This window comes from Paenibacillus sp. FSL K6-2862, from assembly GCF_038005125.1.
Taxonomy (GTDB): Bacteria; Bacillota; Bacilli; order Paenibacillales; family Paenibacillaceae; genus Paenibacillus; species Paenibacillus illinoisensis_A.
Genome location: NZ_JBBOSN010000001.1, coordinates 5,419,894 through 5,650,579 on the forward strand (window position 1 = coordinate 5,419,894; position 230,686 = coordinate 5,650,579).

208 protein-coding genes, 15 tRNA genes, 2 rRNA genes, 1 riboswitch and 1 other annotated feature (2 of these 227 running past the window's edge) are annotated in these 230,686 nt (G+C 48.0%); of the genes, 51 read left to right on the top strand and 174 right to left on the bottom strand.

The window, feature by feature from the left end:
• The 22 genes from cntA to MHB82_RS24610 all read right to left on the bottom strand — a co-directional run.
• Nucleotides 1-533: the 5' portion of a staphylopine-dependent metal ABC transporter substrate-binding lipoprotein gene (cntA, locus tag MHB82_RS24505; protein WP_341176693.1), read on the bottom strand. 1,066 nt of this gene lie to the left of the window's left edge; 533 of the gene's 1,599 nt are visible here — the first part of the coding sequence; its start codon is at nt 531-533; its stop codon lies beyond the left edge, outside the window.
• A gap of 17 nt (nt 534-550) precedes the next feature.
• On the bottom strand, nt 551-1,864 hold the full coding sequence (locus tag MHB82_RS24510; RefSeq protein ID WP_341176081.1) for an opine metallophore biosynthesis dehydrogenase: 1,314 nt from the start codon (nt 1,862-1,864) through the stop codon (nt 551-553).
• 13 nt (nt 1,865-1,877) lie between these two features.
• Nucleotides 1,878-2,684 (bottom strand): nicotianamine synthase family protein, encoded by an 807-nt coding sequence (locus tag MHB82_RS24515; RefSeq protein ID WP_341176082.1) that lies wholly within the window; start codon nt 2,682-2,684, stop codon nt 1,878-1,880.
• Nucleotides 2,647-3,546, bottom strand: a complete 900-nt coding sequence (locus tag MHB82_RS24520; protein WP_341176083.1) for a diaminopimelate epimerase — start codon at nt 3,544-3,546, stop codon at nt 2,647-2,649. The genes MHB82_RS24515 and MHB82_RS24520 overlap by 38 nt, the downstream gene beginning before the upstream one ends.
• 278 nt (nt 3,547-3,824) lie before the next feature.
• Nucleotides 3,825-5,048 (bottom strand): amidohydrolase, encoded by a 1,224-nt coding sequence (locus tag MHB82_RS24525; RefSeq protein WP_341176084.1) that lies wholly within the window; start codon nt 5,046-5,048, stop codon nt 3,825-3,827.
• Nucleotides 5,049-5,109: 61 nt separating this feature from the next.
• Nucleotides 5,110-6,171: an LLM class flavin-dependent oxidoreductase gene (locus MHB82_RS24530; protein ID WP_341176085.1), complete on the bottom strand. Its 1,062-nt coding sequence runs from the start codon at nt 6,169-6,171 to the stop codon at nt 5,110-5,112.
• A 57-nt stretch (nt 6,172-6,228) separates the two neighbouring features.
• On the bottom strand, nt 6,229-7,101 hold the full coding sequence (locus MHB82_RS24535; RefSeq protein WP_341176086.1) for a LysR family transcriptional regulator: 873 nt from the start codon (nt 7,099-7,101) through the stop codon (nt 6,229-6,231).
• Between the two features lie 69 nt (nt 7,102-7,170).
• Nucleotides 7,171-7,719, bottom strand: coding sequence for an NADPH-dependent FMN reductase (gene ssuE / locus MHB82_RS24540; RefSeq protein WP_341176087.1), 549 nt, complete (start codon nt 7,717-7,719; stop codon nt 7,171-7,173).
• Nucleotides 7,720-7,745: 26 nt separating this feature from the next.
• Nucleotides 7,746-8,663 (bottom strand): ABC transporter permease, encoded by a 918-nt coding sequence (locus tag MHB82_RS24545; protein ID WP_341176088.1) that lies wholly within the window; start codon nt 8,661-8,663, stop codon nt 7,746-7,748.
• A 47-nt stretch (nt 8,664-8,710) separates the two neighbouring features.
• Nucleotides 8,711-9,643: an ABC transporter permease gene (locus MHB82_RS24550; protein WP_110756487.1), complete on the bottom strand. Its 933-nt coding sequence runs from the start codon at nt 9,641-9,643 to the stop codon at nt 8,711-8,713.
• A gap of 42 nt (nt 9,644-9,685) precedes the next feature.
• On the bottom strand, nt 9,686-11,326 hold the full coding sequence (locus MHB82_RS24555) for an ABC transporter substrate-binding protein (RefSeq protein WP_341176089.1): 1,641 nt from the start codon (nt 11,324-11,326) through the stop codon (nt 9,686-9,688).
• A 136-nt stretch (nt 11,327-11,462) separates the two neighbouring features.
• Nucleotides 11,463-12,800, bottom strand: coding sequence for an LLM class flavin-dependent oxidoreductase (locus MHB82_RS24560; RefSeq protein WP_341176090.1), 1,338 nt, complete (start codon nt 12,798-12,800; stop codon nt 11,463-11,465).
• A 298-nt stretch (nt 12,801-13,098) separates the two neighbouring features.
• Nucleotides 13,099-13,377 (bottom strand): glutaredoxin domain-containing protein, encoded by a 279-nt coding sequence (locus MHB82_RS24565; RefSeq protein ID WP_183525119.1) that lies wholly within the window; start codon nt 13,375-13,377, stop codon nt 13,099-13,101.
• 186 nt (nt 13,378-13,563) lie between these two features.
• Nucleotides 13,564-14,517 carry a phosphotransferase family protein gene (locus tag MHB82_RS24570; RefSeq protein WP_341176091.1) on the bottom strand — a complete coding sequence of 318 codons (954 nt, stop codon included), beginning with the start codon at nt 14,515-14,517 and terminating at the stop codon, nt 13,564-13,566.
• Between the two features lie 214 nt (nt 14,518-14,731).
• Nucleotides 14,732-16,282, bottom strand: a complete 1,551-nt coding sequence (locus MHB82_RS24575) for a glycosyltransferase family 2 protein (RefSeq protein WP_341176092.1) — start codon at nt 16,280-16,282, stop codon at nt 14,732-14,734.
• A 59-nt stretch (nt 16,283-16,341) separates the two neighbouring features.
• Nucleotides 16,342-17,667: a GT-D fold domain-containing protein gene (locus MHB82_RS24580; protein WP_341176093.1), complete on the bottom strand. Its 1,326-nt coding sequence runs from the start codon at nt 17,665-17,667 to the stop codon at nt 16,342-16,344.
• A gap of 126 nt (nt 17,668-17,793) precedes the next feature.
• Complete coding sequence (locus MHB82_RS24585; RefSeq protein ID WP_095361317.1) at nt 17,794-18,525, bottom strand: sugar phosphate nucleotidyltransferase; 732 nt, start codon at nt 18,523-18,525, stop codon at nt 17,794-17,796.
• The gene (locus tag MHB82_RS24590; protein ID WP_110757077.1) at nt 18,522-19,295 is read right to left on the bottom strand and encodes a glycosyltransferase family 2 protein; all 774 of its coding nucleotides are present in this window, start codon (nt 19,293-19,295) and stop codon (nt 18,522-18,524) included. The genes MHB82_RS24585 and MHB82_RS24590 overlap by 4 nt, the downstream gene beginning before the upstream one ends.
• A complete protein-coding gene (locus MHB82_RS24595; protein WP_341176094.1) occupies nt 19,292-20,380 on the bottom strand; it encodes a glycosyltransferase family A protein in 1,089 nt (362 codons plus the stop codon). The genes MHB82_RS24590 and MHB82_RS24595 overlap by 4 nt, the downstream gene beginning before the upstream one ends.
• Before the next feature lie 4 nt (nt 20,381-20,384).
• Nucleotides 20,385-21,272: a glycosyltransferase family 2 protein gene (locus MHB82_RS24600; RefSeq protein WP_341176095.1), complete on the bottom strand. Its 888-nt coding sequence runs from the start codon at nt 21,270-21,272 to the stop codon at nt 20,385-20,387.
• 286 nt (nt 21,273-21,558) lie between these two features.
• Nucleotides 21,559-26,820 carry a WIAG-tail domain gene (locus tag MHB82_RS24605; RefSeq protein ID WP_341176096.1) on the bottom strand — a complete coding sequence of 1,754 codons (5,262 nt, stop codon included), beginning with the start codon at nt 26,818-26,820 and terminating at the stop codon, nt 21,559-21,561.
• Nucleotides 26,813-26,941, bottom strand: coding sequence for a hypothetical protein (locus MHB82_RS24610; RefSeq protein WP_341176097.1), 129 nt, complete (start codon nt 26,939-26,941; stop codon nt 26,813-26,815). Before MHB82_RS24610 ends, MHB82_RS24605 begins: the two co-directional genes overlap by 8 nt.
• Before the next feature lie 323 nt (nt 26,942-27,264).
• Between MHB82_RS24610 and MHB82_RS24615 the strand changes: the two genes are divergently transcribed.
• Both MHB82_RS24615 and asd read left to right on the top strand, forming a co-directional pair.
• Nucleotides 27,265-28,395 carry a YheC/YheD family endospore coat-associated protein gene (locus tag MHB82_RS24615; protein WP_341176098.1) on the top strand — a complete coding sequence of 377 codons (1,131 nt, stop codon included), beginning with the start codon at nt 27,265-27,267 and terminating at the stop codon, nt 28,393-28,395.
• An 85-nt stretch (nt 28,396-28,480) separates the two neighbouring features.
• The gene (gene asd / locus MHB82_RS24620) at nt 28,481-29,272 is read left to right on the top strand and encodes an archaetidylserine decarboxylase (RefSeq protein WP_110757071.1); all 792 of its coding nucleotides are present in this window, start codon (nt 28,481-28,483) and stop codon (nt 29,270-29,272) included.
• Nucleotides 29,273-29,645: 373 nt separating this feature from the next.
• On the opposite strand, the gene MHB82_RS24625 is transcribed toward asd, so the two are convergent.
• Nucleotides 29,646-30,431, bottom strand: coding sequence for a helix-turn-helix domain-containing protein (locus tag MHB82_RS24625; protein ID WP_095361311.1), 786 nt, complete (start codon nt 30,429-30,431; stop codon nt 29,646-29,648).
• Nucleotides 30,432-30,657: 226 nt separating this feature from the next.
• Entirely contained in the window at nt 30,658-32,109 is a 1,452-nt protein-coding gene (gene pdxR / locus MHB82_RS24630) for a MocR-like pyridoxine biosynthesis transcription factor PdxR (RefSeq protein WP_341176099.1), read from the bottom strand.
• 213 nt (nt 32,110-32,322) lie between these two features.
• Here pdxR and MHB82_RS24635 point away from each other — a divergent pair, with 213 nt between their 5' ends.
• The 3 genes from MHB82_RS24635 (at nt 32,323) to MHB82_RS24645 (ending at nt 34,836) form a co-directional block, all read left to right on the top strand.
• Nucleotides 32,323-32,940, top strand: coding sequence for a pyridoxamine 5'-phosphate oxidase family protein (locus MHB82_RS24635; RefSeq protein WP_341176100.1), 618 nt, complete (start codon nt 32,323-32,325; stop codon nt 32,938-32,940).
• 177 nt (nt 32,941-33,117) lie between these two features.
• Nucleotides 33,118-34,416, top strand: coding sequence for an aminotransferase class I/II-fold pyridoxal phosphate-dependent enzyme (locus tag MHB82_RS24640; protein ID WP_095361308.1), 1,299 nt, complete (start codon nt 33,118-33,120; stop codon nt 34,414-34,416).
• 282 nt (nt 34,417-34,698) lie between these two features.
• Nucleotides 34,699-34,836 (top strand): hypothetical protein, encoded by a 138-nt coding sequence (locus MHB82_RS24645; protein WP_164764282.1) that lies wholly within the window; start codon nt 34,699-34,701, stop codon nt 34,834-34,836.
• Between the two features lie 171 nt (nt 34,837-35,007).
• Here MHB82_RS24645 and MHB82_RS24650 read toward each other — a convergent pair whose 3' ends face one another.
• The 5 genes from MHB82_RS24650 to MHB82_RS24670 all read right to left on the bottom strand — a co-directional run bounded on the left by MHB82_RS24650 (nt 35,008) and on the right by MHB82_RS24670 (nt 39,879).
• Nucleotides 35,008-36,222, bottom strand: coding sequence for an ABC transporter permease (locus MHB82_RS24650; protein ID WP_341176101.1), 1,215 nt, complete (start codon nt 36,220-36,222; stop codon nt 35,008-35,010).
• Between the two features lie 2 nt (nt 36,223-36,224).
• Entirely contained in the window at nt 36,225-36,977 is a 753-nt protein-coding gene (locus tag MHB82_RS24655) for an ABC transporter ATP-binding protein (protein ID WP_095292035.1), read from the bottom strand.
• Between the two features lie 27 nt (nt 36,978-37,004).
• Nucleotides 37,005-38,378, bottom strand: a complete 1,374-nt coding sequence (locus MHB82_RS24660; protein WP_341176102.1) for a DEAD/DEAH box helicase — start codon at nt 38,376-38,378, stop codon at nt 37,005-37,007.
• Nucleotides 38,379-38,592: 214 nt separating this feature from the next.
• Nucleotides 38,593-39,366, bottom strand: a complete 774-nt coding sequence (locus MHB82_RS24665; RefSeq protein WP_095361304.1) for an SDR family NAD(P)-dependent oxidoreductase — start codon at nt 39,364-39,366, stop codon at nt 38,593-38,595.
• Nucleotides 39,367-39,420: 54 nt separating this feature from the next.
• Nucleotides 39,421-39,879, bottom strand: coding sequence for a chemotaxis protein CheX (locus MHB82_RS24670; RefSeq protein ID WP_095292039.1), 459 nt, complete (start codon nt 39,877-39,879; stop codon nt 39,421-39,423).
• Nucleotides 39,880-40,337: 458 nt separating this feature from the next.
• Between MHB82_RS24670 and MHB82_RS24675 the strand changes: the two genes are divergently transcribed.
• Both MHB82_RS24675 and MHB82_RS24680 read left to right on the top strand, forming a co-directional pair.
• Nucleotides 40,338-41,240, top strand: a complete 903-nt coding sequence (locus MHB82_RS24675) for a LysR family transcriptional regulator (RefSeq protein ID WP_095361303.1) — start codon at nt 40,338-40,340, stop codon at nt 41,238-41,240.
• Between the two features lie 31 nt (nt 41,241-41,271).
• Nucleotides 41,272-42,081, top strand: coding sequence for a histidinol-phosphatase (locus MHB82_RS24680; RefSeq protein WP_110757063.1), 810 nt, complete (start codon nt 41,272-41,274; stop codon nt 42,079-42,081).
• Between the two features lie 264 nt (nt 42,082-42,345).
• On the opposite strand, the gene MHB82_RS24685 is transcribed toward MHB82_RS24680, so the two are convergent.
• From MHB82_RS24685 to MHB82_RS24710, 6 genes are all read right to left on the bottom strand, one after another.
• The gene (locus MHB82_RS24685) at nt 42,346-42,957 is read right to left on the bottom strand and encodes a GNAT family N-acetyltransferase (protein WP_110757061.1); all 612 of its coding nucleotides are present in this window, start codon (nt 42,955-42,957) and stop codon (nt 42,346-42,348) included.
• 137 nt (nt 42,958-43,094) lie between these two features.
• The gene (locus MHB82_RS24690) at nt 43,095-43,844 is read right to left on the bottom strand and encodes a metallophosphoesterase family protein (protein ID WP_095361300.1); all 750 of its coding nucleotides are present in this window, start codon (nt 43,842-43,844) and stop codon (nt 43,095-43,097) included.
• Between the two features lie 20 nt (nt 43,845-43,864).
• A complete protein-coding gene (locus MHB82_RS24695) occupies nt 43,865-44,812 on the bottom strand; it encodes a metallophosphoesterase (RefSeq protein ID WP_095361299.1) in 948 nt (315 codons plus the stop codon).
• Between the two features lie 177 nt (nt 44,813-44,989).
• A complete protein-coding gene (sdhB, locus tag MHB82_RS24700) occupies nt 44,990-45,754 on the bottom strand; it encodes a succinate dehydrogenase iron-sulfur subunit (protein WP_095292048.1) in 765 nt (254 codons plus the stop codon).
• A gap of 365 nt (nt 45,755-46,119) precedes the next feature.
• Nucleotides 46,120-47,862 (bottom strand): succinate dehydrogenase flavoprotein subunit, encoded by a 1,743-nt coding sequence (sdhA, locus tag MHB82_RS24705; protein WP_095361298.1) that lies wholly within the window; start codon nt 47,860-47,862, stop codon nt 46,120-46,122.
• Between the two features lie 41 nt (nt 47,863-47,903).
• On the bottom strand, nt 47,904-48,572 hold the full coding sequence (locus MHB82_RS24710; RefSeq protein WP_095361297.1) for a succinate dehydrogenase cytochrome b558 subunit: 669 nt from the start codon (nt 48,570-48,572) through the stop codon (nt 47,904-47,906).
• 294 nt (nt 48,573-48,866) lie between these two features.
• On the opposite strand from MHB82_RS24710, the gene MHB82_RS24715 reads away from it, so the two are divergent.
• Nucleotides 48,867-49,790, top strand: coding sequence for a LysR family transcriptional regulator (locus MHB82_RS24715; protein WP_095361296.1), 924 nt, complete (start codon nt 48,867-48,869; stop codon nt 49,788-49,790).
• 55 nt (nt 49,791-49,845) lie between these two features.
• On the opposite strand, the gene MHB82_RS24720 is transcribed toward MHB82_RS24715, so the two are convergent.
• On the bottom strand, nt 49,846-50,517 hold the full coding sequence (locus MHB82_RS24720) for a potassium channel family protein (RefSeq protein WP_095361295.1): 672 nt from the start codon (nt 50,515-50,517) through the stop codon (nt 49,846-49,848).
• Between the two features lie 16 nt (nt 50,518-50,533).
• Nucleotides 50,534-51,874 (bottom strand): TrkH family potassium uptake protein, encoded by a 1,341-nt coding sequence (locus tag MHB82_RS24725; RefSeq protein ID WP_341176103.1) that lies wholly within the window; start codon nt 51,872-51,874, stop codon nt 50,534-50,536.
• A 463-nt stretch (nt 51,875-52,337) separates the two neighbouring features.
• Here MHB82_RS24725 and MHB82_RS24730 point away from each other — a divergent pair, with 463 nt between their 5' ends.
• Nucleotides 52,338-54,035, top strand: a complete 1,698-nt coding sequence (locus MHB82_RS24730; protein ID WP_341176104.1) for a CPBP family intramembrane glutamic endopeptidase — start codon at nt 52,338-52,340, stop codon at nt 54,033-54,035.
• Here MHB82_RS24730 and uvrC read toward each other — a convergent pair.
• On the bottom strand, nt 54,004-56,091 hold the full coding sequence (uvrC, locus tag MHB82_RS24735) for an excinuclease ABC subunit UvrC (protein ID WP_341176105.1): 2,088 nt from the start codon (nt 56,089-56,091) through the stop codon (nt 54,004-54,006). The genes MHB82_RS24730 and uvrC overlap by 32 nt on opposite strands.
• 318 nt (nt 56,092-56,409) lie before the next feature.
• The gene (gene trxA / locus MHB82_RS24740; RefSeq protein WP_095292059.1) at nt 56,410-56,727 is read right to left on the bottom strand and encodes a thioredoxin; all 318 of its coding nucleotides are present in this window, start codon (nt 56,725-56,727) and stop codon (nt 56,410-56,412) included.
• 264 nt (nt 56,728-56,991) lie between these two features.
• Between trxA and MHB82_RS24745 the strand changes: the two genes are divergently transcribed.
• Nucleotides 56,992-57,147 (top strand): YqzM family protein, encoded by a 156-nt coding sequence (locus tag MHB82_RS24745; protein ID WP_095292061.1) that lies wholly within the window; start codon nt 56,992-56,994, stop codon nt 57,145-57,147.
• A 97-nt stretch (nt 57,148-57,244) separates the two neighbouring features.
• Here the strand turns inward: MHB82_RS24745 and dnaI are convergent, their stop codons facing one another.
• The 11 genes from dnaI to MHB82_RS24800 form a co-directional block, all read right to left on the bottom strand.
• Nucleotides 57,245-58,195: a primosomal protein DnaI gene (gene dnaI / locus MHB82_RS24750; protein WP_095361292.1), complete on the bottom strand. Its 951-nt coding sequence runs from the start codon at nt 58,193-58,195 to the stop codon at nt 57,245-57,247.
• 227 nt (nt 58,196-58,422) lie between these two features.
• The gene (locus MHB82_RS24755; RefSeq protein WP_341176106.1) at nt 58,423-61,206 is read right to left on the bottom strand and encodes an alpha-mannosidase; all 2,784 of its coding nucleotides are present in this window, start codon (nt 61,204-61,206) and stop codon (nt 58,423-58,425) included.
• Between the two features lie 3 nt (nt 61,207-61,209).
• On the bottom strand, nt 61,210-64,380 hold the full coding sequence (locus tag MHB82_RS24760) for a beta-galactosidase (protein ID WP_341176107.1): 3,171 nt from the start codon (nt 64,378-64,380) through the stop codon (nt 61,210-61,212).
• Nucleotides 64,377-65,696, bottom strand: coding sequence for a glycoside hydrolase family 125 protein (locus MHB82_RS24765; protein ID WP_127538938.1), 1,320 nt, complete (start codon nt 65,694-65,696; stop codon nt 64,377-64,379). Before MHB82_RS24765 ends, MHB82_RS24760 begins: the two co-directional genes overlap by 4 nt.
• Before the next feature lie 292 nt (nt 65,697-65,988).
• The gene (locus tag MHB82_RS24770) at nt 65,989-69,129 is read right to left on the bottom strand and encodes an alpha-mannosidase (protein ID WP_341176108.1); all 3,141 of its coding nucleotides are present in this window, start codon (nt 69,127-69,129) and stop codon (nt 65,989-65,991) included.
• A gap of 3 nt (nt 69,130-69,132) precedes the next feature.
• Entirely contained in the window at nt 69,133-71,442 is a 2,310-nt protein-coding gene (locus MHB82_RS24775; RefSeq protein WP_341176109.1) for a glycoside hydrolase family 3 N-terminal domain-containing protein, read from the bottom strand.
• A 33-nt stretch (nt 71,443-71,475) separates the two neighbouring features.
• Nucleotides 71,476-72,330 carry a carbohydrate ABC transporter permease gene (locus MHB82_RS24780; RefSeq protein WP_217506623.1) on the bottom strand — a complete coding sequence of 285 codons (855 nt, stop codon included), beginning with the start codon at nt 72,328-72,330 and terminating at the stop codon, nt 71,476-71,478.
• A gap of 84 nt (nt 72,331-72,414) precedes the next feature.
• On the bottom strand, nt 72,415-73,344 hold the full coding sequence (locus MHB82_RS24785; protein WP_110757044.1) for an ABC transporter permease: 930 nt from the start codon (nt 73,342-73,344) through the stop codon (nt 72,415-72,417).
• Between the two features lie 78 nt (nt 73,345-73,422).
• Nucleotides 73,423-74,895 carry an ABC transporter substrate-binding protein gene (locus MHB82_RS24790; RefSeq protein WP_095361285.1) on the bottom strand — a complete coding sequence of 491 codons (1,473 nt, stop codon included), beginning with the start codon at nt 74,893-74,895 and terminating at the stop codon, nt 73,423-73,425.
• Nucleotides 74,896-75,178: 283 nt separating this feature from the next.
• On the bottom strand, nt 75,179-76,693 hold the full coding sequence (locus MHB82_RS24795) for a response regulator transcription factor (RefSeq protein WP_110757042.1): 1,515 nt from the start codon (nt 76,691-76,693) through the stop codon (nt 75,179-75,181).
• A 1-nt stretch (nt 76,694) separates the two neighbouring features.
• Entirely contained in the window at nt 76,695-78,524 is a 1,830-nt protein-coding gene (locus MHB82_RS24800) for a sensor histidine kinase (protein ID WP_095361283.1), read from the bottom strand.
• Nucleotides 78,525-78,735: 211 nt separating this feature from the next.
• On the opposite strand from MHB82_RS24800, the gene MHB82_RS24805 reads away from it, so the two are divergent.
• A complete protein-coding gene (locus tag MHB82_RS24805; RefSeq protein ID WP_341176110.1) occupies nt 78,736-81,492 on the top strand; it encodes an endo-beta-N-acetylglucosaminidase in 2,757 nt (918 codons plus the stop codon).
• A gap of 211 nt (nt 81,493-81,703) precedes the next feature.
• Here MHB82_RS24805 and MHB82_RS24810 read toward each other — a convergent pair whose 3' ends face one another.
• Nucleotides 81,704-83,239, bottom strand: a complete 1,536-nt coding sequence (locus tag MHB82_RS24810; RefSeq protein WP_095361280.1) for a helicase DnaB — start codon at nt 83,237-83,239, stop codon at nt 81,704-81,706.
• A gap of 360 nt (nt 83,240-83,599) precedes the next feature.
• On the bottom strand, nt 83,600-83,893 hold the full coding sequence (locus MHB82_RS24815; protein ID WP_095292079.1) for a YuiB family protein: 294 nt from the start codon (nt 83,891-83,893) through the stop codon (nt 83,600-83,602).
• Nucleotides 83,894-84,146: 253 nt separating this feature from the next.
• Between MHB82_RS24815 and hemQ the strand changes: the two genes are divergently transcribed.
• Complete coding sequence (hemQ, locus tag MHB82_RS24820) at nt 84,147-84,893, top strand: hydrogen peroxide-dependent heme synthase (RefSeq protein WP_095361279.1); 747 nt, start codon at nt 84,147-84,149, stop codon at nt 84,891-84,893.
• Between the two features lie 94 nt (nt 84,894-84,987).
• On the opposite strand, the gene MHB82_RS24825 is transcribed toward hemQ, so the two are convergent.
• Nucleotides 84,988-85,245 carry a hypothetical protein gene (locus MHB82_RS24825; RefSeq protein WP_095361278.1) on the bottom strand — a complete coding sequence of 86 codons (258 nt, stop codon included), beginning with the start codon at nt 85,243-85,245 and terminating at the stop codon, nt 84,988-84,990.
• Entirely contained in the window at nt 85,242-86,435 is a 1,194-nt protein-coding gene (locus tag MHB82_RS24830) for an NAD(P)/FAD-dependent oxidoreductase (protein WP_095361277.1), read from the bottom strand. Before MHB82_RS24830 ends, MHB82_RS24825 begins: the two co-directional genes overlap by 4 nt.
• Nucleotides 86,436-86,993: 558 nt before the next feature.
• Here MHB82_RS24830 and MHB82_RS24835 point away from each other — a divergent pair.
• Together MHB82_RS24835 and MHB82_RS24840 are read left to right on the top strand one after the other, a co-directional pair.
• Nucleotides 86,994-87,968, top strand: coding sequence for an NAD(P)/FAD-dependent oxidoreductase (locus MHB82_RS24835; RefSeq protein ID WP_217990005.1), 975 nt, complete (start codon nt 86,994-86,996; stop codon nt 87,966-87,968).
• Nucleotides 87,969-88,042: 74 nt separating this feature from the next.
• Nucleotides 88,043-88,294, top strand: a complete 252-nt coding sequence (locus MHB82_RS24840; protein WP_095361275.1) for a hypothetical protein — start codon at nt 88,043-88,045, stop codon at nt 88,292-88,294.
• 21 nt (nt 88,295-88,315) lie between these two features.
• Here MHB82_RS24840 and MHB82_RS24845 read toward each other — a convergent pair whose 3' ends face one another.
• On the bottom strand, nt 88,316-88,459 hold the full coding sequence (locus MHB82_RS24845) for a sporulation histidine kinase inhibitor Sda (protein WP_017692430.1): 144 nt from the start codon (nt 88,457-88,459) through the stop codon (nt 88,316-88,318).
• Nucleotides 88,460-88,813: 354 nt separating this feature from the next.
• Nucleotides 88,814-89,473 (bottom strand): YheC/YheD family protein, encoded by a 660-nt coding sequence (locus tag MHB82_RS24850; RefSeq protein WP_095361274.1) that lies wholly within the window; start codon nt 89,471-89,473, stop codon nt 88,814-88,816.
• Nucleotides 89,474-89,709: 236 nt separating this feature from the next.
• On the opposite strand from MHB82_RS24850, the gene MHB82_RS24855 reads away from it, so the two are divergent.
• Nucleotides 89,710-89,964, top strand: coding sequence for a hypothetical protein (locus MHB82_RS24855; protein ID WP_095361273.1), 255 nt, complete (start codon nt 89,710-89,712; stop codon nt 89,962-89,964).
• A gap of 25 nt (nt 89,965-89,989) precedes the next feature.
• Nucleotides 89,990-91,516, top strand: a complete 1,527-nt coding sequence (locus MHB82_RS24860) for a Ppx/GppA phosphatase family protein (RefSeq protein ID WP_110757033.1) — start codon at nt 89,990-89,992, stop codon at nt 91,514-91,516.
• Here MHB82_RS24860 and ppk1 read toward each other — a convergent pair.
• Complete coding sequence (ppk1, locus tag MHB82_RS24865) at nt 91,476-93,557, bottom strand: polyphosphate kinase 1 (RefSeq protein WP_110757031.1); 2,082 nt, start codon at nt 93,555-93,557, stop codon at nt 91,476-91,478. The two genes, MHB82_RS24860 and ppk1, sit on opposite strands and share 41 nt — an antisense overlap.
• Before the next feature lie 250 nt (nt 93,558-93,807).
• Here ppk1 and MHB82_RS24870 point away from each other — a divergent pair, with 250 nt between their 5' ends.
• The 4 genes from MHB82_RS24870 (at nt 93,808) to MHB82_RS24885 (ending at nt 97,455) form a co-directional block, all read left to right on the top strand.
• The gene (locus MHB82_RS24870; RefSeq protein ID WP_095292093.1) at nt 93,808-94,035 is read left to right on the top strand and encodes a hypothetical protein; all 228 of its coding nucleotides are present in this window, start codon (nt 93,808-93,810) and stop codon (nt 94,033-94,035) included.
• A gap of 489 nt (nt 94,036-94,524) precedes the next feature.
• Nucleotides 94,525-95,562, top strand: a complete 1,038-nt coding sequence (locus tag MHB82_RS24875; protein ID WP_127538924.1) for an acyltransferase family protein — start codon at nt 94,525-94,527, stop codon at nt 95,560-95,562.
• A gap of 294 nt (nt 95,563-95,856) precedes the next feature.
• Nucleotides 95,857-96,828 (top strand): glycoside hydrolase family 53 protein, encoded by a 972-nt coding sequence (locus MHB82_RS24880; protein WP_445671271.1) that lies wholly within the window; start codon nt 95,857-95,859, stop codon nt 96,826-96,828.
• Nucleotides 96,829-96,969: 141 nt separating this feature from the next.
• Nucleotides 96,970-97,455: a hypothetical protein gene (locus MHB82_RS24885; protein ID WP_341176112.1), complete on the top strand. Its 486-nt coding sequence runs from the start codon at nt 96,970-96,972 to the stop codon at nt 97,453-97,455.
• Nucleotides 97,456-97,588: 133 nt separating this feature from the next.
• On the opposite strand, the gene MHB82_RS24890 is transcribed toward MHB82_RS24885, so the two are convergent.
• From MHB82_RS24890 to MHB82_RS24915, 6 genes are all read right to left on the bottom strand, one after another.
• Nucleotides 97,589-98,230: an NAD(P)-dependent oxidoreductase gene (locus tag MHB82_RS24890; RefSeq protein ID WP_341176113.1), complete on the bottom strand. Its 642-nt coding sequence runs from the start codon at nt 98,228-98,230 to the stop codon at nt 97,589-97,591.
• Nucleotides 98,231-98,452: 222 nt separating this feature from the next.
• Nucleotides 98,453-99,442, bottom strand: a complete 990-nt coding sequence (locus MHB82_RS24895) for a Gfo/Idh/MocA family protein (protein ID WP_341176114.1) — start codon at nt 99,440-99,442, stop codon at nt 98,453-98,455.
• Nucleotides 99,443-99,446: 4 nt separating this feature from the next.
• On the bottom strand, nt 99,447-100,481 hold the full coding sequence (locus tag MHB82_RS24900) for a Gfo/Idh/MocA family protein (protein ID WP_341176115.1): 1,035 nt from the start codon (nt 100,479-100,481) through the stop codon (nt 99,447-99,449).
• Between the two features lie 50 nt (nt 100,482-100,531).
• The gene (locus tag MHB82_RS24905) at nt 100,532-102,145 is read right to left on the bottom strand and encodes an extracellular solute-binding protein (protein ID WP_341176116.1); all 1,614 of its coding nucleotides are present in this window, start codon (nt 102,143-102,145) and stop codon (nt 100,532-100,534) included.
• Nucleotides 102,146-102,189: 44 nt separating this feature from the next.
• Nucleotides 102,190-103,071: a carbohydrate ABC transporter permease gene (locus tag MHB82_RS24910; RefSeq protein ID WP_110757020.1), complete on the bottom strand. Its 882-nt coding sequence runs from the start codon at nt 103,069-103,071 to the stop codon at nt 102,190-102,192.
• A 13-nt stretch (nt 103,072-103,084) separates the two neighbouring features.
• Nucleotides 103,085-104,008: an ABC transporter permease gene (locus MHB82_RS24915; protein ID WP_258377581.1), complete on the bottom strand. Its 924-nt coding sequence runs from the start codon at nt 104,006-104,008 to the stop codon at nt 103,085-103,087.
• A gap of 348 nt (nt 104,009-104,356) precedes the next feature.
• Between MHB82_RS24915 and MHB82_RS24920 the strand changes: the two genes are divergently transcribed.
• A complete protein-coding gene (locus MHB82_RS24920; protein ID WP_341176117.1) occupies nt 104,357-106,642 on the top strand; it encodes a helix-turn-helix domain-containing protein in 2,286 nt (761 codons plus the stop codon).
• 139 nt (nt 106,643-106,781) lie between these two features.
• On the opposite strand, the gene MHB82_RS24925 is transcribed toward MHB82_RS24920, so the two are convergent.
• Entirely contained in the window at nt 106,782-107,138 is a 357-nt protein-coding gene (locus MHB82_RS24925) for a HesB/IscA family protein (protein WP_095361260.1), read from the bottom strand.
• Nucleotides 107,139-107,624: 486 nt separating this feature from the next.
• On the opposite strand from MHB82_RS24925, the gene mqnE reads away from it, so the two are divergent.
• Both mqnE and MHB82_RS24935 read left to right on the top strand, forming a co-directional pair.
• Nucleotides 107,625-108,731, top strand: coding sequence for an aminofutalosine synthase MqnE (mqnE, locus tag MHB82_RS24930; protein ID WP_341176118.1), 1,107 nt, complete (start codon nt 107,625-107,627; stop codon nt 108,729-108,731).
• 215 nt (nt 108,732-108,946) lie between these two features.
• Nucleotides 108,947-110,008 (top strand): NAD(P)/FAD-dependent oxidoreductase, encoded by a 1,062-nt coding sequence (locus tag MHB82_RS24935; RefSeq protein ID WP_095292109.1) that lies wholly within the window; start codon nt 108,947-108,949, stop codon nt 110,006-110,008.
• Here MHB82_RS24935 and MHB82_RS24940 read toward each other — a convergent pair.
• The gene (locus MHB82_RS24940; protein ID WP_095361258.1) at nt 110,005-110,259 is read right to left on the bottom strand and encodes a YuzB family protein; all 255 of its coding nucleotides are present in this window, start codon (nt 110,257-110,259) and stop codon (nt 110,005-110,007) included. The genes MHB82_RS24935 and MHB82_RS24940 overlap by 4 nt on opposite strands.
• A gap of 80 nt (nt 110,260-110,339) precedes the next feature.
• On the opposite strand from MHB82_RS24940, the gene MHB82_RS24945 reads away from it, so the two are divergent.
• Nucleotides 110,340-110,585 (top strand): NifU family protein, encoded by a 246-nt coding sequence (locus tag MHB82_RS24945; RefSeq protein ID WP_062324083.1) that lies wholly within the window; start codon nt 110,340-110,342, stop codon nt 110,583-110,585.
• A 75-nt stretch (nt 110,586-110,660) separates the two neighbouring features.
• Here MHB82_RS24945 and MHB82_RS24950 read toward each other — a convergent pair whose 3' ends face one another.
• Nucleotides 110,661-111,443 (bottom strand): SDR family oxidoreductase, encoded by a 783-nt coding sequence (locus tag MHB82_RS24950; RefSeq protein WP_110757014.1) that lies wholly within the window; start codon nt 111,441-111,443, stop codon nt 110,661-110,663.
• 207 nt (nt 111,444-111,650) lie between these two features.
• On the opposite strand from MHB82_RS24950, the gene MHB82_RS24955 reads away from it, so the two are divergent.
• Nucleotides 111,651-112,652: a DUF2167 domain-containing protein gene (locus tag MHB82_RS24955; protein WP_341176119.1), complete on the top strand. Its 1,002-nt coding sequence runs from the start codon at nt 111,651-111,653 to the stop codon at nt 112,650-112,652.
• 125 nt (nt 112,653-112,777) lie between these two features.
• On the opposite strand, the gene MHB82_RS24960 is transcribed toward MHB82_RS24955, so the two are convergent.
• From MHB82_RS24960 to MHB82_RS24985, 6 genes are all read right to left on the bottom strand, one after another.
• Complete coding sequence (locus tag MHB82_RS24960) at nt 112,778-113,614, bottom strand: MetQ/NlpA family ABC transporter substrate-binding protein (protein ID WP_095361255.1); 837 nt, start codon at nt 113,612-113,614, stop codon at nt 112,778-112,780.
• An 85-nt stretch (nt 113,615-113,699) separates the two neighbouring features.
• Nucleotides 113,700-114,359, bottom strand: coding sequence for a methionine ABC transporter permease (locus MHB82_RS24965; RefSeq protein ID WP_170948264.1), 660 nt, complete (start codon nt 114,357-114,359; stop codon nt 113,700-113,702).
• A 1-nt stretch (nt 114,360) separates the two neighbouring features.
• Nucleotides 114,361-115,395, bottom strand: coding sequence for a methionine ABC transporter ATP-binding protein (locus tag MHB82_RS24970; RefSeq protein ID WP_341176120.1), 1,035 nt, complete (start codon nt 115,393-115,395; stop codon nt 114,361-114,363).
• Between the two features lie 125 nt (nt 115,396-115,520).
• Nucleotides 115,521-115,660, bottom strand: a riboswitch (SAM riboswitch).
• A gap of 124 nt (nt 115,661-115,784) precedes the next feature.
• Nucleotides 115,785-116,513 (bottom strand): Cthe_2314 family HEPN domain-containing protein, encoded by a 729-nt coding sequence (locus MHB82_RS24975; protein WP_095361252.1) that lies wholly within the window; start codon nt 116,511-116,513, stop codon nt 115,785-115,787.
• A gap of 208 nt (nt 116,514-116,721) precedes the next feature.
• Nucleotides 116,722-117,645 carry a COX15/CtaA family protein gene (locus MHB82_RS24980; protein WP_341176121.1) on the bottom strand — a complete coding sequence of 308 codons (924 nt, stop codon included), beginning with the start codon at nt 117,643-117,645 and terminating at the stop codon, nt 116,722-116,724.
• Between the two features lie 304 nt (nt 117,646-117,949).
• Nucleotides 117,950-118,294: a thioredoxin family protein gene (locus MHB82_RS24985; protein ID WP_095292122.1), complete on the bottom strand. Its 345-nt coding sequence runs from the start codon at nt 118,292-118,294 to the stop codon at nt 117,950-117,952.
• Nucleotides 118,295-118,412: 118 nt separating this feature from the next.
• Here MHB82_RS24985 and MHB82_RS24990 point away from each other — a divergent pair, with 118 nt between their 5' ends.
• A complete protein-coding gene (locus tag MHB82_RS24990; RefSeq protein WP_341176122.1) occupies nt 118,413-119,684 on the top strand; it encodes a DUF2515 family protein in 1,272 nt (423 codons plus the stop codon).
• 130 nt (nt 119,685-119,814) lie between these two features.
• Here the strand turns inward: MHB82_RS24990 and MHB82_RS24995 are convergent, their stop codons facing one another.
• From MHB82_RS24995 to MHB82_RS25055, 13 genes are all read right to left on the bottom strand, one after another.
• Nucleotides 119,815-121,443, bottom strand: coding sequence for a putative polysaccharide biosynthesis protein (locus MHB82_RS24995; RefSeq protein ID WP_341176123.1), 1,629 nt, complete (start codon nt 121,441-121,443; stop codon nt 119,815-119,817).
• Between the two features lie 60 nt (nt 121,444-121,503).
• Entirely contained in the window at nt 121,504-121,944 is a 441-nt protein-coding gene (locus tag MHB82_RS25000) for a DUF456 domain-containing protein (protein WP_095292156.1), read from the bottom strand.
• A 54-nt stretch (nt 121,945-121,998) separates the two neighbouring features.
• Nucleotides 121,999-122,748, bottom strand: coding sequence for a Cof-type HAD-IIB family hydrolase (locus MHB82_RS25005; protein WP_341176124.1), 750 nt, complete (start codon nt 122,746-122,748; stop codon nt 121,999-122,001).
• A gap of 307 nt (nt 122,749-123,055) precedes the next feature.
• Nucleotides 123,056-123,928: a metal ABC transporter permease gene (locus tag MHB82_RS25010; RefSeq protein ID WP_341176125.1), complete on the bottom strand. Its 873-nt coding sequence runs from the start codon at nt 123,926-123,928 to the stop codon at nt 123,056-123,058.
• Nucleotides 123,928-124,887 carry a metal ABC transporter permease gene (locus MHB82_RS25015; protein WP_341176126.1) on the bottom strand — a complete coding sequence of 320 codons (960 nt, stop codon included), beginning with the start codon at nt 124,885-124,887 and terminating at the stop codon, nt 123,928-123,930. The genes MHB82_RS25010 and MHB82_RS25015 overlap by 1 nt, the downstream gene beginning before the upstream one ends.
• 2 nt (nt 124,888-124,889) lie before the next feature.
• The gene (locus tag MHB82_RS25020; RefSeq protein ID WP_341176694.1) at nt 124,890-125,648 is read right to left on the bottom strand and encodes a metal ABC transporter ATP-binding protein; all 759 of its coding nucleotides are present in this window, start codon (nt 125,646-125,648) and stop codon (nt 124,890-124,892) included.
• 93 nt (nt 125,649-125,741) lie between these two features.
• Nucleotides 125,742-126,689: a metal ABC transporter solute-binding protein, Zn/Mn family gene (locus MHB82_RS25025; RefSeq protein WP_341176695.1), complete on the bottom strand. Its 948-nt coding sequence runs from the start codon at nt 126,687-126,689 to the stop codon at nt 125,742-125,744.
• Between the two features lie 276 nt (nt 126,690-126,965).
• Nucleotides 126,966-128,942, bottom strand: coding sequence for a peptidoglycan D,D-transpeptidase FtsI family protein (locus MHB82_RS25030; protein ID WP_341176127.1), 1,977 nt, complete (start codon nt 128,940-128,942; stop codon nt 126,966-126,968).
• Nucleotides 128,943-129,252: 310 nt separating this feature from the next.
• The gene (locus MHB82_RS25035) at nt 129,253-129,654 is read right to left on the bottom strand and encodes a hypothetical protein (protein WP_341176128.1); all 402 of its coding nucleotides are present in this window, start codon (nt 129,652-129,654) and stop codon (nt 129,253-129,255) included.
• Nucleotides 129,655-129,672: 18 nt separating this feature from the next.
• The gene (locus MHB82_RS25040; RefSeq protein ID WP_341176129.1) at nt 129,673-130,200 is read right to left on the bottom strand and encodes a hypothetical protein; all 528 of its coding nucleotides are present in this window, start codon (nt 130,198-130,200) and stop codon (nt 129,673-129,675) included.
• Nucleotides 130,201-130,527: 327 nt separating this feature from the next.
• Entirely contained in the window at nt 130,528-132,552 is a 2,025-nt protein-coding gene (locus tag MHB82_RS25045) for a peptidoglycan D,D-transpeptidase FtsI family protein (RefSeq protein WP_341176130.1), read from the bottom strand.
• A 106-nt stretch (nt 132,553-132,658) separates the two neighbouring features.
• Nucleotides 132,659-133,807: a transglutaminase domain-containing protein gene (locus MHB82_RS25050; RefSeq protein WP_341176131.1), complete on the bottom strand. Its 1,149-nt coding sequence runs from the start codon at nt 133,805-133,807 to the stop codon at nt 132,659-132,661.
• Nucleotides 133,808-133,825: 18 nt separating this feature from the next.
• Complete coding sequence (locus tag MHB82_RS25055) at nt 133,826-134,281, bottom strand: ATPase (protein ID WP_110756984.1); 456 nt, start codon at nt 134,279-134,281, stop codon at nt 133,826-133,828.
• A 217-nt stretch (nt 134,282-134,498) separates the two neighbouring features.
• On the opposite strand from MHB82_RS25055, the gene MHB82_RS25060 reads away from it, so the two are divergent.
• Nucleotides 134,499-135,680, top strand: coding sequence for an MFS transporter (locus MHB82_RS25060; RefSeq protein ID WP_095361238.1), 1,182 nt, complete (start codon nt 134,499-134,501; stop codon nt 135,678-135,680).
• A 165-nt stretch (nt 135,681-135,845) separates the two neighbouring features.
• Nucleotides 135,846-136,193 (top strand): toprim domain-containing protein, encoded by a 348-nt coding sequence (locus tag MHB82_RS25065; RefSeq protein WP_095361237.1) that lies wholly within the window; start codon nt 135,846-135,848, stop codon nt 136,191-136,193.
• Nucleotides 136,194-136,293: 100 nt separating this feature from the next.
• Here MHB82_RS25065 and MHB82_RS25070 read toward each other — a convergent pair whose 3' ends face one another.
• Nucleotides 136,294-136,905 carry an SCO family protein gene (locus MHB82_RS25070; protein WP_095361390.1) on the bottom strand — a complete coding sequence of 204 codons (612 nt, stop codon included), beginning with the start codon at nt 136,903-136,905 and terminating at the stop codon, nt 136,294-136,296.
• A 237-nt stretch (nt 136,906-137,142) separates the two neighbouring features.
• A complete protein-coding gene (gene cyoE, locus MHB82_RS25075) occupies nt 137,143-138,072 on the bottom strand; it encodes a heme o synthase (RefSeq protein ID WP_095361236.1) in 930 nt (309 codons plus the stop codon).
• Nucleotides 138,073-138,329: 257 nt separating this feature from the next.
• Here cyoE and MHB82_RS25080 point away from each other — a divergent pair, with 257 nt between their 5' ends.
• Complete coding sequence (locus MHB82_RS25080; RefSeq protein ID WP_095361235.1) at nt 138,330-139,310, top strand: metal-dependent hydrolase; 981 nt, start codon at nt 138,330-138,332, stop codon at nt 139,308-139,310.
• A 107-nt stretch (nt 139,311-139,417) separates the two neighbouring features.
• On the opposite strand, the gene MHB82_RS25085 is transcribed toward MHB82_RS25080, so the two are convergent.
• The gene (locus MHB82_RS25085) at nt 139,418-139,636 is read right to left on the bottom strand and encodes an alpha/beta-type small acid-soluble spore protein (RefSeq protein WP_095292170.1); all 219 of its coding nucleotides are present in this window, start codon (nt 139,634-139,636) and stop codon (nt 139,418-139,420) included.
• Between the two features lie 118 nt (nt 139,637-139,754).
• Between MHB82_RS25085 and MHB82_RS25090 the strand changes: the two genes are divergently transcribed.
• Nucleotides 139,755-139,952, top strand: a complete 198-nt coding sequence (locus tag MHB82_RS25090; protein WP_095361234.1) for a hypothetical protein — start codon at nt 139,755-139,757, stop codon at nt 139,950-139,952.
• A 117-nt stretch (nt 139,953-140,069) separates the two neighbouring features.
• Here MHB82_RS25090 and trpS read toward each other — a convergent pair whose 3' ends face one another.
• Nucleotides 140,070-141,062, bottom strand: coding sequence for a tryptophan--tRNA ligase (gene trpS, locus MHB82_RS25095; protein ID WP_095361233.1), 993 nt, complete (start codon nt 141,060-141,062; stop codon nt 140,070-140,072).
• A 70-nt stretch (nt 141,063-141,132) separates the two neighbouring features.
• Nucleotides 141,133-141,380 (bottom strand) — a binding site (T-box leader).
• Nucleotides 141,381-141,621: 241 nt separating this feature from the next.
• On the opposite strand from trpS, the gene MHB82_RS25100 reads away from it, so the two are divergent.
• Nucleotides 141,622-142,599 (top strand): aldose 1-epimerase, encoded by a 978-nt coding sequence (locus MHB82_RS25100; protein ID WP_095361231.1) that lies wholly within the window; start codon nt 141,622-141,624, stop codon nt 142,597-142,599.
• 198 nt (nt 142,600-142,797) lie between these two features.
• Nucleotides 142,798-143,031, top strand: coding sequence for an alpha/beta-type small acid-soluble spore protein (locus MHB82_RS25105; RefSeq protein ID WP_095292177.1), 234 nt, complete (start codon nt 142,798-142,800; stop codon nt 143,029-143,031).
• Between the two features lie 79 nt (nt 143,032-143,110).
• Here the strand turns inward: MHB82_RS25105 and MHB82_RS25110 are convergent, their stop codons facing one another.
• Together MHB82_RS25110 and MHB82_RS25115 are read right to left on the bottom strand one after the other, a co-directional pair.
• The gene (locus MHB82_RS25110) at nt 143,111-143,524 is read right to left on the bottom strand and encodes an O-methyltransferase (protein WP_341176132.1); all 414 of its coding nucleotides are present in this window, start codon (nt 143,522-143,524) and stop codon (nt 143,111-143,113) included.
• Nucleotides 143,525-143,843: 319 nt separating this feature from the next.
• Nucleotides 143,844-145,643, bottom strand: a complete 1,800-nt coding sequence (locus MHB82_RS25115) for a M3 family oligoendopeptidase (protein WP_341176133.1) — start codon at nt 145,641-145,643, stop codon at nt 143,844-143,846.
• A 131-nt stretch (nt 145,644-145,774) separates the two neighbouring features.
• Here MHB82_RS25115 and MHB82_RS25120 point away from each other — a divergent pair, with 131 nt between their 5' ends.
• Entirely contained in the window at nt 145,775-145,945 is a 171-nt protein-coding gene (locus MHB82_RS25120; protein WP_095361228.1) for a YycC family protein, read from the top strand.
• Nucleotides 145,942-146,175 carry a hypothetical protein gene (locus MHB82_RS25125; protein ID WP_095292183.1) on the top strand — a complete coding sequence of 78 codons (234 nt, stop codon included), beginning with the start codon at nt 145,942-145,944 and terminating at the stop codon, nt 146,173-146,175. Before MHB82_RS25120 ends, MHB82_RS25125 begins: the two co-directional genes overlap by 4 nt.
• A gap of 11 nt (nt 146,176-146,186) precedes the next feature.
• Here MHB82_RS25125 and MHB82_RS25130 read toward each other — a convergent pair whose 3' ends face one another.
• Entirely contained in the window at nt 146,187-146,918 is a 732-nt protein-coding gene (locus MHB82_RS25130; protein ID WP_341176134.1) for a DUF2225 domain-containing protein, read from the bottom strand.
• A gap of 38 nt (nt 146,919-146,956) precedes the next feature.
• On the bottom strand, nt 146,957-147,334 hold the full coding sequence (locus tag MHB82_RS25135) for a globin domain-containing protein (RefSeq protein ID WP_095361226.1): 378 nt from the start codon (nt 147,332-147,334) through the stop codon (nt 146,957-146,959).
• A 563-nt stretch (nt 147,335-147,897) separates the two neighbouring features.
• On the opposite strand from MHB82_RS25135, the gene ylbJ reads away from it, so the two are divergent.
• Both ylbJ and MHB82_RS25145 read left to right on the top strand, forming a co-directional pair.
• On the top strand, nt 147,898-149,151 hold the full coding sequence (gene ylbJ, locus MHB82_RS25140; RefSeq protein ID WP_341176135.1) for a sporulation integral membrane protein YlbJ: 1,254 nt from the start codon (nt 147,898-147,900) through the stop codon (nt 149,149-149,151).
• Between the two features lie 106 nt (nt 149,152-149,257).
• The gene (locus MHB82_RS25145) at nt 149,258-150,061 is read left to right on the top strand and encodes an NAD kinase (protein WP_095292189.1); all 804 of its coding nucleotides are present in this window, start codon (nt 149,258-149,260) and stop codon (nt 150,059-150,061) included.
• 80 nt (nt 150,062-150,141) lie between these two features.
• On the opposite strand, the gene MHB82_RS25150 is transcribed toward MHB82_RS25145, so the two are convergent.
• Both MHB82_RS25150 and lipA read right to left on the bottom strand, forming a co-directional pair.
• Nucleotides 150,142-150,537 carry a YutD family protein gene (locus MHB82_RS25150; RefSeq protein WP_341176136.1) on the bottom strand — a complete coding sequence of 132 codons (396 nt, stop codon included), beginning with the start codon at nt 150,535-150,537 and terminating at the stop codon, nt 150,142-150,144.
• A gap of 14 nt (nt 150,538-150,551) precedes the next feature.
• Nucleotides 150,552-151,451: a lipoyl synthase gene (gene lipA, locus MHB82_RS25155; protein ID WP_110756964.1), complete on the bottom strand. Its 900-nt coding sequence runs from the start codon at nt 151,449-151,451 to the stop codon at nt 150,552-150,554.
• Between the two features lie 222 nt (nt 151,452-151,673).
• Between lipA and MHB82_RS25160 the strand changes: the two genes are divergently transcribed.
• Nucleotides 151,674-152,732: a M23 family metallopeptidase gene (locus MHB82_RS25160; protein ID WP_095361388.1), complete on the top strand. Its 1,059-nt coding sequence runs from the start codon at nt 151,674-151,676 to the stop codon at nt 152,730-152,732.
• 77 nt (nt 152,733-152,809) lie between these two features.
• On the opposite strand, the gene yunB is transcribed toward MHB82_RS25160, so the two are convergent.
• The 4 genes from yunB to zwf (MHB82_RS25180) all read right to left on the bottom strand — a co-directional run bounded on the left by yunB (nt 152,810) and on the right by zwf (MHB82_RS25180) (nt 157,151).
• A complete protein-coding gene (yunB, locus tag MHB82_RS25165; RefSeq protein ID WP_255248048.1) occupies nt 152,810-153,685 on the bottom strand; it encodes a sporulation protein YunB in 876 nt (291 codons plus the stop codon).
• A 260-nt stretch (nt 153,686-153,945) separates the two neighbouring features.
• Nucleotides 153,946-154,590 carry a fructose-6-phosphate aldolase gene (gene fsa / locus MHB82_RS25170; RefSeq protein ID WP_095361223.1) on the bottom strand — a complete coding sequence of 215 codons (645 nt, stop codon included), beginning with the start codon at nt 154,588-154,590 and terminating at the stop codon, nt 153,946-153,948.
• A gap of 86 nt (nt 154,591-154,676) precedes the next feature.
• Entirely contained in the window at nt 154,677-155,570 is an 894-nt protein-coding gene (gene gnd / locus MHB82_RS25175; protein ID WP_095361222.1) for a phosphogluconate dehydrogenase (NAD(+)-dependent, decarboxylating), read from the bottom strand.
• A gap of 126 nt (nt 155,571-155,696) precedes the next feature.
• On the bottom strand, nt 155,697-157,151 hold the full coding sequence (gene zwf, locus MHB82_RS25180) for a glucose-6-phosphate dehydrogenase (RefSeq protein ID WP_341176137.1): 1,455 nt from the start codon (nt 157,149-157,151) through the stop codon (nt 155,697-155,699).
• A gap of 416 nt (nt 157,152-157,567) precedes the next feature.
• On the opposite strand from zwf (MHB82_RS25180), the gene MHB82_RS25185 reads away from it, so the two are divergent.
• Complete coding sequence (locus MHB82_RS25185) at nt 157,568-157,888, top strand: winged helix-turn-helix transcriptional regulator (protein WP_095292196.1); 321 nt, start codon at nt 157,568-157,570, stop codon at nt 157,886-157,888.
• A gap of 339 nt (nt 157,889-158,227) precedes the next feature.
• Here the strand turns inward: MHB82_RS25185 and MHB82_RS25190 are convergent, their stop codons facing one another.
• Nucleotides 158,228-159,388, bottom strand: a complete 1,161-nt coding sequence (locus MHB82_RS25190) for a Gfo/Idh/MocA family protein (RefSeq protein ID WP_341176138.1) — start codon at nt 159,386-159,388, stop codon at nt 158,228-158,230.
• Nucleotides 159,389-159,507: 119 nt separating this feature from the next.
• Here MHB82_RS25190 and MHB82_RS25195 point away from each other — a divergent pair, with 119 nt between their 5' ends.
• Complete coding sequence (locus MHB82_RS25195; RefSeq protein ID WP_095361386.1) at nt 159,508-160,377, top strand: helix-turn-helix domain-containing protein; 870 nt, start codon at nt 159,508-159,510, stop codon at nt 160,375-160,377.
• Between the two features lie 349 nt (nt 160,378-160,726).
• On the opposite strand, the gene MHB82_RS25200 is transcribed toward MHB82_RS25195, so the two are convergent.
• Together MHB82_RS25200 and MHB82_RS25205 are read right to left on the bottom strand one after the other, a co-directional pair.
• Nucleotides 160,727-161,515, bottom strand: a complete 789-nt coding sequence (locus MHB82_RS25200) for a TrmH family RNA methyltransferase (RefSeq protein WP_341176139.1) — start codon at nt 161,513-161,515, stop codon at nt 160,727-160,729.
• 52 nt (nt 161,516-161,567) lie between these two features.
• On the bottom strand, nt 161,568-162,230 hold the full coding sequence (locus MHB82_RS25205) for a potassium channel family protein (protein ID WP_095361219.1): 663 nt from the start codon (nt 162,228-162,230) through the stop codon (nt 161,568-161,570).
• Between the two features lie 167 nt (nt 162,231-162,397).
• Here MHB82_RS25205 and sspI point away from each other — a divergent pair, with 167 nt between their 5' ends.
• On the top strand, nt 162,398-162,631 hold the full coding sequence (sspI, locus tag MHB82_RS25210; RefSeq protein ID WP_095292206.1) for a small acid-soluble spore protein SspI: 234 nt from the start codon (nt 162,398-162,400) through the stop codon (nt 162,629-162,631).
• Nucleotides 162,632-162,827: 196 nt separating this feature from the next.
• On the opposite strand, the gene MHB82_RS25215 is transcribed toward sspI, so the two are convergent.
• The 12 genes from MHB82_RS25215 to MHB82_RS25270 all read right to left on the bottom strand — a co-directional run bounded on the left by MHB82_RS25215 (nt 162,828) and on the right by MHB82_RS25270 (nt 173,288).
• The gene (locus tag MHB82_RS25215; RefSeq protein WP_095361218.1) at nt 162,828-164,408 is read right to left on the bottom strand and encodes a peptide chain release factor 3; all 1,581 of its coding nucleotides are present in this window, start codon (nt 164,406-164,408) and stop codon (nt 162,828-162,830) included.
• Between the two features lie 344 nt (nt 164,409-164,752).
• Complete coding sequence (locus MHB82_RS25220) at nt 164,753-165,151, bottom strand: DoxX family protein (protein ID WP_024634146.1); 399 nt, start codon at nt 165,149-165,151, stop codon at nt 164,753-164,755.
• Between the two features lie 348 nt (nt 165,152-165,499).
• Entirely contained in the window at nt 165,500-167,050 is a 1,551-nt protein-coding gene (gene zwf / locus MHB82_RS25225) for a glucose-6-phosphate dehydrogenase (protein ID WP_110756951.1), read from the bottom strand.
• Between the two features lie 247 nt (nt 167,051-167,297).
• Nucleotides 167,298-168,035, bottom strand: coding sequence for a YwmB family TATA-box binding protein (locus MHB82_RS25230; RefSeq protein WP_341176140.1), 738 nt, complete (start codon nt 168,033-168,035; stop codon nt 167,298-167,300).
• A gap of 222 nt (nt 168,036-168,257) precedes the next feature.
• Nucleotides 168,258-168,926 carry a response regulator transcription factor gene (locus MHB82_RS25235; RefSeq protein ID WP_095292211.1) on the bottom strand — a complete coding sequence of 223 codons (669 nt, stop codon included), beginning with the start codon at nt 168,924-168,926 and terminating at the stop codon, nt 168,258-168,260.
• On the bottom strand, nt 168,868-169,983 hold the full coding sequence (locus MHB82_RS25240; protein WP_095361215.1) for a sensor histidine kinase: 1,116 nt from the start codon (nt 169,981-169,983) through the stop codon (nt 168,868-168,870). The genes MHB82_RS25235 and MHB82_RS25240 overlap by 59 nt, the downstream gene beginning before the upstream one ends.
• A 34-nt stretch (nt 169,984-170,017) precedes the next feature.
• Nucleotides 170,018-170,665 (bottom strand): cell wall-active antibiotics response protein LiaF, encoded by a 648-nt coding sequence (gene liaF, locus MHB82_RS25245; RefSeq protein WP_095292214.1) that lies wholly within the window; start codon nt 170,663-170,665, stop codon nt 170,018-170,020.
• A gap of 149 nt (nt 170,666-170,814) precedes the next feature.
• Entirely contained in the window at nt 170,815-171,522 is a 708-nt protein-coding gene (locus MHB82_RS25250) for a PspA/IM30 family protein (protein WP_095292215.1), read from the bottom strand.
• A gap of 1 nt (nt 171,523) precedes the next feature.
• Entirely contained in the window at nt 171,524-172,021 is a 498-nt protein-coding gene (locus MHB82_RS25255) for a PspC domain-containing protein (protein WP_341176141.1), read from the bottom strand.
• A 17-nt stretch (nt 172,022-172,038) separates the two neighbouring features.
• A complete protein-coding gene (locus MHB82_RS25260; protein ID WP_095292218.1) occupies nt 172,039-172,269 on the bottom strand; it encodes a PspC domain-containing protein in 231 nt (76 codons plus the stop codon).
• A gap of 4 nt (nt 172,270-172,273) precedes the next feature.
• Complete coding sequence (locus MHB82_RS25265; protein WP_110756943.1) at nt 172,274-172,945, bottom strand: PspA/IM30 family protein; 672 nt, start codon at nt 172,943-172,945, stop codon at nt 172,274-172,276.
• A gap of 34 nt (nt 172,946-172,979) precedes the next feature.
• Entirely contained in the window at nt 172,980-173,288 is a 309-nt protein-coding gene (locus MHB82_RS25270; RefSeq protein ID WP_095292221.1) for a LiaF transmembrane domain-containing protein, read from the bottom strand.
• 489 nt (nt 173,289-173,777) lie between these two features.
• Here MHB82_RS25270 and MHB82_RS25275 point away from each other — a divergent pair, with 489 nt between their 5' ends.
• Nucleotides 173,778-176,165 carry a helix-turn-helix domain-containing protein gene (locus MHB82_RS25275; RefSeq protein ID WP_341176142.1) on the top strand — a complete coding sequence of 796 codons (2,388 nt, stop codon included), beginning with the start codon at nt 173,778-173,780 and terminating at the stop codon, nt 176,163-176,165.
• 100 nt (nt 176,166-176,265) lie between these two features.
• Here the strand turns inward: MHB82_RS25275 and MHB82_RS25280 are convergent, their stop codons facing one another.
• The 19 genes from MHB82_RS25280 to MHB82_RS25370 all read right to left on the bottom strand — a co-directional run bounded on the left by MHB82_RS25280 (nt 176,266) and on the right by MHB82_RS25370 (nt 185,119).
• Nucleotides 176,266-177,213, bottom strand: coding sequence for a class I SAM-dependent methyltransferase (locus tag MHB82_RS25280; protein WP_341176143.1), 948 nt, complete (start codon nt 177,211-177,213; stop codon nt 176,266-176,268).
• 258 nt (nt 177,214-177,471) lie between these two features.
• A tRNA-Leu gene (locus tag MHB82_RS25285) sits at nt 177,472-177,550 on the bottom strand.
• 34 nt (nt 177,551-177,584) lie between these two features.
• A tRNA-Cys gene (locus tag MHB82_RS25290) sits at nt 177,585-177,658 on the bottom strand.
• Between the two features lie 7 nt (nt 177,659-177,665).
• Nucleotides 177,666-177,740: transfer RNA gene (locus tag MHB82_RS25295), tRNA-Gly, on the bottom strand.
• Nucleotides 177,741-177,744: 4 nt separating this feature from the next.
• Nucleotides 177,745-177,819: transfer RNA gene (locus MHB82_RS25300), tRNA-Gln, on the bottom strand.
• A gap of 13 nt (nt 177,820-177,832) precedes the next feature.
• Nucleotides 177,833-177,905 (bottom strand) — tRNA-His (locus MHB82_RS25305).
• A gap of 29 nt (nt 177,906-177,934) precedes the next feature.
• A tRNA-Trp gene (locus MHB82_RS25310) sits at nt 177,935-178,008 on the bottom strand.
• A gap of 6 nt (nt 178,009-178,014) precedes the next feature.
• Nucleotides 178,015-178,100, bottom strand: a tRNA-Tyr gene (locus MHB82_RS25315).
• 4 nt (nt 178,101-178,104) lie between these two features.
• Nucleotides 178,105-178,180 (bottom strand) — tRNA-Thr (locus MHB82_RS25320).
• A 20-nt stretch (nt 178,181-178,200) separates the two neighbouring features.
• A tRNA-Phe gene (locus MHB82_RS25325) sits at nt 178,201-178,276 on the bottom strand.
• 93 nt (nt 178,277-178,369) lie between these two features.
• Nucleotides 178,370-178,447: transfer RNA gene (locus MHB82_RS25330), tRNA-Asp, on the bottom strand.
• Between the two features lie 29 nt (nt 178,448-178,476).
• Nucleotides 178,477-178,550: transfer RNA gene (locus tag MHB82_RS25335), tRNA-Met, on the bottom strand.
• Nucleotides 178,551-178,567: 17 nt separating this feature from the next.
• Nucleotides 178,568-178,643 (bottom strand) — tRNA-Val (locus tag MHB82_RS25340).
• Nucleotides 178,644-178,712: 69 nt separating this feature from the next.
• Nucleotides 178,713-178,784 (bottom strand) — tRNA-Glu (locus MHB82_RS25345).
• A 6-nt stretch (nt 178,785-178,790) separates the two neighbouring features.
• Nucleotides 178,791-178,882 (bottom strand) — tRNA-Ser (locus MHB82_RS25350).
• A 3-nt stretch (nt 178,883-178,885) separates the two neighbouring features.
• Nucleotides 178,886-178,961 (bottom strand) — tRNA-Asn (locus MHB82_RS25355).
• Between the two features lie 66 nt (nt 178,962-179,027).
• Nucleotides 179,028-181,955, bottom strand: a 23S ribosomal RNA gene (locus tag MHB82_RS25360).
• Nucleotides 181,956-182,288: 333 nt separating this feature from the next.
• Nucleotides 182,289-183,840 (bottom strand): 16S ribosomal RNA (locus MHB82_RS25365).
• The 16S and 23S rRNA genes sit together here with 15 tRNA genes alongside, the layout of an rRNA operon.
• A gap of 406 nt (nt 183,841-184,246) precedes the next feature.
• On the bottom strand, nt 184,247-185,119 hold the full coding sequence (locus MHB82_RS25370) for a nucleotidyltransferase-like protein (protein WP_341176696.1): 873 nt from the start codon (nt 185,117-185,119) through the stop codon (nt 184,247-184,249).
• 131 nt (nt 185,120-185,250) lie between these two features.
• Between MHB82_RS25370 and MHB82_RS25375 the strand changes: the two genes are divergently transcribed.
• Nucleotides 185,251-185,649 (top strand): DUF2614 family zinc ribbon-containing protein, encoded by a 399-nt coding sequence (locus MHB82_RS25375; protein ID WP_341176144.1) that lies wholly within the window; start codon nt 185,251-185,253, stop codon nt 185,647-185,649.
• Nucleotides 185,650-185,792: 143 nt separating this feature from the next.
• On the opposite strand, the gene MHB82_RS25380 is transcribed toward MHB82_RS25375, so the two are convergent.
• The 17 genes from MHB82_RS25380 to MHB82_RS25460 all read right to left on the bottom strand — a co-directional run bounded on the left by MHB82_RS25380 (nt 185,793) and on the right by MHB82_RS25460 (nt 199,385).
• A complete protein-coding gene (locus MHB82_RS25380; RefSeq protein ID WP_445671240.1) occupies nt 185,793-187,541 on the bottom strand; it encodes a glycosyl hydrolase family 18 protein in 1,749 nt (582 codons plus the stop codon).
• Nucleotides 187,542-187,659: 118 nt separating this feature from the next.
• On the bottom strand, nt 187,660-188,082 hold the full coding sequence (perR, locus tag MHB82_RS25385; RefSeq protein WP_024631328.1) for a peroxide-responsive transcriptional repressor PerR: 423 nt from the start codon (nt 188,080-188,082) through the stop codon (nt 187,660-187,662).
• Nucleotides 188,083-188,253: 171 nt separating this feature from the next.
• On the bottom strand, nt 188,254-189,657 hold the full coding sequence (locus MHB82_RS25390; RefSeq protein ID WP_341176146.1) for a DUF4097 family beta strand repeat-containing protein: 1,404 nt from the start codon (nt 189,655-189,657) through the stop codon (nt 188,254-188,256).
• 26 nt (nt 189,658-189,683) lie between these two features.
• The gene (locus MHB82_RS25395) at nt 189,684-190,277 is read right to left on the bottom strand and encodes a hypothetical protein (RefSeq protein ID WP_095361807.1); all 594 of its coding nucleotides are present in this window, start codon (nt 190,275-190,277) and stop codon (nt 189,684-189,686) included.
• A 146-nt stretch (nt 190,278-190,423) separates the two neighbouring features.
• Entirely contained in the window at nt 190,424-191,134 is a 711-nt protein-coding gene (locus tag MHB82_RS25400) for an MgtC/SapB family protein (protein ID WP_095361806.1), read from the bottom strand.
• A 33-nt stretch (nt 191,135-191,167) separates the two neighbouring features.
• Entirely contained in the window at nt 191,168-191,632 is a 465-nt protein-coding gene (locus tag MHB82_RS25405) for a GNAT family N-acetyltransferase (protein WP_341176147.1), read from the bottom strand.
• Between the two features lie 140 nt (nt 191,633-191,772).
• Nucleotides 191,773-193,212, bottom strand: coding sequence for an Asp-tRNA(Asn)/Glu-tRNA(Gln) amidotransferase subunit GatB (gene gatB, locus MHB82_RS25410; protein WP_095292521.1), 1,440 nt, complete (start codon nt 193,210-193,212; stop codon nt 191,773-191,775).
• 26 nt (nt 193,213-193,238) lie between these two features.
• Entirely contained in the window at nt 193,239-194,696 is a 1,458-nt protein-coding gene (gene gatA, locus MHB82_RS25415) for an Asp-tRNA(Asn)/Glu-tRNA(Gln) amidotransferase subunit GatA (RefSeq protein ID WP_095292518.1), read from the bottom strand.
• Nucleotides 194,697-194,724: 28 nt separating this feature from the next.
• The gene (gene gatC, locus MHB82_RS25420; RefSeq protein ID WP_341176148.1) at nt 194,725-195,012 is read right to left on the bottom strand and encodes an Asp-tRNA(Asn)/Glu-tRNA(Gln) amidotransferase subunit GatC; all 288 of its coding nucleotides are present in this window, start codon (nt 195,010-195,012) and stop codon (nt 194,725-194,727) included.
• A gap of 221 nt (nt 195,013-195,233) precedes the next feature.
• A complete protein-coding gene (locus MHB82_RS25425; RefSeq protein WP_095292512.1) occupies nt 195,234-195,617 on the bottom strand; it encodes an ATPase in 384 nt (127 codons plus the stop codon).
• Nucleotides 195,618-195,762: 145 nt separating this feature from the next.
• On the bottom strand, nt 195,763-195,978 hold the full coding sequence (locus MHB82_RS25430; RefSeq protein ID WP_227779943.1) for a hypothetical protein: 216 nt from the start codon (nt 195,976-195,978) through the stop codon (nt 195,763-195,765).
• On the bottom strand, nt 195,971-196,309 hold the full coding sequence (locus tag MHB82_RS25435; protein WP_341176149.1) for a DUF5345 family protein: 339 nt from the start codon (nt 196,307-196,309) through the stop codon (nt 195,971-195,973). The genes MHB82_RS25430 and MHB82_RS25435 overlap by 8 nt, the downstream gene beginning before the upstream one ends.
• Before the next feature lie 2 nt (nt 196,310-196,311).
• Nucleotides 196,312-196,851, bottom strand: a complete 540-nt coding sequence (gene sigY, locus MHB82_RS25440) for an RNA polymerase sigma factor SigY (protein WP_341176150.1) — start codon at nt 196,849-196,851, stop codon at nt 196,312-196,314.
• A 97-nt stretch (nt 196,852-196,948) separates the two neighbouring features.
• Nucleotides 196,949-197,200, bottom strand: a complete 252-nt coding sequence (locus MHB82_RS25445) for a hypothetical protein (protein WP_095361802.1) — start codon at nt 197,198-197,200, stop codon at nt 196,949-196,951.
• 359 nt (nt 197,201-197,559) lie between these two features.
• Nucleotides 197,560-198,192 carry an MBL fold metallo-hydrolase gene (locus MHB82_RS25450; RefSeq protein WP_095361801.1) on the bottom strand — a complete coding sequence of 211 codons (633 nt, stop codon included), beginning with the start codon at nt 198,190-198,192 and terminating at the stop codon, nt 197,560-197,562.
• 6 nt (nt 198,193-198,198) lie between these two features.
• Nucleotides 198,199-198,768: a thioredoxin family protein gene (locus MHB82_RS25455; RefSeq protein WP_095361800.1), complete on the bottom strand. Its 570-nt coding sequence runs from the start codon at nt 198,766-198,768 to the stop codon at nt 198,199-198,201.
• 2 nt (nt 198,769-198,770) lie between these two features.
• Complete coding sequence (locus MHB82_RS25460) at nt 198,771-199,385, bottom strand: DedA family protein (RefSeq protein WP_095361799.1); 615 nt, start codon at nt 199,383-199,385, stop codon at nt 198,771-198,773.
• Between the two features lie 161 nt (nt 199,386-199,546).
• On the opposite strand from MHB82_RS25460, the gene MHB82_RS25465 reads away from it, so the two are divergent.
• Nucleotides 199,547-199,894, top strand: a complete 348-nt coding sequence (locus MHB82_RS25465; protein ID WP_095292492.1) for a dehydrogenase — start codon at nt 199,547-199,549, stop codon at nt 199,892-199,894.
• A 111-nt stretch (nt 199,895-200,005) separates the two neighbouring features.
• Here MHB82_RS25465 and MHB82_RS25470 read toward each other — a convergent pair whose 3' ends face one another.
• From MHB82_RS25470 to yyaC, 5 genes are all read right to left on the bottom strand, one after another.
• A complete protein-coding gene (locus tag MHB82_RS25470; RefSeq protein ID WP_341176151.1) occupies nt 200,006-202,405 on the bottom strand; it encodes an O-antigen ligase family protein in 2,400 nt (799 codons plus the stop codon).
• A 261-nt stretch (nt 202,406-202,666) separates the two neighbouring features.
• On the bottom strand, nt 202,667-203,941 hold the full coding sequence (locus MHB82_RS25475; protein WP_341176152.1) for a class I SAM-dependent methyltransferase: 1,275 nt from the start codon (nt 203,939-203,941) through the stop codon (nt 202,667-202,669).
• 112 nt (nt 203,942-204,053) lie between these two features.
• The gene (locus MHB82_RS25480) at nt 204,054-204,743 is read right to left on the bottom strand and encodes a DUF6483 family protein (RefSeq protein WP_095361795.1); all 690 of its coding nucleotides are present in this window, start codon (nt 204,741-204,743) and stop codon (nt 204,054-204,056) included.
• Between the two features lie 209 nt (nt 204,744-204,952).
• The gene (locus tag MHB82_RS25485) at nt 204,953-205,747 is read right to left on the bottom strand and encodes an alpha/beta fold hydrolase (RefSeq protein ID WP_341176153.1); all 795 of its coding nucleotides are present in this window, start codon (nt 205,745-205,747) and stop codon (nt 204,953-204,955) included.
• Nucleotides 205,748-205,856: 109 nt separating this feature from the next.
• On the bottom strand, nt 205,857-206,399 hold the full coding sequence (gene yyaC, locus MHB82_RS25490) for a spore protease YyaC (protein ID WP_255248089.1): 543 nt from the start codon (nt 206,397-206,399) through the stop codon (nt 205,857-205,859).
• 158 nt (nt 206,400-206,557) lie between these two features.
• Between yyaC and MHB82_RS25495 the strand changes: the two genes are divergently transcribed.
• On the top strand, nt 206,558-206,782 hold the full coding sequence (locus tag MHB82_RS25495; RefSeq protein WP_095292560.1) for a DUF1128 domain-containing protein: 225 nt from the start codon (nt 206,558-206,560) through the stop codon (nt 206,780-206,782).
• A gap of 124 nt (nt 206,783-206,906) precedes the next feature.
• On the opposite strand, the gene MHB82_RS25500 is transcribed toward MHB82_RS25495, so the two are convergent.
• Together MHB82_RS25500 and MHB82_RS25505 are read right to left on the bottom strand one after the other, a co-directional pair.
• A complete protein-coding gene (locus MHB82_RS25500) occupies nt 206,907-207,632 on the bottom strand; it encodes a pirin family protein (RefSeq protein ID WP_341176154.1) in 726 nt (241 codons plus the stop codon).
• Between the two features lie 151 nt (nt 207,633-207,783).
• A complete protein-coding gene (locus MHB82_RS25505; RefSeq protein ID WP_095361792.1) occupies nt 207,784-208,794 on the bottom strand; it encodes an asparaginase in 1,011 nt (336 codons plus the stop codon).
• Nucleotides 208,795-208,973: 179 nt separating this feature from the next.
• Here MHB82_RS25505 and MHB82_RS25510 point away from each other — a divergent pair, with 179 nt between their 5' ends.
• The 4 genes from MHB82_RS25510 to MHB82_RS25525 all read left to right on the top strand — a co-directional run bounded on the left by MHB82_RS25510 (nt 208,974) and on the right by MHB82_RS25525 (nt 210,970).
• Complete coding sequence (locus MHB82_RS25510) at nt 208,974-209,669, top strand: phosphatase PAP2 family protein (RefSeq protein ID WP_341176155.1); 696 nt, start codon at nt 208,974-208,976, stop codon at nt 209,667-209,669.
• Between the two features lie 128 nt (nt 209,670-209,797).
• On the top strand, nt 209,798-210,055 hold the full coding sequence (locus tag MHB82_RS25515; protein ID WP_095361790.1) for a GlsB/YeaQ/YmgE family stress response membrane protein: 258 nt from the start codon (nt 209,798-209,800) through the stop codon (nt 210,053-210,055).
• 63 nt (nt 210,056-210,118) lie between these two features.
• Nucleotides 210,119-210,526, top strand: coding sequence for a YtxH domain-containing protein (locus MHB82_RS25520; protein ID WP_095361789.1), 408 nt, complete (start codon nt 210,119-210,121; stop codon nt 210,524-210,526).
• A 78-nt stretch (nt 210,527-210,604) separates the two neighbouring features.
• On the top strand, nt 210,605-210,970 hold the full coding sequence (locus MHB82_RS25525) for a DUF5665 domain-containing protein (RefSeq protein ID WP_095361788.1): 366 nt from the start codon (nt 210,605-210,607) through the stop codon (nt 210,968-210,970).
• Between the two features lie 11 nt (nt 210,971-210,981).
• On the opposite strand, the gene MHB82_RS25530 is transcribed toward MHB82_RS25525, so the two are convergent.
• The 11 genes from MHB82_RS25530 to MHB82_RS25580 all read right to left on the bottom strand — a co-directional run bounded on the left by MHB82_RS25530 (nt 210,982) and on the right by MHB82_RS25580 (nt 223,225).
• Nucleotides 210,982-212,007, bottom strand: a complete 1,026-nt coding sequence (locus tag MHB82_RS25530) for a magnesium transporter CorA family protein (protein WP_341176697.1) — start codon at nt 212,005-212,007, stop codon at nt 210,982-210,984.
• Between the two features lie 134 nt (nt 212,008-212,141).
• Nucleotides 212,142-212,915, bottom strand: a complete 774-nt coding sequence (locus tag MHB82_RS25535) for a sigma-70 family RNA polymerase sigma factor (protein ID WP_095292462.1) — start codon at nt 212,913-212,915, stop codon at nt 212,142-212,144.
• Nucleotides 212,912-213,364: an anti-sigma B factor RsbW gene (gene rsbW, locus MHB82_RS25540; RefSeq protein ID WP_095361786.1), complete on the bottom strand. Its 453-nt coding sequence runs from the start codon at nt 213,362-213,364 to the stop codon at nt 212,912-212,914. The genes MHB82_RS25535 and rsbW overlap by 4 nt, the downstream gene beginning before the upstream one ends.
• 18 nt (nt 213,365-213,382) lie before the next feature.
• On the bottom strand, nt 213,383-213,721 hold the full coding sequence (locus MHB82_RS25545; RefSeq protein ID WP_095361785.1) for an STAS domain-containing protein: 339 nt from the start codon (nt 213,719-213,721) through the stop codon (nt 213,383-213,385).
• Nucleotides 213,722-213,807: 86 nt separating this feature from the next.
• Nucleotides 213,808-215,481, bottom strand: a complete 1,674-nt coding sequence (locus MHB82_RS25550; protein ID WP_095361784.1) for a response regulator — start codon at nt 215,479-215,481, stop codon at nt 213,808-213,810.
• 16 nt (nt 215,482-215,497) lie between these two features.
• Nucleotides 215,498-216,370, bottom strand: coding sequence for a CheR family methyltransferase (locus tag MHB82_RS25555; RefSeq protein ID WP_095361783.1), 873 nt, complete (start codon nt 216,368-216,370; stop codon nt 215,498-215,500).
• Between the two features lie 71 nt (nt 216,371-216,441).
• Nucleotides 216,442-220,161, bottom strand: a complete 3,720-nt coding sequence (locus MHB82_RS25560; protein WP_341176156.1) for a response regulator — start codon at nt 220,159-220,161, stop codon at nt 216,442-216,444.
• Nucleotides 220,158-221,327, bottom strand: coding sequence for a PP2C family protein-serine/threonine phosphatase (locus MHB82_RS25565; protein ID WP_341176157.1), 1,170 nt, complete (start codon nt 221,325-221,327; stop codon nt 220,158-220,160). Before MHB82_RS25565 ends, MHB82_RS25560 begins: the two co-directional genes overlap by 4 nt.
• 334 nt (nt 221,328-221,661) lie before the next feature.
• Nucleotides 221,662-222,006 (bottom strand): general stress protein, encoded by a 345-nt coding sequence (locus MHB82_RS25570; RefSeq protein ID WP_095292442.1) that lies wholly within the window; start codon nt 222,004-222,006, stop codon nt 221,662-221,664.
• 102 nt (nt 222,007-222,108) lie between these two features.
• Complete coding sequence (locus MHB82_RS25575; protein ID WP_341176158.1) at nt 222,109-222,642, bottom strand: hypothetical protein; 534 nt, start codon at nt 222,640-222,642, stop codon at nt 222,109-222,111.
• A 70-nt stretch (nt 222,643-222,712) separates the two neighbouring features.
• Entirely contained in the window at nt 222,713-223,225 is a 513-nt protein-coding gene (locus MHB82_RS25580; RefSeq protein ID WP_341176159.1) for a DUF948 domain-containing protein, read from the bottom strand.
• 217 nt (nt 223,226-223,442) lie between these two features.
• Here MHB82_RS25580 and MHB82_RS25585 point away from each other — a divergent pair, with 217 nt between their 5' ends.
• Both MHB82_RS25585 and MHB82_RS25590 read left to right on the top strand, forming a co-directional pair.
• The gene (locus MHB82_RS25585) at nt 223,443-223,607 is read left to right on the top strand and encodes a DUF1328 domain-containing protein (RefSeq protein ID WP_082704249.1); all 165 of its coding nucleotides are present in this window, start codon (nt 223,443-223,445) and stop codon (nt 223,605-223,607) included.
• A 418-nt stretch (nt 223,608-224,025) separates the two neighbouring features.
• Nucleotides 224,026-224,490 (top strand): hypothetical protein, encoded by a 465-nt coding sequence (locus tag MHB82_RS25590; protein ID WP_095361778.1) that lies wholly within the window; start codon nt 224,026-224,028, stop codon nt 224,488-224,490.
• Between the two features lie 89 nt (nt 224,491-224,579).
• Here MHB82_RS25590 and MHB82_RS25595 read toward each other — a convergent pair whose 3' ends face one another.
• Nucleotides 224,580-225,467: a cation diffusion facilitator family transporter gene (locus tag MHB82_RS25595; RefSeq protein WP_095361777.1), complete on the bottom strand. Its 888-nt coding sequence runs from the start codon at nt 225,465-225,467 to the stop codon at nt 224,580-224,582.
• Between the two features lie 291 nt (nt 225,468-225,758).
• Here MHB82_RS25595 and MHB82_RS25600 point away from each other — a divergent pair, with 291 nt between their 5' ends.
• Complete coding sequence (locus tag MHB82_RS25600) at nt 225,759-225,947, top strand: hypothetical protein (protein ID WP_095292429.1); 189 nt, start codon at nt 225,759-225,761, stop codon at nt 225,945-225,947.
• Nucleotides 225,948-226,054: 107 nt separating this feature from the next.
• Here the strand turns inward: MHB82_RS25600 and MHB82_RS25605 are convergent, their stop codons facing one another.
• From MHB82_RS25605 to MHB82_RS25625, 5 genes are all read right to left on the bottom strand, one after another.
• Entirely contained in the window at nt 226,055-227,680 is a 1,626-nt protein-coding gene (locus tag MHB82_RS25605) for an ABC-F family ATP-binding cassette domain-containing protein (protein ID WP_095361776.1), read from the bottom strand.
• Between the two features lie 206 nt (nt 227,681-227,886).
• On the bottom strand, nt 227,887-228,927 hold the full coding sequence (locus tag MHB82_RS25610) for an MBL fold metallo-hydrolase (protein WP_095361775.1): 1,041 nt from the start codon (nt 228,925-228,927) through the stop codon (nt 227,887-227,889).
• Between the two features lie 67 nt (nt 228,928-228,994).
• Nucleotides 228,995-229,147: a cytochrome bd oxidase small subunit CydS gene (gene cydS, locus MHB82_RS25615; protein ID WP_170948273.1), complete on the bottom strand. Its 153-nt coding sequence runs from the start codon at nt 229,145-229,147 to the stop codon at nt 228,995-228,997.
• A 5-nt stretch (nt 229,148-229,152) separates the two neighbouring features.
• Complete coding sequence (locus tag MHB82_RS25620) at nt 229,153-230,187, bottom strand: cytochrome d ubiquinol oxidase subunit II (protein ID WP_341176160.1); 1,035 nt, start codon at nt 230,185-230,187, stop codon at nt 229,153-229,155.
• Nucleotides 230,184-230,686 carry the 3' portion of a cytochrome ubiquinol oxidase subunit I gene (locus MHB82_RS25625; protein WP_095361773.1) on the bottom strand. Its footprint extends 844 nt past the window's final position, so the window shows 503 of its 1,347 coding nt (coding positions 845-1,347); the start codon falls outside the window, past its right edge; its stop codon occupies nt 230,184-230,186. Before MHB82_RS25625 ends, MHB82_RS25620 begins: the two co-directional genes overlap by 4 nt.

Below are 230,686 nucleotides of genomic sequence, written 5' to 3' on the forward strand. Positions count from 1 at the left end.
CCATGGATCATGTCTTTGGGAGAAATGAACACATAGGGCCGGGTCATGGACAATTCCACCAATGTCGGATAATAGGTGCTGGACAGCACCAGTTCAACCGTATGTTCATCAATGACATTTGTACTCACAATTTTGGTGGACAGCTTAATCCACGCATGTTTCTCACTATTGGCCTGGACCGCGTCAAAGTTAGCCTTGACCGCCTCGGCGTTGAACGGTTCTCCGTCCTGGAACTTTACGTCTTTTCGCAAATGAAAGGTGTACACCTTTCCGTCCTCTGAAATGTCCCATGATTCCGCAAGCAAGGGCTGAATGCCATCTGCCGTGTTCTCTACCAATGACTCATATACCATACCTTGAGCAGGCATGGAGCCTGTGTACAAATGGGGATTCATATCATTAATATCCTTGGCGGAAGCATAGATCAAATCCGTCTTCTTCTCTCCTTCAGCTGCCCCCGTCTGTACAGTTCCCTTCTCGCCGCAACCGGCCAATACGACCAACACCAGCGCAAATATAATACTTAAGCCCATACGGGATCTTCCCTTTTTCACAACGTTTCCTCCTGATGATAGATTTCAAGTCCTTCACAGATCATGTTCAGATCACCAGCAAATGTCCGGATCTGAAATGCGCTGGATAACGGCAGCTCTTTCTGTTCCTGTGCCACTTGCACCAGTTTGTTCTCATAGGTTGCGATGAATTTGTCTATAGTAGGGCAGTCCACCCGGAGATGCCTTGCAATGCCCTGAATGATTTTGATGCGGTAATAATCTTCCTGAGGCATCCTTGGGATCTCAAGCTGTCCTTCGTGATTGATGAACATCTTCCGGAATGGCACGGCCGAAAAGTCAAAATATCTCCCTTGTTCGTTTGGCTGCGAGAAAGGGTCAATCAGTAACGAGGTATACCGTATGTACAGCAAATACTCCTGATGTATGTCCTGCAAATCGACAAATTCTTCGATATCAGAGCGCGATAAACTCTGCAAATGAACCGGGTAGTTATCATCCGTCATGAATTGAAGCAGATTGAGCGGCCGTATGTGCAGCCGGTCTGTAATCCTCATGATTTCTTTCCATCCTGCGAGCATATCCCGAATGAGATGTTGGTTGATAGGCCCTTCCGGGTAGAGCTTGTAGACAAACGTCTGGACGTCAGCGTTTCCAAAGATCGCGTTTAAAGAAAAGTCATTCATGAATAACGCCGGATGTACATACAGCGAGATGTTTCGCGTCTCCGCCTCAAATGGGGAGGTCATCACTTCCATCGTCACGCCGAGCTGATCAACCATTTTGCATAATTCGTTCACTGCTTCTGAAGGGGTTCGGGTGGAACCGATATACAGTTTATTCTTCACTCCGGTTGTCACGACATGATTGGAAGGCCGTCCATCTGCCCATCGCGTATCCCCACAATAGGTGGAGAAACTGATCACTTCGGGCGTGTACCCTAACTCACTTACATACTGATGAACCAGGCGGTTCGATCCAAATGTGGGAGATACCAGCACGATGCACTTGACTTGCTTCAGGACGTCCGGATTCAGCTGACTTAATACCTGAACATAAGCATCTGTCGTGACAGCAAGAATCAGCGTATCCCAGCTGCCTTCAATCCGGCTGTACCCGGTAAAAATCCGATCCACGCTGCACTCGCCTGCCAGGCTCCGATGCTTCTCATTCTGAACGCTTACGCGAATGTGCTGATCATGACGGTCCAATGCACCGAAGAATTCATTGGATCTAATCGATTCCCTTCCTGCCACACCGATGGTGGAACCTCGTTGTTTCTTGAATAATACAGCTAGTTGAACGGATGCAGGCCCAGTTCCCATGATTAAGACTCGTTCAAAACCACTCATATGTGCCTCCTCCTTATCCGACATGCAAAGGTTTCTGATACAGTGCAATGTCAAACACATCGTGTGGACGCAAAATGTTATCAACCATTCGCCATTTCAGCGGGTCCGTCTCCTGCTGAGGGTAATTGAACAGGGACTTCAATCCATTGCCATATCGCATCGCAACAACAACGTGTTCATTGGTGAGCGAATGAAGCTGATCTAGGATGTCATATTTCATAGCGACAGTGGAACTGAAAATGATATGCGTGGCTTCTTTCGTAAAATCAAGCTCGTGAACAGATGCCTTCTGCAAATGGATGCGGAGACCGGCCCCCAATGTATTCACAACCGTCCGGCCTAACCCGATCGCCTCTTCATCAATATCAATGCCTACCACCTGTGCCCCCGTCCTTCTGGCGATAAGCAGGGGAGTCATTGGAAATGCTCCCGATCCGATCAGAAGCACCTTGGAGTCTGAAGTCACATGGAAACTGCCGAATTCCTTCTCAATGCATTCCTCAATATTCTTGAAATAATCCGCAATCTCCACTTCTCCGTGCTGCAGCTTCAATGCCCGATATTTCTCCATGATCGCTACACAGCGGGAAGATTGGTGCCTTAAATCCAGTACAAGCTGTGTGAACCCGGTGCCCTCCTCATGCTCCTTCTCTGCCCAGAACGACTCATGGCGCTTATCGGTGATCCACTGGGAATAGGCATTGATGGCCAGCTCCATCTGTTCCGCATGATGAATGGAATGATCGTATTTCCGAGCAAGTTGTTCAAAGGTCTTCAGAAAATCATTCAACTGTCTGGTAAAATCCACGACCGTATTCATGTGTTTCCCCCTTATCCATGTCCATCTGTTGTACATCAATAAAAGCTGTCCCCTGTGCCACAATACCGACAGAACCTTCAATGTGAATGCTCCCCAGCCCATGTTCAGCAAACCGGGCCACGACGTTGATCGAACCTCCGGGCTGTTTAATTCGGGCGGTAATCTCTCTTCCTGTCTTCCATGCAAGGTAAGCGCCAAGCGAAGCTGTACCTGAACCGCATCCTCTCTCCCATATCAGGCTATCCAGTCCGGGAACATAAATCAGCGGAGCCAACTCTTCGGAACGTGGATTGAACAACAAAATGCCAATCAGTTTGTCTCCAAGGGTTAGTCCAAGCAGACGCGCGAGGTTTTGTGCTCTTTTTCGAATCCCATCATCGAACCCGTCCACCTCCACCACGATATGAATGAATTCCTCATACCGGACAATAATCATATCCAGATCGAATCCTTCGTACGTTATGGTCTGCCGTTCAATCTGTCTGGGAATCGGCATGGTCACCTGACAAAAGTATTCATTCAGCTGCTTCTTCACTTGGCAGGTAATCAACTGCTCTGTACCCGAGACCTCAAGCAGCAATTCAGTGTAATCTCGAGAACCCATCTCCTGTTCTGATGCAAGGTAGGCTGCCAAAGCCATACAGGCATTACCACAAAACTCTCCTCCGGCCATATGCAACCGTGCTGCAGCTCCGCGCTGAAGGGATGGCACAATAAATCCGACCTGCTCCGCATATACATGATCGTAGGACATGATGCTTGAAGCGATATGTTGGTACTCCTCTGCTGGATGACTTGTTTTCACCAAAACCGTCATGTTCTGTGTTGGATTAAACTTGATAAATTCGATCTCCTGTTTCATCCCAGCTACCTCTATTCCTGTTCATTCAGATTCGGATGAGTTTCACCTGTGCGCTACCCCGCTGCCTTAATAGTAATTTTTACGATTAATAATCGAGAAAAATATAGCATACAAAATTGAGGCCGTCAACAATATTTTTCCATTTCAAGAAGCTTCTTTGTTTTAAAATCCATCTCTTTGTTTTGCATTCTTTTTCTGCCTACCAGGCAAAAAAACGGTCACCCCATGAGGGTAACCGTCCTTTCAAAGCACACTGTTTGGTTCTTGCGTTTATCGCATCACTCCCCCTGCAGCTGCAGGTTTTGCAGCGCTTGCTCTGCCAAAGCAGCGAGCAAATGCGCTCCCAGCGGCAGTGCCCGTTCATCCAGGTCAAATGCAGGATGATGCCACTCATGCGGTCCCGATGTACCGAGGAAAAGGAATAGGCCTGGAACCTCCTTCTGATAAAAGGAGAAATCTTCACCTGCCGGAGAGGGCAGCGGTCTAACACTGTTCAATCCCACTTCAGCCGCCACCTGTTCCGCCGCGGAAGCCAGCGAAGCATCATTAACCACCGCAGGCGGTCCCTGAATCCAGCGAACCGTCGCCCGTGTACCGTATGCAGCCGCCACACCAGACACGACCTGGTTGAACCGTTCACGAATACGGGCACGGACTTTCTCGTCAAAGGTACGCACCGTGCCATCCAATATGGCCTGATCCGGAATGACATTCCAGGCTGTACCGCTGTGAATCTTGGTCACGCTAATCACGGCACTCTCCTGTGCACCCACATTGCGACTCACAATTGCCTGCAAAGCCGTTACAATATGTGAGGCAACAACAATCGGATCGATTCCCGCTTCCGGTACCGCAGCATGTGTGCCCACCCCTTCGACGTTTACTACAAAACCATCCGCCGCTGCCAGAAGTGCTCCTTCCCGGATACCGACTGTACCGACCTGAAGATCCGGTTTGTTATGCAGACCAAACACGGCAAAGACGTCAGACAGTGCTCCGCTCTGAATAACCTGCCGGGCGCCCGTTGCTTTTTCCTCAGAAGGCTGGAACAGCAGCCTTACTTTGCCTGGCAGCCCAGACTCCCGCTGTTTCAACAATCGTGCTGCACCAACCAATATGGCCGTATGTGCATCATGCCCGCAAGCATGCATTTTGCCTGCGGCCTGGGAAGCAAACTCAAGCTTCGTCTCTTCCTGAATCGGCAATGCATCAATGTCTGCTCTGAGGGCAACGACAGGCCCGTCCCCTTGTCCGATTTCGGCGACAAGACCCGTACGCAGTGCATATTCATCTGCGATACGTACCCCTTCCTCCTCCAGCCAGCCGCGGATGGCGGCCGTTGTTTCCCTTTCCTCACCTGACAATTCCGGATAGCGATGCAGATGCCGCCGAATCGCGATTAACCGCTCCGCAAATGCTTCATCGGTTTCAGCAGGGATACGCTGCTTGCCTCTTTCTTCTTGCCCTGCCTGCTGCTTGGGCTGTTCCAGCTCACTCTTCATAATGCTGCCTCCTTCATCGTCATCTATGTGCTGCAAAAAAAAGCGGGTTCTTAATCCTCACCTAACCAATAGCCGCTTGCGCAGGTTCGGATTCACTCCAGAATTCACCCAGTCCCTGTTCATCCAGTGCCTCGCGCAGCAATTCAAAAGAGCGAATGCGCTTCGCGAAATCACGTGTGGCTGTTGTGACAATCAACTCATCCACGGCAAACTCATCCTGAAACTTTTGCAGAGCCTGACCTACGGTTTCCTTCGTTCCACGGGTTACACTCGGCTCCAGAACCTCAATGCGATATTTCTCGTTAGATTGCCGTCCGAATTCTTCTGCCTGCTCCACTGATCCAACCGTCAGTACTTTGCCATTCTCCAGGTGGATCTTGACCAGCATATGCTCACTTGCCAGCTCTTCAGCCTCTTCCTTACTCTCTGCCACAATTAAGGAGATCGCAAGAACGGCGTAAGGCTCCCGGCCTTCTGAACGGTTGAATTGCTCGCGGTAGACACGAAGGGCTTCTTGTGCCACTTCAATATTGCTATTAATAAACAAGGAGAACACATAAGGGAGTCCTAGTTCCGCCGCCATGCCAGCGCTATCGACACTTGCTCCAAGCACATACAGCTCGGCAGGCAGCTCGGACACAGGTGCAGCACTTAAACCGGCAAGTGGATGGGATTCATCTGCATGCGGTTCATTATGAATATACTGCTTCACTTGTCGTATTTTCTCCTTCAGTGAAGCTGCCTCCTGAATGCCCTGCTGCAGAGCCTGCGTAGAACGGGGCAGTCCTCCTGGCGCACGTCCTATGCCCAGATCGATCCTTCCCGGTCCAAGCGCTGCGAGCACATTAAAATTCTCGGCAACCTTGTAAGGACTGTAATGCTGGAGCATCACCCCGCCGGAACCCAAACGAATTCGCTCTGTATGTGCCAGCAAATGCGAAATCAGCACCTCTGGCGAAGAACCTGCCACATGTCCTGAATCATGATGCTCCGATACCCAGAACCGGTGAAATCCAAGCTGCTCTGCACGCTTTACCAGCTCAATAGTGTGCCGGAATGCATCCACCGGAGTCTCCCCTTCATAGATTGGGGTCTGATCCAATATGCCAAGACGAATCCCCATACGTTTCTCCTCCTCCAATTGTGCTGCCGTATTCGGCTGCCAAGCCCGTTCTTGCTTTTATAACTGCCTCAGCAGCTCCCCAAAGGGCTCTGCAAACGGTGAATGTTCTTCTTTTAACGTCACGACACTAATCTGCAACGATACACCAGCAACTTCATGAACCTGAATGGGAAACAACTCCTGGTCCTGCACTTCCTTCTGCACCGTTAGTCCCGGCAGGAAGGCAATACCCGCTCCCTGAAGAACCAGTTTCTTCGCCGTTTCCGAATGGTCCACATGATATGTAATATCCGGCGGATGGTCTAGGGAGTCGAACGCACGGTGAATACGCAGCCAGTCCAGGGAACCGCATTCGAAGAAAACCAGCCGCTCATTGCGAATCGCCTCCATGCTGACGTGTCCGCGTTCTATAAATGGATGTCCCTTGTAAACATACAGCTGGATCGGGTCCTCATAAAAAGTAATGGTACGTATGGCCGGGTGCATGACCTTGCGTACAAATGCCAGATCAATCTCCTGATTCAGCAGCTTTGCGATCAATTGATCGGTTGTAGCCGTTGTGAGCTTGATGTTGACCTCAGGATAGGCCTCCTTGATTTTGGGGAGGAAGTCCGGAATGACATAGTTGGATACCGATACGGTACTGCCGAGACGCAGGGCGTCTGGTGTCGTCCGGCGCTGCTGAATCTTCTGCCTGCCCTTTTGGATAACCTGAAGCACCTGCTGCGCGTATGGAAGGAACTTTCTCCCTTCATCCGTGAGCACGATCTGTTTGCCAAGCCGATCAAACAGCTTGCAGCCAAGCTCACGTTCCAGCGATTGAATACGAGCCGTTACAGATGGTTGGGACAAAAAGAGTACTTCGGCAGCCTTATTGAAGCTTCCGTAATGATTGATATATACAAACGCTTCAATGTTCTCAATATTCATAAGCGCCTCCGCATCCAGGTCCACAGATGTTTGACCTTATATCAATTTAACCAATCAACTTACTTGGTTTTAAGCAATCGTAATACCATCCTTTTCCAGTGTCAATATCAATTCATCCAACGAACGGTCCAATCGGGTTGTAATGTCGGCCGAAAGCGCATATTTTCCGTCATCCAGACGCTCTACGCCTTGATCAACTGCGTAAACTCCACCCAAAATATGTCTTCCCCCGAGTGCGGCCAGTACAGGCTTCAATGCATAATCAATAGCCAGCAGATGCGCAATGGAGCCGCCAATAACAAGCGGAAGTGACACTTTACCGCAAAGCCCCTCCTGTGGAATCAGATCCAGGAACAGCTTCAGTACACCCGAGTAGGATGCTTTATACACAGGCGTAGCCACAATGACCGCGTCTGCTGCTTCAACCACGGCAAGCGCGTCTCGCACATGCGAACTGTCGAACCGGGCCTGCACAAGGTCTTCAGCTGGTAGATCCGCTACATGTATCACCTCAACAGAAATGCCTGCTTGGGTTAATTTATTGCTGCTATAATCGGTTAGGCCGGTCAAACGCGAACGTTTGGAAGGTGCTCCGGCAATAATAACGACATGAGACATCATTAATCTCCTCCTTGGAATAGCGGTCAAGCCGCTCCTTTTACTCTTGGATCAAGCCGATCACGGATATCGTCTCCAATCAGATTCACTGCGAGTACAAACATGGTAATAGCGAGTCCAGGAAAAGTACAGATCCACCAGGCGACGGTCAGGTAACCGCGTCCCTGTGAGAGCAGTGCTCCCCAATCCGGAATTTCCTTCAACACCCCTAGTCCAAGAAAACTGAGACCGGAACCCGTCAGGATGGAAGTACCCACCCCCAATGTTGCCATAACAAGCAGAGGAGACAGGGAATGCGGCAGGACATGCCGCCAGAAAATACGTCCGTTCGAGCCACCAAGTGATCGTGTCGCTGTGATAAACGGCAGGCTTTTGACAGACATCACCTGTCCGCGCATGACCCGTGCATATCCCGGAACGGAGGCTACCGCAACGGCCAGTGCAATGTTCAGCAGTCCAGGACCCAGTGCCGCAGCTACGGACAAGGCTAGCAGTACTCCCGGGACAGCCATCAGAATATCGACAGTACGCATAATCGCCGTATCCACCATTCCACCTGCATACCCTGAGATAATCCCCAGGGCACTTCCCACCAGGCCACCGACAAGCACCGAAGCGAATCCGATCAGCAGTGAATCCCTGCTGCCATGCACGACGACGCTGAAGATATCCCTACCGAAATAATCAGTACCAAACCAATGCGCAGCAGAAGGTGCCTGCAGGATCGCATCCGTCATCATCTGAGTTGGATCATAAGGAGCAATCCATCCCGGAACGATGGCACAGGTAACGGTGAATAACACAACCAGCAGCGCTGCATAAAAGAATAACCGGGAAACCGCGAACGAGAAGCGGTGACGTCCCAAACGGCGATTCCACAGGCTTACACGCCCCTTGCTGCCGGTCCATGCCTTTTTGTCACCCACCAATGGTTTCATGCTCATGAGAGTCCTCCTTCCTCATCCCTCAAAGTACAGATGGTCTTCGCCGATCAAGTACGGACTGCACGTCTGACCCTTGGATCGATGTACGCATACGAGATATCCACCAGCAGATTCAGCACCACGTAGATAATTGCCGTAAAAAAGACAACGCCCTGTACCACAGGCAGGTCTTTCGCCATCAAGGCATCGGCAATAATCCGTCCGATTCCCTGTCTGGAGAATACCGTTTCGACCACGACGGTTCCCGCCAGCAGATCCCCAATCAACATGCCAATGACCGTTACGGCCGGAATCAGTGCATTGCGCAGTGCGTGAACGTACATAATCGTTCGCTCCGTAAGCCCTTTGGCACGCAATGCGACGATAAACGGTTCATTAATGATTTCAAGCATACTGTTACGTACCATCCGCACGATGAAACCTGCACCAACCAGACCCAGGGTGGCTGCTGGAAGAACCAATGAGGCAAATCCCTCCGAACCCATGGCCGGGAACCAGCCGAGCTGAACCGAGAACAGCAGGATCAACAGAATGCCGGTCCAGAACGTTGGCATGGAGATACCAAACAGTCCAACAAGACGGGCAATAAAATCAATCACGCCGTTTCGGTGGATGGCGGACAGCACGCCAAGCGTGATGCCGATGGTAATCGCAATGATGGAACTCAGTGCCGTCAGTGCCAGGGTGGCCGGGAAATGTTCCAGAATTTTGGGAAGCACTGGATCCGAGTTCATCATGGACTTGCCAAAATCGCCGCGCAGCATGTCTCCGAAATAGTTCGCAAATTGAATGTAAAACGGCTGATCCAGACCAAGCTGCGCCCGCAAATTCTCGATCATCTCCGGTGTAGCCGAGGATGGATCCAGCATGAGCAGGACCGGATCACCCGGCAGAAGATACATGATGCAGTACACCAGCACCGAAGCTCCGAATATTACAAATAGTGATGTTGCAAGCCGAGTCAGTATCGTTTGAACCATACCGGGTCGTCTCCTTCCTGAATGCGTGATGGGCTGCTCATGTTAGGGCTGAATTCGCACGTCGTTGAACAATGGGTACCCAAGCGAATCAAACTTGACTCCCTGAACGGATTTGGATGCTGCTACCGTATAAGGAAATACATAGATCGGTAGAATAACTGCCTGATCAATCAGAAATTGCTGAATCTCGTTATAGATCTTCACGCGTTTTTCGGGATCCGTTTCCACCGCTCCCTGTTCCAGCAGCTCGTCGATCTTCGGATCGGACAACCCGGACAACGTCGGACGCTCCCCTTCTGCGCTTGTATGATAGAAGGCGTATAGGGCATTCGGATCGGAATTGACCTGGCTGTTGCCATACAGATCATAGTCCCAGTTCTGATAAATGACAGTGGCAATGTCTTTTGTAATTTCAACTTCAACGGCGATGCCAACCTGTTTCAGCTGCTGCTGAATGATGGCGGCGATATCATTGCGCTTCTCCCGGTTTGGGGAACCATCCACATAACGCAGCGTCAGTTTCTGGCCATCCTTTTCACGTATGCCATCCGAACCCTTCACCCAGCCCTGCTCATCCAGCAGCTGATTGGCTTTGTTGATGTCCGGGTTGATGCTTCCTTCAAGCGAGGCATCGTAACCCAAAATGCCAGGAGACAATGCAGACCAAGCCCGTTCGTAGTTGCCCAGATACAACGTTTTGACGATAGATTCCACATCTACGGCGGATTGTACCGCCTGTCTGACCTTCACATCATCCCAAGGGGCTTTGCGCAGATTGAAGAAGAGAGTATACGGCAGTCCCACCGTATTGGCCTGCAGCAATTGCTGGTTCGGGTCATTCTTCAGAGCCGCAACATTTTGCGGTGGAACGGTCTCTGCAGCGAGTACCTGACTGCTCTGTACGCTTCCGATCCGTGTCGCTTCCTCTGGTACAATTTTGAACGTGATCGTATCCAGATGAGGTGCGGCTTTGTTTTCAACCGTCTCTGGGCCCCAGTTGTAATCCTTGTTTTTGGCGACGACGATATCCGCATTTTCATCCCATTTCACGAAGGTATACGGCCCGGTGCCCACCGGATTTTTGCCCAGTTGATCGCCATATTTCTTGGCAGCTGTAGGTGACACGATACCCAGCAGAGCCTGGCTTAAGTTGCCCAGGAAGGCCTGTGAAGGTGTTTCCAGATTCACCTTGATGGTGTATTCATCAACGACCTCGGAAGATTGATAGGGTCTGATCAGCGCAAGGGAATTGGCAGCTTTGGTGGCAGGATCGATGACGCGATCCAGATTGTATTTCACGGCTTCTGCGTTAAACGGCGTGCCATCGTGGAACTTCACGTCTTCACGCAGCTTGAACGTGTAACTCTTGCCATCCTCTGATACGCTCCATTCCGTGGCGAGCCATGGTTTAATGGAACCGTCAGGCAGCTGCACCACCAGATTGTCGTAAATGGTCCGGATGGCACGTACCGTAACAGCAAGCCCGCTCCGGTGAGGGTCCAGCGTATCCGGTGAAGTCGCAAGAGCGAACGTCAGATTCCCGCCCTCCGCTTCATTGGCCTGCCCACCACCTGATGCCTGAGCCGCACCGCTGGAGCTGCCGCCCGCTCCGCAACCGGACAATACCAGTACCAATACTGCTGCCAGTGCCAACAATTTCATCCAAGCGATAGACCTGTTCATATCTTTTCCCCCTCTGTGTATACAGGTGTCATTTTTATTTTATATATATCCTATGAGATAAGTCGGTTTTAAAACACGGAAGTGCTGCAATTAAGAATTCATATGGCCGTAGCGCTCATCTCACGTGCAGTTCATCTTATGCCTGCTGCACTTGCTCCCGGGCAGCCGTATAGCGATTCACCGGAATCTGCACACCGAGATTGCCACGGAGGGTATCGTGCTCGTACTCCGTACGATAAATGCCGCGCTCCTGCAGAATCGGAACGACCAGTTCCACGAAATCAGACAGACCACTTGGCAATTCCGAATGGATAATGAACCCGTCAGCGGCCTCTGCTTCGAACCACTCCTGTATTTTGTCAGCTACCTGTTCCGGTGTACCCAGGAATTTGCTCTTCGGCGTAGCCGCACGCAATGCCACTTCGCGCAGCGTCAATCCCTGCTCTTTGGCATCCTTCTTGATTTTATCCGTGCCGCTGCGGAAGCTGTTGCTGCCAATGCCGTTCAGTTCAGGGAACGGTTCATCCAGCGCATATTGGGAGAAGTCATGGTGCTCGAAGAAGCGTCCCAGATAATCCAGCGCTTTGTCGATCGTAACGAGGCTGGCAATCTCCTCGTATTTACGTTCGGCTTCTTCTTCCGTCCGTCCTACAATCGGACTGATGCCTGGCAGAATGACAATATCCTGAGAGGAACGTCCATAGGAAGCGGCACGCGTTTTGACATCCTTGTAAAAAGCCTGTGCATCCTCGATCGTATCATGTCCTGTAAACACCGCATCGGCTTCTTTCGCTGCAAGGGTCTTGCCATCATCGGAGGAGCCTGCCTGGAAGATCACCGGCTGACCTTGGCGTGAACGGGCAATGTTCAGTGGTCCCTGTACGGAGAAGAACTCCCCTTCGTGATTGAGTGTATGCAGTTTGGATGAATCGAAGAAAACACCGCTCTCTTTGTCTCGAACAAACGCATCATCTTCCCATGAATCCCACAGACCTTTGGTTACCTGCAAATATTCTGTTGCAATTCGGTATCGCTCTGGATGGGTAGGGTGATTGCTTTTACTATAGTTTTTGGCTGATCCTTCAAGCGGGGAGGTAACTACGTTCCAGCCTGCGCGGCCGTCGCTGATCAGATCAAGCGAACCAAACTGTCTGGCAACCGTAAACGGATCGCTGTAGGACGTGGAGAGCGTTCCTACCAGACCAATCCGCGAAGTGACGGCTGCCAAGGCGGACAACAGGCTGATCGGTTCAAACCGATTCAGGAAGTGGGGAATGGATTTTTCGGTGATGTACAGACCATCGGCAATAAAAACGAGATCAAACTTACCTTCTTCCGCTTTCAGCGTCTGGCGCTTATAGAACTCAAAATTCACACTCGCATCCGGTTGAACCTCCGGGTGTCTCCATGTGGTCATGCTGCCTCCGACACCGTGAACAATGGCTCCAAATTTCAAACTGCGTTTTGCCGTCATATACATTCCGCCTTCCCTCATATTGGATTTAGGATGATACATCAGGATCCAAGACACGACATTTACATTTTCGAAACTCAAAAGTAACTATTCCTATGAGTTTGGTCAGTTTTATAATTTCACAAATCTTATCACTGCCCTGTGAAAGGGTCAACGGGGTGACTAATAGAACTTTTCTATATATAAATCAGAGATCTGTATAAGACAGGTCATTCGTACGCTCCCGGCTACAATCCACTGTCCCAGCAGCTTTCTATAGCCGGAAACGACGAATTTAATCCGATAGTGCAAAGGACGATTAGACCGCAGCTGCCTCATCCGGATGGGCCAAAAGCGCGGCAAGCTTCTCCAAATCCGGTTCCAGCAAAGCCTCAAACTTGCCTTCCCCTCCAACTTCAATCACAGGAACATGCCGAATGCCGTATTTCGCTTCAAGCACATCCCTCAGCACATCATTGCCTTCCACTTCAATGTTCTCAAAAGGCTGATTCCGGGACGTCAAAAACGCTTTTACCTCTCCACAGAAATGACAGCCTGTTTTGCTCCATAGCACTACTTTTTTGGGTGATGTAGACATCGATAACCCTCCTGATTGTATTCAAGGATAAGATCGAGGCACGCCTCAGACCTTTAATTCCTACCTGTTAAATAAGAATTATGGCTATAAATGTACTCTTCGTACCCTCAAGCGTCAATGGAGCTGCTAATAGAATAAACCTATAGCAGCATAGAAAGATTAAATTTTATTTTTTTGATAAAGCGATTACATCCATCCGTCTCTGCTTGCTTCTTTGACCAGAGTAAGGACTTTCCGGGCCATCCCGGCATAAAAATCAACCTCATCCGGACTTTGATCGATAGCCCATCTAAGCGTATCAAAGGTCTTCAAGATCATGACATGTCTCATCTGATCCAGCTCATACTCATTCAGCCCGTAACTCTCTATAAAGGCTTCTAATTCAACCCTATTGGGTCCTTCTCCATGGATCTGGCATCGTATCATATGTATGATATCGCCATACGGAACCACAGTGACTTCAGCATTTCCCCAATCCAATAGTGCAACCTGACCTGCCAAATCAACCATCGTGTTCTTCAATGAGAGATCACCATGACACAGGCCAAAACGGAACGTTTCCATTTTCAAACGCTCGAACCATTGTCTTATCCTTTTCGATTCTGCTTTAGTTAGTACACCCAGCTCAATTAAAGGGTCATGCTCCGTCAAGCTATTGATATTGTACTGTACGTATCCCTCCCAGCTGCCATCTGATCCCGCATGCGGAGGGGAATAAAATGTACTCGAGACAGGGTCCATCCGTTCTCCGAAACCTGCCACCGGAATGGTATGAATCCGTTTTGCGTACTCGCCGAGTTTTCTCCAGATTTCAATTGTGTTAATCGTTGCATCCCGTCCGTTATCTCCCTGGACAACCGTTTGAATCATATAGGCTGTTTCATCCATTATTCCAACGGATAACGTCTCTGGACCTGGAACCCCAACGGCTGCTGCTTGCTCAAGGCACCATCGTTCCTTCATAAAGATCGGATATTGGTCTTTATCGTTCATGCGCACGATAATATTATGCTGCTCCGTCTCGACTACACAAACCTGATTGACGAAACCCTTCCCAACAATCTGATGTGCTGCCTTGACTTTTTCCTGCAAAAAATGACTGGCTATTCGTTCGGCCAGTACGATGCTTTCATTCTTCATCATGCACCATCCTCATATCGCAGACTTAAGTTAGCTCTGCGATGATTCAATATGGTCATAGTGTAAAATGAAATCGCTTACTTTTCAATCATCCATAAACATAAGATTGCCATGTATGTAACGCTTGGAAAGCCTGGATGCGAAATGAAATGGAGCCGTGTGCTGCACATTACATCTCGCATCATGCCGAACCGGTTCACAGCGAGCCTCATCTTTACAGATCTTCGTTTAAGAGCTGCGGCGGTGCAATGATGGGCAAACCTTCCTGAATTGCATGCAGCTGTTCCGGAGACACGCTCAATACATGACCGGAATGTACGCCCCATCGTTCTGCTGCATACACCGTTGCGAACTTTCTTCTTCTGCCCTCGCTGATCTGATACCGAACCTCCGGCGCATCAGCTGCCGCAAGAATACAGCCTTCCGTCCAACCCGTGTCCGAGTCATGAATCGATGAAACATGCACATGTCTCACTTCAAGCGGCCAGCCCCGGATTTCACTTGCTGACACTACAGCATCTCCGGCAGGGATCCCCAGCAGATCCAGTTTGGCTACCTGAACGGGGGATATGCCGCGAGGTACGGGAATATTCAGCTTGCGGCGCAGTCCTCCCGCCAGACGGTATACATCGCCTTTCGCATCGGACACGAAGCAGCCTTCCGGATAAAAGTCGCAGCTGCGTCTTGTCTTCATTACTCCGTCCTGACTGCCCTTCGTGGACAATTGCTGGCGCGGGTTGGCTTTGCCCAAATGGGCGGAATCCGGCGCTGCCGATGAATTCTCCTGTTCCATATGGTGTGCCAGCTGCAATGTCTTCGCGACCAGAGCGTGAGGATCTCCCCACTTCCTGGAATGAAACTGTTCGTTCCCCTTGTTCACAGCAGTAAAATCCGGTTCATCCAGCGCTTTCATGCTGACGCTGCCAAAGTGATGGATGAAGGCATCTCCTGCGACCGCAAGCTTATATCCTGCCAGCTTCACCCGAATCATCCAGTCATCATCTTCGAAGTTGCCTACCGCATATCCTTCATCCAGATATCCCACCCGCTCCAGCAGCTCTCGTGAGAACAGCCAGCAAAATCCGACAAGCCGTTCGGTTACCCGGTGTTTACCAGGGTCAGGCCGGTTGTGTCTGGCGGCAAAGGACCACATATCCTGCACCTCGGAATACGGAACATCGATCTGCTGATCGCCTCCTATATAGTTGGTGACTGGGCCGACCAGGCCAATCTCCGGATCACTGTCCAGGCAGGTCATCATGTTATCAAGCCAGCCTGGCGTGACCAGCGTATCGTTATTCAGCACCACGATATGACGACCTCTTGCCATCATCAGTCCCTGATTGACACCACCGGCAAATCCGCGATTGACATCCAGTGCAGCCACTCTCACCATGCCGCCTTTACGCAGCATCGCTTCTGCCGTACCGTCCTTCGAACCATTATCCACTACAATGATTTCGTAGGGAGCAGGCGTATGTTTCTCGATACTGGATACACATTTAAGTGCATATTCCCGCTGATTATAGGTCGGAATAATGATGCTGACCCCTTCAAATAATAATCCAAATGAACTCTGACCCTGTCTTACCCCTTCATCGTATCCCCTGCTGTACCCTTGTTTGTACAGTTTGACAGCTCGGGCCCCCCGCTTGCCTTTCCCTCTGTGTCCCGACTTCCGCACAGTGCTCTTTCCAGCGGAATGCAGAACTACTTTGGCGGGTCCGGGGCCCCGATGCTTGGATATGATACCTGGTTTGCTCATGTTGCTTCCCCCATTTCCCCTCGTCCGGATGCGTCGCGTCAACCATCCGCCAGACTCCATTAGAGATGAAGCTCTCCTGTAACCAATTTATCAGCCAAATGCCCAAAATCCAGAGCAACCCTGCCAAGTTCACCGGCAATTCGCCGACACAGGATTACGGCCGGAACTCCTGCAGCAACCAGAGCAATATCGAAGGAATGCGCTGCCGTTTCCTGCACCACCCTGGGCACATCCATAACCCCGGCAACGGAACCAATCATGCCCGTCACATGGATTCCGTGACTGAGAAGCAGTGCACCGAGCCCGCTTGCCTGACTGCCAATCACCAGCACGCGGCGGCCTTGTAGGATAGGCAGCAGCAGCCCCGCATGATGCAGACTGTAGTTGATTGTGGAACTGGTCAGCTTCAACCGGGACCAGTCAATCCCGAAGTGGCGCATCACCGGAAATAACAAGCCTTGAAACGTGGGCGCCCGCGAGATCGGAACGCCTACCCAATCCGCACCCTGTATCGCTTCGGCCAGCGCAGCCCGAATCTCGGGAACGGAGCGCGGGACCCCTGCGTAAGGCAGGAACGGTGCCAGCTCCTGCACCTGCTCGCCGGGCAGCACCGTATCGGCTGCCAGCGTCAGCAGTTCGCCATCTCCGAGGCGAACGACCGACAAGGGGCGCTGTGCATCCAGCGCCCCCCGGATCTGGTCAGCCACCTCGTGGGGGCTGGCCAGACGGGTGAGGCTGGGCGCATATTGGCGGAAACCCGCCGCGATCAGATCTGCCGCCGCTACGGCAGGCAGAATGTGGTCCGGCGGGATGTGCTGCGCCACCAGCGCCTCCCCGCCCGCGAATACGCCGTCGCGGTAGCCCTCGGCGTAGCCGCCGGGTGCGCCTGCCGGCTCTGCAGGCGGCAGGGTCTTGGCGCTGCCCGCAGAGCCGGCAGCAGAAGCGCCAGCTTGCCCCGCGGGGGCGACACCACCGTGCGGGTGGTGTGTCGCCCGGAGCGGGGCCGTGCCCGCACCGCGGGCAGGCACCGCCTTCGGCGTGCTGGCTTGCGGTGCGGGCACCGGCGCACGGCGCGCAGCCGGGCGCGGCGCCCGCCGGGATGCTGCGCGGCGGCGGCCGTGAGCGGCGGCATGCCCGCGCCTGCCAGCGGAGCGGCGGCGTGCAGCGGCCTTCCTGCCGGCAGGCTTACGCGGCACAGCAGTACGTGCGCCCGCCGGGGCCCGCGCAGTGCGATGCCCGGGCTTGACGGCAGCCCGCCGGGTTCCGGCCTCTGGGGTTCCCGTCACCATCAGAACGCCTTGCCCTTGAAATGCTGCCGGGCGAGTACCTTGCGGCTTACCTGTCGCCCTTGCTTCCGTGTGCCCGGTCCGTTTCGCTACTCTCATGGCATTCCCTCCCTTGACATGCACGGGAGCGCCGCTGCACAAAGCGCCGGAGCCTCCTTCCAGCTCCGGCGCAGGTTACTCGGGTCCCATCGGGCACCGCACAGCGGCAGCATCAGGCGCATGATCTTATGGCAGTTGTCCCTTCATGCGGACTGCAGCTTCCTGCAGCGATTCGAAGGTACCTGCATCGCTCCAGTATTCTTGCAAGATGTCATACTCCAGGCCTCCAGCAGAGGCATAGTGGTTATTGACATCCGTAATTTCAAGCTCCCCGCGTGCAGAAGGCGTAATGCCATCAATCAGATGGAATACATGGTCATCGTACATGTAAATCCCCGTTACGCAGTACGAGGTTTTCGGCTGGCTTGGTTTCTCCTCAATGTACGATATGCGCTCCGGATGGTTCGCGTCAAAGACAGGGACACCGTAACGTCTGGCATCATCGACCTCTTTCAGCAGCACACGTGCTGTTCCCGCAGGCTGCTGCACATAACGATCAACATAAGGTTTCAGATCATCACTGAACAGATTGTCACCCAGCAGTACGACAAACTTTTCGCCAGGAAGAATAAAGGATTTTGCCAGATCAAGTGCTTCAGCAATGCCTCCCGCCTGCTCCTGAATTCGGTAGGTCAACCGAACTCCAAGCTCGGCTCCGCCGCCCAGATACTCCGTATACAGTCCCGCTGAATGTTTGCCCATTACAATCAAAATATCCTCAATACCCGCCTGACGGAGTCTGTCGATGCCATACACAATCATCGGATGTTTACCGACCGGAAGCAGATGTTTGTTAATCAGCCGCGTCAGAGGATACAGCCGTGTTCCCGTTCCTCCAGCTAGAATTACACCTTTCATTCCACATTCCCTCCCTCATCGGATGTCTCAATATATTCAAGTGGATCGACATGCCATTTATGGATAAATATCGAGCGATTACGTTCCAGCAATTGCTTCCATGCTGCCGGGTCCGTCTTCTGAAAACTCGCGCTGCCGCGATGATGTACAAGTACATCTCTGCATACAAGGAGTCGATACCCTTGCATGCGAGCCCGGTAGCAATAATCATCATCCTCATAATGTCCAGGCGAATAGGCTTCGTCAAGCAAGCCGATGGACGCCAGGACCTCTCGCCGAAACAACATGCACAGTCCTACGATGCGGCTGACTTCCTTCCACCTGGTTGGGTCGGAGACATTGTTGGCTGCTGCTAATTGCTGGAACTGTTCCATGCTCCCAAAGTCCAGGTCAACCTGCTGAATCCCGCTTGCATAATTGGTTACCGGACCGGTGATTCCGATGTTTGCTTCACTGTAGAGTCCGAACCGAAGATTTTCGAGCCACCGCGGGGTCACCGTGACATCGTTGTTGAGCAGCAGCAGCTCATCACCGCAAGCCGCACGCAGCCCGGCATTACAGGCTGCTGGGAAACCCCGGTTCTCCGGTAAGCGAACAAATCGGACTCGCTCACGGGCACAATAGGCTGCCGTACCATCGACGGAACCGTTATCCACTACCACAATCTCGTAAGGTGTGCCTGCTCCGGTATACTCCCGAATGGCATCAATACACGGCTTCAGCAGGTCCAGTCCGTTATACGTTGGAATCACGATACTCGTCAGTGTCATCGGGCGTTCCTCCTGTAAGCCACTTCGGCTCGGGATAACATCCGCGAATCCGGCCCATGCTCTGCTGACGCCATCCAGGCTGCAATCGCCTCCAGGTGGTCCCCAATGATCAATCCCGCGACTTCGTTACCACTGCCTGTATTCGTGGTACGCAGACGATTGGAGCGAATCACGTCCACCTGGTGAGGTGCCGTTACACTTAGACCGTGCCGGATCGCCATGGCTTGCGCCTTCGGTGGGACAGCCAGAGATTCAGGCATAACGGCCAGAACCATTTTGCGGGAAAGGGCATGCGGGACGGCAGTCAAGGAATTGGACCCCAGATCAGGTCTTCCGAGAGTACGGTTGAGATACGCCTTGATCCGGCTCACATCATCCTGCCGGGCAAATGGAGGAAGTAATGAATTCAGATCATTTAATGCCACATCGCTTCCCCGGTCCACTGCATACAGAAAAGGGGCCAGCTGTTCTGCCGGAAGCACCATGTCCCCATCTACAAAAAGAATCGCTTCCGCTTCGGTCATTTTCGCTCCAAGTGCGCGGCCTACATCATGTCCTGCCCGATCCGGTTCATACACAAGGGTTATACCGGACTCGGCCAGCACCAGATTCAGACTGTCGTCCGTTGTTCCATTCAACACAACAATGATGTCCATCAGCGGCAGCCGCTTTAACTGTGCCATTACTTTTCCGAGTGTCCGTTCTTCATTGCACGCACAGACAACGGCGGCAGCAGAATGATGAAGGGGGAGCGGGACGATATCCACTGGATATCCTGCACCCTGCACGTATCCTTGCATATATGCTTTCCCTGCCTGCATGGCAGCTTCATAGCTTCCGAAATTTCCCGAGATGGACTGCCAGTGCTCACGCCAGGCAAGACGTGCATGTTGGGCAGCCAACGCTCGATCTTCAGGTGCACTGCGTCCTGCTTGATGACCCGACTTCCACACTGCATTCAAACTGGGTTCTGGAGCCTTGGGTGCTCGACCCTTCGGTCGCCTTCTCCAGGGAATGTTCCGTCTGGAAGCCAGTTGTCTTTTCATCGTCCGACGATGACGGACAACTCTCGAACGTTCTTTCATCTTCTCACCTCGTCAGACAGCGAACACGCTGCAGGTCGGAATACCCTCCGCGTGGACCGAGTTCGTCGGTGATCCACCTGATCGCTGTCAGATGATCATTCAGCACCACTTGGCTAAGCGGATCTGGCCCGCTTCGCCGTTTCACCCGAACCGCATTCATTTTACCTACAGGTACATGATGAACGGCGCGTACCTCCAATCCACTCGACACGGCTTTGGCTAATGCAAGCGGAGGGACCTCCAGCGAAGGAACACCTATAACATCAAGTGCCTTGCGGCTTAACGCATGCGGAATGGCTGTCATTGAAGCTCCCTGCAGGTCCGGCCTGGCCAGGATGCTGTTCAGGACATGCTTGGCCTCCACCACTGGATGTACAGGATTTCGTTTAACCGGACCGTCATAATCGTTAAGCGCTACATCTGTCCCATCCAATATGGCCTGCACATAGGGAGCGAGCTGCTCTGCAGGTATGGGGATATCTGCATCGGTAAACAGGAGGATTCTTCCGCGAGCAGCCGCTGCCCCCATTCTTCTTCCTGCGTCGTGACCCAGAGCTTCCGTATACAAAAGCACTCTTGCACCTGCTGCCTGTGCCGCTGCTGCCGTGCCGTCCGTTGAGCCGTTAACAACGGCAATCACTTCGGAATCCCTGCAGATGCGAAGCGCCTGCCTAACAACTCTGCCAATCGTCTTTTCTTCATTCATTGCCGGTATAATCACCGAAAGCATGGGGTTGTTTGGATGGTTTCCCTCCCGCATTGGGGGGATGACGTATCTGGAGGTTCCCGTACCCTTCTTACTCACGGGTTTTACACGTCTTTTGTTCAACTGTTTCCTCTTTCGGCTCACCCGTTTGGCGGCTGAATGAACAGTACGACGACGCTGCTGCAATACTGTCACCTCCCACCCTCAAAAATACTCAACATGCCAAGGGAGTACACGTTATTCTATGTAATTAGGGAATAGTGGAAACGGCGTTTGTCCTTGATTTCCATAAGCTTCTGGCAGGAAAAGAGTTATTCAGCCTCACCTTCAGTTTACATATCCGTCAAAATAAAAATCGTACACCTCCTCCTTCACTTTTTTAGAGGACATTCTAATATAGGAACAAAAGCGGTGTCCCGGACAATTCCAGGAACCGCTTTTGTGCATGAACTTCGTGAATTGGCGTATCTTTTTAATTTGCAGGACCCGCTGCAATCCAGGACAACAAACCATAGGTGTGCTTGCATCCAGGTGTACGGAACACTTCCAATACCGCTTCATCCTCACTCTGGGACAGCAGTGATACCTGGAATCCGCGATCATTACTCATTCCTACAATCACATAATGTTCGGATGCAAAAGATTGCTCAAATGCTACCGTTACCTCAACGCATTCTTCATCTTCAGGCAGGATAAAAGCTTCCATGCCGAACTGCTGAACGACCGGCTGACGACTGACACTGCGAACCGGCTGGAATGACAGGTGTTCAGGCCCAACTGCTCCATGCTGCAGCTGGCTGCTTCCAACAGCACCTTCACTCAGATGCTCCTGTTTAACCGCCTGCTCACTCAGCTCAAACTCCGTAATTTTATCGATCTCCTGCGGAAGTTCAGGTACTGGCTGCAGTACCTGTGGCTGAACTGCATCAGCTGTCGTCAAGGAATCCACCAATGTTTCTCCAGCATCATTGGTCAGTAATGGCTGTTCCTGTACTTGTTGGTCTGTTACTTGTTGTTCCAGCTCTTGACTCGGAGTCTGTAACGTCGGAGTTCCCCCCAGATCAGCACTCGGCAGTTCCGTTAGGATGGCAGACTGTGATGGCTGTACAGCCTCATCTTCTCCCTGAAGCAGCGCTTCCTGACGTTTGATCGCTGCCAGCTTCTCCAGCGTTTCTCCACTAAACTGTCGAATTGCATTCCAGATCTCTTCGCTCAAGTGCGCCGGGCCTACAATGCCCGCGTTCAAGTGATTGGAAGTGATACTCTGTTCAGCCAGTTTGCTGGCAGTTACGGTGCCGTCAGCCAATTTGGCACTCGTGACGGACCCATTTTGCAGGTGAATCCCACTGACCAATTCTTCTTCCAAATGAGCTGTTCGGATACTGCGTTCTTGAATGTGATCACCCAGGATGGTTCCATCCTGAATATGCCGGGATTGCACACTTTTGTCTGTCAGGTGGACAGCGGATACTGCACCTTCAAGCAATTTGTTGCTATTTACACTGCCATCGGCGAGTTTCGCACTTGTGATGGAACCATTATGCAGATGAATCGCACTTACCGATTCCGCCTTCAGATGGGAAATTCCAATGCTGCGTTCCTGAATATGATCGCCATGAATGGCTTTCACCTGAATATGCCGGGATTGCACACTGCCATTCGCAATATGGACATCGGATACGGCATTTTCCAGCAATTTGCTGCTGCTTACGCTGCCATCAGCCAGTTTGGTACTCGTTACCGACCCATCCTGCAGATGATCCGCACTTACGGCTTCCCCTTCCAAGTGAACCGTGCCGATGCTGTTCTCCTGGATATGGCCAGCCAGGATGGCTCCTTCCTGAATGTGGCGGGATTGCACGCTTTCCGATGCAAGATGAACTCCCGTTATAGTATCTTCAAGTATTTTGCTGCTGCTCACACTGCCATCGGCCAGTTTGGCACTCGTGACGGACCCATTTTGCAGATGTACCGCACTTACCGCTTCCTCTTCCAAATGGTTTGTGCCGATGCTGCGCTCCTGGATGTGATCTGCATGGATGGCACCTGCCTCAATATGCCCGGATTGCACACTATCATCTGCAATGTGAATTCCGGATATTGTTCCATCCAGCAGCTTGCTGCCGCTCACGCTGTTGTCGGCCAGTTTGGCACTGGTTACAGATCCATTTTGCAAATGAATCGCACTCACCGACTCCTCTTCCAGATGAGTTGTGCCGATGCTGCACTCTTGAATATGGCCAGCATGGATTGCACCATCTTGGATATGCCGGGATTGCACACTATCATCTGCAATGTGAATATCGGATACGGCTCCCTCAAGCAGCTTGCTCCCGTTTACACTGCCGTCGGCCAGTTTGGCGCTGATTACAGATCCATTTTGCAAATGAATCGCACTTACCGCTTCCTCTTCCAGATGAGGTGTGCCGATGCTGCGCTCCTGAATATGGTCAGCAAGGATTGCTCCTTCCTGAATATGACGGGATTGCACACTTTCGGAGGTGATATGAATACCGGATACCGCACCTTCGAGCAGCTTACTTCCACTCACACTGCCGTCGGCCAATTTGGTACTCGTTACAGATCCATTTTGCAGGTGAATTGCACTTACCGCATCTTCTTCCAGGTGAACTGTACCGATGCTCCGCTCCTGAATATGATCGGCATGGATCGCATCTGCCTGTATATGCTCAGATTGCACACTTTCCGTTGCGATATGAGCTGCGGATATCGTTCCTTCGAGCAATTTGCTTCCGCTGATGCTGCCTTCCGCCAGCTTCGCACTCGTTACCGACCCATCTTGCAAATGAACCGCACTTACCGACTCCTCTTCCAGATGAGCTTCGCCAATACTGCCCTCTTGAATATGATTCGCGAGGATGGCTCCCTCCTGGATATGACGGGACTGCACACTTTCGTCTCCAATATGGGCAGCCTCAATCGTTCCTGCGGCCAATTTGCTGCCATCCACACTGCCACTTGCCAGCTTGGAGCCTGTTACTGCTCCATCCTGCAGTATAATTGTACTTACTGCTTCTTCCTCCAGGTGAGTTGTTCCGATGCTGCGTTCATGGATATGATGCGGAAGTATTTCACCATCTTGAATATGGCGGGAATGTACTGCGCCCTGCTGCAGGTGAACCGCACTTGTCGACTCTGCCTGAAGGTGCAGCCCACTGATCAAGCCGGGCTGAAGGTGAGCCGCTGTGATGGATAAAGGTGCCAGATGGTCTGTTTCAACAGACCCCGGAGCCAGGTGATGAGAGGTGATGACCTGTTCAGCAATATGCTCGGCATGAATAATGTCTGGCTTCAGATGCTGTGAGTTTACGACATGATGATCCAGATGGTCCGACTTCACACTGCCATCTGCCAGATGTTCCGTTTGCACAACGGAAGCCTGCAGATGCTTACTGCTTATGGCACCCTCTTGTAATTCTGTCCCTGATACTGAGTCTGCTGTTAAGTGGTCTGCAGTTACGGACCCATGGCGCAGTTTGTTGCCTGTGATGCTGCCATCGGCGAATAATTCCGGTGAACGTATTTCCTCCGATAAATGTTCCAGTGATACAGCATGCTGCTTCAGATGATAACCACGTATGGTTCCGGCAGGGATATGCTTGGCGTTAATGCTTTCTGCCATGATCTTGGAAGAAGTCACACTGCCGTCTGCCAGTTTGGCTGATGTGACAGCAAAATCCGCCAGTTTATCCGTAGCAACACTCTCTGGTGAGAGCTTGGGGGAGGTGACCGAATGATCTGTCAGATGCGGCGGGAAAATGGACCCTCCAGCAAGCTGAGCCGAAGTTATGCTGCCAGGAGCCAATTTGTCCGTTGTAACTGCCGCACGTGCAATGGCATCCGTTTCAACACTACCCGGCTGAAGGTGAGGGACACCTACGGCATGTTCCGTCAGATGCTCCGATTTCACGGCATATGGTCTCAGGGCCTCAGACCCCACACTTCCTGGAGCCAGATGTGTACCCGTAACACCACCATTTGCAAGATGTGAGGATGCGACACTTCCCGGAGCGAGCGCTCTGCTGCTAACCGATGCTGTTCCCAGTTTTTCGGATGTCACACTTCCATCCGCAAGCTTCACGTCTGTTACTGCAGCATCCTGTAGTTCAAACGTACCCACCGCAGCCTCAGCCAAATGCCGCTCGGATACTACACCATCTGCAAGAGCTTCTCCGGACACACTTCCGGTAGACAGGTGAGGTGCCTCAATGCTTCCACTTGCAATATGAATCGAGTGAATCGCAGCATTATCCACATGTACCGGTGTAATTCCCCGATTGACAATATGTTCCGCGCGAATGGAGCCTTTGGCAAGATGTTTGCCCTGTACCGCTTCATCCGCAATTTTGGAAGCAATGACACTCTGGTCTGAGATCTTGGAAGCGGTAATGGATTGCTCCAATAATTTTGCCGTTCCAACCGATTGGTCTGCCAGTTTACTGCTGGTTACGGCTCCCTCTGCTAAGTGATCACTACCGACTTCCCCTTTGCCCAGTTGATCCTTGCCCACCGCCTGAGCACGAATCTGGTTTGAACCGATGGAACCATCCAGCAAATGTTTTCCACTAAGTGATCCCTCAGCCAAATGTCTGGTTTGTATGGATCCATCCTCGATCTGATCACTCCCAATGCTGCCAATCGATAATTGCGAACGACCGACCGCTCCTTCTGCCAGATGTGTTTGTTTCACTGCTCCGTCCTGAATATGGTGAGACTCGATGGATTTATCTTCGATCTTGCTGCCTGTGACAGCACCTTCACGAATTTTGGAAGTGGTCACTGCATCGTCAGCCAATTTGGACGTATGCACAGCGCCTCCCGTGAGATGCCTTGTATCTACGCCGCTAATCGCAATCTTATCTCCGGTTACGGCGTGATTTTTGATTAAATCCTCCGTAACCAGCATGCGGCTTAGATGTCTTGTGCCGATGGAACCATCGGCAATTTTGGCCGAATCGATGACCTGATTGCCGAGCTTCTGCGATGTAATGCTGCCGTCTTTGATTTTCTCGCCTGCAATGGACGCATTGCGTATTTTGTGACCGGACACAGAGCCATCAATCAGGTGTTCTTCCGATACCGAAGCCTCTGCAAGTTTGGCGGAGACGATCGCCCCATCTGCAATGTGAATGCTGGTCACCGCATAATCCTGCAATGCTTCACTGCCGACTGCACCCGGTTTCAGCTTGGAGTCATCCACAGAGAACGGGGCCAGTTTGCTCTCCGTAACTGCAAAATCACTCAGATCATCCGTGTAGATATAGTGACCGGTATGGCCCGGCATCTGGTTCTGGTTCAGAATCTCCAAGCGGTCTCTACCTGTGGTTTCCTGCTGGATGATGTTTTGCTCTTCCAGAGCAAGCGAAGCCACACTACTTACTTGAGCCTGAATCTGCTTTTCTGGGCTATCTTGCGTCTGGACATCCTCGCTATCCAATGCTGCAGGTTCCGGATCATTCGTTTCGGCTGCGATAACCAGGTCTTCCAGCTCGTTCGTAGAGGCAGGGAGTTCCGTTGATTCGTCTAAGAATTCTCCGGGTGCCTGATTCGCTCTCGAATCCGGTTTATTGATATTCAAGCGCTCTTCCCTATTCTGGGTTTGACCTGAATTCATGGTGCCTGCACGCCGTTCGGTCAGTTCCAGTTCCTTAAATTTGGGGCTCACATGCCGCAGTTTCGGCGTAGGAACCTTCTTATTGCCTTTTTTACTCATGCAGCTTGCTCCTTCCTCTAACGTTCATCTCCGGCATCATATGCTCTGGTATGGGCATCTGCCACTTCATATCACGACTTTTGAAGGTAAGATTGGATTGGATGAGCGGGTCAAACTGCAAAAGATGAACCTGTCCATGGTGAAATAGGCTGTGCCCGGCTATAGATGTAAGGCGGCTGTCCACGCCCCTACTGGAAAAATGTCATACGATACTTCATAAGCCTTCCGTATACATCCGTAAAACGGCTTACAATGCAATGCGCTTTATTTATTCTCACCCATACCTGGGTTCAATGGATGTGTGGAGCTATGAATAACACGCCGGTGCATGAAGGTGCATCATCATTCCGGTCTGCGTGATTGTGATGTCCCATCATGCGTTGACAGACCGGCATTCCATATATGGAGGATCCATGTCGCGATAATATTGAAGGAGGAACGGTCATGCCCCCAGAAACGATCGGCATCATGTTCGATTCACGCATGTACCGGGGGATACCGGCCGGAAGGACCGGTCAGGAATCGCTCGCGAATTATGAGCAGGCAGCGGCCTGTTATGGATTAACGCCTTGCTTTTTGCGGCTTGAAGATGTGGATTCGGAGATGAAGACCTGTTTGGCATATGTCAAACAGGATGGCGTTTACGTTCGTCAAAAAATGCCTCTGCCTCCCGTTATCCATAATCGGGCTCTCCAGCTTCGCCGAGCAGATCAGCATCAGGTGACCAAGCTGCTGCTGCAGGGCATACAGGTATTTAACGTTCGGAATCGGTATCGCAAGGATCATATTCATGACATGCTGCACCAGGATCCTGCACTGAAGAAACATCTCCCTTATGCGGCCAAAGCTACGCCGGAGTCTCTGGCTTATATGATGGAACATTATAATGACTTGATTATCAAACCGTGCAGCGGCAGTATCGGACACGGTATCATGCGTTTGTATAAACGAGACGGGGACTGGAAATTGACGTGCCAGACCAGGGCTTCCCGCAAAGGATGGGCAACCTTTCGGCTCAGTAGGGGACAACTGCCCTCCGCTACCTTAAGACGTATTTTTCGCCATGCATATCTCATTGAGGAACGGATTCCACTGGTTCGTAACGAAGGAAGACCCGTAGATCTGCGTGTATCTGTACAGCGGGGAATTGACGGTCTATGGGGCATCACGGGCATGTTTGCCAAGGCAGCACCAACCCACACCTTTGTCACCAACATTGCTCAAGGGGGCAAGGTGATGACCTTGGCAGAAGCTTTGGATGAAGAAGAGCTGGGACTCAGCATTCCAGAGCTCGAAGCCCGGATCAGTTCAGTTGGACTCCGAATCGCACGCACACTGGCTTCCAGTCTTCCGCATCTTGCCGACCTGGGTCTTGATCTGGGGATTGCCAGAAACGGACAGATTTACTTCATAGAATGTAATGGACGGGACCAGCGCTACGGTTTTCGCAAGGCGGGAATGCCCGAGCACTGGAAGGCCAGCTACCGTGAGCCCATGGCATATGGACGTCTGCTGATGGAGCAAAATTCGCAGATTCCACGTCAGCCACAAACCTACCGTAAGTACCCATATTGATTTCGCTGGCATTCTGTGTCAATATTATGCAGAACGGCCGGTCCTGCCGGCCTTGAAGTTCGCACTAACCCTAAGGGGGATATTCATGGCAAAAACGCTGTTGCGGTTAATGACCGAGCTTTCTTCTCGCAAATGGATCTCCCGGACCGTGGGAGCCTTCTCCAAGAGCAGGGGAAGCAAGGCATTTATCCCTTATTTTGTCCGGACCTACAACATCCCTGTTCAGGAAGCCGAGAAAGACTGGAAGGAATATCGTTCTTTGAATGATTTCTTCACCCGCAAATTAAAGCCGGGCATGCGCCCGCTGGATCTTTCGGAACATGCACTCATCAGCCCCGTCGATGCCAAAATCACGGCAGCCGGGCCGGTATCTGCAGGCACACTCCTGAATGTTAAGGGACAAAATTATACACTTGCTGAATTATTAAACCACTCACCACATCTGGAGAAGTACAAGCACGGTTATGCATTCGTCCTGTACCTCAGCCCTCGTGACTATCACCGGATCCATGCTCCCGTTAGCGGGCACAGAATCGAAAGTGAGCATATCAAGGGAAAGGTTTACCCTGTAAATGATTTTGGTCTGACTCATATGAAGTCGGTGCTAAGTCGAAACGAACGTCTGATTACGTATATCGGTCATGCTTATGGAGAAGTCGCTGTCGTCAAAGTCGGCGCCATGAACGTAAGCAGCATTCAGTACGCGGATACGGCAGCAACTACTTGGGCACAAGGGGATGACCTGGCTTATTTTGAATTCGGTTCCACTGTGGTACTGCTGACGCAGAGCGGCACATTTGAACCTGATCCCAGCCTCCAGCCGGGTGATTCCGTCAAAATGGGTACACTGCTTGGCCGCCTGAAGCCAAATCGCTGAATACTCCAGATCCAAATAAAGAGGATGGCGCAAGACCTGATTGCAGGTGCTTGCGCCATCCTCTTTAGGTTTGAAACATGATCGTTCCACGGTAGTCACTGGAGATTCCTTATATACATTCAATACGAAACATCGCTCCGTATGTATGGGTCCTCTGACTTTTCTTCAAAACCACACGTCCTGCAGTTCCTCCGCCGGTTTGAAGCGACGCAGACGGTTCCGGAAAATATTGCATCCCTTCATAGAGCATCCCCGGTTGCGGATCCGCCGTTTTCCGTTCATCACAAGTTCCCCCTTTATTTTCGTCTGGAATGCTACTTACTTACCCCTGGCCTCCAGACTTGAAACGTTACCCTGATCTCAGGCATCGTACCTAACGAATCTCGGAAGGACTTTTGCCGGTGTATTGCTTGAACTGACGACTGAAGAAAAAGATATCCCGATACCCGAGGGCATCCGCGACCTCGGTTACATTCATGCCCGTATGCACCAGCAAATGTTCTGCGCGCTCAATGCGCATGCGAATAATATACGACTGGACAGAAGAGCCGATTAATTCCTTGAATTTGATGGAGAAGTATCGGGGCGACAAGCCCGCACGTGCAGCCAGATCCTCTACCCGATGGGTAATCCCCGGATGCTGGCGTACATAATTCGCCACTTCCTGAATGACATCCGACAATTGGTTGCTGACCCTTTTCTCCACAGGTGATTCCGTATCCGCACGCAGCAAATGAATCATCAGCTGTTTCAAAATAAGCCGACTCTCCTCGTCCCGCCCATATACATCGGATAGGAACAGTCTTACATACCGGGCCAGCAAATGTTCGAATTCCACCGTTTCCAGTACCTCACGATAAGACTGGGGAACATCATTCACAGGTATATCTACATCAAAATGAATATACGTAAGTACCAACGGTTTTTGCTTATTATGTGTTGCAGTAGGATGGTCACCTGGTCTGAACAGGAAACAGCTGCCCTTGCCGACCTCATACGACCGATCATTCAGCACAACGGTCCCTTCCCCACTCCATACATAAAATAAGTCATAGTTTTGCATCGGTTTTTCCCGCTTCTGCCACTTCCATCCCGGTTCGCAGACAATTTTGGCGACGGCGGGCAAAATAACAAAAGATGACGGCGATGCCTGCAGCATGTCGCCACTCCCCCTTGAAAGTTAATCTCTCCGCATGTTGCATCATCATTGAATTCCAATCGCTTATAGATCGCTTACGGTTAACAGACCTTAGAATTAGAAAACTATCCTTTCGGTTCAGCCTGTCCCTAAACTCAGCACGTTTCCTGGAATCTGATGCAAAGTGCTTGTATGTGATTTCTGCTCCTCCCGGAGTGAAATGTCTTCATCCATTATACAGCGAATTTCAGTGAAACGAAAATGTACTCTTCTCCCATGCCAGCCGCAGTCTTCTGATGCCTTCCGTGATCTCCTCTTTCTCCAGATGGGCAAAGCCAAAACAAACAGCTGGAGGACCGGGGATCAGTTGATAACGCTCGGCATCCCGAAATAACACACCTTCTTCCTTTGCTATCGTTTTGAATTTCAGAAAGCCGTCCGGACTGCCATTCCAGGTCGCGTAGATGTGAAGCCCTGCATCTCCTGGCTGCATGGTGAATGCCTCTGGTAACTGATGAACCATCTCCTGGACAAAAAAAGCATGCCGTTCCCCGTATAGCCGGGTTAACCGTCTCAAATGCCGCAGATATCCGCCCCTGCTCATGAATTTGGCCAAGGCTCGCTGTTCCAATAACGCAGGGGGTACCGGCTCATATAGGGCTTTCGCTGCAAGGAGTGGCTGCACCAGACCTGGTGGCAGGACCGCATAGCCCAGCCGAAAGGAAGCAATCATGGTCTGTGAGAATGATCCGACATAGATCACCCTCTGCTCGCGATCCAATACTTTAAGCGGTTCAATCGGTCTGCCCCCCCAGCGAAATTCACTGTCGTAGTCGTCTTCAATAATGACGGCGTTGCGCTTGGAGGCCCAGGCTAGCAGCGTTTTGCGTCTATCCAGTCCTAACACCGCCCCAGTCGGGAACTGCCGGGTTGGGGTAACGAACAGCGTCTGGGCGTTCCAATCTTCGGGGATGATGCCCTGCGAATCTACAGCTGCCGGGACAGCTCTACCTCCACAGGCGTTCACCGCATGCGCGATTCCCTGGTACCCCGGATTTTCCAATATGACCTGTGCCCCTTCCGGGATCAGCAGCTGTGCCAGCAATGTGATGCCTTGCATCGAACCACTGAACAGTACAATCTGGGATGCATCCGCCTGAATCCCCCGTGTCCATCTTAGATGTGAAGCGATGGCCTCACGCAGTTCAGGGTCTCCTGCTGCACCACTTTGCTCCCGCCAATCACTTCGGTGTACAGCGGCGAGTGCGCTTTTCCATTCCGATGTGGGGAAGTGGCCTGCAGGCATGCGATGGACATGAAAATCGATGATATGGCGATCCTGAACAGAGACAGATTCCGTTCTTTTTTGGGTATCCAGTCTGCTCACGCGTTCTCCCCATGGAGAGAGCTGAATGACTGCTTCCTGTTCCCCTTGTGCCTCTATCCTAAATGCGCCTTTAACGAATGTACCTCTGCCCCGATGTGCCTCTACGTAACCATCCGCGAGCAGCATGTCATATACCTGTGCCACAGATCCGCGTGACATGTCATACTGGCTCGCGAGTTCTCGCGTGGAAGGAAGACGTGTCCCTTCCACGAGTGTTCCCGCATGAATGGCATCGCGCAAAGCATGATACAGTGCTGTGTATTTATAACGATGCTGGTGCTCATAGGAATCCAAGGGCAGCCACAGTTCCATGACTCTCGCTCCCCTTTCTTTCATATTTTCAAACCATATGGCGGTGCCTCTTACTCCAAGTTCATTGTATTCCCCATCTTTCACCTCAGTAATTGGCCTATAAAAATGAATGTAAATTGGATCTATTTTTATGTCAATGCATGTTTTATCGTTAGAGCAACATTTAGAATGCCATTCAAGTTCAGATGAATCACAACCAAGGGGGAAGACTATATGAGACGCAAAGAATTTACAGTGGATGAAGAGAAAGAAATTACTGCATTTCTGGATCAGTGCTCCTTCGGATTTCTGGGAACCGTCAGTCCGGATGGACAACCAAGGGTAACACCACTCAATTTCGTATATATGGACGGATGCTTCTACTTCCATGGCAGTCTTGCCGGGGAGAAAATGAAACAGATCAAGCATGATTCCTCGGTCAGCTTTACGGTGGCTGAAGAGTTTTCCCTGATCCCCTCCTATTTCAGTGATCCCGAACTGGCTTGTCCCGCAACCTCCTTTTTCAAAAGTGTCATGGCATCCGGTCAGGCAGAGCCTGTTCAGGATCTGGAAATCAAGGGCAAGGTGCTGCAGCGGTTTATGGAGAAACTTCAGCCGCAGGGTGGATATATCCCCATTGATGCTGTCGATTACCGGTATACGGGTAGATTAAAGGCTGTTGCTGTCGTTCGAATCGTGCCGGAACATCTCAGTGCCAAGTTCAAATTCGGACAGAATCTCTCCACCGAACGTTTCGAGCATATCAGCGGGCAGCTGGAACAGCGCAATGAGGGAAGAGATGCCGAAACAGCCGAAATGATGCGGAAATATTGTCCTTTTCATCAGCAATAAACAGTATTTTCCTGCCACACCATAGGGAACAACGTGCCTAAATTTCGCCTTTTGACCTCCTGCAACAACGCGGTGAAGTGATATAACTGTCATATTGCGTAATTTCCGTGACGGGGGGATGTCAAGGTGATATAATGTTAGGCAGTTGAATCCCAAAGACTTGGAAGGATGAAAAGAATGAATCCACTGGCTGAACAGTTGAACGAAAGTATTCAGGCAGGCAGCAGTCACGTCTACTCCATGCTGTCGCAGCTCGGCAAAGAGATCTATTTCCCAAAAGAAGGTATCCTGAGTCAGTCTGCTGAAGCAGCAAGCCTGGCCAAGACCTATAATGCTACGATTGGTATTGCTCTGGAGGGCGGTGTGCCGATGCATCTTCCCGTTATTCAGGAGAAGCTGTCTGCATTCCAACCGAAGGACCTCTATCCTTACGCTCCGCCTGCGGGTAAGCCTGAACTGCGGACGGTATGGAGAGACAAGATGCTGAAGGAGACCCCTTCACTTGAAGGCAAAACGTTTGGTAACCCTATTGTTACCAATGCATTGACTCATGGACTCAGTATTGTAGCCGACCTCTTCGTTGAAGAAGGGGACGCTGTTATATATCCGGATAAAAACTGGGAAAATTACGAGCTGACTTTCGGAATTCGTCGACATGGCCAGCTGGTTCATTATCCCCTGTTCGATGACCAACTGAACTTTAATAGTCAAGGACTGCTTGAAGCATTGCTTGCACAGAAGGGCAAAGGCAAAGCCATTGTGCTGCTCAACTTCCCGAACAATCCAACAGGCTACACACCTGGAGGCCAAGAAGCCGATGCAATTGTGGACACCATCCGTCAGGCTGCGGAAGCAGGCGTAGATGTGATTGCCGTCACAGACGATGCCTACTTCGGTCTGTTCTTCGAGGATTCCATTCACGAATCATTGTTTGGCAAATTGGCCAACATTCATCCACGCGTGCTCACTGTCAAAGTGGATGGTGCAACGAAGGAAGAGTTCGTATGGGGCTTCCGCGTTGGTTTCATCACTTATGGGCATGAAAATGCTGCGGTTCTGCATGCGCTGGAGCAAAAAACGCTTGGCATTATCCGGGCAACCATCTCCAGTGGTCCGCATCCATCACAGACATTTGTCCTGGATGCACTGAAAGCACCAGAATTCGAAGCGCAGAAACAGGAGAAGTTTGAGATCATGAAAGGCCGTGCGAACAAGGTGAAAGCCATTCTCGATAGCGGCAAATACGGCGATGTCTGGGATTACTATCCATTCAACTCCGGTTACTTCATGTGTCTGAAGCTAAAAGACGTTGATGCAGAAACACTTCGTTCCCACTTGCTGCACAAGTACGGTGTAGGTACCATTGCACTGGGTGAAGCTGATCTGCGCATCGCCTTCTCCTGTATTGAAGAGTCCGGACTGGAAGATCTGTTTGATACCATCTACCGTGGCATCACCGATCTGAAGCAGGACTGATTCCAGCCAGGCTTCGCTCTTGTAAAAATGAATAACTCAGGACGTGCCTAGGCTTCTGGGCAAGTCCTGTAATATAAACAGCCCTCTATCCATTGACGGTTACACTACGTCCCATAGAGGGCTGTTTGGCATGTTTTCTTTTCAGCGGCAGAAGCTCTGCTTCACCTGTAATATTTATTTCTAAATGATTCCGGGCAGTGGCCCAATCAGCAGAAACCCAGGGCACATAGTATACGGTGTACGCAAGGGCGTGCCAAACACCACTCGAAAGGGGAATGACCCATGTCTGGAGTTGAAGAAACAAGAGGCGGTTATGGATACGGTTATGGATGCGGCGGTTTCGGAGGATTTACAAATACAGGTGCGATTCTCGTCCTGTTCATCTTGCTCGTAATCATCACCAAATCATTCCTCTGTTAGTACCATCCTTCTCTACGCGGGAGAGCCAAATAGGTTAACCGCAGCAAAAAAGACGGTTATTTGGGGACTCAGCCCCAACATAACCGTCTTTTTCGTGATTGACGATATTCATAACACTCTCGCTGCCGGAGTTCATCTTCTCCAGTCCACGTTTGCAGCAATAAGGTCAAGTCACTCGTCTTCTTCCTTCAACCATTTGTTGCCCTGTGAACGCCTCATGAGGTAGATCACCAGCGCGCCGAGCACCAGCGCTATTCCCGTAACACTCAATCCACTTATTCCGGCAGCCCACATCGGAAGCCACATCAATAGAGCAGCAATAGCATGCAGATTGAAGATGAATCCAAGCACCTGGGAACGGCGGCTCTCTGCAGAGATGGGATAGATCATGATCCAGAAGGATTCACCATGACTGCGGCGTAATGCGCCAAGCTGAACACCAACCAGCAGAAGGAAGAACAGATATACCCCTACGCCAAAGTAACTTCCCGCTGTCCACCAGCTGAGCAGCATGCCCAGTATGATCAATCGCAGCACAATGGTGAACACTTCGGTTCGAATGAATGTTTTGGTAATGAGATAACGATAGGCTTTCCCTGCATTCCAGGGTAGTCCGCTTCCCCATTTACTGAGCCAGCGGCGAGCACTTACTTTCTGGCCGGAGGATGGTACATCCACGAACCAGCCTAGCGTCCGCATGACCCGACCGGCCTGGCCCTGCTCCACCTGAATCAGACGTTCCCATGCAACCCGGTGCTTCATCGGGATGCGCAGTGCGACCACATAGAGGGCCGCCAGCAGCAACAGGAACCAGACACTACGCAGTGGAGGCTGCCACAACCAAGCGGCAATCGCCAGTATAGACAGTGCCCAGCGCAGCAAACGATAGGCTCTGGCCGCCCCGGTCTGAACCATTCGCAGCTCCTGCCAGGCGCCGTAGCTCGCCAGTCCTTTCCAGAGAAGCAAAAGCACGATAAACCAGCCAAATGGCCTTGCATCCTGGTCTGCCCGAACATAGAGAGGCCACAGCGTAACAAATACGAGCAGCATGCCGAGACTTTTGTAGATGATTCCCCGGGCAAAACTGTTCTTCAGGTACTCCTGCATCCGGTACTCCTGAGGTCTCAGAAATACGATATCGGCAGGATGCAGATATGTACGATAACTGCTGAACAGGACTAGCGGTGCCAGCAGCAGCAAGGCAATCCAGCGAATTGGAAATCCCGCAGGTATGTTTTGTACAAATGAGGTGTACCAGGCAGAGAATGCAATGACAAGAAAGAGAAAGACCATGGCCACGCCACTCTGTATGACATAGCCCAGATAAGGAAGAATTCCGTTCCAGAATCCCGTGCGTCTTTGCTTCCATAACAGCTTGAGGTCCATGCTTAATCCCTGCCCTGCACAAGAGAATAGAACATGTGCTCCAGCGCCGCATCCGAATCTCCGAACTGGGTGCGCAGCTCATTCAATGTTCCGTGAGCGATAACCTGACCCCGATGCAATACAACAAAGCGATCACAGTAGTTTTCAATCGTGGACAGAATGTGAGAACTCAACAATATGGATGATCCGGATGCCTTCATTTCCAACATGAAATCCAGCAAAGAACGAATTCCGAGCGGGTCGAGCCCGAGGAACGGTTCATCAATAATGTAGAGCGGGGGCCCTGCAACAAAAGCACACATGATCATCACCTTCTGCCGCATCCCTTTGGACAGATGGGTCGACAGGCTTGTGCTTTTCTCCCTCATGCGGAATAGGTCCAGCAATTTCTCCGTACGGTGTTTGAAATCCGCTTCGGATACGCCATATGCTCTGGCTGTGAACTCCAGATGTTCCATTACGGTCATCTCGTCATACAATTCGGGTGACTCCGGCACAAAAGCCATCGCTGATTGATAGATCTGCGCGTCCTCGTCCCGCTTCTTGCCCATGACCCGAACCTCCCCTTGCTGGGGAGTCATCAAGCCTAAAATATGTTTCATTGTCGTACTTTTTCCGGCACCGTTTAATCCGATCAGTCCGACCATCTCTCCGCGTCCAACTTCGAGATCGATACCGTGGAGAACCGGCCGTTTGGCACTATATCCTCCGCTTAACCCGCTGATTTTAAGTACGGGCGTTTGTCCGTTATCCATCAATCCCTGCACCTCTTTCGTCAGGTTTTATTCTTCGGAACGCGGTGTGTTTCCCTTGCTCCATTTGGGTGCACCCTTATTTTTACGATCCTGGTCCCGCTCTGTTCTTCCAGCATTGCGAGCAGGCTTGCTGTCTGCTGTACGCTGATTCGACACAGCAGCTCTTGCTCCGCCGTTACGGCCTGCCTGGCCTGGCTTGCGGTCTCGGGACGGTCCCGGTTTTCTCGAGAAAGAATGGCCTTCAGGCCGGGTGTCCGGACGCGGATCAGCTTCAAGTACTTTGCCGCCGAACAACACGCGTTCCGACAATTCAATGCCAAGTTCACGTGCGAATTTGCGCATGATGAAGATTTGCGTTTCATCCACGATGGACAGCACAATTCCGCTGCGTCCCATTCGTCCTGTGCGTCCCGCACGGTGAACATAGTGCTCCGAGTCAAAAGCAGGGTCATAGTTGATGACCATTGGCAAGCCTTCAATATCCAATCCTCTTGCCGCGACTTCGCTGGCAATCAGCAATTTGATTTTGCCATTGCGAAACGCAGAAAGTACGTTGCTCCGCGTAACTTTGTCCGCATCACCATACAATGCAGCAGCAGTAAGGCCCAGATGGTTCATTTTGGCCTCTACCTCGCCGATGTCTTCTGTAGCGTTCACAAACACGATGGCACGATCAGGATTATACTGCCTAACCAGACGGCGCAGCATATCGATTTTGTTGCGGGTTTCTTCCACAAAATAATAATGCTCCAGTCCCGCAGCAGTTGCCCGGTCCGGTTCGATTCCGATCTGGACAGGTTCCTTCATCTCACGCTTGGCAAGTCCAGCAGTGTGCTCATCAATGGTCGCAGACAGGAAAATCAGCTGACGGTCCCGCAGTGCACTGCGAAGCACAAACTCTACATCACTTACGCCACCCAGCTGGAATACCTGGTCAGCCTCATCAATGACAATCGTGGAAACGTTGTGCATTTTCAGCTTTTTCAGCGTAATCAGTTCCTTCAGTCGTCCAGGCGTGCCCACAACCAGCTCGGGATGCTCACGCAATTTCTCGATCTGGCGTTTGACAGCTGCGCCTCCAATGAGGCCAAGTACGCCGATGCTGCGTCCCTCTCCATATCGCTGTGCTTCGCGCACGATCTGCATTGCCAATTCTTGGGTAGGCGCTATAATAAGCTTTTGTGTACCTTTAACATCACTTTTGATGGATTGCAGCAATGGCAGAAGATAAGCAAGCGTTTTGCCTGTACCCGTCTGGGATTTCGCGACCACATCCCGGCCTTCCAAGATAACGGGTATGGTCTGGGCCTGTACCGGAGAAGGTTCGTTGATCCCGTGCGAAGCGAGTATCGCCTCCAGATCCTGTGCCACGCCTATTGAAGCAAATGTTTCATTCGTCATGTATGTCCATCCTTTAATTTTATTCTTACGATGCTACTTCCAGCTTGTACTTCTGAAGCATAAGCCTGTCATCACATTATCTTTCATTATATGCGAAAAAAGGCTGTGGACCAAATCTTATTCGGTAACACTCTGCCTGGGCGCAAAAAAAAAGAAAAGCCCCTCGGCGGAGCTTTTCTCTTATTCCCTATATGATGCTCAGGCTGCTGCATTTCTACTTCTGGTTCATGACCCCATGTGACAGCCGGTCAGCGAGTCGCGGAAACAGCTGATACAGCCATATGCCAGCGGAAGCGAGTCTTGGCAGATTCACTTCTTCCTTGCGTTTCTTCATCGCCCGGATCATATGCCCTGCAACCTCTTCCGGTTTGAGCATCATCCAGCGCACGTTGTTAACGTAATTCCCAGATGGATCTGCACGATGAAAAAACGGCGTATCAATGGGACCCGGATTAATGGTCGTAACCGTCACTCCGGTCTTACGCAGCTCCTGACGCAAAGCATTGCTGAATCCAAGTACGGCATGTTTGGTGGCTGTATAGGATGCCGATTTCGCAGTCCCAATTTTGCCAGCCATGGAGGCCACATTCACGATCTGTCCCTTGCCACGTTCCAGCATGTGCGGCAGCACTGCCTTCGTACAGCGAACAATTCCCATGTAATTGACGTCCATCATATCTTCGAATTCCTGCACCGTCATTTCCGTCATTGCGGCAAACTTTCCGTAACCTGCATTGTTCAGCAAAATATCGATTCGTCCATACTTTTCCAGCATCATGTTAAACGCTGTCTGTACTTGCTCATCATTGGTTACATCCAGCGTAAGCAGCTCATGCGGCCCTTTTAATGAAGCACCAATCTGTTCAAGCTTGTCCCGAGATCGGGCAGCAAGAATGGGAATAGCTCCTTCTTCAATCAGCATCTGTGCACAGAGCGCACCAATTCCGCTCGACGCACCTGTGATGAATACAACCTGATCTTTCAGCATACCCGAAGTCCTCCCGTAATGAACACATTTGCCTGTTCAGGCTATGGTTCTATTCTACGAGATCATGACCTGAATATCCATCTCGCCAATTCCGTCCATCAGCAGTGGAATACTCAATGCCTTCGTTGCATTAAATTCAGTCAAATGTTCGGACTTCAACACTTGCGGAGGCGTGATGTCCACCACGACACCCTGGTTGGACAGGATCGTGCTCGCATTGCCGCTAATCATGTTGCCCAGTTCCGAGATGGCGCTTTTACTCATTTCATCCATTTCGGTAATTACAAAACCGCCCATCATGGCGGAGACAATTCGCAGTGCAACTTGTTCCTGAATTCCGAAAACAATGTTTCCGCTCAGCTGGCCGGTCATTCCGATCACGATCCAAACATGGTCTGCTATGTACTCTACGTTCTTCACGCCAAGACTCCCGGTGGAAGGCGAAACCTGGATGAGTTGTTCGAATACGTTGCGTGCGGATTCCAGGAAAGGATTAATTACTTCCGCTTTCACTGTCTAATGTCCCCCTTACACTGGGTTATTGGTCACATACCAAAAGTCCCATATTCAATAATTTTATTATACTTTATCACGTACAAGAATTCACTATGAATTCGGTAAGACATGTGTACTATAATTTATCGTCATGCACGGGGCAATAGTTTATAGCTGTTTTTGACGAAATAACAGAACTCTGCACCCCTTTTGTAGGAAGACTTTTGATTCAATTCGAGGTGCATTAAGATTTAGGACTTTTTTACTGTGTTTTAACAAATGTAATTTTTTTAAAAATCTTGATATTAAGTTTAATTGACGCTCATGTATTCTTCTTCAACCCCACGTGTCTCCTTCATTGCCCTGCCGTCTCGAATCACCTATAATTTAAGATAACAAACCAAAAAAAAGTTACGGATTCCATTCCTCACAGGAACACTCCATGACACGACATCTTACCCGCAAGGAGGCCATACATGAATATCAGCCAACTGGAGACGCTGATTACGATCTCAAAAACGATGAGTTTCCGCAAAGCGGGAGAACTTCTGAACCTAACCCAGCCTGCCGTCTCGGCCCAGATTAAAAGTCTGGAGGATGAATTCAACACTGTTCTTGTAGATCGCAACCAACCTGTTACTTTAACTGATCGCGGACAAGTGTTTTTGGAGCATGCCAAGCGCATGCTAGATATCGTTGACGAACTGAAGCAGAAGCTGTCCGATCTCGATGAAACGCCTCAAGGCCATATCGTACTGGGCACGACAACCTCCATTGCGATTCAGATTCTCCCACGGGTGCTATCCTACTTCCAAGATCAGTTCCCATTGATCAAAACCAGTATTCAGTCCCTGCCTTCCTCACAGATCTATACGCAGGTCGAAAATGGGTTGATTGACGTTGGTATCGGTTATCTCACCGAGCGCAATCCCAATCTGAACACCTCTGTTCTTTATTACGACACATTCGAACTTGTTGTGTCTCCTGCTCATCCCCTTGCGAAGCAGAAGCATGCCGCGGTGGATGTGCTGCGCAGCACCCCTCTGATTATGCTGTCGCCAGATACGGTTGGGAGAAGGTTTACGGAGGGCATTTTCAAAAAACATGGCATTGAGCCCAATATTGTGATGGAATTGTCGAGCAGTGAGGAAGTCAAACGGATGGTCGAGATCAACCTCGGAGCGGCCGTGATATCCAAGCAATCCGTCGCACATGAACTGCGTCAGGGTACACTTCGGATGATTCCGCTAAGTGAACTTGAGGTCAGTCATCCTGTAGGCGTCATTTACAAATCCAGTCGTTATCTTAATTCGGCCATGCATCAATTCCTGAGCGACCTGAAAGGCATGCCGGAAACCCAATTTATCAGTTCAGAATGACAAACAAGGCAGGAGAAAGGAAGGATCATTCATGAAATTCGATCTTCATACGCATCATTTCCGCTGTGGTCATGCAGATGGCAACATTCGGGAATACATCGAAGCTGGCATTCAGGCTGGTCTTCAGGCCATTGGAATCTCCGATCACACGCCCTATTTCGCCAGTAAGGAAGAGCAAGCATTCCCCCGCATTGCGATGGCCAAGTCCGAATTGCGCCATTACGTGGAAGAGGTTCTTGCACTGAAAGAGGAATACGCCGGGAAAATTGACGTGCTGCTTGGCATCGAATCCGATTATTTCCCTCTCCATGCCGAGTTGTATCGGAGTACGCTGGGACAGCATCCTTTTGACTATATCATTGGTTCGGTTCACCATACGGAGGATGTCAGTATTTTTAACAAAACCCGGTGGAAGGGACTAAGTGAAGCACGGAAAATCGAAGTGAAGGAACGCTACTACTCATTGATTTCACAGTCTGCCCGGAGTGGCATGTTCCAGATTCTTGGACACATTGATGCCATGAAAGGCAATTATCCTGCATTCTCCGAGATTGTGGCTGATCATGCCATTGATGAAACCTTGCAGGTTATTGCGGAGGCGGGTGTGGCTATTGAGATCAACACCTCCGGCAAAACGAAGCTAAGCGGCGGCTGGTATCCCTCTGATGCCATTTTGGAGAGAGCGAATCATTACGGCGTAAAAGTCACCTTCGGATCCGATGCGCACAAGCCTTCGCGTGTAGCGGACGACTTGGAAGACGTTCAGACTCGCCTGAAAGAGATCGGCTTTACGGAATGGGTTTATTTTAAACAGAAACAGATGCAGATTGTTCCCTTGTAACGACAACAGAATAAGAAGCCTGAAACCCTACTGTCTACGGGACGATCCCTATCGTAGGGTTTTTCTTTTGGTCAAAAAAAATGAACCCGCTCGCGGCGGGTCCCAACAGCATATCTATTTATCAAAAAGGGGGTCATGAGATAAGTTTACCCGCTGTCTGTTAGAGTTCAATTGCAGCTATATTTCAATTGTGTAACAAATGATTGAAGTTCGATTCAACAGATTTTGCTATTTCATTCTATGTTATTTTTGCTTGTTGGATACCTAGGTTTGCAGACTTTTATCCTTTTGTAATCGCACATGCTCTTCCCGATATAAAGCATAGACTTTGACGTCGAGCAGAGTGTCTTGTGTCTGACCATCCTCTTGACTCCATCCAAATGAAGGAAGAGTGCGTTCGTACGACATCCCGCTTTTGCGAAGCACCCGTTCAGATGATACATTGGCTTCGTAGCAGCGTGCTTCCACTTTTTGAAGGTTCAGCTCCGTAAAACCAAAGTGCAGCAGGCGCTGTACCGCTTCGGTTGCTACGCCCATGCCCCAGCAGGATCTGTTCAGAATATAGCCAATCTGGGCAGTGCCGCTATGCTCATTCCAGTGCTGAAAAGACGTGATGCCAATGATCTGCTCCCTGCCTTTCCAGCAGATGCCGTAATGCAGCGAATCCAGCTTCGAACTGCTGCTCCGGATCTGATTCAGTAGTCGCCGGGCACGAATTGGCGTTGGTTGGCCTCCCCTATTTACATATTGAATGACTTGCGGATCGGAAAACAGTTCCGATAATGTGCTAAAATCACTCTGACGCAAAGATCGAAGCAGCAGTCGGTCTGTCCATAACACAGGAAGTCCTTGGCCCAGCATTTTTCGGGTCAGCATAGCAATCGCTCCTTTTGTCTATCGGGTTCTGGTCCGGTAAGACAAGCAAGCTCTGGGATGATCCGGCTCATGTAAAAATGATGGATAACACTCCGTATTGGTTTTCAAACATTAGTATGTCGATTCATTGCCATTATTTATTCCTCGGCCGAGCTCTGTTCCTGCAGTCCCCGATAGATCCCCGTACGAATCTCCCGGATGTAAAAGTCCAATGAAGGTACATTGGCTAGTTGTGCAGCCTGCACTTCACGCTCAATATCATAAGGAACCCGGACAAATTGAAGGTTGAAGGCCTTGTTTCGATCACAGCCACTCTCTCCTTCAAGGATGCAGTAAGAGGCTTGGGTCATATCGAGAGGATTACCTACACTGCCGGTATTAAACAACATTTTCCCATTAAAATGCTGCAAGTAAGCGTTATGCACATCTCCATATCCCACAATATCTGCTCCACCAAGCTCCGGATGATCTGCCGGAGCATCAAACATGGCTATCCTTTTCTCCATTTCGTCCCATGGCTGCACCCGGTGATACACACTCTGCGGCGAGGCGTGCACCAAACGAATAGTGCGCCCACTGAGTTCAAATTGGTGGCTGAAGGGAAGGCTCTTCAAGTATGCAAGCCGTTCTGCTCCTAATCGTGCAGCCTGCCAAGTAAAATTCTCATTATCCTGATTCACCGCAACCAGCTCATCCCAATTGCCCCGGATCACGTATTCGCAAGTCTCTCTCACCGAATCAACCACCTGAACCGGATCCGGTCCTTTGCCCACGAGGTCGCCCAGACAAAAGATACGCTCAATCCCGCGACTCCGGATATCACTGAGTACAGCTTCCCAAGCTGTCATGTTGCCATGAATATCGGATACAATCGCAATTCGTTCCATCTGGCCAACCTCCTCGTTCGCTATGTTCGTGTTCCCCTTAATTCAAAAACGGTCAATTCCGGTCTGCACAAAAAACGAATCGGCAGCTGGGTCATGCCAAAACCACGATTCACATAGACAGGCATACGTGCCTTGCCTGCATAATATAACCCCTGAATATACTTGCGTGAACCTCGCGGCGTTGTAACGGCTCCAATCCAAGGGAAACGAACCTGCCCGCCATGGCTATGACCGGATAACTGTAATCCAAATCCGAACGGCTCCGCCATATCGGCATAATCCGGCTCGTGCATCAGCAATAGTTTCCACGTATCGTTGTCCAAACCTTCGATTGCTTCCAAAGGATTCGGCTGGCTTGTAAGAGCATCATCCAGACCTGTTACAGCGATTCGCTCGTTCCCTTGTTTAATGACAGCATGACTGTTGCGAAGCAGCGTAAAGCCGGCTTCCTTGAACATCGCTTCCACTTGTTTTTGCTGTCTGCCCCGGTAATCATGATTCCCCAATACAGCGAATTTGCCATACTTAGCCTGCATGGATGCCAGCACGGGTATACACTCCCGCATCGGTTCGGCTTCCCGTTCCACCATATCTCCGGTAAAACAGATCAGATCCGGCGTCTGCTCCTGTATGGTCTCGGCCAGCTTCTCCATTTCCTTCAGTCCGGTATGAAAGCCTAGATGTGCATCACTAAACTGTACAACACGCAGCCCATCGAATGCCTGCGGGAATCCTGGCAGTTCCAAGGGTACCTGCTTCACTTCCAGACGGCGCGGCTCCCAGAGCCATGCATATCCCCCTGTGAACAGGGCTGCACCTGCCGTCATCACAATCATCCGTAACAGGAAACTGCGCCGGGAGGGATCGTGATCCTTCTCCTCCCCGGGAAAAATGGACCCTTGCTCGGGTCCAGCGTCTGAGCGCCGGGGCGGTGGCCATGAGCTGCCCTTACGCGGTGTCTCTGCCATGTCTTCCCCTCCTTCTCCGCTCTACATGCATCTCTATAGTATACCATATTCTGCATGACGAGCCCGGTTCCTTCGCAATTGCAGAAAAAGAAGCCGTGATCTTCGGCAGCAAGCTGCTGAAGGCCACGACTTCTCCTAATATTGCAGATTCCACATCTGCAAGGGATATCCACGATACTATACGCCCAACCAGCGTTTGAACATATGCTTGGTTGTTTGTTTGTTCATTTCCGCAATGGAAGTTGTCAAAGGGATGCCTTTCGGACAGGAGCGCACACAGTTCTGCGAGTTACCGCAGCCCTCGATTCCTCCATCTTCCATCAGGGCTTCCAAACGATCCTCGGCGTTCATCTCTCCTGTTGGGTGAGCATTGAACAGGCGGACTTGGGAAAGTGCTGCCGGGCCGATAAAGTCTGTTTTTTCATTCACGTTAGGACAAGCTTCCAGACACACACCACATGTCATGCACTTGGAGAGCTCGTAAGCCCATTGACGCTTCTTCTCCGGCATCCGTGGACCTGGACCCAGGTCGTAGGTACCGTCAATCGGAATCCAGGCTTTGACCCGTTTCAGGGCATTAAACATCCGGGTGCGGTCAATGACCAGGTCACGAACAACCGGGAATGTTTTCATCGGTTCGATACGAACCGGCTGTTCCAGCTTATCGATCAGGGCAGCACACGCTTGACGTGGCTTACCATTGATCACCATGGAGCATGCTCCACAGACTTCTTCGAGACAGTTTGATTCCCAGCAGACAGGGGCAATGGACTTACCGTCTTTGTTAACCGGGTTCCGCTGAATCTCCATCAGGGCACTAATAACGTTCATGCCGGGACGGTACGGAAGTTCAAATTCTTCGGTATACGAAGACGACTCCGGGCTGTCCTGACGGGTGATGATAAACTTGACGGTTTTGTTCGCTGTAGCTTGTTCCGCCATATCGTTGTCCCCTCCTTTGGTGACGATGATTGATTGCTGATGCGTAAAGAGACGTTGTATGCACGGTAGACGCTCCGTCAGCGGAATGTCCTTCCGACCGCTGTTGCTCCTCCATTTTACTGAATGAATTATTTATCGGATAAAATGGAGTATCAAAGGCGGACGCTTCGCTTCTTCAGGTCATTTCCGCTTCCTCCGCTACGTCGTGCTGCTGAGTCTCTTTACTGAAAATAGCAATAATTCATTCTGGATTGCTTTAGTCAACCTCTAAAGCTTCGCGAGTGCTTCGCTTCTTCAGTATCTTTCGGGCTATCCTTATAGACGTTTAACTTTAAACTTATAAATTGAAATCTATCCGGCTTTACTTAATCCTTCGAATAGTCCCGGATCCGTGGTGGAATCAGGGATACGTCAACAGGCTCGTACGAGATTTGCGGGCCTTCCTTCGACCAGCTGGCGATGGTCGTTTTCAGGAACTCCTCATCGTTACGCTCCGTGAATTCCGGTTTGTAGTGTGCTCCGCGGCTTTCGTTACGCAGCAGTGCGCCAAGTGTCATCGCTTCAGCAAGTTCAAGCATGTTCCACAGCTGACGTGTGAATGCTGCACCCGGGTTATTCCAACCGGATGTATCGTACATGTTGATTTTGCCGTAACGCTCTTTCAATTCCTTGATTTTTCCAATAGTGGCTTCAAGTTTATCGTTATAGCGCACAACCGTCATATTGGCTGTCATCCACTCGCCAAGCTCTTTATGAATGACATAGGCATTTTCACTGCCTTGCATTTTCATGATGCTTTCGTACTTATCGCTTTGGCGTTTGGTGTAGCCATCGAATACGGAAGAATTCACATCAGCAGACGATTTTTTGAGTCCCTTGATGTATTCAACCGCTTTTGGACCAGCCACCATACCGCCATAAATCGCAGATACCAGTGAGTTCGCACCCAGACGGTTTGCACCGTGGTATTGATATTCACATTCACCCGCTGCGAACAGACCTGGAATGTTGGTCATTTGATTGTAGTCCACCCACATGCCGCCCATGGAATAGTGAACGGCCGGGAAGATTTTCATCGGGATTTTACGTGGGTCATCCCCCATGAATTTCTCGTAAATTTCAATGATACCGCCGAGCTTAACATCCAGCTCCTTCGGATCCTTGTGAGACAGGTCAAGGTAGACCATGTTCTCCCCGTTAACTCCAAGTCCCATATCCACACAAACGCTGAAAATTTCACGCGTTGCGATGTCACGAGGAACGAGGTTACCGTAGGAAGGATACTTCTCTTCAAGGAAGTACCATGGCTTACCGTCTTTGTACGTCCAGATCCGGCCACCTTCACCACGCGCCGATTCGGACATCAGACGAAGCTTGTCATCTCCTGGAATGGCTGTTGGGTGAATCTGAATGAATTCCCCGTTGGCGTAGTTAACGCCTTGCTGGTACACCGCACTTGCAGCTGTACCTGTATTGATAACGGAGTTGGTTGTTTTACCGAAAATGATACCAGGGCCACCGCTTGCGAGAATAACTGCTTCAGCAGGGAACGTTTGTACCTTCATCGTTTTCAGGTCCTGTGCCACGATTCCGCGGCAGATGCCTTCATCGTCTACAACTGCCTGCAGGAACTCCCAGTTCTCATATTTCGTAACGAGACCCGCTGCTTCCCAGCGACGAACCTGCTCATCCAATGCATAGAGCAATTGTTGTCCTGTCGTTGCTCCGGCAAATGCCGTACGGTGATGCTTTGTGCCCCCGAAACGGCGGAAATCAAGCAAACCTTCCGGTGTCCGGTTGAACATAACGCCCATCCGGTCCATCAGGTGGATAATACCAGGTGCTGCTTCACACATGGCTTTAACTGGTGGCTGGTTCGCAAGGAAGTCGCCGCCATACACGGTATCGTCAAAGTGAACCCATGGGGAGTCGCCCTCACCCTTGGTGTTTACCGCTCCGTTAATGCCACCCTGTGCGCATACGGAATGGGATCTTTTTACGGGAACCAATGAAAATAAATGAACATGGACTCCGGCCTCAGCCGATTTGATCGCCGCCATCAACCCCGCGAGACCTCCGCCCACAATAATTACATTAGATGATGCCATTGCTGTTCACTCCCTTATAAGTCAGCATTTATCACAAATGCTTAAATCAGAACTGTCTTAATCGTATCAAGCATCGTTGTTGCCGTTTGGAAATCAATGCTCCGGAAGGCAAACAACGAAGCGATAAACATAATAGCCACAATACCGAACAGACTCATGCACACATAAGAAGATACACGCTGCGCACGCGGTCCAACGGTAATCCCCCAGCTAACCAGGAACGACCATAAGCCGTTAGCAAAGTGGTAGGAGGCTGCAACCACACTGATCAGATATAAAATAAACGTTACCGGGTTCATCACGACGTCATGAATGACACCGCCAAGTTCTTCGTGCGTTACATTACCCAATGCAACCTGCACGCGAGTCTCCCAAACGTGCCAGATTACGAAAACAAACGTAATGACACCACTGATCCGCTGCAATGTGTAGCGCCAGTTGCGTTCATTGCCGTAACGTCCGACATTAGGTTTGGCCTGGTAAGCAATGTACAGACCGTATACACCGTGATAGAACAACGGCAACCAGATGAGAACCGTTTCCAAAACAATAACGAGAGGCAGACTGTTCAGGAAGGCAACAGCACCGTCAAAACCTTCTTTGCCGCCTTCAACTGCCGAGAAGTTCGTCACCAGATGCTCAAGAAAAAACAAACTGAGCGGGATGACGCCAAGCAAGGAGTGCAGCTTTCTGGAGTAAAACCCTTTCATAAAATGTCGTTCCCCTTTCGCTAAATACAACGTTTTCATAAAATAATTCGCTTATCATGACACAAACCTTTCCCATGGAAAGGTTCGACAAATTGTTCCGTTTTCATCAGGTGTGAACAACTTGTGTCACAATTCATGTTACTCCTTTTTTTCTTATAATGGAATTGCAATATAATTATTAAATGTTATAACCTATAGGTATAAGAGCTGAAACATCGGACAGGCAGGCATATCGCATTGAAAACGATTTATCAAGGACAACAATCACACCCCATGGAAAAGAGGTTAGTGTTTATGTTCGAGGATTTAAATGCATTTGCGGCAGTCGTGGAGCAATCGAGTCTGAATCGTGCATCCAAATTGCTGAATCTGTCTCAGCCTGCCCTCTCGCGCAAAATTGCGAAACTGGAGGATGAACTAGGGGTATCGCTTTTTCACCGCCGAGGCAAACGCCTTGAATTGACCAGTGTCGGCCAACTTGCCTACACCTTCGCTGTGGAACAAAAGCAGCAGCAGCAGAAGTTTCTGACCATGCTTGCCCAGTATAAGGACGAGGAGCAGAGCGCCATTACGCTTGGAGCGTCCCTGACTACACTTCAGACCACCCTCCCCCCTTTGGTCAATGCTTTCATGGAGAAGCATCCCAATGCCGAGATCAAGCTCGTGACCGGGAAAACACATGAGATTGTTTCCTTCGTCCGGGACAAAAAAGCAGACGTTGGCATTGTTGCCTCTTCCATTAATGAAGCCGGGCTGAACTGTGTGCCTCTCTTCGATGATCACCTGGAGCTGGTTGTACCGCTTACGCACCCTTTGTCCGGCAAAGAGGCCGGGATGGAGCACTTGCAGGATCTGCCCATGATCACCTTTTCCAAAGGCACTTGGTATCGCAAGCTGACAGACGATCTGTTTCAGCGCTGTGCCGTCATGCCGGATATTCGCATGGAGATTGATTCGTTTGAAGCCATCGTCCGCCTCCTGCCCACTTGCAAGGCTGCTGCGCTGCTGCCCAAGTCCTATCTCCGTCCCCAGCTGCTTGCAGACAATGATCTCGTCTCCGTGTATCTGCCCCAGCTGCAGCAGACTCGCCGGACCACCTGCATGATCTACGGGGAAAAGGAAGATCTCAGCGAAACGTCCAGACAGTGGGTCAAAGAAACGGCAGCGCTCTTTACAGCAAAGGCGCCGCTGCCCTCCAGGAGGACTACGACGCCTTAATGAATAGATATGAACTTCATTTCGTCTTACCCTTTATCGGTATGCCAGGACCGGATCAATCCTCCTGGCTGATTACCTCTTGTTCAAACTGATCAATATCATCATTCATTCCGATAATGACCATGATATCGCCCATTTGAAGCGAGTCCAGGGCAGTCGGAGCGATGATGACCCCAGTTTCCTTCTGCAGCGCCACAATACTGCAGCCGAAGCGTACGCGCGCGTTCAGACTGGACAGCGTTGTATTATGCAGACATGCCGGCACTTTCATTTCCACAATGCTGTAATCATTGGAAAGTTCAATGTAGTCCAGCAAATTCGGGGTCACGAGCTGATGGGCAACCCGAATGCCCATGTCCCGTTCCGGATAAACGACGCGATCAATCCCCAGCTTATCCAGAGCTCGCCCGTGCAAGACGGAAATTGCCTTGGCAACGACCGTTTTCACGCCCAGTTCCTTCAACAGGATTGCGGTAAGAATGCTGGTCTGAATATCGTCACCGATGGCTACAATCCCGCAGTCGAAATTACGGATCCCCAGTGAGCGCAGCACTTCCTCATCCGTAGCATCTGCCACAACCGCGTGAGTGACCAGTTCGCTCATGTCTTCGACGACCTCTTCATTTTTATCAATGCCAAGCACCTCGTAGCCAAGTTCCATTAATTCCTGTGCCAGACTCGAGCCGAAGCGGCCCAGCCCAATGACCGCAAACTGCTGTCTTTTCATTGTTCTTCACGAACCCCTATCCAATAATCATTTTTCCTTCAGGATACTTATACAGTTCTTTACCCTTTTTCTGTCCAAGTGCATACGCCAGCGTAATCGGTCCAAGCCGGCCTGCGAACATCATAAAACAGATCATGAGCTTTCCGAATGTGGTCAGCTTCAGTGTCAATCCCATCGATAATCCGACGGTAGAAAAAGCCGATGTCGTTTCAAATAAAATCATGAGAAAACCGCTATCTTCCGTCATGGTGAGCAGCATGGTCACTGCAATGATGAGCAGCAGCGCAAGAAGCGTAACGGTCAATGCCTTGAAAATACGTTCCTGTTCCAGCCGATATCTGAAAAAAACAATATCCTCTCTGCCGCGCATCATCGCGATGACAGCTCCGACCATGATCATAAACGTTGTCGTTTTGATCCCGCCTCCGGTGGAACCTGGAGAAGCCCCGATAAACATTAAAATAATAATGAAAAACTGCGTTGCCTGTCTGAGACCGGCAATATCCAGCGTATTAGCTCCTGCCGTTCGCGGGGTTACCGACTGAAAGAACGAACCGAGAATTTTGCCTCCCCAGTTCAAGCTGCCCAACGTCTGTGGATTGCTGTATTCAAACACAAAAATGACCAGCGCACCGAACCCAATAAGTAAACCTGTGGTTAGCAGCACCACCTTGGAATGAAGCGAAAGTTTGCGCGTTTTACGATAATCCACCAGATCAGATAAAACAACAAAGCCAATGCCCCCAGCCACAATCAAAAACATGGCCGTAAAATTCACAAGTGGATCATAAACATACCCGGTCAGACTGCGGAAGTCGCCAAACATATCAAACCCTGCATTATTGAACATCGAGATGGCATGCCAGTATCCGTAATAAATTGCCTGTCCGACAGGCATGTCGAATGACCAGCGGATTGCAAATAGCGTGCCGCAAACGGCTTCCAAAATGAGCGAGTAGACCACGACCTTGCGAATAAGCCGCACAATACCTTCCATCGTGTTCTGGTTCATCGCTTCCTGCAAGATCAATCGCTCCCGCAGGGAAATCCGCCGCTTGAACGCAATGGCCACCAGTGTGGACATGGTCATGAAGCCAAGACCACCGATTTGAATCAGAACAGCAATAATCACCTGACCCAGTACAGTAAAGTGAGTACCCGTGTCCACAACAACCAAACCGGTAACACATACCGCCGATGTAGCCGTGAATAATGCATCAATAAAAGGAAGACTATCCCCGCTGCGGCTGGAAACCGGAAGCATGAGAAGCAATGTTCCGAGCAGGATGATTCCCGCAAATCCCAGGACAAGAATACGTGGGGGCGATAGGCGCACCCATTGGTTATTCAGTTTCACTTGTGTATCATCCACCTCTGCCAAAAAGAAAATGACCCCACAATGTGGAGCCTTTCTCCGAATCACTTATCCTTGGCACAAGGGCCAACACACGAAATCTTGGATAAGCTCCGATCGGAGCATATAAACATGTATGATTGTAGTCATAACCACATATGCATTAAGGTTGGAATCCTCTTATTCGTTCCCTTGCAAGGCTAAAGACATGCAAATATTGCACATTTGTTTCCAAAATTATAAGCGCTGCGGCTGCTGCAGACAAAACGATTTTTGTGTAAATAGGATCGAATTCCGGCAAAAAGGGAAAAACTCAGATATATCAATGAACGGATCAGATTCATTCGATCATTTTCATTCATTTTCAGGGAGTTGCACGTCTTTTCGTTTCATCATTGGCATTCAGGGTTCGGCCTGTGCTATCTTTACTTTAATATCCAAATTAATAAAGGAGGAACACCATTACATGAACCCCTTAGGGCAGCCTTTGGTACTCAAAGCTAACTTCAAGCGTTTAGGGTTGCTGGCGGCGATTGGCCTGATTTTGTTTTTTGTCTTTCAGATCTTCCCTGCTACTTCATCACAAACCACGGATATTCCGTCTACATCTTTTATAAGCAAGGAACAGGCAACCCAATCCGCACGATCATTTGCAGCCTCCATAGCCAATTACACCCTTCCTTCGGATAACGGCAAGACACTGGTCACCTATCAGACTCATTCCGATATCTATGGATACATGGCCAAAACCAAACAGCTTGATTCGTATAATCAAAAATGGGAAGCAACCTATCCCTACGATGTGTTTCGCGTTCGTTTGCCTGATGAGGACAACGGCGGTTATTTGAATGTGGACGTACATATGAGAACTGGCAAAGTTGTTGGTTTCAAACGGGAACTACCTTCTTCCCTGTATGCATCCGCTGATGCTGAGCAGGATAAGAACAAACGCAATGCAACGATTCAGCTCGCCGAGGGCAATATCCCATTGGACGAAAAGGAGCAGCTGGCTTCCGGAATTCTTGCCGAATTCGGCTATGACGCCCCAAAACTTCAGCTGGATACCCGAGAAGGTGAAGGTGGACTAACCTACACGGATGCGGATAAGCAGATCGGTGACTCCAGGCTGGAACTGAATTTCACCTTTGAAAACGGAGCGGTCCGCTCCTTCGAATCGGTCTTCTCGGTTCCAGACGAGCATATCCATTATGTACAGGATCAAACTCGCCAGGCCAACTGGATGACCTATGGAGGTTATGCTTTCCTGACATTCGTCCTTGGTGTGCTGGCGATTATTTACAGCATTCTCACCCGGGTGCATACGTCATTTAAACGCGGGATTATTCTGTCACTGGTGTACTTCGCCGCATCCGTTATTGGTACACTAAACATGATTCCGCTGTTTCAGGCACAGGGCCTGTCCAGCTTCATGCTGGTCTTCCTGATGCTCATGCAGACGGGGATCACTCTGGTCATGAGTGCCACGATCTACCTCTCACTCGTTGCAGGAGACGGCATGTGGCGCAAAATCGGACTAAATCCTTGGCCTCGCGCAAAAGAGCCCGGATACGGCAAATATGTCCTTCACAGCATGTATGCAGGGTACCTGTGGGCGTTCATTTTGCTTGGCGTTCAATCCATCCTGTTCTTCATTCTGGAACGAAGCATAGGAAGCTGGTCTACCACCTCGGCAGACCAATCGACTTACAACATGTCATACGCTTGGATCTTTCCCATCATGGCATGGATGGCCGGCATTGGAGAGGAAACGGTGTACCGGTTGTTCGGGATTCGCATGATGCAAAAAATCGTGCGCAATACTTTCATCGCCTGTTTGATTCCAACGTTGATCTGGGCACTTGGACATACACTTTATCCAATCTACCCGGTCATCACCCGTCCCATTGAGCTTATGGTCATCGGTTTGCTGTTCAGTCTGGTTATGCTGCGCCACGGCTTTATCGCCGTTGTGTTCAGCCATGTCATCTTCGACAGCCTGCTGATGGGACTCAGCCTGATTTTTATGGGTGACGCCCTGAATATCTCCGCAGGAATCTTCTGGATTGTGCTTCCAGCCATCGTTGGATATGTGATTTACAAATGGAATCCACAAAAAAAAGAGAAGCCGTATGTTACGACTCCTCATCCCGAAGTGCTGCAATAATTTGATTAGCTAGTTTATCACCGATAGATAGAGGCCGGAAGTCTTCGACGCTGGCCTCTTTTATTTTGCGTAAAGAACCAAAATGCTTCAGCAGCAGTTTACGACGCTTCTCGCCGATGCCAGGAATGGAATCCAAACGAGAAGTGACCATGGACTTGCCGCGCTGCTCCCGGTGGAACGAGATGGCAAAGCGGTGAACCTCTTCCTGAATACGTTGAAGCAGATAAAACTCCTGGCTGTCCCGCGGCAGTGATATAACTTCCGGCGGATTGCCAATCATGAGCTGTGAAGTTTTGTGTTTGGCGTCTTTCACCAGACCACATACGGGAATAAACAAACCCAGTTCATTCTCCAATATATCCACAGCAGCCGAAATCTGCCCTTTTCCGCCATCCACAACAATCAGGTCAGGCTGGGGCAGGTTTTCCTTCAATACCCGCTCATAGCGTCTGCGGATGACTTCACGCATCGTTTCGTAATCATCGGGTCCTTCTACTGAACGAACCTTGTATTTACGGTATTCTTTCTTGTCCGGCTTGCCATCGGTAAATACAATCATCGCCGACACCGGGTTGGTTCCCTGAATGTTGGAGTTATCAAACGCCTCGATCCGGCGCAGTTGATCCAGACCGATCCAGCGCCCAAGACCCTCGGATGCTTTGGACGTACGTTCTTCGTTACGCTCAATCAGACGGAATTTCTCTTCCAAGGCCACACGTGCGTTATCCACAGCCATGGTAATCATTTGGCGTTTCAACCCGCGCTGCGGGATGTGCACCTTGATCTCCAGCCACTCCTGCAGTGCCGCTGCAGCCTGGAAGGGGTCTTCCAATCCAGGCCGGTTAGTTTCCACAGCAGCATTCTCCTGTTGGTCGGATACATCCTGAGCCATTGCTGTTTCTGCTTCGTCCTCTTCGGGAGCATGGTTTTCCCCATAAGCTGCACGTGTTTCCGCAACTTGCGGTTCAGCAGAAACATCATTCAATGCGGATGACAATTGATCCGATTCCGATGCCACAGCCGCCGGCACATCCATAGCAATAACTTCAGCGTTATCCGCCGAGTCTTCAGTAACCAATTCTTTCGGAACTTCTGGCAGCAAGATCTCCTGCGGCAGTGCCGGATTATCGCTATAATATTGTGTCACGTAGGAAATAAAGTCACTGTACGCTTCGCCATAAAACGGAAACGTCGATACATGGCGCTCGATCATTTTCCCCTGACGCATATATAGAATCTGGACGCACATCCAGCCCTTATCAATGGCGAACCCAAACACATCGCGGTCTCTGGCGTCCGCCATCGTAATTTTCTGTTTTTCCATCATGGCGTCAATAGCTATGACTTGGTCCCGCAGTTCCTTGGCACGTTCGAAATATAGATCCTCTGCGGCTTCCTGCATTTTGCGCTGCAGATCCTTCTTGATTTCTTCGTGACCTCCGCTCAGGAATGAACCGATTTCTTGGGAAATCTGGTCATATTGCTCCTTGCCTACTTCCTTCACACAGGGAGCAAGACATTGTCCCATGTGGTAATACAGGCAGACTTCCTTCGGCATTACGCCGCATTTGCGCAGCGGATACATGCGGTCGAGCAGCTTTTTCGTTTGGTGTGCCGCGTACGAGTTCGGATAGGGTCCAAAGTACTTGGCTTTATCTTTCAGCACACGCCGGGTCACTTCGAGCCGGGGATGCTTTTCATTCGTAATTTTAAGATACGGAAAGGTTTTGTCATCCTTGAGCAAAACGTTATAACGCGGCATGTGTTTTTTGATCAGGTTACACTCCAGGATGAGTGCTTCCATATTGCTGCCGGTCACAATGTATTCAAAATCGCGAATTTCGGATACGAGACGCTGCGTCTTTCCGTTATGACTACCTATAAAATAAGAGCGTACACGGTTTTTCAGCACTTTGGCCTTACCTACATAGATAATGGTACCTTCACTGTTTTTCATCAAATAACAGCCAGGCATATCAGGCAGCAGTGCAAGCTTATGCCGTATCTGCTCCAGGGCCTGCTCCTGTTCTTGCAGAACATTTATGAATTCATCCATAACTCGGTGGTCCCTCCCTCCCGATTTAAATCTGAGAAAGTTGAAAGCTTCACCTTACATGTGCCACTCCGATGCCAGAATGATCTTCCGATCGCTGTTACCCCCAGATTTCTTAGATTACACTTTTAAAAGGTATACATCCGGTGATAAAGGCGACCACTTCGTTTCTTCAGATCATTTCTGTCCTCTCCGTTAAACATGTAAATTTTCAGTACCAACTTATAATAATCGTATACCTCTATATTGTCCTATAAAAAGATATTCGACGCAAAACGCCCCCGGCGCATAAACCGGAGGCGTATCTGTTAGCCTAGTGAATTATTGGTGTTTCTCGATGATTCCTTTGAGTGCTTCTTTTGAGTTCAATCCAACCACTTTATCAACCGGTTGGCCGTCTTTGAAGAAGATCAATGTCGGAATGCTCATTACGCCGAAGCGGGAAGCGGATTCCGGATTTTCGTCAACGTTGACTTTGGCAATTTTCACTGCATCGCCAACTTCGGTGGACAGCTCTTCCAGGATTGGAGCGAGCATTTTGCAAGGACCGCACCAAGGCGCCCAGAAATCAACAAGAACCGTTCCTTCTCCTTCGACTTCAGCGTTAAAGGATTGATCGGATACGTTAACAATAGCCATGAAATTGTCCTCCTTATATATACTTACGGTTTATTTTAACCTGTAACGTCGTGAACGACACTTCCAGTATAACACAGGTCATCTAAACTTGTGAAATGAACGTGCAATGTTCATCTCTCCACCATCAAATCTTCACAATTGCTCATCTTGACATCATTGCTGCAAAATCTTTACAAACGCTTTCTTTTCCAAGTATACTAAAATTACTCCGGGCTTCAGCTCCCTGGAAGGGCAAGCTGTTGATCCACATAAGGAGGCAATACCATGGACGCAAATGTGCGGATCAGCGACCCGCGTGAACATGTGAACGAGGAGCCCCGTAACGATTTATTCGATCTGATTGCGGGTGTTGCCGGCATGGGTGGCCTGATGACAGTTATCTTCTTCGGCATGGTCATCTTCAAGTTCCTGACCGAATAGGATGTCAGGCCTGCGCAGGACCAAAAAAGCCCGGTTTCCGCGACTAACGCGAAAAACCAGGCTTTTTTGTGGACTACTTACCATATGAATATAAAAATTATCGTTTGCCTCGTTGATTCTCTCCACGAACAGAAACAACGTCAACAAACGGACGAATGCGATCCATCAGACGCTGCCCTTTGTTCATTTCCTCGCCATCCTTGCTCGTAAAGCTGAGATGCTTCTCCAGCCCATCCAGATTGTAGTTGGACGTGTAGAACGTTGGTTTCCGATTCATGCGGTAGTTCAAAATGGAACCCATCACATGATCTCGAACCCAAGGATTCAAATTCTCTGCGCCAATATCATCGAAGATGAGCAGGTCACAGCTTTTGAGTATATCTGTCGTTTCTTTCAGCTTCTGCCCATCCGTGATCATGGATTTCAGATCCTCCACAAAGTCAGGCATGTAGATAATGACCCCAGTGTATCCCGCAACGGCTAATTCGTGTAACAGATAGCACATCAGAAACGTCTTGCCTGTTCCAAATGATCCCTCGAGAAACAGTCCTTGCGGAGATAACCCGTTCTCCTTCGTGTCACTAATATAACGCAGAACCTGGTTTACTGCCGGAGCACGCATCCGATCCTTGCCCATGATTTCCACATCGTTATATCCTGCACTAAGCGCACGCTCGTCCACATAGAAGCTGCGGATTCTCTTCTTGATCACATGCTCATTTTGCCTGGCAATATGTTTGGAACACGGAGCTTTTTTATCTATAATTTCGGGTTTACCGTTAAAATGCTCTACTTCCAGTTTGCAAAAGTGACCCTGGAAATCGTTAGGACAGTTATCCAGCCCCGGACAATTCGCACAGTTTTTCGAATCTCGGGCATACTGATACAGCTTGCTCAGATCGGTCATGAGCTGTGCATCTTTCAGTTCCGGGTGACCTGCTCGGAATTCGCGTACGTACGGATCATCCATCAACTCCGCCGCAATTCGCCGCGACTGCTCACGAAAGGAAGGATTAAGCTGCTGAAGCAGTCCTCCCAAGGATTCCATGGCTTCAAGCCCCCTTAATGTATTCAATATAGAATGAACCACCTGATTTTACCAATGACCATGATGATGGCATAGGTTCCTTCGATCGATTGCAATTCTATTGTTCATTCTATAGAAACTTGGGGCATAACTCAACATGTTCCGGCTGGAAAAAACGATCTCCTTCGTGACACATCGTATCATGAATGGTTGGATGACAGTACCTGCCTGCTCCCAGGGTGATTCCTTTAATGGGGGAGCCCTACCGTAACAATCTCGCAAGGTCCTGCCGAGATGGACCATTTTTTGCCGCTGAATAGATTAGTAGAAACACCTGAAGAGGATACGAGTTTCTCGCCCTTCTCCTCCAAAATATTGCTCTTGTATGCTTCTTCATTTGTATTTAATTCGTTTGCAACCAGACTCAGCAGAGATGTGTCCGGCTTCATATTATACCAGCGCATCATCAGATCACCTGATTCCTCATTCACTTTCAGTGAGGAGAATGCCAAACCTTCCCCTTGCCATGCAAATGGGGTATGCGTTGATGACAGCGTTCCTGAGTGAACATCTGTTTGTACCAGCGTCCATGGAACCTGGAACTGGTAAGCCTCGATGTATGCATCTGATGATGCACCGCTTCCATCATGCGGAATGATCTCCATCTGGAACGAATGCTCTCCCAGACATTGTGCTTCCGGTGTCGGGAACAATCCCCAGTCCCCGAGCTCCCCTACGGCACGGAGCAGCGTTACGGCAATCGTATTGCGCCCATCCTGAAGAACTTCATATTCATTCAGTCCCAGATTGGCTACGACCAGTCCAGCCTGTTCTTCACTCACATCCACAAAACTTTGCTGATGCTGTGTATTGCTTGGATTTTGCCACTCCGGTGCGGGCACATTATCACGAGTAGCAATCTCAAACATGGAATCCACATGGTGAACGGCAGTCGCCAGGTCGGTTGGGAACAAGGCACGTACACGGTGATCCTTCGCCTGATTGTTGAAGGTCGTTTGCACATGAACTCCTTTTCCGCTGCGGCTTAACGACAGAATCGTACGAATACGCAGTGTGGTAGTCTGTTTGGAACGCTGTGCCTTGCGATACGGGTAATAGATGAGCTCACGTTGTTCACGATCCAGCACCTCATCCGCCGAAGCAGGAATTTCCCAATCATGTATGATTTCGTAGGAGACACGGTAGGGCGTATCTTCTATGATCTGTATGCCAGCTGTTAATTCTTTCGTAGTCAAAGCAACTTCATTCTCCGGCTGCTTGAACATATACTCGTTACCAATATCCCCAACATTTTCGTACACGCCAAGGTCTTGGTACGTACGTCCTGTGCGTTTATCCTTCAGTGTAAAGGAGCCATTGTCTGCGATTGTAACGGCAACATATTCATTTTCCATGCCGCGTTCACCACGGCGCAATGCAGAACCATTCGAGACTGAATCATTCTGAGCTTCACTGCGAACCCATGCATATGTCTTCAATCCAAGTGCTGGCACGTTCTCAGCTTCAAATGTAATTCTGACCCGGCGGCAGCTGTATGGCTGACGGAATCGGTCATCCGGCAGATCATAACCGAACTGCAGGCCCAGATCTTCTACTGTACACGGAACGTGCGCTCCCTTTTCGTCAACGAGGATACGACCGGACAGATCTACATTGTTCATTTGGGCAGCCATACCCTCTAATGAAATGCCATCACGGAAGTAGATACGAGCCGCATCCAGTTCGATCTGAACAACGCCGCTTCGCTCCCAGCCTGTCGTATTAAACGTGATCAGCGGCCGCGCATCTTCACCGTAACTAGCAAAGATGGAGGTATCCACCGAAGCAGCAATCTGACTTGTGCTCTCTTCAATCATTGCTTCAGCGACGTGACGACTCTTCTCGAATCGTGTGACCATCTCGCGGTGAACCTCATCCACACTGCAGCCGCAGATGCTGTCATGCGGATGGTTCTGCATCAGCGTTTTCCAGGCATATGTCAGTTGATCATGCGGATAGGCATGTCCAAGGAGATGGGCGTAAGACGCCAGTGGCTCAGCCACCTTTTCCAGCATGGCTTGACCAAGCTGGTTCATCTGTTTCAGATAAACCCGTGCCGAGGCGGTGTTCACCAGGGTACCCCAGCCATCGGTACGCTGGCTGCGCAGCTCTCCTTTTACTGTAGACAGTTCATGTTCCGCTGATTCTTTCAGGGCCGTCAGATAATCCGGGAAGTTGGAGTGAACAAATTCTATGTCGGGATGTAATTGCTCGGCCATTCGAATCGCCTCAGGCAGATCCCGCTGAATAGGCTGATGATCACATCCGTTCATGTACAGCAGTTCATTGGTCGACGCATATTTCTCGGCATCTGCCAGTTTGGTTTCCCAGAACTTGCGGGCTGAAGCCTCATCTACCGGAATTTCATTACCATTGGAGTACCAGTTGGCAAATAGCACCCCCAGCACTTTCGATCCATCCGGCCCTTCCCACATGAGCTCCGAGAAGCTGGATTCGTATCCTGCATCCGATACGGTATTATTGAAGCCTGTAGGTTTCACGCCTCTTCCAAAAAAGACGTTATCGATGCCAGATTGCAGCATGAGCTGCGGAGTCTGTCCAACCAGCCCGAACGTATCGGGAAAATAACCGATCTTGGAGGGCGTGCCGTAACGCTTCGCATCCCGATGCCCAACCTGCATATTGCGCACATTGGCTTCACCACTGGTAAGAAATGCATCCTGCAGTATATACCAAGGCCCAATTACAATCCGACCATTTCGGATGTGCTTCTCCAGCCGCTCCTTTTGCTCCGGACGAACCTGAAGATAATCGTCGATAATGATCGTTTGTCCATCCAGGTAAAAGCTTTTGTAGTCCGCTCCCTCATCGAGCTCATCTAGCAGTGAATCCACCAGTTGAACGAGCCGCATATGGTGCTTCTCATAGGGCAGGTACCATTCCCGATCCCAGTGAGTGTGCGAAATGATATGGGCTCTTTTGGTTTTTGATTTATTCTTTTGTTCCGTCATGCGTTAGCCCACCTCTCCATCTTGTTGTACAATCTCAACTTCTTCCGGGCGATACACCGTATGCAGCTTTCCTGCAGCATCTGTGGCAAACAGCACGGATCGATTTTTCTCCAATTTGAACTCATAGGATACGCCAGTGCGGGTATCTCTTACGTGAACCTTATGATTGAGTGAAGACTCTGACACAAATACATATAGATTTCCTTTTGGAAAACTCAGCTTCCGGCCATAGATTCCTGCAATGTCTCCACCAGATACCCATTCCAGCTCCTGATGGATGCCAGCCGTTTCGGCCGCATAATGGTACAGGTCCGCCAGCGGCTCATCCCGTCCGTTCAGCTCGAGCGGCAGTGGGGTCCACATGATTTTTCCTTTCCCCCATGGCAGAACAGTCACTTCATCTGGAGTGTCATGATCTTGATGAAGCAGCGTCTCTTTAGCCACTTCAGCAATACGGCGCCTGCCATACGTTACCCGGTGATTCACCCCATTGATATTCAGCAGTTCTTCACGCTGCACATTACCCAAACTGCGTTTACCCACAATGTGATCGGCCCGGTCACTGGCCTTCCAGTACGCGTCCAGTCCCAGTGGTCCAGTGATCAGCAGACATGCGCCTTCCTTCTCCGTGAATGCAAGCAGCTGAAGCAATGCATCATTATCCATATTGTGTGGACTCGGCACGATAATCAGCTTGGGTGGCTGCTGCTCCAGTGCTTCCAGATGATACTCGGATACGGCACGGAATGGCAGTTTCAGATCATAGGACATCACACGCGTAAGCTTGGTGGTTGCATCATAAGCAAGGGAACGGTTGGAGAAATCATTGGAATACGGGAACACGACCGCAATCTCCTCCAGCTCACGATCCTCGAAGAGATCACGCACCTTCTGCATGAAGCGGCCAAAGTCATAGGATACATCCGCCTCTGGCTTCTCTGTACCATCTGCACGAAGGGCCCCAATATGAGACTCATTGGCATTATCCATATAGAAGTTGGTATTCCAGATCCACTGCACTGCTCCCGCACCACCTGTGGAGAATGCATAGGCATACTTCCGTTCAAGAATGCTGCGAAGCTCTTCTTCCGTGCGCTTGGCGCGTCCATCCGGGGTCTCCACATACATGATGCCCGTCTCCTGAATGAGATTTGGTTTATGCGGAGTTTTGGTGAAAATGCCGTCCCAGATCAGATCATCGTTCAACCACCAGGAATGCACGGTGGTATAATCCACTTCACGTTCATAGAAAAACGGTGAAGGACGCTGTGCACCCAGAGCTTCGTCCTGCCCTACGGTAACGAGATGATTCGGCACCAGATCCTTGATCGTACCTACGAGCTCTCTTGCCCAAACATTGTGCATCTCCATGGAGAAGAGACAATAATCGAGCCAGCGGGTTCCTTTTTTCGCCTTGTGCATGTCCTGTACATCAAAGTTAATCTCTTCCGGTTCCGGAATGACCGCTGCTGCAAAGTTCGGAAGCTGCTTCGGTGACATGTTCCATGCTTCCTGCAGCGCTTCAATGGTTTCATGCCGCTGCTGAAGCCATCCAATAAATGCCTGCTGTTCGTGCGAATCCCTGGCTGAGCGCGGGCCAGCCGAGAAGATGCGCACCGGATCAAACATCGATGGCTCGTTAATCAGATCCCAATCCACATGAGTGGTGTGTGTATGCCGGCTGACGATGCTGCGAATGAAACGCTTCTGTGCCTCGACACTTTGCGGATCCAGATACGGATTCGTTCCTTCCCACGTTTCAGGCGTAAAGGAAAAGAATGTGAACGTAACCTGTAGGCCATGGCGCTTCGCCGTTAACAGGAAGGCATCAATCGCGCGAAGCACATCCTCCGCCATGTGCCCGTCCACCTGCATCATATTACGATAAGCTGTCCAGATTCCTGTCCGAATCCAGTTAATGCCGGCCTTCGCCATCTGTGCCATGTCCCGATCCCATACATCGGCGTTCGGTAGGAACAGAAATTTCCGGGCTACGTCGGAGGTCATGTACGTCATACCCACAACAGGGAGAGGTCGTCCTTCTTTTACAAAGTAGTCTCTGCTGCGAGTGATAACTTCACCTTCTGCAAGCAATGCGTCATCCTGGCCCCAGAATCCTTGGCGCAGATTTCGAACTTCACCGTCAGGTCCTTGCGCACGACATACGACTCGGTACAGCCCGCTCTCTATTAAAAACGGAAGAGGGAGGCGCACAAACTGCTGCTCTCCGGTAAGTTCCATCTGCAGCTTATGGCTCCATACCTTCTCAGCTGTGCCGCTTGTCCGATCCTCTCGTTCAACGGTCAGATCAAACGTCCACAACTCGGAAGCTGTACGTCGGTCACCCGCGCGCTGTAAAATCTGTCCCTGAAGGGTAAGTGCAGCCCGTTCACCTGGTTCATACGTGGCGTAGTTAGGCTTGAGCGACAATTCAGTTACCCCTTTGGCACAGAATTGTGCCCACTTCACAATCTCCTTAGCACCGTCCTGCTCCCAGAATGAAGCAGTCAGCGGCAGATGCACAAACATCCAGCGTGAACCAGCAAATGTACTGCGGGAGTTCTCCCACAGGACAACCGGAGCGGCAATGCTGCGTTCATCCTTACTCACTCCGAAAAGTAACGGATAGATCTGCGTGCTCATCGGTCCTGCCGAACCCATCTGGTGAGGCAGATCACTAGACTTGGTGGTATGCGGGACCAGATTCCACGTATCTGCAATCTCAAACAAGCCCTCTTTGCCAGCAAGCAGTGAAATTTGTTCAAAGGAAGTGTACGTTTGGATATTCGCTGAAGATACGTTCAGTGCCTCGTGAATATAAAGCTCCTGATGATACGCCGTCTGCTCTGACTCCACAACCCAAGCTCCATCCTGATCCCGCACAGGGCGCTTAAACGGTGCTCCACCCACACTGATCAGGCTTCCTCCCTGATGCAGATAGGCTGCAATTTCCGTCCAGGCCGATTTGGGAAAGTAGGGTGCATGCAGGTTTACCAGACAACCCTCGCCTGCCGCTGCTTTCAACACATCAGCCAGTTCTCGTGCACTAACAACGATGACTTCATTAGACCCTTGCCAAGTATCCAGAGCTTCACGGGATGGCCGCTGGCCTTCTGCCGGAAAATCAGGATCAGCGAAGATAATCAGCTTGTTGTCCTTCAGATGTGTACTCATAACAGCCCATCCTTCATGGATTTATAGACCAACTGGGAGAACAGGCTGTTGGACCATGCGAACCATTTTCTCGTAAAAATGGTTGGATCATCGGCATGGAAACCTTCATGCATATAACCTGTATCCGCATCTGTCGCTTCCAGCATACGAATGATCTCCAGTTTCTCCTCGGCAGATTGTGCCGTCAGTCCCTGCATGGATAGACCCATATGCCAGATGTAATCTGGTGGTGTGTGCGGGCTGCCGATCCCTTTGGCAACCTTGCCCTCATAATAGAACGGATTCTCTTTGCTCAGGGCGAATCGGCGGGTATTTTGATAGATCGGATCATCCGCTGTGACGTAACCGAGATACGGAATGGACATCAGTCCCGGTGTACCGGCATCATCCATGAGACAGTAATTGCCGTAGCCATCCGTCTCGTACGCGTAGATGGGACCAAATTCCGGATGACGATAAATGCCGTACAGCTGAATGCCGTGATCCACGTCCTGCTCCAGATCCTTAAGCTCCTGCAGCAGCGCCATATCCCGGAACACCCACTCGGCAAACTCCTGCATCTGGCGCAAAGCTACGACTGCAAACATGTTGCCCGGAATATTGTAGTGAAAATCGCACGCATCGTCGCTGGAACGGAAGCCAGACCAGATCATGCCTGTATAATTGACCGGCATGCCCTTCCCATGATTACGCAAAGAATCTGTAGGAATGCCGTTATTGCGTGTAAAGCGATATGGAGATTGCTCCATGTGATGCTGTTCCACCTTGAACAGGTCCACGATTTTGCGCATGGCTGCCTTGAAGCTGGAATCGAAAATGTCGGTCAGCTCCGTTTCCTTCCAATATAGATAGGCTAACCGCACAACAAAGCACAGCGAATCAATCTCGAATTTGCGTTCCCATACCCAAGGCGACATATCGGTCTCGTCCGTTGTGTTCCAGTGCCAGTCATTGGCCGTCTCATTGAAGGCATTAGCATACGGATCAATATGAACATACTGGATGTGGCGCTTGATCAGGCCGCCAATGATCCGCTGCAGGTCCTCATCTTCCTTCGCAAACGGAATGTAGTGCACCACCTGCTCCACGGAATCACGCAGCCACGAGGCTGGAATGTCTCCGGTGATAACAAAGGTCGTACCATCGTCCATCAGTTTCGTTGTCGTTTCAATTGTATTGGGAAAACAATTTTTGAATAATTGAAGCAGCTTCGGTCGATGAGCCAGCTTCTGTTCCGCCTCTTCGAGCACTGCCTGAATGGATTGCGGCACAGCAACGGGCGGCATTGGTATTTTGGGTAATCTGAATTGTTCCATGGATGAGTGCAACTCCTTATACGTATTGAATGGTGTAGCTAGATAAGATCAGCTAAGAACATTCACACGAGCCACTACGATGACAGAACAACCTTCCGATCGCTGTTATCCCCAGATTTTTTGATTCCCTCCTTCAAAGGGTAAATCCGGGGATAGCGTATGCTTCCGATGTAGCTTTCCTTCAGAAAGCTTTTAGGCGACCGCTTCGCTTCTTCGTATACTTTCTGCACTCTTCGTTATCGTGTAAATGTTTAAGTTCATCTTGCGTAGCTCAAAGATATTTCAAAAAGGTTTACCGCAGCAGCACGGTTTTAATTTCGTAAGGGGCGAAGGTCAATGTAATCTGACCATTCGTCATATCCAAAGGCTCACCCGGTTCTTCCAACGCATTGGAGAGATAGGCCTGCTCAAAAGCATGTGGCCATTGCAAGGTTACACGTTCACGTTTGCCTGAAGATTCATAGAAACGAAGTACCGTGCCGTGTCCATCCTCTGCCATTTTGACCGTATCCAAGATGACATGCTCGCTATCCCAATCAATCCATGCTCCGGTTGCGGGGCGCGCAGGCAAGGCAGTTACAATTGAATCTACTTCAGCCCCTGTGCTCTGCTGTACCTGTTGTATCGTCACCTCGTGATTCAGCTCTGCAGCATGACGTACCGTATGCGCATTACGCCAATCCCCTTCGTGCGGATACAGGGCATACGTGAATTCATGTTCTCCCAGATCTGCCGTTCGGTCCGGCCATTTCGGTGCACGAAGCAGAGATAAACGAATGGTGCTTCCCTGTACGTCGTATCCGTATTTGCAGTCATTAAGCAAACTCACGCCGTATCCATATTCGGATACATCTGCGAAACGGTGGCCACAAACTTCATATTGGGCTTTTTCCCAGCTGGTGTTACGGTGCGTTGGCCGCTCCAATGCGCCAAACGGAATCTCATACGTCGCCTTGGAGGTCACGACATCGATTGGAAAACCGACTTTTAAGAGTTTGTGGTTTTCGTTCCAGCTCACTTGTGTTTGGAAGTCGATCCGCCTTGAATCATGGTAAAAGACAATATCTTGTGTAATCTCCGATTGATGGAGTTTCCACCGGAAGCGCAGGACGTCCTTCGTCGTACCAGCCAGCACCAGCTTTTTCTCCAATAGCTCGGCTTCTCCAGCAACCTGTTCTTCATAACGGCTGTCAATATCCCATGCATCCCAGAGCGTTGGACGGTCGTGGAAAAAGTGCAATTGATTGCCCCGTTCACCCGGCTTCAGCATTTCCCGCTCTGCTGCCTTATCCCACAGACGTGTAATCTCGCCTCGGTTGTTAAACTCCACATGATAAAACGCGGTATCCCATGTATCCTTAAAAACCGGTTGACCGGCATGGCTGGTCACTTCTCGTACATTCGTTTCCCTCGTGTTTTCAGGTACCAGCCAAATCGTCTTATACCCGAACGCCGGAATGTCATCCACAAGAATCGAGATCGCGTTATCCTCCCAATCCATTCGCAGGTGCTGGCCTTCCACATCTACCACATAACGATCCAAGCCATCGTGCACAGGGAGCTGAATGACTGCATTACGCTTCCAGCCAAGGCTGTTGAACACCACATAGGCCGCTGAACCTTCTGGACCCTTTGTGTCAATACCTGCCGTCAATGCCGCAGCACCTTGATTCAACCCTGCCCTACCTAACTCAAAAACTCGTACATATTCCTCATCCGAAGTCACGTATGACTCCGTAATCGCTGAGCCTGGAATAATATCATGGAATTGATTCAGCAAAATCAGCTTCCAGCCCTCATGCAGCGCCGAACGGACTTCAGCTTCCGTCTGCGCCTCCATGTCCGGCAGAGCAAGTGTGTTCCACAGCTCGGCTTCACGATACAGGACCTCTGCTTTGCGATTGTTCCGCTTGTTGCGTGCATGTGTCGTGTACGTACCTCGATGAAGTTCCAGGTACAGATCACCGTGCCATTCCGGAAGTGTAGGCTTCCCTGCTTCAATACCTGCAAAAAAGGCTGCCGCTGTACTGTAGCGACTGGCAGGCTGCCCTACCATCAAGTCTGCGCGATCCACGTACTCCAGCATTTCACGGGTTACTCCGCCGCCACCATCACCATGCCCATATAGAAGCATGTGCTCGGGATGTGCTGCCTTCTCACGGTAGGACTGCCAATGATCATGGATATCCTTCGGTAAAGTATGTTCATTGACACCATGGTTGAGATAAGACAGGATCGGTGTACCGTCAATGCCAACCCAGTGAAAGAGATCGTACGGGAATACATTGGTATCGTTCCATCCCAGCTTCGTCGTCATAAAATAGTCCACATTGCCATGCTTCAAAATCTGAGGCAGGGAGGCACAGTACCCGAATGTATCGGGCAGCCATTCAATCTGAGATGTCTTGCCAAACTCCTCCATGTAAAAACGCTGGCCATATAACATTTGGCGTATCAGCGACTCGCCGCTCGGAATGTTCAAATCCGGCTCAACCCACATACCGCCAACCAGTTCCCAGCGTCCTTCTACAATGCGCTGCTTCACCCGTGCATACAATTCGGGATCATGTTCCTTCAGAAAGGCGTACAACAAAGGTTGGCTCTGGGAGTACACATAATCGGGATATTCATTCATTAGTGCATCCACGGTTGAGAATGTACGACTAGTCTTCCGTACTGTCTCCCGTACAGGCCACAGCCAGGCAATGTCGATATGGGACTGTCCCACCATATGTTCAAGACCTTCAGCGTTACCACCAATCTCCCGCACATGATTCGCTAAACTCTCTTCAATCTGGCGAATGCCCTTCCCCTGCTTGATCTCTTCATCTGTCATGCCGACAAATTGATCCATCGCACGATAGATGGCTTCAAGCAGACGTACACGCCGGAAGTCGCTTTCCGGCAGCAGTACGGCCGAATCGCGTACAATAATGACCGTATACATCAGGCTGCGAACCGCCTCGTTCGGTCTCACCAGCAGACTCGTGATCGATGTGATTGGCGGCTGAATAACGGCCTGCTGGTTCAACGGATCGACAGGCTCAGGTACCGGATCGAACAACTCGATCTCAAGTTCAGGATGGATTCCAATATTGGATGAGTCCAGCGTAACGTACGTATGATTGCGATCCAGACCCTGATAGGAACGACCATTCACCCGCAGCAATCCTTCTCCTCCCGATTGAAACAACAGTCCGAATGGGGCATGCTGCCAGGAAGCGGGGACTTCTAAACGGGTTCGAAAAAAGTAGGTGGTCCCCTGTGTGCTTGGAAAACGATCCAGGCCTTCTCCCTCCGGATAAGGCCCTTGATTCTCATATTTTCCCGGCACATCATAATAGGCACGGGTGATGTTCCAGCTGCGTAAATCCACCTGCTCCAGCCACTGATGTTCAGACAGTTCACGAATAAATCGTCTAATACGTTCCATGTTTTAAGCCTCCCTTACCGTAAGCTCGGCCATTTGCGTGTCGTTCACGCTACTGCCGATATGAATACGGAATAGTCCCGGTTCAACCACGGGTTTCAAATGCCGTCCGATATATTGCAGCTGCTCCGCACCAACACGGAATTCAATCGTTTGCGTTTCACCAGGTGCCAGATTCACTTTTGTGAATCCTTTCAGCTCTTTGGCCGGGCGAGTCATCTGGCTGACCACATCGGTGATGTACATCTGTACCACTTCTGAGCCACTACGCTGGCCTGTATTGGTCACATCCACCGATACCGTAATGGATTCGCCAGCTGTCATGGATGCCCTGCTGACTTTCGGCTCGCTGTATTCAAAAGTGGTATAGCTAAGTCCATATCCGAACGAATAACGAGGCTCCAGATCTTCTTCGAGGTAACGCTTGCCACGGGAACGTTTACCGTTGTAATAGATAGGTAACTGACCGACATGCTTCGGAATGGAAATCGTCAATTTGCCCGATGGATTCACATCGCCAAATAGAATGTCTGCAATGGCATGCCCGCCTTCTTGACCCGGATACCATGCCTCCAGAATGGCATCTGCATGTTCGTCCACCCAGGGTTCGGTGATGGGGCGGCCATTGATGTAAACAACGATGAGCTTTTTGCCGAGCTTGTGAATCTCCTGAATGAGTTCCAGCTGTACTCCCGCAAGCCCTAACGTCATACGGTCGATGCCTTCGCCGCACTCCATGTCGTTCCATGAATGATCCGATACATTGGATGCCCCTGTCTTCAAATCGATCGTCCCTTCGCCAAAATCGCGGGCACTTGAGCCTCCAACCACCATAATGACGGTATCGGCCTTGTCGGCGATCTCAATGGCATGCTCGAACCCTTCTCTGGAATCACCTTTGATTCGGCAACCTGGCGCATAAAGCACCTCACGTACACCTTCGTTCCCCGCAAGCTTGCTGCGAATACCATCAAGTACCGTTGCCACTTTGGATTTGGGTTGCGGTGACGTGTAATCACCGAGCTGATTGTAGGCATGATCTGCATTCGGGCCAATGACAGCAATTTGTCCAGCTCCTGTTGTAGATAGCGGGAGAGCCGATTGCTCATTTTTGAGCAAAACCACTCCTTCTGCTGCCAATTGACGTGCCAGCTGGATATGCTGCTCACTGCCAATTACTTGTGCGGCCCGGTCAGCATCCACATAAGGCTGCTCAAACAAGCCCAGTTTGAATTTCAATGCCAGTACGCGGCTGACAGCCTGTTCCAAAACCTGCACATCAAGCTTGCCTTCCGAAACAGCCTGCACCAGATACTGTCCAAACATCTCACCGGACATCTCCATATCGATGCCTGCCTTAATGGCCTGGACAGATGCATCGAGCCCATCCGCTGCAACATCATGCCCGCCTGCCAGCATGTTGATTGCGCCGCAGTCCGTAATGACCAGACCCCCAAAGCCCCAGTCTCCACGTAAAACACGATCCAGCAATTCCGTATTTACCGTACAAGGCGTGCCATCAATTTCGTTATACGCAGGCATAATGGATGCTGCCCCAGCTTCAACCGCCTTTCGGAATGGATACAGATCTACCTCCAGCAATTCACGCCAGCCCATGTGTACAGGTCCTGCATTGCGACCGCCTTCCGAACTGCCGTAACCGACAAAATGCTTCAGCGTTGCAGCAACCGCATCATCCCGGTCAAGACTTTCCCCTTGAAGGCCCTCGACCGATGCCACCGCCAGTTCTCCAATGAGATATGGATCTTCGCCGAAACATTCCTCGGTACGTCCCCAGCGTGGGTCACGCACAACATCCAGTACCGGAGAATACGTAACCGCTCCACCTTGGGCACGCGTCTCGCGCGCGACGGCCTGGCACATCTCCCGGTATAGATCCACATTCCAGGTGCTGCCGAGCAGCAGCGGTACAGGATATACCGTTCCGTCAATGGCCATATGGCCGTGAGAGCACTCCTCCCCGATCAGGATCGGAATTCCCAGTCGGGAATGCTCCACCGCATGGCGCTGTATCAGGTTGACGGCTTCTGCCCCTTCTCTCGCGGATAGGCCATTTTCTAGTGTAACGCCAGTCCAGGGATCGGCCCGAAGGGCACCATAGAGAGAGCCGACGCCGCCGTTTTCCACTTGCTCTATGAAGGAATCATTCAACGTGATGTTTCCCTTATCATTCGTATAGGTCTGCCAGCCAAAAGGCTGAATGAGCTGGCCTACCTTCTCTTCCGTCGTCATCAGGCCAAGCAGGTGCTGCACCCGTTCTTCGACGGGCTTGCTTTTGTCCTTGTATGTCATCATCCTGAAACTCTCCAATCCTATAGAGTGATCCGGTTACTCCTTCACCGCTCCAACCGTCAGACCTTGTACGAAATAGCGCTGGAAGAACGGGTAAGCAAATATAATCGGCAGCGTTGCAAGCACGACCATTGCCATCCGGGAAGTATCCTGCGGAATGGACTGCATGGCTGCCAGACTCATGGAGCTGTTGGCGGAGTTCTGCTGAATAAACTGGATGCTGGACTCGATCCGCATGAGCATGGATTGCAGCGGTACCAGGTTGGGATTATCGATGTATAAGAGTGCGTTGAACCAGTCGTTCCAGTAACCCAGTGTACTGAACAATCCAATCGTTGCCAGCCCCGGCAGGGACAATGGAATAACGATTTTCATAAAAGTATAAAACTCCCCGGCGCCATCAATTCTTGCGGATTCAATAACCGCATCCGGTACACTGGTGGAGTAGAACGTACGCAGAATCATAATATAGAAGGCATTCATCGCCAGCGGCAGGATCAGTGCCCATACGGTATCTTTCAATCCAAGCAGTTGGGATACGACCATATAGGTCGGGATCATCCCTCCGTTGAACAGCATGGTCAAAATGGCAAACACGGAGAAAAATCTCCGATATCTGAAGCTCTTGCGGGAAATGGCATAGGCATACAGGGACATGAGGATCAAACTGATGATTGTTCCGAGTACCGTGACCAGAATGGTAACCCCATACGCACGCAGCAGTGTATCACCGCTCTGCCAGACAAATTGATATGCCGCGAGACTCCATTCCGCCGGAATCAGGCGGTATCCGTCACGGGCCAATGCCTTTTCATCCGTAAACGAGATGATGACGACAAATATAAAAGGAAACACACAGATCAGAGCGAATAGTCCGGCCATGATATTCATGATGACGTTCCAGCCGCTGGATACATGATGGAAATCGCGTTTTTTTACGAGTTGAGCCACAGTGGTTCACTCCTTTCCCTTGTCCTAGAATAAGCTGCTATCTTTATCGATCTTGCGTACCACATAGTTGGAGATGATAACCAGTACAAAGCCCACAACCGATTGATACAATCCGGCAGCGGTACTCATGCCAATCTCACCGCTCGTTTTCAAACCGCGATATACATACGTGTCAATGACATTCGTAACGGAATAGAGCGTACCCGAATCCCTTGGCACTTGATAGAAGAGACCGAAGTCAGCGTAGAAGATCCGGCCTACAGCAAGGAGTGTCATAATCGTGATGATTGGGGATAGCAATGGGATCGTAATGTTGCGAATCTGCTGCCATTTGCTCGCACCGTCAATCATTGCGGCTTCATAGAGCGAACGGTCAATGCCCAGTATAGATGCCAGATAGACGATACTGTTGTAGCCGATCGTTTTCCAAAGTGCGACGAAAATCAGAATGTACGGCCAATACTTGGCTTCCGAATACCACTGGATGGGTTCCATCCCGAACCAGCCGATGATCTGATTCAACATTCCCCGGTCCATGCTGAGGAAACTGAACACAAAGTAACCTACAATGACCCAGGAGAGGAAATACGGGAGGAACATCCCTGTTTGATATATTTTGGCAAGCCGTTTATTAATAAGTTCCGAGAGCAGAATGGCCAAACCTACGGCGAACACTAACCCCAAGAATATGATGGCGATGTTATACAGAAGTGTATTTCGGGTAATCAGCAGTGCGTCATTGGTGCTGAACAGGAATTTGAAGTTGTCCCAGCCCACCCATTCGCTCTTCGCAAGACTGGCCCAGAACCCCTCACGGCTAAAGCGATATTCCTTGAATGCCGCTACAGTACCCACCAGGGGCAGATAAGAGAAGAAGAAGAACCAGATGGCGCCAGGCAGCACCATGAACAGCATGACTCGGTTTCTTATCAGATTTTTCAAAAATGCAGTCATTGGGATATCCTCCTTCAAGCTTGAATGAAAAAAAGAATCGGACGCTACATGCAGCCGCCCGATTCTACGAATGTAACCTTACTTATTTTCCGCTCTCCAGGCATCAAGCTGGCTTTGGGCTTCAGCCATTACCTTCTCAAGACCGGCTTGATTGAACTTCTCAATGACCTGATCCAAGTTGGTCGCCGGGTCCAGCGTACCAGTCATCAATGCGGCCCAGTATTGTTCTTTCACGTTTTGTACAGCTGTCAATTCAGCAGAAACGTTGCTTGCATCAAAGTTGAAGCTGAGGATTGGGGAGTTCACACCTTCAGCATTAAATTTCTTGAACTCATCCCATTTGTTATCCGGATCGTTGTTGTTCAGATAGAGCAGCATGTTGTTACCAAGGGAATACGAAGGCATGTCATAGTTCTTCGATTCAGCCAGGTTTTCCATATGTGTATCGTCCACTTTTTTGTAGTGCGTGCCCTCGATACCGGAGTCCACCATGTTGCGCAGCACTGGATCCGTATTGAGCAGGTTCAGGAATTCCATTGCTTTTTCCGGGTACTCGGAGTTGGCGGAGATCGCCATGATGGATCCTTGTACAGAAGTGTTTGTGATGATTGCATCACTTGCCGGAGTGGAAACGACAGGATATCCATAACTTGCAGACCATTGATTGTCAGCCAGCGGTTGAGTCTGTGCACGATCCAGGAACCAGTTACCCGATGTCGTCAGGTCGTTGGTTGATCCTGTTGTTGCTGCCTCTGCAGATACATAGCCAGCTTTGTAATATTTGTTCATCGTTGTGAGCGCTTCCTTCATTTCAGGAGTCTCCAGGATGTTCACGAGCTTGTAATCCGTTGTGTCTAGTTTGATTGCCATAGGCAAATTTTGAATGACATAGTCATAAGGAACGTAAGGGACATAGTTTTTATCCATCGCAAACGGCGTCACACTTGGCTCATTTTCCTTGATTGTTTTGAGCAAAGGTTCGAGACTGTCCAAGGTGCGGATATTGGAGATGTCCAGGTTGTACTTATCGAGCAGTGTTTTGTTGAAACGCCATACTTCTTGCTGCGGCAGTTCTTTGTTGGCTGGAATACCGTAGTTATGACCATCCACTTTGGAACCGCTGAGGAATGCCGGGTCAATCGTGTCCATCAGATCCTTGCCATATTTGGGGAGCAGTTCATCCAATTCCAAGAACGCGCCTTTTCTGGCATTCTGAACATAGTCGAATCCGCCCGAAGAGGTGAACAGAATGTCCATAGGCTCACCGGAAGCCACATTCACCTGCATCTTTTGAGGATAGTCACCCCAATCGACCATTTTCATGGTTACGGTAGCATTGATTTTTTCCTTGGTATACTTGCTGACTTCTTCCATGACCTTGTTCACATCTTTTTGCGGGGTACCGATGGTGTACCAGATCAGCTCGACTGAATCATCTCCAGCCCCGCCGGATTCCGAAGCACTCTCGCTTCCACCGCAGGCACTCAGTACAAGTGTAACGGCCATTAATAATGCCAGGACGAGAGAAAAACTTTTTCTTTTTTTAAGCATTGTTTAGATCCTCCCTTTTCGTTTTCCCATAAGCACTAACGAACTAACTGCTATAACCTTATCGAATGAAAGCATTTTCAAAAAGAAGATAAACTTAAGTTTTCGGGGTACAAATTAAAGAGATATTCTTCCTGACTCTTGTTTTTGTCCCTAATTTAATAAATCGCTTACATGAAAGAGACATGCCGGGTAACATCTGGCATTGAACTCTTCGCATGCCACTGTTGTTCCCGAAATGTCTCTTATACGTTGAGTCCGCAGATCGATTCTTCCCGTCACCGAATTAATTAAAAACCTTGAAATCGGTCGGTGAAATGCCTACATATTTGCGGAATTGCTTATAAAAATATCCTGTCTCCCAATATCCAACGTTTCTAGCGATCTCATGCACCTTCAGATTGGAGCTGCGCAGCTGTTCCTTGGCACGCTCGATCCGGTATTTATTGATGTACTCGGCAAAGGTCTCTCCTGTCTCCTTATGAAACAGCTGTCCAAGATACACAGGATGCAGATGATAATGAGCCCCTAGCAGCTTGAGGGAAAGCTCTTCTGCGTAATGCTTCTCGATATGCTGAAGCACCTGGCTCACAATCGGGTTTTTCAGATCCTGCAGCAGAGATTCGATCGTCTCGCTCCCCACTTGCTGAAGGGCCTGCACCAGTTCGGCAAAGGTACTGCTGTCCAGCACCCGTCTTAACCCCTTTTGGTAAATGACAGACTCATCCGTATGCTTAATGCTCTCCAGCTCCATTTTGAAACGAATAACCAATTCGAGTGCCGTATGCTGCAGTTCCACAGGAGTCATCCCGTCGCGATACTGTTCAAAATCCGTTTGAATTCGTTCTGAAAGCTGTTCGGTATTGCGGGATAACATCAGCTTGGCATATTCCTTCCAGTCGAAGGAGAAACGACTGCCAGCACTGCTTCCCGTTTCAAGAATCGCATGATCAATCACTTTAAGATCCGGGTAGATCATCACATACTGCAGAGCGCGCTTGGCTTCTTTGTAACTCACGGGTGCCTGATGAATGCCCTTCGCCATGCTCCCCATACCAATATAAACTGACGGGTGCGCTTCTGAGATCTGCCTGGATAAACAGGTGACGCAATCCATAAACATCTGTCTATCGACTTGCTGCTCGTCCACACTCGCGATCATGACAATATCGCCATCCAGATCATGAAAAGTACTCACATAAGGCTTGTCTGCAAGTAAACGCTGAACTTGATCAAATATGCCCGGCTCTTCACCCTTCGTACGGAGAATGGCAATGCCATAGCATGGACCATCAAGTGTAAGATTCATGAACAGAGAACGCTCTTCAAATTCCGCCGTTGCGATCTGTCCCGTCAACCATCGATGAAGAATGTTGTCCTTCAAAATTTGAATGCCATAGGCATCATAACTTGTTTTTGCTGGCACTTGTTCCAGCTTGGAGGCCGTGTTTCGCAGCGTTGATTCCAGCTCCTCCACATTGATCGGCTTGAGCAGATAATTTTCGATCCCCAGCTGCATTGCTTCCTTCAAGTATTCGAACTCATTGAATCCGCTGAGAATAATCACTTTAAGGTCAGGCTGGACACGCCTTGCTTCCCGAATCAGATCCAGTCCATTCATAATGGGCATCGAAATATCCGTGATCAGAATGTCGACAGGTTGGGCAGACAGCGCTTGGAGCGCCGCCTGGCCATTGCCGGCATGGTTTACAATTTCCATTCCAAATGAAGACCAATCCACAATTTCGTATAATCCTTCAATGATGAATGGCTCATCGTCCACAATAAATACCTTATACATGCTAAACACCTGTCCCTTCCGTATGAGGATAACGCACCCTGATCAGCGTTCCTTCTCCAAGCGTACTCTCTATCGTTATTCCAAACTCCGGTCCATACAGGTAGCGCAGACGACTGTGCACACTGCGTAGCCCAAACATTTGTCCTGATTCCTCCGGACGATCGAGTTCTTCACGAATTTCAGCCAATCTGGCAGGATCAATGCCTTTGCCATTATCTCTGACCTCCACCTGCAGCACATCACCAAGCTCTTCCACCACAATAGACAACCAGTTATCCGAGCGTTCCGTCTGAATTCCGTGCACGACATAGTTTTCAATGATCGGCTGCAGGGACAGCTTGACCACAGGATGTTGATTATGCACAGGATCCAATTGAATCGTATAGGTGAAGATATCCTTATAACGGATTCGAAAGAGTTCCAGATATAGACGGCAAGCCTCCATCTCATCCTTCAATGTGTAGTTTTTCTTCTGCTGAACAAGGCTCTTGAAGAGCACGGATAAGCTGTATATCATCTCACCCACATCCCTTGCCCCTTGGGAAATGGCTCTCATACGAATCACTTCAAGCGTGTTATAGAGAAAATGGGGATTAATTCTGGCCTGCAGAGCAACCAGCTCCGTCTCCTTTTGTTTGATCTCGGCCTTGTACACCCGCTCAATATACAAATTCAGTTCATCCAGCATATCGTTAAAGCTGTGCGAGATCTGTCCAAGCTCATCATCACGGGGGTCGTCGATACGCGCACTGAGATTGCCATACTTCACCTTCTGCGTAAATCGGATAATTCTCCGGGTACGTTTCGCAAAGTTAATGATAAAAAACGCCGGAACGAGCACAGCAAACAGGGTACTTACGATGCTAATTGAAATAATGGTATTCCGAATACCTGCATAGGCCTCAGCCATCTCTTCCACAGGAACCGTAGCCACAATCACATAGCCCTGATCTGCCGAGACAAACTTGTTTACATACATGTTTTTTTCCTTTTTCATCGAATCCATGTCGGTCTGATCAAACAGCGAATCCGCAACTTCAACATAAGGATACTTCTTGCCGTAATAGTTGCTGCTGGAGTCAAATAACACGTTACCTTTGGCCGACAGTACCACGATTTCTCCCTTAAAGTTGCTCTCATAACTATCAAGTGCATTTCCAATACCTGCAGAGTCAAAAAAAACGAGGAACTGCCCCAGATTCCGCAGCGTCTGCGTATTGTTGATGGGAACACGAATCGCATACAGGTCCGGGCTCCATTCATTGATCTCTTTGCGAATCCAGTAGTTGGGTGCACTGATATTAGGCGTTTCCATGGCCATCACGTCAGGAATATACGAATGGGCTGCATTGGTATCCAGCTTCTTGAATTGCTTATTGGGGCTGAACATGGACATGTCCTGGCGCTCTGCACTATATAACATCAACTGATGGATATCCGCATTTCGGTCCATGATATTCTGGAAATGTTTCAGTACATCTGCGGAATAGTCATCCTGATTGGCGTAATATCCATTGGTGAGATGCTGGACATAATCTGCATAGGTGTGGCTCATCAGATAGGAGATATTGGCTGACAACGCCTCGTTCTGATGCATGTCTCTCACCATATTTTGTACAGACTCATACTGCTGATGAATATATCGGTCCACACTTTCCATCGCAGCCTTTTGGATAGCCAGCTCACGACGGATCGTAGAGTCGGACACCGATAGAAAAATGATATACGACAGCGTAATAATCGTCACAATCGAAATCATCGAGAAAATAAACAGCATTTTCATAAACATATTATTTTTGAAGAAATTATTGTAAACGCTAACAATTTTCAAATCGCATGTTCCCCCCGATGCGGTTGTCCTGTCTGAATTATATCATTTGCCTTCTGACATTAACTTCCCACCTCGAACTTTTCTTTAGTTTCTACCTGCCTTTCTTTAATTTCGCCCTATTTGAAAATGCTTTCATGCTCTATCGTTAACCATAAGTTTATATTTGTGTAAACGAATACCTTACATTCAGTCCACTTGAAGGAGGAACAGCATGACACGCAAACTCAAACCGAAAGGCATCATTCCCAAGGTAACTGCACTGGCCATTACAACAGCTCTGGTCGGTCAGTTGGTCGCCTCATCTGTCTATGCGGGGGATACACTTCCCTACTCAGGTGAAAGTGCCAAAGGCGCCAATCAGCCCTATCAGCATGGCTACACCTCTGCACAGATTCTGAATTGGACACCCGAGAGTGACATCTATGGAGAGCAGCTTCGTGCACATGTACCACTGCAGCCGCGTAATGATGCCTTTGCCGCCACGCAGGCCTACCCCGAACTTAGCCCGGATACCCAGCTCTTTACGATGAGTGGTGATTACGGCAATGCGTTCTTCGACAGTACCCCTTATACGAACGAATTTAGCCAGTATCTGTTCAATTATTGGCAATATACAGACTATTACAGCTATTGGCATGGCATGGCTTCTGCCGGAGTGCCGGAAGAGCTGTATGACCCGAATAAGGAGTGGACAGAGCGATATTTCGAGTTCGGTATTCTGAACATTCCGAACCCGGCTTACACCAATGCCGCGCATAAAAACGGCGTTCGTTCCATTGCCAACATTTTCTTCTCCGATAATGACCGTGGTCCCCAAACGTACAAGCAGATGCTCGTACAGGATGAAGACGGAAATTTCCCGGTCGCTGTCAAATTGGCCGAGATGGCCAAGTACTACAATTATGATGGATACTTCTTCAATCAGGAAGAGGTAGCGAGGGGCGTTGCCCCTGAAGACATTCCATCCTACAAAAAATTCATGCAATATTTAAGGGATCAAGGCCTGTATGTTCAGTGGTATGACTCTACGATTAATACGACAGGACAGATCCAATATCAGAATGAGTTTAACGAACTCAACAGCCCATTCGTACAGGACACCGCTCTCGGCAGGGTTTCGGATTCCATTTTTCTGAACTATGTCTGGAACCATGAGATGCTGCAGGATTCACGTGATCATGCGATCAGCCTTGGACTGGATCCGCTGGAAACGGTCTTTGCCGGCGTTGAAGGCGGCCATGACCGATTTGGACGGTGGAAACAGCTCTATGACCTGCGCAACAATCTGGATGAGAACGGTCAGCCGATGAACAGCATAGCAACGCTCGGTGCAGATTTTACCCACAATGCCCTTGATGAAGAGATGGGCGATGGAAGCACCAATCACAGAGCTGAAGACGAATATCAGTGGATGACCTTTGTGCGCGATCGTGCCTGGTGGTCTGGACCGAATCAGGACCCTACCGAAGCCCGCCGCAATGCGTCGGTTGATCTGTCGGACGTCTACGCTTCTGGCGCCAATTGGGACGGCATAGCCGCCTACCTTACGGAACGTTCCGTCGTTAATGGTTCAAACTTTGCTACGAACTTCAATACCGGACATGGTCTGCAATATTATGAAAACGGGAAAGTATCCAATGATACCGAATGGTCCAACATCAACATCCAGGACATCCCTGTCACCTGGCAGTGGTGGATGGAAAGTGAAGGGGATAAGCTGAGTGTTGATTTTGACTATGGCCCAACCTATGAAAAAGGTGCCCGTTACCAGTACGATTCCATTGGGGCCTTCAATGGTGGCAGTTCTCTTGTCGTTAACGGTGACCTAAACGCGGAGAACTTCCTGCGTCTGTACAAAACAGATCTGTCCGTTAATGCGAAGTCTACATTGGAACTCACTTATAACAAACCATCGAAGAGCGATACGTCCACCCTGCAAGTCGGTTTAATTCTGGAAGATGATCCATCCCATGTGGTCAAAGTCAATATTCCGAATTCAGGCAAACAAACGAAAGGCTGGACAACAGCTTCCCTGGATTTGAGTGCCTATGCGGGCCAAAACATTGCGGCTTTCGGACTGGTATTTGACCCAAATGGGAAAACGATTGAAGATTATCAGATGAATATCGGTGAAATCCGTATCTTCGATGGATCTGCGGCCAAACCAGATGCTCCTACAAGTTTCCACATCGCCAAGTCTCTGACCAATACAGATGAACTCGTTGTGGAATGGGATATGGAAGACTATTCGAAAGTTAAGCAATACAATTTATATGAAAATGGATCCTATGTTGGCGGAATATATGATTCCACCTATTACATCAAATCTTTGAAAAACCGTTCTGGTGAGCTGTCTATTCGTGCCGTAGGCGCAGATGGCCGTGAGAGCGAACCTGCAACCCTGTCCTATAATTTGGATGCAGCCGTTCAGGATATTCAAGTGAAATTTAACAAACAGGGCGATGCCACTGTCAGCTGGAAATACCCTAAGAAAACCAAAGGCAAGGAAGCGATTGAGCTCACCCTGCAAACCGAATATACGAATGAGCCTTTCACAAAGACCGTTCAGGTCAAGAAAGGGAAATCTTCGGGTGTTCTGACGGGATTGCCAACGAATGGTGAACACTACGTGCTCAACATTGCCATAGGCAAGCAACAACCAGTCACAGTTACTGGACAACTGGCTGATCATCAGATTACACCATACGCGAAAGAAAAGGTCACGGTAAATGATGGAAAATACACCCTTGCCCTGCCTGATCTGGAGGACTGGTACAAGATCTATGTTTACGAAAATGAAGTGCCTCGCGAATTCGGGGTGACTTACGTTACGCAAAAATTCCCTTACATTATCCGGGGAAGAACCAAGCTGAGTGAGATGACCTTCACACCAGCTTCCAACAGCAGCTCGCTCAAGCTCGTGATCGAAGACTATGCAGGCAATAAAGCAACGACCATCTTAAGATAGACGATTTCAGCAAATGAAATATTAACCCTGTAAGAAAATTACACCCTAATTAGCAGCAGCCCTTTCCACTTCCAACAGAAGGCGGAGAGGGCTTACTTTATAGGATGAGATATGTACATGGCGCTATTCGTACATAGGCGCAATCTTGCAAAAAGGCGAGCCTCCTTTAATTAGGGGACTCGCCTTGGGTCTCTTTTATAAACAAGAAATTTTATGAAGTTCCTTTTTGCTTGCTCGCCTGCATCTGCTGGGCGAATCGCATCATCTCTTCAAACTCTTCCTCGGATACTCCATCGCTTTCAGCGGCAACATCCTGAACAATCGGGATTTCGGGTTTGGCTTTGGCTCCTTTGCCGTATGTACGGGAACGGGTTCCGGCTGCACCAGCAGCCTGCTTGCCTTTTACCTTGGCCTGGTCACGAATATATTGGACTGCCTTCTCATATGAATTGACCTGCTTCAGCAGCATATTGGAAGCGATCGCTTCAACGAAATTACGGTTAATCCGCTGTTCTCCGCCTGACACCAGAAGCTGCATCAAGTAATGGATAAGAACATTAATGACTTCCCCAGGCAGCTTATAGCTCAGATCAATTTTCTCAAAGATATCGACCAGATTATCCGGTACGGCTCCTGGGAAAAACGTCTGTAAAAGCCGTGTATATGGTTCATTACGAAGCATCATATTGTATTGATGAATATCGCATTTGGTGGCAAACTGCGGTGGAACCTCCACATAGTATTCCATCTGCACCACATGTTCCACTGGCGGTTCTCCGGAATCGCTCTGCTGCTCAGGCTCGTCCAGATGCTGCCTCAGGGCGACCACTTTGGCTGCCTGTACAGTCTGCTGCTCCTGACGTTTCTTCGTCTGACGGAACTGCAAGCTTGCCTTATGCTGAAGATCGTCCAACATCAGCTGTCCTTGCGGACTGAAGATATCATCCTCATCCAGTAAACGGCACACGTCCTGCACACTGAGATTGAACTTGTTCACCACATAATTCACAATGCCCAGCTGCTCATGATCAAATCTTAGCTTTTCCACATGACGACGGTTCACCGACTCGCGCGGAAAACGCAAAATAATGTCGGCGTAGTTCAACGTAAGCTCTTCCGCCGCGACACTTGTCCCACTCCGCTGTGCGGATGTGGATACTTCCGAGAGCGCCTGCTCAAGCTCGTAATCTATAACATGCGTATTCAGTTCGAATATATCGTAAAAAGGAACCGAGATATTTTCTTTACTCGCTGCCGGATAAGGTGCATCTCCGTTCTCCACTGCCGAAAATCCCGAACGCAGGGAGAGAACAGCAAACTTGCCAATCTTGTCACGAAGCAGCAGTGTCAAATGCTGTGTACGGAAGAATTCTGCCGGTGACAGCGGTGGCTGCAGCTCATATTCATAGATGTAATCATCATTCTCCGGAATGTAAAGGCGTGACGTCTGAAGCAATCCGACCGCTTCCAGCTTGGAAGCCTGCTCCACCAAATACTTGCGGCCCTTCTCACTTGGCTCGAGTCCAAGTGTCATGAACAACTTTCGCTGCTGTTCAAGGGGTGAGTAACCGACCTGTTCACCGGGAAGATGCTGAAACAACAGCCGATACAAGCCAATCGCGAAAGCACCTACCATGGGCTGATATGCTCCGGTAAGCATACGGTCGTCCAGAGCACTAAGTCCAAACTCCCTGTATACGCAGTAGCGATGATGTTCCGTATAATGCAGCAAATTCTTCATGCGCATGGCTTGATCTCCTTCTCCCCAAAAGTGTGTTTATCTATTCTATCATAAATGCCTGATCTTCAAATGTTCAAAAACAGGTAAAAAGATGGCCTGTTCTCGCTCCGTTTCGTCCTAGGTCGACAGCATTCACGTTTTCGCAGAGTTGCTAGAATACTATAAAAGCTCCAGCCATATAAAACAAGTGAAACTATTTAGAAATAGTTATCCACATGTGTATGCAGCTCAGCGGATCAATTATGTCTATTTTCATTACATATGACAAAAAGCCCTCCCTTTGCTCGCGTAAGCGGTTACGAGAAAGGCAAGACTCTTTGTTTCAATTATCCATGGCAGTCAGGGCAAGATATGAAGCTCAGCCGGTTAAAACATTTTATACCCGCCCAGTCGAAGTTTGCGAATGGTCCAACCACTGATGATTGCACCTGCTAGCCCAGCCACACCGGTCAGATAATCGACAATCTGGAACGAGCCCAGATGGGTCATCAGTGAAGCCGTGTGATCCCACAAGGAATACACCACAACAGGCAGGATCACAATGATGAACAGGTAAGAAGGAAACCAGGTAGTCTTCATCAACATATTCAGAATGAAACCGATCCCAAACATCATCACGAAAAATAACACCATTAATACCAGCACAGGTATAAACTGCATCGGGTGACGTTCACCTCTTCTTATGAACTCAGGGCTTATTTTGCATAACTTACTGTATTTTCTTCTCTGGCTAGTAGATAGTGTACCGCAAAAAATGTGGCGAAGCAACGAACTTTCTGGATAAATCCTCCTATATTCATGTTCTCTTCATTTGCCCTTGTGCTCAATGTTGGGATACAATGTAAACGATATAGTTTTTCTTAACCGTCCCTCATGGGATTTGGAAATATAAACTGCAGGAGGAACAGAACCAATGAACGAAGCCGCATCAACACTGGAGGGCTGGTATGCCCTGCATGACTTCCGCTCGATTAACTGGGCCGCTTGGAAAGCAGCCGATGACGAGGAACGTGCCGTAGCACTGGACGAGCTTCAAGAGTTTTGGAAAGAATGGAAGGATGTCGAAGATTCTTCCAAAGGAAGCACTGTGGTCTATACTGTAGTCGGCCAAAAAGCTGACCTTGTCATGATGCACCTGCGTGAAACACTTGAGGACCTCAAGGCCGTCGAGAACGCGTTCAACAAAACGATGTTTGCACAATACACGACCAAATCGTATTCCTACGTCAGCGTCGTGGAACTGAGCAACTATCTTGGCAAAGAAGGCGAAGATCCGATGCAAAACCCGGAAATCGTTGCACGTCTCAAGCCGGTATTGCCGCAGCGCCAGTACATCTGCTTCTACCCAATGAACAAAAAACGCGAATTGGCCGACAACTGGTACATGCTGTCCATGGACGAACGCCGCAGTATGATGCGCAGCCATGGCATGATTGGTCGCAGCTATGCTGGTAAAGTTAAACAGATCATTACCGGATCCGTTGGTTTCGACGATTGGGAATGGGGCGTTACCCTGTTTGCAGACGATGCACTCCAGTTCAAAAAACTGGTTTACGAAATGCGGTTTGATGAAGTTAGCGCACGTTATGGCGAATTCGGTTCGTTCTATGTGGGAAGCCTGCTGGGCGAAGGTTCGCTGGAAGATATGCTGAAACTGTAAGTAAAACACAAAAGCACCGATGACACTCCCAAGGGGAAAGTCACCGGTGCTTTTTTATGGTATTCATTATATCCAGAAATGTTCAAACTCCGAATTAATCCCGGTCCTCTTCTTCTTCCATTGCCTTGAGCGATTCCAGAAACTCGGCCGTGGCCCGGTCACGATCCCGTCCCTTTTCCTTCAACCGCTCAATTGCAGGCAGGATGAGAATGTCTACTTCCTTTTGCACAATATAAGCCAGGTCATACTGGTTCTGCTCCTCAAGATAACCCCCTACCTGCATCAGGGCATTATAACGATCCAGCTCATCACGCGTAAGCAGGCCGCGAACTTGAACACTGCAATGTCTCATCCAAAAAACCGCCCCTTCTTCAGCACAAGCGGGATTCCACCGATGATGAACAAGTACCGGAGATCCACCAGTTTCTTCAGCTGGGCTGCTTTCCAGCCCTTATATTTTTTGCCGCCAACCACAGCAATGGCTTCCCCTTTACCAAGCGAAGCAACCGTTCCCTTGCTGGTAAACACAAAAGGCTGTGGCTGTTTTTTGCGAATGGCAGCGACAACGTTTTTGGCGCAGTTCACACCTTGCTGCATGGCAATCTGGGCTGTTGGTGGATATGGACGTCCTTCCCCGTTAAATACGAGTGAATTGTCCCCAATAACATAGACATGCTCATGTCCAGGAGCTCGCAAATATTCGTCCACTTTCACCCGGCCGCGCATCACTTCAAGTCCAGCCTGTTCAAGCAGTGCGTTACCACGGATTCCACCGGTCCATACCACCGTGGCAGCATCAATTTTTTCACCTTCACCCACAATGACACCATCCGGCAAACATTGCTTGATTGGAACACCGATTTTGAAGGTTACACCCTTCTTCTTGAGCACATTCATTGCATGCTCTACCAGCTCCGGATCGAAGCCAGGCAGGGCTGAAGGCGCTGCCTCTACGTTGTAGATATGCACATTTTTCGGATTTACGTCGAATTCCTTGCACAACTGCGGAATGCGGTCAGCAAGCTCCGCCACAAACTCAACTCCGCTGAAACCTGCCCCGCCAACTACAAAACGTATGCGGTTACGTTTATTATCGTTTTTGTACATGGCAAACTGATATTCGATATGCTCACGAATGAGTCGTACCGAGTTGATGCTGCGAATGGTCATGGCATGATCCAGCATGCCCGGAATACCGAAGGTCTCCGGTTCACCGCCGAGTCCAATAATCAGATAGTCATAAGATAACGTTCCATCTTCCAAAATGACCTTGCGATCCTGAAGACGAATCTCCTTTACTGACGACTTGACCAAATCAATCTTGAATTCATCAATCAGCTTGGAAATCGGCACCCTCGCATGCTCAATCGAATCCGTACCGGCTGCTGGCATATGTAGGTGGGTTGTAATATAGTGATAATCATGCCGATTCACCAATGTGACGTCGGCTTCATTATAATTTAATTCCTTCTGCAGCCGCTGGGCTGTTAAAATCCCGCCATAGCCCGCGCCGAGAATGACGATTTTGGGAATGCTGCTCATGTCTTAACCCCTTCCGGTTTCACTCACATCATCTACTTTTACAACATTTTGTATCTTCATTCGGGTAGCATTACCTTCAGCTGTACTTACTACAAAATATGGATGAGGTCTTATCCATATGACGACAAATGTTAACTTCACGAATTTATTTGAATATTTTGTATGTACATGTCCAATTAAAGTTGTGAAATTATACACAAGAATCAACAAATTACAGGTCTTGTCTTCGTTTTACAAATTGGCTTTTATTTAGACAAAAAAACACATAGTACAGGTCAAGAATATCTGTATTTCTGGTAAATATCAAGGTTTTTTTTGTTATCTTTCATAACCTTTCATTTCCAATTTCATCCTATTCTCACCTGATCTTCATCAATTGTTCCCATGTTAGTCCCGTTACCAACTTTGCAACCCAGTTTACACCGTTTATAATGAGAAAGACAGTTCAGCAACAAACGCTGGCTACATGAGGTATCCGGCTACATTATTTCTGTTAACTACCTATTAAAATAAGAAAGGTGTTGTTGATTCTTGACTGCACAAACTGCCGGTCATGACATGACCGATTTACTTATTATTGGTGGCGGCCCTGCGGGTCTGTTTGCCGCATTTTACGGAGGGATGCGTCAGGCATCCGTTACTCTCGTTGAAAGCATGCCACAACTTGGTGGACAATTGGCTGCGCTATATCCTGAAAAATACATTTATGACGTTGCAGGGTTCCCCAAAGTGACGGCTCAGGAATTGGTAAACAACCTGATTGAGCAGATGAGCCACTTTAACCCCAATATTCGTCTTGAAGAAAAAGTAGTATCCGTTGAAAAACTGGACGAGCGTCATTTCATCGTCAAAACCGATGTAAACGAGTATCATGCCAAAGCAGTAATCATCACTGCCGGTGTTGGTGCCTTCGAACCACGTCGCCTGGAACTTGAAGGTGCAGCCAAGTTCGAAAAATCGAATCTGCATTACTTCATCAGTGATTTGAATGCCTTTGCCGGCAAAAAAGTACTGATCAGTGGTGGCGGTGACTCTGCCGTAGACTGGGCACTTATGCTCGAGCCAATCGCAGAACAAGTAACCCTGATCCACCGTCGTGACAAATTCCGTGCACATGAGCACAGTGTGGAGAATCTGATGAACTCCAAAGTCAACGTGGTTACACCTACGGAGATTACGGAGCTGCACGGGGATGACGCTATTACCAAAGTCACCCTGTCACACGTCAAAACCAAAGAAACACAAGAAATTGACGTCGATGCCGTGATCGTCAACTTTGGATTTGTATCATCGCTCGGGCCTATTGCCGAGTGGGGTATTGAAATTGATAGCAACTCCATCGTTGTTGACTCCCGTATGGAAACATCCATTCCAGGCATTTTTGCTGCCGGGGATATTACAACATACCCAGGCAAGCTGAAGCTGATCGCTGTTGGGTTCGGTGAAGCACCAACCGCTGTGAACAACGCGAAGGTTTACTTCGACCCAGATGCGAAGTTGTCCCCAGGACACAGCAGTAATATGAAACGATAGTTTTACGCGAATCACATAAAAGGCACAAAAAAGGGTATCTTACTCCTGAACATTCAATATCAGGAGGGATACCCTTGTCTTATATATGCCCGCTGTGTAACGGTCTGGTTGTACCGGAGCAGGCTTGTCCCCACTGCCTTCAGGGACTGACAGAATGCGGCAAATTGGAAGATTACACCGGACCGTACAGCCCCTATTCGTTACAGACTTCCATGATAGAGGAAGACGAAAACGAAAACGGTTGCATGCATATGTTGTACTGTCACCATTGTCATACAAGCACCCTCTGGTCTGTAGCACAATGGGACATGTCCGGAAACCTATAACATTGCCTGCAATGAGGATCTCTAGTGAAGAATGGCAGATACGTCGGTACCCAGTTTGCGCTTATGGATTTCTGCCAATAGCAGCGCGATGAAATCTCTCTCGAGATTAAGTTCAATCGCCTTATGGTAGGAATCCAATAACATCTCATCGGATAACATAGCCATTTCCCGCCACAACCTTTCCTTTTTTTTCCTCAAAACTATCATATCAGAGATTTATATAGAGAACAAGCGTTCTGTTATCCACAAGGTTTTGTGGAAATCCTGTGCATAGGTTGTTGATAAATGGTAAAAATGTTGATTAAGCAACGTGGATAATGTGGACATAACTTATGCACAGGATCGTAACGTTTCTATTAGAACGAATGTGAGAGAATTTTTTTTTAGCGTCAACTCATAGTTTCAAGACTTATTCCGTGTAAATTACCCATTTTGTTTTTACTTCAAACGTTTTCCATAATATTTTCTCTATATGTTTATCGGTGTAATCTTGGTTTTTTTTATATTTTTTCACTTTTTTTATTGAGGTCTGGTGTTCACTTCCAGAATCCATATCTTCCCGGAGTGATCGAGCCCATAATCGAAACCGAGTTGACCTACACCTGGAAATTGCCTTTCCATAATCTGAGTGCATGTCAACGTCAATGAACGCATCTCCCGGCGTTTGTGTCTGGTGGATATATGAGGGAGGGATAAACCAAGTGCCCTTCTGCCTTGCAGCATCGTCCCGCCTTTGCTCAGATTGGTTACACACAATCCGGGACGAGCCAAGCGCCCTACCATGGAACGGAAAACCCAGCCTCGCTCGGTTTTGACGACTTTCACTCTGTAATCCACAGGTCTGCCCTGTATCGTTGCCAAATGAATTCCCTGCTGGATCAGGTATCTCCGTCTGACTTTAATCCGTACCAGCGAGCGATACATCTGGCCGTAGTTGGTAAATGTACGTGTAACTTTCATATGCGTATAGCGGTAGTTCCCCCCGCTTGTGGATACCCTGATAACACCATAACCTCCGCCACCGACTATAGGTTTGATATACACCATTCCATAACGGCTGAGCATGTGCAGCAGATTTCTCGAATTAAATGCCATCGTCTGCGGGATATGGACAGCTGCTACCGGATATTTCATCAGTGCTGCCGTCTTCAGCCATTTGCTTGCAAGCTGTCTTGACATGGGTTGATCTCCTTTCCTGAACAATGGTCCTTCCATATACATACTCAACAGAAGCCGTCCCCTCTTGGATGTCTGTCCAAGGCGGTTGCCCCTTTTCCGTAAGAAGTGTCTATAGGCTTGTTTATAGAAAGGCACACACGTCTGGTTCACTTTTCAAACGCATCAATCTGTCGTATGCTACTAAGGAATGTAATGGAAAGGCTTAAATAAGAGGATCTAAGGAGCGTTCAGAAAATATGGAAGCATTTTTCAAATCACTGTATGGCATAGCCTATTTCGCAATGTCCATTGTCCTGGTCGCCGTCACAGTACTTCTTTTCGTTACAGGTATTCGGCTGTTTATGAAGAAACGCAATCGCGGTTTTGCCGTAAGCTGCATACTGTTTGCCTGTTTCATTGTCTTCATTATTGTGGTAATGCTGACCACGCCCTTCTCCTCCACCCCTCCAGGTTCACCGGAAGCCATGGCTGCCCTGCTGCAACTTGGGTAGAATACCTGTCTAGAAGGAGATGCATATGAACTCAAAAGGAACTCTCGGTATTATCGATATTGGCTCCAACTCCATTCGTCTCGTTATTTACGAACTGGATCATGAAGGAGCCTACCGGATTATTCATGAAGATAAATATGCTGCGCGCCTCAGCAACGTGGTTGAAGAGGACGGGCAGATCCTGCGTCATTCGCTGGAAAAAGCCATCACGGTCTTGCAGCAATTCAAGGCTACTTGTGACGCATTCCAAACGAAAGTCATTCGTGCTGCGGCTACAGCTGCCATTCGCAATGCACGCAACGCTGCGCAGATCATTGGCTGGCTTGAAGAGGAGACCGGACTTGAGATTGAATGTGCCTCCGGAGATCAGGAAGCGTATTACGGCTTTCTTGGGGTTATTCAGTCCATTGATCTGCAGGATGGCTATGTCGTGGATATCGGAGGCGGTAGTACGGAAGTAACCGTATTCCGGGATCGCAAAAGACTCCACAGTATCTCTCTGCCCATTGGTGCCGTAAACTCGCATGCCAGGTATGGCGGGGAGGATTCCTGGTCTGAAGCAAATGTTGCTGCGCTGTGCAATGATGTCACTCAGGCACTGAAAGATCAGGATTGGATCCGTCAGCATCCAGGTCTTCCGCTCATCGGTCTTGGAGGTACCATGCGTACTTTGGCCAAAATTGAGCAAAAAAGAACACAATACTCGTTACCCGTAACCCACCACTACGAGATCAACGCTTCAGCTATGGAAAACCTGGCCAAATCACTGCCTTATCTCACATCAGGTCAGCGCAAAAAGGTGCCTGGTCTGGCGAAGGATCGTGCTGACATCATTGTGCCTGGTGTTCTGATTCTCAGAACGGTCTTCGACATTCTTCAGGGAGATCGTTATGTCGTAAGCGGAGCGGGATTGCGTGATGGGATTTTGCGTGATCTGATGGCCCCGCACCGGCCTGCCTCTCCTACTGCACTGGAGGACAGCATCCGCAACTTCATTCATTTTGGCCCGCCAGTTCCCGAGAAGAAGCTGAAACAAATCCATCAGGATGCAGCGGTGCTCTATGAGGCGTTGGAGGGGGACACACCCAAACCAGCAGATGCCCGAATCCTATATACCGCCTGCATGCTTCATGGGGCAGGAAAACAGATCAATTATTTCCGTTATCCCCAGCACTCGGCGTATTGGATTATGAATGCGGGCATATACGGACTTTCCCATCGGGAGACCGTGCTGACAGCTATCACAGCCGATTATCATCCCAAAAAAAGAACGCCCCAGCTGCTGAATAAGCACCGGGACATTCTGAAGGATTCGGATGAACGGCACGCTCACCGATTGGGCTCCATCTTGCGCATAGCCGAGGCCATTCATCGTTCGGAGCGAATCTCTGCGATACATGTAACCAAAGAAAACGGCTCGCTGCAGATCAAACTCATCTGCTCAGCCGAGCCGTTACTGGAAATGCATGGCCTGGAAGAAGCCGCCAAGGATCTGGAAGAAGCTTGGGACGTTAAGTTGACATACTCCACTCTGCTGGCTTCCAAGGAATAATGCCCATTGCCTCCGTCTGACTTCTCAGCGGGGGCTTTTCGTTTTCCACAAAAACATAATTGCCGCCAGGCATCAATTCCCTTGCCTTCACATTGTCATTCAGGGACAGATTCAGGATGTCGACAAGCATCTTCTTGAGTGACGGATCAAATACCGGGCACATCAGTTCAATTCTCCGTTTCAGATTCCGGGTCATCCAGTCTGCGCTGGAGATATATACATCCGGGTTCCCGCTATTCTCAAAGTAAAACAGACGAGAGTGCTCCAAAAATCGATCCACGATGCTGATCACCCGAATATTTTCGCTGAGTCCCTCAACACCTGGGCGAAGGCAGCACACCCCGCGGACAATTAAATCGATCTGTACACCTGCCTGGGATGCAACATATAATTCATCAATCATATCCTGGTGAGATAACGAGTTGATTTTGGCAATAATGCGGGCCCGTTTCCCCTTAAGTGCATGCTCTGTCTCCCTCCGTATGAGTGAAAACAGTTCATCCTTCATGCCATCTGGAGCAACGCGGAAAGCCTGCATGGCCTTCGGTCCCGAATAACCGGTTATTTCATTAAAGAGCTCCGATGCATCTTCACCAATGATCGGATTGGAGGTGAACAGTCCTACGTCAGTGTAGACCTTCGCCGTACTCTCGTTATAGTTGCCTGTTCCAACGTGAACATAACGTCTTAAGCCACTCTGTTCCCTGCGCACAACAAGAATAATTTTTGCATGGGTCTTCAAACCAACCAAACCATATACAACGTGGCAGCCTGCCTTTTCCAGCTTGCGCGCCCACGCAATGTTGCGTTCTTCATCAAAGCGTGCCTTCAACTCCACTACAACGGTCACTTGTTTGCCACTCTCAGCTGCATGAGCCAGAGCCGGAATGAGACGTGAATCCCCGTTTACCCGGTACAATGTCATCTTGATTGCCATGACTCGTGGATCTTCCGATGCCTCAAGGACAAAATCTGTGACTGGTTCAAACGATTCATAAGGATGATGAACGAGTACGTCCCGTTTGCGCAGCAGTTCAAAATGGCTCTCCCGCGGTAAAAATTCCGGCGGATACACCGGCTGAACGGGGCTATATTTCAAATGAGAGAAGCCTTCGATGCTGTCTACAAATCCAGCCAGGAAACTCAGATCCAGCGGACCATCAATTTCATATACCGGATCCTGAATCTCGAATTCCTCCTGCAATTCAAGCAGTGCATCTGAACGAAAATCCTTACGCACTTCCAGCCGGACAGGAGCTCCCCGGCGGCGGCGGCGCAATTCCTTCTCGATGGCTTCCAGCAAATCTTCCGCTTCCTCTTCATTAAAGGAGAGGTCCGCGTTACGGGTCAGCCTGAATTCCTGCACAGCCAGCGGAATATATCCGCTAAACAGGGTATGTGTATGATGTTTGATCAAATCTTCTATTAATATGAATGTTTTCTTTTTGCTGTTTGCACGCAGAGGTACGGGAACAACCCGCGGCAGATTCGAGGGGACCTGAACAATCGCAAAAAACGGCTCATCCTCCTGCTCCTCTTCCTTCTGAAGCATCACAGCGAGATAGACCGATTTATTATGCACCAGTGGAAATGGACGGCTCTGATCCACGGCCATGGGTGTCAATACAGGGAAAATAATATCATGAAAATATTGATCCATTGCCCGTTGCTGTGTTCCATTAAGCTCGTTATACTCTTGTAGAACAACACCCTTTTTGGCGAGCAGGCGAATCAATTCCCGATACGTTTTATATTGCTCAGCCACCATGGCACCTGTTCGTTTGATCAATCTCCGATATAAACCGGACGGGGTGTAGCCTGTGAAATCCTTTTGGGTAAATCCTGCTTTAATTTTCTCTTTCGTCTCTGCTACCCTTACACTCATGAACTCGTCCAGATTACTGGCTACAATCCCGAGAAATCTCAACCGTTCCAACAGAGGTGTGGTAGAATCCTGAGCCTCCTGAAGCACACGACGATTAAACTCAACCCAGCTTAAGTCACGGTTAACATAGTTGCCTGTTTTAATATCTCTATGCATGTATGGCCTCCGAATGTGTTGCATATCAATCCTTGTTTAGTTGGTTCTACTATAATTGTACTATCCGTGATTGGATACAAGCGTCATCGCAGTGTAAAATCAGTGTAAAATTTATGTAAATGATACCTCATGACGATAACTTTTTCCATCCCTTTACAAAGTGCAGTAGACAGAGTAAAGTGAGGTACAGTGCGATTTGGTCCGGTTGCTGTTCTTCTTCCAAATACGTCGTTTATTAAAGGAGTATATAATGAAATCGAATAAACCTAGAACGTTACAAAAAAATATAGAATTTTTCACCGCTGCCCTCTCCCAATGTGTCGTAACGGCATGGCAAGAAGACCCGGCTGGTGTATATTGCGAAGTGGGTCGCGGGATTGTCGAGCGGATCAGCGAAGATAGCGTGCGTATTCGTAACGAGAATGGAACGAAGAGTCATTATGCACGAGATATGACGATGTTCCAGACCGAAAAATAATTTACGTTAATACGAAAAAAAGACTAGCTTTCCGAAACCAGGTGTTGTATACTCTTGCCACAAGGAAAGGAGGTGCGTCAACATTTCTAATCACATGTTGAACGTGTCCCTTACCCGATCCACTAGCTCAAATTAAATGAGACTGGTGGAGGCGCGGGATACGGATCAAGGTTTTAAAAAGCGCCACGGGTAGAAAAGCCGTCTTCGGACGGCTTTTTTTATTTGTCCATTTTTGTGTAGGACCGAATAAAATGAAATGAAAAGAAAATGAAATTTTCAAATTTTTCTTAACTTATTGTCAATTAATTTATCAAGTGTTATGATTCAAATAATACAATGATACATTTTGTATCATCAATCGGAACACACTGGCTGTTAACCCTTGGTTTTATTTCATAGGCTGTAACGAAAGGTGGGTTGTGAATACATACACGGTACTCTTGCCTCAATAGACAAATAATCATTTTATAAATTGGAGATGGTGTTGACGTGAGTAAGAACCATACAATTCACGGACTGCGTGGATTATGTGCACTAATGGTTTTTGTCGGACATGTTATATCCATGTCGATTAACGGCGGTTACCTTACCATGAACGAGCACGCTACCTTGGTCTTGGCAGAAATCGGTGTTGATGTTTTCTTCATGATTAGTGGTTATCTTATTGTGCAAAGTTTAGTGAAACACGGGAAGATTGGACAGTTTGTCTATAATCGCATCATACGAATCTATCCGGTATATCTCCCCTTGCTTGTCATTATGTTTGTGGCAGGACCTGTAATTCAATTTGATTGGTTGGCCAATTTGACGGCTTCGGAATACATTCTGAATTTCATTTATGGATTGTTCATGCTTCCAGGTGTTTTTCCACTTGAAGAAGCTGTTCGTAATGCAAGAACACTCAGTTATGAATTTGCTTTTTACCTGGTCAGCGTCATTTTCTTCGTATCACTCAAACCCTTAAACAATAAATACATGAAGTGGTTTTTAATCATACTGGGTCTTGCCATCACTTTGGCTGTCGTCATTCGCATGCCGCGGGCACTGTTCTTTCTAACAGGAGTTCTGGCCTATTACGCTAGTGAGAAGTTTAATTTTCTCCCCTCCAAGCTGCACTCGCTCTTAGCCTTAATCATCATTTATCTGGCTACATACTTCGGGGATATTTATTTTTCGATCATCTTCGGCGTGTATTTCTTCTATCTGATCATCAAGGAACATGGAGTTTTATCAAATGTGTTGAGTACTCGCTTTTTCCAGTACTTCGGAACGATAAGCTACAGCTTTTATCTCCTGCATCCCTTTGCCCTATTTCCCTTCCAGCGAGTAATGGCGCGCTTCAATTTGCCTGATTATGTATCGGTATCCATCACATTTGTAGCCGGTCTGATTATCGCAACCTTAATCTCTCATATTTCTTATGAAGTCATAGAAAATCGCTTCACCAATCGTTATCTCAAACGCAAAAAACGTCCTATTACACCTCATGTACCCACTCCAGCACCACAGACAACACCGGTTAGCTGAAGCAGAAACTGCTGTGTATGAACAACCGTGCTCACTCAGGTTCGTACAGAACATCTCAAGAGGCTGTCCCAATGCGGGGCAGCTTCCTTGCATATTACCGATAAATCCATCAGAAGAGTGGTTTAAAAAACAACCAAAATATTGGAAATGAACCCTGTGGCGGTACAGTTCTCCCGCCTATAATTAGATTGCAACTCATTCTAATATTCAGGGAGGAATATTTTAATGGTCAGATTTGTAAGGGGTTACAAAACTTCAATTGTCCTTGTTCTCATTTTGTTGTTCACTTCGATTATGCTGCCCGCAGGTCAGCATGCCGGCGCAGCTCCCAGCTTCGCCAAAGGGGCAGATATCAGTTGGGTACCGGGCATGGAAGCGCAAGGTTACAAGTGGAAAGACAAAAATGGCGTACAGCGTGACATTATTGATATTTTGAAAAATGATTATCAGATCAATTCGGTTCGTATTCGGGTTTTCGTTAATCCATCCAATGATTATGGCAACGGATATATGAATAAGGATCGCGCCGCAGCTTTGGCACAGCGGGCCAAGAATGCGGGCATGAGCGTCATGTTGACTTTACACTACAGTGATTCATGGGCTGACCCTGGTCAACAAACCAAACCGGCTGCCTGGAAAAATTACACCTTCCAACAGCTGATGGATGCGGTATGGAATCATACACGTGACGTGATGACGGCCATGCAGAGCAAAGGGGTAACACCTGACTGGGTGCAGATCGGAAACGAAACCAGCAACGGCATGTTATGGGAGGATGGCTCGAACATGAAAAATTACGCTTGGCTGGTGAACACGGGCCATAATGCCGTCAAGTCCATGAGCACTGGAACCAAAACAATCGTGCATCTGGCGGGCGGAGACGATAACGCACTGTATGTATGGAATATTGGTGGATTAATCAATAATGGGGCTAACTTCGATATGATTGCCATGTCCCTCTATCCTTCGGCTTCCGGCTGGAACACAGCGGTGACGAACACGGTGAACAATGCGAAAGACCTGATCAATCGCTACGGCAAAGAAATCATCATTTCCGAGATCGGGATGGACAATAACCAGGCTGCTGCAGGCAAAAGCTTCGTGGCCGCCATGAAAAATCAAATTCGCAACCTGCCAAACGGAAAAGGAAAAGGCGTTTTTTACTGGGAGCCGCAAGCTACTCCAGGGTATAACGGTGGTTATGGCAAAGGCGCTTGGCAGTCGAATATGATGCCGACAGTGGTCATGGAAGGATTTATCGACTAAGGTCGAGTATGCGAAAAGGCGCTGACCCCGGTGGGCCAGTGTCTTTTTTACGATGTCTGGGCTGACACCGTTGGTTTTTTGGCATGCATACGAATATAATAAGCTACAAGAGAACTTATCGTTTCTAGAGGAGGTTCAGGGATGAGCTTTTTAAAAGGATTAGGACAGTTCGCAGGGGAAGTTACCGGAAAAGTACTTGGCGGCAGCGTAAGGGTTGTCGGTGAGATCGCAGGCAGTCCCTTTATTAAGGAGGTTGGCAACGGCGTAGAGAAAGCTACGATTAACACGGGGAAAACGGTAGGACAATTAGCAAGTGGTACATATGATCTGGCCAGCGGTACAATTCGAAAAGATGATGCAGCGGTCGAGGCAGGACTTGCCGATTTGGGAGATGCCGTGACCAACACGGCAAAGGGCGTTGCCGTTTCAGCCAAATATGTGTATAACGGTGGCAAAGATGTTGTCGTAGGCATGAAAGAAGAAGATATGGACCGAGTGAAGCTTGGTGCCAAGCATCTTCTGGCGGCTGCTGCAGTGACTACTCTTGCTGTTGGTGTCATCGATGCCGTTGATGGCGCTGATGGTATGGATACAACGAGCATTGTAGAGCCCACAGATATCACCTAATCCACCGAAAATTCGGTAAAATAAGCGCTTAATTCTTTCGCAGCATTAGCTACATCCATATCTCTATAATAAATGAAACGGACGCTGATCTATTGAAATGATCGGCGTCCGTTTTAGTTTTATATAAACAGGGTTACTTCGCTTCGCCTACGACAGTAAAGCGTTCGTTTTTGTGTTCTGCATTTTCAATTTCATCCACTAAGGCAATGGCATAGTCTGCATAGCTGATATAACTTTTGCCTTCACTGTTCAGAATGATGTGATCTTTACCCGTTTGATATTTTCCAGTGCGTGCACCTTCGGGATTGAAGAAGCTTGCCGGGCTAAGGAATGTCCATTGAATTCCGGAGGATGCTTGCAGGTCCTGGAGGTTTTTCCCTTGGTTTGTCGCTGTTGGTTTGTATGCATCAGGGAATCCTGGCGCATCAACGACACGCAGGGAGTGCGTCTCATCGGTGAACAGACTGCCAGCCCCGCCTATTACGATCAGGCGAGTTTGAGGAGCATCTTTCAGGATGTTGATCAGAGCCTGTCCCACTTCCACATGCAGATGTTCTTTTCCGGCTGGTGCGCCGAATGCATTAACAATAACGTCGAAGGATTGAGCATCCTTCGCAGTAAGATCGAATACATCCTTCTCCAATACGTTCAGGCTTTTGTCTTCCACCTTGGATGCGTTACGTACAATTGCAGTTACTTCATGGCCTCTGCTCGCTGCTTCTTTCAGGATCAGATTACCTGCCTTGCCTGTTGCGCCAATAATTCCGATTTTCATCATCATCTCTCCTTTAAGTTTGATTTGTGGGATAACTTATATTGTAACTATATTAGTTACAACTAAATCTGTCAACTATTCCTCGCTGTAAAAAATGATCATTTCGTCAAAACAAAAAGACCCTGATAGGTTATCCATTACAGACGTTCCTCATCATTACGGGTCTAAAATTTAGGTTTCACCAATATATTATTGCCTGTGCCGATCTCCTTGTCCGTTCTCTTACTTCATCGTTACTTTGCCTTCTTTCTGGATCGACTCATATGCAGCCAGAGCAATTGATGCGGCCTGTAAACCATCTTCCCCGGAGACGGGAACACGTTTCCCAGCTATGAGTGAGTCCACAAAATCCTGCAGCATATAATAATTCATACGCTCTCCCCAATAGCTCCACCTCGCTTTACCCTCTAGATCGCTGTATACTTCATTCGTCTGCGCAAAAGCATCCATATGTATGACGCCTTCTGTACCGATGATATCCAGCTTCACGTCTCCCCAGAACGGATAGCTCCGGTTTCTTGACCAGCTTGTATCAATGAACGCAATTATTCCCTGATCGAATTCGATATGCACCATCCCCGAATCTTCCACTTCCAGATCATGAAACAGGTGCCCTTGCTCCGCATATACCGCTAGCGGTTCCCGCTTAAATAACCACCGAAGCAGATCAGCTACATGCACCGTATGATCCAGAATCGCGCCTCCGCCAGATAGAGAAGACTCCACAAACCACCCCTCTGGTGCTGTCCCGCGATTGTATCCCTTAACCGCAATCACTTGCCCAATTTCCCCTCGTTCCAGCGCCCTCTTCGTCTCCAATACGGCAGGCAAATACCTGCATGGGAATGCAGTCATCAGTTGTACCCCGTATTTGGAACAGATTTCGATCATAATCTCCATTTCATCCATGCCCACTCCAAGCGGTTTTTCACATAAAATATGCTTGCCCGCGCGGGCACTTTCCATAACCATACTCGCATGATTCACGTTCTCTGAACATATAATTACGGCGTCTATCTCAGGAAGCTGCAGCATGCTGCGATAATCTTCATAATACGAGATGTGCTCATGTTCAAGAAGGTTCTGAACACGCTCCCTGTTCTCATCAGCGATGGCAACGACCTCCGCATTCTCAATCGCGATAAGCTCCCGATAGTAGCTAAAGGCATGAGAATGAGCGAAGCTAATCATGCCAATACGCAGCTTTTTCATCCGATTAATCCCCCTTTACCTCAAAACCCAACATGTTTACAGGCTGCCCGCTATGAGCAGATTCGAGTGCAGCCCGCGCAATTTTGGACGCAATACACGCATCCTGGAACGTGACCTCGGGCTGAGATCCGGACTGGATACTTTGGATGAAATGAGACAATTCACGGTCATAGGCAGTTTCAAACTCTGGGCTTTTCCGTGAAACGATAGATGAACGTGTCCCTCTCTCATCCTTGCCTGTCGTTAATATTGGTTCCGTTGCTGCCCCAACCTGACGGATCATCACGGATTTGGACTCCTCGGAGTTTATATGAACGATTCCCTGATCCCCGGCGAACTCGATCGCTGTCTGGAAAGGCCCCGGGTATCCCCACATTCCTTCCAGATTGGCGATGGCTCCCTGTTCAAATCTCAAAGTCACCCAAGCATAGTCCAGATGAGGCAGGGTTCTGCGCTGTGCATACACGGAACGCACCTCTCCAAGCACACTGCGCAAATAATCGATGTCATGGATCATCAGATCCATAATGACACCACCGCTGTCCCTCTCATTGTTGTACCAGTTCTTTATCAGCCCTGGATGGGGCCCGAGACGTCTGGCATGGGCGGCCCCGGGTTTTCCTATTACACCAGCCACAATCTGACGGGCTGCATCAGCATAGGCAGGGAAAAAGCGGCCCACATGCGCAACCAACAACTGCACTTTATTCGAACGACAAATGACATCCATCATTTCAGCTTCTTCGGCTGTTGAACTAACCGGTTTCTCACAGATCACATGCACACCCGCTTCCGCGGCCATAACCGTATACGTAAAGTGCAGAGGAGTAGGTAGACAGATGCTCACCACATCCGGACGTCCTTCATTCAATAGATCCTCAAATCGATTGTACGCCCTCGTTCCGCTTGCAGCGGCCAGTCTGTCTGCATCGTCTTTCTCCACATCACAGACACCAACGAGTTCAACCTCTTTCAATTTGGCATAACTTTTGGCATGAACGGTTCCCATTGTTCCACATCCCAGTACAGCAACTCTCACGTATCTCCCTCCTCAAGACAATCCTTTGTTCAAGCCTCCACGTTGCGTGCCTATTCTGTCTTATATCTGTCATAAGCTGCTTGATATACCTTCATATACTCCTCAAGCCCCATCTTGTTTAGGGTACTCACATACTCTTCCCACTGATCAAAACTTGCACTGCCATTCACAAACTTCGCTTCCATTTCGGTCACGTAATCCTGTATGTCTTTGCCGACAGAGGACATGAATTCAGTTTCTTCCTGTGTGAAGTTAAAATTGTACCAGATGTCTTCCACGGCATGATCTTTTGCCTTCTCGGCTGCCTCAAGGGAGCTTGGCAGTGTTTCCGAACCTTTAAAATAATCTTCCTTGACCAAGCCCGGATAGCTTCCGCCGAGCCAAGTGAAATATTGGGCCAGAGCCTGATCTTGGGTCAGGCCATCCGGATTTGCGGTGATATCCTGCGTATACTGCAGATTTCCGTCTGCATCCTTTTCATAGGTTTCTCCCTCTTTACCCATAAAGTAGAGCAGGGCTCCTTCATCACTGTAGAAATGATCCATCCAGCGGATCGTTGCTTCCGGATTCTCATTTTTGTCCGTTATAGCGAAGGCTCCCACATGTACCATAGGCACTTTCACATGGGAATACAGCTGTTCGCCATCCGGCCCTTTGAGGGCACCAAGACCGATGAAATTCTTCTGTCCCATAACCGTTTCCGGATTGGGTACCGTTGTCGCGCCAAGCGTTCCGGCCTGACCTTTGGCATTCAGGGCTCCACCATCCAGTGTGAATATTTCCGGATCCAGCAGTCCTTCCTGATGAAGCTTGTTCACATATTGCAGCACTTCCTTGTACTGAGGCAATGTTTTGGTGAAGCGAAGCTCACCTGTTCCGGGTTCCACATCAACCAGCTTGTGTCCAAGACCACGGTTACCAAGGCCCCATGCTCCTTTGACATGATCAATAATGCCCGTGATGCCTGTTGCGCTAAAAGGAATCTCATCGTTTTTGCCGTTACCGTTGAGATCTGTCGTTTTGACGGCTTTCAGATATTCATAAAAACTCTCGGTTGAATCCGGTTCTTCCATGTTCAGCTGCTTCAACCAATCTTCATTAATCCAGAGCGGTGCACCAATCAGCATGGATAGCAGAGCTGGATCATAAAAGGACGGCATTGAATAGATGTTTCCATCGGGCATCGTCAACCCTTTCCGAATATCGGGGTACTGCTCCATTAATCTTTTAAAATTCGGGGCATACTTATCAATCAAATCATTGAGTGGAAGAAACACACCCTGGGCACCATAACGGGTCAATTCATCTGAAGTCACACGGGCAGAGTAAAATACATCCGGATAATCCCCGCCTGCCAGAGCGAGGTTCCGCTTCTCGGTCAGTGTCTCAAAAGGAACAAGGTTGAAGTTTACCTTAACGTTCGACATCTCACTATATGTTTTCCAGATCAGCGTTTCTTCGAATTTGCTCCCGTTGGTGGTCGATTTGCCGGTGAAAAAATCCAGTTCTATTGGCTCCTTTACGACCGGCATGCCTGTAGCGTTCAGATTGGCCTGTCTGTCCTGACCCTGCTCTGCAGGCGTCTCTCCTGAACTACATCCAGCCAGTAACCCCGCTGTAATCACGATGGATAAGGTCACGCTGCCCCATTTTTTAAACAACATCCTTCATGCACTCCCTTATAATAAAATGAATTATGAACTATGGTTTAGCCTTTCACCGCACCAATCATGACCCCTTTAATGAAGTACTTTTGCAAAAAGGGATACAGAATCAGCATAGGTAAATTCGTAATGATTACAGCAGCATATTTGATGGCTTCCGCATCCATCATGCTTCTCGCCAGGGAATCGTCACTGATATCCACCATCTCCTGCATCTGCCCCTGAACCAGGATTTCGCGTAAAAACAACTGCAGCGGATACTTGTCCCGGTCTGACAAATAGATCAGGGCATTAAAATAACTGTTCCAGTGGCCCACGGCGTAAAAGAGAACCATTACGGCCAGTACGGGCCCTGACAGAGGCAAGACAATACGAGTGAGTACCTTCATGTTCGAACAGCCGTCCATAAAGGCCGCTTCCTGAATTTCCTTTGGTATGGAATTCTGAAAGAATGTCTTCATGATCAGCATGTTCCATACGGACAATGCAGACGGAATAATCATGACCCAAAAGGTGTCCAGCATACCCAGGTCTTTGATCAGCAGATAGGTTGGAATCATGCCTCCACTGAAAAACATGGTGAACACAATGAGAATGGTAAAAATAGTTCTACCTCTAAAATCGGGTCTGGATAACGGGTATGCTGCCGCAATGGTCATCACCAGATTAAGCATGGTTCCGGCGACCGTGTACAACAAGGTGTTCCCATAGCCCTTCATCAGCTCGCTATTCTCAAACAGACGTTCATAACCAACCAGCGAGATGTTCTTGGGCCAGAGCCACACTTCACCGCGCATCACGTTTTCCGGATTACTAATCGATGCAATTCCCACAAAAAACACGGGATACAGCACCACTACAGATACCAGCACAAGAGCAGCATAGATCATCCATTCGACTGCCCGGTCACCACGACTTTGCGCCATCCCCTCACCTCCCTTACCATAGACTGCTCGAACTGACTTTGCGGGCGATCCGGTTCACCGTCATCAGCAGTATAAAATTGATAACTGAGTTAAACAAACCAACAGCTGCAGAATAACTGTACTGCGCACCCAAAATACCGCTGCGGTATACATTGGTTGCGATAACATCGGATGCCTCCATATTCAACGCGTTTTGCATAAGGAATACCTTTTCAAACCCGACGCCCATGATGGATCCTACATTTAGAATCAAAAGCACAACCATAGTCGGGGCAATCCCCGGAATGTTCACATGCCAGATTCGCTCGAGCCTGGTTGCGCCATCCACCTTGGCTGCATCATGCAGCTGCGGATCTACTCCGGCAAGTGCCGCCAAATAGATGATCGAGCTCCACCCCATCGTCTGCCATACACCTGACCAAACAAATATACTCTTGAACCAATCCGGTTCCGTCATGAAGGAAATGGTTTCTCCGCCAAGAGACGTGATTGCCAGATTAATTAATCCACTGACAGGAGACAAAAACATCATAATCATGCCCACCATGACGACAGTAGATAAAAAATGAGGCATATAGGTCACTGTTTGCACAAATCTTCTGAACTTCCCGGATCTAATTTCATGGATCATTAACGCCAGGAGAATGGGAATAGGGAAACCAACAATTAATTCGTACAAACCAATACCAAGCGTGTTTCTCATGATTCGCCAAAAATAAAAGCTGTCAAAGAACCGTTCAAAGTGTTTGAATCCCACCCATGGACTTCCGGTAATGCCTTTATTCGCGATAAAGTCCTTAAACGCAATCTGCACACCATACATGGGTACATAATGAAACACAACAAAGTAGATGATGACAGGCGAGAATAATAGATACAAATCCCAATTTCTACGAAACGAATGGAAACGGTGTTTCTTCGCACGGCTTCCACTCACTCGACTCCCGCGTGCCTGCTCGTTAACGGATGTCGTCTGTTTCAAAATCAGCAATCCCTCCTTTTTGCCTGCCTCATCACGATGGGCTCGGCTGCAAATCGAATGTTACAGCCCTTCAATGCGATTGGGTATAAACCGTTTTTGGGATTCTGGTCTAACCTTGCGAAATTTACCTAATTCGTGATTTTTCCTGAAAAAACAGCCATTTTCGCAAAAAAAGTATAGTCCCTTTTTACAGTACGTTCATATTTTGCTCCCTGCGTTTTAACAGTTCACGCGTAGAATGGGCCAGATAATCTTGTTCTCTCTAGAAGAATGAAAATGAGGGGTTGTCTTATGAACTGGATCATGAATAAAAAACGAACCCTGTTTTTCAAAATATTTGTCAGCTTTTTGGCGATTATCTCGCTGTTCTGCCTATTCTATATTCTGATTTATTATGTATTCAAAACGAGCCTGCAGGAGGAAATCGTTCAAAGCAGTCTCAATGAAACGAACAACACCGCGGAACGATTCTCTAATCATATGGAACAAATTCAGATTATGCTGTTCCACGTGTACAACAATCAGGATCTGGTATCTTTTAATAGGCAATTGCAGAGAGTTGGCTTTCAAGAGGCAGACTATCTAAAGGCAAAAAATGTAATGAAGGACATTCGAGGATATGTATACAATTCGTTGTTTTTGCTGGAAGATGTTATCGTCCACTTTCCTAAGGAACACTTTGCATTTGGTAAATCAGGCAGCGGCAGCTCGGATTACATGTTCAACACATCCTATCGAAGCGATATCTATCCATTGGAACATTGGGAGACACTCACCACGGAGCCCCATACATTTCTGATCTCGCCTGCAGCGTCCTTTCAAATGAACGCAGGTTCTCCCGAGAGCAGGCATCTGCTGCCGTATACGTTTAAGAGCCCCGGCAGTCCTTATCAGATCATTGCGATGATAGATATCCAGAAAGCAATTCAGTCCTTTTTCGGCACCACGGACGGACACACCTTGATCATTACGGACCATCAGAGCAACATCCTTTATCGCTCGGGTTCAACGCCAGAGGGAGAAGCGATACCCGTTTTCCAAGATGGAGAAACGACACGCAAGGAGAATGGGAGATATTATTTCAAGGCAGAAGGTGCTGACGGGCTCATGTATATCACATCACTGGAAGATACACGCATTGCAGACCAGCTGCAGCGATTGACCGGTTACATGGTTCTTATCTTTGTTTTTTCACTTTTGGCAGCAACGTTGGTATCCCTCTATCTAAGCCGACGCCTACATACGCCGGTTAAGCATATGCTATCCTCGCTGCTGGACCGTACTTCACTGAATAAAGCCGATGAAGTCGGGCAGGAAGAGAGTCACATTTTAGAATATGATCTCATTCAGAGCAGGATTGGGGAGCTAAAAAAAGAGAAAGATACGATCGTGGCCAAACTTAATCGCCAGAACGCCATTCTAACCAACTACTCCTATATGAACCAGTTGAAGAACATCAATACTGATCTTAGCGAGTGGAACGATTTTCTTGCGGATGGAGGAAGTTATCAGCTTGTTTATTACGACATTCGTTTTCGGATATCGGAAAACGGAAGTATGCCTCTTGATCGGGAGCGAGCGGTGCGTCACTTGTTGGATTACATTCATCTGCTAACGAAAGAACGGTTCCATGCCAATCATACGTTCCAGATGGAAAAAAACGAGATTGTCTCCGTATTGAAGGAACCCTCTCCCTTCCAGCTTCAAGCACTGCTTGAACAGCTCAAAGCAAGTCTTGATGAGGAAAAACATTACTATGTCGTGACCATTTGTACCCTTCCGGCTATGAATCAACCGACTAAATTCAGTGAAACCTATCAGCAATTACGGGATCTGGCTTCATCGGCTCGCTTGCTAGAGGAAACCCAACTAATCAGCGGAGCCCGTCCCCTGCCCAATGTGGACCAGCCTCTGGTGAAACGGGGACGCGAGCTTGATCAGGCACTTCAGGCACTGGAAGAAGACAACTGTATGGATTGGATACGTCAGGCATTCGCATACTTCGTCAAAAAAGATGCCAGTGTACTTCAATTCAGACAATTAGCTCTAGATATAACGAGTCATATCGTTGAATTTTTGGATCAACAGCTCTCTTATAAAGCCACGGGCGTACCCCTGAGTGAATGGGAAAATGCTCTTCAGGACTGCCATTCACAGGATGATTATGAGACTGTTTTCAAGCACATCGTTAGCTCTGTCCTTGCCATCATGCGAGACAGCAAACTTCCCGCAACGGAAGAACCAACCATCGCCATGTTTTACGAAATCATAAACTCCCATTACATGGAGGATATTTCACTTGAGTATTTGTCAGCGAAACTGAATCTGTCAATGACGTATCTGTCCGTGTATATCAAAGATAAAACCGGCATCAATTTTAGCGAGCATCTGCAAACAATCCGCATGCGCAAAGCATGTGAACTGCTGGCTACGACAAATTGGACCATCAATGAAATCAGTGTCCGCGTGGGATACCAGAACATTACTTCCTTTAATCGCATTTTCAAAAAGACAACTGGCATCTCGCCTGGTACCTATCGGAAACAGCATCTTATGGAAATTCACCAGCAGCAGAAGCATGTAGATTGAGAAATTAGGCATTAAAGCAGTTGAATTTGATTTTGTCTTGTGGTGAGGAATGGGTTTATTTGCCCGTTAGGAAATCATAAAAAAGCGCAGTCCCAACGATTAATCCGCTGAAACTGCGCATGTTTTATTTTCTATAGTCCTAACAATCCTTATCCGGTACCCCAGCTTCTTCTCTCGTGCGGAAAGAAGATCCGCAGCCGCATGTTGCTACTGCATTGGGGTTATGGATGGTGAAGCCGCCGGACATACCGGACTCTTCAAAATCAATTTCAAGACCATTCAGATATTTCAGGTTTTCCTTCTCGACTACAACCTTCATATCGTGAATATCCATATAAATATCCTCGTCGGATTCTTTATCATCAAAGCCCATGGCGTACGAAAATCCGGTACAACCGCCCGGTGCTACGCCCAGACGCAGAAACATGTCAGGTGTCTCTTGCTGTGAAAGCATCTCTTTCAATCGCTCCGCAGCTGTTTCGCTGATGTTAATCATGCCAGGTCACTCTCCTTTTCGTTAACTCTTCTTTAAATTATACTCCACCCCGTCAAGAGGCTCAAGCCATGTTTGTCCCTATTTCCGTGTCCCTCCTCTGCTCCTTTTTCTTCCCAGTGTATTGAACCCCCGGGACACGAGGTTTATAATGGATAGGTGATCGCACTGAAATGTCAATATTTTGTCATGACTTATTCAAATGATGATCATATATGGAGTTGTAATTTTTTTCACATTTCGAGACTGCCATGCAGTCCCCAATGCATATAGAGTCAACAGACTCACGTTTAGATTATACATCCATGTCATCCACGATGAGAAAAAAACTTAGAAGAAAAATTCAGCTTTACACATGCAGCATATGCTGCACCGGGTAATGGAGAGTTAGTCCGATAAAGAGGCGGCAGATGACCGCATCTTTTTTATGTAGTTCTACAAGCAAGTCCTACATTCAACTCTATCCGGTTAAGAACAGGAGGAAACAAAATGTCTACATTGGTAACACCGTTCACAGACAAAAGAATGGCGGAAATCGTTGAGAAAGTGCAGAACGGCGTAAGGCTTAGCGTAGAAGACGGCGTCTATCTGTATCAAACGGATGATTTGCTGACTCTCGGCCAACTGGCCAATGAAGCCAACCTGCGGAAGAACGGCAAGAAAGTGTATTTCATTGAAAACATGAGTCTCTACTTCACTAACGTTTGTGAAGCACACTGTGCTTTTTGTAATTTCCGCAAAGACCAGGGCGAAGAAGGCTCCTACACGTTGTCGGGAGAAGAAATGATTGAGTACGTAGAACAGCATATTCATCCAGGCGTACGCGAGTTCCATATTGTAGGCGGACATAACAACCATGTTCCTTTTCAATATTATGTCGATTCCCTCGGGGCTTTAAACGAGAAATATCCGGATGTTACGCTGAAGGCCTACACGGCAGCTGAGATCGATTTCTTCACCCGTATCAGCGGACTCAGCATTAAGGAAGTACTGCAGGAACTGCAAAAAGCAGGCCTGAAATCACTGACTGGCGGCGGTGCCGAGATTCTGTCAGATGAATACCGCAAAAAAATGCGTGTCGACAAAGCAAACGTGGATCGCTATCTTGAGGTACACCGTACAGCTCATCTTTTGGGCATGCGTACACATACGACAATGCTGTATGGATCGATTGAATCGTACGAAGATCGTGTTAATCACATGGCTCAAATTCGTGAGCTGCAGGATGAAACGAACGGTTTCATGGTATTTATCCCGCTCTCCATGCAGCCTAAGAGCAAAAATGCCAGCATTATGCGCCGCAACTCTGCATACGAGGATCTTAAAACGATTGCGATTAGCCGCCTCATGCTGGATAACATTGACCACATTAAAGCATACTTCATTAACATCGGCCCACAATTGACCCAAGTTGCCCTTGGATTCGGTGCTTCGGATGCACATGGCACTATCGTTCGCGAACGAATTAGTCATGCTGCAGGTGCGTTAACACCTGAAGGCCTCACCCGTAAAGAGCTCATTTGGCTCATTAAAGGCGCTGGACGCATTCCTGTTGAACGTGACACCTTCTACAACGAAATTCAAGTATACGAATAAACCTGCTGCATCGTCTCGATAGCATCTTCATCCCTAAAAGGAGAACCGCCACTCGAATCGATGCATCACGTTGGTATAATGTCTCTAATTTTAAACTCCAAAATTTTCGATATAATAATTAAAATAAAACATATGGAGCAGCTATGTGAAAGCATAGCTGCTCCACAGGTTACAGCCCCGCTCATACGGGACTGATGCAGAAAGGAAGCCAAGTCATGAAAAATTTCGTCATTCTCGGGGGCGGCTATGGCGGCCTCACGATCATCAAGGAACTTCTGGAAGGCAAAATTCCGTCCGATACACAAATTGTGTTGGTGGACCGGAGCCCCTTTCAGGGTTTGAAGACTGAATATTACGCACTCGCAGCAGGAACCGTATCCGATTATGACCTGCGCATCCAATTTCCAGTCCATGAGAAAGTCACTTACCGTTATGGAGAAGTCACTTCAATTGATCTGGAACAGCGTCAGATTGAATTTGAAGGCCAGGATCCTTTGGAGTATGACAAGCTCGTTATCGGACTTGGCTGTACAGACCGTTTCCACAATACTCCGGGAGCTGAAGAATACAGCTGTACCATTCAAAGTTTTAGCAAAACGCGGGAAACCTACCTCCGTCTGAACGAAGTTAAAGCTTATGGACACGTGCATATTGTTGGCGGAGGCTTGAGCGGTGTCGAGATGGCTGCCGAACTGAGAGAGAGCAGACCTGATCTCAACATTAGCATTTTGGACCGTGGTGAACGCGTATTATCGGCATTCCCGCAGCGATTGTCCGCTTACGTGCATGAGTGGTTTAACGAACATCAGGTAGAGACACGCGGGCATGTCGCCATCTCTCGTCTTGAAGGGAACGCGATCTATAATCGGGATGAAGAAATTCTGACGGATGCTGTAGTATGGACAGCCGGCATTCAGCCCGTTAAAGTCGTGCAGGATCTCGATGTTACAAAGGACCCTCAGGGCCGGGTTGTACTGAATGAATATTATCAAATTCCTGAATACACAGATGTTTATGTAGTCGGTGACTGTGCCAGTGTGCCTTATGCACCAAGCGGTCAGGCTGCAGAAGTACAGGGTGAACAGATCGCTCATATTCAGCATGCCCTCTGGAAAGGCGAAAAGCCCAACCCGCAGCCGCTCAAGCTCCGTGGCACGCTAGGTGCACTCGGCAAGAAGGCTGGGTTTGGGCTGATGGGTAAAACGTCCATGATGGGACGTGTACCTCGTATCTTGAAAAGCGGCGTGCTCTGGATGTCCAAGCGTCATCTCGGTTAGTCGAGATCGAGCTCATCCCATGCATCGGCTTCGGCAATTTTAGCCAGAATGGCGTTATATAAATCTTCCACTTTGTCCGTGATGACAACTTCCCCATTGACTAGTGCAAAAGGAGTCATATAACATTGGCCACAGTTGCTGAGGCAGCCGTATTCTATCACATCATAGTCTGGATTCTCTTCGAGTTGCTCCATGACTTCATCTGTGCCAAAATGCATATTGTTGGCACAAAATTCAATAATCGGTCTCATGTAAGTTCACCTGCTTTGTTTGACCATTTTAATTTACGGCCAATTGTAATATAATATATAGAGGAAAGGAGTTGAAAAATATGAGCGAAAACGCACAAAGCACCATGTATGATGAGGTATCTGACGTGCTTGACAAACTTCGTCCGTTCCTGCAACGCGATGGCGGTGACGTGGAACTGGTCGACGTGGAGGACGGCATCGTTAAGCTGAAACTGGTCGGTGCCTGCGGCAGCTGCCCAAGCTCCACCATTACCTTAAAAGCCGGGATTGAACGCGCCCTTCTTGAAGAAGTTGACGGTGTCGAAGAAGTCGTACAAGTATTCTAATCAATCCTTCACGAAATAAACCTCAAGAGCCTTTCGCTTCAATTGAAGCGGAGGGCTCTTTTTTTGTGCGTTTCTCTATTGTCCCTCTTCACGCTGGATGGTGGGACGTATCGGATCGAGCCCGCCCGAAACATCCATAATGTTGCCTGTAATAAAATCGGAGTGATCCAGACACAAATACGTAATCACCCGTGCAATATCTTCACCGCTCCCAGGACGTCCTCTCGGCGTCTCCTGATCGGTTATGCCAGCTAATTCATCAATGGTTTTTTCCTTATTGGCCCCCCGGATATCACCGGGACACACCATATTCACCGTAATGCCGTAAGGAGCCTCCTCCACAGCAAGCGTCTTCGTAAAGGATACCAGACCTACCTTCGCAGCAGCGTAAACTGCACGATGAGGCCAGGATCGCGCCTCTCCCGCATGGCTGAAACCAAAATGAATAATTCGGCCCCACTTTTTGCGTCGCATCTCCGGAAGCACGCGTTGGTCCAGAAGCATGGGTCCCAGCAGGTTCCCCTGTACCAACATCTGAATCTCGGCCTCGGTATAGTCTGCAAACAATCGGCGTTCGCGAACGAAAGGTCCTGCATTATTCACCAGTATATCAATACTGCCCAGCTCGACTTCAACCTGTTCTACCAACATGGCGATGTCTTCCGTTTTGGAAATGTCTGCTTGAATGGCAATGCACTGTACACCTTTTGCAGTGATCTGGGCCTGAAGTGCTTCAGCTTCGATACGGCTGTGCACATAATTCAAGGCAATATGGCATCCCTGATCTGCCAGACGAAGGGCCGTCATTTTTCCAAGACCTTTGGCACTTCCCGTTATGAGGGCAATCTTCCCCTTCACGTCCATCCCCCTCTTCAAAGAGCAGTCACTCATCCAGTATAAAAGATTTATCATCCCCTCACAACTTGCTTCTCCATTTATCTAATAAATCCCTTTTAATCCAAAAATACCTTGATGGAAAACCGCTTTATATGTTAATGTCGATTAGGCTAAAGAATCAACATTTGTAGGTTTGATTAAATACATAACGTTTGAAAGGGTCCCGAAATGAAGAACAGCAACCAAGGTTTTATCACCTCCCTACTGACATTATTGCTAATAATTCCTTTAACACATCTCTTTGCTTCACCAATCTTCGCTGCAAGCGAAACTTCTCCATCTCCCTATGAATATGACTGGATTGATGGGCCTGCTTCCGTCTCCTTGGATAACAAGGCAACTCTTCAAATATTCAAGGATCATTCTTTTTTGGACAAAGCCAACACTCAGCGTTCTATGCTAAACAGTGGTTCCAAACCTAATGGTAACGAAATTGGAAGTCTGTACAGCACTAGTGAACATGGATCATGGTATGTGGTGTTTGAGTACGTCAAAACAGGGCATATTCATGATCACGATCAGAACTTAGATGCTGATGAATTGTTAAGCAGTTATATCCAAGGCACAGAAGAAGAAAATAGGGAACTCGCTCCTGAAGATAAAATATCAATTACGGGGTGGGAAATTGAACCAACATATGAACCTACCAAGCGTCAATTGGTTTACTCCATTGGTTTCAAGGACGCTAATGAGCAAGCTATGGTCAATTACAATGTGAAGTTTCTGACTCGTGAAGGGTACATTACGACCATTCTCGTTACAGATCAGCCTAGTTTTGAACAAAATCGACTGGCATTTGAAGAAGTGGTTCTGAATCAGCTTAGCGTTAATCCAGGGAACACCTACGAAGATTATGATGAATCAACGGACAAAACATCTACCGTGGGGCTCAAAAGCATACTGGTAGGCGGGATCGGTTACACGGCTGGGCAAAAATTCAGTATTTTGCTTTTATTCAAAAAAGGGTGGTACGTTATTCTTCCTATCTTGGTTATCCTATTCTGTTGGCTAAAATTCAGACGGAGGAAGCAAGTGACAGATGATGATACATTATCCCCTAATGAAAAGGCCTATCTGCAAGAAGCAGATGAACAGCAGTATGCCGATCAGAATGAATTATCCTACTATAATCGGAAATCGGTGCACACATCTCCTGAAAATAAACAATAAGGATCATTTCATTTGCGTATACCAATCAATCCAAGAACAATAAAAAAAACCGAGTAACTCTCAGGCAGAGAGGCTCGGTTTTTTCGTATATCACTCAACTCAAATGGAGTGGGTAGTTTGGCAATTTAGAATGCAGGTTCAACCGCACCTTGATAACGTTCCTTGATGAAGGTTTTAACTGCTTCGGAATTCAGGGCAGCAGCCAGCTTCTTAATCGCATCTGCATCCTTATTGTCTTCACGGGCAACGAGAATGTTAGCGTAAGGGTTGCCTTGCAGATCCTCGATAAGCAAAGAATCCTTCTCCGGATTCAAGTTAGCTTCAAGCGCATAGTTGGCATTGATGAATACCAGATCGGCTTCATCCAGCTGACGAGGCATCATGGCTGCATCGAGCTCAATAATATCCAGGTTTTTCGGATTAGCTGTAATATCCTGAATGGTGGATGCAATATTGGTATTGTCTTTCAGCGTAATGATTCCTTCTTTTGCAAGCAGCAGAAGTGCACGACCACCGTTTGATGGGTCATTTGGAATGGCTACTTTGGCGCCGTCTTGGAGCTCATCCAAAGATTTAATCTTTTTGGAGTAACCAGCAAAAGGCTCAACATGAACAGGGGTTACCGTAACGAGGTTAAAACCACGTTCTTTGTTTTCTGTGTCCAGGTAAGGCTGATGTTGGAAAAAGTTTGCATCCAATTGTTTATCGGCAAGCTGTTGATTTGGCTGAACATAGTCGTTGAATGTTACAACTTGCAAACGAATGCCTTGAGCTTCCAGCTCAGGTTTGATGCTCTCCAGAATTTCAGCATGAGGTGTAGGTGAAGCTCCCACTTTCAGTTCCACCGTACGCGGTGCACCTGCCTCATTATCTGCGCCACTGTCGGAATCCTTGTTGTTTCCGCATGCAGCCAGTACCGCAATCAGCATCAAGCTTAGCAGTGCAAAAGACCATTTTTTCATGTGTAAAACCCCTTCTCCAATATTTTTTTTGTTGCATCTTTGCATTCATTCATTTATTGAATGGATACAGTATGCTATATATGTGTTATTTCCGGGTGAACAGTTTAACCAGTTGATCGCCAAACATTTGCAGAACTTGTACGAGAATAACCATAAATGCAACAGAAATAATCATAATTTCATATTGGTATCTGAAGTACCCATAGTTAATTGCTAGCGTACCCAGTCCGCCGCCGCCGACCATACCCGCCATGGCTGTATACGATACCAGCGTTACAATAGTGATCGTAATTCCCGCGAGCAGGCCAGGCAGTGCCTCGGGAAGCAGTACACGTCTTACAATCTGTCCGGTGGATGCTCCCATGGCCTGAGCCGCCTCGATGACGCCACGGTCTACTTCACGCAGCGTTGTCTCAACCAACCTTGCAAAGTAAGGAGCAGCTGCGATGACGAGCGGCGGTATGACGCCAAGCACGCCAGTGGCTGTACCCACGAGTGAACGTGTGAACGGAATGAGGGCAACAATCAGAATGATAAAGGGTACTGACCTCAGTATATTAACAATAATGGATAACACGGTGTAGATTGTACGTGACTGGATGGAAGCCGATCTTGCTGTCATGAATAGCAGCACACCCAGCGGCAACCCGATAATGATGGTGAACAAACCGGAAGCTCCCAGAATTTGCAGTGTTTCAATGGAGGCCTTACCGATCTCTTCCCAACGTACAGTTGAAAAATCCATATTAACGAAGCACCTCCACATCAAGCCCTTGCTCTTTCAATTCCTGCACAGTCCGGCCGATCGCATCCGCATCGCCTTCAAACCGCACGGTCAACTGGCCATATGGGATCTGTTTGATCCTTGAGATCGTTCCTTGCAGAATGGCGAAGTCCACTCCGGTCTGACGAACGGTTCTCGACAGAATCGCTTCATACGTCTTCTCACCCAAAAACGAAATTTTGACCAATTGTGACCGGCCATCCTGCTGTACTGTTCCTCCCGCATGTGCCAATGCTGCTTCTTCCAAGAGAAGCTCAGACTCGTGATCACGTTGCATGAAGTCACGCGTGATGGCATGCTGTGGTTTAAGGAAGACATCCGTTACAGGGCCTTGTTCCACTATTCCCCCCTGATGAATGACAGCAACTTGATCACAAATGCTCTGAATAACATGCATCTCATGCGTGATCAAAACAATCGTGAGATTGTATTTCTGATTGATGTCCAGCAGCAGCTTCAGAATCGAAGCTGTCGTCTGTGGATCAAGGGCAGACGTTGCTTCGTCACACAGCAGAACGGAAGGATCGCTGGCAAGTGCACGGGCGATACCAACTCTTTGTTTCTGTCCACCTGACAGCTGAGCTGGATATTTGCTGCTATGATGCTCCAATCCAACGAGAGTTAGCATCTCCTTCACCTTGCGGTCAATATCAGCTTTAGGTGTATTCACGAGCTTTAGTGGAAAAGCTACATTGTCATAAACTGTAGCCGAGGATAACAGATTAAAGTGCTGAAATATCATGCCAATCTTGCGTCGCTGCTTCTGCAGATCTGTCTTATGGAGACCGGTTAGGTTGACTCCATCTACCCATACCTCACCAGATGTTGGTCTTTCGAGCAGGTTGATACATCGGATCAATGTACTTTTCCCTGCACCGGAGTGTCCAATCACTCCGAATATTTCACCTTTACCGATCTTTAGATCCAAATCGGCTAGGGCTGTCGTTTGTTTTGAACCTCTGCCATACGTCTTGGTTAATCCTTTTAATTCGATCAATATGACTTCTCCTTCCCACCGCCTACATGTATCTTTACCCGAATGAAAGGAAAACTCCCCTCTGACATATAAAAAAGAGCCCTTTTGCAGAAACAAAAAGGGCTCTTCACACGAAAGAATATACCTTCTCATCTGCCAAAATCGTGCTGTGCACCATTTTGTAGGAATTAGCACCTAACATCTATAAAGTATGACTGGTTGTCATTCGTTATAAATCGGTTGCCGGGCTTCATCGGGCCTGTCCCTCCGCCGCTCTCGATAAGAAATATTAAATTTATAAGTTCAGTGGTAAAATGTAAATGGTATGCATGTTAATGTCATGTAACGCTTAATTAGAAACTCAGTATAATCCAAGTATTCCGCTTTGTCAAAGGTAAATATTACACAAATTATTTTGCCAGTTCTGACATGCCCTGCTTGTGCCACATTTTATTGATGTAACCATAAGAAGCTTTTAGCGTTTCGCAAACCATATCCACGCCCTGACGCAATTCCTCCAGGTGCTGATCCAGATCTTCAAGCTTCACTTTCCCCTGCAAGGTTTGATGAAGCTGCCACAGATCATCCTGCATCTCGGAATTCATGTAGTGAATCTCCATATTCCGTCGTTTGCGCAGTTTGCTCATCGGTTCCCGATAAGCATCCTTAATTTTGATTAATTCAACAGCAAGATCATTATGCATTTTCGAATAGCCAAACTGTCTCATCACGGTAAAATACGAAAAATGGGATTTCACTTTGGATGTGTTCAGATTAAAAATTTCATTTAATACCGTGCCTGCCTTATCAAGAATCGCAAAACAACGAATGAACCCATCCTTGTAGAAGTACACGTATCGGGCATACTCGGCCTTCTCCTCAATGGTCATATCATCGGTGGAGCCAGCCCTGACCTTCTGGCGGAAGTGGGATGCAGCGAAGCATGCCTGCTCCAACTCGTCCAGTGAAGAAATTAATCCCTGCGTCCATACGTACAGTTTGCGGTAGTCGTGAGTCGGGTCCTGATTCAAATCCAGCTGTCGTTGTAACAGTCCGAGTGTCTCCACCATGGATTCGATCGCTTCTTCCAATACGCCCTCATTCTGACGCGGCAATTCACCAAGCAACGTTCGCAGCATATACAGCCTCCTCTTTCCACTCTGCTGATCAATAAGATGATTTATAATATTAAACCTAATCGGAATCAGAGTAAACGTGTGGTCGCTGCTTACATTAGGGTGCCCTGCCCCGCCTGACATCAAACAAAGCCCACCTGCCCAATGATGTGCATCATTGGATGGCGGACTTTGCATTTGGAAACCATGAACGACACTGTACAATTAAATGTTAGAAACGATCAGCTGGCCGATGAAGCTTGTACACCAAGAAACTCATGTAGGTTAGTATCCCGAACAATATGGCGATATCAAGCATGTGAGCCAAAGCCACGAACATGTACACTTCCGGACGGCTGATGGTAAGCATCATGCCAAAACCGATCAGGACTTGAAGCAGAATGAGCACCACAGATATGACGCCCAACGCCCGAAGTTCCGTGTTATCCGGATGTTTGCGATATGCATAATGCCCCAGGATCGCAATCACAATAACAAGCGAAGCAGCGGCTACACGGTGAGCAAAAGCTACGGCCACGCCACCAGACAGTTCAGGTATGATCTGTCCGTTACAGAGCGGAAAGCCCGAGCAGCCCCCAGCTGAGTCGGTATGGCTTACAAAGGCCCCTGTGTATACCACAAGATACGTGTAGATGGTTGAGAACCATACCAGGTTGCGGAAGTTTTTACTGACCCGCGGGTATTTGTTCAACCTTTCAAGACCACCATGACGAGCCTCCTGCCTAATACCGAGAGCCATCATCAGCGAACTGGCAAAGGCAATCAGGGCAAAACCGAAGTGCAGCGCCATAACCGCAGATGATTGGGAGAAGACGACTGCAAAAGCCCCCATAATCCCCTGGATAATAACAAAGATCAACGTTAAGAATGAAAACAACTGCAGATCACGACGTGATTTGCCATATCGTAGGAATGCAACAAAAGAGGCAATGGAAAGCAATCCAGCCAATGCGCTGACCGCGCGATGCGAATATTCAATCAGTGAGGCTACAGTATGTGCAGGAACGAGTTTACCGTTACATAAAGGCCACTCCGTGCCGCACCCCAGCCCGGATTCCGTTTTGGTAACGACCCCACCGCCGAACGTAGCCAGGAACATAACAAGACAAGTTAATACGGTTAACCATTTAAACAAGGTTAAGTGCTTCAATTTTTTCTCACCCGCTGTTGGTTTAAGATGGCGAAGAACGATCTCTCCGCTTGTTTCGATACTTTGACACTTATTTCACAACTAAATTCATTATACCGGATAAAAGTGTCATTGACGCCTCGCTTTGTGACAAAATGTTAACGTCTGTCGACAAAATGACCAACAAGTCATCCCATTATATGTACCTTTATATTGTCCCCCGAAAAAGCAAAAATAAAAACGCCATTTCCTCTTTTCAAGAGGAACGGCGCAAATTTGAATTCACAGACGAATTCGCCCGTGCTTACCTTTATTTATGAATCGTGTTGTAGACTTCAACTGCACGCTGCAAAAATTGCTCAATCTCTTCTCTCGACTTGCGAAGTTTGTTCACGTAGCGAACGAGTTCGCGGCCATCGGTGTATGCAACAAAACTTGGAATACCTAAAATATTTTGTTCCTCACTAACGGTGCCCACCTGATCCACATCAACCTCAATCAGTGTCAAATCGCGAGCAAATTTTTCCTCGACCTCGGGCATAAACGGATCAATGTACTTGCAGTCTCCGCACCAATCTGCCTTAAATACCGCTACGGTAAGCCGAGGAGATTGAATGGCCACATCAAACGCAGGTTTGGATGTAATCTGTTCCATGACAATATCTTCCTTTCTGTACCTTGTCTTATCCTTAGTGAAGCAAATTGCCGAGTGGAAGTCAAATATTCAGCACATACTTATTTTAAAACCAACCCTGATGAAAGGATGACAGGCGATGACTTCCACCCGTAACGATGCTGTATCCCCTGATTCGCTCTTTCGTATTGTTCGTTCCATTCCTGGAGCGGCCAGAGAAGTATGGCGCGGCAAACAGGCCGCTTGGAAGGCTTCGGCGCAGCTTCGTCATCCTTCACGAGATTTGGCTTGGGAAGCTGAAATGGCTGAGACGCTGAAGGGGGAAATAGAACGCCTGTTACCTGGTACAGAGACGGCTTCTGCCCGCCATGCCAAAAGCGCTCCATTATGTGAAGAGGATTGCATCATTCTGGAGGAAATTAAAACGCTAACGGTGGAAAATAATCGAAGCAATATCACACGTACAGCAGCTTATCTGTCATGTTATGACCAATATCCCGAGCTGCATTGGGCCCTGCTTGCCCACATGGTTTCCCGCAATGGTGGCTATCATATGACCGATCTGCAGAGCAACCTTATGCATAATCTGCAAAACCAGACGGATCGGGAACATATGTATCGGTTGCTTGAGCGCTGTAACGCACTCATTTTCCAGGATGCCTATCCTCAACTACTGCTCTACATGAACAGCAGGCGAATCGGGCGAAGCTGCTTCCACCTGCTATCCCATTTTCACGTATCGGAGTTCATGACACCCATCTGGGAGCGGTTCTGGTTGGAACGGTGCAGTTCCCTGCTTAGTGTGGCATTAATTATTAATGAGCAGAACTATATTGAGAGCCGTGTCGTACAGCATCCTTATTTTCAAAAAGAAGTACTCTCCAAGCCTGCATTTCACCTGCACAACCTCGCTGGGCTTAATCATATTGTGTTTCCACTTGGGCGCGGAAAAGGACTCGCCGGGAGGGTAATCGAACATTTTGGTAAGCTGGATGAGCGAATCATGTTCGGCAAAAGCTTGTACGCCATGCTGTTTGGCACCGAGCAGGTGTACACACAAGTGTTGGAGTTTGCCCGTACGGTTCCCCACAGAGGCTCACGTGCCGAATATTGGCCGGGTCTATTTACAACGAGCTTGGAGGGCGCAGCAGATTCGAAATTCTATACTCAGGAACTGCTGGAACACGAATGGATGCCAGAAAGTGGGCGATTATACAGCCCAGAGCTGCTCGCCGTATGGAAAGACACACCGTATGAACCGATTACAAGACAGGACTGGCTTCAAAATCGGGATAGTCTAGGACACCTCAGTGCACCGCGTCGTCCCTGGTTATTTGAAATGAGCCATGAACACCGATATGGGATGCTCAAAACAGCCGTTGCCCATGATGCCAAGGCATTGCTGCATTAAGTGACCTAGAGTACAGTTCTCTCGAATCGAATCAGCTGTTCATCTTGTACGATTCAAAAAATAAAAAGCCCTGCCCGCTTAAGCAGCAGACAGAGCTTGTACTTTATTTTTTAAAAAAGTTGGCATCAACTTATGCCCGCTGACCCGTACCACGCTGAAGACGCATGAGCGGCCGCAGTACCTTTTGCAAAATACGTGGATAGCTGCCAAGTTCATCTCTGCGCAATACGCGCAGAATGACAAGCATGACCAGGTATACGACCACAACGAGAGCACCGACAACCAGGCAGGTCATGAGGAAGGATACACGTGCTGGCAGGAATAAACCAAAGATCCAATTGCCAGCCCAGTTTGCTCCGAAACCAATACCTGCAGCAAGTAGGACAGTTACCACAAAACCAACCCAGCGATCACCCATGATTGAGAAGGTTACGATTTTTCTCAGTACTCGCAGGTTCAGATACGTAATCACCAGGAAACATAATGCTGTTGCAATAATGATCCCATAGATGCCGAATATCGGAGCCAGGATCAAACTTGCTACCAATTTAACGATAATCCCTGCAGCTACACTGATCATTGTAATCCGCGGTTTACCTACTCCAAGCAGAATGGAGTTTGTCGTCATCATCGTAATTTGGAAAATGGTACCGAAGGTTAACAGGGTAATGATTGGAGTCCCATCTGGCGTACTGAACAGTAATCCATTCACTGAATAGGCTGCCGCACAAAGGGCAATGACGATTGGCATCCCTGTCAAAATCGAAATGCGCATGGCCAGCGTAATTTGATTCTGGAGATGGGCTTCATCTTTTCGTGCAAAAGCTGCCGAAATGACAGGTACAAGCGATTGGCTAAGCGCAATGGCCAGAATCGGCGGGATTCCCGCAATACTTTGCGCCTTCGCACCGAGGATCGCCAGCACCCCTGTTGCCTCTTCCAGACCAATGCGACCGCTGAGCAGCGGGACCACAAGCGATGAATCGATAAAGTTAATCGCCGGAACCGCAAGGGACGATAACACAATGGGAATCGACAGTTTGAAGATATCACTGTATATACCGCGCATCGGCAGCTGCTCTGCACGAACAACCTCCAGCTCGGCTGCACGATCACTACGGCGCAGCTTCAAGGTGAAGTAGAGCATTACGGCAAAGGCACCGATACTGCCGAGCACCCCACCGAAAGAAGCTCCTGCAGCAATCGTTCTGTCATCATAATTCCATTGCAGCATGACATATGCCACGATAATGGCTGTACCTACCCGGGCGAACTGCTCTACGATCTGAGATATACCGCCTGCCGTCATATTGCCGCGTCCCTGGAAGTAACCACGCATCATGGCAATGGCCGGGAAGAGCAGCAGCGCCGGTGCAAGGGCCCGAATCGCACTAACAGCCTCCGGCACCTTGGATACATACGTTGCATAATAAGGCGCTGCAAACCACAGTAAGGCTGACATGACAACCCCGGCTACCGCAGCAAAGATCAAGGCAGCCTTATAAATTTGCTGTGCTTCTCCCGCGCGCCCCAACGCGTAGCGTTCTGAAACCATCTTGCTGAGCGTGCTGGGAATTCCAGCCGTTGCGACGGTTAACAGCATTAAGTATACCGTATTGGAGATGGTAAACGATGCGTTACCGATATCGCCAAGGATATGCTCCAGCGGTACCCGCTGCACAAGACCAAGTACTCTGGCAATGAGTGCTGCGGCCGCCAGGATGAGCGTACCCTTAATGAATGTTTCCTTCTTAGACAAACTAATTCCCCTTCTTTCCCCCACACGGACGTGCATCTGGTTGAAGCCTATCCCGAACGTCTATGCGAATCTTGCTACCCAGATAATAAACAGAACAATCATAACAATTTGCAAAATAATTTTCATTACCGTACTGGTAAACAGACCAACGACGGAACCGAATCCAACCTTTGTAGCCTTGGAAGGTGATGATCCGCCGATTAATTCCCCGATAAATGCACCGATAAATGGTCCCAGTACCAACCCAAATGCGGGAATGACAAATGGACCAATAATGACACCAATCGTACTCAGGGTTGTGGATAGCTTGGAGCCTCCGAATTTCTTGACCCCCCATGCACTAACCACATAATCCGCTACGAACAGGACCACCACGATTAGAATCTGGAAAATCCAGAACCATACGCCAAACGGATCGAAGCTGAAGAACCAGCCATAGACCAGAAACGCGAAAAAGATCGCTATAGCTCCAGGCAGTATCGGGTATACCGTTCCGGCCATTCCCACTGCAAACAAAAGCACAATTAAAATCCAGCCAACGGTTGCAAGCAAAGGTTATTCCCCCTTCAAAATGTGTTCACGAATAACTTCCACAATTCCATCTTCATTGTTGCTCGCCACAATCAGATCAGCGGCTTCCTTCACTTGTTCCTGTGCGTTCCCCATGGCAACACCCAGACCTACCGCCTCAATTACGGCCAGATCGTTCAGGCTGTCTCCCACTGCCACGACTTCGGACATTTCTAAGCCCAGCAGTTTGCAGACTTCAGCCACGCCACTCGCTTTTGAAATGCCAGCCGGGTTAATCTCGATATTAACAGGTGAGGAATTCGTCATTTGAAGGCCTCCCAGCTGCTGCAGTTCCATCATGATCTGATGACGAACTTCATCATCCTCCGTATTGAAACCAAACTTCAGCCATTCCAGATCTTCAATATTTTCTGTCCAACGCTCACGGTTGAACAGCTCCTCTACGGAATATGCCCAGTACCAGCTGTTATATTTCTCGCCAATCTCCTGCATGGTACGGATTAAAGCCGGGTCCATCAGATGACGAATGTGCAGGTCATGTGGAGCTTTCCAGACTTCACTTCCATTCACCGTGACCATTGGCGTTTCCAGTCCAAGCTGTACAGCGTACGGCATTGCATGGAATACGGCTCTTCCTGTGGACAGGCACACATGCACCCCGCGCCGGATGGCGATCTGTATCCACTTGGCGGTCTCCTGGGTAATTTCATGGTTATCGTTGAGCAATGTCCCGTCCATATCCAGCGCCAGCAATTTGTATTTAAGTTCACTCATGCAGTATTCCTCCTCGGTTGTCTCTCTACTTCTCTCTATCCAACTATTCTCTCACAAAAAGACCGCCCGGTATCCGCAGGAGGCGGACGCTCCGGACGTCACAGCTAACGACATTTTACCACAGATCATCCAGATGCAACAAAATAACGGTCAATCCAAATAACGATATGAAGGCAGACAAGATCATATGCACTAATCTGCTGGAGCAGATCGAGGGAACTCCTCATCTATAAGGATGTCATACCCGATATCACACATCCCAAACAGCAAAAACCGCCTGCGTATGCAGACGGTTGTTATCTAGTTCTTACCGTGTCGCGAATTTACGACGAGCGTAGCGGAGGATAATGCCATGTTTCGGAGACAGCAAGAGTGCCAAGACAAACAGAATTCCAGCTACCGCCACCATGCAGCCTGCAATGGAAGCATCCAATGCATATGCCATTATATAGCCCCCAACAGAGGAAGCAGCCCCCACCAGTACGCTGTACATGATCATTTTACCCAATCGATCCGTGAGCAGATAAGCTGTCGCCGCGGGAACAATCAACATGCCTACCACGAGGATGGACCCCACACTTTCAAAGGAAGCCACGGACGTCATGGATACAAGCCCCATAAGCAGGTAATGGAACAACACGACCGGTATACCGCAGGCAGCTGCCAGCGCCGGATCGAAGGCGCATAGTTTGAACTGTTTATAGAACAGTCCGATAACAATCAGGATGACCAGGAGCGTAATACCCAGCATCCAGACGGCCCTTGGTCCGACATCCGTACCCCCAAGTGTTAACGTATCCCACTGTACGTAGGCTATCTCACCAAAGAGCACACAGTCCAGATCCAGATCAATATGCTGGGCGTTCAGACTGATCAGAATAACACCGACGGCAAACAGTGCCGTAAATACAATGCCAATGGACGCATCGGAAGACAGCCCTCCGGCCTGCAGGCTTTGAATGAAGAATACCGTTAATAGACCGAAAATAGTGGCCCCAAGCAGCATCCATAAGGAATCCCTGGAACCGCTCCATAGAAAAGCAATGGCAATCCCGGGAAGCACGGCATGGCTGATGGCATCCCCAACCAGTGCCATTCGCCGCAAGATAAGGAAACATCCGAGAATGGCACATGCGGACGAAACCAATACAGCCGTTAATATGATCCAAAATGTAGCCATTACAGCTCCCCCCGTTCCTGCTGTGTTCCTTGGGCGGACAGTGTCTGAAGCGTAGCACGCTCTTCTCGAAGATAAGCCGATTTGGCCTGCATGCTTCGCAAACGGCGAGCCAGTAACCCCCGACGCGGAGCAAGCAGCGCCGATCCGGCAAACAGTACCGTAGCTGCAAGGACCGTTACAGGTCCTGTTGGCAGATTAGGAATGAGCGTGCTGAAGATGGTACCTGTGGCACCACTCAGAGCACCGAATATGCCTGCGAGCAGTACCATAAGTGCAAGTGAATCGGTCCAGCAGCGCGCTGCTGCCGCAGGAGTCACAAGCAAGGCAGCGACAAGAACAACTCCGACTGCCTGAATTCCCGCTACAACCGCGATGACTGTCAGCAGCAAGATCAGCTGTTCCAGCATCGCTACAGGCAATCCCATGCCCCGGGCAAATCCAGGATCAAAGCTCACAAGCTTGAATTCCTTGAACCAGACCAGACAGGCAATGAGTAAAACGAGACAGACACCGCCCATGACGTATACATCGGTCATCACCATGGAGGCCGCCTGACCAAACAAATATTTATCAAGTCCACTTTGGCTTCCGCTGGCCCCATGCTGAATGCGGGTCAGCATGACTACACCGATGCCGAAGAATACCGTCAGCACAATCCCCATCGCTGCATCCTGCTTAATCCGTGAATACCGGGTGATCCAGGATATCCCGAAGGTCGCAATGATTCCTGCAGCGAGTGCACCAAACAGAAAGAGACCTACGGACTTGGTTTCCGTCAACATAAAAGCAATACAGATCCCTGGCAATGCCGCATGTGCCAGTGTATCGCCCATCAAACTTTGGCGGCGCAAAAAAGTAAATGAACCAATAATGCCACTACTGAACCCGAGCAACAAACAGCCAAGCAAAATCCAGCGTGTGTTGGGGTCAGACAGAATGGAAAGGATCCAGTTCCCCATCGTTACACCTGGCCCTTCTCCGTCCGGCTTCCGATCATCGCAATCCGGCCTCCGTAGGTTTCCTGCAGCGTATCAGGTACAAACACTTCACTTGTCGGCCCGCCGGCAACCAGTCGCCCGTTGAGCAGCAGCACATGGTCGAAATATTCCTCCACCGTCGCCAGATCGTGATGAACAACGAGTACCGTCTTCCCTTGCTTTTTCAGCTGTTCCAAAAGGGAAATGATGGCCTTTTCCGTTGTGGCATCCACCCCTGCAAACGGCTCATCCATGAAATACAGGTCTGCATCCTGAACCAGTGCACGGGCCAGAAAGACTCGCTGCTGCTGTCCGCCGGACAGCTGGCTAATCTGGCGATGCATATAGGCTCCCATACCCACTTGCTCGAGGCAGTGTGCAGCCAGATCACGCTCCTTCTTGCCTGGACGACGAAACCAGCCCAGGTGACCGTACCTGCCCATCATCACCACATCCAGCGCATGGGTTGGAAAATCCCAATCGACCGATTCCCGCTGGGGAACGTAGCCGATCCGGCGCCGCTGCTCACGATAGGACTGACCAAAAATTCGCACCTCACCGTGCATTTTCGGTACCAGTCCGAGTACAGCCTTGATTAGGGTAGACTTCCCGGCCCCATTTGGACCGAGAATGCCGATGAGCTGCCCTTCGGGTATATCAAAGGAAACCCCGCTGAGAACTGGCTTTTTATGATAGGCTACAGCCAGATCCCGAACACTAAGCGGGGCCATTGTAGGCTGCATTCCCTGCAATTCATTCGGATGCTCGGACGTAAGCATGTTCTCAGATAACGTTGTCTTGCTCATGCTGCTTCCACTCCTCTCTGGATAAAATCATTATTTCAACGCCTCTACAATCGTCTCGGTATTGTGACGGATCATGCCAATGTAGGTACCTTCTTCTGTTCCTTCAGCACCCATGGCATCCGAGAATAGTTCGCCGCCAATGCTGACCGTATGTCCTTTTTCGGCGGCTCCGGCAATAATGGCTTCCATCGCTTTTGCCGGCACACTCGATTCCACAAATACCGCCTTAATATTGTTTTCCACGAGGTAATCCCGCAGTTCACTGACATCCTTCGCACCATATTCGGCTGCTGTGCTGATACCCTGAAGTCCCATCACTTTCATGCCGTAGGCTTCACCAAAATACCCAAAAGCATCGTGCGCGGTAACAAGTACCCGGCTCGCTGCAGGTATCTCCTGAATTTTTGTGCGCACTTCGTTATCCAGTTCCTCGAGCTTTGCCAAATACGCTTCGGCTTGAGCCTGATATGCCTCAGCATGATCCGGATCTTCCTCCACAAGTGTATCGCGCACGGCTTCTGCCGCATGCATCCAGTGGCTCACATCAAACCAGACATGTGGATCATATTCCGTACCTCCGGTTTCCTGACCCGAATGCAATTCATCTACTGGGATGCCGTCTGTTACGGCAGTTACTGTTTTGCTCTTGGACATCTTCTCCAAAATATCAGTCATTTTACCTTCCAGATGCAGCCCGTTATAAAAAATGACCTCAGCTTGCTCCAGCTTGCGGATATCCCCTTGCGAAGCCTTGTACAGATGGGGATCTACGCCTGGACCCATTAGCCCGGTAACGTCAACGTATGCCCCTCCGATCTCACGTGCTACATCTGCAATCATGCCTGTGGTTGCTGTAACCTGCATTTTCCCTTCCGTGCTTCCCGATTCGGCTGAGCTGGAACAAGCGGTCAAAACCACAATCAACACCAGGGCTGTCAGCGTCATGAACCCTCTTTGAATACTCCTCATCTTCACCATTAACAATTCCAACCTCTCCTTTCCCTCTCCTAACATAATTGTCCACATCTAATTTTGTTGTACAAGGTATTAAAATTTATACTCGACTAATAATGTTTCCCTTGTGCAAATTTTAGCCGATGCAAAATAAAAAGGCAAGGGATAATTTCCCTTGCCTGTCCAGTTCCGTTTATTAGCCGTTTCACTGGCTTTTTTGCAGAATAATGATATGGAGTAAACCAACGGCACATGTGTTAATCTCCGTTACTATGGTCTCTCTCCTTAGAAATCTTATGATTACTCTTTATCCTTCTCTTGACCTTTTTTCCCTTTGGGCGTTCCATCCAGACCGTACACCTCATCGTATGCATCGAAAATTTTGCGCGCAATCGGGGACGCACTGACAGACCCGAATCCGCCCTCCGGTACAACAACTGCGATGGCCAGTTTTGGATTCTCACGCGGTGCAAATGCAATAAACACACCGTTCTCCTTTTTATTCGGTCCGGTTCCCTGCTCGGACGTACCTGTTTTACGGGCATAGTCGTAAGGGAATCCGTCAAACGAGCTTACTTTGGTGACCATGCCGCGGTGTACTTCATTCCAGTATGCATCCGCAAAATCCACTTCGTTTAAAACTTTAGGTTTAATTTTTTTAACGACATTGCCTTCTGCGTCACGGATTTCTTTCACCAAATGAGGCTCCATCCGTTTGCCCTTATTGGCAAGCATCGTGGTATATTGTGCGAGCTGAAGCGTCGTGTACTTCGCTTGTTGACCAAACGAGGCAAACGCTAGCCGTGTCAAGGCGGATTCATGATCCTCGTTGTATTCAAGTGTACCCAAGTACTCACCTGGAAGATCCACGCCTGTAGAAACACCCAAGCCGAAGTCTTTCATGTATTCGTCCCAAACTCTGATTCCTTTCTCTGAGCCATATTTATTCAGCAAACGTTTGCCTACCATATCAATCATAAACGCATTGGAAGACTTCTCTATGGCGCGTCTTGCCGTGATATGACCATTATAGGCAGAGTGAGAGTTTCTCACCTGCCGTCCGTCTTTCCCCAGAATAGCATATCCCTGATCGTGATAGGTCTGTCCTGCTGTGAACAAGCCTTCTTTTAGGCCGATAAGTACACTAAGGGGTTTGATGACGGAACCTAGTAGAACAACTGACTCAGCATGCCTAGGCTTGGAATCATTCGGCGGGAAGGAGGCAATTGTTCCATTCCGGTAAACGTATTTGATTTTCTCATAATCCCAATCATTCGGATCGTAGTCCGGCATACTGGCCATGGCCACAACATTTCCGGTATCTACTTCCATCGCCACTGCATACCCCGTAATGGCTTTGGGCAGCTTGCGGAGTTCATCTGTAATCGCTTGCTGAGCTGCCAGCTGAATTTCCTTGTTGATTGTGGAGACTAGGCTGTAGCCTTTCTCTGGCGGAGTCTGCATGATTGTTCCTTCAGGAAGATTACGTGCATTAATATCAATAGATTGATAGCCACTTCTTCCACGAAGTTCCTCCTGATATTGAAACTCCAGCCCACCTACTCCAACCATTTCTTGCTGAGTATAGCGAAGACCCGGGTCCCTTTCCGTTGCCAGCGACTTACTAATTTCTTTATACTTATCTAAGTTATTTTGTTGACCCTTGAACTCTCTAGTATAGCCAATGACCTGAACAGCAACCCGATCAGGGTCATACTTTCTCACATTTTCCTCCAGAACCATAGCCCCTGGATATTCAGCCTTTTTTTCCATGAAATAAGCAATTTCTTTCGTATTTAGATCGGATTTAACCAACCTTGGCGTATAACCGTGTGTCTTCTGGTAATCCAGATCGAGGCGTTTCATGATCTCTGCAGCATCCGGCTGTTCCTTGTCTCCAGGGTTAAACTTCTTGAACACTGCAGCAAGATCATCTGCGAGTTTTTGAGCTTCTTCCTGCCGGGAACCGTTACTATAATCTTCATACAACAATACATACAGAGACTGTACAGGCTCGGAGTATGCTAACGCCACTTTTCCCGTGGCATCATAGATCGGTCCACGCACAGGTGCCAGCGGAATGTCTTTAGTATTACGTGTCGTTTCCATATACGTCAATTCAGGTCCCTCGACAAACTGCACAAAGGCTAATCGAAAAATAAGAATACTAAAGATAACAAATGCAGCGAAAAAGAACAGGTTTATTCTTGCTGCAGACGGCTTATTGACAGCTGTGTCCTCATCGGCTGCTTTCTTGCTCCTCCATCGGTTAAACATGTATAAGCCTCTCCGTTCTATATAAATAATGGTTAACAGTCTAAATCATTAACGTACAACTCAGATATTTTCCCTCTATAAGTTTATCAAAGGCCAACTTCCATGTCCCCCAAAATTTGGTTACATTTTCGTAAACATGAGTCATCTTGAACATATGCAAGTGACAATTTAGCAAACTGGTTTCGGGACCAGACTTCATTTATCAACAAAATCACAAAAAAATATCGGCAACCCTTCCTCAAATGAATTCAAGGAAAAAATTACCGATTACATATTCTATTGTTGTCTACTTTGTTCTCTGCCCCAATTATTAAGCATGTACCATAGTTCCACAATATTCACATGGAGATGTGGAATGAATGGAAATGTGTATCTTTGCACCACAACCAGGACAAGAAATCTGCAGCTTCTTCTCTTCCTTTTGCTCAGGTTCCTCTTGTTCTTTTCCCTGATGCCACTCTCTCTCGTCTACCCATGAGTCATGCTCTTCACTAGACTTGTGGTTTGTAGAACCGGAACGGTGTCCTCGATCAAATAACGGATAGCCTTTGAACAATCGAAATACAACATACAACAGAGAAGTTGCTGGAATGAAGTGAAAGAAAATAGCAACAGGTATTTCCCACCCTCCCTTTAGGGCTGTATGAACAGAGAGAGAATAAACGGGCAGACATGATAATAGAAACAGGATGATTGCCAATATTTTTTTCATTAAAATTCCCCTTCTGAGTTACGAAAGTTCAACAGTCGTGCCACAATATTCGCACTCTGCAGACATCGTGCCTTGAACCTTGACCTTTGCTCCGCACCCGGAACACTCCGCTGAAATGACGACCTTGGGCCGTTGCGCTTCCTGTCTGTGCTCATTCTGAGATGAACTGTTATTGTATGTATTAAACGGTGAAAAATCATGGTTTAGATCAACCCCAAACTGCTGATCTCTATGACCGTTAAAAACGTTGATGTTCTGTTGAAAAACGTTAGGTTTGATATCTGAATCCAGCCGGTGTAGATGGTCGTTATCCCCATCATTCCCTACATAATTGTTTCGAGGATAGGGAGAAACGGAATACAATATCTTGGGCCTACTATTGAGGTTTTTAATGCCAGCCCACATCAATATAATCCCCGGTAAAAGGAAGACTGTTATCACGATAAACAGATCATATCCTTTCTGTACTCGGGTCAACAAAGCTAAAAATAGAAGTAAAATAGGTAACGCAATAATTATAAAAAGCACTCCAAAAAACGTTCTCATTTATTTTCCTCCGGAACTAAGTATGTATAAAAATCCTAATTAGACTACTGAAGCTATTAGATTTTATCAGGCAAGACTAAGCTGTATTATATCAAACACTGTATCAGCATCTCAGCCGTTATTAGCCGACTTTTCCTAAAAAAATTTTAAACAAGGACCATTCTACCATTTTTATCCTCTTGTCGCATATTTTTATTTTATATCGTAAATCTTTTCAAAAAAAATCGACGCCATCTCCTGGATGGACGCCGATTATATCTACTTTCAATGCAATTTCATAAAATCATGACAAACATATTGCCTATCTTATGTTTGAATTGACTGGTATTATGGTGTATCTGTTTCTTCCGTTTTATCTTTCTTCGGAACACCATCGAGGCCGAACTCCTCGTCATACGCATCGAAGATCGCACGTGCAACTGGAGCCGCACTGTTGGAACCGAAGCCCCCTTCAGGAATGACCACGGCTACAGCCAGTTTTGGATTTTCTCGCGGTGCATAAGCGATAAATACCCCGTTGTCGACCAATTTCCCGCCGACTAGCTGAGTCGATGTGCCTGTTTTTCTCGCAAAATCATAAGGGAAGCCGCTAAATGCGGTAACCTCCGTAGCCATGCCTCGTTGTACCTCTTTCCAATAAGCGTCATTGAAATCGACCGTACTTAGCACTTTTGGTTTCACTTTCTCAACAATATTACCCTCGGAATCCCGGATCTCGCTCACCAATTGCGGCTGCATCCGTTTACCCTTGTTGGCCAGCATTGTGGTGTACTGTGCTAACTGCATGGTTGTATATTTCCCTTGCTGACCAAAGGAGGCATATACCAACTTGGTCAAGGAACTCTCGGAGCTTTCCCTGTATTCTTTGAGACCAGGCCGCTCATTAGGCAAATCTACCTCTGTAGGTACACCAAGGCCGAATTGCTCCATGTATTGATCCCATACATCAACGCCCTTTGCACCATACGTCGTGTATAACTTCTTACCGATTTCATCAATCATAAACACGTTTGAGGAATGACGAATCGCATCATGTGGAGTCAACAGACCGTATACGTGACCGGAAGAGTTCTGTACTCTGCGGTTATCCCCACCGAAAGTTGTAGAACCTCTGTCTGGATATACGGTATTAGTAGTGAAGAAACCTTCCTTAAGACCAATCAATACACTAAGAGGTTTGATCGTGGAACCAAGCAATACAACGGATTCTGCTCGTTTACCGGTGTCATCTGGCGGGAAGCCACGAATTGTACCATTCTGGTAAATATATTTGATTTTATCGTAGTCTTCGGTGCTTATCCCACCCGTTTTCCAAACGTTGGTGTCATAGTCAGGCATACTGGCAGATGCAACAATTTTCCCAGTGTCCACTTCCATCGCTACCGCAAAACCTGTCTTAGCATTCGGGTGAAGTCTACCAGAAACCGGGTGTGTATGCAGCCAGCTCAGTTGATCCAGGATCGCCTGCTCTGTCTTCACCTGCACGTTTTTGTTGATGCTCGTAATCAGGTCATAGCCCTTCTCAGGTGGAGTAGACCCTGCAACGCCCTCAGGCAAATTCCGCAAATCCACATCCACAGAGTTATAACCGCTTTTACCGCGCAGCACATCCTGATATTGCAATTCAAGTCCATCAAATCCAACAAACTCATTTTCCGTATATACCAGCCCAGGATCAGTTTGCGTTTTGTTGGCCTCATCAACCTCTTTGTATTTGTTCAACGTTTTGGAACTTTTAAACTTTTTCAAATATCCGATGGTCTGAACAGCCACCGTGTCCGGATCATAGTAACGCACACTTTCTTCAACAATCTGAATTCCCGTGAATTCATCCTTGTGCTGAAGGAAATAAGCCACTTCTTCCTCAGACAGATCGCTCTTGATAAGTCGTGGCATGAAGCCATTCGCCTTGCGGGAGTTGAGGTCCATCGCTTCAATAATCTGCTCAACGGTAAGGGACTCCGACTCCTTGGTTTTGTACTGTTCAAACACATCATGCAGCCTTGTTGCAATATCCTGAGCTTCTGGGAAGTTTGGACTTGGTTGTCCGTTTACATCACCATAGTTTTTATAGAGCGTCAGGTATAGAGACTGAATCGGCTTGGAATACGCCAGCTTCACCTCACCGGTTGAATCATAGATGGTTCCTCTCACCGGAGCGAGCGGCACATCCTTGGTAATGTTGCTGGCCTCTTCCTGACTGAGCTCAGGCCCTTCAACGAATTGCAGAAACGCCAGCCGTACGATAATAACGCTAAAAATAACAAAGGAAGCGAAGAAAAATACGTTCATCCGGTAACTGAAGCGCCTTTTGTCAGTAAGTTCATCCTTCTCTTTTGAATGATTGTTCATTCATCCTACCTCTTTCATGACTTGATGCATACCGCTCTTAGAAGTCCAGCCGCGGCATGATAACCTGGCAACGTCGTCATAATCCGGAACCCTGTCCGGTGTAATGTTATGCTGTCTGATCTTTCAGATGGGTATCGGCAAAATTCGGAGGATTGAACCAGTCACCACTCACCGCCCATGTCGGATCAAGCGGAATCCAGCTCTGGGAATCACTCAAATAAATTTCATTCCATGCATGTGGGCCATATCCGCCCTGGCCGTTGTATCCAAGTCCTGTAACGACCTTAACATCCAGTCCTTGTGAACGGGCCATGACCGCATACAGACGCGCGTAATCAATGCATACCCCTTTACGCGTATCAAACGTGTTCTGCGGTGTCTGTTCATGCCATATGCCTTTTTGCTCATAATCATCCACTTTCCCGTAATCATATTGAATGCGGGAACCTACCCAATCATACAGGGCGCGTGCTTTTGCTTCTTCCGTGTTTTGACCTTTCACAATCTCACTAGCTGCAGATTCAATATCTGCCGGAATATTGTGGTCAATGACCTCATACTTCCGCTGCAAAATCCCGCCCAGTTCCTTTTGAACTGCTTGGGTAAATACCGGAAGCTTGTCCTTGATCAGGTTACCGGATAACGGTTCAATAACGGACTTTGCTCCCTGCATGTAGATCGGCGAAGCCTCTACATATCGGCTAAACATGCTTCCAGGATACAAGCTGACAATCATGAAGAGAACGGCAATGACAATCATCCCGCGGGCAGATCCAATGACCGCTCCTATGATTGCACCCATGAAGCGGCTAATAATACCCTTGGGAGTACTCTCTTGTTCTGCTGAATGATATCTCCTTCTGAAGAAAAGGGAAGAGAACAAGCCAAGAATTAAACGAATAAATCCATAGCTAAGCACAAACAACACGGCAAACCGCATCAATGGAAAATCAGCAATCGCCGTAACCAACGTATAGTACATCTGCTCCCATCGGTTCAGATCCCGATTCGGCATGGCTGAAGCATGCGCAGACAACCACTGCTGCACATACGGCGCCAGCCAAAGGGTCAAACCAATGGACAACAGAATGCCAATGACCGCCATAATGCCATCCATCAGGAATCCAAATAGTCTTCCTGCCGAACGCGAAGCGCCTCTGGACCATCCCTGAAGCAATGAAGCTGCCACAATCAATAACAGCATAATCGTGATGCCATTGAATTCCTTCAGGCTGTCCAGCCAATTCTGCAACACGTATTCATTCCCCCTTTGCTAAGAAGCTGGTACAGTTCCATTTCCTCTGGCCTGTTCGACAAACGTACGTATCGTTTCATTGTCGAGATTCCATTCGCCAAGTGAAATTCCGCGCAAGGTCACATTGACCTTGTTCGACCCGGCTGTCCCCTTAATTTCCACATTGGGACTCGTAATGGTAAATTGTCCATCCTGTCCTTTGGCGTAGGTGGCCTTGGAGGCTTCCTTCACCATGATATTGGTCGCTTCCTTTTTCAATGTGTCCATCGTACTGGACTGCACATCCGAAACCGTCTGTTTAATCTGATCGATGGAGATGCCGCTGTATATCAACAGAGCCGCAATAATGATGATGGCAATCGCCCATTTCAATACGGTTTTGACCACATTCAGAACAAAGAACAAAATGATCAGTGCAACGACGATCACCAGCCAGTTCTGCATCACAAACTCTTTGATCACTTCTATGTTCATGATTACACCTTCCGTATTAGAGTTAAGAAATCACACTTCCCGAATATTATACATGATTTCCGAACCCGCTGTCAGCTAAGCACTCTCCCGTAAAAATAAAGGTCTAAGTTCGTCCAGTTGAACGTACAAGTAGTACCATGAGGTTTTGCATGAAAAATCGGGAACGCATTTTGACGACCTGGCATGAACATGCATCGTTTAACAAGGAGGGGCTTTTGTGAAAACGGCCATCTGGCTCTATCTATTTTTGTTTCTTGCTGTTTTTGACCTGCACGCCCAATATCCCATCCTGACCCCCTTTGCCATCTCGCTCGGGGCTGCACCCACCTTCATCGGGTGGATGATGGGTATCTACTCCTTGACTCATCTTCCCGGCAATTTAATTGCCGGCACACAAATCGATAAACATGGCAGTCGGCGTTATATCGTGTTCAGTTTACTGGGGGCAGGCATTATTCTGCTGCTGCAAGCCCACATTCACACGCCATGGCAGCTGCTTGCACTTCGTTCCATCAGCGGCTTTGTGCTCGCTTTTCTGTCTCCGGCCTGTCTTGCCCTGCTTGCACAGCTGTCGACCAACCCGGTCACTCAGGGCAAGTATATGTCCGGACATGGTGTCGTACACACGCTGGCGTCTGTTGTATCTCCGGCTGCCGGAGCACTGATTGTTGGTGCTTTGGGGTTCTCTGCTACATTTGCGAGTCTTGGATACCTGCTCATTCTGTCAGGCATGATTGCCTGGTTGTCCATGCCGAAGGGGCTTGTCGATGTTCAGCGAGAGAAAGAAACCGTACCTCCCAAGCCTGCTAACCTCGGAGGAAGTACGAATACCTTCATACCTGTCTCCTGGCGTTATTTTGCATTGCCGCTGGTCATTGCGTGTGCACAGGGGATCCTGTTTTTTGAATTACCTCTCCGGGGCGGAGGACACTCGTCCATGATGTCTACGGGGCTATTGTTTTCGGTCATTAGTATCGGGGCACTGCTTACGCTCAGCATGCTTTTTCTTAATCGCTATTCGCCCAAGCTGCGTTTAACTGCAGGGGTCCTGCTGATGTCTCTCTGTTTCTTCACGTTAGCAGCCTTCCCGGACATCCCTCTCGCTGCTGTGCTCTTTGTACTGGGCATGTCCAAAGGGATTACTTTTCCAGCCATGGCGACCCTGTTTATCCGTTTAAGCGGCGGAAGCAAGCTGGGACGTATTTTTTCACTGCAATCCATTGCTACCTCCATCGGGTCCTTCATTGGTCCCATCGCCGCAGGTCAGCTGCGTGTAGGTGTCTCGCCGTATTTTATCGCGTTTATTCTATTAATGGTCGGCATTCTGCTCCTTCCTTACTTCACCAGCAGACGTGAGGCATCCCTGTCTTCAACAGATCCAAATAGCGTACTGGGATAGACGTGATCCATGATGTAAGTCCATTTTTTATTAAAATGGCTTGTATTTACCTTTGCTTTGCATCATTCCCCCATTTACAGCTAAACTATATATAATCCAGTCGATTTTCGCTGCAACATTTCCCGGGGAATGTCGACACTAGCTCTCGAACAAGAGGTGAATATCATGCCTATTCATGTCATTGTGGAAGGTAAGAATGATCGCAGCAAGCTGAAACGTCTCGTTGGACCGGAAATCAACATTTTATGTACATTCGGCACTCTGAATTCGCTCAAGCTGGAGTCCCTGCGCAAACAGGTTGGTTACGATGAAGTATATCTGTTTATGGATAATGACAGTTCAGGCAAAAAAATCAGAAGTGTGCTGCGGGACGCCTTCCCCGATGCAGTGCAGATGTATACCAGACGTGGTTATGCGGGTGTGGAAGGAACCCCTGATGAATACATCATTGCCCAGTTGGAGAAGGCCGGATTGGAAGAGTATATTCAATACCCCGAGTACCCGTCATTCTAAACGTAAAACAATTGCAAAAGGCTGCTTAGCGGTTATTTACCAACCGGCTAGCAGCCTTTTTTTATGGATACTAATATGATTCTAATATAATTAGAACAGATTATTCATTGATCAGATTGCGGATATCCTCTGCGATTACTGCAGGCTCGACATCTTCTGTATTAAATGCGTTATACACCTTGCGCAGCTGATTGTTCTGATCTACGAGACCAATCATGTTCATATGTGCAAAATCATCCTTGCTCTCGCCTTCAATCAGAATCTGAAATGAATCCTTGGCGAGTTGCTTTGTTTTATCCATATCCCCTCGCAGGAAATACCACCCGTCATAATCCGCATGGAAACGGTCCGCGAATTCCTTAATTTTCTCCTTGGTATCGACTTCCGGATCAAATGAAATCGAAACAAAGGAAGCATCCTTGCCGAATGTGCCATCTTCCTTCAACAAATCCTGCACCTGGGACAACGTAAACGTCGTAATTGGGCATACATCAGGACAACTGGTGAAATAAAAATAGAACAGCCGCACCTTGCCTTTGGTATCATCGAGCGAAACGGTTGTCCCATCCACATTTTCCATGGAGAAAGATTGGATCTCCCGAATCTCGGGTAATTTCTCCTTGCTGGCAAAGACGGTGCCCCACATAAGGTATACTGCCATAATCAGTGCGAGACCCAGCAGCATCCAGGTCCATTTGTACTTTTTCAGCATCATCCTCGTCCTTTCTTGTACTCTCGATATGAATGCGCATACATATCTTACTTTGAATTACACGGCTATCGTTTCTTGCCCGGGATGTCACGTTATGAAGAAATAAGTAACTTCTTTTGCTAAAAATTGCATATGTATACGAAGAACCCCACTCTGGATGGGACCCTTCCTTATTGTAACCGTTCTTGATGCAGATGCCCAAGCATTTATTTTGCACCTTCACAGTACTCCAATCCATTATTTATGAACCGTATCCAGAATCATCAGTATGAAGCTTAGAGACAGATAATTAATGGAATAAATAAACACCTTTTTGGCCCAGGCGTCCGTATCCTGTGCACGAAATCCTTTGAGGGCATAATATAGCCACAGTACCGACAGCACCAGTGACACCGTCAGATAAAAAATACCGGCATACCCGTATGCATACATTAGAATGGGAACAAAAATCTGCAGCACCAGATAAGGAATCATTTGAATCTTGGTCCGTTCAATGCCCTTCACTACGGGCAGCAGCGGAAATCCACCGGCCCGATAATCCTCTACCCGACGGATGGCGAGCGCCCAGAAATGCGGAGGCTGCCACAGGAACAACATGGCAAGAAGCAGCCATGCACCCAGGTCCAAACGTCCCGTTACAGCGACATAGCCGATAACTGGCGGCATGGCACCTGACAAACCTCCGATGGATGTGCTCCATGTTGAGGATCGTTTTAACCAAAGCGTGTAAATAACAACATAGACAAACATGCCAAAAATGCCGCATAATCCGGCAAGTATACCCGAAAAAGCAAAAAGAACAGTTAAGCCTAGCACGCCTAAAATAATCGCATACGACAAAACCACCTTCGGTGTTAACCTTCCCGTCGGTAAGGAGCGGTTGCGGGTACGTTCCATTTTCAAATCAAGTTCACGATCAAAATAATTGTTAAATACGCAGGAAGAAGCCATAACTAGCGCAGTCCCAAGTAAGGTCAGCAGCATCTTTACCAAGTTGATATCCCACTGGGATGCCAGCCAAAACCCTCCAAAAACGGCAATAAGATTGGTTCGAAGTATTCCCGGTTTGGTGATATGAATAAAGTCTTTCCACGATCCCGACTTGGTCGGAGGCGAGGTCAATGTTGCAGAATCGGAAGAAGCCTGGTATCCCAACTGATTGTCCACGCTTGGTTAATCCCCCTTAATTCTCGGTTTGGAGGTTTTTCTCTTTGTCTCCGATATAAAGTTTATCATAGGTAAATGGCCAAGAGTATGACAATGCTCGTACAAATGTTGGGTGAAATGAACTTCTTATGACAACTTTTTCGGGTTTTGGCTGTTTTGCGTCAAGACAGGCGGATAATATACACTATATATGGGTATCACCTAGATATAGAATCATTAATATGATGAAATTGAGCTACACCACAAAGGAGACGTTTATGGATACTTCTACACATTTTGTCATGGGTATTGGTTTGGCAGGTCTGGCTTATGTCGATCCTGTCGTGGCTTCCAGTCCCATGCTCGCGGCTGCGGTGATGGTGGGTACCATTGCTGGCTCCCAGGCCCCTGACATTGATACGGCGCTGCGTCTCAAAAGCAACTCATTGTACATTCGAAATCATCGGGGTATGTCCCACTCGCCGCCCTTTCTTCTATTATGGGTTCTGCTCATCACGGGCGTCATTGCACTGATTTTCCCTGATGTTCCCATTGGACACGTCGCTGCCTGGACAGCTGTCGCCGTGGGCTTTCACGTTTTTACCGATCTGTTCAACACCTATGGAACCCAGGCAGCAAGGCCATTCTCGGAACGATGGATTGCCTGGAATATCATTCATATTTTCGATCCGTTTCTGTTCGCTTCGCACGTGGTGGCAATCCTGCTGTGGGCCTTTGATCTGATCGCCCCTGCCCCGTTGTTTGTCACACTGTATATCGTTATAGCCCTCTATTATGTATGGCGAATCATTGCCCATGCCCAAGCTGTAGCCAAAGTGAAAGGGCTGGATAACAACAAACCGGCGCTTCGCTATATCGTCATTCCAACGATATCCTGGAACCGCTGGCATGTGGTGAAGCATTTTGCGGATAACAGTTACGAAATCGGAAAAATGGATGGAGCAGAGCTGACCTGGCATCTGCATGCCTCGTCTTCCACTCATGCGGCTGTCGCCGCCTCACGGAAATCACCAGAGGTAAATGCTTTTCTCTACTTCACCTCCTATGCGGTTGCCGAGGTAGAGGAGCTGCCTGCAGGATACAAGGTCCGCTGGGCGGATGTGCGGTATCGACACCGCAAGCAGTATCCGTTTGTCGCCGTGGTCGTGATGGACCGTAATTTTGAAACGATTGATACGTATGTCGGCTGGTTAAGCGATGAGAAAATGGATAAAAAACTTTTATCCGCCCGGTCTTGACGAGAAGGACCGGGAAAGGCACAATCAAGTAAGGAACTGTTGCGCGATGAAAAGCCCGGAGCGTTTCCGCTCCGGGCCTTTGTTTTGTTGCTTGCTTTTATGATAAATTATTTGCCAGACCCAGACAATTGTTGCTCAGCGATTTGTACCAGACGTTTGGTGATGTAACCACCAAGAGATCCTGTCTCACGGGAAGTGTAGTTACCGTAGTAACCGTCTTGCGGGATTGTTACACCCAGTTCCTGTGCAGCTTCCATTTTCAATTGTTGCAGTGCTGCAGTTGCTTGAGGTACCACCAAGTTGTTAGAACGAGATCCTTGAGCCATATTTAAAATCTCCTTTCAATCTGTGTCTGTAATGTATTGCAAGCTTGCAAGATTATTATGGCTCGCACGCTTCAAGTTATACGGAGATTCATTAATTTTGTAATGGAGGTTTTTCCCAATGAGTAAAGGTTTGTCCTTATGGTTCGCATTCTCATCGATTGTTTTGTTAACGGTTTCAGCCATATCGATTTCTTATAACGGCTGGTTAGCCTCGCTGCTGTTCATCCTATCCATTGCCAATATCGGCTGGGGTTTCGTCATTCGTGCCAAGAAAGAGCGCCAGGAATTGCGTTCTACAACCGAATCGACATCCTGACCTGGAAGGTTCCAGATTTCTATTTGAACAAAAAAAGAGAGGAGCAGTTAGCTCCTCTCTTTTTTCATCACTTTATATCGTGAAGTTTTAACATTGTTGAACGATGTCCGTGATGACCTATACTGTACGTCTAGGAACAAACCCCATGCGTTCTTTCACATCATGAAGCGTTTTGGCAGCGACTGTTTCAGCACGACGTGCTGAAGTCTCCAAAATCTCGGCCAATTCGCCAGATTCACGAATTTCCCGATATCGTTCCTGTAACGGTTCAATAACAGAGACAACCACTTCGGCCAACTCTTTTTTGAACGGACCATACATTTTACCCTCGTAACGTTCTGCTACTTCATTCAGCGTAATACCTGCACACTCTGCATAGATGCTCATCAGATTGCTGACCTCTGGCTTGTTGGCCGGGTCGTAAACCACTTCACGTCCGGAGTCCGTCGTGGCACGGCTAATTTTTTTGCGGATTACATCCGGCGGGTCCAACAGGGCAATGTAGCTGCCCGCATTTGGATTACTTTTACTCATTTTAGAGGAAGCATCGTCCAGGGACATCACGCGTGCGCCCACCTGCGGAATATATGGATCCGGAATCGTAAAGTATTCTCCATAACGATGATTGAAACGGCCTGCCAGATCACGGGTGAGTTCCAAATGCTGTTTTTGATCCTCCCCTACAGGAACGAGGTCCGCATTGTACAGCAAAATGTCTGCTGCCATCAATGAAGGATATACAAACAAGCCCGCCCCAACCGAGTCCTTGCCTGAAGATTTATCTTTGAACTGGGTCATCCGTTCCAGTTCACCCATCGATGTCAGTGTCGTCATCAACCATCCAAGCTCAGCGTGCTGAGGAACATGGGATTGCAGGAACACATTTGATTTTGTTGGATCGATCCCCGCTGCTAGAAACAGTGCAGCCACGGCTTCAGACTGTTCACGCAGTGCAGCTGGCTCCTGAGCCACGGTTACTGCGTGGAGATCTACCACCATAAAATGGCATTGGTAATCATGCTGCAGCTTCACAAAATTCTTGATTGCACCAATATAGTTGCCCAGGGTAAGTTTACCGCTCGGCTGGATTCCAGATAATACAGTTTTCATAAGTCACTCGCGCCTCCTCATGTTTTGTTCGCCTGTTTCTTCTCCGCGGACGCAAAAAAGCCTCACATCCGCAAGGGACGTGAGACCGTGGTGCCACCCTTATTCGTGTTTTTCCAATTATGCGAAAAACACCTTCATTTTCCCGTAACGTGGAATAGACGTCCAATTCTACTGAGGTAAGTTTTGCATTTCTGCAAGGCACCTGTTCCAATCAGCACTCAAGGGTCCATTCGGTAAAGAGTTCACACCGGTTCGCATCACCCACCGGCTTTCTGAAGAGTTTTCTCCTAACTTACTTGTCCCTGTCATCGCTTTGATTCAATTCATATGTTATTTCCTTCTGCATTCCATCTTAATCCGCTTCACGCAGATTGTCAAAAATGGAATCAGCTTTTTTTACCCGCCAAGCCGAAATCTGTTATGATGGAATTGCTTATCCTGTATTAGCCCTACCTCGGAAGGCTGTATGGGATTGCTGGCATGTACTCAATGACACGCCTGCAGCGGAGCATGATAAGCCGCTTGCAGACAGATTTCAAGTGGGAAAAGGAGCATCGATATGAAACAAGTGACCAAAGGCCAATGGAATGGTTACGACACGTATATCCTACATAGCCGTGAATTGGAGATCACCCTGCTGCCGCGTCTAGGAAACAATATCATCTCGATTCGTGATCTGGTGCAGGATCGTGATGTCGTCCGCAGTCCAGAAGAAGATGATTTAGCATTTTATTTGCAGAAACCTTATCACTTCGGTGTACCTCTTTTGGTTCCGCCAGGACGCATACATCGTGGGCGCTTCGAATACGAAGGGGTTAAATACCAGTTCGATCAGAATACGGCAAATGACAACCATATTCACGGTCTCCATCGCACCCAATCCTGGTGTGTCAGCGACATTGAAGAAGATGAAGAAGGCTGTGCCATTACAACCGAATTGCTGACTGCAAATGAAGAGCATTGGATGGAACAATTTCCGGTGCCTCTGAAGCTCGAAATGACGTTCAGGCTGCAAAACTCCGTGCTGAGCCAGCGTCTTCGTGTTACCAACCTGGGTTCGACTCCCGCTCCGTTTGGAATGGGATATCATACATGGTTCCTGCTAGACGGCAAGCCTGCCGATTGGACACTTCAACTACCTGTCTCTGGCGTTTATGCTCAGAACGAGGAACAGTTGCCTACGGGTGAGCTTGAGCCTCTTGGAGATTGGGACGCCTTAAATCAAGGTGTAAATATGCAGGGACGCAACTGGGATACCATTCTCAAAGCTACGGAAGGTCAGGCAGCGACTGCACAGCTCCGTCGTCAGGATGGATATCTGCTGAAGTACTCAGCAGATGAACAGTATTTTAAACACTGGGTGCTCTTTACCAAGGGTGAATCCGATCAGTTTCTGTGCATTGAGCCCTACACCTGGCTCTCCGATGCCCCGAACCTCCCTCTGACGGATGAACAAACCGGGTTAATTCGTTTGGAACCTGAACAACCCGTTGAACTTCTCACCCGGATTGAGGTTGTTGCTCCTACCAAGGAGTAGTCCCTTTCAATCTTGTACGGGTAGTACAACACACCTATAATATTTACCTTATTAACAAAGAGGCCGATCCTGTCTGGATCGGCTTTTTTCATGTGTTTCTTCACAATTAAATCCCAATTATTTCCTTACGCCATATCACGTATATTTCCTCATTCTCTAACCATACTAACATCACCAAGCCATAAGGAGGTGACACACATGTACGGAGGTCAAAACAGAGGTAGCGGAAGCCGTTCCAACAATCTGGTTGTTCCTCAAGCAAACGCAGCATTGCAACAATTGAAAATGGAAGCTGCGCAAGAGCTGGGTGTAACAATTCCACAAGACGGTTACTACGGTAACTACACTTCCCGTGAGACAGGTTCTCTGGGTGGATACATTACTAAACGTCTGGTACAAATCGCTGAGCAACAATTGTCTGGTCGTTCTTAAGTTCGGACTAATGCTTGGATGATTTAGAGCCAAAAAGCGGCCTTCTCCGGAAGCGCCGCTTTTGTGCATGTCTACACAATTAAGATGTCGACTCCATTCCTGAATCCTTGTATGTATTTGTTCTAGGGTAGCGAATCATAAGGTTAGCCATGTTGTAATTGGATTCCATCGTGGCGTCCACCAAAATCACGCCTTGTCTTACGGTAAAGTCATACGAAATTTCGCCATGCGTCCAGTTCTGCTTAAACTTTAAAGTCTCAAGTGCCATAGCGCGGAATGAGGAGCGCTGACTTCCAGTTAACCCCTGATCCTCTGTATCCATTTGTCCATTCCGTCCAGAAATCGGATTATGTCGAATACCGAACTTTCCAATTACATTATTGCGTATTTGCACAAAAACTACACCCGAGTCTAACCCTGACAGTTCCTTATCAAGTTCTTTAAACACCAAATCCAACTGTCTTGCTAATGAAAGCTGGTCAATATTTACCATTATTGCTCCTCCTTTATGCACTTCATCCTTCAAAACAAGGACTTACGACTCATTATATGACAACAAATATACTCATTCAACAAAATGAAACAAACTTGGGTAATTATAACTATAAGTTGCACAATTAATTGCCAATCCAATGCTTTAAAACGAGTTAATTCTTGATAATCCGACAAATTATACGAATCAGGCCCACGACTAAAATAACCAAAGAGAGCTGCAACCACATGCTGGTTAACATGTGGTGCAGCTCTCTTTTTCACATACGAGTATACGAAGCATTTCATTCAAAATGCTTGGGTACCACTCCCTGTATTTGTCACTTCGCGGTTGCCGTCATTTCAAGAAATTGCTCAATATCGGCAATCACCAGATTCGCAGCATTTTGCCAGAAGTCAGGCTGTGTCAGATCTGTACCCAGATGTTTCTGTGCAAGTTCTTCCACCGTCATTCGCCCGGTATCCCGCAGCAAATCATCATATTTGTCTGCAAAGGCTGTACCTTCCTGCTGTGCTCTGGCGTAGATGCCCGCACTGAACATGTAGCCAAAGGTATAAGGGAAATTGTAGAACGGTACACCTGTCAGATAGAAATGCAGCTTGGATGCCCAGAAGTGAGGATGATCCGATGCAAGAACACCACAGAAGGCTTCGTGCTGAGCCTCCACCATCAACTTGGATAACTCATCTGCATTAACCAAGCCTTTTTTGCGCTGTTCATAGAAGCGATTCTCAAACAGGAAACGGGCATGAATATTCATGAAAAAGGCAACGCTGCGCTGAATCTTATCTTCCAGCAGAGCCAGCTTCTCCTGTTCATCCGTCGCTGACTGTACCAGTGCATCAGCAACAATCAGTTCGGCAAAAGTGGATGCAGTCTCTGCCACATTCATGGCATAACGTTGATTCAATGCAGGAAGTTCTTCCATAATATGCTGATGGTATCCATGTCCTAGTTCATGCGCAAGTGTAGAAACGTTGGATGGCGTTCCGGAGAACGTCATGAATATGCGGGTAGCTTTGCTCAGCGGCAAAGAAGTACAGAATCCGCCAGGACGTTTGCCTGGGCGATCTTCCGCTTCAATCCAGCGTTTCTCAAACGCCATCTCTGCAAACTTCGAGAGCTTAGGGCTGAATTTGGCAAATTGTTCAACGATATTGATTGCCGCCTCATCATAAGTCACTTTGCCACCCGACTTGCCTACAGGTGCATCAATATCGCTCCAGCTGAGTTTATCCACACCAAGCAGCTCCGCCTTACGTTCCAGATACTTCACGAGTGCTGGTTTGGCTCCGTTGATAACGTCCCACATCGTATCGAGCGTTTGGCGAGACATCCGGTTGATGGCTAGTGGTTCTTTGAGAATATCGTCCCAGCCGCGGTTCTCATATAACTTGAGACGGAATCCGGCTAGATGGTTTAATGTATCGGCGCAGAAGTCTTCTACATCCGTCCAAGCCTTCTCCCAGCTCGCAAATACCGTTTCACGCACGTTGCGATCACTGTCACTCAGCTTGTTGGCAGCCTGTCCGGCGGAGAGCATGATCGTTTCACCGTTTTGTTCAAACGGAATGTTCACTTTACTTACAATCGTATTATAGAACTTGCCCCAACCATGATAACCATCCACGCCCAGATCCAGCGCAAGTCCTTCAAGTTCAGGGGACAGCTTCTCACGAGCCTGTGTCCGGCTCTCATTCAGTACAAAAGCCAAGGGCTCGATATCTTCGCGAGCAATCCACTTCTCCCATACGTCATCTGCTGTCTGACTAAGGAGGTTGTCAAAACGGGACTTGCTGCTGTTCAGCATGGCTCCAAGAGTACTAACGGTGCCTTGCAGCTGAGTAGCCTTCTTATCCTGCTGATTTTGCGATGATAGGCAGGACACAAATGCAGAACCTTCCGAAATACGAATGTAGCAGCTCTGCAGTAATTCAAGAATGTCGTCGAATGCATGAGTATCTTCAAGCGTCTTTGGTGCAGCGGTTTCAATCAACAGGGTTTGAAGTTTGCGTACATCCTGTTCCAGCCGGGCCAAGTACGCAGCGAACGATTCGGAGGAAGAACCTCCACTAAAAATGGACTCCAGATCCCATACAGGTTTTAGTGGTGTTTTCATTTAATAAGGCACCTCTCTTTTTGGAATTCAAGGATTTGAGCTAAAATACTTCAATTAAAAACTGGTTTTATGAGTGCTCTATCTCTATACTAGAGAAATAGTTTAAGCCACTTTTTCAGGAGGTAAATGTGATGAAACCTTTACAAATATCGGCTGACACAGCCGTCAAATTAGCAGAATCCCTTGGCGTACCGCTTGAGCATCTGATGCACATGCCCCAGCACATCCTGTTGCAGAAGATTGCCGAATTGGCCAAAGAAGAAGCATCCAAACCAGCCCCTTCGGAAGGCGAGCAGGAATGATCCCTTTTGAAAACAGCTGGCCCTATGATATTGTCATGGGGGACATCTATGTACAGCAATGCCCGTTCTGCCAAGCAAGCAATGTGCTGTTGCCCCTCAAACCGAGAGAGCTTGTACGCATTCGTGAAGGCAAAAAGAAATTGCTGGTCTTTCCTTGTTGCAATGGAAGCATGACCGTTATTGATAACGATAGTGATTATCTGCTCTCCAGTAAACCGGTCCGCAAATAATCAAAGTTTAATTAGATGGGGCTGCGCTTAGCAGCCTCTTTATCTGCTTCAATCATTTCTTCAGGCAGTTCCATCTTGCCAGATATCATCTGTTCCCTCAGCAGGGCCCACTGCTCTCTGGAAGCCCGAATCATGGCCGCATCCGTGATCCGTTTATCGTGAATGACACGCCCAAACCATTTGACGGCCTCGTGGAAGTGGCCTGCTCTGCGATTCAGCTCACCAAGCAGGTACAGCAGCCTTGCTTCATTACTGCCCGCGCCTTCCCTCTCGAACACTCTAACATAAGCTTCCAGACTAAACTCCAGAAAGCGCCGTTCCTGCTCATGATCTTCCCGGTAACGATACAGCCAGGCGATATGGTGCAGCAGTCCTGCTACAATGCGATCCTTCTCCTGGATTACCTGAGCACAAAATAGACCGAGCTTGTATGTGGCCAGTGCCTGATCTAGTGTCCGTGATCCGCTGTAATCCCGTTTCTCCCAACGATTACCGATCTGTTCCTTGAACGCAAGTCGCTGCTTGTCAGTCAATTTATCTGTCGAGTTCTCTGTCGATGCAAACCCGCATTCAGGGCAGATACGCACAACATAGAAATCCGGATTCTCCAGCTTATAGTAGGCACAAAAATCGGAATCTGTCCGATAGGGCCGCTTCAAGCTCGGTCTGACTCTGGAGGTTTCAAACTCGGTTTCACAATAATGACATGTGACCTTCACCTTATATAGAGGCTCTAATTCCACTTGTTTCCATCCCTCTCCCGTTTTACCTGTATTCGGAGTTACGGCGTATTCACAAAATGATGTGCCGGCCCCGACAAACGCTGCAGGACAAAAGAATGCAGCGGCTCTTCCACACCGATCTGTGTCAACGCTTGATCCATGCATGCCAGCCAGGCGTGTGCCCGTTCAACGGTCACTTCAAAATGCATATGGCGGGCACGCATCATTGGGTGACCATACGCCTCAGAGAACAACGCAGGTCCACCGAAAAACTGAGACAAAAACATGTATTGCTTGTCCATAACCGGCTGTATATCTTCCGGAAATAGAGGAGCTAGTTGTTCGTTTTGCTGGACTATAGGGTAAAAGGCTTCAACTAATGCCCGAACACCCTGCTCTCCGCCCAGATTTTCATAAATACTCAGATTGGGATTCATTCATCTAACCCTCACTAGTCGTGTCGAATTTTGGCATATCTTACACATCAATGCTTAAATGTGAAAACAAAATTGAGATCAGGTTGCCATCACCTTTATCATCATTCTATCAAAAAAATCCCAAAAGTCCTATCTAACATCAGCAAGTCAAGATGTCTTCGATCCTTTTTCTCTAGAGCCTGTTCACTTCAGAAGACACAAAAAAAGCACCAATCGCAAGATTGGCGCACCATATATTCCATTAATAACTTCGCCAGTCCTCTTCTTCAGAGCGTACAAGCGAGGCACGTATTACATAGACAAAAGCACAGACCAGGATTCCGGTGACAAGACTCATAATCATCACTCCATCCGAATTGAATTTCACCTTTATTGGACAAATAGGTGACGTTCAGGCGTTTTTTATCATTTTAGCATACATCGTTTAAAAATACAGCCATTTTTGCAAGCGCTTTCCGGATATTAATTTGTACTGTTTGTCCGCTTTGGTTCATATATTGATGGCACAAGCGACACTCACTGCAGCAGGCTTATCGACCATTATCATATAAAGGAGAGGTATGATGGCAGCTTCATACAAACTTACCCATGTTCTGATTACACTCGCTCTCCTCGTTCTCTGTTTTCTTATGGTCTTGTTCCCTGCAGAGACCTGGCATGCAAGTGTGAGAGGGCTCTCCATCTGGTGGGATGTGTTATTCCCGTCGCTTTTTCCCTTTCTGGTTCTTTCTGAGCTGCTGCTCGGTTTCGGCATTGTCCATTTTCTCGGGACCCTGTTAAATCCACTCATGCGCCCCCTGTTTCGTGTTCCAGGAAGCGGAGGTTTTGTATTTGCGGTCAGCTGCGCTTCCGGTTATCCGACGGGAGCAAAATTAACTGCGCAATTATGGGATCAAAAGCTGGTCACGCGGGAAGAGGGTGAGCGGCTCGTGGCCTTCACTACTTCATCCGATCCCATCTTCATGATCGGTGCGGTATCCGTCGGTTTTTTTCACAATGTAGCCGTTGCTCCGGTTTTAGTCGCTTCTCACTATGCCGCTGCCTTCATCGTTGGTCTGCTCATGCGATTCCATGGAAGGGCAACTAGCTCATCTTCTCCATCCCCTACGCCTTCAACCTCAACCGTGAAGCAAAAGGGCAGCAGATTCATACAGGCTATCCATGCCATGCATGAGGCAAGATTGGCAGATGGGCGTGCATTTGGAGAACTACTGCGCCAGGCTGTCTCCTCATCCCTTCGCCTTATTATTATCGTAGGTGGGCTTGTTGTATTCTTCTCTGTCATGATGGAGTTACTTGTACAGACCGGATCACTTGGCGTGCTGTATCAAATGACAGAGCAGCTGCTCACCTTCATGAACTTGCCGCCTGCCTTATCACAGAGTCTTGTAGGTGGTTTGTTTGAAGTGACTCTTGGAGCCAAGGAAGCCGGAGGAGCAGGTTCAGCCGTCCCCCTTGTTTATAAGGCTGCCGCTGCTGCATTTGTGTTGTCCTGGGGAGGATTGTCGGTACATGCTCAGATCATGAGCATACTCAGCAACACGCCGATGCGATATGGGCCGTTTCTGTTTGCCAGAGCCATACATGCTGTGATTGCACCTATACTTGTTTTACTACTGTGGGTACCCATAATGGGTCCAACCGCATGGCCCGCCATAAGTGAGACCAGCTCTTCACCTGTAGCTACAGTTATATACTCACCAGATGCGGGACAAATTATATTGTTCGGATTCGTGATCCTTGGCGGCGTGCTGCTTTTGCTGCTGTTCTTTTCTCTGCTTCGTGCCCTGCTCTTCCCGGGAAGGTTCCAAAAATAAGCCCTGCTTGCGCACCTATATTTCGAATGAATATCAATCCAACGTTGTGTTCTGCTCTGGAATTGATTATCATCGGTAATATAATGACCACAAAGGAGCTTTCATCTTGAGATACTATGTTCAAGACCGCGGAGACCAGTTATCGATTGATCTGAGTCAGCAGTTTCATGCGCTGGCAAAAGAAGAAGGGTTCAAGCTGGATGCAGAGTCGCCGGAGATTGTTATCTCCATCGGAGGCGATGGAACAATGCTGCAAGCATTTCACAATTTCATCGACCGGATCCCGGACATTGCTTTTGTTGGGGTTCATACAGGCCATCTCGGTTTTTATGCCGACTGGAAGAAAGACGAATTACAGGAACTGGTACGATTGATGAGCGGAAAAGGGGATCCCGAACGACTCAAACCCCGAATTGTAGAATACCCGCTGCTGGAGCTTGAGATTCGTAAAAAATCGGGTAACACCTCCTATATTGCCTTAAATGAATTTACGTTAAAAGGTGTGGATGGTACGGTCGTAGCCCAAGTCGACATTAATGACGTGACCTTCGAGATGTTCCGGGGGGACGGGATCTGCGTATCCACGCCTTCAGGCAGTACAGCCTATAATAAGGCCCTGGGTGGTGCCATGGTACATCCGACTATTGAGGCAATTCAGATTGCCGAAATTGCTTCGATCAATAACCGTGTCTATCGGACGCTGGGTTCACCGGTTATTTTGCCCAAGCACCATCACTGTGACATCTTCTCGCGTAAGGACCAAAGGCTGCTGCTGACAATCGATCATGTCAATGTCATGGTGGAGGATCTGATCTCCGTACGTTGTCAGGTTGCAAGTCACAAGGTAAGCTTTGCCCGTTATCGCCCCTATCCGTTTTGGAACCGGGTTCGCACTGCCTTTTTGGACTAGCCTGGTTCCGAATCATACTGATTGGTGTTCACAAAGAACACTCCCGGATATAATAACATGCACAAAAAAAGCGGCCCTTCTCAGGAGCCGCTTTTCGCTTTGGCTTGAGGCTGTTCTTTGCTCTTCTGAAGAACAAAGTAAGCACAGCCAAAGTTACAATATTCATTAATATAATCCACCATGCTTGAGATGGTGGAATCTTTCGTGGCTTTGGGATGATTATCACGATAAAAGCCTTTGAGCCGCAGCTGACTGTAGCCCCAGTCTCCGATAATGTAATCGTAGCGCTCCAGAACTTCACTGTACCGGTCGCGGAAAACTTCCGGGTTCCAGCCTTCTTTATAGTTCTGCACAATCTCATAATTTTTACCGTTCACCTGAACGATGATCTTTTCCTGTACTTTTTCTTGTGGTTTATCCTGAGGCTGATCCTGGACCGTGTCCTGAACCTGCTCAGTGCTTTTTTCTTCTTCCAATCCAGTGTCCTCCATTATGCGTGTGTTGCCGCCTGTTCCGCATGTTTTGCAGCAGATTTAACCTGTTCATGTGCATGGTAGGAACTGCGTACCATCGGTCCGGATTCAACGTGGCTGAATCCACGTTTCAGTCCTTCCTGCTTCAATGCTGCGAACTCTTCTGGCGGATAATACTTCTCAACAAACAGATGTTTCTCGGATGGCTGCAGGTACTGACCAATCGTCATGATATCACAATCCACAGCACGCAGATCATCCATGGTTTGCAAAATTTCCTGGTATTCCTCCCCTACACCCAGCATGATGCTGGATTTGGTTGGAATGTTGGGCTGCATTTCTTTGGCACGAGCAAGCAATTCAAGTGAACGCTTGTATTTGGCCTTAGCTCTGACTTTGTCTGATAGCCGCTCTACCGTCTCAATGTTGTGATTAAGAATGTCAGGTTTGGCATCCATGACAATTTTCAGGGAATCCCGATCACCCAGGAAGTCTGGAATCAATACTTCTACACTACATAAAGGCAAGCGGCGTCGAACTGCCTTTACCGTCTCGGCAAAAATAGTCGCTCCGCCATCCTTTAAATCATCACGAGCGACGCTTGTAATAACACAGTGCTGCAGGTTCATTTGCTCCGCAGCTTCTGCGACGCGTTCTGGCTCCTGCAAATCAAGTTCCGTCGGCAAGCCGGTATTCACCGCGCAAAAGCGGCATGCCCGTGTGCAAATGTCGCCCAAAATCATAAAAGTAGCTGTTCGATTGGCCCAGCATTCATAAATATTCGGGCATCGTGCTTCCTCACATACTGTATGCAGCGTTTTCGAACGCATCATCGTTTTCATTTCCTGATAGTTATCGCCGGTTGTCAATTTAATCCGAATCCAGTCCGGTTTCGGTTCCTTAACACGTTTAGCCAATGCGTAAACCCTCTTTCTAATGAAGTTAGGCTGTTGCTCGGAACATATTATACCATGAAAGCGTTGGAAAAACCCCCATTTGTCACATCTTGTGCAATCCACCCTTACACGGATAAAATAAGGACTTTTGAAGAACGCTAGGTTATAGCTTGGTTCACCGGGCACGCCTGTGCATCATCTCAATGGAAAGGGGGCTGCTTCCCTGTGCAAAATCGCATCAAAATGCGCTTCACTCACTCTTTTTGGATTAAAACCCTACTTGCAGGCACATTGCTTCTCCCATTCTTGCCTGTTGATGTTCATGGTGAATCCTCCGCTGTGTCGTCCAAAACCGAACTTTCCGAAATGAAACCAGCGGAGATTTTAAAAGCACGCCGAAGTTTATATGAGAGCATTGAACAAATAACCGGCATTCCCTGGTTCAGACTCGCAGCCATCGACCAGTATGAACGAACTCTGACGCGTGCTCATCCCAAAGACCGCAAGCACGCGGAGCGACTAACCGGGATTTTCATGACATCTCCCGCCTGGAGAGGCTGGCTTAACCCGGATGAGACGGATCAACAGCCGGGCTCCATCGTTTTTTTTAATGGATACGGCCGGGATGGATCGGGAGATGGACTGGCGGATGCCAACAACGATCTGGATGTGCTGTACAGTATGGCGAACGCCATTCAGAGATTCGGAGCCCGTCAGGAGGACTTCAGCATTGCTCTGTGGGAGTATTATCATAATACTCGAGCTGTGCAGCGCATTCAGCAGTTTGCGAAATTATATGAGCATTTTGACAGCATCGATTTGTTTAGCCATGCATTTCCCGTTCCGCTCGGCACGAATTATTCCTATCGCAGCACATGGGGGACCAAACGCAGTTGGGGTGGTTATCGTATCCATGAGGGAACAGATATTTTCGCTCCACACGGACTTCCCGTGCGCAGCACCTGTTACGGTGTCGTGGAGATCAAGGGCTGGAATCCCTTCGGCGGCTGGCGGATTGGTATCCGTGATTTGAATAACCACTATCACTACTACGCTCATCTATCCGGTTTTGATAAGAATGCCCATATTGGCGAGGTCGTTACCCCCGGTCAAGTTGTGGGCTGGGTCGGCAGCTCCGGCTATGGCAAACCAGGTACCCAGGGGAAATTCCCTCCCCATTTGCATTACGGAATCTACCGGGATACCGGACTGACGGAATGGTCGTTTGACCCTTATCCGCTTTTGAAGCATTGGGAACGGGAAGAACGTGAGCAGAAGAAGGCCAAGGCGAAAAGCAAATAAAGAAACGGGACCTCTTAGAAGAGGATCCCGTTTTTTTATTGATTGAACTTCTTTAGTTCGATTCAATTCAAATCACTTCAATGATTTACGTCTGTATCGAGCGGTAGACCACCATTTTCTCCTGTAAGATCAGGTTCAAGCTCCAGCTCATCGCCCTGCATATTACCGCCTGGTGTCTGCTGCTGGTTCTGACCGGAAGGGTTCGGTGTCACGCCAGTACCACCGGATACACCAGCCTGGCCTGATGGTAATGCAATGGATGGCGCACTGCTGCCGTTACTGCCTACCGGCTTGCCCTGATTATCGTAGTAATACATGGGCACATCCCCGACCACGAGCAGGTAGGATATTGGTATTTCGGTATCTACCGTCTCTGGCTCCATATCAAAGGGAACCACTACGGCCACTTCGGCAATGATATGAATGTACACCTCGACCAGGATCATGTTGATCCCGGCATTCTGCTGCCTGGTGTTCAGATCGACCTTCACAGCCCCCTGTGGCTCGATACGAACGGGAATATTCGGGCCAAAGGATGCCAGGACCGGGCTACCCAGTGCCTGACCAAGGGGGATTTTCTCTTTTAACATATGCACGTTCTGTAACGTGGACTGCACAATATTCATCGTGCTTGCGGTAATACGCATATGCTCATCATAGTTCAGCATGAAACCGGACACTTTACCGGCAGTATCGGTTTTCCAGTCAATCAGCCCTTCGGTCGATTTGCCTTCCGCCACCTGGGCCGTTATGGCCTTGTTGATCGCTTCTGTAGCAATCTGCTTCACCCGTATTTTGGCCAAATGCATAATTGGAGGCTTCATTTTTTTATCCACATACGCAAAGCCCTGCATCAGGCAAAATACCGCTACCAGTAAAATAATCAGCCACATCTTGCGTTTGCCGCTTGGCGGCTTCCGTCGTCTTCGGCTCCGCCATCTTTTTCTCATCATCGGGTGTCCCCCTCTCCCTGCGGGATGAGCTCTAGGGTTATATGTTATCCTTATGCACCGTTGTCCCGAAAAAGAAGGACAGCACCCGGTGTAGCAAAACATCGCCCCATTTATTTGAACCATTGGAGGTGCACTCAGATAGCCTAGCCTTTTTTCTTCATAATAAAAAAAAGCCCTCACCTGCAGATTGCTCTGCAAGGTGAAGGCTTTGATTCATTTATGCCATATGCTTTATAACAATGTATAAATCTTTCGCAACATTATTTAGGAACAGTTTCCCAGTCCTTCAGGAAGCGCTCGATGCCACTGTCTGTCAGTGGATGTTTCCACAAAGTCGGCAGGAGCGATCCAGGAATCGTCGCAATGTGCGCACCGGAAAGGGCAGCATCTTCAACATGTTTGATATTGCGGATGCTTGCAGCAATGATCTCGGACGGCATATCGTACGTATCCAGGATAAGACGCAGGTCACGAATCAGCTTCATGCCATCCACCGCAATATCATCCAGACGGCCAACGAACGGGCTGATGTAAGTCGCTCCGGCTTTCGCCGCCATCAGGCCTTGTGCTGCCGAGAAGATCAGCGTTACATTGGTCTTGATTCCTTTTTGCGTGAGCTCATGACAAGCATACAGCCCATCTTCGGTCATCGGTAGTTTAATGACTACATTCGGTGCCCATTCAGCAATTTCATAAGCTTCCTTCAACATATCTTCGGCTTTGAGACCGATGACTTCAGCACTGACCGGGCCTTTGACAACGCCACAGATCTCCTGAATCACTTCTTTAAATACTCGGCCTTCTTTGGCAATCAAAGACGGGTTTGTCGTGACTCCATCCACCAGACCAAGACGTTCAATCCGTTTGATTTCCTCAACATTCCCTGTATCCAAGAAAAATTTCATGATATGTTCCCTCCACTTGATGAATTTATAAACACGATGATATTCATTACCCGAACAACCTTATATGTTAACAGTTATATATTAACTTATTTTTTTTCTACAGCGTGGCCGCCAAATTCGTTACGCAGCGCTGCTACCACTTTACCTGTGAATGTATCTGTCTCCAGGGAACGGTAACGCATCAGCAAGGACAATGCGATAACTGGTGTAGCGGTTTGCAGGTCAAATGCTGTTTCCACAGTCCAGCGTCCTTCACCGGAAGAGTGCATTACACCTTTGATTTCATCGAGATTCGCATCTTTGGAGAACGCACGCTCAGTCAGCTCCATCAGCCAAGAACGAATAACGGAACCGTTGTTCCATACGCGAGCCACTTTTTCGAAGTCGAAGTCGAAGTCGCTTTTCTCGAGCACGTCAAAACCTTCACCGATGGATGCCATCATACCGTACTCAATACCGTTGTGCACCATTTTGAGGAAGTGACCGCTGCCTGCTTTACCTGCATACAGATAACCGTTCTCTACTGCAGTGTCTTTGAATGCCGGCTCAACGATTGCCCAAGCTTCAGGGTCTCCACCGATCATGTAACAAGCACCGTTACGTGCGCCTTCCATACCACCGGAAGTACCTGCATCCATGTAGTGGATACCGGATGGTTTCAATTCCTCGTAACGACGGATCGACTCTTTGTAGTGAGAGTTACCTGCTTCAATGATGATATCGCCTTTAGAGAGCAGCGGGCTTACTTCAGCCAGTACAGCATCAACCACATTGTGAGGAACCATGATCCACAGTACACGTGGAGATTCCAAAGACTCAACCATTTCTTTATAAGAAGAAACGCCTTGTGCTCCGTATTCTTTCATTTCGTTAACAGCTTCAGTGTTCAAGTCAAAAGCAACCACTTCATGTTTGTGGTCAATCAGGTTTCTGCCCAGGTTCAATCCCATTTTGCCCAATCCAATAAGTCCAAGTTTCATGATAAATCCTCCTGTTATGAACAATTATAAGTTTATCTATATCAAAAATTTTTACGGCCTTCCGGCCATTTGCCGGAAGGACTTATGCAAAATTGGAACGGTAAATTCAGTTAGCCTTAGATGTGCTTACCACCAACGGTAGCCATTCTCTGCAATCAGACGATCTGCGGAATCAGGTCCTTGCGATCCTGCGCTGTAGGTATCCAGCGGTACACTGCCATCTTGGAAGGCTTCCAGAATCGGTTGTACCCACTGCCATGCCAGCTCCACTTCGTTCCAGTGGGCGAAGAAGGTGGAATCTCCACGCATAGCGTCAAAGATCAGGTTTTCGTAAGCTTCCGGAATATTGCGTTTGCCTGAAGCAAATGTCATATTAATTGGCTCCACTTCACCATGGTTCAATGGGTTCTTCGCATTCAATTGAAGCGAGATGCTTTCCCCTGGACCAATTTCAATCGTCAGCAGGTTAGGCTCGGTCGTATTTTCAGATTCATGACCTGTTTTGAGCGGCGCCTTGAACTCAACTACGATGCGTGTGGATTTCTCTGCCATGCGTTTACCTGTACGAATGTAGAAAGGAACCTCACTCCAGAATGGATCATCGATCCACAATCTCGCCGCTACATACGTATCGTTCTGGGAACCAGCAGGGATACCAGGCTCGTCCAGATAACCTACAACGGATGTTCCTTGCAGCTCGCCTGCGCCGTATTGAGCACGTACCACTTCAGAAGCAATGTTTTCTTTGATCAGTGGTCGAAGAGCTTCAGCAATCTTTTGCTTTTTAAACTGAATTTCTTGCGGTGTGCACCGTTTTGGCAAATGCAGGGCAATCATCATCAGCAATTGAAGCATATGATTCTGGAACATGTCGCGAACGGCACCACTTTGGTCGTAATACGCAGCTCGTTCTTCAACACCAACAGTTTCACTAGCCGTGATTTGTACATTGGCAATGTAACGGTTGGACCACAATGCCTGAATGACCGGATTCGCATACGTCAGGGTTTCAATATTTTGAACCATCGGTTTGCCCAGGAAATGGTCAATGCGATAAATTTCTTCCTCTGCAAAGGTATTGCTGAGTTTCTCATTCAGTTCACGTGCAGATTGCAGATCGTGTCCGAATGGTTTTTCAATAATCAGTTTCTTCCAGCCTTTGGTGTTACCCAGACCGCTTTCCTGAATATTCAGTGCGATTGGCTCAAAGAATTCTGGCGCAACCGACATGTAGAACATGCGATTTTCCGGAATGCTCAGTTCCTGTTCACGCTGCTCGACAATTTTCAGCAATTTCGTGTAATCCTCAAGCTTCGTATTGTTCAGGGAACAATAACGGAAAGCTCCAATGAAATCACGTACCTGGGATTCTTCTTCAGGCGTTTGCCGTGAGAATTCATGCAGTGACTTTTCGACATTCGCCTGGAAGTCAGCATCCGACAATTCACGCCGTCCAAGACCGATAACGGAGAAGGATTTTGGCATTTTTTGATCAATGTACAAGTTATATAATGCAGGGTAAATCTTGCGTTTGGCTAAATCGCCTGTTGCCCCGAACAGGACAAATGTCATTGCGTCCATTGGAGTGCCTCCTGTGATCTGTGCAGTATAGTATATGATGGTGCAAAATGTTCAAATCCAAGCATGACAAAAGACGGAATAAGTGGGTGCGTGACCCGCCTTGCCTCCGTTTATATAACATACCCGAATTTAACCATGGAACATTCCTTCTCTCCACAACCTTAAACCAAGGTTATAAATTGTAACCATTTGAATTAACGTTACCCATATTACACCTGTCGTCACAATTCGTCAACAATCATGTCTAACGTGTGAACACCAGTGTTTACAGGGTTTTTATTTATTGTTAACGCTTTATGTGGTAAGATTATAAACAATTGGTATGTGATATTTTATACATAATGCTTGTAGACATCCAGGTTACAATAAGTATACTAGTGCTATAATAAGCATAACTAATTCAAAGGAGTACTATTATGAGCGATGATGAGAATGCCAAGCAAATATGCGAAAAGGTGGAACAGTCTTATCAGATCATTGGCCGGAAGTGGGTTGCCCTCATTATTCATGCGTTGATGGAAGAGCCCAAACGATTCAGTGAAATTCACGCTTATATCCCTGACTTGAGCAAACGCGTACTGAATGAACGAATGAAAGAACTGGAGGAAGAAGGTCTGGTCGTGCGCCATGTGGTTACAGAGCGACCAGTACGGACAGAATATATGTTGTCCCGCAAAGGGACGGAGCTGGGAAGAGCATTAAGTGCCGTGGAGCGATGGGCGGATAAGTGGCTGTAATGCAATTACACAATTTGTTTCAACCACTCAATAAGGTTCCCTTTGATTCCACAAATAGCGTTTCCTTTATTAAGTGGACAGTGGCAGGTAACCGGGGTATTTTGGATTAATTCTCTACAAAAGCACAGTAGATGTTGTAACAAAGTTACATCACGTGTCATTTAGGTTGTTCCAATAAGTAGGATCGAATAGTCCCAGGGAGTCTTGATAGTCCAACTATCGTCCATTTATATGATAAATTTGATGACATATATGAGTGAGATTCTGATCCAGCAAAAAAAGATGCCGCCTCACTTTTATCATGAGACATTGGCATCTTTTTGCTATTTAATCCTTTATTCATTTTGACTCCAACTGGGTCCCCAGCGTTATGCTCAGATCCTCGAAGTTCTCCACTGCTGTCTTCTTTTCGTAAAAGTGCACCGCATGCTGCATTATACCCTCACGTGTGTAGAACGCATCGCCTGCTTCCAGAGGAAAGGTAACTTTCTCCCCCGTACTCGCGGACTTATATATGCCTACAATCAGTTCAAGTGTATTCCGCCCACTCCGTCCATCCACCAGAAGTGGTGATCCGGTCTCGATGGCGTTTAGCACATTCTCGACCTGACCGGCGTGACCAACGTGAATGACATCCGTCAATGTGTCTGCTTTCTGCTGTATCTGTTGCTCCAGTTCCGGATTTGGCTCCGGAAATCCGTTACTACGTGAAGTTGAGGCAACCACTTTCCACGGTGCAGATACCCGGGCCTCTTTTCCCTGAAAAATTAACTGCTGTTCCTCTCCGTGATGCACGACGGAACTTGTGATCATGCCAAGTGCCCCTCCAGGGAATCGGAGCATGGCCATCGATACATCCTCCACTTCCGCATTATCATGCGACGTGTTGGCCATCATGGCCTGAAGTTCCACGGGTGGACCCATCATCCAGAGCATGGCATCAATATGATGCACGGCATGGTTAAGCGTACAACCACCGCCTTCTTTTTCCCAAGTCCCACGCCACCAAAGATCATAATAGTTATGACCCCGCCACCAGAATGAATCCACCTGAACATGCACAATCGGGCCCATCAGCTTACTATCCAGTACGCCCTTAAGCTTCATCATCGGTGTAGTGAACCGATTCTGTGCCACGACCGACAGAAATTTGCCGCTCTGTTCGGCTGCTTTCAGCATCTGATCCGCTTCTTCCAGAGAGGAAGCCATCGGTTTTTCAACCAGCACGTTAGTACCTGCATGCAAAAAGTCACATGCAATGGGAGCATGTGTATACGGCGGAGTACAGATAGAGACCACATCAATATTCTGGCTCAGCAATTCTTTATAATCCGCTACTGCCTGTGCATTTTTCAGTCCATGTTCATTCATTCGTTTCTGTGCTTTTTCAGGGTACATATCGACCACAGCTACAATCTGACATCGATCGGGAAAGGCCAAATATGCTGAGATATGCGCTCCACTGATTGCACCAGCACCAATAATCGCTACTTTTAACATCTAAACATACCTCCCTTGTTCCTTTCACAATACACAATTATTAAGCGCTTTTATGCGTGTATCTTGTGTTAAAATAAAAGGATCTTGTGCTCATGTTGAGGGAGGAATAGGCATTGTCCATGTTAGACAAGGAGCAATTCGATCTGGCTTGCCGACGTACATCCACCACGACTTTTCGTGAAATATTTCATGCCCATTCCCAAATGGAAGTTACCTACATTCATGATGGGTATGGTCAGTTAATTACGGAAGGCCAAGCTTTTCCGCTTAAACCGGGTACACTGATGATTTTCCGTCCTTTTCAGCTGCATCAGGTACAGATTCAGGTTACGGATGAGCATCCTTTTGTCCGTAGTGTACTTATGTATGATCTGGATGTGCTGAAGGAAACCTGGCGGCATTTTACGGCTACTCATCATTTTGTACAGGAGCTTCTGGGACAACCTTCACCTATTGCACCTTTCATTCTTCCTTCTTCTTCCATGCTGGTGCAATTCATGGAACAGTTCGCGCAGATTCATCTCAACGGACTTCATGGAGAAGGAGAAGAGGAGGCTGCCCAGCTCTTTTTACTGAACCTGCTCGTACAGATTCAATACATCTGGGAAGAAGACAAGCATGCCCTCTCCCAATCCGTGCGTCCAACCTTCAACAGTCTTCTTCATCCTCACGCTGAAGCTATCATGAAGTGGATTGAGGAACATTACCATGAACCCTTTCAACTCAAAGATCTCGCTGCAGAACTGCACATGTCTCTTTATCATCTGTCTCATGTATTCAAAAAGGCCACTGGAACGACCATTGTCGCCTATACTCAAGCTACCCGTATTCGTCATGCTTGCGTACTACTTGCCCGCTATTCATACAGCGTCCCGGAAATCGGTCACCGTGTAGGCTTGTCCACGCCTTCCTACTTCTGCAAAGTATTCCGTTCCGTTACGGGTACAACTCCACATCAATATCGGCTGAACGCGCAAAGGAGAGCATGAATTCAGAATCCACATAACAAAGAAGCGAAGGGACATGCCCTTCGCCTTCACTCATTCATTTTCGGAACTATTGTATCCACATCATATTTGAATGTCAGATGAAGGTTACAAGCAGTGTTCAGATTCTTCTCACTATTCACTTTTGCTGGATTCCCTGATTTCAAGTCCCAGCTTCTCCAGATAGCTATAGAGTTTCTCTCTGATCCAGTTCATTTTTCTGATTGGTCGATAACCTTTCTATTTCAAAAGAAAAAAGCTCATCCCTATCTCTCACAAAAGTAGGAATAAGCTTAATTTGTTTTTCTAAAATCCCTGTCCTATATCGTACTTACTATTTACCGATCTATAACTAAACCATCCGCTGTCTCATCGCTTCGAACATCAAAATCGTGGCCGCCATTGCGGCATTCAACGATTCTGCTTGTCCCTGCATCGGTATCGTAATTGCATCATCCACAAGCCTTGCCGTAGACTCGGATATCCCCTTGCCCTCATTGCCGATCACAAGCCAAACGGATTGAGTAAAATCATAGCTATAACATGAGTACTCTGCCTGCAAAGAGGTACTTACGAGCTTCACACCCGCTGCTTTCGCTTCTGGAAGCATAGATTCCAGCTGCCCTTCCACAATGGGCAAATGAAACAATGATCCCATCGTTGAACGAATCGTCTTCGGATTATACACGTCGGCAGAGCCTGCACCAAGCACCACACCGGCTGCTCCAGCTGCGTCAGCACTGCGAATGATTGTCCCCACATTCCCCGGGTCCTGCACCCCATCCAGCACCACAACAAGCCGACGCTCTCCAGAGAGTAGACTTTCCAGCGGCTCACGACCTTTACGAACAATGGCAAAAACAGGCTGAGGTGTCATCGTATCCGTGCATTTGGCAATCACAGCCGACGATACGCTGATCCATTCTATACGTTGCAGTGGTCCTTCTAGGCCAGCCAGTTCAGTAGGTACTCCCTGCTCACCATCGTAAACGATGCATTCCAGATCAGCCTGTGCACGTAGCGCTTCCTGTACCAGGTGAATGCCTTCAATGATGTATTTATGCTGACGGGTACGGTGCTTTTTCTCCAGCAGCTGTGCCCATTCCTTCACACGTGAATTTTGCGGTGATACGATATCCATCTTTCCATCCTTCCCGTCTGCCGTTCAATTTACTCCGGGTGACTCCGAGAGATCACTTCGGATAGGCGAGCTCCATTTTCGTCAAATGGTCTTTGTGGCCCACTATAATCAATACATCCCCAGCTTCTATCCGATCCTCGGCATACGGAGAGATATTCATGGAATTCCCACTGCGAATCGCCATCACGTTACAACCGAAGCGTGCACGAATATTGAGCTCCAACAGGTTTTTGCCGATCATCTGCTCGGAGGCTCTCATCTCTAATATGCTGTAATCTTCAGATAGCTCAATGTAATCCAGTATGTTCGGAGAGGTCAAATGATGGGCTACACGCAGCCCCATATCCCGTTCAGGGTAAATGACCTTGTCTGCTCCAATCTTTTGCAGCACTTTACCATGCAGCTCATTCTGTGCCTTGACGATCAGAACCGGTACACCCATATCTTTCAAAATCAGGGTCGTCAAAATGCTCGCCTGAATATCTTCACCGATTGCCACAACGACAACGTCGAAATTTCGTATGCCCAGCGCTCGCAGCGCTTCTTCATCTGTTGAATCTGCCGATACAGCATGAGTCACCACATTGGACATTTCCTGGGTCCGCTGCTCGTCCGTATCAATTGCCAGTACGTCGAATCCCATACCGCTCAGCGCATTGGCCACACTTGATCCGAACCGCCCCATGCCAATTACGGCATATTGTTTCTTAGCCATTAGGGTCTTAACCTCCCGCTGCACTTCAGCTCTTGCGCATCCTTTCAGATGTCAATGCTTACTTAAATATCCTTCGTAGTATACCACAAAGCCGGATAAACTTGAATGCGCTCACGCTTCCCAGGGAACAGTATAGGAGCAGCCGAATATACGAGGAGGGAATTGCGATGCCAATTACATTAAGTCTGCGTGAAGCGATTGTTCATAAAGTTCATGACAAGAGTGATGATCAGCTCCGGGAGATGATTGAAGGTTCTGTCGATGGACCGGAAGCCGCATTACCCGGACTTGGCGCCATTTTCGAAATGATCTGGAAGAACACTGATTCTGCGAAGCAGGATGAGTTGATTCAAGTCGCGCAGGAGCATCTGCACACCATCCCCGTTCAACCGCTTCGCTAATCGAGGTATTGAAAGGGATCGGTAACCATCATCACGTTTGTTCTGCCTGCAAAAGAAAGCTTTCCCTTATCCGGCTGGATCATACCTGCCATCTAAGTAGGGTGCAAAGCAACAGATCCCCCCGCCAGAAGGCGGAGGGATCTTTAACATTGCTGCATTACTGCCATTATTATAAAGGCTTCATATTAAGCTAAACTTATGGAGCAGTCTCAAGGAATTGAGCAGTCGGGTTTTTGTCTATTGCTGTTCTCATCGCATACTCATTCTCGAACAGGACAACGTAATTCCCCTTTTTATCCTTCACCAGGGCAGAGTTAATCCGGAATTTGCTCGGATCCAGATTCTCATCCACGATCCAGCGAGCAAACTGATAAGGCATGCGCTGCAACTGTACATCTACCCCATACTCGCCTTTCATCCGGTATTCGAATACCTCGAACTGGAGCTGACCTACAACACCAAGCAGTGTTTCATCGAAACTCACGGTGTTAAAGACCTGAATCGTTCCTTCTTCCGTCAACTGGTCGATACCCTTTTGGTACTGTTTATGTTTCAATGCATTTTTGACGGTTACTTTGGCAAAAATCTCTGGCGAGAAGGTTGGCATTTCATCAAATATAACCTCACTTCCCTGACTAAGCGAATCGCCAATCCGGAAAATACCCGGGTCAAATAATCCGATGATATCGCCAGCATATGCCTCTTCTACGATATCCCGGTCCTGAGCCAGGAATTGCTGTGGTTGGGACAGCTTAATCTCTTTCCCCACACGGTTATGCTTGACGCTCATCCCCCGTTGGAATTTACCAGACACGATCCGCAGGAACGCGATACGGTCACGATGTGCCGGGTTCATGTTTGCCTGGATTTTGAATACATATCCGCTGAACTTCTCATTCGTCGGCTCGATCTCACCCGCGGTACTGTGACGCGGCTCAGGCTTAGGAGCCAGCTGCAGGAAGTTCTCCAGGAATGTCTGCACACCGAAGTTGTTGATGGCACTGCCGAAGAATACCGGTGTCAGCTCTCCACGTTGTACCTTCTCCATATCGAACTGATCTCCTGCTACATCCAGAAGCTCCAGATCCTGACACAGCTGGTCATGAAGATATTCTCCCGCCATCTCGCGGATAATCGGATCTTCGTAGCCGTCTACTTTTTGCACTTTAATTGTGGAGTGGTCGTCCCCTTGGAACAATTCCACCTGGTTTTTCATCCGGTCATACACGCCGCATAGATCGCGTCCTGTACCAATCGGCCAGTTCATCGGTACGGAGCGAATACCCAGTACGTTTTCGAGCTCTTCCATCAGATCAAACGGGCTTTGTCCTTCACGGTCCAGCTTGTTGATGAATGTGAAAATCGGAATGCCGCGCTTCGCACAAACCTGGAACAGCTTGATGGTTTGTGCCTCGACACCTTTGGCCACGTCAATCAACATGACTGCACTATCTGCAGCTGTCAGTGTACGATAGGTATCTTCACTGAAGTCCTGGTGACCCGGAGTATCCAGAATGTTTACACGATGACCCAGATAATCGAACTGCATGACGGAAGATGTAACCGAAATCCCCCGCTGTTTCTCAATTTCCATCCAGTCACTTGTAGCGTGCTTGCTTGCTTTCCGCGCTTTGACCGTACCGGCGAGACGAATCGCACCCCCGAACAGCAACAGCTTTTCGGTCAATGTGGTTTTACCCGCATCCGGGTGAGAGATAATGGCAAACGTCCGGCGTTTGTCCACTTCCTGTTGAAGAATGTTATCTGCTTTGCTCATAGGTTCTATCCCTTTCGTCCGTTCATTCAACGTTAATTACCGGCCTGGCCGGTCTAATCTCAATCTTTTATGCAATCCGGCGATACCGGTTGATTGTTTCCTTCGATTTTTGCACATTAGGTTTAATTTTACACATTTACAACGGAGTTCATCCTCCCTATTCCTGTGCTGCTTTAACAGACCGTTAACCTGCTTCTTACCCAACTCTCCTATTGTACCATAATCTTTACCGAAAATAACCGATTACCTGCAACGGATTCTTCACTTTTCCAATCGCAAAAAAAGAGCACCTTTCAGCCAATAGATTGGCATCCAGGTACTCCTAATTCACGTTCCTAGCTTACTTAGAAAATCAATGCATCCAGCGCGTATTGTCCTCCACCAGTCAGAGCCAATGCCACACCGATCACCAAGATCGCGAGATTATACTCAAAACCGTTTTGTGTAGACCAGTATCCATTCGCACCATGAACTTTCACAATCGCTATCACCATGGTCAGTGCAATCAGAATGCCACCTACTGGAGTCAGCAGACCCAGAGCCAGCAGCAAGCCGCCACCGAATTCCGCCAAACCTGCCAGCAGTGCAACGAGTGCGCCAGGCTTCATCCCCATGGACTCAAACCATCCGCCTGTACCCTTGATCCCATAACCCCCGAACCAACCAAACAATTTCTGTGCACCATGAGCCATAAACGACAAACCGATCACCAAACGAATCAACAAAAGTCCTACATCCAACATGTCCTTTTCCTCCATTCAAATAGTTGCAAAATAGTATTCTTAGATTAAAGATATTATGCTAAAATGTTCCTTCATGAATGTCCTCGTAACCCCTTCACCTGGTTTAAATTTCATCTCATGAATAATCTATAGGTTCGAAGAACTCCTTAGAACTCCTTCGTCCGTTTTTCTTTTTGCGTAATTTCTTTAACTCTTGAGTTGAGTATAAGTTATTCACTTACTTTTTGTCAACAACTTATTTTTATTTATTAATTTCCTTATTATTCTTTCTCTCTCCTATGCAAAAAAAGCCCGGAAGAACGCGCACTCACGTCCCATCCAAGGCTTCTTCACACATGATTTACTGGATTAGTTGTTCACTTGCCAAATAACACTGTCTTCGTCCTGCCCATTCACCGGCCACCAGTGGAAACCATCCTGCTCCAGCAGCTTCCCTGTCGCCTCCGGTCCCCATGTACCTGCAGGATACGTGTGCAGTTCTCCATGATTTCCCGCCCATGCGGAAGCAATACGGTCGACAAAAGACCATGCGGTCGCCACTTCATCCCAGCGGGTGAAGTACGTGGAATCCCCTTCTGCTGCATCATGCAGTAGACGCTCGTATGCTTCTGGCGAGTTGATTCCGATCATGCAGCTCTGACAGAAGTCCATTGCGAGCGGCTGAATTTCGGAGTCCGAGCCCGGTTTCTTGGCATTGATTTTAATATAGATGCCTTCCATCGGATTCACCCGAATGACGAGCAGATTCGGTTCCAGTTTATATTTTTTGCCCAAATATACATTGTTCGGCATGGACTTGAATTCAACTACGATCTCGGTTGTTTTCACCGGTAGACGCTTGCCTGTCCGAATATAAAAAGGTACACCCGCCCAGCGGAAGTTATCCACGAATACACGTGCAGCAAAATAAGTCTCGGTATTCGACTCGGGATCAACCTTGTCCTCCTGACGATATCCCGGAAGCTGTTTTCCCCGGTACTCCCCTTCCGTATACTGTCCACGTACAACGTTATTGCTCACTTCTTCATCGGACGTAAATGGTCGCAAGGAACGCAGCACCTTGACCTTCTCATCCCGGATATCCTCGGGATATAGACGGCTTGGCGGCTCCATGGCAATCATCGTCAGCATCTGAAGCATATGATTCTGCCCCATATCCCGCAGGGCACCGGAATGATCGTAGTAACCACCACGTTCCTCCACACCAACGGTCTCACCAAGCGTGATTTGAACATTCGCAATATGTTTGTTATTCCAGAGTGGCTCAAAAAATGCATTACCAAAGCGAATCACTTCAATATTCTGCACCATTTCCTTGCCCAGATAATGGTCAATCCGATAGATTTCCTCTTCACGGAACACCTCACGGATCTGCTCATTCAACTGCTCAGCAGACTGCAGATCATACCCGAACGGTTTCTCAATGACAAGCCGGTTCCAGCCTCGGCTCTCCAGCATTCCGCCATCACGTAAACTATAAGAGACACTGCCGAACAGCTCTGGAGCCAGTGCCAGATAAAACAGCCGGTTGCCTGGCGTGTTAAACTTCGCTTCCAGGCCTTCTGTTTGATCCCGTAACTCTCTGAAGCCATCCACGTTATTAATATCAAGAGATTTATACTCAAAATGTTCGACAAACGCATTCCACTCATCAGGTTCACCTGCCGGATAACGGCAGAACTCCTTAATGGATTCATGAATGTCTTCCCGGAATTGTTCTGGTGTCCTCGGACGTCTGGCTACACCAATAACCGCAAAGTCTTCGGCTAGCTTGCCTTCGCGGTAAAGACTATAGATTGCCGGAAACAGCTTCCGGCGGGCCAAATCACCCGTTGCTCCAAAAATGAAAAATACTGCGCCTGGCGTCTGCACTTCATCTCGCATTTGTTTTTCGACCATGGGCTCCTCTTCCTTCCGGGAAGACTCTTTCTCTGCTCTTCCCGAGCTATGTAATGGTGTTATATATGCACAACATACAACCGACAATTACCAGTAGCTTCCTCTTGGATGTGATGCCATTTTAGCATATTGCCTGAAGGGTTGCACTAATTTTCCTGATAAAGGAGCCCCTTATTCCTCCAAACATTCTCTGAAAATTCATCTATAAATATTCATGATCAAGCCTATAAATTCACCTAATATCATTTCAATATTCTATAGTAATTACCGGAAATCCTAACGTAATACGATTGCTTCCCTTATCGTGGTCCTGATGCACAGCAATCTGCATGTTCAGAACATCCGAGCCACTCTGGATCGCAGTCGGCAGCTCAGGGACACGGTAGGACACGCTTGCTGTATTGTCATCCGTATAACGCTCAGCTGCATGCATACCCAACTGGCCAGACAGCTTAGCCTCTGTAACTTCTAGTTGATTGCTAACCGATGCATCGGTTGTTCCTGTCCCCTGAACTGCAAGGTTCCATGTCGCTTCCACCTCAGAATTTGCAAGCAGTTGATCTACCTGTTCATGCAAAGAAACGAGTTCGCTTAATTCAGTGGAACGATTCCCCGCCAACTGTACAATAACATAGTATCCGTTCTCTCCAGTCACGACGGCATTTACCAATATGCCTGCACGACTTCCTTCAGCCTGAATCTCACTGCGATACACATCATGACCTGTCTGGCTTCCCAAAACCGGTCGCGGCAGTCCCAATTGCTCCGACAAACGTGCTGCTTGTTCCTCTGCACTCCCTGTCCCTTGTCCCTGCCATTTGATAATCATGCGTTCCACCTGATCCATCGCTGCGTTCGAAGTATGTATTAACTGTTCCAGCTTCTCGCCTTCTGACTCGCTTCTCTCTGCATACGCCGTCGTCATACCTATAACAATAATAAGTGCCAAAGCCACTATACCTGCAGACATCCAACGATTTAACATGGTTAACCTCCGCTCTCTCTTTCATTCTATGAATCTATCAACAGCATGCCCCCTTCCCCCATTTGCTAAACTTCTTAGGACATCACAAAAAAAAGGCCTGTTCCACCATGTGCATGGTAGAGCAGACCTTTCTTTTGCCTATCTATGCTATTCAAATTCGTTAAGTACGTTTTCTTGCTCAATGAAGTTTGCTAAATAAAGTCGTTTTCAGTACAGTTCTTCTTACTCTGCTAGACCATTTTTATAGGCATAGATGGCTGCCTGTGTCCGGTCGTCCACACCAAGTTTGGCCAGGATATTCGTTACATGGAATTTGACTGTTTTGATACCGATAATCAGATCATCGGCTATATCCTGATTGGACTTGCCCTTCGCGAGTAAACGGAGTACATCCATCTCCCGGTCAGTAAGCTCTTCATGAGCCGGGGCTGCTGCCTGTGGCTGCCGGAATCGATTCATCATCTTGGAGGCCACCTGCGATTCCAGAACCGATTGTCCACGTGCCGCAGCACGAATCGCATCTGCCACTTCATTGGCTCTTGATGTCTTTAACAGATAGCTGAAGGCGCCTGCCTCAATAACAGGATACATTTTTTCATCATCCAGGTAACTGGTTAGCACGATGACTTTGCATTCCGGATACATTTTGAGCAGCTGCCGTGTAGCCTCGATCCCGTCCATGCCTTCCATGACTAGATCCATCAGAACAACGTCGGGCTTATATTCCTGTGCGAGTCGAATGCCTTCCTCGCCACTTCCCGCTTCACCCACAACCTCGATCCCGTCCTCCGTATCGAGCACGGCCGCGAGGCCGATCCGTACCATTTCATGGTCATCCACGAGCAACACTTTGATCGACGTTTCCGTCTCCGTTTCTACTTCCGGTTCCATTGACATGTTCTTCCTCACTTTCATCGCTCATCAAAGGTATCGTTATCTCAATTCGTGTTCCCTTACCTGGTGCCGTTACAAATTGAATGGCTCCCCCGATCTCCGTAACACGTTCCCGCATGTTGGCCAGACCATAAGAAGCCTGCTTCTGGTCATCCAGATCGAAGCCCTGACCATCATCACGAATAAGTACACGAATCGCATCGGTCCGGCGCTGCAGCCGAATCTCCATTTTTTCTGCCTTAGCATGGCGCAATGTATTGGACATCGCTTCCTGAATAATACGGAACAGATGATTCTCAATGCCTTTGACCAAATCGATATCTTCATCCATCTCAAGCACAATGTCCATGGGTACTTTGGTTTTTAATTCCATGACAAGATCTTTCAGGCCCTGTTCCAAATGTTTGCCTTCCAGATACACCGGCCGCAAATGCAGAAGCAAAGCCCGCATCTCGGATTGGGCTACCGAAGCCATCTCCTCAATTAACGCCACCTGCCGCTGGGCGCGTGCAAAGTCCTTTTCCATCTTTCGTCCAACCGCTGTGGCAGTCATCGAAATGGCAAACAACTGCTGGGAAACGGCATCATGCAGCTCTCGTGCCAATCGCTGCCGCTCTTCCACAATTGCCGTTATTCTGGCTTGCTCTGCAAGCTGTGCATTATTGGTCGATAATCGTTGCAGCGAGGTAACCTGATCTTCCCACTTCTTGCCGATCCGCCCGAGCTGTTCGCTTAAACGGCCTACATCGTCGATCCCCAGATCGGGTACGGTGCGCGATAGAGATCCCTTTTCCCATTGTAGAAGGGTTTCCCGCAGCAATTCAAGCCTGCGTTTGACCCGGTAACTCTGATAGAAGCCAAAAGCAGCTCCGATGCCTATCAGCAATAGAAGCAGCGCTAAGCCAGACTGAATCAGATGCCTCCATCCAGCAAACGGAGCAAGATAACCATATGTATACAGCACATATAAGATAACAGCGAGCACAATGAAAACAAGGAGGATCCCTTCACCCATACTTCGGGTTACCATGTCGGTATGTCGTTTTGTCTTCAACCGGGTCTCCTCCTTTTCTTCACTTATTGATTTATTACGGATTACGAATGCTTAGGTCGCCAACAATATAAGAAATAACAAATTTTGCTTTATGTTCACTGGTTTCATAACCAGGCGTTCTCCATATTAACTTGTTCATCATGCCACTGTCTTTTTCCCCATTCAGACTAATTCGTCCAAACATGACCGAAGCCTCAATCTCTACTCCGTAATCCTCAGGCAGTGTCAACCGAACATTTCCCATAACCCCTTGCAGCAATACAATGGTCTGTTTTTCTTCCGGAATGGAGAGAGACAGATCTGCATTAACTTCACCAATAGCGTGCCATAAGCTCATGCTTCGTAACGTCCAAGGCACCTGGTCCCAGTAATAACGGGCCAAAAAATTCTGTTTGCGCATGACATCGCCATGCAGATGCATCTTTTTGTTTTTGGAATAAAAATAGGCTAGTGAAGCCAGTACAATTAAAAATACAATCATCAGGTTCCCAAGCAGCAGAAGACATCCACCAATCGCCAAGTAGCGGTGACCTTTGTGCGCATCTCCTTTACGAACCTGGACCATTCCAATCGTTAACAGGATCAGTGCGGCAGCTGTCAGCAGATTAATATGCTGATTCAATAGCATGATTATACCGATAATAATAATCGCAAATGCAAGCCATTGTTCTTTTTTGTTCATCTCTGCCGCACCTCCTCTGCAAGTTGATTTTCCCTATTCGTTGGAAAAGCCATACCAGGCGATAATGACCTGTATGGCTTAACCTTTGTTCTACAAACCGTTCTTTATTCACGATTTATAGAATATCATATTGTCTGCTGAGCGAACAGTTATTCTTTAGAAGTGCCGCCTGTTTCATTTTTAGATCCGTTGCCCAGTTTGTTCTTCAGGGCTTGCAATTGTTGATCTACCTTGAATTGTTTTTCAACATCTACAGGATTGGTATACGTAGATTGTGTGTTCCGGTAAGGAGCACGGGATACGTCTGCTTCGGCTTCCAGCTGCATGATTTTCTCTTCCATACGATGGAATCCAAGCGATGCACTACCACTTTCGATCGAATGCAGGCTGTTGATGGAAGACATTTGCTTTTTGGCTTTCGCCATTTGGGCACGGGATACGAGCTCATTGCGTTTGTTACGCATTTTGTAGAACTCGTCTTTCATGTCATGAAGCTGTTGCAGCAGGTCTTTGGCTTGTGCTTCAGATTGTGCGTGCAGTTCACTGTACTCCGTAATTTTTTGATCAAAGTAGATTTTTTCTTCCAGCAATTTGCGAGCTACTTCTTCCTGACCATTAGCCAGCGCAGCTTCAGCTTGGGACTCGCGTTGGACCGAAGTACGCTCCGCTTCGTCCAGACGCTGCTTCATGCGACGCTCATTTGCCATTTGTTTGGCTACTGTTACTTCAGCCTCATGAATCTCGGCCTCCATGTCACGCAAGTACTGGTTCAACATTACAATCGGGTCTTCCACTTTATCCAACATATCATTTACCGACGCTTTAGTCATATCCTTAATCCGTTTAAATACTCCCATTTTACTTTTCTCCCTTCTCGTAACGAGATAATTTTTGGCGAAGCTCTTCAACTTCTTTTTTCAATGCTTTTTTCTCAATATCTTTCATCATGGAATCCAGTTCACTCTCTTGAGGTGCACCTGCTCCATAGCTGTTATTATCGTAAGAACGTGGACCCGAATGCGGTCTGTTATTGTATCCTGGGCCGGGACCGAAGCCACCTTGACCTTGATTGTTGCCCCGGAAAGGGCCGCTGTTCGGGTCGTGATCATAGTTGTTGTATCCTCTGCCAGGACCTGGACCTGGACCGTAACCGTACGGGTCATAGGGTGGAAACGGTTCTTTCGGTACCACCAGGGCTGCGATAAAGTAGATTAACAACGCTGTGCCGCCTGTTACAAAGATACTGATGACGAAGATGATCCGCAGCAGCGTGGAGTCCATTCCAATGGATTCGGATATCCCGCCGATCAAACCTGTTAGCATCCGGTCACGCGTTGAGCGGTATAATTTGCTCATGTACTTACTCCTTTCGTTTACTTATATCCTGTTACGGAATCATATCCGTATGGATCTGCAGGATAGGGTTCCTTCGGCACCACTAATGCAGCGATGAAGTAGATCAGCAATGATGTACCCCCCGTAGCGAAAATACTGATGAAGAAGATGAGACGCAGCAGCATCGAACTAAATCCAAGATTCTCAGAGATGCCGCCGATCAAACCTGTCAGCCTTCGGTTACGCGTCGAGCGGTATAATCTATTCATGTGACTACTCCTTCCTTTCATTATTCAGCTTCTGTTTCAGGCGCTCCAGCTCTTTATCCAAGGTAGAGGAGGACATGCTGCCTGCTGTTCCTGAACCATCCTGGCTCATGCGGCGAATGTCTCTCAGACTCTGTGCCTCATATTCAAGATCAGAGACTTGGTCGTCCAGGCGATTGAACATTCGAGGTACATTCTGATTATTGTAGTGACCTCTTTGATTCATTCGTTGCTGCAACTGAATGGTTTGCATACGAGCGTAGTAGTATTGACGTTTGCTGTACACATTCTGATACTCCACTTTCAGCTGATCAATCTGTTCATCAAGTTCCTGTAATGCTGCATTGCTCTGGGCATACAGTTCATTGTATTGTTCCATTTTTTCTTCATGGAGAATTTTCTCCTGCAGGGCCAGTTTTGCAAGATGCTCTTCTCCTGCTTTCAGAGCCATTGAAGCCTGCTCTTCTCGTTTGTGCACCATACTTGCTGCCTGGTCGGCTTGCTGCTTCATCTGTCTTGTATGGCTTGCATATTGATGACGAAGCTTTTCGGCTTCGCCAATGTCTTGGCGGGTCGAGACCAGAAACTGATCAATCAGTTTGACTGGATCCTGACTTTGCTCCAGATGTTCATTTAATGTAGCTACGGTAATATCCCGCATTCGACGAAATACACTCATTATGTTCTGTCCTCCTTTTCAAGATCGTGATAATTTAGTAGCGGCCACGACGACTACGATTGTTGCTGAGCATCGAGACACCGAAGATGATTAATCCGATGGCGATGATTGGTCCGATCAACCAAGCCAGTTTACCCATCAGTGACAGGATACCGATGATCAAGACGATCCAACCCAGCATCACATTTCCTCGTTTAACCCCGTAGTAACCAAGTGCAATCATTAGAATCGGAATCAGATACCCCATCAGGTGTCCAAGAAGCGGAGTTAACTTTCCGAAAAGGATGAGAGCTCCCAGCGCAATCAGGACAATCGCCCAACCATTTCCCTTATTCCATCTCATAATTTTTTCACCACCCTTTCGGTTTGTATTTTGATTTGTTTATTTGCTCGTTTGTGTTTGTTGTTTCTTGTTCAACCTTATGTCTTTATTCTAGGGGAAACGGGGACTTTTCAAAACAGACCGTGGACGGTTTTTCATCCTAGACTCAGGTCGGGGATGGTGTTGGACCTCCGTCTGTCCTTGCATCAGACCTCTGGCGTTATATAATGAGGCTGTAAATGGTTGCTCCAAATCCTCTTATCAGACTAGGGGACTTAACCTCATCGGAGCTTGCAAGCGCCATTGATATGATCTGCCCTTAAGCCTTATGTACGTTTGCAAAAAGATTTCGTTTCCTCCAAATGATGTGCGGTTGAATGAAAAGCTCTTCTTAACCCAAAATCTAAATACTTTTTTATCCATATAAACAAATTTATGTTGTTATTAATGTAAGCGTTTACTAAAATAGAAGAAGTATTGATCCTAATTCTTAAGTTAGGAGTGGGAGCTGTGCGGTCCATTAGTTATCTTCATAAAATGATCTTGTTTGGCATTCTGCTCAGTACCCTGCCTATTCTGCTGGCTGGAATAGCGGCAATTCTGTATTCCATGAATCAAACGGAGCTGCATCGCATGCAAACGAATAAACAACTTCTTTTACACATGCAGACGAGCGTCGAGCATAAGCTTAACACCATCAGTTATATGCTGGATCAGGCGACTCGCTCTCCTATTACACTTCAGTCCCTTTCAGCCACACTTCCCGGTACATTAACGACAGCAAACCAGCTTCAATCCGAATTTCAACATATGCGATCCTGGGAGCCCTTAATGGATATTACGCTAGTTAACGAAGCTCAGGATTGGCTGGTCGATCATGCGGGGTTATATCTTAACACGGACTTCCCTTTGGCTCTTCCCATGCGAGATTTGTTGTCCAAAACCCTGACCTCTGGCTGGCAGCTGATTCCATCATCTGTGTTTAAGCATAATGAACAGGATTTCCCGGCCGGATGTAACTATCATATCGTGCTCGGCAGATCCATCTCGCTTATGAATGCATCCGCTGACTCGGCTTTAATTGGCGGGATTCCTGCATGCTCATTGCATCATTCTATTGTATCTGAATCCGTAGACATGGATATGTCTGCTTCAGAGTTGATTATTGTGAACCGGGAACAGCGCATTCTTGTTCACCCCGATCCTATGTTTATTGGACAACCCGTATCGGCATTGAACATGGAAGATATTGAATCTAAAATGGACATGAGCGAATTGCTCTCTCCGAATACGTCTGCTGCTTCAAAGGAATACCGTGAAGTTCGAATTGCTGATACGGAATATTCATTAACCTTCGCTAAGACACCGTTAAAGGGATGGACTTATATTTTAATTACACCCATGAATGTCCTATCCCAAGAGTATGTTGAGATTGGACTGTATACCTTGTCTGTCGGCGTAATACTCCTTCTACTCTCCTTATTATTCGTATGGTTAGGTTCAAAGCGTTTGCATGTCCCTATACGTAATCTGCTATCACAGCTAGGAATCACTGACAGAGTTTTATCGAATCAGAAACTACAACAATCCTTTTTACCACCTCAGGATGAATTTGAGCAGATCAAGACCCATATTACTCAGCTGTCAGCTTCACGATCCCAGATGGAGTATAAATTAAATCAATACGTTTTGCAGACACGCACTCAGTATATGATAAGTATGCTGCAAGGTAAGTGCTTGCCCGGCATGCTGCACCAAAACTTGATCGAACTAGGCTACAGAGATCATTGTATTCAGTGGCAACAAATGGCCGTATTGACCCTACAGATCGATTTGGCAAGTCAAACGAAATATGATCATCACGATCTCGATCTCCTGTTATTTGCCGTTCAGAATATAGTGGAGGAATCCATCGATAAGGATCGACAACTCCTTCCGCTTATTGTGGAACAGACTGTAGTAACCGTAATAGGTACAGTAGAAATGGACAACTCCGTGTTTTCAAAAGAACTTTACGAAATAACTGGGCTAATACACCATCGAGTGAGTGAAGTCTTAAATCTTCAGCTGAATATCCGCTTCAGTCAACCATACACTTCCTTTTTAGAAATACACCTGGCGTATATTGAAGCCATGAAGCTGTTGCAGCAGCAGACCATACCAGGAGCTAACGTCAAACAAAATGAGGATGAGTCAAATTGCTCTTCCTTGTGGACGCTACCTTACCCTGAGTCCCTCGAATATCGTCTTATGCAATCCATTCAATCTGCAGATGAGGCAGAAGCTTCCGTACTATTACAACAGTTGCTCCAGCGTATGTACCATATGGAATGGACCAAGGAAGAATACCAGGTTGCTTTAACTCGATTATTAATGCATATATTACAAATGATGCAGGAGTCCGGTATACGACTTATACAGATCTCTTCAGGGCACAGCCCATTGATCAACGAACTGCTCGCTCTGCAAACAGCTGCTGATATCGAACAATGGTTTATTTACCGTATCATTAGGCCGGTTATTGGCATTTTCAGAGAAAGGCAATATGCACAGCATCAGCAGATCTCGGAAAGAATGATTGCCATCATCCATCAGGAATACGATACCGATCTGACACTCGAAGAGTGTGCTTGTAGGCTCCATTATAATGCAAGCTATTTGAGTACTGTGTTCAGCAAAGAAACAGGCTACGCATTCAGTGAATATTTGTCACAGTATCGGTTCAAAATGGCCCGAAAGTGGTTGGATGAAACCGAGCTAACCATTAAGGATATTGCTGCTCGGCTTCGTTACAATAACCCGCAGAACTTTATCCGTTCGTTTCGAAAATGGGAGGGAATTACTCCAGGTCAGTACCGGGAACGTAGAGAAAAGCCTCTTCGCTCTTCCATGAAATAATTGTTTGTAATGACAAATGAAAAAGGAGCAGAGATCTGCTCCTTTTAATGATTCACGCATGGTTTAATTTCTTATTTTATCTCTTATTTTATCTCTTATTTTATTTCTTAGCTTCTTTCTTACGAACAATCTTCATATTCTGTCGGTCCAGCTGAATTAGTATTTTTCCGAACCTGCCGCCACGTAGGAAGTTAACCACGCCATCTGGATAGGCACGTCGGATATAGTGCTCAGCCTTGTATAGTGAGTCTGTGTCCGTAGGCAAGCCATAGGTGTTTAACCATTCGTGTAAATGATCTACAACTTGCTGAACAGGCATCTCAATGGTGTTGACTTCATTAGTAATTAACGATGTATACGCGTAACCTTTCAAGAATAGCAGCTGTTGTATGTATCCCATATCTCCCGAACGGTAAGGCGGATTAACCTGAAGTACATCTTTTAACTCGTCCATTAACGTATGCACTCTCGGGCCGGCCATGGCACTGATATAAACGTATTTGCGTGCACTTTGAATTGCCTGTTCAACGGTTTCCCAATCAGACATGGCGGGGCACATGGATGCAAAGGCAAAGTCATATTTCTGTTCCCAGCCTTTCTCCTGAATCGATATTTCTTCAAACCGTTCAGGAACAATCTCGATTTTAGACACTAATGTGTTCGGGATTGTCTCTTTCATCAAAGAAATAAGCAGTTCAGAAGGTTCGACTGCAGTGACAGTTGCCCCCTTTTTTGCAAAAGGAATTGTAAAAATGCCTGAAGCTGCTCCAATGTCCAATATGGATAACTCACTAAAGTCTACACCTTGATTTTCAATCCAGCTCATGATGCGATCGGAACGCTTCTTACCTTCTTCTGTGAAGGATTGATGGTGATAGTCTCGTGCCCAGCGTTCAAATGCTTCTTCCGTTTCGAATGGCGCACTCTTTTTCTTATATCTTGGATTCCTCGGCCGCTGCTTCCACGCCTCTTCCCAGATCAATAGATCAAATAATAGTTCTGAATAATTAACTGAATTGTTTTCCTCAGACACTTTTTGCTCAAGCATTACGTTTCACTCCGTTCTATGTAATAAAATCAAAAGTTCACCAGAAAGGATCTTCTCTTTTTTAAACCAACAAAAGTATCTCAATACCGTGTAGCCAATATCACAATGGCTTCATATCACAGATTTTATTTATCTACAATATATTTAATTCATTTAAACGTCAACCTCATTTATTGAACTAATTTCATCAATTGCGAAAACTAAAGTAATAAAAATAACCCTGTGAATTGTCTAAGCAATCCACAGGGTTATACGTTATACCGGCGAGAGGACTCGAACCTCCACGGTTTCCCACTCGATTTTGAGTCGAGCGCGTCTGCCATTCCGCCACGCCGGCATATCATGTTGTAGTATATTTTTAGTAAATATACTGGAGGCGCCACCCAGATTCGAACTGGGGATAAAGCTTTTGCAGAGCTGTGCCTTACCACTTGGCTATGGCGCCATATTTTTGGAGCGGACGACGGGAATCGAACCCGCGACCCTCGCCTTGGCAAGGCGATGCTCTACCGCTGAGCCACGTCCGCAAAATGGCTGGGGATATAGGATTTGAACCTATGCATGACGGAGTCAAAGTCCGTTGCCTTACCGCTTGGCTAATCCCCAATAAAAACAAAGGGGCGATCGAGGGGAATTGAACCCCCGAATGCCGGATCCACAAACCGGTGCGTTAACCACTTCGCCACGATCGCCATATGCATTATTACTTCAAAAAGTTAATTGGCAGGGGCAGCAGGAATTGAACCCACACCAACGGTTTTGGAGACCGTTGTTCTACCTTTAAACTATGCCCCTAAAAACTGGTGGAGGATGATGGATTCGAACCACCGAACCCGTAAGGGAGCAGATTTACAGTCTGATGCGTTTGGCCACTTCGCTAATCCTCCATAGTGGTGCCGGCGAGAGGACTTGAACCCCCAACCTACTGATTACAAGTCAGTTGCTCTACCAGTTGAGCTACACCGGCGTATTAAGTTGTAGTGATAATGGTGGCTCGGGACGGAATCGAACCGCCGACACGAGGATTTTCAGTCCTCTGCTCTACCGACTGAGCTACCGAGCCATAATAAAGTCTAATCAAGAATGTTGCACTTTATCCAGGGCGTCGGTGCCATATAACAGACTTAGTGAACAGATTCCTCATGTATGGTAAAAATGGCGGAACCGACGGGATTCGAACCCGCGATCTCCTGCGTGACAGGCAGGCATGTTAGGCCAACTACACCACGGTTCCAGATCACTTTCTGTAAAGAAAGTATAATATTGCGGGGGCAGGATTTGAACCTGCGGCCTTCGGGTTATGAGCCCGACGAGCTACCGGGCTGCTCCACCCCGCGTCGTTATTAAAGTTATATGGTGGAGGCTGAGGGGCTCGAACCCCCGACCCTCTGCTTGTAAGGCAGATGCTCTCCCAGCTGAGCTAAGCCTCCGAACAACACATTTATGATCTTAACATAAAACTGTTGTTAAAATCAACCTCTTTTTTGAGGTGAAAATAATGACCCGTAGGGGATTCGAACCCCTGTTACCTCCGTGAAAGGGAGGTGTCTTAACCCCTTGACCAACGGGCCTTACTATGGCGGAGAGAGAGGGATTCGAACCCTCGAGACGCTTGTGGCGCCTACACGATTTCCAATCGTGCTCCTTCGGCCAACTCGGACACCTCTCCATATGGCTCCCCGAACAGGACTCGAACCTGTGACAACTCGATTAACAGTCGAGTGCTCTACCAACTGAGCTATCAGGGAATATTGTTCAGAGATCATTCTCTGAAAACTAGATCCGAAACGAAACGTGCGATTAAAACCTGCAATTTGGATAAGCCCTCGACCGATTAGTACTGGTCAGCTCCATGCATTACTGCACTTCCACCCCCAGCCTATCTACCTCGTCGTCTTCAAGGGGTCTTACATACTGGGAAATCTCATCTTGAGGGGGGCTTCACGCTTAGATGCTTTCAGCGCTTATCCCGTCCGTACATAGCTACCCAGCGGTGCTCCTGGCGGAACAACTGGTACACCAGCGGTACGTCCATCCCGGTCCTCTCGTACTAAGGACAGCTCCTCTCAAATTTCCTACGCCCACGACAGATAGGGACCGAACTGTCTCACGACGTTCTGAACCCAGCTCGCGTACCGCTTTAATGGGCGAACAGCCCAACCCTTGGGACCTACTTCAGCCCCAGGATGCGATGAGCCGACATCGAGGTGCCAAACCTCCCCGTCGATGTGGACTCTTGGGGGAGATAAGCCTGTTATCCCCAGGGTAGCTTTTATCCGTTGAGCGATGGCCCTTCCATGCGGTACCACCGGATCACTAAGCCCGACTTTCGTCCCTGCTCGACTTGTAGGTCTCGCAGTCAAGCTCCCTTATGCCTTTGCACTCTTCGAATGATTTCCAACCATTCTGAGGGAACCTTTGGGCGCCTCCGTTACTCTTTAGGAGGCGACCGCCCCAGTCAAACTGCCCACCTGACACTGTCCCCGTACCCGCTAAGGGCACCAGGTTAGAACCTAGATACGATCAGGGTGGTATCCCAACGGTGCCTCCACACAAGCTGGCGCTCATGCTTCAAAGGCTCCCACCTATCCTGTACAGATCGTACCCAAATTCAATATCAAGCTGCAGTAAAGCTCCATGGGGTCTTTCCGTCTTGTCGCGGGTAACCTGCATCTTCACAGGTATTAAAATTTCACCGGATCTCTCGTTGAGACAGCGCCCAAGTCGTTACGCCATTCGTGCGGGTCAGAATTTACCTGACAAGGAATTTCGCTACCTTAGGACCGTTATAGTTACGGCCGCCGTTTACTGGGGCTTCGGTTCACAGCTTCGGGATTACTCCCTAACCGCTCCCCTTAACCTTCCAGCACCGGGCAGGCGTCAGCCCGTATACTTCGCCTTACGGCTTCGCACAGACCTGTGTTTTTGCTAAACAGTCGCTTGGGCCTTTTCACTGCGGCCCCCTCGTGCTATTCACACTACCGGGGCACCCCTTCTCCCGAAGTTACGGGGTCATTTTGCCGAGTTCCTTAACGAGAGTTCTTCCGCGCGCCTTAGAATTCTCTTCTCGCCTACCTGTGTCGGTTTGCGGTACGGGCACCTTCATCTGGCTAGAGGCTTTTCTTGGCAGTGTGAGATCATGACCTTCGCTACTGTAATTTTCACTCCCCATCACAGCTCAGCCTTAGGATGTGCGGATTTGCCTACACATCAGCCTTACTGCTTGGACAGACATCCATCAGTCTGCGTCACTACCCTACTGCGTCCCCCCATCGCTCGTAACGATTTACGGTGGTACAGGAATTTCGACCTGTTGTCCTTCGACTACGCCTTTCGGCCTCGCCTTAGGTCCCGACTTACCCTGAGCGGACGAGCCTTCCTCAGGAACCCTTAGGCTTTCGGCGGATCAGATTCTCACTGATCTTTTCGTTACTCATACCGGCATTCTCACTTGTATAATGTCCAGCGCTCCTTACGGTACACCTTCAACCCTTATACAACGCTCCCCTACCCCTGATGCAAAGCATCAAGCCATAGCTTCGGTGGTGTGTTTAGCCCCGTTACATTTTCGGCGCAGAGTCACTCGACCAGTGAGCTATTACGCACTCTTTCAATGGTGGCTGCTTCTAAGCCAACATCCTGGTTGTCTGTGCAACTCCACATCCTTTCCCACTTAACACACACTTGGGGACCTTAGCTGATGGTCTGGGCTGTTTCCCTTTTGACAATGGATCTTAGCACTCACTGTCTGACTCCCGGAAGTAAGTCTATGGCATTCGGAGTTTGACTGAGCTTGGTAACCCTTGCGGGCCCCGCACCCAATCAGTGCTCTACCTCCACGACTCTGTTTTCCGAGGCTAGCCCTAAAGCTATTTCGGGGAGAACCAGCTATCTCCGAGTTCGATTGGAATTTCTCCGCTACCCCCACCTCATCCCCGCACTTTTCAACGTGCGTGGGTTCGGGCCTCCAGTGCGTGTTACCGCACCTTCACCCTGGACAGGGGTAGATCACCCGGTTTCGGGTCTACGTCCACGTACTATGTCGCCCTATTCAGACTCGCTTTCGCTGCGGCTCCGGCTCTTCACCTTAACCTTGCACGGGAACGTAACTCGCCGGTTCATTCTACAAAAGGCACGCCATCACCCCTAAAATGGGCTCTGACTTCTTGTAAGCACACGGTTTCAGGTTCTATTTCACTCCCCTTCCGGGGTGCTTTTCACCTTTCCCTCACGGTACTGCTTCACTATCGGTCGCTAGGAAGTATTTAGCCTTGGCAGATGGTCCTGCCGGATTCATACGGGGTTTCACGTGCCCCGCACTACTCGGGATCCGTCTCGGAGAGAGCAGACTTTCAATTACAGGGCTTTTACCTTCTTTGGCGGGCCTTTCCAGACCTCTTCGTTTAACCGGCTCCTTTGTAACTCCATGTGAGACGTCCCACAACCCCAGAGAGCAAGCTCTCTGGTTTGGGCTGTTCCGCGTTCGCTCGCCGCTACTGACGGAATCACTATTGTTTTCTCTTCCTCAAGGTACTTAGATGTTTCAGTTCCCCTGGTATGCCTCTACACAACCTATGTATTCAGTTATGAGTAACTGGATATTACCCCAGCTGGGTTTCCCCATTCGGACATCCCCGGATCAAAGCTTGCTTACAGCTCCCCGAGGCAGTATCGTTGTTCGCCACGTCCTTCATCGGCTCCTAGCGCCTAGGCATCCTCCGTGTGCTCTTAGTAGCTTAACCAATTCGCTCGTGTTCGAGCTGTCTCTTCCCTTGGTTTGCTTACACAAATCCAAAAGTCGTTCCATTCGATCACTCGCTCATACAGTATCACTAATATTTGAAACTTGTTTTAACACAAGTTCAGCTAAAAGGAATGTTCTAATTCGCAATTTTCGTTTCGATATCTAGTTTTCAAAGAACAAGCTCCATGCAAAAGCAAGCTGTTTTGAGAGTTTGAGCTCTCAAAACTGAGCAACGAGTGAGTTAAAAGCTTTACGAAGTAAAGCTCGCTTCGGAAGCATGCTTCCTGAAGACTTTTTGAATGTTTCCGCTGCGGGAAACGATTCTCCATAGAAAGGAGGTGATCCAGCCGCACCTTCCGATACGGCTACCTTGTTACGACTTCACCCCAATCATCTATCCCACCTTCGGCGGCTGGCTCCTTGCGGTTACCCCACCGACTTCGGGTGTTATAAACTCTCGTGGTGTGACGGGCGGTGTGTACAAGACCCGGGAACGTATTCACCGCGGCATGCTGATCCGCGATTACTAGCAATTCCGACTTCATGCAGGCGAGTTGCAGCCTGCAATCCGAACTGAGACCGGCTTTTTAGGATTCGTTCCACCTCGCGGCTTCACAGCCCGTTGTACCGGCCATTGTAGTACGTGTGTAGCCCAGGTCATAAGGGGCATGATGATTTGACGTCATCCCCACCTTCCTCCGGTTTGTCACCGGCAGTCACCTTAGAGTGCCCACCCGAAGTGCTGGCAACTAAGATCAAGGGTTGCGCTCGTTGCGGGACTTAACCCAACATCTCACGACACGAGCTGACGACAACCATGCACCACCTGTCTCCTCTGTCCCGAAGGAAAGCCCTATCTCTAGGACGGTCAGAGGGATGTCAAGACCTGGTAAGGTTCTTCGCGTTGCTTCGAATTAAACCACATACTCCACTGCTTGTGCGGGTCCCCGTCAATTCCTTTGAGTTTCAGTCTTGCGACCGTACTCCCCAGGCGGAATGCTTAATGTGTTAACTTCGGCACCAAGGGTATCGAAACCCCTAACACCTAGCATTCATCGTTTACGGCGTGGACTACCAGGGTATCTAATCCTGTTTGCTCCCCACGCTTTCGCGCCTCAGCGTCAGTTACAGCCCAGAGAGTCGCCTTCGCCACTGGTGTTCCTCCACATCTCTACGCATTTCACCGCTACACGTGGAATTCCACTCTCCTCTTCTGCACTCAAGTCATCCAGTTTCCAGTGCGATCCGGGGTTGAGCCCCGGGATTAAACACCAGACTTAAATGACCGCCTGCGCGCGCTTTACGCCCAATAATTCCGGACAACGCTTGCCCCCTACGTATTACCGCGGCTGCTGGCACGTAGTTAGCCGGGGCTTTCTTCTCAGGTACCGTCACTCCTTGAGCAGTTACTCTCAAGGACGTTCTTCCCTGGCAACAGAGCTTTACGATCCGAAAACCTTCATCACTCACGCGGCATTGCTCCGTCAGGCTTTCGCCCATTGCGGAAGATTCCCTACTGCTGCCTCCCGTAGGAGTCTGGGCCGTGTCTCAGTCCCAGTGTGGCCGATCACCCTCTCAGGTCGGCTACGCATCGTCGCCTTGGTGAGCCGTTACCTCACCAACTAGCTAATGCGCCGCAGGCCCATCCTCAAGTGACAGATTGCTCCGTCTTTCCAGCTCCCTTCAGGCGAAGGAAGCAAGTATTCGGTATTAGCTACCGTTTCCGGTAGTTGTCCCAAGCTTGAGGGCAGGTTGCCTACGTGTTACTCACCCGTCCGCCGCTAACCATCAGAGAAGCAAGCTTCTCTTCAAGTCCGCTCGACTTGCATGTATTAGGCATGCCGCCAGCGTTCGTCCTGAGCCAGGATCAAACTCTCCAATAAAGTATTGAAAAGAGCGATTAGCTCATTTTGAATCTGACGAGATTAAAAATCTCATTTGTCGATCTTGCAAGCAAGATCATTTACTCACTCGTTGTTCAGTTTTCAAAGATCAAACGTTGTTTGTGATTCTCTTTTTTGCCAACCGCTTTTTCGGCGGCGACTTAAATAATGTATCACATTCAGTGTCTTTTCGTCAAGGACTTTTTTTGATTCTTTTTCAAATCATTAAGTTCTCAACTTGTCCCTCACAAGTCTTTTTTCTAAAAGTCCGTTTGGGGAACGAAATATAATGTATCACATTCCATAAGTACGAGTCAACCTGTTTTTATTAATTTATATTACAAACAAAAAAGGAAGGTTCCCCCTCCCTTTGCCAAACCAAATCATTGAAACTATATGGCCTTGTTCAGGCATCGATCCAATATCGAATCTCCCGCCCTTCGCCTCCTATCAGAGATGGCCAGCCAGCCGATTCCTTTACAATAGAACGAAGAACTAGTTTGCGCAGAATTAAAGGGATATCTTCTCCTACAAATCTTAATTGAGGATGATGGACCAGTTCGTCCACGCTCCATGCTTCTTTTCGGCTTCTAATTACCCGCAGAAGCAATTCCGAGCAATCCCCCATTTTGGATAAGACCGAAAATTCACAGGCAAGAAGAACAAGTTCCACCCGTTGTTCCAACGTCTCCGAGCTTACCGTAAGCTCCTGATAGAGCTTCCAAAGTGCCCGATCCATACTCTGCACATGTGTCCAAACAGCATGGTCAGGGTATACTCCATGTTCTATCAATACAATCCTGGCCCAGTTACCCAACGCCTCCAGAACACTGTAATAAGCATCAACTACGTGTCCTTCCTGAATGTGCCGCTTGGCCTCCACATACATTCTCAGAAAACTTGCAAATTCATGCAGCAGCTTTTGTTCCCGCAACTCCAATCCAAAGGCGGACAGCTCTTCCCTCAAGGCACTCAAGGCGCCGTCTGATTCCCATATGATCTCGCCCTCAATCAAGCATTGCATGAGATTGTTATTATCACCCGTAATTACGCTGCTCTGCAGTTGATTACGCCCCACGTAGATCATTTGATAGCGCAAGTCCCCATAACGGTAATGCCCAACCTCAGACATACTTTGATCCGTATCACAGACAATGAGAACAAGCAATTCGAAATCCTGAATCAGGGAGCCGTGGAATCGCTCACCCGGATGGGAATAAGCGATAGCCCCAACTGCCCCCGACTCTTCCGACTGTTCGGACAAAAAAGCTAGGTTCATTAATTCCACGATTCCCTCCATACAATTCATGGCAGTTCAACGCCAAGTCAGTTATAATGTAATTCTACATGCAGACTAAAGTTTCCTTCTTTTCCAGGTCCGATACTACTCATACGATAGGAGCATTTTTCATGATTTTTAAATCAGCTAAAATTAATGCTTTTCGCACTTGGGGATTGTTACTCACCATGCTAGGCATGGGGCTAATGGTACTGGGAACTGCCGGAATTGTGTTTTGGGGACATGCAGGCAAAGTGTTTGCAGCCGTGGGACTCGTCATCGGACTCGTTGCCATGATGGCTAGTCTGGCCATCTACTTCTGGGCTGGAATGTTGTCTACAAGCGCTGTTCAAGTGGATTGCCCTGCATGCGGTAAAATGACCAAAATGCTCGGCAAGACCGATCGTTGTATGTTCTGCCATACCATCCTCACTCTGGATCCTAATCAAGCGAACACAAACCGTCCTCATCTGAAAGCGCCTTCTCCATCTATTTCTGATACGGATCACCGTATTAGTCCAAAAGGCTAGTATCACTCATTCACTTCACATCTAAGATCAACGAGTAAACAACAAAAAAGGCCCGGTATCTAGACCGAGCCTTTTTTGCGTTTTTTCAGATAATGAATTGTTTCGAATCATATAAAAAAGATAAGTTCAGTAACCTTTTATCTCTAACGACTTACCTGTTGTAAGGTCTTCCATGCTGATGCGTTAGCAAAACTGCGATTCCAGGCAGCTACACCACCCAGTTTGAGTGATTCAATGAGTTCTACACGGGCCTGTAAAGAAACGGCATCTTCTATCCAGATTTTCTTGGTCGCCCCATCCTCAGTAAACTCCACATAATTCTGTCCACTTTGAGAGTCTAACGCAGGTTTGAGTTTCTTCTCTTTGATCAAATCAGCAACGGTATCCATTCCGACCGCTTTAGATGATACTTTAATCTCTCCCTGTTCGTCTGCTTCCTCTGTCCAGATTCGTGTATACAGCGGAACAGACATAATCAATTTGTTAGAAGGCACTTCATCTTCTTCAAGAATTTTTCTCATAGACGCCTCTGTCCAGGGCAGCGAAGCGACGGAACCTGCCTTCGGACTGGCAGCCCAGTGCTCATCGTACGCCATAACCATCATGTAATCGACAAAGGAACCAAGTGAACGTCGATCCAGAAAAGCGGACCACATTTCACTATTGGATTTTGGAGTTACATCAATGGAGAGCATGAGTCCGTGGATGCGTGCCATCGCTTTAATCTCGCGAACAAATTGAGTAATATTGGGTCCATCATCGGTATATACGTTCTCGAAATCAATATTGATACCATCCAATTGATAGGTTTGCGCGTATTCCAGCATCTGTTCGATGATATGCGTGCGGGTCTCGTATGAGGCAACGGCCTCTTTTGTAATATCCGGGTCGAAACTGTTATCCATCAGTCCCCATACTTCCATTCCGGAACGGTGAGCCCAGTTAACATACGCTTTATCGGCTTTGCTCTTCACATTGCCCTGGCCGTCCGTAATATGGAACCACGTTGGACTGACCACATTCACACCCGGCATCTTGCCTATAGAACTGACGTCAGGCTGACGGTTGTATACCGCCTCCCACGCTAGATTTACCGTTTTATTCTGCCACTTCTTCTCGGCAGCCGTCAGAGTGAATTTGGGCTTGTCCAGCTCCTTTTTCTCTGTCAGGGAAACGTACTTATTATCCACATAGCCGGCATAGCCGTTATCCAGCTGAACAAAACTCTGCTCATCACCTGTCTGCCATACCCGTACCCGGGCGTTCTGCTCCATATCCGCAATAATCGGGGAAGACTCTCCTCCACGCTTGTACAAAGGAATGGTCTTATCCGCTTTGGATGACAAGGTATCAATCTCCGCATATTGAATAGTGTCTCCTCCACGCATCAATATAACTGCACCCGTAGATGTATCTTCCTGTACGGCAATCCCGTAAACTTCCTTCAAGGGTTTAAGAGGGATGTACGCCTCTCCTCCGATGACCTCAGGCTCAACTGACATTGGATAGTCCTTATGATTGAGCTCGGCCTTGGTGCTGCCTTCCTTCATATGAAGCACACGCTGCGGAGTCGCTATAATGATATCGCCTGTGTCCGCTTCGTAACGTATGCCAGGATCAATCGCCTCCTGCAGTACGTTCACCGGCAGTTTAAGCTCCTCCCCAGTTCCCGAAGCTTCACCATCCATCAATTGACCATCCACAAAAACAGGCTGATTCATTCCGATCCAATTGGGGTCCTCGTGAACCTGGTTCAGCCAGACATTCGTTATAAACCAGTAAGCACCGCCTGCAATAAGACAAGCTCCCAAAAAACCAGGCCAGAACGAACGCCTCTTCTTCTGCCTTGTATATCTGCTTTTTCTACTCAAACGCCTACCTCCGTTAATCATGCTGAATCATGAAGATATTATTGCCGCGTGAAAATCATGCATGTAATCTTTGATTAAAAACAAAAAACGTGTAGAATTCAAACTGAATTCTGCACGTTAATATTGTAATTCATCTCTCTTAATCCCTGCAACTTTTACAAACACCATAAACTTCCAATCGGTGTCCATGGACTTCAAATCCGGTACTTGATTCCGCCTGGAGCTCAACGCTTTTGAGCGAAGGATAACTGAAGTCTTCAATTTTACCGCATTTATCACAAATGACATGGTAATGATCCGTCACATTGGCATCGAAGCGGCTGGAGTTATCTCCGTATGTCAATTCCCGAACCATGCCGGCCTCCAGAAACATCTTCAGATTGTTATATACAGTCGCCACGCTCATACTGGGAAATTGGGGTTCAAGCGCACGGTAAATTTCATCGGCAGTCGGATGCCCCATGGATTCCATCAGATAATTCAATATGGCATGGCGCTGGGGTGTAATACGGACACCGGTCGTCTTCAGATGCTCCAACGCATGTTGGACACGTGTTGCCATAAAACCCACCGCCTTACCTTTCATTCTCCTGAATAAACAAGATCCATTACCCTCTTATCCATCAGAGTTGATTCTTGACAAAGAACTGGACGTTTAATCTTTCCTTCCATGTAACCTTGCCTTTTATTATTTTATTGTACGGCGATTGTAAGTTTATTGTCAACGCGGCAGTTACGGAACTTCAGAGGTATTATCCTGGGAATTCTCCCCGTTATCTTCGCTCTGCTCCAAATCACCATCCATGTCTTCCGGATTTGAACTGTTCGTATCAGCCGAAGGCACATCCGGGTTGCGATTAATGGTAAGGTCGCTGTTCCCTTCAATTTTAACCGTGTATTCCCCTTCACCAAGCTGGCCTTCAATGGTTTTATTTTGCACTGTAAATGGCAGGTCAGTCTTCAGATCACCGTAACTGCTGGAGCCGCTCAGACTGTAATCACCCTGATGAGGCAATAAAATGCTGATTGCACCAACGGCACTGTATACATCCCAATCCCCACCTATCTTGGAGGAAACGATGCTGATGCTTCCATTCAGAGACTGAGCCCTGATAGCGAGATTTGCGCCATCCAGCGTAATATTTCCGTTCCGTGTTTCAGCGGTAAATTCACCAATTGAATCCGTAATGCTAATGCTCCCTACCTGTGTGGTCAGATCTACATCTCCTGAAACTCCGCGGGCCTTCATATCTCCCCGATTGCTATCCAGATCAACATTCCCCATCGCATTGGCTACAATCACATCGCCATTTAACGTTTTGCCTGTAATGTCACCTACCGCATTCGTAATCCGGATACGTCCATTCCCCGTTTCAGCCACAATGGTGTTAATTGCCTCCGGCCGATTTAACAATATGGCTCCATTGGAAGTGCGAATGTCCAGATTAAAACGCCGGTCATCCGGGATCGTAATCGTCATATTCATGCGAGGCTGTGTTTTATCGTTATCTCCATAAGTCTTGCCCGTTGCGGTAATATGAATAACCTTGGTGCCGTCCGTTTCAACAAACGATGCATCTGCCACAGCTTTTGCCTCTACCTCGGATGTCTTATCTACCCATACTACAGTGCGCACCTCTATCTCTTCCGTATCTCCGCGCTGTACCGAAATATCTCCATTAACCCCCTGAACGACAAGATCGGAAGTATCCATACCAACAGGCACGCGGATCGTACCCTTGTCCTGCATGTACCCTGCTGCCTGGCTATAGTCCATGGAGGCTGCTCCCAGATTAAGGCTCACCCTGTTCCACAAGTGCATATAGTGGTCCTGTTCTGTCACAATAAATACCGCAGCCGTGAGCACAAGGGAAGCCAAGATGCCTTTGGCATCCGGTCTGAAGCGCATCTTCACTTTCTCATCCGGCAGCTCATCAGCTGATGTCTTTTTCTTGCTGCGCGTCCACAGGAACAACAGTATGTATTCCACACCCAATGCGATAAGCAGCAATGGCCACCAGTCGACCATATCATATACGTAGTCAGTTCCCCACCGTTTATCCAAAATCAACAGCACACCGACCGCTACGATTAAGGCGGCAGCCGTATAGCGACCGACCCGGACTTTACGGTTCATTATTTTCCCTCCTCCATTCTCCTAATCTAAACTTTTTTCTTGCGCAGCATGACCCAGATCTCACGGCCGAACAGGATCAGCCCTACAATAATGAGTACACCGGCAAAAACATATCCACCATACAGAGCGAGCATTTCCTGAAACCAGCGAGGTTTGCGGAAGAATAGCACCATCAGCCCGCCACCAACAATAAGCAGCAGCCCAAACGAAATGCCTCGCTCCCATGCCATAAAGGCCTCACCAACAGCCCGTTCGTTCATTAGAGGCTTGTCCGTATTTCCATGAGTTGCAGCTCTGCGCCTCCGCATCATGACCCAATCCGCAGATTGCAGTACATCGAATACATTGTAAAAGTAGATCACTGGAATGAACAAAGCGAGCAAAATTAAAAGGGGCACATTAATCTGTATGCCAATAGATGAAAAATACAAAAGCGCTGACAGGTCGAGTAATACAAGTAGCATGAACGTCAGACCTCTCATATACAGCCGCAAATAGATATGACCCAGACCAGGAATGATCGCACTGAGCAATCCGGCAATAAATTTATGTGTCCGATTTCGGAGCGGCTTGGTTTTGGCCGTTTGTCTCCGTTTTCCGGACGTATGTTTACTTTTCATGACATGCTCCTTTCTTATGAAATAGCATTTCCGCTCTTCATGCATTTGGTTAGATAGTACCCTAAAGAGCCCAGCGAGTAACTGGAAGAAATATGGATATGGTTAAAAACCCTCCGGCACAACAGGCCTAGGGAGGGTTTAACGATTTATTCTATGGATACTTTGGTCACATGCTCCCACTGCCTTAGCTTAGTTACCAGCTGCACTGTATTAAGTTCATGTGGTACATGCACGTGGAGTACAATCTCAATCTTTCGTTCAACCGAAATGACCTCGGCAAAAGCCAGATCCTGCTCATTGACAGTAATTTTGCGTATTTTAATCTTCTCCTGCTCCATGAATGAAGACACCTGCTCCAGGAAGCCGGGTTCAGACAACGTATGCAGGGTGACGACATGCAGCTTGTTTCCTCGTATATACCTGAGCTCCAGCTTGTTGAACACCCACAGATTGAGCAGTACCAGAATCGTAGATACGATGGAGGCAAAAAAGAACCCCGCGCCTGCTGCCAGTCCAATGGCTGCTACAACCCAGATCGAAGCCGCGGTGGTAAGTCCTGTAATGGACTTTCCGGTAAACAGGATTGTACCCGCTCCCAGGAAGCCGACACCCGTAATAACCGCTGTAGCCAGACGAGCCGGATCAATCCGCACATTTAATTCATTGGCAAAATCCTTAAAACCATAAACAGACAACATCATGATCAGTGCAGACCCGAGACAGACCAGAATGTGGGTACGCAGACCAGCAGCATGATTGGAACGTTCACGCTCCAGACCTACAAGTCCTCCAAGCAGCATGGCAAGTAATAATCGCAATAAAATGTGCCACTCATCGATAAACCAAGGATCGCCCAAAACTGGTATTCCTCCTTCAAAAAATTCACATAATTAATGTTTATTCTTATGAAATGTCGTTAATTCCACACCTGGTGCAATCGGCGTAACCTCTACGGGTATGAAACCGAATTTGGTATATAAGTTGACAGCCGGTTGGTTCAATGTACCTGTCGATACGATATACCGCGGAAGATCCGGGTACTGCTCGAATACATACCTCAATAATGCAGCTGCAATACCTTTGCGAAAATGCTCAGGGTGCACCATCATACGTGTGATCGTCAATGTGTCCTTCTCTTCCTCCGCCACTGCAACAGCACCCAGGAGTTCTTCTTCATCATCCAGGCAGCCGTAAAAGGTCTCCCCGCAGCTTTGCAGAGATTCGATCGTATCCATCAAAGGTGGAATTTCCTGAAAACCAATCATCTCCGCTTCCAGCCGATAGGCTACATGCTGAAGCCGCCATAGCTGCCTTGTGGTCTCCAGATCATTCAGTGACAGTAATTGAATCTTCATTCTGGCCCTCATCTCCTTCGTACGCAACTGAATTCGATTACACTGTACATGATTATTTACCACATGTGTTTGCCTTATAAAAATAAGAAAAGAGGCTGTCACAGGGACGAGCCTCTTTCTGTCCGGCCTCACCGGATGGATTAGCGGTTCAGTACATCTGCAAGCAGTTGATTAACCAGACCCGGATTAGCCTTGCCTTTACTTTCTTTCATAACCTGTCCTACCAGGAAGCCGATCGCTTTCTGTTTGCCTGCCTTGTAATCTTCCACGGATTGAGGGTTGTTCGCAACAACCTGCTCTACAATGGCAAGAATGGCACCTTCGTCACTGATTTGCACAAGACCTTTTTCCTCAACGATCTGCTGTGGAAGCTTGCCGCTCTCCAGCATTTCCTTAAAAACGGTTTTGGCGATTTTGCTGCTAATCGTGCCTTTCTCCAGCAATCCGATCATCTCACCGAGTCCCTGACCCGTCAGAGGCACCTGAGACAATTCCAGATTGCTGTTGTTCAGATAACCAAGCAGGTCGCCCATAATCCAGTTGGATACGGCTTTGGCATCCTGCGTATATTTCAGGCTGTCTTCAAAAAGATCAGCAACCGCTTTGGATGAAGTGATCACTTCTGCATCATAATTGGGCAATCCGTAATCAGCAGTATAACGTGCTTTGCGCTCGTCAGGGAGCTCCGGAATCGAAGCTTTGATTCGCTCCTTCCAGGCTGCATCAATATGCAGCTTCACCAGATCCGGATCCGGGAAATAGCGATAGTCGTGCGCTTGCTCTTTGCCACGCATGGTCAGCGTCTTTCCTTGCGCTTCATCCCAGCGACGCGTCTCCTGAACCACTTCGCCGCCGTCATCCAGAATTTCAGCCTGACGGAACTGCTCATATTCCAAACCGCGCTGAACGCCACGGAAAGAGTTCATGTTTTTCAGTTCTGCTCTTGTTCCCAGCTTCTCCTGCCCATGCGGACGCAAACTGATGTTGGCATCACAACGGAGTGATCCCTCTTCCATTTTCACGTCCGACACATCGCAGTACTGCATGATCGCACGTAATTTTTCCAGATACGCACGTGCTTCTTCCGGTGAAGAAATTTCCGGTTCGGATACAATCTCCACAAGAGGTGTACCCACACGGTTGAAGTCAACCAATGAAGCATAGCCGCCATCCACGTGAGTAAGCTTACCTGCATCTTCTTCCAGATGAAGACGGGTAATACCGATTCGTTTCGTTTCTCCGTTTACTTCAATATCAATCCACCCGTTCTCACCGATCGGTTGGTCGAATTGTGAGATCTGGTAGGCTTTTGGTGAATCCGGATAGAAATAGTTTTTGCGATCGAATTTGCTGACATCAGCAATGGTACAGTTGAGGGCCATCGCTGCTTTCATGGCATAATCCACAGCCTGACGGTTCAGTACAGGCAATACGCCCGGATGTCCGAGACAGACGGGACAAGTATGGGTATTTGGTGGTGCTCCAAAGGCCGTGGAACAGCCGCAAAAGATTTTGGAGTTGGTATGCAACTCCACATGGACCTCAAGTCCAATGACCGTTTCATATTTAGATGCAGACATTTCAATATTCCTCCGTTCCGGGCAGTCTACAGCTGCGGACGCTGCTTGTGGAATTCTGTATTTTGTTCAAACGCATGCGCAACGCGCAGTACAGTCGTTTCATCAAAGGCTTTACCAATAATCTGCATGCCAACAGGCAATCCATCCGAGAAGCCGCATGGGATGCTCACTGCAGGTACGCCTGCCAGACTGACCGGAATGGTCAGGATGTCATTGAGATACATGGTGAGTGGATCATCCACCTGGGAACCCAGTTTAAATGCGGTTGTAGGCGCAGTTGGTCCAATAATGACATCATATTTGGCAAATACGTCATCGAAGTCCTGTTTGATCAATGTACGTACTTTTTGAGCTTTCAGGTAATAGGCATCATAGTAACCCGAGCTGAGCGCATACGTCCCGAGCATGATACGACGTTTCACTTCCGGACCAAAGCCTTGGCTGCGGGATTGGTGATACAGGTCGAGCAGGTTGTCCGGGTTATCTGCACGTACGCCATAACGCACGCCGTCAAACCGGGCAAGGTTGGAAGAAGCCTCTGAAGAAGCGAGCAAATAATACGTAGCCACCGCATATTCGGTATGCGGAAGCGATACTTCTTCCCAAGTGGCACCGAGTCCCTCAAGCACTTTCAAGGCAGAGAGAATGGTCTCTTTAACTTGTGGATCAACACCTTCGCCAATGTACTCCTTCGGTACGGCAATGCGCAGTCCTTTGACATCACCTGTCAGTCCGCTCAAGTAGTCCGGGATCTCCACTTTTGCAGATGTCGAATCTTTGGCATCATAGCCAGCAATTGCTTGCAGTACATAAGCAGAATCTTCAACATTTTTCGTCAGAGGTCCGATCTGATCCAATGAGGATGCAAATGCAACCAATCCGAAACGCGAAACGAGTCCATAAGTCGGCTTCATGCCGACAACGCCACAATACGAAGCAGGCTGTCTAATGGAACCACCCGTATCAGATCCAAGCGTGAAGTACGCTTCGCCTGCAGCTACTGCGGCCGCAGAACCACCACTGGAGCCACCTGGAACACGATCCAGCGCCCATGGGTTGCGCACAGGATAGAAACTCGAATTTTCATTCGAACCGCCCATGGCGAATTCATCCATGTTCAGTTTACCGATCGTCACTGTATCTGCAGCTCTCAGCTTTTCGACAACCGTTGCATCATACACCGGGTCGAAGTTGCGCAAAAACTGGCTGCCGCATGTCGTGCGCAGTCCGTTCGTAACGATATTATCCTTAATACCTACCGGTAATCCAAAGAGCAAACCTTTCTCCTCGCCACTGACGAGCCGGTCATCCAGCTGACGCGCACGGGAACGAGCCTGTTCCTCATCGAGCGCAAGATATGCCTTAACTTTGTCTTCACGTGCACTAATGTTCTGATATGCTTGGTCCACCAAGTCGCTGACCGACAATTCCTTGGCGTGCAGCTTGTTATGTAACTCAGGCAACGATTGTTCAAATAAACTCACGGTATTTCGTCCTCCTTCCGGTTATCCGTTATTCCATTACAGCAGGCACTTTAAACTGCCCGTCTTCTTCTTCCGGTGCATTGCGCATCACCTGTTTGATTGGCAGGCTTTCCTTCGTTTCATCCTCACGCATCACATTGCTGACATGCAGAACGTGAGTCGTTGGCTCAATGTTCTCTGTATCCAGCTCATTCAGCTTCTCTGCATATTTTAAAATTGCGTTCAGCTGTCCTGTAAGCGTCTGTTCTTCTTCAGAAGTCAAATTGAGCCGGGCCAGCTTGGCCACATGCTGAACGTCATTATTCGAAATACTCATTTCCGGATGCCTCCTTCATTTCGTTCAACTTCCCGAAACTGCCTGAAACGAATCGCTCGTTTAACGGGCTAAAGTCCCAAGATAACTTTTTTTCATTATAGGGGAGATGGTTCGACAATTCAATGCAAATGACCTGACTTGTCCAATAAGCAAAATAACCCCATTCCTTGGAGTTCATGCAATAATCAAAAAAGAGCCGGCATCAGCCGACTCTCTAGATCCTAAATCCATGCACGCAGATTAACCTGCTTTATAAAATCCGCCTGTGACATAACATCGTTCGCGGTTTCCTCTTCCTCTTCCACAGCTTGAATATCTCCGTTCATCAGATGATGAAACAGTTTCTCGTTGTGTGTCGCAAGGGCGTAATCTATCAACGCTTCTCGCTCGACCCGCTCAGCTTCCTGCTTCAGCAGAACCTCTTCCAGATCGACGTCGCCGGATGGAACAAAAAAGTTCCGGTTCACCTGCGGCACTCGAAGCACGTAATCGAACGCATTGTCCGGATTCCGGTCATAAGCGATGATGTAACCATATTCCCCCACAGGAAGATTCTGCTCAAACGCATCCGCGACGATGACAACCTTTTCTCCTAATCGCAGCATCGTCTAACCTCCTGGTAGTCTATCTTTCATATTTATTTGTATAGTCTACTAGAAAAGAATAACGATGTCTACGATTACTAGAATTAAGCAACATATTTGTGCAAAATCTTTTTTATCACCAGATTATCATTCGTCCATTATATGGTTAGGACCGTCTGCGACCTGATCGAATAACTACAAACCAATATACTATGAGTGGTGTCGGGAATCCGGTGATCCCCCATAATCCCCATAACCAGGGGAAACGCCCACGTTTACGTGCATCCTGAAAAATCCATGTCCCTTGCACAAACAATAGGATTGCAATCAATATCATCCAGATTGGAGAAATCTCATTCAACGAATAATGCATATTATTCATGAGAAGCCTCCTCCTTCCGGTGTTTGCCCGCCCATATGATTGCTGCTGTCACTGCTGCTGCTACACCAACAGCCTGGATACCCACATAAAGAGCTGGAGCAGACAGGAACAGCAGGGCCCCAGAAGCAATGACCATCAGCCCGATCACCCAGAACAAAATCATCTCGATCAGGTTCTTACGGCGTCTGATTCGTCTTCGTTCTCTGACCTGCACTTCCAGCGAGGCTAATGAAGGTACACTCACTGGCTCATATGCGTCATCCAGCACTTTCATCTGCTGCCGCAGTCGTTCGAGGAGCTCTTGCTCATCTTGTTCATCCGTCCTGCTCATGCTTATCCCAACTCCTTTCTTAATTGACGAAGGCCATAAGCTGTTCTTGATTTCGCCGTTCCGGCTGGAATACCGAGCATTTCTCCAATTTCATCATAGCCATAGCCATAATAGTGCTTCAACAGTACAGCAACACGGTGTTCCGGCGTTAATCTAGTCATGGCATCCATAACGTCCGTCCATTCTTCATTCCGGCTCTCAAACTGCCATCGGAATCGTCTGACGGCTTCACTACGGATCATATTCAACCAGCCATTTTCTCTTTTCTTACGTCTTGTCTTGTCAATATAGATGCGTGTAGCAATGGTAATCATCCAGGATGAAAAGGCAGACGAACCGTCATAACGATGAATGTTTTCCATACACCGAATCATCGTATCCTGAACTGTTTCTTCAGCAGCGTTTGGATCCATCGTAACCTTGACCAAGTATTTGTACACGAAAACATAATGACGTTGAAGCAGCGCCGCCAGCGCAGCATCATCTCCTGCTGCCGCCCTACGGACCTCTTCCAGTTCAGCTGCTTCCATCTGGTTCTTCACCTCTGCTTCCCGTTCATTCTTGTGTTAATACGACAGTCTCTGCATAAACGTTCAAATGAATTACAAAAAAATCTGAAGCCGACAATTTCCCGGGCAATCAGACTTCATTCCGGTATTCCCGCAGCTTGTCGAACCAAGGCTGGTTGCGGGCTCCGCTGCTCAAAACGTGACTCCTCCATATATTTTGCTGCTGTTCCAAAGGTTCATTCATTGCCTTGCTTGTGTAGCTATGTAGTTGAGGACGATCCGTTGCTAATTCAAGCTTGCCCGTATCCATCACCCGGCGAGTCTCTTCCATTGCTGAGTACTTGGCACGGCGTTCAAAAGGTATAACGCGCTTCTTCTCCACTTCTTCTCCCCGCTCTCTTGTTCCTCATGCTTCACCAATTAAATACTACATTCTAGGGTTCCGTTCCATGTACTTGCTATTCAGATCCAAAGCTGTCTGCATTACAATAACTTTCCTTATGTAAGTTGTATCTGGATGACTCTTTTCTTGCCAATTTTGCTGAAAATAAAAAAAGAACGCAAACCGGGTATAGACCACAGTCTGCGTGCTTCGCAAGTTAGGGTACTGCTATTTAAAGCTTCAGTTAGATGATGCCTTAACGCTTGTAACAAACGCTTGTAACAAACGCTTGTAACAACTAATTGCTATTCTAATGAAAAAATTGTCACTTGTCCAGACTTTCTTCACTTAAATGTCGATTATCTTGCTGAAACGTAAGGATTATTCTGCTTCTCATAACCGATGGTTGTTTTAGGGCCATGACCGGGATATACCTTCACTTCATCAGCAAAGGTATACAGCTTGTTTTGAATCGAATCAATCAAGTCTCGTTCCCGTCCACCCGTCAGATCCGTTCTCCCTACACCCATACGGAACAGAACGTCTCCTGCAAACAAATCATTACCGCACAGCAGGCTTACGCTGCCTGGGGAATGTCCAGGTGTATGATATACCTTAAATGTATGCCCAACAAACTGGAGGGTCTGTCCTTCATCCATCGCATATTCTGCAGGATCTGTCGAAAGAGGCGGTGAAGCCTGCGGCCAGTTCAACGATCCATTCAGTTTGGGAGAGGTGAGCCAGTCACTCTCCAGATCATGCAAATAGACTGGACAGCCCTTCAATTTGCGAATTTCGTCCACACCGCCCATATGATCAAAATGCGCATGTGTCAGCAAAATCGCCTCAATTTCCAAGTCTTGAATGGCTTTGAGCAGCGGCCCCGGGTTCATGCCCGGATCAATGATAACGGCTTTCCCCGGATCTTCCCCTTGCAGCAGATATGCATTCGTCTGGAGCGGACCGAGTGTAAATGTACGAATGGTAAGCATCTTGGATTAGTAACCCGAAATCAGTTCACGCAGCTCACGAATAATGACTGCATGCGACTCCGTTCCTTCCCCATAGCGTTTACCGATTTCCTGACGTACTACAGCCATCTTCTCCTGATAATCAGCTGCATCACGATCCGGGTTCTCGCGTTTAAATTCAACCATGACTTCCTGTACATGCTGAGGGCGTGGTCCCCATTGGCCCAAGACATGACCGCCTGTATCGGCAAAAATAACGATAGGTACCGAACGGCCGCCCATCGTAAGGAATTCATCCATCACTTCAGGATGATTTTCCATAATCAAAACTTCGGTTGGAATGCCTGAGATCTCCAGCGCCTGGAACACCACAGGTATGTTTCGAACAACATCTCCACACCAGTCAGCAGCCAAAATCAAAACGCGCAGATCATCGCGGTGGTTCAAGCTCTCGAAAAACTCGCGATCCTCTTCGCTTGGCCATGAGAAGCTGTCATAGTTCTTTTGAAATTCGCTTTGGTTCTTGGTCATGCTCTCAATGAAGTCCTTCGGCGGAAGACCTTTACCGAATTTGTGAGACAAGTTTGGTTTACCCATAACTAGACACTTCCTTTCTTTTTTCGAACATTCATCCATTTAATAAGTACATAAATGATCATAAGTGCGAGTGCAACGAGCAAAATCGGCATAATGTAAGGTGCTGCTTTTTCGTTAATATGTTCCCATTGGTCTCCGAGTACCATCCCTAAATATATAAACAATGCAGTCCAAGGTATAACAGCAAGTGTTGTCAGCAGAATGAACCTGCCTGTATGCATTTTAGATATGCCTGCAGGAATCGAGATGGCATGACGCACAACCGGAACAAAACGCGCCGTGAAAATGACACCTGTACCATACTTGCGAAACCACTCCTCGGAATGGTCGATATGTTTCTTCTGGATCAGTATGTATTTTCCGTAGCGTTCCAGCACAGGTCTGCCGCCATAACGGCCAATCCAGTAAATAAAGAGCTGGGCTATTACACCGCCCACGGTACCAAAGATCATTGCACCTAAGAAATTGATATTGCCCTGTGAAACGAGAAATCCTCCATATGCCAGTACAATTTCACTGGGGATGACTTCGAGCATTAATCCCAGCATAATTCCAAAGTATCCAAGGCTCTGAATCCAGTCGAACAATTGACCGACAATGTTATGAATAACGTCCATCTCGACCCTCTTTCTTCATCCTGATTGGCGGTGCCCGGCAGCACCATGGATGTTCGTCCCTATTTTAGCACAGGGCTGCAGTTTGTTGCTACTTCATCGAACCGGGTTAGTGTCCTGCAAGTCATCCTTCGCATATGGTATCGGGAGAGGAGCGTGAGAAGATGTCACCCAAATCAACACCCGGCACTCCCCCGGTCAAACATAGCAACCCTAGCCAGAAGTTACCTTCCGCGAGAGGGATTCGCAGAGCTTGCAGTAAGGAGCTGTACCGGACAGCGAAACGGCTGAAAGTCTACATTTCTCCCGATCAGATGAAACAGGCGGAAGAACTCTATTACGGAAAGGTGATTGCCAATTTGCTCTGGATCGGTGAAAACCGGGACAATCGAAAGAAATTATGCGAGTGGTGGAACAATGACGTCAGTGCAGATATAGCTTCTCTATGGAATGTGGACATTGAACCGCTTCAGGCTGCATTCCAGCAGGCATTCGGCGGATATCGTCTGTAGAATACAGAGGATTCAGAGCCTTTCCTACAGGAACATGCACGCACAGAGACAAGGAAACGTTCCTTGAGCAGACCCTCCATAATTCATGTTTTAGAGAAGCAGACGCAGGTGTTACCCAGGTGGTTTGTTGGTCTGTCTGGTCCATTCCTGAGGAACGGCAGTCGATGCAAGAATACGTAAATGAGCAATGTAAACGGCAGCATCGTCATCTAAGGTAAACTGGCGATCATTACGTGCCTTCCCTGCAGCCACTGTGGCACTCAACTGTTCGTAACGCTCATACATTCGCACACCTGCAGCGGCAGTCTGCCTGGCTCGGTCCGTGTAACCGGCAGCCCATTCCCGCCGGGATGCTTGAATCATCCAATACAAGGCAGCGGACTGAATATGGTTATCGTACCGATTCAATGCAACTGCTTGTTCAAAATACTTGCCAGCCTGCGTTCCCTGCCCTGCTTGGGCTGCTAGTTTCCCCAGCTCCCGGCAGAGCCGCGGCTCTGCCGGGGAGTGGGACAAGCTGCTCATCAACAGCTTCTCTGCATCATGGGCTGTAAGAGTACGCGAAAGAGAGATGGCAATCTCCGGTCGGTATGGATTCGCGTGAAATGCAGCTGTCAATTCTGCCCTATGCTGGATTATTTCTTGCGGCACAGTTCCAGCCAAACGATACTTTACTTCCCCCAAGACATTACGCCCCGCCAGCCAGACTGTCCCCCCAAGCCAAATCAGGATGGCCAGGGAAGTCAACCATGGTATGGTCCGCATTGTTCGAATAGCCTGATATGAAAACCCGTTGGACAGAAGCGATGGTTGTACTGAGCGTTCATTCGTAAAAACTGCTGGTACCTCTCTCGCCTGGATTATGGCATGCTCGTCCGCAGTGGCTGTACGCTGTTCATTTGTATATGCGTATGACCATGCTCCCAGCCAGATAAACAGCATCCATACCAATGTGAAGCTCCAGTCAAAATCCATGGCCCCATGCAAAACAAAAACAAGCACGGAGGGCATTAAGCCTGCTGCGTATTTCACGGTATTACGAATGGTAAAAGCAAACCAGGCACAGATGATTATTAAGCCGATCAGGCCCGTATCAAGGGCAATGTCGATCAGGCCGTTGTGGACCTCGCCTCCGACATACGGCGAGGTTTGAATGGCGCGAAACATGCTGCGCCATGTATCTCCTCCGTGGCCAAGCCATGCGGCCCCGGACCAGAGCTCCAGGGCGTCCCGCCACATGCGGAGGCGGGACAGCCCGGTGCCGACACCTGCCGCGAGTCGTTCGGCGGTGGAGGCCACGGCCAGCATGGCGGCGGTGGTAACCGCCAGTGCCATGGCCGTCAAGGCAGCGGCGCGTGCCCTGGCGCCGGTGTGCCACAGGCGGCACAGCAGCAGCGTGCCGAGCAGCGCAGCTGCCCATGCCCCGGCCAGTGCCAGCAGGCCGGGCACGGGTGCAGGCGCCAGCTGGGCAGCAGCCAGCTGGCGGTACAGCCAGGCCGCGCTCGCCAGGGGCGCGGCCATGGCCAGCAGCAGCGGCAGGCGGTCTCCGCGCCGCTGCCAAGCGAAAGCGCTGGCGGCGGCGATGCCTGTCGCCAGCCAGGCGCCGCGCGACTCGCTCAGCAGGAGCGCGGCTTGCGCGGGCATAAGCGGCAGAGCTGCCGCGATAAGGCGCCCGGCCGTCACGGGACGGGCCATGGCACGCGCGACTGCAGCGAGCCGCTCCAATGCGTACATGCCGGCAACGGCGCCGTACGCATTGGGGTACTGCAGCAGTCCGCCGAGCCTCGCACCGGCGGAGCTGATCTCGGGGTCAGCGGTTCGCATGACCGCGAAAGGCAGCGGCAGCACGCCGCACACCGCAAGCAGGCCGCTGAACACAAGCAGGCTGCCTGCAGCCTGCCATCCCACGGCGAACCATCGCACGCCGTGGGCACACGAAGCCAGCATCCCTGCGAGCAGGGCAAAGATAGCCAGCAAACTCCACCGCAGCATTTCATCCATGCTGCCCTGTGTGCTTACAGAACCCAAACAGGCATACAGGCCATAACAAACCATCATGATGATGGGCCAGATGGTCCAGCCATTAAGATTCATATGCCAATATCTTATTTTCATTTCTTCATTACTGTGAATATCGCAACTTAGGCGATTTTTCAGTGCATTATTTTTCTTACTCCGCAGTACACGTAACAGAAGAAGCATGATCACTCCCATGAGAATGCTCCCCGAAGAGAACAAAATGGCCCCGTACACATCGGAAGGAAAATATAGCCCCCGGCCCAGACATGCGGCCAACAACATGATTGTACCCATCACGCCCAATACCATCGTTAATGCCGATGTATCCAAGCCAAACGTCTTCGTCTTCTGTTTAAACCTGCAACTCAAGTTCAGGTCTCCTGCATCCGTAGCGGATATTGGCACAGCGCTACATACATTCATCTTTATTTCCGCTCGATTCTTACCCTGCTGATGCTCAACCATGTGATCGCCGTCTCTCTGCTGCTGCAACTGCCTACCTCCTTCCCATCTTCTGTTATCGAACAAACATTGCAAATCTCCCTTGGTGCATTTCATTCGCACTCAGCACGCATGACATACAAAAAAGACAGAAGACCCTCTTAGGGTCTCCTGTCTTATGTCTAACCGTCATCATTTTCATTCATATGAAGCAAATCGTTTATTCGTTTCCATAACGGGACCCTCATACCAGTATGTCCATTCCTGGACATGGCAGACCATCAGCCAACTATGGTTAGCGCTTTGCGAAATTTAGCAGTGGTCACAAGAATCTGGGCTGGTTGTCGATTTCCCATTTGAACGATCTGTATTATTTTCCGTTACATCGCCCTCTACGGTTTCAATCGGATTGGCACCACCTGGCAGCAGGTCTGCACAAGCCCGTTCCAAGTACGGATCTGCATGTATGAAATCACGGAACTCCGTGTATTCCTTCCACATATCAGCCGTTTGACCCGCCTGTCCACGCACAGCACGAATCAGAATATTTTTGGGTGTATGCTCCATATCAATGAATTCCAGTAGTTGCGTTTTGTAACCCATCATATCCAGAAGCTTCGCACGAATGGCATCTGTTGCCAGTGCGGAGAAACGTTCCTTCAGAATACCATGGGACAATAACGGATTCATTACCGGAGATTCAATCTGGTCAAACAGCTCATGCTGACAGCACGGTACGGACAGTATGACTGAAGCGCCCCAACGAACAGCTTTCTCCAGTGCCGCATCGGTCGCCGTATCACAGGCATGCAGTGTCACGACCATATCCACTTCGTTCAGCTCGTCGTAGTCTGCAATATCACCAACCAGGAACTTCAGATCACCATAGTGCAGCCTTTGTGCAAGAGCGTTGCAATGTTCAATGACATCCGCTTTCAGGTCAAGACCGATAATCTTCAGCGATCTCCGCTGTTGTACCGACAAGTAGTGATACAAGGCAAAGGTCAGGTAGGACTTCCCACACCCAAAATCAACGATGGTAAGCGGGCGTCCCTCAGGCAGATACGGAATGACATCCTGTACCATTTCAAGAAAACGATTGATCTGTCTGAATTTATCGTACTTGCGGGCCAATACCCGCCCCTCTTCATTCATGATTCCCAGCTCAACCAGGAACGAGACAGGGACTCCCTCTTCCAGCACGTATTGCTTCTTGCGGTTATGCGAGAGATCCACTGACGTTTTGGATGGAGATTTGGTCAGAATGGATACTTTATATTTTTTGCTGATCAAAATTTGATAATCTGCCTCTGTCGTACAGAGGAGTCCTTGACGAAACGTCTCTTCGCACAGCACAGTCATGCGTTCTATCGCTTCAGCCGGAGTCAAATTCTCGTGCAGCACTTTGTTGTTATAATGAAATGCGAATTGATAATGCAGCTGATTCTTCAGCGTTACCGGCTTGACTTGCACTTTGGTATACGAGACATTGTCCCGTCTGCGCAGCTGGCTCCAGGTCGCTGTAATCAGCGAATTCTGCTCAAAGATGTCTTGTATAAGCTTTCGCAATGAATCCACGGGGTACATCTCACTTTCGATTTGGTTTGGTCAACCGTAACCATACCACAATTCCGGTGCCGCTCCAAGTGAAGACACCTAACAAGCCTTATTCATTTGTGTGTCCTGTTTTGTTCTCCGTTTAGCGGATGAGTTCAGCGAGACCTTCCTCCACTTCCTGACGTGGCAGGCCGCCCTGTTCCAGTTGCCCATCTTCAAGCTTGCTCAATCGTTCGTAAAAGGCCTTCACATCTTCGCGATAATTCACGGGATGTCCTTCACCTACCCGCAGGACGCGGTACCAGCTGTTCTCGGCCAGATCATATCGCCCATGTTGTTCTTGATACAGCGCAAGCTGTTTCTCCGTACGGGCAGGAAGTTCGTATTCTTTCGTTTGTTCCAATATCGATTGCACGCGTTCCGGTGCATCCAGCAGCTTCGGGTTGGCACCATGATTCAGGGCATACAGATAAAAGTGTAATGATTTCATTAACCGGATAAGTCCTTCATCCTCTGAATCCTGCTTCTCCTGATCATCAATGCCCTCCACTCTGGCCTTCTCTCCATAAATATAAGCTTCCTCTTCGATCAGACGCGCAGCTTGCTGCAGATTGTCCACTTCAATGACTCCGCGAAAACGAAACATTTCAATGACATCCTCTGCAGGGAGAGAATTCAGCAAAGACAAATTCATGCCAAACTGCCTGCGAAGCAGCTCGTCCAATTCCGACAGCGCCTCCGTGTGTTTCCGCTGTTGTCTGAGTGTAAATGCTTTGCCAATCGCCTCGGTCATTTCCTCCATCATGCGGAGCAGATAGTCTTTTCTGAACATCAAATATGCCCCCTCATTCGCTCATTCGGATCATTCATCCATTATTGCTAGTTTAATTCATGCCCTATCAAAAAGCCAAAAAAGGACCTCCTCTTGGATTCCAGGATGCAAAAAGAAACCCCCGTCGTCTTGTAGAGACGATACAGGGGTTTCCTATTGTAACGGTATATACAATGATGGACTCTGCTGAAAATAATGAATTTCGAGAATTACGCCTTCGGTAAACCATTCATAAATTGACTAATAACCTGAATCAACTGTTCGGGTGCTTCATACATGCTCATGTGGCCCGCCCCGGCAATGACTGCTTGTACAATATGCGGTTTATCACTCGTAAACGTGCGTTCCGGCGGAATCACAGGGTCTTTTTCACCTGCGACCAGCAAAACCGGTAACGGTGTAGCCGATAACACATCACGGCGATCCGGACGTTCCCGCATTGCCAGTGCGGCTCCAGCTGCACCCTGAAGTGCGGTCTGGTACCCGATTTCCTTGACACGTGATACTTTTGCCGATAACCGCTCCACATGTTCAGGAGCAAACAATCCCGGAACCAATCCGTCCACAAAACTTACAATACCATCCGTCTGAATAGCCGATACTGCACGAAGACGCTTTTCCTTGCCCTCTTCGCTATCCGGATATGCGGTAGAATGGATCAAACCAAAGGCTTTTAGTCGTTCTGGATGGCGCTGAGCGATGGAGAGGGCGATATATCCTCCCATGGAGTGTCCAAGCAGGATAGCCTTGTCCACATTCAGCTCATCCATTAATTGCAGAACATCATTGCCCATTTGATCTATTGTGTATGTTCCCATAGGGGCGTCTGTCTTACCGTGTCCACGCAGATCGGGTACGATGCAGCGATAATGACGTGCAAGCTCCGGCACAACCTCATCCCAATAGGATGAACTGCCGCAGTATCCGTGAAGAAGAATAAGCGCTTCTCCCTTGCCTTGTTCGGCATAACATATCGTCGTTCCATCACATATCACTTTTTCCATATGAATCCCTCTCTCTGCGCGAATTGAATTGATTATATTCATTGTATATAACCAACTTCTTGTCATTCAAGTTGTATATTATTAAGCTTTCATCTCATGAATGAAACGTTTATCTCATTTTCCTCGCCGCAAACGCTGCGTCAGCGATCGTTCGGGACATGTTCATGACGAGGTGAAGCGAAGTCATCTGCAGGATGGAATAGGGCCTGGGACCATTGACGTTTACAACAGCTGCCACACTATAATGTCCAACAGGCTGCAGCTTCCCCCCTACGGACTGCGCAGGATTCAACGCATGATGTGAAAGATAATATGTACCTGTGGCATGCTTTGGACCCAGACAGGCATCAATCGCAACAATGGCATGATGTGCCGGGATCTGAGACATCCGTTTCTCCAGTGTATCTGCATCGCAAGGTGCTGCTAGCGTTCCTACAACATGACCCACTCCGTACTCCTCCAGCAGACTTCCTGTTAAAGGCCCGAGTGCATCTCCCGATGAACGATCCGTTCCAATGCAGACAAATGTTATTTCATCAGGTGAATGCTGCTCATAAATGTGTTTGAAAAATAAAACCAGGTCTTCTCCAGGCACACCTTTTGGAGTTTCCCGACTCTGGTGGCGCACCATCTCACGCTTGTATGCTGCCAATCTTTTCCCCTCCTTTACACGCACAGAAGCATTGTGAATGAGTATTGTTTTTTTACATTTTATCCGATACAGGGGGATTCCCGCAAAACATTGGCCTGTGCCTGTCCAATCATGATACAATGACAACAGTTTCCGATACGGAAGGGATGGACATAACGATGGATTTGACACAACCGAACGCGGCCAACATGGAATATATGATTGAAGCGATCAAAACCAAGCTGCGTATGGCCAGCGGTGCGGCTATGCAGGCTTCGGCGTTCCCCCTCGACAAATATGAGGATTTGCATGATCTGTATGAGATGGTGATGAGCAAGGAGCATCTCAGTATTTCCGAAGTGGAAGCTGTTGCTTCCGAACTGGGGAACCTGCGCAAAGCTTAAAAGCAGCCCATATTCATTCACCAAATAAAAAGGGCCTGCCTCCACCAAAGGGAGAACAGGTCCTTTTTGTCTTTTTGTTACTTGATACCCTCATTTGCTCAGCATGATTAGTCATTTAAGCAAGTTAAGGCAAGTCTACCAGCACGAATTCCGCCATTTCGCTTCCTGTACTCGTAATCTCCAAATCACAGCTTTTCCGAATACGGGCAGCATCCCCTGGCTTCAGATTGAAATTCCCATCTGCACAGGCGATAGCCACATGACCACTGATTAGAAAAAGATGTGTGCGTCTGTCTTCATGCTGTGGATACATGATTTTTTTACCAGACTCTAATTGGGTCAGATAACAGGTCACATCCTGTGAAATTGGAAGCGCACCTTCGGCTCCCTCCACACCCTGTCCGGATACGACAGGGCAAAGTCGATTCAGCTGCTCCTGTGGGTCAAATTGCCGATTCGTATACGATGGTTTCAGCATGCGCTGGGATGGCAGGAACCACATCTGCAGGAATCGTACCGGTTCATCCTCGGACGGATTGGTCTCGGAATGTTCCACACCGGTGCCTGCACTCATCACCTGTACCGTTCCCGGCTCAAGTACCTGTTCGGTTCCCATGCTGTCCGTATGCTTAAGCCTACCGGATATTACGTAACTTACAATTTCCAGGTCATGATGTGGATGTCGTTTAAAGCCTTCCTGCGGCATCAGCGTGTTGTCATTATGAGCCAGCAGGCAACCAAAATGCGCATTGCTTGGATCGTCATAATCTGCAAAAGAAAAGCTGAACTCACTGTGTATCCAACCTCGATCCGACGTGTGCCTTTCTTCCGATGTCACTACTTTAATCATGTTCATCCACCTCCAAGGGTTTAGAGCTGCTGCCTACATCTGACAGCAGGTCTTGCGTGTATATGAATGCTTAGATGAATACCTGTTGGTATCTCATCTTTACCCGGGGTCCGGGGATTCTAATCACGCCCCTAGCTTATGGTTATACGCTTTATTCAGGTGAGTGAAGCACGAATTCACAATCCGCATGTCCCACCATATTTCCGGCATCATTGCGAATCTCAGGAGGAAACACTTGAGCCAGTCGTTCAATGGTTGTCCGATTGGAATATCCAATCTGCTCCAGGATTGATTTAGCAATCCATGCCCATTCATCTTCAGATCCGTCGAGCACTTTAAATGTTATCCCGAGCCTTTCCTTTTTCAGTGCAAAACCGAATACTCCCTTGAAGCCGCCTTTAGCAACAATATTGCTGTCTTCCAGAAGCACCGAATCAACTCGTCCGGTTCCTCCAACCATAAGAGGCTGATCATTCATGGCAGACGTAATGGTTTCCACTGCCGAGCGTGTCGGTTCATCTTCAATTAAATCCGGGCAAGCCAGCTTCAGATATGCATTCGACAACGCCGATAAAGGCAAGGAAAATACCGGAAAGCCGCAGCCATCCGTCCCGAGTTCAATTTCCTTCTGCTCAATTCCAGCCATATCAGCCATCGTTTTCAGAATTTCACGCTGCACCGGATGCTCCCGCTCCGCGTAACTGTCCAGATCAAAGTTTTTCATCTGACTGTAACCCAGGATGCCAAGGTGTTTCCCCGAACAATTATGCAGTATTCTTCGCTTCTCTCCTTGATTGCGCAGCCATTGATTTCGGCTATCATCATTCAATGGGTAACTTGCCGCGCAAATCAGGCATTCTTCTCCCAATCCAAGTTTGGCCGATAATTTCTCCAGCACTTTAATATGCTCTGGCTCCGAACGATGGGAAGATGCCATGATCGCGATTTCTTGGGAGGTTAACCCATAGTGGGCTGCAATGCCTGCACGAATGCCTGGAATGGCCTGAAAAGGCTTGGCAGATGAGCGGGTAAACGCTCTGAAATGTGGATTTCCTGCCGAATAAACGACATCTCCGTTTTCATTCGTGATGCTTATGTGTCCAAAGTGGGCGCATTCCATCACGCCTGCACGATATTCTTTAACTAACAACGCACTCTCCATGCGAGTTCTCTCCTTTATGCTCCCAGTCTCATCTCTGCTTTGCGTCTTTACGCCGCATGGGATATCTTTAAATTATAGTACAAATGCGATGTTTTTTCAGTTTTTTCGACATGATATTCGGGTAAGCCTATAGCAATCTGGAATGTTTAACCAATCCTATTTTGAAGGAGATATCATTTATGCTGCGTGAAAGCAATTCCTCTTTGTTCAGAAATTCTCCGCGTTTACCTTGGCGCTCCCTATTTGTCTGGAGTGGAGTAGGCTTTCTGTTTAGTTCTGCTCTAGTCATTGTTCTGGCCATATTAGGTGCATGGCTGGGGACTCATTTTATTATTCAATTAGACGATCGAATTCAACATTGGTTTTATCTCCATTCTGAATCTCGCCTTGCACTTCTGCCTGTCATTACCTTCATTACTGCCATTGGTTCTTTCAAGATCTCGGCATTAGCCGCAGTCTGTGCAGCGGCCCTCTTCTTTATACACCGTAATTCACGATACTCTATTTATGGCTATGTAGTTCTGGGCAGCTTTGCAGTCATGTGGCTGCTTAACATAGGATTGAAGGAAATTTTTCGTCGAAGCCGACCTGAACTTGAACATTTAATGGTGGTTCATGGATATAGCTTCCCCAGCGGTCACGCCATGATTTCTATGGGATTTTACGGCATGTTTTTTGTCATCTGGGCCATTGAACGACAAACGCAGTCCACCTCCATTATGCTGCCTATTGTGTGCGGTGTAGGGTTTATCGGTCTCATCGGAATTAGCCGGATCATGCTCGGCGTGCACTATCCTACAGACGTATTTGCTGGATTCGTTGCGGGACTGGCATGGCTTGTGTGCATGGTTGGTGCAATCAAACGAATGATCTGAAATTCCTTCAAATTCCAGGATGCCCATATCTGCTTCAGTTGTTTCAGCTTGATGCACGACGTTTATATACGAAGTAAGCAAACGCGAACAGACAACATCCTGCATCAAGTGTAAAGGAGGCGGTTGTTATGTGGGGCATTATTCTCAGCATCATCTTGGCAGTTATCATTGGCCTCATCGGAGATGCACTTGCCGGTCACAATATGCCTGGAGGCATCATTGGAGCCATGGTTGCCGGTTTTGTGGGAGCCTGGCTGGGTGCCCTGTTGCTTGGTAATTGGGGACCCGTTATCGGTAATTTTGCCGTGATCCCTGCCATTATTGGTACAGCACTCTTTGTCTTTTTGCTGGGGCTTGCGTCCAGGCTGTTCAGACAGGCTGCCTGATCGGTCAACAAGGTGTTCGTTGTTTCGTAAATGTTTTTTATTATGAAGAAGGAGTGATTAGACATGAATAAAGCAGAAGATCAATATCCTGTACAAAGCGGTTCGACTTTCGCAAAAGGTATTTTCATCGGTGGCTTGCTGGGAGCAGCAGCAGCATTACTCTTCGCCCCTAAACCAGGACGCGAACTTCGCGGCGACCTTTCCGAGAAGGTTGGTATGGTTACCGACCGCACCAAGGAAGTTGCAGCCGTTGTTAGTGACAAGGCTACCGAACTCGCTAAAACTGTTTCTACCAAAACTTCCGATATCGCAAAAACGGTGAACCAAGGCCGTAACGACGTCATGGAATCGGTAAGGAAAGCATCCGCAGATGTAGCGGATGAAGCAACTAAAGCAACCAGCGAAGTTGCTTCTGCTTCCGAGGAAGCAAAGGAAGATGCACGAAAAGAGCTGAATTCGACCAGCCTGTAAGGGCTTGAGCGAATGGTCAATAGCCAGCTGAGTTTCAGCTGGCTATTTTTCATCCATTGTAATAGGAGGAGGACTCACATGAGCAAAGTCACATTAAACGGAAATACCCCCGTTACTGGAAGCAAACCATCGCAGCAGTATGATACGGCAGAGCATCCTTTTGAATTGCGCCATGAAGTCAAAAAACTGAACACACGCCTGGATCAGCTTGCGGACAGTTTGGAAAAGGCACAGATCAAGGATATTATCGAGAATTACACCAGTCCCAAAAAACGGATCATCACCAATTTTACTGCAGGTATGGCGAGAGGACTTGGACTTACCCTCGGGACCTTTGTTGTCCTTGGTCTCTTAGGTCTTATACTCAGTCAATTTGTAAACATGCCGATTGTGGGACAATACATTGCAGATCTGCTTGGATATATTGACGATTACAAGAGCTAGGCTAAGAGCCATCATCCCTTCCGCACGGAATTGCCCCGTTTCCCGGGGTCATCAGCCGGTCGCTGCGTGGGCTTCAACTTCAACAGATCTCCGGTCCAGCCTTTCATCATCATCCATACATACATGCTAGCCATGCTGGCGAGGATGAGTGCGATGACCAATACAACCCCCCATGTCTTGTCTATCAAAGGCAGGTTCTCGAAGTTCATCCCCCAGATTGCACCGGCAGCCGTTGCGGGCGTACAGACCGAAGTAACGATGGTTAATGTCTTCATAATCTCGTTACCACGAACACCGGAAGTCGCATTATCTATAGAAATGAGTGTATCGATTTCTTTTTCATAGTGCTGAAAGAGACGCTCCATCCGCTCGATCCGGTGCTGCAGCTGCTTGAAGAAACGACTGTCCTCTATATCATCGAGATAGGCCTCCCGTGCTGCAGCCATTAATTCAGAATAAGGGATAAACAGGTTGCTCCAATACAAAAGTTCAAACCGCGCTTCAAGAATTTGGTCCATCAATGTACGAGCATTACGTGATTCCATCTTCCGTTCCAGTTCACGCAAATGCATCTCGAACTGATCCATGCCCACATGATAATAATGCAATATGGCCCGGAACAGAACAAACATTCCATCACGGGCAGTGTCACACTGGTGCAGCATGGCCGAGCGTTCTCCCGTATTCATAATACCTCTGGTGTTATCATCCAAATTAATCGTTACCAAACTTTTTTGGTCGACATAGAAAAACATCTGATTATCTTTGCGTGTACTCTCTTTCTCATTTTTGACTGCATATAGAAGTGAACCAAATATAACCGGATCTGTCCCGTTTAGATATCGTACAGACAGGTAATTGGAATGCACCTCCGGGATCTTACGAAGGAAGTATTGCATCTCTGGAAACTCTTCAATAAGTCCCTCCATCACTTCGGCCATATCCTCATCTTCTGGCGCCACCCAGTCCCACCAATCCCACTGCTCCGAAAATGATAATTTGTCGCGCCTGGCTACCAGCTTGACCCGATCCACCATCACAACACCACTCCTGGATTCATAATAAACAGCACATCCATCCAAAAACAAATTTCAAAAAAGGACACGCATGTATTCCAGTGGAATCACGTGTCCTTTTTATGCCGTACTTAACAACATCAGGAATTCACATCTCATAACATTGAAGCATTAGACATGATCTGTTTCAGTTTTTCAGTAGCTCTCTTCTGAATTCGGGAAACGCTCATCTGGGATACACCCAATTTCTGAGCTATCGCCCGTTGAGACTGACCATCCTGGAAGGCCAAAATTAGCACCTTCTGCTCCTGTTCCTTCAACTGTCCCAATGCCTGCTGCAAGTCCATCCGCTTCTCCACCGAATCAAAGTCGTTTACGTCTGCACTGATGAGTTCACCAAGCGTTGCTGCACTTTCATCCTGAGATAGTGGAGAATCCAGTGAGACGTAGTGGTAACATTCCCGACCAGCTAAAACTTCGATGGTTTCCTCTGGGGTCAGGTCAAGGTATTCAGCAATCTCATCCACACTTGGTGAGCGTTCAAACTTCACCGTTAATTCATCAATAGCATGTTGAACAAGTGCACCTTTTTCCTTGATTCGTCGAGGTACCTGAATATACCAGGATTTGTCCCGAAGGTAGTTTTTCATATGACCGATCATGCTTTTCATGGCATAAGGTTCGAACGGAATGCCCAGGTTAATATCGTACTGCTGCAGAAGGCGAATCAGAGCCATCTGGCCAGTCTGATACAGATCTTCGTACAGATCCGGACGATTCCGGGCAATCTTGCCTGCTGCCATCTTCACCATCGGTTCATATTTGCGGATAAGAACTGTTGCAATTTCGTTATCCTTGGTCTGCTGGTACTCCCAGATCAAACCTACGGATTCAGACATGGACTCTGGGGGAGTCACTTTTTCGTTCATACTTTCTCCTCACTTCTTGCAAGACGTTTTACGAGTACGACTTTCGTACCTTTGCCCGTCTCACTTTCCACACTGACATCATCCATCAGGGCTTGCATCAGATAGAATCCAAGTCCACCAATTTGGGCATCTGTCAGCTCAGTGTCATGAAGGCCTGCGCGTGATACTGCCGGGTTGACGTTTTCGAAGCTTGCACCTTCGTCCTTGACTGTAATAGCCAATGTTTCGTTGTCCACTTCAAAAACGACCTCAACCATACCGCCTTCGTGTGAGTAGGCATACAATACAGAGTTGTTACAAGCCTCGGATACAGCAACTTTCATGTCCTCAATGTCCTCATAAGAAAATCCCATTTTGGACGCTACACCATAAAGATTCAATCTTACAATATCCACATAATCAGCTGTCGCCGGTAAGTTAAGGGTGACTCTTTGAACTTCTGCATTCATTCCTTTTTCGATCCTTTCCTATTGGGAATTCTTCTGTGAGACAAAGAATTTGGCAATACCCGTCATATCAAAAAGCTTCTGAATCTGCGCAGGAACTTCTTGTACTTCGAAGCGTGCTTCCATTCCATGTCGAGCCTTCAGAACAGATAACAGGATTCCAATCCCTGTGCTATCAATATACTTCAGGTCCTTCATGTTAATAATCAAATCTTGTTCCTTGTTGTCCACAAGTGGCTCCATGACCAAACGAAATTCAGGAGCTACTGACAAATCCAGTTCGCCAGTAAGATATACCGTGCACACGCCATTTTGTGTTTCGGTCTTTGCATTGAATTTTTCATTTTTATTTGTATTCATTAGACATCTCTCTCCTGATCAATGGTTTCCTTACCTAATAACCCAACTTACGCCCGGGTGAAACAAAATCATAATTAGCAATTATTTCAATTTGCTCGATTCATGGGTGAGGAGGCTGGTTTGAAGCCCTTGCGGTCTTCCTGAAATCGCGACAATTTTTGTTTCACACTGCCCATCTTAACGGGCTTACTGATGTAATCATCCATTCCGACAGCAAGGCAGCGCTGCTGGATGCCCTCCATTACATTGGCAGTCATGGCCAGTACAACAGGCTGCTTTTCCTTCGGAAGACTTTCCCGAATTTTACGTGTACATTCCAATCCGTCCATAACCGGCATTTGCAAATCCATAAATATATAATCATAGCCTGGGTTCTCTAGAACCATATCCAGCGCCTTCTGTCCATCTTCTGCGGTATCTGATGTGAAGCCCAGCTTGCTCAGCATAATCGCCATCAACTTTTGATTAATGGGATGATCATCGACAATCAATACGGAAGGCTGCATTTCATAACGTTCCATATTCTCCGGTTGTTCTTCTCCATTCCCGATGATCAGTTCCGTCTCTACATAGCGCTGTACCTGAATGGTGAAGACAAAGGTAGCTCCACGCTTCTCGCTCGTATCCAGATGAATGCTGCCACCCATCATTTCCACTAACGTCCGGCAAATGGCAAGTCCCAGGCCAGTTCCACCGTACTTGCGTGTCATCGATGTATCCAACTGAGAAAATGGCTGGAATAGGCGATCCACTTTGTCTGAGGATATTCCTATACCTGTATCCTTTACTGCAAATTCCAAGGTCATTCTACCGTCTTTTTCTTCGTTAACAGATACGATCAGGTAGACTCCACCCTGGTCCGTAAACTTGATTGCATTGGCAATCAGATTCATCAGGACCTGACGCAGTCTCGCCATATCGCCGTACACCAAGGCAGGGACGGAATCCTCGAGGAAATAGTCCAGCTCCAGATTCTTTTTACCTGCTTCCATAGCAAACAAGCCCAATACTTCTTTAATACATGTAACGAGTTCAAACGGATGCTCCTCCAGCTCCATTTTCCCGGATTCCATCTTGGTGAAATCAAGAATATCGTTAATAACTGTGACAAGTGCATCCGCGCTCTTTCGCACGATATCGATATATTCCTTCTGCTCATCCTTCAGTTCCGTCTCCATCAGCAAATCGACCATCCCGATAACACCGTTCATCGGTGTACGGATCTCATGACTCATCATCGCCAAAAATTCGGTTTTGGCATTGGCTGCGATTTCCGCTTCCTCTTTTGCCTGAATCAGCTGCTGATTCATTTTCTCGAGTTCCTGCGTTTTCTGATGAAGCAGCATGGTTTGAGTTTTCAGCCGTTTGTTCGTTATGAACATTTCGACAAAGCCCTCAATTTTCGATTTGAGAATTTGGGGGATAAACGGCTTCACCATGTAATCGATGGCACCTGCCGAATATCCGGCAAATAAATGTTCTGCTTCCCTGCTGTTGGCAGAGATAAAGATAATGGGAACGTCTTTTGATTTATCACGCGCTTTAATTAACTTCGCTGTCTCAATTCCGTCCATTCCAGGCATCTGCACATCAAGCACAATGACCGCAAATTCGTCTTTAAGCAAGCATCGAAGTGCCTCTTCTCCAGAAGTTGCCTTGACGAGTTTATACTGTTCCGATTCCAAAACTGCTTCTAGAGCAAGCAGATTCTCGGGGCGGTCATCTACCAATAATATGTGGATTGGTTCATTGAGCCCCATGGCTAACCCTAACCCCCTATTTGATCTTCCGGTATATTTTTTCCGTCCGGTCTAACGGCTCGTAAGCATCGCTGAATTCTGTGAAATGGATCGATTCCTTGGATCCCAGAACAAGAATGCCAAAATGGCTCAAGCTCTCATGAAATAGTCCATGCACATGATTCCTTAGTTCATCATTGAAATAAATCATGACGTTGCGGCAAAAGATAACGTTAAATTCGTTAAATGACCGGTCTGTTGCCAGATTATGCTCTGCAAAAATAATGTTTTTTCGCAGATAAGGATGAAACATAACGGAGTTATACTTCGCTGTATAGTATTCGGAGAAGGCTCTGGTACCCCCTGCCTCCAAATAGTTTGTGGTGTATAATTTCATCTTTTCAATACCGTATACGCCTTCCTTGGCCTGCTGCAGTGAGCGGTCATTCATATCGGTGGCATAGATCCGTGCCTTGTCATACAAACCTTCCTCATGCAGCATAATCGCCATGGAATACACTTCTTCACCCGTGGAGCAGCCTGCGTGCCAAATCCGAATATAAGGATATGTCCTTAACACAGGTATGATCTTTTCACGGAATGTCTTGAAGAGCGCAGGATCACGAAACATTTCGGTCACCGGAATGGACAGATTCTGTACAAATCGTTCGAATGCTGAACGCTCATGCAGAACCTTTTCCTGAAGCCCAGATATCGTTTTAAGACCTTCCGAATGTGCGTAGTGCCAGATTCTTCGTCTCAAAGATGGCAATGCGTAATTTCTAAAGTCATATCCATATAGACGGTGCATACCTTCCAATAACAACTCAATCTCAATCAATTCGCGTTCTTCATCTTGCGGCATGCGGACCGATTGTTCATCAGCCTCGGTAGGTTCCCACGGTGTCATAGATTCTCTCCACTTCTTCATTTGTTACTTGCGTAATCGTTGTATTGTTGTTCATTACCCAAACTATTGGGTTACGAATACAACCACACGCGCATTAATGATAACAATTGATCTGTTTGAATCGGTTTCTTCACATAATCGGATGCACCAGCTTCAATACACTTGCCCCGATCATCTTTCATAGCTTTGGCTGTCAGTGCAATAATTGGTAATTTCTCGAATCTCGGAATCTGCCGAATACGTGTCATTGCCTCGTATCCATCCATTTCCGGCATCATCATATCCATTAACACCAGGTCGATATCCGGATTCTTATCCAAAATCTCAAGAGCTTCCCGCCCGTTCTCAGCAAATGTAACATCCATTCGATAGCCTTCAAGCACACTCGAAAGGGCAAATACATTTCGAATATCATCATCCACGAGCAGTATTTTCTTACCTTCAAACAAGGTTTCCTTGTTATGCAGCTTCTGCAGAATTCTGCGCTTGTCTTCCGGCAGATTGGCTTCTACCCGGTGAAGGAACAAGGTTGTCTCATCCAGCAGACGTTCAGGTGATTTCACGTCTTTGATAATGATGGACTCCGCATATTTGCGCAGCTTCATTTCTTCCTTGCTATCCAGCTCTTTGCCTGTGTAAATGATAATCGGAAGATCATTCAGATATTCATCATCCCTGATCTGGTCAAGCAATTCGAATCCGGTCATGTCCGTCAACATCAGATCCAGCACCATACAATCGTACCGCTGGCTATGGAGCTCGGTTAAAGCCTCGCTGCCTGTAGACACAGCCGTTATGGCAACATCATCATGCCCGATGAGTTCAATAATTGCTTTGCGCTGTATTTCGTCATCTTCCACAATTAGCAAACGTTTCAACTGGTTCTCTGTATAGGATTCGATATGCGAGAAGGCTTTATCCAGCGAATCCTTACTGGATGGTTTTTTCAGGTAGGCAATGGCCCCCATCATCAATCCTTGCTTCATATCATCAATCACGGAAATAACATGAACCGGTATATGGCGTGTTGCCGAGCTGCTCTTCAGTTCGCCCAGAATCGCCCAACCATCCATGACCGGAAGCTGAATGTCGAGAATAATCGCATCCGGCAAATATTGACGAGCCATTTCGAGTCCCTTGTCCCCTTGAGTCGCCACAATCGCCTTAAATCCTCTTCCTCTCGCCATATCCATCAAAATATGGGCGAAATTCACGTCATCCTCAATAATGAGCAGAATTTTGTCACCCTCGATTAGATTTTCCTGATCATCCTCTACATGTACGGATACAGCTGATTCGGTTGCCGGCATTTTCATAAGGGATGTGCTATCAGGGTCAGGAGCAATCACGGTTTGTCTGCTCGAACGCAAAGCTCTGGACTGCCTTGCCGACGAATCATACTCTGCAGATGCGGCAGCCTGGGTAACGCTTTCGTCCTCCGGAGCCGCTTCGTCATGATTGTCTGGAAGGTATAACGTAAACGAGCTGCCCACACCTTCAGATGACTCGACGTGAATCGCACCACCGAGTAAACGTGCCAGTTCACGACTAATGGATAACCCCAGTCCGGTGCCGCCGTATTTGCGACTGGTTGTTCCATCGACTTGCTGGAAGGCTTCAAAGATTAGATCTGTTTTGTCTGAAGGTATTCCAATTCCTGTATCCTTCACGGTAAATCCGATATATTCCTGATTGGTGTTCAGATACCCCGGAAGTTCTTCCGGTTTCATCTTCCGTCCAATAATGCTCACGGATCCCCGGTTGGTAAATTTGAAGGCGTTTGACAGCAAGTTGCGCAAGATTTGCTTCACTCGATGGCTGTCCGTATACACCCATTCAGGGAGATTGCTGTCGAATTCAATATTTAGATCCAATTCTTTTTTGTTCGCCATGGGCCCAAAGTTTTGTTCCACAAAAGCAGTCAGCTCATCCATTCGAACCGTCTCATAATTGATATCCATTTTTCCTGCGTCTACTTTGGAAAGGTCCAAAATTTCATCAATCATTTTAAGTAAGTCTGCACCGGACATGTAGATTGTCTGAGCGTATTCCTGCTGTTTGCTGCTCAGATTACCTTCCTTGTTCTCAGACAATAATTGTGACAGGATCAGTAGACTGTTGAGCGGTGTCCGAAGTTCATGCGACATATTGGCCAGGAATTCGGATTTGTATTTGCTGGTCATCGACAGCTGCATAGCTTGCTGTTCCAGTTGCGTTTTCGTTTTCTCAATTTCGTCATTTTTCTCTTCGACTTCACGAACCTGCTCTTCAAGTGCACGAGTCTTGGCAATCAGCTCGGTATTAAAATGCTCAAGCTCTTCCTGCTGACGCTGCAGCAGTTCTTCGGAGCGTTTCAGGGCTCCTGTCTGTTCTTCCAGATTTTCATTGGAACGACGCAGTTCTTCCTGCTGTGTCTGCAGTTCCTCCGACTGCACCTGAAGTTCCTCTGTGAGGGCCTGGGATTCACGCAGCAGCTCCTCTACGCGCAGACGGCGGCGAACGTTATTGAGAATAACCCCCAGGTTCATGATGAGCTGAGAGAATAACTGTTTATGCAGATCATTAAAACCTTCAAAAGAAGCCAATTCGACAACGCCAATGAGTTCATCTTCAAAAACGACAGGATAAATCATGATGCTGGTCGCACGAGTAGAACCTGAAGCCGAACCAATGTGCACATAATCTTCAGGTGTATTTTCAAGAATAATCGGTTTCATATCAAGAGCCACCTGGCCAATTAACCCTTCACCGACACGGTATACTTCCTTACCAATGGCCTCATTCTCTTCAAAGGCGTATGCCCCATATCGTCTCAATTCATCGGGGTGTTTCTCTTCATCAATCAAGTATGCCACGCCGAGCTGTGCTCCGAGTACCGGAGTAAACTCGCTGATAAACATTTGCGATATCTGACGAATTGAACCAATGCCGCGCAGCAGTTCAGGCACTCTGGCTATGTTGGAGCTCATCCAGTTCTGATCCTGTTGTGCCTGCATATAAGCTTTCTCAATTTCCAGTTTTTCTTCCAGATCAGCAGATACATCTTTGAAAACACTGGCAATTTGCCCGATCTCGTCCGTGGACTTGACCTGAATACGTCTGATGGTACGATATCGACCTTTGCCGAAGCTTGTAATCATCATAGACACCGTATTCAACCCTCGTGTTATGCTTGGAAGTACCCACAGGATCACACCAAGGGCAAGCAGAAGACCAGCAACCATGATGCCTACGGTGATCTGAACAGCACGGTTGAATTCCTCGTTCGCCTGTTTGATTTCCGCATCAATCTCCTGATCCTGAAAACGGGAGAGTGCATTTAAACTATCGACAGCTTCCTGCTGTACAGCGAGCCCTGTTGAATTACGGTAGTTATTGGCATCTTCTAGGCGACCTTGGGATAAGAGGCTCAGCTGTCTTGATGAGTACGTGCCATACGCTTCCCAAGCTTCATCTACACGGTCAACCAATTGATGTTCACCTGCACTATCTGCACGTTCACGTACTTCCTTAAGGTATCCTTCTCCCCGTTCTTCCATTTCCTTGAGTTGTCCATCGACGGCACTAATCGAATTGTTCGGGTTAAGCAACAAGTTAGTCAGCAGTTTGCCTATATCATTGACCTCTCCACGTACAGATGAGGTGTTCCTAACCTTTAGATAACGATCCTGATACATCTGATCGATCTGTTCGTTGGCACTATTCATGCGCTCGTAACTCACAAACGTAAGCACAAGCAAAATGGCCATAAGAGCAGTAAAGCCAATCAGCAGTTTATTCCTGATCTTCATTCAGCTTTCGCCCCTTTATTTAATGTAATCCACACCAAGCATTTATCATCATCTCGCTCTTGGGGAATCTCGTCATCAAAGAACAGTGCCTGCATGTGAGCTTCATTCCATTCATGTGAGCCCTTCAGTTGTTCTTTGAGGAAGTCCAGTTGCTCTTCCTGATCTCCTTGAACGGCCTCAAGCAGACCATCGGTATAAAGTGCAATATGCCCGTCACCCTTATAGTGGATGGTCTGTGGTTCAATATCCATCTTGTCGAACAAACCTACCGGACAACATACAGAATCAAATGTCGTTACACTTCCATCTTCCTGGAAAAACAGTGCCGGCGGATGCCCTGCGTTGACATAATCAATGCGCTTCATTCGGGTATCTATCACCAGGTATATCGCTGTAAAGTAGTACTGTACCAGCTGCTTCTCCAGATGCAGCTGGTTAAAGCGACGGTTTAGCTCCTGAATCACCTTTTCGGGATCTACGTACGTCGTAACCGTATCCTTCAATACCGAAGCAATAAACATGGTAAATAAAGAAGAAGAAATACCGTGCCCCATCATATCCAGCAGCAATACGCCATAGCGGCCTTCACCAAGCGGATACCAGGAGTAGAGATCTCCTGCCAGTTCAAAAGAAGGTTTATAGATGGCATTCACATAGAACAACGGCTCTTCAATTGCCGGACTTAATACTGCATTCTGCACCATAGCAGCCAGCTTAAGCTCATCCTGAATGCGTTGGTCGCGTTCCTTATGCCAGTCCTTCTCCTGCTTCAAACGGAGAGCCAGCCGAATTCGAGCCATCAGCTCCACCTTGTTAATCGGTTTGGTTACATAATCTGACGCTCCCGCATCCAATGCTTCGGCAAGTTTCTTAGAGTCGCCGATTGCTGTAACCATAATAATAGGAATATCCTTAAGATTTTCGAATTTTTGAACAATACCGCAAGCTTCGATCCCATCCATTTCCGGCATCATCATATCTAGCAAAATCAGGTCAATATCCGACGGTCTGGGACGAAATTCGTTATTTTCCTCCCCTATCCCCAATACTTCAAACATTTCCATGGCTGAACTTGCCGTTAAAATGTCACGATAGTTCTCTTTTTTCAGAATTTCTCGAATAATAATGACATTCGTCGGATTGTCGTCAACAATAAGTATTTTCATTTCTATCTCCCTTATCTGTGGCGTTCCGTTCCGGGTTTGTCGATTTTTATCAAGTCATGTAACAACCCAAAAAATACATTTTTCGCGATCAATACAGCGGTAGACATAATATTTCCTACTATAACTATAATCGTAAAAGCAAAAAACTTCTATCAGTAAATGGCACCACCACAGGAAAAAACACCTGCTCGCCGCCCTGTTTTTGCTGCGTTCTGATCCCGCTTCCAAACTCGCAAAAACATAGATAAGGAATGGGGATATCCCCATTCCTTATCTATGTTTTTGAACCTGAAGCTCGTCCTGTTCAGGATGCTTCAGTTACCATTTGAACCAATTAATCCTTCTTCTTGGCAATAACAAGCACTTTGCCTTTATCGAGTTCACTCTCGTAAAAGTCTGCCTCAGCTTCTGTAAAGCCCATGGATACTATTTTGGCCCGGAGTTCATCACCACGTGATCGGAACAAATTCGCCATGGAGTCGAATACGCCTTCTTCCTTGATACCTATTTCCTTGGCATCGGCTGTATCGGCAATTCGATCCGTACGATCCTTCTCGTGGGCCAGAACGAAGATGTGATCAGCAAGGTAACCGGTATTCTGCAGCTCTTTCACCGCTTCTACCGCTTGAACTCCGTTTTCTACCACTTTTGCATAAGCTTGCGCATTGGTTGAATTCATCGTCTCCACTCTCCTCTGATAATCTTCTTTTCGAGCTACTTCTAATATATAACCTTGCCCTATAGGTTTGAAACGCTTCTTTAATAAGAAACCATTTCTCCTCTACTGGAGATGATCCTCAAAAAGATCGATTCCATCAATCTGCTCGGAACCAGGCTTGATATAAACCTTAATGGCCTGATTACCCCGCAGATATACTTCTCCATCTTCAGCCACCACATACGGTTCACCCAAAGCCTTGCGAATGGATTCGACATTCATGTCTATCCACTGCTGGTTGAGTTTCAACCGCTCCTCGGCTCCATCAATGTGGATATACTGGATCTCTCCGGTATCCTCACAGAGTCCAACCTTGACGTCAGCAAACTCATATTCGGGACAACCCAGATATGGATCTGCCTTTTTGTGACGGGGCTGACCCTTCTCAGATATAATATGACCTTTGCTGTCATCCAGGGAAATGCCATTCAGAGTCTGAAAATGCCGAACCGGTCCGGATCGATCAGCAGCCAGAGTAACCTCTGGCACTTGTTCTTCCACTACCGTCCATTGCATATCTTGAGCAGCAGGTACTGCCGCCGGTTGAACGGAAAAGGGAGAAATAACGCTAAACATAACAAGCAGTAGTTTCATCATGATTCTCACCCTTTCATAAGTTCAGTTCATCACCGCTCTGAAAGACATTCAGGATTACACAGCGGTCATGTTATTTACGCATACGTTGCCACACATTAGCCGCCAGATCGATGTACTTCACCCAGTTTTTCCCACCCTTTGCCGTATCATTATATGTAGCCTGATAACTTTGAAGGGTCCGATCCGTAGGTGTTGCAGGCGTTGTCTGTACTTTGGCTACCTCTGCTCGTTTGTTTTGCGGGTCTTGATTGCTGCGTTTGGTTTGAAATTTGGCGATCATCGTCGTGGATACCTGTTTGGCCGCCTCGGTCACCTCATTCAAAACCTCTCCCAGATTTTGTACCGATTCCATTACCGGATCAATTTGTTTCATCTTGTGCTGCACATCTGCCGTAATATCGTTGGCATGTCTTACCGTCTGCTTCACTTCATAACTCAGTTCATCAATCGTTTTCTGAACTTCCTGAAGTGTCTTGGACACGTTGTCCAGTGAGCCCTGAGCCGATTTTAATGTACGAATCAAAAAGAAAACCAATACTGCAAAAGCTACCGCAATCAAGGCAACACTAATTTGATAGATCATAGAAGAACCTCGCTTTCTCATATACATCGTTTTGTTATTGCTATAGTTACCCGACCATTTCAGGCGCGAAACAAAATTAGAACGGACTTTACCATTCCCTGTTTTTGGAAAATTGATGGATGTTTCATTAAAAACCCCCCAGGTTAAAGAACAACTACACACGGCAGCGGAATAAACATCGCTGACCCCATATTCCTAAACGAAAGGATGAATACTCATGTTGAAATGGTCTGTACTATTTCTAGTTATTGCTCTTGTAGCAGGGATTTTCGGATTTTTCGGTATTGTTGAGGCAGCCGCTTCCATTGCTAAAGTCCTCTTCTTCATCTTTGTTGTATTGTTCGTCATCTCCCTGATCACTGGACGCAGCCGAATGCGATGAATCGGGTTGCTTTGGATAACCTCTTCATCAGATTACATACAGAAGCCTAGCGTGCTTGCAAAAGCCGTTAGGCTTTTGTTATGTGTCTGTCGTGTCTGTCCTTTTTGAATCGATTGTCCTAGGGCATAAGGTCCCCCCATCTAATTATTATGTATTACACTCCTTTCTTCTCTATTCCATCCGCACTCCTCTTTAAACCGGATTTTTATCCACAAACAGGACTTTTTTTACATAGCCAGCCCGGTTTTCTCCCACTGTGGTCTGATATTTACAAGCTTCCCATATACCCACAATTGCTCCAGTTGACTCTGGAGAATAAAAGAAAATATTGTTAAAATGTTGATTCACAAGTGAGGTCGCTTGGTTACTTTAAACACAGAACAACAAATTACATACCTAACCCGAGGAGGAAACAACAATGAAAAAAATCGTAAGTTTTGCCGCTGCTTTGACTTTGATGGGTTCAATGGCTGCTGCTGCAGGTGCTGAGGAAGCGGTTACTGGAACAGTAACTCCGGAGACAGGAACCCAGGCAACAAAACCTGTGGAAACAACACCTGCTGTTGAAGTAAACAAACCGGTTGTTGAAACCGTTGAAGGTACAACAGAAACGGTTACTGGCGCAACATATGGCACGGATGATGACAAAATCTTCGACGAGCCTGTTGTAAAACCAGGTGATGAGGTTCTTGTACCTACCATGCTGCTTAATCTTCTGGAGCGCACTTGGTTCTACGATGCACCTAACGGTAAACCAATCGGTGCACTGAGTGCCCAAGTAATCGATACAACTGGTGAAGTTGTAGACGGTTTTGATGGTGGCGAATGGGTTCAAGTATACACTTGGAAAGGCAAAGCGTGGATCCACGTTGCCATTAAATAGTATCGTATAATCGTTCTAAACATAAGTAAAGAGGACAGCGCTCATAGCGACTGTCCTCTTTTTCAAACAAAATATTTAGCTCAGATCACTCAGGTAGGTTCTGCTGTGTCTTCCATTCTCGGCTCAACATGCACGTGAACATGCATAATATTGTGTGAACGCTTCAGCCGTTCCTCCACTTGATCACAGATCCGATGACCTTCAATTAAACTAAGCCCGCCATCCACTTCAATGACTACATCCACAAGCACATGACTCCCATGTACACGTGCCTTGACGTCCTTAATCATCTCTACTCCAGGAACCCGTGCTACAGATGACCTAAGATCCGTTAACTGATCTTGATCGAATCCATCCGTTAAGCGATGCGTGGAATCCCGGAAGATTTCCCAGGCGGTTTTGCAAATCAGAAGTCCTACAGCAATTGCAGCTACCTTGTCCAACCACGGTAAACCAAATTGGGCCCCCACAATGCCGACTGCCGCTCCGATACTCACCCAAGCATCTGACCGATTATCCTTGGCCGCGGCCATGAGCGCCTGATTGTTAATCTGCAGCGCCAAGCGATGATTATAACGGTATACGCCCAGCATAACCACCGCACAGATTACAGCGACGGCAGCAGACCATAAGTTAGGTGCTGCAAAGTCCCCTTCATACCATGAACGTACTGCTTCAACCAAAACCTGTAGTCCAACCATGGCCATAATAAAGGATGCAATTAAAGCAGCAACGGTCTCTGCTCTGAAATGACCATAAGCATGGTCTGAGTCAGGCGGTTTCTGGGAAATCCGAAGTCCAATCAATACGGCAACCGAAGCAACAATATCCGTAAGGTTATTAAAACCATCTGCCAGCAATGCGCTGGAAGCGAATAAATATCCACAGATTAGCTTAAAGGCGGACAAGATCAGATAAGCTGCGATGCTGACCCAAGCCCCCCGCTCCCCTTTACGTATTTCTTCATAAGCGTTCAAACCGGGCGACACTCCTTTTACGTTTCGTATTACGGTTTTTACATGGTACCAAATGCCACCCTTGTGGGTCTATAGAAACAGTGTTGCCAAGTTGCATGGCTGTAGGGAAGCCGAAACAAAGTTGCCAAACCGCATGGCTGTAGGCTTAGAGAAAAAGTGTTGGTCTAGTCAAAAAGTGAAGGATCCCCTCTTATTATCAGGTTGCCCTTGTGGGGCTTTTGCAAAACGTATAAAATAGGTACATCCCGTCCAATTCGGACGGCTTACTGTAAGACCGGGAGGGAAACAATGATGAGCGAAAACACTGAACCAAAAAAAATCAGTTTGCAGGATGCCATACGCCAGAAACTGGCGCAGAAGAAACAACAGGCGAACTCTGGTAACCAATCCAGCGCCTACTTTGAAGGCGGACCAAAAGCGATGAAGAGCCAAAACAATAAAAAGCCTAACAATCAGCGCCGCCGTACAGGTGGATCCTAGAGAAATTTCGGATCTGCTTATACAAGAAAAAGAACCGCAAGCTCCTTTCAACAGGGCTTACGGTTCTTTTTTATTACATTGGGGTTCTGAACCCCAATATTTTATTTTTAAGCTTCAACCGGATACATTTTTTTGCGAAGTTCTTTAATTTCTTCACTTTCCAGATATTCATCATAGCTCATTTGGCGATCAATAAGGCCATTTGGCGTAATTTCGATAATCCGGTTCGCAATGGTTTGGATGAACTGATGGTCATGGGACGTGAACAGCATCGTGCCGTCAAAATCAATCATACCATTGTTCAGGGCAGTAATAGATTCGAGATCCAAGTGGTTTGTTGGCTCATCCAGAATCAGTGCATTCGCACCCGTTTGCATCATTTTTGCCAGCATACAGCGAACTTTCTCTCCTCCGGAGAGTACGCTTGCCTTTTTCAAGGATTCCTCGCCTGAAAAGAGCATACGACCCAAGAATCCGCGAAGATACGTTTCATCCTGATCTTTGGAATACTGACGCAACCAATCCACCAGCGTCATGTCTACACCGTCGAAATATTTGGAGTTGTCTTTCGGGAAATACGCCTGTGATGTTGTTACACCCCAAGTATACTCACCGCTATCCGCTTCCACTTCACCCATAAGGATGTCAAACAACAGCGATTTGGCATTACCATTCGGGCCAACAAATGCGATTTTATCCCCTTTGTTCACCACGAAGCTAATTTCATTCAGCATGTTCACACCATCAATTGTCTTGCTTACACGATCGACAGTCAACAATTGCTTGCCTGCTTCACGCTCAGGTTTGAAGTTGATGAACGGATATTTACGGTTTGATGGACGAAGATCGTCCAGCGTGATTTTGTCGAGCTGTTTCTTACGCGAAGTTGCTTGCTTCGACTTGGATGCATTCGCGGAGAAGCGTTGAATAAAGGCTTGCAGCTCTTTGATCTTCTCTTCTTTTTTCTTGTTCGCATCACGCTGCAACGCGAGCGCCAGTTGGCTGGATTCGTACCAGAAGTCATAGTTACCTACGTACAGCTGGATTTTACCGAAATCGATATCCGCAATGTGCGTACATACCTTGTTCAAGAAGTGACGATCATGGGATACAACAATAACTGTACCTTCATAATCCATCAGGAAGTTCTCGAGCCATTGAATGGATTCAAGATCCAAGTGGTTGGTAGGCTCATCGAGCAGCAGATTGTTTGGAGTACCAAACAATGCCTGTGCCAGCAAGACCCGAACCTTCTCGTTACCGCTCAGCTCTGTCATCTTCTTCTCATGCATATCACGATCGATACCCAGACCGATCAGGAGCGCCGCTGCATCCGGCTCAGCATCCCAGCCATTCAGCTCGGCGAATTCACCTTCAAGCTCACCGGCACGCAGACCATCTTCTTCAGTAAAGTCCGCTTTGGCATACAGTGCATCCTTCTCTTTCATGATGGAGTAAAGACGGCTGTGGCCCATAATTACGGTTTCGAGAACCGGGTACTCATCATATTCAAAGTGGTTTTGCTTCAAAACGGCCATACGTTCGCCCGGGGTGATGTGCACCTCTCCCGAGTTTGCTTCAATTTCACCGGACAAAATTTTCAGGAATGTTGATTTGCCGGCTCCGTTGGCGCCGATCAGGCCATAACAGTTGCCTGGCGTGAATTTGATATTCACATCTTCAAAAAGTGCACGTTTTCCGTAGCGGAGCGTGATGCCGCTTGTACTAATCATTAAGCATACCATCCTTTATTTTAATAATCTGCTACTGCATTCATAGCAATCATGGATTCAATATCCCGTAGCCTATTCTGGCACCATATTATAACACAAAAAAACGGCAAATTCGAAAATTAGCCGCTTTTTACTCGTTAAAGTTTTGGTAATTGTGCATTTGCTGCGGATATACCCCTACCTTAGCATATTTTTGCCCGCTTTTGTTAGCTCTTTCTATGATCCTCATGACGAATACGCAGGGTCTCACCGTGTCCGAGCACCCGGATTCGTTCTTTGTGGATTCCGAGTCGTTCACGTTCGACTTCCAGCCGATCCAGCGCTTCCTTAGGCGTATCATCCGCGAGTTTAAACGTACCATAATGCATCGGAACCATAAGCTGTGAGCCGGACTCCACGAATCCTTGCAGCGCTTCTTCCGGCGTGACGTGCTGGGATGTCATAAACCATTCGGGTTCATAGGCACCAATCGGCATTAACGTAACACCGATGTCAAAGCGCTCTCCAATCGTTTTAAAGCCCTGAAAGTATCCTGTATCCCCAACAAAATACAAAACAGGCGGTCCCTCTGATTGCTGCGATGTCTGCGTTCTTGATTCTGAGGACGGTTCGTTCTGTTCACTTGCAGCCGCACTCTCCTCGGCCGAAGTTGTCAGTGCATGATGCTGCTCCAATACATATCCGCCCCAGTGGGATGTATTCGTATCAAATAACGTCCGGCGGGTCCAGTGCTGTGCAGGGACAAAGGTGATTTTGACGCCGCCGAGCACGATATGCTCCCACCACTTCATCTCATGGCAACGATGGAAGCCCTTGCGCACCATTTTTCGTTTAAGCCCATCCGGTACAATCAGCAAGGTTTTGGCGGTAACCAATTTCCGCAATGAAGCGAGATGCAAATGATCATAGTGAGAATGGGATATCAGGATGACATCCAGCGGTGGAATATCTTGAATCGGAATACCGGGGGCACCCAGTCTCCGTTGAAATCCCATTTTTTCGGCCCACACGGGGTCAGTCACGATGTTCAGTCCATAATATTGAATAAAAAAAGTGGAGTGACCGATCCAGGTAATCGTTGTCTCATCCCGGTTGGCATGCAGGTAATCCAGCTCAGGCGGGTGTTTGGGCACGGTATACGAATAATCCTTCACCTTGCTCCGCCGCTGCTCCCTCCACTGCTTGAATTCCTTTAACGTTTTGTCCGTACTTACATTATCAATGTTGTTATAACGGATTTTCGGCATGAAAGGGCCCTCCTCCCTTCCTAATATCTTAACCCAACCTAAGCCTTTTTGAAAAAAGAGAGGCGGATTAATCTTTTGGGTTTTTGCATACTGCCAGATACACGAACAGAAACGCAATCGCAGCAACAATAATGAGCGGCGGTGCATACATGATCGTGAATTCTTCAAAGAAGCTCAAACCCGTTATGCCCGGAATGCCTGTTGCCCCTTCCAGATTCATGAGGTTCATCCTTTCTTTTTACCCGATTGGCCACGGACGTAATTCGCATCAAACAGGAACAGCTTCATGATGAGGATTAGCGACGGAATCAGTACCAGCAGACCGAGACTGAATGCCGTGATGAGTGCGATCCCCATCGTCCGGTTGGTAAAGCTGTCATAGATGTTGATGTACGGATACAGGATATAAGGCAGATGCGACCTGCCGTATCCATACCAGGCGAAGGCGAACTGAAGCATCACGGCGATAAAGCACCACCCGAGGTACTTTCGCTTCCACACAAGAGAGACCGCAATAACAAAACAAATAAATGATGCGATAAACATCCACGAAATATTGACCATTTGCTCAAAGTGCAAGGGATTCTGTTTGTTAATCTGCAGGAACGCCAGGAAGCTGGCAAAAATCGTTGGCAAGCTCCACAGCAGCGCATATTCCCTCAGCACCTCAAATGCTGCCTCATCTTCAGCTCTCTTGGCATAATAGGACAGAAACATCGCCGAAATATAAAGCACACTTACGAGCGCAAGCAGTACAACCGACCAGGTATATGGATTCGTCAGGAACTCACCCCAGCGAAAAAACACCTGCTCACCAACCTGCTCAATAATTCCACCCTCTGAAATGGCCAAAATCGTAGAAAAGACAGCCGGGATCAACAATCCCGTCGCACCATATAAAGCCATGTAGATGCGACTGTTTTTACCATGATTGCCATAGGTATTGTACGCGTAGTAGACCCCCCGAATCGCTAGCAGCACAATGGCCAGGGAGCCGGGAACCAGAAGAGCTGTTCCATAATAAAAGGCACTATCCGGATAGAACCCTACCAAACCAACGACGAAAAAAATCAGAAACACATTCGTCACTTCCCACACCGGTGACAGGTAGCGCTGAATAATGTTATGGATTTTGTTCTCATGCCCTGTGAGCAAGCTATAAAAACTGAAAAATCCCGCTCCAAAATCAATGGAAGCCACGATCAAATAACCAAACAAAAATGTCCATAATATCGCAATGCCAGCAATTTCGAAGCTCAATGGACAATCCCTCCCTCAAGTCCAAGCGACTCCAGCTCTTTCTCAGCTTCCTTATTGCGGAACAGCTTGCTGAGCACCCGAATGCAAGAAAAACAAAGGACCAGATATAACAGGATGAACAGAACCAACATCCACCCTACCGAGGTCGAGGTAGTAGCCGCCTCAGACACTTTCATGTATCCCCGCAGAATCCATGGCTGCCTGCCGACTTCGGCAAACATCCAGCCCAGCTCAATCGCAACCATGGCTAGCGGACCGAGGAAAACAATGCCGAGCAGGAGCCATTTCGGATACGGCTTTCGTCCCGGAAGCCATCGGCGGAATACATACAGAACAGGAATCAGCAGGATGATCACCCCTGTCGTTACTTTCAGGTCAAACATGTAATGAATGGACAACGGCGGCCGCAGATCAGCAGGATACTCTTCCAGTCCCTTCACTTCGGTGTCCAGCCGATTTCCCGCGAGAATACTGAGCGCATACGGAATTTCAATCGCAT

Bases quoted from the DNA above. Each gene is read 5' to 3' on its own strand.
- MHB82_RS24510 (WP_341176081.1), bottom strand. From the start codon at position 1,864: ATGAGTGGTTTTGAACGAGTCTTAATCATGGGAACTGGGCCTGCATCC.
- MHB82_RS24515 (WP_341176082.1), bottom strand. From the start codon at position 2,684: ATGAATACGGTCGTGGATTTTACCAGACAGTTGAATGATTTTCTGAAG.
- MHB82_RS24520 (WP_341176083.1), bottom strand. From the start codon at position 3,546: ATGAAACAGGAGATCGAATTTATCAAGTTTAATCCAACACAGAACATG.
- MHB82_RS24525 (WP_341176084.1), bottom strand. From the start codon at position 5,048: ATGAAGAGTGAGCTGGAACAGCCCAAGCAGCAGGCAGGGCAAGAAGAA.
- MHB82_RS24530 (WP_341176085.1), bottom strand. From the start codon at position 6,171: ATGGGGATTCGTCTTGGCATATTGGATCAGACCCCAATCTATGAAGGG.
- MHB82_RS24535 (WP_341176086.1), bottom strand. From the start codon at position 7,101: ATGAATATTGAGAACATTGAAGCGTTTGTATATATCAATCATTACGGA.
- ssuE (WP_341176087.1), bottom strand. From the start codon at position 7,719: ATGTCTCATGTCGTTATTATTGCCGGAGCACCTTCCAAACGTTCGCGT.
- MHB82_RS24545 (WP_341176088.1), bottom strand. From the start codon at position 8,663: ATGAGCATGAAACCATTGGTGGGTGACAAAAAGGCATGGACCGGCAGC.
- MHB82_RS24550 (WP_110756487.1), bottom strand. From the start codon at position 9,643: ATGGTTCAAACGATACTGACTCGGCTTGCAACATCACTATTTGTAATA.
- MHB82_RS24555 (WP_341176089.1), bottom strand. From the start codon at position 11,326: ATGAACAGGTCTATCGCTTGGATGAAATTGTTGGCACTGGCAGCAGTA.
- MHB82_RS24560 (WP_341176090.1), bottom strand. From the start codon at position 12,800: ATGACGGCAAAACGCAGTTTGAAATTTGGAGCCATTGTTCACGGTGTC.
- MHB82_RS24565 (WP_183525119.1), bottom strand. From the start codon at position 13,377: ATGTCTACATCACCCAAAAAAGTAGTGCTATGGAGCAAAACAGGCTGT.
- MHB82_RS24570 (WP_341176091.1), bottom strand. From the start codon at position 14,517: ATGAAGAATGAAAGCATCGTACTGGCCGAACGAATAGCCAGTCATTTT.
- MHB82_RS24575 (WP_341176092.1), bottom strand. From the start codon at position 16,282: ATGAGCAAACCAGGTATCATATCCAAGCATCGGGGCCCCGGACCCGCC.
- MHB82_RS24580 (WP_341176093.1), bottom strand. From the start codon at position 17,667: ATGAGAGTAGCGAAACGGACCGGGCACACGGAAGCAAGGGCGACAGGT.
- MHB82_RS24585 (WP_095361317.1), bottom strand. From the start codon at position 18,525: ATGAAAGGTGTAATTCTAGCTGGAGGAACGGGAACACGGCTGTATCCT.
- MHB82_RS24590 (WP_110757077.1), bottom strand. From the start codon at position 19,295: ATGACACTGACGAGTATCGTGATTCCAACGTATAACGGACTGGACCTG.
- MHB82_RS24595 (WP_341176094.1), bottom strand. From the start codon at position 20,380: ATGAAAGAACGTTCGAGAGTTGTCCGTCATCGTCGGACGATGAAAAGA.
- MHB82_RS24605 (WP_341176096.1), bottom strand. From the start codon at position 26,820: ATGAGTAAAAAAGGCAATAAGAAGGTTCCTACGCCGAAACTGCGGCAT.
- MHB82_RS24615 (WP_341176098.1), top strand. From the start codon at position 27,265: ATGCCCCCAGAAACGATCGGCATCATGTTCGATTCACGCATGTACCGG.
- asd (WP_110757071.1), top strand. From the start codon at position 28,481: ATGGCAAAAACGCTGTTGCGGTTAATGACCGAGCTTTCTTCTCGCAAA.
- MHB82_RS24625 (WP_095361311.1), bottom strand. From the start codon at position 30,431: ATGCTGCAGGCATCGCCGTCATCTTTTGTTATTTTGCCCGCCGTCGCC.
- pdxR (WP_341176099.1), bottom strand. From the start codon at position 32,109: ATGGAACTGTGGCTGCCCTTGGATTCCTATGAGCACCAGCATCGTTAT.
- MHB82_RS24635 (WP_341176100.1), top strand. From the start codon at position 32,323: ATGAGACGCAAAGAATTTACAGTGGATGAAGAGAAAGAAATTACTGCA.
- MHB82_RS24640 (WP_095361308.1), top strand. From the start codon at position 33,118: ATGAATCCACTGGCTGAACAGTTGAACGAAAGTATTCAGGCAGGCAGC.
- MHB82_RS24645 (WP_164764282.1), top strand. From the start codon at position 34,699: ATGTCTGGAGTTGAAGAAACAAGAGGCGGTTATGGATACGGTTATGGA.
- MHB82_RS24650 (WP_341176101.1), bottom strand. From the start codon at position 36,222: ATGGACCTCAAGCTGTTATGGAAGCAAAGACGCACGGGATTCTGGAAC.
- MHB82_RS24655 (WP_095292035.1), bottom strand. From the start codon at position 36,977: ATGGATAACGGACAAACGCCCGTACTTAAAATCAGCGGGTTAAGCGGA.
- MHB82_RS24660 (WP_341176102.1), bottom strand. From the start codon at position 38,378: ATGACGAATGAAACATTTGCTTCAATAGGCGTGGCACAGGATCTGGAG.
- MHB82_RS24665 (WP_095361304.1), bottom strand. From the start codon at position 39,366: ATGCTGAAAGATCAGGTTGTATTCATCACAGGTGCGTCGAGCGGAATT.
- MHB82_RS24675 (WP_095361303.1), top strand. From the start codon at position 40,338: ATGAATATCAGCCAACTGGAGACGCTGATTACGATCTCAAAAACGATG.
- MHB82_RS24680 (WP_110757063.1), top strand. From the start codon at position 41,272: ATGAAATTCGATCTTCATACGCATCATTTCCGCTGTGGTCATGCAGAT.
- MHB82_RS24685 (WP_110757061.1), bottom strand. From the start codon at position 42,957: ATGCTGACCCGAAAAATGCTGGGCCAAGGACTTCCTGTGTTATGGACA.
- MHB82_RS24690 (WP_095361300.1), bottom strand. From the start codon at position 43,844: ATGGAACGAATTGCGATTGTATCCGATATTCATGGCAACATGACAGCT.
- MHB82_RS24695 (WP_095361299.1), bottom strand. From the start codon at position 44,812: ATGGCAGAGACACCGCGTAAGGGCAGCTCATGGCCACCGCCCCGGCGC.
- sdhB (WP_095292048.1), bottom strand. From the start codon at position 45,754: ATGGCGGAACAAGCTACAGCGAACAAAACCGTCAAGTTTATCATCACC.
- sdhA (WP_095361298.1), bottom strand. From the start codon at position 47,862: ATGGCATCATCTAATGTAATTATTGTGGGCGGAGGTCTCGCGGGGTTG.
- MHB82_RS24710 (WP_095361297.1), bottom strand. From the start codon at position 48,572: ATGAAAGGGTTTTACTCCAGAAAGCTGCACTCCTTGCTTGGCGTCATC.
- MHB82_RS24715 (WP_095361296.1), top strand. From the start codon at position 48,867: ATGTTCGAGGATTTAAATGCATTTGCGGCAGTCGTGGAGCAATCGAGT.
- MHB82_RS24720 (WP_095361295.1), bottom strand. From the start codon at position 50,517: ATGAAAAGACAGCAGTTTGCGGTCATTGGGCTGGGCCGCTTCGGCTCG.
- MHB82_RS24730 (WP_341176104.1), top strand. From the start codon at position 52,338: ATGAACCCCTTAGGGCAGCCTTTGGTACTCAAAGCTAACTTCAAGCGT.
- uvrC (WP_341176105.1), bottom strand. From the start codon at position 56,091: ATGGATGAATTCATAAATGTTCTGCAAGAACAGGAGCAGGCCCTGGAG.
- trxA (WP_095292059.1), bottom strand. From the start codon at position 56,727: ATGGCTATTGTTAACGTATCCGATCAATCCTTTAACGCTGAAGTCGAA.
- MHB82_RS24745 (WP_095292061.1), top strand. From the start codon at position 56,992: ATGGACGCAAATGTGCGGATCAGCGACCCGCGTGAACATGTGAACGAG.
- dnaI (WP_095361292.1), bottom strand. From the start codon at position 58,195: ATGGAATCCTTGGGAGGACTGCTTCAGCAGCTTAATCCTTCCTTTCGT.
- MHB82_RS24755 (WP_341176106.1), bottom strand. From the start codon at position 61,206: ATGACGGAACAAAAGAATAAATCAAAAACCAAAAGAGCCCATATCATT.
- MHB82_RS24760 (WP_341176107.1), bottom strand. From the start codon at position 64,380: ATGAGTACACATCTGAAGGACAACAAGCTGATTATCTTCGCTGATCCT.
- MHB82_RS24765 (WP_127538938.1), bottom strand. From the start codon at position 65,696: ATGGAACAATTCAGATTACCCAAAATACCAATGCCGCCCGTTGCTGTG.
- MHB82_RS24770 (WP_341176108.1), bottom strand. From the start codon at position 69,129: ATGGAACGTATTAGACGATTTATTCGTGAACTGTCTGAACATCAGTGG.
- MHB82_RS24775 (WP_341176109.1), bottom strand. From the start codon at position 71,442: ATGATGACATACAAGGACAAAAGCAAGCCCGTCGAAGAACGGGTGCAG.
- MHB82_RS24780 (WP_217506623.1), bottom strand. From the start codon at position 72,330: ATGAATATCATGGCCGGACTATTCGCTCTGATCTGTGTGTTTCCTTTT.
- MHB82_RS24785 (WP_110757044.1), bottom strand. From the start codon at position 73,344: ATGACTGCATTTTTGAAAAATCTGATAAGAAACCGAGTCATGCTGTTC.
- MHB82_RS24790 (WP_095361285.1), bottom strand. From the start codon at position 74,895: ATGCTTAAAAAAAGAAAAAGTTTTTCTCTCGTCCTGGCATTATTAATG.
- MHB82_RS24795 (WP_110757042.1), bottom strand. From the start codon at position 76,693: ATGTATAAGGTATTTATTGTGGACGATGAGCCATTCATCATTGAAGGA.
- MHB82_RS24805 (WP_341176110.1), top strand. From the start codon at position 78,736: ATGACACGCAAACTCAAACCGAAAGGCATCATTCCCAAGGTAACTGCA.
- MHB82_RS24810 (WP_095361280.1), bottom strand. From the start codon at position 83,239: ATGCGCATGAAGAATTTGCTGCATTATACGGAACATCATCGCTACTGC.
- MHB82_RS24815 (WP_095292079.1), bottom strand. From the start codon at position 83,893: ATGCAGTTTATACCTGTGCTGGTATTAATGGTGTTATTTTTCGTGATG.
- hemQ (WP_095361279.1), top strand. From the start codon at position 84,147: ATGAACGAAGCCGCATCAACACTGGAGGGCTGGTATGCCCTGCATGAC.
- MHB82_RS24825 (WP_095361278.1), bottom strand. From the start codon at position 85,245: ATGAGACATTGCAGTGTTCAAGTTCGCGGCCTGCTTACGCGTGATGAG.
- MHB82_RS24830 (WP_095361277.1), bottom strand. From the start codon at position 86,435: ATGAGCAGCATTCCCAAAATCGTCATTCTCGGCGCGGGCTATGGCGGG.
- MHB82_RS24835 (WP_217990005.1), top strand. From the start codon at position 86,994: ATGACCGATTTACTTATTATTGGTGGCGGCCCTGCGGGTCTGTTTGCC.
- MHB82_RS24845 (WP_017692430.1), bottom strand. From the start codon at position 88,459: ATGGCTATGTTATCCGATGAGATGTTATTGGATTCCTACCATAAGGCG.
- MHB82_RS24850 (WP_095361274.1), bottom strand. From the start codon at position 89,473: ATGTCAAGACAGCTTGCAAGCAAATGGCTGAAGACGGCAGCACTGATG.
- MHB82_RS24855 (WP_095361273.1), top strand. From the start codon at position 89,710: ATGGAAGCATTTTTCAAATCACTGTATGGCATAGCCTATTTCGCAATG.
- MHB82_RS24860 (WP_110757033.1), top strand. From the start codon at position 89,990: ATGAACTCAAAAGGAACTCTCGGTATTATCGATATTGGCTCCAACTCC.
- ppk1 (WP_110757031.1), bottom strand. From the start codon at position 93,557: ATGCATAGAGATATTAAAACAGGCAACTATGTTAACCGTGACTTAAGC.
- MHB82_RS24870 (WP_095292093.1), top strand. From the start codon at position 93,808: ATGAAATCGAATAAACCTAGAACGTTACAAAAAAATATAGAATTTTTC.
- MHB82_RS24880 (WP_445671271.1), top strand. From the start codon at position 95,857: ATGCTGCCCGCAGGTCAGCATGCCGGCGCAGCTCCCAGCTTCGCCAAA.
- MHB82_RS24885 (WP_341176112.1), top strand. From the start codon at position 96,970: ATGAGCTTTTTAAAAGGATTAGGACAGTTCGCAGGGGAAGTTACCGGA.
- MHB82_RS24890 (WP_341176113.1), bottom strand. From the start codon at position 98,230: ATGAAAATCGGAATTATTGGCGCAACAGGCAAGGCAGGTAATCTGATC.
- MHB82_RS24895 (WP_341176114.1), bottom strand. From the start codon at position 99,442: ATGAAAAAGCTGCGTATTGGCATGATTAGCTTCGCTCATTCTCATGCC.
- MHB82_RS24905 (WP_341176116.1), bottom strand. From the start codon at position 102,145: ATGTTGTTTAAAAAATGGGGCAGCGTGACCTTATCCATCGTGATTACA.
- MHB82_RS24910 (WP_110757020.1), bottom strand. From the start codon at position 103,071: ATGGCGCAAAGTCGTGGTGACCGGGCAGTCGAATGGATGATCTATGCT.
- MHB82_RS24920 (WP_341176117.1), top strand. From the start codon at position 104,357: ATGAATAAAAAACGAACCCTGTTTTTCAAAATATTTGTCAGCTTTTTG.
- MHB82_RS24925 (WP_095361260.1), bottom strand. From the start codon at position 107,138: ATGATTAACATCAGCGAAACAGCTGCGGAGCGATTGAAAGAGATGCTT.
- mqnE (WP_341176118.1), top strand. From the start codon at position 107,625: ATGTCTACATTGGTAACACCGTTCACAGACAAAAGAATGGCGGAAATC.
- MHB82_RS24935 (WP_095292109.1), top strand. From the start codon at position 108,947: ATGAAAAATTTCGTCATTCTCGGGGGCGGCTATGGCGGCCTCACGATC.
- MHB82_RS24940 (WP_095361258.1), bottom strand. From the start codon at position 110,259: ATGAGACCGATTATTGAATTTTGTGCCAACAATATGCATTTTGGCACA.
- MHB82_RS24945 (WP_062324083.1), top strand. From the start codon at position 110,340: ATGAGCGAAAACGCACAAAGCACCATGTATGATGAGGTATCTGACGTG.
- MHB82_RS24955 (WP_341176119.1), top strand. From the start codon at position 111,651: ATGAAGAACAGCAACCAAGGTTTTATCACCTCCCTACTGACATTATTG.
- MHB82_RS24960 (WP_095361255.1), bottom strand. From the start codon at position 113,614: ATGAAAAAATGGTCTTTTGCACTGCTAAGCTTGATGCTGATTGCGGTA.
- MHB82_RS24965 (WP_170948264.1), bottom strand. From the start codon at position 114,359: ATGGATTTTTCAACTGTACGTTGGGAAGAGATCGGTAAGGCCTCCATT.
- MHB82_RS24975 (WP_095361252.1), bottom strand. From the start codon at position 116,513: ATGCTGCGAACGTTGCTTGGTGAATTGCCGCGTCAGAATGAGGGCGTA.
- MHB82_RS24985 (WP_095292122.1), bottom strand. From the start codon at position 118,294: ATGGAACAGATTACATCCAAACCTGCGTTTGATGTGGCCATTCAATCT.
- MHB82_RS24990 (WP_341176122.1), top strand. From the start codon at position 118,413: ATGACTTCCACCCGTAACGATGCTGTATCCCCTGATTCGCTCTTTCGT.
- MHB82_RS25000 (WP_095292156.1), bottom strand. From the start codon at position 121,944: ATGGCCGGAACGGTATACCCGATACTGCCTGGAGCTATAGCGATCTTT.
- MHB82_RS25005 (WP_341176124.1), bottom strand. From the start codon at position 122,748: ATGAGTGAACTTAAATACAAATTGCTGGCGCTGGATATGGACGGGACA.
- MHB82_RS25010 (WP_341176125.1), bottom strand. From the start codon at position 123,928: ATGGCTACATTTTGGATCATATTAACGGCTGTATTGGTTTCGTCCGCA.
- MHB82_RS25015 (WP_341176126.1), bottom strand. From the start codon at position 124,887: ATGGGGAACTGGATCCTTTCCATTCTGTCTGACCCCAACACACGCTGG.
- MHB82_RS25020 (WP_341176694.1), bottom strand. From the start codon at position 125,648: ATGCAGCCTACAATGGCCCCGCTTAGTGTTCGGGATCTGGCTGTAGCC.
- MHB82_RS25025 (WP_341176695.1), bottom strand. From the start codon at position 126,689: ATGGTGAAGATGAGGAGTATTCAAAGAGGGTTCATGACGCTGACAGCC.
- MHB82_RS25030 (WP_341176127.1), bottom strand. From the start codon at position 128,942: ATGTTTAACCGATGGAGGAGCAAGAAAGCAGCCGATGAGGACACAGCT.
- MHB82_RS25035 (WP_341176128.1), bottom strand. From the start codon at position 129,654: ATGAAAAAAATATTGGCAATCATCCTGTTTCTATTATCATGTCTGCCC.
- MHB82_RS25040 (WP_341176129.1), bottom strand. From the start codon at position 130,200: ATGAGAACGTTTTTTGGAGTGCTTTTTATAATTATTGCGTTACCTATT.
- MHB82_RS25045 (WP_341176130.1), bottom strand. From the start codon at position 132,552: ATGAACAATCATTCAAAAGAGAAGGATGAACTTACTGACAAAAGGCGC.
- MHB82_RS25055 (WP_110756984.1), bottom strand. From the start codon at position 134,281: ATGAACATAGAAGTGATCAAAGAGTTTGTGATGCAGAACTGGCTGGTG.
- MHB82_RS25065 (WP_095361237.1), top strand. From the start codon at position 135,846: ATGCCTATTCATGTCATTGTGGAAGGTAAGAATGATCGCAGCAAGCTG.
- MHB82_RS25070 (WP_095361390.1), bottom strand. From the start codon at position 136,905: ATGCTGAAAAAGTACAAATGGACCTGGATGCTGCTGGGTCTCGCACTG.
- MHB82_RS25080 (WP_095361235.1), top strand. From the start codon at position 138,330: ATGGATACTTCTACACATTTTGTCATGGGTATTGGTTTGGCAGGTCTG.
- MHB82_RS25085 (WP_095292170.1), bottom strand. From the start codon at position 139,636: ATGGCTCAAGGATCTCGTTCTAACAACTTGGTGGTACCTCAAGCAACT.
- MHB82_RS25090 (WP_095361234.1), top strand. From the start codon at position 139,755: ATGAGTAAAGGTTTGTCCTTATGGTTCGCATTCTCATCGATTGTTTTG.
- trpS (WP_095361233.1), bottom strand. From the start codon at position 141,062: ATGAAAACTGTATTATCTGGAATCCAGCCGAGCGGTAAACTTACCCTG.
- MHB82_RS25100 (WP_095361231.1), top strand. From the start codon at position 141,622: ATGAAACAAGTGACCAAAGGCCAATGGAATGGTTACGACACGTATATC.
- MHB82_RS25105 (WP_095292177.1), top strand. From the start codon at position 142,798: ATGTACGGAGGTCAAAACAGAGGTAGCGGAAGCCGTTCCAACAATCTG.
- MHB82_RS25110 (WP_341176132.1), bottom strand. From the start codon at position 143,524: ATGGTAAATATTGACCAGCTTTCATTAGCAAGACAGTTGGATTTGGTG.
- MHB82_RS25115 (WP_341176133.1), bottom strand. From the start codon at position 145,643: ATGAAAACACCACTAAAACCTGTATGGGATCTGGAGTCCATTTTTAGT.
- MHB82_RS25120 (WP_095361228.1), top strand. From the start codon at position 145,775: ATGAAACCTTTACAAATATCGGCTGACACAGCCGTCAAATTAGCAGAA.
- MHB82_RS25125 (WP_095292183.1), top strand. From the start codon at position 145,942: ATGATCCCTTTTGAAAACAGCTGGCCCTATGATATTGTCATGGGGGAC.
- MHB82_RS25135 (WP_095361226.1), bottom strand. From the start codon at position 147,334: ATGAATCCCAATCTGAGTATTTATGAAAATCTGGGCGGAGAGCAGGGT.
- ylbJ (WP_341176135.1), top strand. From the start codon at position 147,898: ATGGCAGCTTCATACAAACTTACCCATGTTCTGATTACACTCGCTCTC.
- MHB82_RS25160 (WP_095361388.1), top strand. From the start codon at position 151,674: ATGCGCTTCACTCACTCTTTTTGGATTAAAACCCTACTTGCAGGCACA.
- yunB (WP_255248048.1), bottom strand. From the start codon at position 153,685: ATGATGAGAAAAAGATGGCGGAGCCGAAGACGACGGAAGCCGCCAAGC.
- fsa (WP_095361223.1), bottom strand. From the start codon at position 154,590: ATGAAATTTTTCTTGGATACAGGGAATGTTGAGGAAATCAAACGGATT.
- gnd (WP_095361222.1), bottom strand. From the start codon at position 155,570: ATGAAACTTGGACTTATTGGATTGGGCAAAATGGGATTGAACCTGGGC.
- zwf (WP_341176137.1), bottom strand. From the start codon at position 157,151: ATGGACGCAATGACATTTGTCCTGTTCGGGGCAACAGGCGATTTAGCC.
- MHB82_RS25185 (WP_095292196.1), top strand. From the start codon at position 157,568: ATGAGCGATGATGAGAATGCCAAGCAAATATGCGAAAAGGTGGAACAG.
- MHB82_RS25190 (WP_341176138.1), bottom strand. From the start codon at position 159,388: ATGTTAAAAGTAGCGATTATTGGTGCTGGTGCAATCAGTGGAGCGCAT.
- MHB82_RS25195 (WP_095361386.1), top strand. From the start codon at position 159,508: ATGTTAGACAAGGAGCAATTCGATCTGGCTTGCCGACGTACATCCACC.
- MHB82_RS25200 (WP_341176139.1), bottom strand. From the start codon at position 161,515: ATGGATATCGTATCACCGCAAAATTCACGTGTGAAGGAATGGGCACAG.
- MHB82_RS25205 (WP_095361219.1), bottom strand. From the start codon at position 162,230: ATGGCTAAGAAACAATATGCCGTAATTGGCATGGGGCGGTTCGGATCA.
- sspI (WP_095292206.1), top strand. From the start codon at position 162,398: ATGCCAATTACATTAAGTCTGCGTGAAGCGATTGTTCATAAAGTTCAT.
- MHB82_RS25215 (WP_095361218.1), bottom strand. From the start codon at position 164,408: ATGAGCAAAGCAGATAACATTCTTCAACAGGAAGTGGACAAACGCCGG.
- MHB82_RS25220 (WP_024634146.1), bottom strand. From the start codon at position 165,151: ATGTTGGATGTAGGACTTTTGTTGATTCGTTTGGTGATCGGTTTGTCG.
- zwf (WP_110756951.1), bottom strand. From the start codon at position 167,050: ATGGTCGAAAAACAAATGCGAGATGAAGTGCAGACGCCAGGCGCAGTA.
- MHB82_RS25230 (WP_341176140.1), bottom strand. From the start codon at position 168,035: ATGTTAAATCGTTGGATGTCTGCAGGTATAGTGGCTTTGGCACTTATT.
- MHB82_RS25235 (WP_095292211.1), bottom strand. From the start codon at position 168,926: ATGGAACCGGAAGTAGAAACGGAGACGGAAACGTCGATCAAAGTGTTG.
- liaF (WP_095292214.1), bottom strand. From the start codon at position 170,665: ATGAACAAAAAAGAACAATGGCTTGCATTTGCGATTATTATTATCGGT.
- MHB82_RS25250 (WP_095292215.1), bottom strand. From the start codon at position 171,522: ATGGGAGTATTTAAACGGATTAAGGATATGACTAAAGCGTCGGTAAAT.
- MHB82_RS25255 (WP_341176141.1), bottom strand. From the start codon at position 172,021: ATGAGCAAATTATACCGCTCAACGCGTGACCGGATGCTAACAGGTTTG.
- MHB82_RS25260 (WP_095292218.1), bottom strand. From the start codon at position 172,269: ATGAATAGATTATACCGCTCGACGCGTAACCGAAGGCTGACAGGTTTG.
- MHB82_RS25265 (WP_110756943.1), bottom strand. From the start codon at position 172,945: ATGAGTGTATTTCGTCGAATGCGGGATATTACCGTAGCTACATTAAAT.
- MHB82_RS25270 (WP_095292221.1), bottom strand. From the start codon at position 173,288: ATGAGATGGAATAAGGGAAATGGTTGGGCGATTGTCCTGATTGCGCTG.
- MHB82_RS25280 (WP_341176143.1), bottom strand. From the start codon at position 177,213: ATGCTTGAGCAAAAAGTGTCTGAGGAAAACAATTCAGTTAATTATTCA.
- MHB82_RS25370 (WP_341176696.1), bottom strand. From the start codon at position 185,119: ATGAACCTAGCTTTTTTGTCCGAACAGTCGGAAGAGTCGGGGGCAGTT.
- MHB82_RS25375 (WP_341176144.1), top strand. From the start codon at position 185,251: ATGATTTTTAAATCAGCTAAAATTAATGCTTTTCGCACTTGGGGATTG.
- MHB82_RS25380 (WP_445671240.1), bottom strand. From the start codon at position 187,541: ATGATTAACGGAGGTAGGCGTTTGAGTAGAAAAAGCAGATATACAAGG.
- perR (WP_024631328.1), bottom strand. From the start codon at position 188,082: ATGGCAACACGTGTCCAACATGCGTTGGAGCATCTGAAGACGACCGGT.
- MHB82_RS25390 (WP_341176146.1), bottom strand. From the start codon at position 189,657: ATGAACCGTAAAGTCCGGGTCGGTCGCTATACGGCTGCCGCCTTAATC.
- MHB82_RS25395 (WP_095361807.1), bottom strand. From the start codon at position 190,277: ATGAAAAGTAAACATACGTCCGGAAAACGGAGACAAACGGCCAAAACC.
- MHB82_RS25405 (WP_341176147.1), bottom strand. From the start codon at position 191,632: ATGAAGATTCAATTACTGTCACTGAATGATCTGGAGACCACAAGGCAG.
- gatB (WP_095292521.1), bottom strand. From the start codon at position 193,212: ATGTCTGCATCTAAATATGAAACGGTCATTGGACTTGAGGTCCATGTG.
- gatC (WP_341176148.1), bottom strand. From the start codon at position 195,012: ATGAGTATTTCGAATAATGACGTTCAGCATGTGGCCAAGCTGGCCCGG.
- MHB82_RS25425 (WP_095292512.1), bottom strand. From the start codon at position 195,617: ATGCTGCGATTAGGAGAAAAGGTTGTCATCGTCGCGGATGCGTTTGAG.
- MHB82_RS25430 (WP_227779943.1), bottom strand. From the start codon at position 195,978: ATGAATAATATGCATTATTCGTTGAATGAGATTTCTCCAATCTGGATG.
- MHB82_RS25435 (WP_341176149.1), bottom strand. From the start codon at position 196,309: ATGAGCAGGACGGATGAACAAGATGAGCAAGAGCTCCTCGAACGACTG.
- MHB82_RS25450 (WP_095361801.1), bottom strand. From the start codon at position 198,192: ATGCTTACCATTCGTACATTTACACTCGGTCCGCTCCAGACGAATGCA.
- MHB82_RS25455 (WP_095361800.1), bottom strand. From the start codon at position 198,768: ATGGGTAAACCAAACTTGTCTCACAAATTCGGTAAAGGTCTTCCGCCG.
- MHB82_RS25460 (WP_095361799.1), bottom strand. From the start codon at position 199,385: ATGGACGTTATTCATAACATTGTCGGTCAATTGTTCGACTGGATTCAG.
- MHB82_RS25465 (WP_095292492.1), top strand. From the start codon at position 199,547: ATGTCACCCAAATCAACACCCGGCACTCCCCCGGTCAAACATAGCAAC.
- MHB82_RS25475 (WP_341176152.1), bottom strand. From the start codon at position 203,941: ATGTACCCCGTGGATTCATTGCGAAAGCTTATACAAGACATCTTTGAG.
- MHB82_RS25480 (WP_095361795.1), bottom strand. From the start codon at position 204,743: ATGTTCAGAAAAGACTATCTGCTCCGCATGATGGAGGAAATGACCGAG.
- MHB82_RS25485 (WP_341176153.1), bottom strand. From the start codon at position 205,747: ATGGAAAAAGTGATATGTGATGGAACGACGATATGTTATGCCGAACAA.
- MHB82_RS25495 (WP_095292560.1), top strand. From the start codon at position 206,558: ATGGATTTGACACAACCGAACGCGGCCAACATGGAATATATGATTGAA.
- MHB82_RS25500 (WP_341176154.1), bottom strand. From the start codon at position 207,632: ATGATTAAAGTAGTGACATCGGAAGAAAGGCACACGTCGGATCGAGGT.
- MHB82_RS25505 (WP_095361792.1), bottom strand. From the start codon at position 208,794: ATGGAGAGTGCGTTGTTAGTTAAAGAATATCGTGCAGGCGTGATGGAA.
- MHB82_RS25510 (WP_341176155.1), top strand. From the start codon at position 208,974: ATGCTGCGTGAAAGCAATTCCTCTTTGTTCAGAAATTCTCCGCGTTTA.
- MHB82_RS25515 (WP_095361790.1), top strand. From the start codon at position 209,798: ATGTGGGGCATTATTCTCAGCATCATCTTGGCAGTTATCATTGGCCTC.
- MHB82_RS25520 (WP_095361789.1), top strand. From the start codon at position 210,119: ATGAATAAAGCAGAAGATCAATATCCTGTACAAAGCGGTTCGACTTTC.
- MHB82_RS25525 (WP_095361788.1), top strand. From the start codon at position 210,605: ATGAGCAAAGTCACATTAAACGGAAATACCCCCGTTACTGGAAGCAAA.
- MHB82_RS25530 (WP_341176697.1), bottom strand. From the start codon at position 212,007: ATGGTGGATCGGGTCAAGCTGGTAGCCAGGCGCGACAAATTATCATTT.
- MHB82_RS25535 (WP_095292462.1), bottom strand. From the start codon at position 212,915: ATGAACGAAAAAGTGACTCCCCCAGAGTCCATGTCTGAATCCGTAGGT.
- rsbW (WP_095361786.1), bottom strand. From the start codon at position 213,364: ATGAATGCAGAAGTTCAAAGAGTCACCCTTAACTTACCGGCGACAGCT.
- MHB82_RS25545 (WP_095361785.1), bottom strand. From the start codon at position 213,721: ATGAATACAAATAAAAATGAAAAATTCAATGCAAAGACCGAAACACAA.
- MHB82_RS25550 (WP_095361784.1), bottom strand. From the start codon at position 215,481: ATGGGGCTCAATGAACCAATCCACATATTATTGGTAGATGACCGCCCC.
- MHB82_RS25555 (WP_095361783.1), bottom strand. From the start codon at position 216,370: ATGACACCGTGGGAACCTACCGAGGCTGATGAACAATCGGTCCGCATG.
- MHB82_RS25560 (WP_341176156.1), bottom strand. From the start codon at position 220,161: ATGAAGATCAGGAATAAACTGCTGATTGGCTTTACTGCTCTTATGGCC.
- MHB82_RS25565 (WP_341176157.1), bottom strand. From the start codon at position 221,327: ATGAAAATACTTATTGTTGACGACAATCCGACGAATGTCATTATTATT.
- MHB82_RS25570 (WP_095292442.1), bottom strand. From the start codon at position 222,006: ATGAATTCAACCAATGCGCAAGCTTATGCAAAAGTGGTAGAAAACGGA.
- MHB82_RS25575 (WP_341176158.1), bottom strand. From the start codon at position 222,642: ATGATGAAACTACTGCTTGTTATGTTTAGCGTTATTTCTCCCTTTTCC.
- MHB82_RS25580 (WP_341176159.1), bottom strand. From the start codon at position 223,225: ATGATCTATCAAATTAGTGTTGCCTTGATTGCGGTAGCTTTTGCAGTA.
- MHB82_RS25585 (WP_082704249.1), top strand. From the start codon at position 223,443: ATGTTGAAATGGTCTGTACTATTTCTAGTTATTGCTCTTGTAGCAGGG.
- MHB82_RS25590 (WP_095361778.1), top strand. From the start codon at position 224,026: ATGAAAAAAATCGTAAGTTTTGCCGCTGCTTTGACTTTGATGGGTTCA.
- MHB82_RS25600 (WP_095292429.1), top strand. From the start codon at position 225,759: ATGAGCGAAAACACTGAACCAAAAAAAATCAGTTTGCAGGATGCCATA.
- MHB82_RS25605 (WP_095361776.1), bottom strand. From the start codon at position 227,680: ATGATTAGTACAAGCGGCATCACGCTCCGCTACGGAAAACGTGCACTT.
- MHB82_RS25610 (WP_095361775.1), bottom strand. From the start codon at position 228,927: ATGCCGAAAATCCGTTATAACAACATTGATAATGTAAGTACGGACAAA.
- cydS (WP_170948273.1), bottom strand. From the start codon at position 229,147: ATGAATCTGGAAGGGGCAACAGGCATTCCGGGCATAACGGGTTTGAGC.